The sequence below is a fragment of the Enterobacter cloacae complex sp. P14RS genome (genome assembly GCF_014895895.1).
Lineage (GTDB): Bacteria > Pseudomonadota > Gammaproteobacteria > Enterobacterales > Enterobacteriaceae > Enterobacter > Enterobacter bugandensis.
In genome coordinates this window covers 1-167,464 of the sequence record NZ_JADBQM010000009.1, presented here as the reverse complement: position 1 = coordinate 167,464, position 167,464 = coordinate 1, and the positions used below count along the sequence as shown (strand labels likewise).

Sequence of the window (167,464 nt, the reverse complement as noted above, 5' to 3'; positions counted from 1 at the left end):
ATCCTGCACGACCCACCAATGTAAAAAAGCGCCCTAAAGGCGCTTTTTTGCTATCTGCGATCTGGATGATTCGAACCTGCAGCAGGTTCGAGCCGAACGTAGTGAGGCACCGGAGACGTTTACGGCGACGGCCCGAAGGGCGAGCGAAGCGAGTCATCCTGCACGACCCACCAGTGTAGAAAGGCGCCCTAAAGGCGCCTTTTTGCTATCTGCCGTACAACAAATGCTCCGCCCATCTATTCCCGGTGACTTTTCACTCCAGATTCGCTATCTTGTTTAGTATATAAAACACGATTGCCCTGCGTTTTGCTTTGTCAGGCAAAAGAAAGGCAATATTGTTAAGCCAGTAAAACGAGAAGCCATAATGAGCGTGATGTTCGATCCTGAAGCCGCAATCTATCCGTTTCCGCCAAAGCCTGTGCCATTAAGCCAGGATGAAAAACAATTCTACCGCGAGAAGATCAAACGGCTTCTCAAAGAGCGCGATGCGGTGATGGTGGCCCATTACTACACCGATCCGGAAATCCAGCAGCTGGCGGAAGAGACCGGGGGCTGTATTTCTGATTCACTGGAGATGGCCCGCTTCGGTGCAAAACATCCCGCTTCCACGCTGCTGGTTGCAGGCGTGCGTTTTATGGGCGAAACGGCAAAGATCCTCAGCCCGGAAAAAACCATTCTGATGCCGACGCTCAACGCGGAGTGTTCGCTCGATCTCGGCTGCCCGATTGACGAATTCTCCGCCTTCTGCGACGCCCATCCTGACCGGACCGTGGTTGTTTACGCCAACACCTCTGCGGCGGTAAAAGCGCGCGCAGACTGGGTGGTCACGTCGAGCATCGCCGTTGAGCTGATTGAGCATCTGGACAGCCTGGGTGAGAAAATTATCTGGGCCCCTGACCGCCATCTTGGCAATTACGTTCAGAAGCAGACCGGCGCTGACGTTCTCTGCTGGCAGGGCGCCTGCATTGTGCACGACGAATTCAAGACCCAGGCGCTGTCCCGTATGAAGGCGCTTTATCCTGACGCGGCCATTCTTGTTCACCCTGAATCACCGCAGTCGATTGTTGATATGGCCGATGCGGTTGGCTCAACCAGCCAGCTTATCAACGCGGCCAGGACGCTGCCGCACAAGCAGCTCATCGTCGCGACCGATCGCGGTATCTTCTATAAGATGCAGCAGGCCGTACCGGAGAAAGAGCTGCTGGAAGCACCAACGGCAGGTGAGGGCGCGACGTGCCGCAGCTGCGCGCATTGCCCGTGGATGGCGATGAACGGCCTGAAGGCCATTGCCGAAGGGCTCGAGACAGGCGGTGCAGCGCATGAAATTCATGTGGACGCCGCTCTGCGTGAAGGTGCGTTAATTCCGCTTAACCGCATGCTGGATTTTGCGGCTACACTACGTACTTAATTCAAAAACGCCCTGGGGAAAAGATGGATTTTTTTAGCACGCAAAACATTCTGGTTCATATACCGATTGGTGCAGGTGGCTATGACCTGTCATGGATTGAAGCCGTAGGCACGCTGGCGGGGTTGCTGTGTATCTGGCTGGCAAGCCTGGAGAAGATCAGCAACTACGCGTTCGGGCTGATTAACGTCACGCTGTTTGCGATTATCTTCTTCCAGATCCAGCTTTACGCCAGCCTGCTTTTACAGCTGTTTTTCTTCGCCGCCAATATTTACGGCTGGTACGCCTGGTCCCGGCAGAACAGCCAGCAGGAGGCGGAGCTGCAGATCCGCTGGCTGCCCTTACCGAAAGCCATCGCCTGGTTTGTCGCCTGCGTCGTCGCCATTGGTTTGATGACCGTCTACATCAACCCGGTGTTTGCGTTCCTGACCCGCGTTGCCGTTTCGGTCATGTCCGCGATTGGCCTCAACGTGACGATGCCGGAGCTTCAGCCGGATGCCTTCCCGTTCTGGGATTCCTGCATGATGGTGCTGTCGATCGCGGCGATGGTCCTGATGACCCGTAAATACGTTGAGAACTGGCTGCTGTGGGTCATCATCAACGTCATCAGCGTGGTGATTTTTGCCCTTCAGGGCGTCTATGCCATGTCGCTGGAGTATCTGCTGCTGACCTTCATTGCCCTGAACGGCAGCCGGATGTGGATCAAGAGCGCGCGTGAGCGTGGCTCACACGCGCTTTCAAGCTAGTGGTGATGATGTGAATGGTCGGGCTGCGCCTCGTTAAGGTGGCAGTCCGGCCCGCTACAGGGCTGATACTCCATCTGGATGGTGGCGTGACCTATCTCATAGTGATGTTCAAGAAAGTGCTGGATTCGTTCAAGCAGCGCGTCGTGGTCGTGGGGCGGTATGACCTGGACGTGCAGCGTCATGACCGGCTTCTCGCCTACCAGCCAGACGTGCACGTGATGAACGTTACGCACTTCCGGGACAGTACGGCGCAGGTTTCGTTTCAGCTCGTCAATGTCCATTGATGCCGGCGCCCCTTCCAGCAGTTCATTGACGCTCTCCTTCAGTAGCCGCCAGGCGCTGCGCAAGACCAGACACGATACCAGCACGGAGAGAATGGGGTCGACAGGCGTCCAGCCGGTATAGAGGATCACCAGCGCGGCGACAATCGCCCCGACTGAGCCGAGCAAATCCCCCAGCACATGCAGAGCCGCAGCGCGAACGTTGAGGTTCTTTTCCCCGCTGCCGCGATGCAAAATCCAGAACGCCAGAATATTTGCCAGCAACCCCGCCACGGCAATCACCATCATTGTCGTCCCGGCGATGGGCTGCGGGTGCCTGAAACGCTGTACGGCCTCCCAGACGATAAGAACAGTAATAACCACCAGCGCGATGGCGTTAACAAACGCGGCAAGGGTGGTCAGCCTCAGCCAGCCGAAGGTATGACGCGCGTTGGGCGGGCGGCGAGCAAACTGCACCGCCAGCAGGGCGAAAAGCAGCGCTGCGGCATCGGTCAGCATATGTCCGGCATCAGCCAGCAGCGCCAGCGAGCCGGAAACCAGGCCGCCAATGACCTCGATAACCATAAACGTGGCCGTAACGCCAAAGGCCAGCATAAGTCGTTTTGCATTGTCGTTGCCGGGAGAAGATGGGTGTGAGTGGGTGTGCGCCATGTCTGCTTTCCTGATTCGTTATTATTTTAGTGTAGCGTTTTTAACAGGTTACTCCAAAAAGAAAGGAGAGCCTGGGCTCTCCTTTCACATTTGAAGCATCAAGAATTACTGGGTTGTGCCATCAGTTTTGGTATTGGCGTCGTTACCCACTTTGTCGTTCGGATCGGGACATTTGCCGTCCTTGCACATCGAGTTCTTATGAACCTCATTCGAGCTCATGTTGTCATGATTCATGGTATCGGAAGCACTACCGTTCGGATGCAGCATGGTACCACCGGTGTTGGTATTGCCGGTATTGATCTGGCTATTATCGACATTATTCGGGGCAATATTCTGTTTCGCATCAGGCGCAACCTGGCCTGCCGCTGCTGCCGCATTGGCATCACCGTTGCTGTCTGAAGCCCCCGTTTCTGCGGCCAGGACGCTGCCGCTGGCAAGGGTGAGTGTGGCAGTCAGGAAGAGGGTAGTCAGTTTTGTCATTTTCATGATGGTGCTCCTGTTCTTGTCGTTACGCTGGATAACATTCTCCAACAGTGCATCTTTTTAGAGGCGAAAGATTCCGCCTTACGGACTTACGTCAGTAGGGAATCGCGTTTAAGCGTTTAAAAATGGTTGTTACAGTTAAAAAGCTTAGGTTAGATCTCATTTTTCGCTATTTTGTGGCGATTTTTAGGCAAATTCCAGGAATTATCTGCGTGAAGTGTAAAACCGTGTTTACACTTCCTGGTCGACAAGATAGATTGAAAGGATTGCTTTCATTACTAAAGATATGGCAGAGCTGGAAAGAAGATGAATTATCAGAACGACGATTTACGCATTAAAGAGATCAATGAGTTATTACCTCCTGTAGCACTCCTTGAGAAATTCCCCGCCACTGAAAATGCCGCAAATACGGTTTCTCATGCTCGTAAAGCGATCCACAAGATCCTGAAAGGTAATGACGATCGTCTTCTGGTGGTGATTGGCCCGTGCTCCATTCACGATCCTGCCGCTGCGAAAGAGTATGCTGCGCGTCTGCTCACCCTGCGTGAAGAGTTAAAGGATGAGCTGGAAATCGTCATGCGCGTCTATTTTGAAAAACCGCGCACGACCGTGGGCTGGAAAGGGCTGATTAACGATCCGCACATGGATAACAGCTTCCAGATCAACGACGGCCTGCGCATTGCGCGCAAGCTGCTGCTGGAGATCAACGACAGCGGCCTGCCTGCTGCCGGCGAGTTCCTGGATATGATTACGCCACAATACCTGGCAGACCTGATGAGCTGGGGTGCCATTGGTGCCCGTACCACTGAATCTCAGGTTCACCGCGAGCTGGCTTCCGGTCTCTCATGTCCGGTGGGCTTCAAAAACGGTACTGATGGCACCATCAAAGTGGCTATCGATGCCATCAACGCCGCGGGTGCGCCGCACTGCTTCCTGTCCGTGACCAAATGGGGTCACTCCGCCATCGTCAACACCAGCGGTAACGGTGATTGCCATATCATTCTGCGCGGCGGTAAAGAGCCAAACTACAGTGCAAAACACGTGGCAGAGGTGAAGGCCGGGCTGGAAAAAGCCGGGCTGCCACCGCAGGTGATGATCGACTTCAGCCACGCCAACTCCAGCAAGCAGTTCAAAAAGCAGATGGAAGTGGGGGCAGACGTCTGTCAGCAGATCGCTAACGGTGAGAAGGCGGTAATTGGGGTGATGATCGAAAGCCATCTGGTTGAAGGTAACCAGAACCTGGAAGGCAGCGAGCCGCTGGTGTATGGCAAAAGCGTCACCGATGCCTGCATTGGCTGGGACGATACCGATGCCATCCTGCGTCAGCTGGCGAATGCGGTAAAAGCGCGCCGCGGCTGAGTCCTCACGCACAAATAAAAAAGCGCGGAAGGCTCCGCGCTTTTTTTTATGTCCGGCGAAAATTACTTCGCTTTACCCTGGTTCGCGACAGCCGCTGCTTTCGCTGCGATCTCGTCCGCGTTACCCAGGTAGTAATGTTTGATTGGCTTAAAGTTTTCGTCGAACTCATATACCAGCGGTACGCCAGTTGGGATGTTCAGTTCGAGGATCTCGTCTTCGCCCATGTTGTCCAGGTATTTCACCAGCGCGCGCAGGGAGTTACCGTGAGCAGCGATGATCACGCGCTCACCGCTTTTCAGGCGTGGCAGAATGGTTTCGTTCCAGTAAGGCACAACGCGGTCGATGGTCAGCGCCAGGCTCTCGGTAGTTGGCAGCTCAGCATCGGTCAGTTTCGCGTAGCGCGGGTCGTGGCCCGGATAGCGCTCGTCATCTTTGGTCAGCTCTGGTGGAGTAACCGCGAAGCCGCGACGCCACTGTTTAACCTGCTCGTCACCGTATTTCTCAGCGGTTTCCGCTTTGTTCAGACCCTGCAGCGCACCGTAGTGACGCTCGTTCAGTTTCCAGGATTTCTCAACCGGCAGCCAGGCCTGATCCAGTTCGTCCAGCACGTTCCACAGGGTGTGGATGGCACGTTTCAGCACAGAGGTGTAAGCAAAATCAAAGCTGAAGCCTTCTTCCTTCAGCAGTTTACCTGCTGCTTTTGCTTCGCTTACGCCTTTCTCGGACAGATCAACGTCGTACCAACCGGTAAAGCGGTTTTCGTTGTTCCACTGGCTTTCGCCGTGACGCACCAGGACCAGCTTAGTAATAGCCATCTCTTACTCCTCAAGCATTTTTAGAATGATAACAATTCTCATTATATTGCTGTGGCCGTGCCAGCAGCAACGCTTAACCCTAACCATAGCGAAAATAGTCTCTGAGTGTAAGATGCTTGTGAATCCAGGGTTAGGATTTTGTCAGCGATCGGCGCTATTTTCAGCAAGACGCGCAGAAAAAAGCCCTCCGATGGGAGGGCTGGAAATCATTTCGGAATAAAATGGTATTCCGTCACGCTAATGTACTCTTCACCGGGGCGCAGCACGCAGTCCGGCTGCGGCCATTCAGGATGATTGGGGCTGTCCGGCAGGAACTCGCTCTCAAGCGCAAGTCCTTGCCAGTCGCTGTACTCATTGTGTTCGCGCGCCGTCGTGCCGCCGAGGTAGTTGCCCGAGTAGAATTGCAGGGCAGGGGCGGTGGTATACACCGTCATCTGCAGTTTCTCATCGCTGGACCAGACCTGGGCGGCAGGCTGCTTCACATCACCTTTGGCGTGCAGCAGGAACGCGTGATCGTAGCCTTTCACCTTGCGCTGATCGTCATCGCTCAGGAAATCCTGGGCGATAACTTTCGCGCTGCGGAAATCAAAGCTGGTCCCGCTCACCTCTTTCAGGCCCTGATACGGAATGCCCATCTCGTCAACCGGCAGATACGCGTCCGCCAGGATCTGCAGCTTGTGGTTACGCACGTCGCACTGGTTGCCGTCGAGATTGAAGTAGGCATGGTTAGTCAGGTTAACCGGACACGGCTTGTCGACCGTCGCACGGTATTCAATAGCGATACGGTTGTCGTCCGTCAGCGTAAAGCGCGCGGACGCGGTAAGGTTCCCCGGGAAGCCCTGATCGCCATCAAGGGAATCCAGCGAGAACAGCACTTCGCCGTCGTTTTGACGAACAATTTTCCAGCGGCGTTTATCAAACCCGTCCGGACCGCCGTGAAGCTGGTTCTCGCCCTGGCTTGGCAGCAGGGAGTACTGCACGCCGTCGAGCTCAAAACTGCTTTTCGCGATGCGGTTGGCATAGCGCCCGACGGACGCGCCCAGATAGGCAGACTGATTAACGTACTGCTCGGGTGAGGCGCAGCCCAGCAGGGTTTCGCGCACGCTGCCGTCCGGCATCGGTACGCGGGCAGAAAGCAGGGTCGCACCCCAGTCCATCAGCGTAACCACCATCCCCGCGCTGTTGCGCAGGGTTAACAGGCGATACGGCAGACCATCCGGTGCGAGGGTAGGTGTTTCGTTTAGCACTGTCCGGCTCCTTGTGATGCTTTACATACATAGAACGTTTCTTTGATGCCCGTTTGCGCTTCGTACTGCTTCGCCACGGCGTCCTGGACGGCAGGGACCAGCTCTTCCGGCACCAGCGCGACGATGCAGCCGCCAAAGCCGCCGCCCGTCATGCGCACGCCGCCTTTATCGCCAATAACCGCTTTGACGATGTCCACCAGGGTGTCGATCTGCGGCACGGTGATTTCAAAATCATCGCGCATGGAGGCGTGAGATTCTGCCATCAACTCACCCATGCGCTTCAGGTCGCCTTTCGCCAGCGCGGAGGCGGCTTCAACGGTACGGGCATTTTCGGTCAGCACGTGACGCACGCGTCTGGCGACGACAGGATCCAGCTCGTGCGCCACTTTGTTAAATTCATCGAGCGTCACGTCGCGCAGGGCAGGCTGCTGGAAAAAGCGCGCGCCGGTTTCGCACTGTTCGCGGCGGGTGTTGTACTCGCTGCCCACCAGCGTGCGTTTAAAGTTACTGTTGATAATCACGACGGCCGCGCCTTTTGGCAGGGGAACGGCTTTGGTGCCAAGCGAGCGGCAGTCGATCAGTAAAGCATGCTCTTTTTTGCCCAGCGCGGAGATCAGCTGGTCCATGATACCGCAGTTGCAGCCCACGAACTGGTTTTCCGCTTCCTGACCGTTCAGGGCAATTTGCGCCCCGTCCAGCGGCAGATGATACAGCTGCTGGAAGACGGTTCCCACGGCCACTTCGAGCGAGGCCGACGAGCTTAAGCCCGCACCCTGCGGCACGTTGCCGCTGATGACTAAATCGGCGCCGCCGAAGTTCTTGTTGCGCTTCTGCAGATGCTTCACCACGCCGCGCACGTAGTTAGACCACTGCTGGCTGTCGTGCGTCACAATCGGGGCATCAAGGGAAAACTCGTCCGTCTCATTACCGTAATCCGCCGCAATGACGCGGACTTTACGGTCGTCGCGCTTCGCACAGCTGATAACCGTCTGGTAATCAATGGCGCACGGCAGCACGAAGCCGTCGTTGTAGTCGGTGTGCTCGCCGATCAGGTTGACGCGACCAGGCGCCTGAATTACGTGGGTGGCAGGGTAGCCAAATTTCTCAGCAAACAGGGATTGTGTTTTATCTTTCAGACTCATTTTTAGACTCCTGATTCGCGATAGTGGACGTCGCTGACGGCACGCAGACGCTCTGCCGCCTGTTCCGCCGTCAGGTCACGCTGGGTTTCCGCCAGCATTTCATAGCCCACCATAAATTTACGCACCGTTGCAGAGCGCAGCAGCGGCGGATAGAAATGGGCGTGCAGCTGCCAGTGCTGATTATCTTCGCCGTTAAACGGCGCGCCGTGCCAGCCCATGGAGTACGGGAAGGAGCACTGGAACAGGTTGTCGTAACGGCTGGTCAGCTTTTTCAGCGCCAGCGCCAGGTCGTCGCGCTGCGCGTCGCTGAGATCGGTAATGCGCTGAACGTGCGCTTTCGGCAGCAGCAGCGTCTCAAACGGCCAGGCGGCCCAGTAAGGCACGACCGCCAGCCAGTGTTCGGTTTCCACTACGGTACGGCTGCCGTCGACCAGCTCGCGCTGGGTGTAGTCCACCAGCATGGGGGAGCCGTTTTCTGCGAAATAGTCCTTCTGCAGACGGTCTTCACGCTCGGCTTCGTTGGGCAGGAAGCTGTTCGCCCAGATCTGGCCGTGCGGATGCGGGTTAGAGCAGCCCATCGCCGCGCCTTTGTTTTCGAACACCTGCACCCACGGATAGCTCTGCCCCAGCTCAGCGGTTTGCGCCTGCCAGGTGCTGACCACCTCTTTCAGCGCGTCCACGCTCAGCTCCGGCAGCGTTTTGCTGTGATCGGGCGAGAAGCAGATCACGCGGCTGGTACCGCGCGCGCTTTCGCAGCGCATCAGCGGGTCGTGGCTCGCGGGGGCATCCGGGGTGTCGGTCATCAGGGCGGCAAAATCGTTGGTAAACACGAAGGTGCCTTTGTAGTCCGGGTTTTTATCCCCGGTCACGCGCGTGTTGCCCGGACAGAGGAAGCAATCCGGGTCGTGCTGCGGCAGGGTCTGTTTTGCAGGCGTCTCCTGCGCCCCCTGCCAGGGACGCTTGGCGCGATGCGGAGAGACCAAAATCCATTGCCCGCTTAGCGGGTTAAAACGACGATGCGGATGATCGACGGGATTAAACGAAGTCATGACGGATCCTTAGTCCGGATAACCCTGCGGGTGGCGTGACTGCCAGTGCCAGGTATCCTGTGCCATTTCATCAAGCGTGCGGGTGACACGCCAGTTAAGTTCTTTATCGGCTTTGGTGGCATCGGCCCAGTAAGCAGGCAGGTCGCCATCACGACGCGGAGCGAAGTGGTAGTTCACCGGCTTACCGCAGGCTTTGCTGAAGGCGTTAACCACGTCCAGCACGCTGCTGCCGACCCCGGCACCGAGGTTATAAATATGCACGCCCGGTTTGTCAGCCAGCTGCTGCATGGCTGCAACGTGGCCGTCTGCTAAATCCATCACGTGGATATAGTCACGCACGCCGGTGCCGTCTTCGGTGGGGTAGTCATTGCCAAAAATGGCCAGCGACTCGCGACGGCCTACCGCCACCTGGGCGATGTACGGCATCAGGTTGTTCGGAATGCCCTGCGGATCTTCACCCATATCGCCAGACGGATGGGCGCCGACCGGGTTGAAGTAGCGCAGCAATGCGATGCTCCACTCCGGCTGGGCTTTTTGCAGGTCGGTCAGGATCTGCTCTACCATCAGCTTGCTTTTGCCGTACGGGCTTTGCGGCGTACCGGTCGGGAAGCTTTCAACGTAAGGAATTTTTGGCTGATCGCCATAGACGGTGGCGGAGGAGCTAAAGATAAAGTTTTTGACGTTTGCCGCGCGCATGGCGGAGATCAGACGCAGGGTACCGTTGACGTTGTTGTCGTAATACTCAAGCGGTTTCGCAACGGATTCACCGACCGCTTTCAGCCCCGCGAAGTGGATCACCGCTTCGATGGCGTGGTCGTGAAGGATCTCGGTCATCAGCGCTTCGTTGCGGATGTCGCCTTCCACGAAAGTCGGCTGTTTACCGCCAAGACGTTCAATCACCGGCAGCACGCTGCGCTTACTATTGCACAGGTTGTCGAGGATGATCACGTCGTGACCATTTTGCAGCAGCTGCACACAGGTATGACTTCCGATGTAACCGCTACCACCTGTTACCAGAACTCGCATAATTCGCTCCATTGGGCCTATGGTATGTAATAACCATAGCATAACAGAGACGCGAAAAGTGTGACATGGGATAAAATAGTGGAATCGTTTACACTCGTTTTCACACTCGCTTTTTCGATGACGTAGAGCATTCTAGATCAAAGAGATAGCGATGTATTGATGCAAGTTATCTGAAAAGAGGAGGGCGGTGCCCTCCGCGGTTAATCTACGTTGCTGAGAAGGTAGCGATAACCCTCGCCGTCCGCGACAAACTCGAGGCGGTGGGTGATGCAGGAGAGGGCATCTTCGGCATGGTGTGAAACGAACAGCAGCTGCGTTTCACCTTCGCTAATCAGCACGTCCACAAAGCGGCGGACCAGCTGTCGGTTAAGCGGATCCAGCCCCTGCAGCGGCTCGTCGAGGATCAGGAGCGTAGGGTGTTTTACCAGCGCGCGAACGATCAGTGCCAGACGCTGCTGCCCCCACGACAGGCTATGAAACGGCGCGTCAGCCACCCGGTTATCCATCCCCAGAATATCCAGCCACTGCTGGGCCAGCTTGTGCTGTTTATCTGACACCGCCTGATAAATGCCGATGGAATCAAAATAGCCGGAAAGGATCACGTTGCGTACCGTGGTACTGACCCGGTAATCCAGATGCAGACTACTGCTAACGTAGCCAATGTGCTTTTTGATATCCCAGATGGTTTCGCCGCTGCCGCGACGGCGGCCAAACAGCGTTAGATCGTTGCTGTAGCCCTGCGGGTGATCGCCGGTTATCAGGCTCAGCAGCGTGGATTTCCCCGCGCCGTTGGGACCGACAATCTGCCAGTGTTCGCCAGGATTAACCGTCCAGCTGAGGTGATTCAGGATCGGTCGTTCGTCATAGGAGACTACGCCATCGCGCAGGACGATAAGCGGCTGCCGGGGATCGAGACCGTGGCGTGCTGCCGGCGCGTCGGGATCCGGCAGCGCAATGCCCGCCAGCTTTTCGCTGTGCGCAAGCTGGGCAATCAGCGCCTGTCTGAGCAGCGCGGACTTTTCTCCGGTTTCGATCAGGCTACAGTCTGCCAGCACGCCCGCGTTTTGCACGAAGTCAGGAATTTCATCAAAGCGGTTCAGCACCAGTACGATCGTATAGCCTTCCTGATTCAGAGAGTCCAGCAGGGCAGCCAGCTGGGCGCGGGAGTGGACATCCAGCCCGTCAAAGGGCTCATCCAGAATCAGCAATTCCGGCTGGCTCATGAGCGCCTGGCACAGCAGCGTTTTCCGCGTCTCGCCGGTAGAGAGGTACTTAAAGCGCCGGTTCAGCAGCGCGGAAATGCCAAACTGTTCCGCCAGATGCTGACAGCGGGCGGGATCTTTCACCTCATCCTGAATAATTTCCGCCGCCGTGCGGCCGGTATCTTCTTCGCCAGGACTGAGTAAATCGGTATTGTTGCGCTGCCACTCGTCGCTGACCAGCTTCTGCAGCTGTTCAAAGGACAGGCGCGTCAGGCGCGTGAAATCGCTCCGGCATTCGCCTTTGAGAAGGGTAAGCTCTCCGGCCAGCGCGCGGGCCAGCGCGGATTTACCGCTGCCGTTAGTGCCGACAAACGCCCAGCTTTCACCCGCGCGTATTGTCAGATCGGTAATGGTCAGCGTTCGGGTATCGCTAAGACGAAACGTACCTTGCGAAATATGCAATGATGACATGATGTATCCCATTTTTTGCAGCAATAGATATCAGGGATACGCACTGTCGTCACGATTGTCAATGCGCTCAGCACAATGTGGCGATAATCACCCGGTCCGCGTTGAAATATGCGGTGACGACAGCACCTTCTTCTAAATCGTTCGCCTCGCTGAGCGGGACCGTGGCGCAAAGCGCCTGTCCGTCTGCCAGGGGCATCAGCACTTCGCACTGCTCCTTGCCGCGTTCGATATGGCTGATGGTGCCCCGCAGCTGGTTATCAGCCGCCTTTGCTTTGTCCGGGTCGCGTGTGATATTGACCCAGGGTGCTTTCAGCAACACCAGCACCTCTTTACCTTCATCCAGGTCAAGGCGCTCTGCGCTCTGGGCCGTTATAGCCGCTTTCAGACGGGTGACACCATCGGCAAGCAGGATCTCAACATGCTGCTGTACCTGGAGATTATCGCGCGCCGTCACCGTACCAAACCACTGGTTGCGGGCGCTGGTCTGCAACGAGAAGCGGGAAATGGCGGCCAGCAAGCTGTCCAGCGGAACGTTGTCGTCGTCACTCAATACATCGAACGCTTTTTGCTGAATCTGGCCCAGGAGATCGTAGAGCTGAATCAGGCGCAGGCCGTAGCGTGTGACAACAGCACCTCCACCGCCTTTGCCCCCTGTGGCTCTGTCCACCAGCGGATGCTCGCTCAGGGTGTTCATGTCATTGATGGCATCCCAGGCGCTTTTATAGCTAATCCCGGCGTTCTTAGCGCCCTGGCTAATTGAGCCGGTTTGTTCTATCTGTTTAAGCAGGGCAATACGTCGGGGATCGGCGAAAAGCTTTTGCTGAAGTCGGAGAGTAAGAAGAATTTCGGCCTGCATAACAGTGTCCTGGCAAAAAGAATATTGTGACCCAAATGGTGCAGGGCGCAAAGGGCACCGCACAAAAGGGGATGTTTTTCTTACTTTTCAGGGTAGAATAGCCCATTCACAAAATCTGGAGAAAACCATGTTAGAGTTGTTGAAAAGTCTGGTATTCGCCGTGATCATGGTACCAGTAGTGATGGCCATCATCCTCGGTGCCATCTACGGCCTGGGTGAAGTGTTCAACATCTTTTCGAATATCGGCCACCGAGACCGTGCGAAAAAGCAGCATTAATTTCCCACAAAACGCCCGGCTTGCCCGGGCGTTTTGCTCTCAAGCTTTTCTTACTTTCGCCGATATTATTTAACGTAACACACCGTGTTACCCCTTGAGCGGTACGAATTACCGCTGGGATCTCCCTGACGATACCGTTATATTAATATATATATAACGATACTCACAGGAGTTACAGATGGCACGTTCATGGGTACGCCTTTTCGCAGGGGCAACGCTGACGCTTTCACTTACCGGACACGCGCTGGCGGACGAAGGTAAAATCACGGTCTTTGCGGCGGCGTCGTTGACCAACGCGCTGCAGGATATTGCGGCGGCGTATAAAAAAGAGAAAAACGTCGAGGTAGTCTCGTCTTTTGCCTCTTCCTCTACGCTGGCACGGCAGATAGAAGCGGGCGCTCCGGCAGATCTGTTTATCTCTGCTGACCAGAAGTGGATGGACTACGCGGTGGAGAAGAAATCGATTGATGCGGCGACCCGCGAAACGCTGCTGGGCAATAGCCTTGTTGTGGTTGCACCGAAGGCCAGCACGCAGGGTGAAATCACCATCAATAAAGAGACAAACTGGACCCGCCTGCTGAACGGTGCCCGTCTGGCGGTGGGTGACCCGGAACACGTTCCGGCCGGGATTTACGCCAAAGAAGCGCTGCAAAAGCTGGGCGCGTGGGAGACCCTGTCACCAAAACTGGCCCCGGCGGAAGATGTGCGCGGCGCGCTGGCGCTGGTGGAGCGTAACGAAGCTCCGCTGGGCATTGTGTATGGTTCCGATGCAGTTGCCAGCAAGGGCGTAAAAGTGGTTGGAACCTTCCCGGAAGACTCCCACAAGAAAGTGGAATATCCTGTGGCGATTGTTGATGGACATAAAAATGCGACCGTAACGGCCTTCCGCGATTATCTGAAGGGGCCGGAGGCGTCCGCAATCTTTAAACGTTATGGATTTACGACTCACTGATGATACTGACCGATCCTGAATGGCAGGCTGTTCTGCTGAGCCTTAAAGTCTCTTCCCTGGCGGTTGCGCTGAGTTTGCCCTTTGGGATCTTTTTTGCCTGGCTACTGGTTCGCTGTCGGTTCCCCGGCAAAGCGCTGCTCGACAGCGTCCTTCATCTTCCCCTGGTTTTACCGCCAGTGGTGGTCGGTTATCTGCTGCTGATTTCGATGGGGCGACGCGGTTTTATCGGCGAAAAGCTCTACGACTGGTTCGGAATCACCTTTGCCTTTAGCTGGCGCGGTGCGGTACTGGCGGCGGCGGTGATGTCATTCCCGCTGATGGTCAGAGCGATCCGCCTCGCGCTGGAAGGCGTGGATATGAAGCTCGAACAGGCAGCCCGCACGCTCGGTGCCGGGCGCTGGCGCGTCTTTTTTACCATCACGCTTCCGCTTACGCTGCCGGGCATCATTGTCGGGACGGTGCTGGCGTTCGCCCGCTCGCTGGGCGAGTTTGGTGCGACCATCACGTTTGTGTCGAACATTCCCGGCGAGACGCGGACCATCCCATCGGCCATGTATACCCTGATTCAGACGCCAGGGGGAGAGAGTGCCGCAGCGCGGCTGTGCATCATCTCTATCGTATTAGCCCTAGTTTCGCTGCTGGTTTCTGAATGGCTGGCACGGCTAAGCCGCGCACGGATGGGGAAATAACGATGCTGGAACTGAATTTCACCCAGACGCTGGGAAACCATACTCTGACGCTTAACGAGACGCTGCCTGCAAGCGGCATCACCGCCGTCTTCGGCGTGTCGGGCGCGGGTAAAACGTCTCTGATTAACGCCATCAGCGGCCTGACGCGCCCGCAGTCAGGGCGCATTGTCCTGAACAACCGCGTCCTGAATGACGTGGAGAACAAGATTTACCTTTCGCCGGATAAGCGCCGCATCGGCTATGTTTTTCAGGACGCGCGCTTGTTCCCGCACTACAGCGTGCGCGGCAACCTGCGCTACGGCATGGCGAAAAGCATGGCCGGGCAGTTTGATAAGCTGGTGACGCTTTTAGGCATTGAACCCCTGCTCGACAGGCTGCCGTCCTCGCTCTCCGGCGGGGAGAAACAGCGTGTGGCTATAGGCCGCGCGTTGCTGACCGCCCCCGAACTGCTGCTGCTCGACGAGCCGCTGGCCTCGCTGGATATACCGCGCAAGCGCGAGCTTTTGCCTTACCTGCAGCGTCTGACCCGCGAAATTAATATTCCGATGCTCTACGTCAGCCATTCGCTGGATGAGATCCTCCATCTGGCCGACAAAGTGCTGGTGCTGGAAGAGGGCAGCGTGAAGGCCTTCGGCAACCTGGAAGAGGTGTGGGGCAGTAGCGTGATGCACCCCTGGTTACCCAGGGAGCAGCAGAGCAGCATCCTGAAGGTGAGCGTTCTGGAGCATCATCCGCACTACGCGATGACCGCCCTGGCGCTGGGCGACCAGCATCTTTGGGTCAATAAGATCGACAAACCGTTGCAGTCCGCGCTGCGGATCCGCATCCAGGCGTCGGACGTCTCGCTGGTGCTGCAGCCGCCACTGCAAACCAGTATTCGAAATATTCTGCGCGCCAAAGTGGCGGAGTGTTTTGATGATAACGGGCAGGTAGAGGTGAAGCTCGACGTGGGCAGCAGGACGCTCTGGGCGCGCATCAGCCCGTGGGCCAGGGATGAGTTGGCAATGAAGCCCGGCCTGTGGCTTTACGCGCAAATCAAGAGCGTTTCGATCACCGCCTGATTACAGCAGGTGGGTATAGATGTACTGCGCGATGCTGTCGGTGGTGTTGTCGCCAATCACCACGTTAGCGCGCGCTTTTACCGCGTCGTCGGCATTGCCCATCGCCACGCCCGTACCGACGGCTTCCAGCATGCTGATGTCGTTGTAGTTGTCGCCGAAGGCGATCGCGTCCTGCATTGACCAGCCCTGCGATTCCACGTACTGCGTCAGACGCTTGCCTTTGCTGTTGCCTTTGCGGGCAATATCCACCTGATCGTGCCAGGACCATTCGCACTCCAGCCCCAGCGTATCCTCGACGTGTTTCGCGAAGGTATTCAGTTTGGTGGTGTCTTCATCCGTCAGGGCAAACTTCCAGATAGCCTCAACGTCCTGGGCCGCCTGACGCAGAGAGGGAACCTGGGTAAAGACCGGACGCTGCGCTTCTGGCAGGGACAACGCCCAGTTGCTGGTGCGTACCACATGGCCGGTTGGGCGCTCGTACACCATCGCGTTATCCACATACATCAGGCCGTGAACGTTATGCTCATCCAGCAGATCAATCAGCTGCAGCGCCTGGGGAACCGGCAGCGGGTCGGAGGCTAAAACCTTTTTTGCCTGATAATCATACAAATAAGTGCCATTACAACAAATTGCAGGTGTATCCAGCGCCAGTGCCTGATAAAAAGGGTGAATGGCAACGTGATGTCGACCCGTTACGATAAGGAGTTGATATCCCACTTCCTGCGCGCGTTTAAGCGCTTCAAGGGAGGAGGGGAGCAGGGTTTTCTGAGGGGTAAGTAATGTTCCGTCTAAATCCAGTGCAATCACACGCGAGGTCATTTGTTCTTCCGGGTTAATGTTGAATTTTAGGTCTCAGGGGATGTTACACCGAGAGTAAATCGCTGCAAAATTCCTGGCTAAAATTCAGCATTCACCGTTAAAAATAATCACTTTCACGTGCAGTGAGGAAAGGAGTATTCATGAAACAAACCGTTTATACCGCCAGTCCTGAAAGTCAGCAGATCCACGTCTGGCGCTTGAATGCAGAAGGTTCGCTCACGCTGGTTCAGGTTGTTGATGTGCCGGGCCAGGTGCAACCGATGGTCGTCAGCCCGGATAAACGTTTCTTATACGTGGGTGTGCGCCCGGAGTTTCGCGTGCTGGCCTACCGCATCTCTCCTGACGACGGCGCGCTGACCTACACCGCTGAAGCGCCACTGCCGGGCAGCCCAACCCACATCTCGACCGATCGTAAAGGCCGTTTCATTTTTAGCGGTTCTTACAATGCCGGTTGCGTCAGCGTGACCCGTCTTGACGATGGTATTCCGGTAGAAACTGTCGACGTGGTGGAAGGGCTGGAAGGCTGCCATTCGGCGAATATCTCCCCGGACAACCGCACGCTGTGGGTGCCTGCGCTGAAGCAGGATCGAATCTGCCTGTTCACCCTGAGCGACGATGGTCACCTGGTGGCGCAGAATCCGGCTGAAGTCACCACCGTTGAGGGCGCAGGTCCTCGCCATATGGTATTCCACCCGAACCAGCAATATGCCTACGTCGTTAACGAACTGAACAGCTCGGTGGACGTATGGGAGCTGAAAGATCCAAACGGCCAGATTGAGTGCGTGCAGACGCTGGATATGATGCCGTCTGACTTCTCTGACACTCGCTGGGCGGCAGATATTCACATCACGCCGGATGGTCGCCATCTGTACGCCTGCGACCGCACCTCCAGCCTGATTACCGTGTTTAGCGTCTCCGAAGATGGCAGCGTGCTGGCTATTGAGGGCTTCCAGCCAACGGAAACCCAGCCGCGCGGCTTTAATATCGATCACAGCGGTAAATACCTGATTGCGGCGGGGCAGAAATCCCACCACATCGCCCTGTATGAAATCAAAGGCGAGCAGGGCCTGCTGGAAGAGAAAGGACGCTATGCGGTAGGTCAGGGGCCAATGTGGGTTGTGGTTAACGCTCACTAAGCGGCTTAAAACAAAAAACCTCGCGAATGCGAGGTTTTTTTATGCCCGGTAGAATGGCGTTTACCAGGACTGCGGGTTGTGTAGGCCGGGTAAGGCGAAGCCGCCACCCGGCAAAACAGCTTACTGCTTCGGCTCAGCAACCACGTTGCTGCCCAGACCGCGGTTGTTGTATTCCCACATGCGGTTGAAGTTCGCGTCGTTCAGGTTGCGCTGCACGTTTCCTTTATCGTCCACCGCACCGGTGTTGCCGGAGAACGGACGTTTGGAGACAGCCGCATCAGCCCACGGCTTCGCCACGTTAAAGCCTTCGTTGATCACGCTGTCGCGGATAACGACCTGGCCGTTGGTGGCAGAGTCCACGTCCAGGGAGCGGCCCAGCTGCGCCACGCCGTCACCGGCCGCGTTAAAGCGGCTGTTCACGGCCAGGAAGCCGTAAAACAGGTTAGACTGGGTTGCCGGCGCAAACACATAGCCTTCCTGCTGGGTACGGGAATTCACCACGCGGAAATCGGTGTTATCAAACACCACCGCGCCGCGACCGGACACCAGATCAACGTCACCTTCAACGTAGCTGTTGGTCACCAGCGTACGGGTCAGACGGTTGTTCTGCAGCGTGTTCTGTACGCCGCTGTTGGTCACGAAGAAGGTGTTCTGACGGCCCAGAATATTGACGTTGTTAATCTGCACCTTATCGCCGTCGCTACGCAGCGCAACGGCCTGGTGGTTACCGGCATCCACGCTGTCACCCAGGGTATTCTGAATGGTCAGGTTCTGCAGCTGCAGGCCATTATTCTGCGACCAGAACACCGCCGAGCACATCACGCCAACGGTGGCGGCACGCTTGCTCTGGCAGTTATCAAACATATACCACGCCGGTTTGCCCGGCATATATTTGCCTGCCGGGTTCACCAGGTGACGCCAGGCGGTGCTGTCGATTTCGGAATCAATCGCCAGGCCAATTTTTACGTCGATGGCTTTTTCACCCAGACCGTAAATCGTAATGCTGCCAGGAGCCGCCGGAACGTACACGGTGCCTTCGTATTCACCCGGCAGGATCGCGATGTACTGGCGAGACGCGCTGTGTTTAGTGATTGCCGCGTCAACCGCTGCCTGGATAGAGGTATGCGTTACGCCCTGCGCGCCAGCCGGGCCAACAACGAAGTCAGGCTGTTTAGGCAGGTTAATAGAAGACGGTGTCCACGGCGCGGCGTTAGGATCCATGGCCGAGAAGTAATGGGCGCGGTCGAAATTCTTCGCTTCATCCGCGGACAAAATCGGGCGGGAGGCGGTACCGGGCGCTACCTGCTCAGAAGGACGCTGATCCGGTGGTGTAGAACTGCATGCGGATAATGTCACGCCAAAGGCGAGCGCTAACGCCAGACGGGAAATCCTGGAAATGTTCAAGGTGAAGCTCCTGGGTATGCAAGTCTTTACGGGATAGACGAAATAGCCTGCTTTTTTATACTAAGTTGAGCGAAACGGGAAGATAAAAAGGGTAAAAGTTGCATTTTTTGCCCGGAGGTGACGGGAAAGTCATCACAAATAAATAACATTTTCCCTTAAGGCGGTTGACAGCAGACGATGGATGCAAATAAATGTCTATACAACCCATGACAAGTGGAATGCCCATGCAGCTTCAACCTGACGATGTTATATGGCGAAATGCGCGCCTGGCAACAATGGTTCCCGATACATCCGCGCCTTATGGCCTGAAAGAGCAGCACGCGCTGGTCGTGAGCGGCCAAACTATCCTTGGCGTGCTTCCTGAATCTGACCTTCCTTCCGGACACCGTCACGTCATCGATCTTGAGGGACGTCTGGTCACGCCTGGCCTGATTGACTGCCATACCCATCTGGTATTTGGCGGCGACCGCGCGGCGGAGTGGGAACAGCGTCTGAACGGCGTCTCTTACCAGACCATCAGCGCTCAGGGGGGCGGGATTAACGCCACCGTGACGGCAACGCGCAGCAGTTCCCTGGAAACCCTGCTGAAACTTGCGCAGCAGCGGCTCCAGCGTCTGATGAATGAAGGTGTAACGACCGTTGAAATCAAATCGGGATACGGACTCAACGCCGAGGCCGAAGAGAAGATGCTGCAGGTTGCCCGCCAGCTGAGCCTCGATAATCCGATCGATATCAGCCCAACGCTGCTGGCGGCCCATGCGGTTCCGCCGGAATACCGACAGGATCCGGATGCGTACCTCGCGCTGGTTTGCGAGCAGATCCTGCCCACGCTGTGGCAAAAAGAGTTATATGAAGCAGTAGACGTGTTTTGTGAAAACGTCGGCTTTACCCCGTCGCAAACCGAGCGCCTCTTCCAGGCCGCCGCCGCGCTCGGTATCCCGGTGAAAGGGCATGTTGAACAGCTGTCGAATCAGGGCGGAGCGGCGCTGGTCAGCCAATATAACGGACTGTCGGCCGATCATATCGAATATCTCGACGACGCGGGCGTTCAGGCGATGGCGCAAAGCGGTACGGTTGCGGTACTGCTCCCCGGCGCGTTCTATTTTCTGCAGGAGCGCCAGCGTCCGCCGGTTGATCAGCTCCGAAAACGTGGTGTGCCGATGGCCGTCGCCACCGACTATAACCCCGGCACCAGCCCGTTTGCCAGCCTGCACCTGGCGATGAATATGGCCTGCGTCCAGTTTGGCCTGACGCCCGAAGAGGCCTGGGCTGGCGTCACGCGCCATGCGGCGCAGGCGCTGGGCCGCGGCGCAACGCACGGGCAGTTGCAGTCGGGGTTTGTCGCTGATTTTATCGTCTGGGATGCTCACCACCCGGTGGAGATGGTCTACGAGCCGGGACGCAATCCGCTGTATCAACGTATTTTCCGTGGGGAGGCAGTATGAAGTTATGGCGGCCCGTCGCCGAAACGGTCTGGCAGGGGCGAGACGACAGCGCTGAGGCCAGCAACGCAACGCGCATTTTCCAGACGATACAACAGCAGGCGCAGTTCACGCCGCTTTCATCCGGCATCGCGCTGATAGGATTTGAATGCGATGCAGGGGTTAAACGCAATCAGGGCAGGCCCGGCGCCGCGCAGGCCCCTGATATTCTGCGCAAAGCGCTGGCGAATATGGCAAGCCATCAGGGACACGAACGGCTGGCGGATATGGGCTCGGTGTACGTTGAAGGCGATGAGCTTGAACCCGCGCAGCGGGCGTTAAGCGATGCCGTGACGGCCTGCCAGCAGTCCGGGATGCGCACCCTGGTGTTTGGCGGCGGGCATGAAACCGCCTGGGCGCATGGACGGGGTGTTCTGGATGCATTCCCCGGCGAGCGCGTGGCGGTGATAAACCTGGATGCGCATCTCGACCTGCGCAAGGCCGACCGGGCGACGTCCGGTACGCCGTTTCGTCAGCTGGCTCAATACTGCGATGAATGCGGGCGCGAGTTTCGCTACGCCTGCTTTGGCGTCAGCCGCGCGGCGAACACCCAGGCACTGTGGAATGAGGCTGAACGCCTGAACGTCACGCTGGTGGAGGATCTTCATTTCAGACGCGAGGCATTATCGGCGCTGGAAAAGGTGCTGGCGCAGGCCGATCGTATCTATCTGACAATCGATCTGGATGTCCTGCCCGCGGGCGAAATGCCTGCCGTTTCCGCCCCTGCGGCGTTAGGCGTCCCGGCAATGGATCTAATGCCCGTTATTGAACAAATCTGCCGCAGCGGTAAGCTGCAGGCCGCCGATCTGGTAGAGTTTAACCCGCAGTACGATCGGGACGGACAGGGCGCAAAGCTCGCCGCCCGTCTGGCCTGGCAAATTGCTCACTGGTGGGCATAACACTATTAAAGGAGTCACGATGTTTTCACGCTCACCCCTGCAGCAACCGAGCCCGCCCGCGCCTTTCTATGAAAAGGTGAAGCAGGCGATCAGCGAAAAGATTGCTACCGGCGTCTGGCGCCCGCACGATCGCATTCCATCGGAGGCCGAGCTGGTGGCGCAGTTCGGTTTTAGCCGGATGACCGTCAACCGGGCGCTGCGCGAGCTCACCGACGAAGGACTTCTGGTGCGCCTGCAGGGCGTGGGGACGTTTGTGGCGGAACCGAAAGGGCAATCTGCCCTGTTTGAAATCCGCAGCATTGCCGATGAGATAACCTCGCGTAATCATCAGCACCGCTGCGAAGTGCTGGTGCTGGAAGAGACCCAGGCCAGCGCCGAGCAGGCCGTTGAGCTAAATGTCAAAGAGGGTAGCCGCATCTTCCACTCTGTGATGGTGCATTTTGAAAACGACATTCCGGTGCAGATTGAAGATCGCTGCGTCAACGCAGAGCGGATACCGGAATACCTGAACCAGGATTACACCCACACCACGCCGCACGCGTATCTCTCGCTCGTTGCACCGCTCACGGAAGGGGAGCACATTGTGGAAGCCGTACGCGCGACGCCGCAGGAGTGCGAGCTGTTGCGCATTAAAGAACACGATCCGTGCCTGCTGATCCGCCGTCGTACCTGGTCATCATCGCATATCGTGTCGCATGCCCGACTGCTTTTCCCGGGGAACCGTTACCGGCTGCAGGGCCACTTTATGTCATAAGTTTTATAAGCGTGATCGCTAACGCAATATAACAAAATTGTATCTTTTTTGTTAAATCCGACCTTGTGTGTGCTTGTCTATACAAGTATATCTAAATGCATCATCTGTCCCTTATGAGGAGCACACAATGTCGTCAGGTAAATACCGCCAGCAGGACGTCCGCGCCGCGCGCGGCACCACGCTTACTGCCAAAAGCTGGCTCACCGAAGCCCCGCTGCGCATGTTGATGAACAACCTTGATCCTGAGGTGGCGGAAAACCCCCACGAACTGGTGGTCTACGGCGGCATAGGCCGCGCCGCACGCAACTGGGAATGCTATGACGCAATTGTAAAATCCCTGACCGAACTCGAACACGACGAAACCCTGCTGGTGCAGTCCGGCAAGCCGGTTGGCGTATTTAAAACCCATAAGAACGCGCCGCGTGTACTGATCGCCAACTCTAACCTCGTGCCCCACTGGGCCACCTGGGAACACTTCAACGAGCTGGACGCGAAAGGGCTGGCGATGTATGGCCAGATGACCGCCGGGAGCTGGATCTACATCGGCAGCCAGGGGATTGTGCAGGGCACCTACGAAACCTTCGTGGAAGCGGGGCGTCAGCACTATAACGGCTCGCTGAAAGGCCGCTGGGTGCTTACCGCCGGTCTGGGCGGGATGGGCGGCGCGCAGCCGCTGGCCGCCACGCTGGCCGGTGCGTGCTCGCTGAACATTGAGTGCCAGCAGAGCCGCATTGATTTCCGTCTGCGTACCCGTTACGTTGACGAACAGGCCGAGAATCTTGATGACGCGCTGGCGCGCATCAAAAAATACACGTCCGAAGGCAAAGCGGTGTCGATTGCCCTGTGCGGCAACGCGGCGGATATTCTGCCGGAGCTGGTTGCCCGCGGCGTGCGTCCGGATCTCGTTACCGACCAGACCAGCGCCCATGACCCGCTGCACGGTTACCTGCCAAAAGGCTGGACGTGGGAAGACTACCAGCAAAAAGCGGAAACCGACCCTGAAGGCACGGTACTGGCGGCTAAGCGTTCGATGGCGGAACACGTCTCCGCGATGCTGGCCTTCAGCCAGTTGGGCATTCCAACCTTTGACTACGGCAACAACATCCGCCAGATGGCGAAAGAGATGGGCGTGAATAACGCCTTCGATTTCCCCGGCTTCGTGCCTGCCTATATCCGTCCGCTATTCTGCCGCGGCATTGGCCCGTTCCGCTGGGTGGCCTTGTCCGGCGATCCGCAGGATATCTACAAAACCGACGACAAAGTGAAGGAGATCGTCGCAGACGACGAACACCTGCACCACTGGCTGGATATGGCTCGCGAACGCATCAGCTTCCAGGGCTTGCCGGCGCGCATCTGCTGGGTAGGGCTGGAGTGGCGGCAAAAGCTGGGTCTGGCCTTCAACGAAATGGTGCGCAGCGGTGAAGTCTCCGCGCCTATCGTCATTGGCCGCGACCATCTCGACTCCGGCTCCGTCGCCAGCCCGAACCGTGAAACCGAAGCCATGCGCGACGGATCTGACGCGGTCTCCGACTGGCCATTGCTTAATGCCCTGCTGAATACCGCCAGCGGCGCCACCTGGGTCTCGCTGCACCACGGCGGCGGCGTCGGGATGGGCTTCTCCCAGCACTCAGGGATGGTCATCGTCTGTGACGGAACCGATGAAGCGGCCGCGCGCATCGCCCGCGTGCTGCACAACGACCCGGCAACCGGCGTGATGCGTCACGCGGATGCGGGTTACGAGATTGCCATTGACTGTGCCAAAGAGCAGGGACTGAACCTGCCGATGATCTCTGCCACACAAGGAAAGCATGCATGAACGCGTTAACTCTCACTCCCGGCTCGCTGACGCTCAAACAGCTGCGTAACGTCTGGCGCCAGCCGGTCACCCTTTCACTTGATGAAAGCGCCCACGCCGCGATAAACGACAGCGTCGCCTGCGTAGAAGCGATTGTTGCCGAAGGGCGCACCGCCTACGGGATTAACACCGGCTTTGGCCTGCTGGCGCAAACCCGCATCGCCACGCACGATCTGGAAAACTTACAGCGTTCGCTGGTGCTGTCGCACGCGGCAGGCGTCGGCCAGCCGCTGGATGATGAGATTGTCCGTCTGATGATGGTGCTCAAAATCAACAGCCTGGCGCGCGGTTTCTCGGGCATTCGCCTGAGCGTGATCCAGGCGCTGATGGCCCTGGTGAATGCAGAAGTCTATCCGTGGATCCCGGCAAAAGGTTCCGTCGGCGCCTCCGGCGATCTCGCCCCGCTGGCGCACATGTCGCTGCTGCTGCTGGGTGAGGGCAAAGCGCGCTGGCAGGGCGAGTGGCTCCCTGCGAAAGAAGCGCTGGCAAAAGCCGGCTTAACGCCAATCACCCTCGCGGCAAAAGAGGGGCTGGCGCTGCTCAACGGCACGCAGGCGTCGACGGCCTTTGCGCTGCGCGGCCTGTTTGAAGCGGAAGATCTGTTCGCCTCCGCGGTGGTGTGCGGTGCGCTGACCACCGAGGCGGTGCTCGGCTCGCGTCGTCCGTTTGACGCGCGTATTCACGCGGTGCGCGGCCAGCGCGGGCAGATTGATGCCGCCGCCATGTACCGCCACGTGCTTACCGACACGAGTGAGATTGCGGATTCACACCATAACTGCGAGAAGGTGCAGGATCCGTATTCCCTGCGCTGTCAGCCGCAGGTGATGGGGGCGTGCCTGACGCAGCTGCGCCAGGCAGCAGAGGTGCTGCTGGTGGAGGCCAACGCGGTCTCCGACAACCCGCTGGTGTTCGCCGAGGAAAACGAGGTGGTCTCCGGGGGCAACTTCCACGCCGAGCCGGTGGCGATGGCGGCGGATAATATCGCGCTGGCGATTGCCGAAGTCGGGGCGTTATCCGAGCGCCGCATCGCGCTGATGATGGATAAACACATGTCCCAGCTGCCACCGTTCCTGGTGCGTAACGGCGGGGTTAACTCAGGCTTTATGATCGCTCAGGTGACGGCCGCAGCGCTGGCAAGTGAGAACAAGGCGCTGTCGCACCCGCACAGCGTGGACAGCCTGCCAACCTCGGCGAATCAGGAAGATCACGTTTCGATGGCCCCGGCTGCCGGGCGTCGTCTGTGGGAGATGGCCTCCAACACCCGCGGCGTGCTGGCGGTGGAGTGGCTGGCGGCGTGTCAGGGTATCGATCTGCGCGAAGGGCTTAAATCCAGCCCGCTGCTGGAGCAGGCGCGCCATGTGCTGCGCGAGCACGTCACGCATTACGATGACGACCGCTTCTTTGCGCCGGATATTGATAAGGCGATGCAGCTTCTGGAAAAGGGACGCCTTGTAGGACTGCTACCTTCGGTGCTGTGATTTTTGTCCGGTGGCGCTGCGCTTACCGGGCCTACGAATGCGAAATCCAGGCCGGGTAAGGCGTAGCCGCCACCCGGCTTTTTTCAGGAATACATCGCCGTAATCGACGCGCTCCCCAGGGAATGGAAATGCACGTTAAACCCGACCATCGCGCCGCTCGCGCCTTCATCGACCTCAATCTTCTCCACATCCAGCGCGTGCACCGTGAAGATATAGCGGTGGGTTTCCCCTTTTGGTGGCGCCGCGCCGCCGTAGCCCGCTTTACCAAAGTCAGTGCGCGTCTGAATGGCACCTTCAGGCAGGGCAACCAGGTCTGAACCGGAACCCTGCGGCAGCACGCGCGTGTCGGCGGGCAGGTTCGCCACAACCCAGTGCCACCAGCCCGAGCCGGTCGGCGCGTCCGGGTCGTAGCAGGTCACGACAAAGCTTTTGGTTCCTGCAGGAACGTCGTCCCACGCCAGGTGCGGGGAGATATTATCCCCCTGATAGCCCATGCCGTTGAAAACGTGGCGTTCCGGGAGTTTTTCACCGTCGCGCAGATCTTTACTGATGATTTTCATACGGTTTATCCTCGTTATTCACTCGTTCAGGAAGTGTAACGCATGGGATTAAATCGCGAAATGCGCGGGAATGTTAACGGCTGTTACGACCGCGTCGGTTAATTTACGCAACTGCTCCGGCGTGATGCTGTACGGCGGCATCAGGTAGATAAGCTTGCCGAAAGGCCGCACCCAGACGCCCTGCTCAACGAAGAAGCGCTGCAGCGCCGCCATGTTCACCGGGCGGGTGGTTTCAATCACCCCGATGGCACCGAGCACGCGCACGTCCGCCACAAAATTCGCTCCCGAGGCGGCGCTCAGCTCTCCTTTCAGCTGTGCCTCAATCGCCGCGACCTGCGTCCGCCACTCGCCGCTCTCCAGAATGGCGAGGCTTTCGCTTGCCACGGCGCAGGCCAGCGGGTTGCCCATAAACGTTGGGCCGTGCATAAAGCAGCCCGCCTCGCCGTCGCTGATGGTGTCGGCAACCTGACGAGTGGTGAGGGTGGCGGAGAGCGTCATGGTGCCGCCGGTCAGCGCTTTGCCGAGGCACAGAATATCCGGGGCGATACCCGCGTGTTCGCAGGCAAACAGCTTGCCGGTGCGGCCAAAGCCGGTGGCAATTTCGTCGGCAATCAGCAGAATGCCCTCGCGGTCGCACATCTTGCGGATGCGCCTCAGCCATTCCGGATGGTACATCCGCATTCCGCCCGCGCCCTGCACGATCGGTTCGAGAATAACGGCGGCGATTTCATGGCGATGTGCCGCCATCAGCCGCGCGAAGCCCACCATGTCCATCTCGTTCCATTCGCCGTCGAAGCGGCTTTGCGGCGCAGGGGCAAACAGGTTTTCTGGCAGATACCCCTTCCACAGGCTGTGCATGGAGTTGTCCGGATCGCAGACCGACATCGCCCCGAAGGTATCCCCGTGATAGCCGTTGCGGAAGGTGAGGAACCGCTGGCGCGTTTCGCCCTTCGCATGCCAGTACTGCAGCGCCATCTTCATCGCCACTTCCACCGCCACCGAGCCGGAATCGGCCAGGAAAACGCACTCCAGTGAGTCAGGCGTCATCGCCACCAGGCGACGGCATAAATCCACCGCGGGCTGATGGGTGATTCCGCCAAACATCACGTGCGACATCTGGTCAATCTGAGCCTTCATCGCCGCGTTCAGGCGCGGGTGGTTATACCCGTGAATCGCCGCCCACCAGGAGGACATTCCGTCAACCAGCCGCTCGCCGCTGGCGAGATGCAGCTCGCAGCCGTGGGCAGAGGCCACCGGATAGACGGGAAGGGGGCGGGTAGTAGAGGTGTAAGGGTGCCAGATATGCTGCTTGTCGAAGGCGAGATCGTCCTGGGTCATAATCGACTTGTAAACCATTTTGAAAAGTTTTAGGTTTACGAGTATAAACCGAACCGAAAATTAACAAAACCCTTTGGAGAAGCCCAATGGCTCACCACGCACGCTGGACGATGTCGCAAGTTACTGAATTATTCAACAAACCTTTCCTTGAGCTGATGTTTGAAGCGCAACAGGTGCATCGTCAGCACTTCGATCCTCGCCATGTTCAGGTCAGCACGCTGCTGTCGATCAAGACCGGCGCCTGTCCTGAAGACTGCAAATATTGCCCGCAGAGCGCGCGCTACAAAACCGGTCTCGAATCCGAGCGTCTGATGGAAGTGGAGCAGGTGCTCGACTCCGCGCGCAAGGCGAAAAACGCCGGCTCAACCCGCTTCTGCATGGGCGCGGCGTGGAAGAACCCGCACGATCGCGATATGCCGTATCTGGAGCAGATGGTGAAAGGCGTGAAGGAGATGGGGCTTGAGGCCTGCATGACCCTCGGAACGCTGAACGAGGAGCAGGCGCAGCGTCTCTCTGCCGCGGGGCTGGACTACTACAACCACAACCTCGACACCTCGCCGGAATTTTACGGCAACATCATCACCACGCGCACCTACCAGGAGCGTCTGGATACGCTGGATAAAGTGCGTGACGCGGGGATCAAGGTCTGCTCCGGCGGCATCGTGGGCTTAGGTGAAACGGTGAAAGACCGTGCGGGCCTGCTGCTGCAGCTGGCGAACCTGCCGACCCCGCCGGAAAGCGTGCCGATCAACATGCTGGTGAAGGTCAAGGGCACGCCGCTGGCGGATAACGAGGACGTGGATGCGTTTGATTTTATTCGCACCATCGCGGTGGCGCGCATCATGATGCCAACGTCTTACGTTCGCCTCTCTGCGGGCCGCGAGCAGATGAGCGAGCAGACCCAGGCGATGTGCTTTATGGCCGGCGCCAACTCCATCTTCTACGGCTGCAAGCTGCTGACCACGCCGAACCCGGAAGAGGACAAAGACGTCCAGCTGTTCCGCAAGCTGGGGCTGAACCCGCACCAGACCGGGGTGCTGACGGGCGATAACGAGCAACAGCAGCAGCTGGAGCAGCAGATTCTCAACGCCGATACCGACCAGTTCTACAACGCGGCAGCCGTATGACCTGGCAGGTACGGATTAATGCCGCGCTGGAAGAACGCCGGGCGGCAGAGGCGTTTCGCGTTCGCAGGGTGGTGGAAAACGGCGCGGGCCGTTTTCTGACCCGCGAGGGACGGCAGTTTTGTAATTTCTCCAGCAATGACTATCTCGGACTGAGCCAGCATCCGGCCATCGTCCGCGCCTGGCAGCAGGGCGCGGAGCGGTTTGGCGTGGGCAGCGGTGGCTCGGGGCACGTCAGCGGATACACCACGGCGCATCAGGCGCTGGAGGAAGAGCTGGCCGACTGGCTGGGCTATCCGCGCGCGCTGCTGTTTATCTCCGGCTTTGCCGCCAACCAGGCGGTCATCACGGCCATGATGGGGAAAGAGGACCGCATTGTCGCCGACCGTTTAAGCCACGCCTCGCTGCTGGAAGCGGCAAACTTAAGTCCGGCGCAGCTGCGGCGTTTTGCCCATAACGATGCGTCACAGCTCGCCTCGCTGCTGGACAAACCCTGCGACGGGCAACAGCTGGCGGTCACGGAAGGGGTGTTCAGCATGGACGGCGACAGTGCGCCGCTTGCCGCGCTTCACGAGGCCGCAAAGCGGCAAAATGCCTGGCTGCTGGTCGATGATGCTCACGGCACCGGCGTGATGGGCGATGAAGGACGCGGCAGCGCCCATCAACAAAACGTGAAGCCGGAACTGCTGGTGGTCACCTTTGGCAAAGGCTTTGGCGTCAGCGGCGCCGCCGTGCTGTGCAGCGAATCCGTCGCTGACTATCTGCTGCAGTTTGCCCGTCACCTCATCTACAGCACCAGCATGCCCCCGGCGCAGGCCGTGGCGCTGTCGGCGTCGCTGGCGGTGATCCGCAGCGCAGAAGGGGATGAACGCCGTCAGCAGCTGGCAGAGCACATCTCCTGCTTCCGTCAGGGACTGGCGGCGCTTCCCTTCCAGAGTCCCGATTCGCAGAGCGCCATCCAGCCCGTGATTGTCGGCGAAAACGGCCGCGCGCTGGCGCTGGCCCAGGCGCTGCGCGAGCGGGGGATGTGGGTTACGGCCATTCGTCCGCCAACAGTTCCGCCGGGCACCGCGCGTCTGCGCTTAACCCTGACGGCGGCGCATGAGGCGCAGGATATCCAGACGCTGCTGGAGGCGCTTCATGATGCCGGTGAATAAGCAGGCCGTTGCGGCGGCGTTTGGCCGGGCCGCGCGGAGCTATTCGCAGCACGATGAACTCCAGCGCCAGAGCGCGCAGGGGCTTCTGGCCGCGCTTGGCGAGAACCGCTTCCCGCAGGTGCTGGACGCCGGCTGTGGTCCCGGCAGCAACAGCCGCTACTGGCGCGAGGCGGGGAGCGAGGTGACGGCCATCGACCTGTCGCCCGCCATGCTGGACGAGGCGCGCCAGCAGCAGGCTGCGCACCACTATGTAGTGGCGGATATCGAGGCGATCCCGCTGGCGGACGCGCAGTTCGATCTGGTCTGGAGCCATCTGGCGGTGCAGTGGTGCAGCAGCCTGCCGCAGGCGTTACGCGAGCTTTATCGCGTCGCACGACCGGGCGGAAAGGTAGCCTTTACCACCTTGCTGGAAAGTTCGCTGCCGGAGCTGAATCAGGCGTGGAAAGCGGTGGATGAGCAGCCGCACGCGAACCGCTTTTTATCGTATGAGCAGGTGACGCAGGCGCTGGCAGGCTGGCGCTGTCGCAGCACGGTGCAAACCATCACGCTTAATTTTAGCGACGCGTTCAGCGCCATGCGCTCTCTGAAGGGCATCGGCGCCACGCACCTGCACGCCGGGCGGGAGAAAAAACCGCTGACCCGGGGGCAGCTGCAACGCCTGGAGCTGGCCTGGCCGCAGCAGCGGGGCCTTTTCCCGCTCTCTTATCAACTTTTTCATGGGATTATCGAACGTGACTGAACGTTATTTTGTTACCGGCACGGATACGGAAGTGGGCAAAACGGTTGCCAGCGCTGCGCTGCTGCAGGCGGCACGACTGCTCGGAAAAAACACCGCCGGATATAAGCCCGTGGCTTCCGGCAGCGAGATGACGGCGGAAGGGGTACGCAACACCGACGCGCTGGCGCTCCAGCGTAACAGTAGCCTTGAGCTTGCCTATTCGGCGGTGAATCCCTATACCTTTGCCGAGCCGACGTCGCCGCACATTATCAGCGCTGATGAAGGCCGTCCGATTGATTTCGCCGTGCTGTCTGCCGGGTTACGGACGCTGGAAAGCCAAGCCGACTGGGTGCTGGTGGAAGGCGCGGGAGGCTGGTTTACGCCGCTTTCGGACACGCAGACCTTTGCTGACTGGGTGCAGGCCGAGCGGCTTCCGGTCATTCTGGTCGTCGGCGTGAAGCTGGGCTGCATCAATCACGCCATGCTGACGGCGCAGGCCGTTCAGCAGGCAGGGCTGACGCTGGCAGGCTGGATAGCCAACGACGTGGTTGCGCCGGGCAGGCGGCATCAGGAGTATCTGGCGACCCTCAAGCGCATGCTCCCGGCACCGTTCCTCGGGGAAATCCCCTGGATTGCTGGCGATGCTGAGCAGGCCGAAACCGGGCGTTATCTCGACCTCAGCGTCTTGCTTCCCGCGACATCCAGTGGGCGATAAGCTCATCGTTCAGCTCGCTAACGTGGCCCTGAGCCACGTTACGCCCGCGATAAAGCATGCAAAACCGATCCGCCACCCGGCGGATAAACGACAGCTGCTGCTCCGCCAGCAGCACCGTCATGCCTAACTCCCGGTTTAAGCGCACCAGCAGCTGCGCCAGCTTCTGGGCAAATCCGTGTCCTGCCCCATGCGTAGGCTCATCCAGAATCAGCATCCGTGGGCGGTTGACCAGTGCATTCGCCAGGGCAAGCTGATACTGATCCTCTGGCGAAAGGGCATTGCCCCGCGTCTGACGTCGCGCGTAGAGTTCCGGGAACAGATCGTATACGTCGCTTTTCGCCGCCGGGTCGGGTTTCCCCATCGCCCGCATGGCAATATGCAGATTCTCCTCAATCGTCAGTTGAGAAAAAATACGCCTGTCCTGCGGCACATAGCCTATTCCCGGCTCTGAACGTTGTTCCGGTGCCGGGCTGAGCAAATCACGCGGCGGTGCGCCCGCTTCATGCCAGATAATCGTGCCGCTTTCGACGGGGATGTTTCCGGTAATGCAGTTCATCAGGGTGGTTTTGCCCATCCCCGGCAGGCCTATGACGCCTGTACACATCCCTTGCGGAAAATCCAAATCCACGTTCCATAGCGTATGTTGGCTTCCGTAAAACTGATTCACTGCACGCAGACTCAACATCTTTTTCTCCTTAAAAATGCGTAGGGATAGGCCTGACGTGAAGCTGCAAAACGCTTGCCAGAAACCTGAAATCGATTAAAAAAACGACTTTTTTAGGAATAAGCCACAGGAGAGCAGGGTAAAAACGCGTGGCTTGCACATCGACGGTGCCGGGAATGGTGAGTTGTGGTGCAGGACAAAAAATGGCTGAAATGTGAGCAGGATCGCATCTGTTGGTTATGAATGACTCAACTGTTTATCGTCAAAAAAGAACTATAAAAATTTTTTGTTGCCGCCTCGTGGGAAAATCCGGGAATTTGCTGAGCGGCGGTCTACACGGGCTGGAAGCAGTTATCCACTATTCCTGTGGATAACCATGTGCATTAGAGTTAGAAAACACGCGATAAGCGAGAGAAGACGCGGCTTTCGCCCAAATTGACGCGAAACGCGGCTTTAGAAAATATCGTTTAAAATTTAATTGCTTAGATAAAAGCAATTACCGTAATGAAAGTGTCACTCGTTGCCATAAAACTATCATTACCTGGCTTGACAAATGTTAAAAAAGAAAAAGTTCTGGGGATAACCCAACCTGGCTGGTTTTTTATCTCGTCAGAGCCTAAATTTTGTCCGCTAACGCGCTAATGACTCCGCCGCTACGCTAAATATCCTGACACGCTACTGGTTTTTCATCCAGTGTTTTTTACTGGCATTCCTGGCAACAACGAGTAAAATTACTCACCTGCCGCTTATAACGTCATCAGGTCGTCGCCCATGAGTAAACCGTTCAAACTGAATTCTGCTTTCCGCCCCTCTGGCGATCAGCCTGAGGCGATCCGTCGTCTTAAAGAGGGGCTGGAAGACGGGCTGGCGCACCAGACGCTGCTGGGGGTAACCGGCTCGGGCAAAACGTTTACTGTCGCCAACGTGATCGCTGACCTGCAGCGCCCCACGATGGTGCTTGCACCCAATAAAACCCTCGCGGCACAGCTATACGGCGAGATGAAAGAGTTCTTCCCGGAAAACGCGGTGGAGTATTTTGTCTCCTACTACGATTACTACCAGCCGGAAGCCTATGTGCCGAGCTCTGATACCTTCATCGAGAAAGATGCTTCGGTGAACGAACACATCGAACAGATGCGACTGTCGGCGACCAAGGCGCTGCTTGAGCGACGCGATGTGGTTGTGGTCGCGTCTGTTTCGGCGATTTACGGCCTGGGCGATCCGGATCTCTATCTGAAGATGATGCTGCACCTGACGCAGGGGATGATCATCGATCAGCGCGCAATTTTGCGCCGTCTGGCCGAGCTGCAGTACACCCGTAATGACCAGGCCTTCCAGCGCGGGACGTTCCGCGTGCGCGGTGAGGTGATCGACATCTTCCCGGCGGAATCGGACGATATGGCGCTGCGCGTCGAGCTGTTTGACGAAGAGGTTGAGCGTTTGTCACTGTTCGACCCGCTGACCGGCCACGTTGAGTCGGTGATACAGCGTTTTACCATCTACCCTAAAACGCACTACGTGACGCCACGCGAGCGTATCGTGCAGGCGATGGAAGAGATCAAAGAGGAGCTTGCAGAGCGCCGTAAGGTGCTTCTGGCTAACAATAAGCTGCTGGAAGAGCAGCGCCTGAGCCAGCGCACCCAGTTCGATCTGGAGATGATGAACGAGCTGGGCTACTGCTCGGGTATCGAAAACTACTCGCGCTTCCTCTCCGGGCGCGGGCCGGGCGAGCCACCGCCGACGCTGTTTGACTACCTTCCGGCCGACGGTCTGCTGGTGATCGACGAATCCCACGTCACGATCCCGCAGATCGGCGGGATGTACCGCGGCGACCGCGCGCGTAAAGAGACGCTGGTGGAGTACGGCTTCCGCCTGCCGTCAGCGCTGGATAACCGTCCGATGAAGTTTGAAGAGTTTGAGGCGCTGGCGCCGCAGACCATCTACGTGTCGGCCACGCCGGGCAACTACGAGCTGGAAAAATCCGGCGATGAGGTGATCGATCAGGTGGTCCGTCCGACAGGGCTGCTGGACCCGATTATCGAAGTGCGCCCGGTGGCGACCCAGGTGGACGATCTGCTCTCTGAGATCCGCGCCCGTTCCGCCATCAACGAGCGCGTGCTGGTGACGACACTCACCAAGCGCATGGCGGAAGACCTGACCGAGTATCTTGAAGAACACGGTGAGAAGGTGCGCTATCTGCACTCGGATATCGACACCGTGGAGCGCATGGAGATTATCCGCGATCTGCGTCTGGGCGAGTTTGACGTGCTGGTGGGGATCAACCTGTTGCGAGAAGGTCTGGATATGCCGGAAGTTTCGCTGGTGGCGATTCTGGACGCCGATAAAGAGGGCTTCCTGCGCTCTGAACGCTCCCTGATCCAGACCATTGGCCGCGCCGCGCGTAACGTCAACGGGAAAGCGATTCTGTACGGCGACAAAATCACCCCGTCGATGGCGAAAGCGATTGGCGAAACGGAACGCCGACGCGAGAAGCAGCAGCGCTACAACGAAGAGCACGGCATTACGCCGCAGGGGTTGAACAAGAAGGTGGTGGATATTCTGGCACTGGGTCAGAACATTGCGAAGACCAAAGCGAAAGGCCGCGGCAAGGCGCGTTCAGTGGTGGAAGAAGATACCGTCGTACTGACGCCGAAGGCACTGCAGCAGAAAATCCACGAGCTGGAAGGGCAGATGATGCAGCACGCCCAGAACCTGGAGTTCGAAGAGGCGGCGCAGATCCGCGACCAGCTGCATCAGCTGCGGGATCTGTTTATTGCGGCATCATAGGTAAAGCGGCGTGTATTCCCCCTCTCCCCGTGGGAGAGGGCTGGGGTGAGGGCATCAGGCCGCACAAAGCGAACCTAACCCAACGCCTGAATCGCTTTCTCCAGCGCCTCGCGCAGCAGGTGGCGGTCGTGACGATATTTAATATCGCTGGCTTCCAGCGGCTCCTGCACCACCACGCGATCGCCAATCCCTGTCACATCCACTTTTGGCCCAACCACGACACCGTCGATAATTTTCTTACCGACATACTGCTCCATCAGGTCCAGCTTGTCCGCCAGCGACAGGCTCGCCGCTGCCGGACTCAGCTCACGGCCCAGGTTACCGATATAGACCATCGGGGCAGGGGTGCGACGCAGCGCCTGCGCCAGCTCTTTTACCAGCAGAATGGGCATCAGGCTGGTATAAAAACTGCCTGGACCGATCAGGATAAGATCCGCTTCACCAATGGCCTCTACTGCTTCCCGCGTGGCGGGTACGCTCGGATAGGTCATCAACTCCGTTGGCGGCAGGAGGAGCTGGTCAATATTCACCTCGCCGTAAACTTCATGCCCTTCGGCATCGATTGCCATTAAGTCAACCGGTTGTTCAGACATGGGGATCAGGAATGCGTCCACCTTGAGCAGATTACGGATTAAGTTGATGGCTTCCAGAGGCCGTACGCTCAGGTGATCCAGCGCCTTTAACATCAGATTTCCGAGGTTATGCCCGGAAAGTTCGCCATTGCCGCCAAAACGGTACTCAAACATCGCCGACGCGACGCTCGGCTCGGTAATTAACTGGTTCAGGCAGTTGCGCATATCTCCCCAGGCAATGCCGCCTTCAGCCCGCCTGATCCGCCCGGTTGAGCCGCCGTTGTCGGTGGTTGTCACTATCCCTGTCAGCCGTGAGCCCAGTGACGACAAAGAGGACATGACGCGGCCCAGGCCGTGGCCTCCGCCAAGAGCGACCACTCGGTCAAGATCCGCAAAAGTGCGATTGCGCATACGTATTCCTTATCACGTTCGATCGCGTAACAGTAACCTAACTACCCCCAAAAGACGATGCCTCACCCAATGCAAAATGACGTATATCAATGCGAAAATGCGGTTTTTAGGTATTCTGTAGCGAAAATGCAGGACTGAATCGCTATATACATAATTATATAGCGAAAAGCGACAATGGCGGAGTGTCGATTTCCACGCTACTATCGCCATAACCACGTTTTCAAAACTGAAAACATACACTCTAGCCCTGGCGCCTGTGTCGAATGATATGGCGCCCTGGCCGTGGCGGATTTGCCACCAGGGTACAGAAAGAAATGACTGTGCCTCCCGATCTGGAAAGGTGTACATGGCTTCACAACTTACTGATGCTTTCGCGCGTAAGTTTTACTACTTGCGTCTGTCGATTACCGATGTGTGCAACTTCCGTTGCACCTACTGCCTGCCCGATGGCTACAAGCCGGGCAGCGTCACCAATAATGGCTTTCTCTCCGTGGATGAAGTGCGCCGCGTCACGCGTGCGTTCTCTGAGCTCGGTACCGAAAAAGTCCGTCTGACCGGTGGCGAACCCTCCCTGCGCCGCGATTTCCCCGACATCATTGCCGCCGTACGCGAAAACGAACGCATCCGCCAGATCGCGGTGACCACCAACGGTTACCGCATGGCGCGTGACGTGGCCACCTGGCGTGACGCTGGCCTAACCGCGATCAACGTCAGCGTGGACAGCCTTGATGCCCGGCAGTTTCACGCCATTACCGGTCAGGACAAGTTCCGCCAGGTGATGGACGGCATCGATGCGGCGTTTACCGCCGGGTTCGAAAAGGTCAAAGTCAACACGGTGCTGATGCGCGACGTAAACCACCATCAGCTGGACACCTTCCTGGCGTGGATTAAATCCCGTCCCATTCAACTGCGTTTTATCGAGCTGATGGAAACGGGCGAGGGCAGCGAACTGTTCCGACGTCACCATATTTCCGGCATGGTGTTGCGCGACGAGCTGCTGAAACGCGGCTGGATCCACCAGATCCGCCAGCGCAGCGACGGCCCGGCACAGGTCTTTTGTCACCCGGATTACGAAGGCGAGATTGGGCTGATCATGCCCTATGAGAAAGACTTCTGTGCCAGCTGCAACCGCCTGCGCGTCTCTTCCGTCGGCAAACTCCATCTCTGCCTGTTTGGCGACGGTGGCGTGGATCTTCGCGATCTGCTGGAAGATGATGCGCAGCAGGCCGCGCTTGAAGCGCGCATTTCCGAGGCGCTGACGCACAAAAAGCAGACCCACTTCCTGCATCAGGGCAATACCGGCATTACTCAGAACCTGTCCTACATCGGCGGGTAATCAGTCTTTAGAAGGAACCAGAAGATGAGTCAGGTCAGCGCAGAATTTATCCCGACACGCATTGCTATTCTTACCGTTTCCGACCGCCGTGGAGAAGAGGATGATACCTCCGGCCACTGGCTGCGTGAGGCGGCCCATGACGCGGGGCATACCATCGTCGATAAAGCGATTGTGAAAGAGAACCGCTACGCCATTCGCGCGCAGGTCTCTCAGTGGATCGCCAGTGCTGAGGTGCAGGTGGTGCTGATCACCGGCGGCACCGGCTTTACCGCGGGCGATCAGACCCCCGAGGCGCTGATCCCGCTGTTTGACCGCGAGGTGGAAGGCTTCGGCGAAGTGTTCCGTATGCTCTCCTTTGAAGAGATTGGTACCTCCACGCTGCAGTCGCGCGCGGTGGCCGGCGTGGCAAACAACACGCTGATTTTCGCCATGCCGGGCTCGACCAAAGCCTGCCGCACCGCGTGGGAAAATATTATTGCCCCGCAGCTGGATGCCCGTACCCGTCCGTGTAATTTTCATCCCCATTTGAAGAAGTAAACTATGTCACAACTGACCCACATTAACGCCGCTGGCGAAGCGCATATGGTGGATGTCTCCGCCAAGGCCGAAACGGTGCGCGAGGCGCGTGCTGAGGCATTCGTCACCATGCTGCCTGAGACGCTGGCGATGATTATCGACGGCAGCCACCATAAGGGCGACGTCTTTGCGACCGCCCGCATCGCCGGTATTCAGGCTGCAAAACGGACCTGGGACCTCATCCCGCTCTGCCATCCGCTGATGCTGAGCAAGGTGGAAGTGAACCTGCAGGCGCAGCCGGAGCACAACCGCGTGCGTATTGAGTCCCTCTGTCGCTTAACCGGCAAAACCGGCGTGGAGATGGAAGCCCTGACGGCGGCCTCCGTCGCCGCGCTGACCATCTACGACATGTGCAAAGCGGTGCAGAAAGATATGGTGATTGGCCCGGTTCGTCTGCTGGCGAAAAGCGGCGGCAAATCCGGTGATTTTAAGGTGGACAGCCATGATTAAGGTGCTCTTTTTCGCCCAGGTGCGTGAGCTGGTCAATACCGACAGCCTGACGCTGGACGCCTCTTTTGAAAACGTCGCCGCCCTGCGCGCGCACCTGGCGGCACAAAGCGACCGCTGGGCGCTGGCGCTCGACGAAGGCAAGCTGCTGGCGGCCGTTAACCAGACGCTGGTGGAGTTCACCCACCCGCTGACTGAAGGGGATGAAGTGGCCTTCTTCCCGCCAGTCACAGGGGGCTAAGATGGCTGAAACCCGAATTCTGGTCGGTCCCGAGCGCTTTAACGTCGGTACAGAATATGACTGGCTGGCGGAGCGCGATGAAGACGGCGCGGTCGTTACGTTCACCGGTAAAGTGCGTAACCACAATCTCGGCGACAGCGTAAAAGCGCTGACGCTGGAGCACTATCCGGGCATGACGGAGAAATCGCTGGCGGCAATTGTGGATGAAGCGCGAGGCCGCTGGCCGCTCGGGCGGGTCACGGTGATCCACCGCATCGGCGAGATGTGGCCTGGCGAAGAGATTGTCTTTGTCGGCGTGACCAGCGCGCACCGCGGTAGCGCCTTTGCGGCAGGGGAGTTCATTATGGATTACCTCAAAACCAAAGCCCCGTTCTGGAAGCGCGAAGCCACGCCGGAAGGCGACCGCTGGGTGGAATCTCGCGACAGCGATAAACAGGCCGCCAGTCGTTGGTAGTCGGTTTACGTGGATGTGTTACTCTTAACGTGTGTGTCTCTTCTTAACCTTAATCAGGAGTGAATCATGGACCGATTTCCGCGTTCCGATTCAATAGTACAGCAGACCCGTAGCGGGCTGCAGACGTATATGGCGCAGGTGTACGGCTGGATGACGGTCGGCCTGCTGCTTACCGCGTTCATCGCGTGGTATGCGGCGAACACGCCTGAGCTGATGATGTTTATCTTCTCCAGCAAAATCACCTTCTTTGGGCTGATTATCGCACAGCTGGCGCTGGTGTTTGTGCTTTCCGGCCTGGTGCAGAAACTCAGTGCCGGAATGGCGACCACGCTGTTTATGCTCTATTCGGCGCTGACCGGTTTGACGCTCTCCAGCATTTTCATCGTTTACACCTACTCCTCCATCGCCAGCACCTTCGTGGTGACCGGCGGGATGTTCGGCGTGATGAGCCTTTACGGTTACACCACCAAACGTGACCTGAGCGGCTTAGGTAATATGCTTTTTATGGGGCTGATCGGGATTGTGCTGGCATCGCTGGTGAACCTGTGGCTCAAGAGCGACGCGCTGATGTGGGCCGTGACCTATATCGGGGTGGTAGTCTTTGTCGGGCTGACGGCCTATGACACTCAGAAGCTGAAAAACATCGGCGAGCAGATCGACGTGCGCGACAGTTCCAACCTGCGCAAATACTCGATTCTGGGCGCGCTGACGCTCTATCTGGACTTCATCAACCTGTTCCTGATGCTGCTGCGGATTTTCGGTAACCGTCGCTAGGGTTGTTTTGCCGGGTGGCGGTGCGGTCTGGTGCCCTCACCCTGACCCTCTCCCACGGGAGAGGGAACAAACACTAAAAACGGCAACAAAGTTGCCGTTTTGCTTTTATTTCGCCATTGCCTTCTCATTTTTCGCCCGTAACTTTTTCGCCCGGCTCTCCAGCACCAGATAACAGACCGTTGCCAGCGCCAGCGGCAGGAAGTAATAGAGCATGCGGTAGGCGAGCAGGGCGGCAATAATCGTCCCCTGTGAAACATGTTCTCCGGCCAGCAGCGCGATAAACACCGCCTCCAGCACACCAATTCCCGCCGGAATATGCACGATAACCCCGGCGATACTGCTCACCAGCAGCACGCCCAGCACGAAGAAGTAGTTCACGTCCTCGCCAATCAGCAGCCAGATGATCGCCCCCATCGCCATCCAGTTGGCGCTGGATACCGCCATCTGCAGCACCGCGAACTTCCACGACGGCAATACCAGTTTCTGCCCTTTAATGGTCATATGGCGGCGTTTGGCAAAGGCGCAGGCCCACAGATACACGGCGATGATCAGCAGCAGCACGATGCCAAGAATGCGCAGCGTCGCTTCATCGATGTACCAGTGCGCGGGCAGCTGTACCACGCCGATGGTGAAAATCACCCCACCCAGCAGAATGTACCCCAGCCAGTTGGTTGTGATACTCAGCGAGAAAATGCGCGTGATGGTGCCGCCCGGTAATCCGAGACGCGAGTACAGGCGATAGCGCATGCCGATGCCGCCCACCCAGGTGCTCAGCGTCAGGTTGAAGGCGTAGCAGATAAACGACACCAGCATCACCTGACGTTTAGCCAGCTTGTGGCCGCAGTAGGCGCGACCGAGCAGGTCGTAGCAGCCGTACATCAGGTAGCTGACGATAACCAGCCCTACGGCACCCAGCAGCACCAGCCGGTTATAGTTTCGGATAACCTTCCACACCTCTTCCCAGTCCACTTTCTGCGCGTAGACCACCAGCAGTACAGCGACCGCGATAAAGAATACCCAGGTGAGGATTTTTTTCGCCAGCCGCCAGCGAGGATGAGATTTTGACATCAGGGTTTGCCTCCATCTTCCGCTTCAACGCGGTCCTGGGTTTCCATTTCAGGTTGTACCGGCGGATCAACCTGCGCCAGCTTTGGCGTATGCGCTGGCAGCCAGCCGACCATCGCCGGGAAGTGGCGCAGGAAGTGGAACACCACCACGCCGATGCCAACGTTCCACCAGCTCCGTTTCGGCACCATGGACTCATCCACCCGTACGCAGTCCTTATGGATAAGTCCCTGAAGGTTATCCCGCAGGGTCTGGTTAAACTGACGGTCGTGGATGATCAGGTTCGCTTCCAGGTTAAGCGACAGGCTCAGCGGATCGAGGTTACTGGAGCCGACGGTTGCCCAGTGGTCATCCATGACGGCCACTTTGCCGTGCAGCGGGCGGCGGCGGTATTCATATATCTGCACGCCGCTTTTCACCAAGTAGCGGTAGAGCAGGCGCGCGCCCACCTTCACAATCGGCATATCCGGCTCGCCCTGCACAATCAGTTTAACGCTCACGCCGCGTCGGGCCGCGTTGCGCATGGCGTGCAGAATACGGTAGCCGGGGAAGAAATAGGCGTTGGCGATAATCACTTCGCGCTTCGCATTGGCCAGCATCTTCAGGTAATGACGTTCAATATCGTCCCGATGCTCCTCGTTGTCCCGCCAGACAAACAGCGCCTGCGCTTCGCCGGGCTTGCGGTTCTCTTCCGGGCGATGACGGCGTCGCCACCAGCGGCGAGCGGCCTCTTTACCGGGCAAGTTTTCCAGCACGAACAGCTGGATGTCCTGAACTACCGGTCCCTCAATGCGGATCGCGTAGTCCTGCTTGGCCTCCGGGCCGTAATCCGACATATGCTCGGCGGAGTAGTTAATGCCGCCCACGAACGCCACCGTTTCGTCCACTACGACTATTTTGCGGTGCATGCGCCGGAACAGGTTGGTGCGCATGCCGAACAGACGCGGACCGGGATCGTAATAGCGGAACACCACGCCGGCGGCGGTGAGCTCGTTAACAAATTCATCGCTAAGATCCGGCGAGCCATATCCATCGAGCAGCGCCTCGATTTTTATCCCGCGCCGGGCGGCATGCAGCAGTACGCTGTGCAGCTGCCTGCCAACGTCGTCTTCAAACCAGATAAACGTTTCAAGGTAGACTTTCTGCTGTGCGTGGCTAATCGCCTCAAAGACCGCCGGATAAAAGTTATCGCCGTTTTCCAGCAGCGTAATACGGTTACCTTCCTGCCAGGTGCATTTCATAAGTGGATCTCCGCGCTCAGCGGGGCATGGTCGGAAAGATGTCGCCAGCTCAGTAACGCCAGCGCCGTCGGGCTGCTGGCATGCGCATTTTTCACGTAGATGCGGTCCAGGCGCAGCAGGGGGAAGCGCACCGGAAACGTCCGTGCGGGACGACCATTGGCCCGGGTGAAAATTTCCTCCAGTCCCGCTTTGACCTTCAGCGGATGGTTGGCGCGCTGCCGCCAGTCGTTAAAATCCCCGGCGACCACCACGGGTTCGCCTTCCGGCAGCGCATTGGTCCAGTCCGCCAGCATCTGCAGCTGCGCCTGGCGGTGGGCTTCACGCAGTCCGAGGTGAACGCAGCCCACGTGAACCGGAACGTCAAGTTCCGGCGGCGTGATGCGGCAGTAAAGCAGCCCGCGCTTTTCGCTCTCCCCGACGGAAACGTCCCGGTTCTCATAATGTTCTATAGGAAAACGCGACAGCACCGCATTACCGTGATGGCCTTCCGGATAGACCGCGTTGCGGCCGTAGGCGTAATCGCTCCACATGGTGTCGGCCAAGAATTCATAGTGCGGCGTATCGGGCCAGTTTTCGAAATGCATGGGGTGTACCTCGTGCGCGCCCATCACCTCCTGCAGGCAGACAATGTCCGCGCTGACGGTGCGTACCGCGTCGCGCAGCTCCGGTAAAATGAAGCGGCGGTTAAATGCTGTGAAGCCCTTATGAATGTTTATCGTCAGCACCTTAAGCGAGAAATGCTGCGTTTTTTTGCTCATAAACACCTTCCTGGGTGACTATCCCGATGAAAATAAAGTGTAGTCGGCGTCACAAAAAGATGCGGCGTTACGGAATTTTCCGTAAAGTGCGGTAGTCTGATTAAGCAGAGAAAAATCCTTCAGGAGAGAAGCCATGAGGTGGCAACAACGTGTTCGTGTCGCAACGGGTTTGAGTTGCTGGCAGATAATGTTGCATTTACTGGTCGTGGCCGTACTGGTGATGGGCTTGATGAGCGGCACGCTGGTGCGTGTTGGCTTAGGGCTGTGCGTCCTCTATGGCGTCACCGTGCTGTCGATGCTGTTCTTACAGCGCCACCATGACGCGCGCTGGCGCGAGGTGGGTGATGTGCTCGAAGAGCTCACCACCACCTGGTACTTTGGTGCCGCGATGATCGTGCTGTGGCTGCTGTCACGCGTGCTGCAAAACAACCTGCTGCTGGCCCTCGCGGGTCTGGCAATCCTTGCAGGGCCAGCGGTAGTGTCGCTGCTGACTAAAGAGAAAAAGCTACGCAATGTTGCGTCTAAACATCGCATAGGCCACTGATCCCGTCGTGGCCGCTATGACCAGTAGCGGCCACAAACTTCCCCAGACAATGTCCAGACTCGCATCCTTCAGATAGATCTGCTTGGTGATATCCGTAAAGTGTCGAATCGGGTTTATCCACGTTAAATCCTGCAGCCACACCGGCATGTTCTCGACGGGCGAAACGTACCCGGAAAGCAGAATCGCCGGCATCATAAAGACGAATACCCCGATAAACGCCTGCTGCTGCGTGGAGCAGAGCGCTGAAATCAGCAGCCCAAACCCCACCAGAGACAGCCCGTAAATCACCATCGTGAAGTAAAACAGCGCCAGCGATCCGGCGAACGGGATCTCGTAGGCCCAAATTCCCACTCCCAGCACGATGGTGGCCTGGAAGGTGGCGACGATCAGCGCCGGCACCGCTTTGCCGACGAAAATCTGCCAGGTGGCGAGCGGGGAAACCAGCAGCTGATCCAGCGTGCCCTGTTCGCGCTCGCGGGCCACGGACAGGGAGGTCACGATCATCACCCCGATGGTGGTGATCATGGCGATCAGCGACGGCACCACAAACCACTTGTAGTCCAGATTCGGGTTGTACCAGTTGCGCACCACCAGTTCGCTGTTATTGGGCTTCGGTTTGCCCTCCATCAGCTCCTGCTGATACTCCTTCACTATCTGCTGCAGGTAGTTGGCCGCTATCTGGGCGCTGTTGGAGTTGCGCCCGTCGAGGATCAGCTGCATCGGCGCGGTCTGGAAGGTGTCCAGATTGCGGGAGAAATCCGCCGGGAAACGCACCAGCAGCAGCGCTTTTTGCGTGTCGATAGTGGGCTGGATCTCCTGCGGGCTTTTAAGCAGCAGGATGTGGGTAAAGGCCTTCGCCCGGGCAAAACGCTGCGTCAGCTCGACGGCGTGTTTGCCGTTGTCTTCATTATAAATGGCAATGGTGGCGTTAGTTACCTCAAGGGTGGCGGCAAACGGGAACAATAAAACCTGAAGCAGCACCGGCAGCACCAGAATGGCGCGGGTTTGCGGCTCGCGCAGCAGGGATTGTAGCTCTTTGCGGATCAATGTCCATAAGCGGTGAAACATGTGCGCTCCTTAATCCAGTCGCCGTTTGGTTTTCAGCCACGTCAACCCGATAAACATCACCGCCGACGCCAGCAAAAACAGGGTATTGATAATCAGCACCACCGGGATATTCCCCGCCAGAAACAGGCTCTGCAGCGTGCTCACGAAGTAGCGCGCCGGAATGATGTAGGTCACAGCGCGGATCACCGCAGGCATGCTGTCTATCTGGAAGATAAACCCGGAGAGCATAATCGATGGCAGGAAAGCGGCGTTGAGCGCCACCTGCGCGGCGTTAAACTGGTTGCGGGTGATGGTGGAGATGAGCAGCCCCATCCCCAGCGTGCTGAGCAAAAACAGGCTGGTGATAAAGAACAGCACCACCAGCGAGCCGCGATACGGCACGCCAAGAATAAATACCGCGACCAGCATGCAGAGCAGCATCGCCAGCATGCCGAGGAAGTAGTAGGGGATGAGCTTGCACAGCAGCAGCTCAACCCGCGTCACCTCGGTGGAGAGCAGCGCCTCCATGGTGCCGCGCTCCCACTCGCGGGCGATGACCAGCGAGGTGAGGATCGCGCCAATCACCGTCATAATGATGGTCACCGCCCCCGGAATAATAAAGTGCTGGCTGATGGCGGCGGGGTTAAACCAGTAGCGCGTCTGCACATCGATGAGCGGTTCAAACGTCTCGCCCCGGTCTTCGGCGCGCTGCATCTGCCAGAGCTGCCAGATCCCCTCCGCATAGCCCTGCACGAAGTTGGCGGTGTTCGGCTCGCTGCCGTCGGTAATCACCTGAATCGGCGCATCGGCACCCGGGCGCGCCATGTTGGCGGCGAAATTCACCGGGATGACGATCAGGCCGCGAATTTTCCCGGCCTGCATTTTCTGGATCAGTTCCTGCCGGTTGTCGCTGACGGTGGCGTCAATGTAGGGTGAGCCGGTCATGGCGTGGGTGAAGTCCAGCGCCTCTTCGCTCTGCTGCTCCAGCAAAATACCGACCCGCAGCTTGCTGGAGTCGAGGTTAATGCCGTAGCCAAAAATAAACAGCAGCAGCAGGGGGATCACCACCGCAATCAGCCAGCTGCTGGGATCGCGCACGATCTGCCGCGTCTCTTTGATGCACAGGGCGCGCACCCGGCGCCAGGAAAGGACGTTACTGCGCATGAGCATTCTCCTTATCCCAGTCGTGGATGAGGGTGATAAACGCCTGCTCCATGGTCGGGTCTGGCTGTGCGTCGTCGGCGGCCTGCGCTTTCAGGTCGTCCGGCGTGCCGTGGGCAATCAGCTTGCCGCGGTAGACCAGCCCGATGCGGTCGCAATACTCTGCCTCGTCCATAAAGTGGGTGGTGACCATCACGGTCACGCCTTTTTCCACCATGCTGTTGATGTGCAGCCAGAACTCGCGGCGGGTGAGGGGATCGACGCCTGACGTAGGTTCATCAAGAAACAGGATATCCGGCTCGTGCATCAACGAGCAGGCCAGCGCCAGCCGCTGCTTAAAGCCGAGCGGCAGCTCGTCGGTGGCGTGGGACGCAATATTCGTTAACCCGAAGGCGTCGCTCATGCGGCGGATTTTTTCATTCTGCGCCCGCCCGCGCAGGCCGTACACCCCAGAGAAAAAGCGCAGATTCTGCTCGACCGTCAGGTTGCCGTACAGCGAGAACTTCTGCGCCATATAGCCGAGATGCTGGCGCGCTTTGCCAGAACTGACCTTGAGATCCATGTCAAGCACCAGCGCCTTGCCGGACGTCGGCAACAGCAGGCCGCACATCATTTTAAAGGTGGTTGATTTTCCGGCGCCGTTCGGTCCGAGCAGGCCAAATATCTCGCCGCGCTTCACCGCAAAGTTGACGTTGTCGGTGGCGGCGAAGTCCCCGAATTTTTTGGTGAGCGATTTTGCTTCGATCACCGTTTCGCCCGGCGTGCCTTCCACCGTGTGCAGGATCGCGCCAAGGGGCGATTCCGACGTGCCTGCACCGCCCAGCAGGTCGATAAACGCATCTTCAAAGCGCGGGGCGGTCTCGTCCATTTCAATCTCAGGCATGCCCGGCGCACGGCGAATATCGTCGACGGTGGCCTCTTTTTTGAGGATCACGCGTACCGAGCGGCCCTGAATCATCCCGTCGCTCACCTGCGGCAGCTTCAGCACCCGCTGCAGCAGCCTGCGGTTGGACTCCTGCGGGCTGTGCAGCAGAAAACTGCGCCCGGCCATGGTGTGCGTCAGCTCGGTCGGTTCGCCCTGATAGAGCAGTTCGCCTTCGTTCATCAGCAGCACGTCCCGGCACTGCTCGGCCTCGTCGAGGTAGGAGGTGCTCCAGAGGATCAGCATCCCGTCGCCCGCCAGCTCGTGCACCATCTGCCACAGCTCGCGGCGGGAGATCGGGTCCACGCCGACGCCGGGTTCATCGAGCAACAGCACTTTTGGTTCGCCCACCAGCGTACAGGCCAGCCCCAGTTTCTGCTTCATCCCGCCGGAAAGCTTGCCCGCCAGTCGGTCGGTGAACGGGCCGAGGGAGGTAAATTCGAGCAGTCGGGCGAAGGTTTTCTGCCGGGTTTCACCGGTGACGCTGCGCAGGTCGGCGTACAGATTGAGGTTCTCCATCACCGTCAGATCTTCGTACAGGCCAAACTTCTGCGGCATATAGCCGAGCATGGCGTGGAGCGCGCCGTCGTCTTTTATCGGGTCAAGGCCAAGCACGCTGGCCGAACCTTCATCCGGCTTCAGCAGCCCCGCCAGCATCCGCATCAGCGTGGTTTTGCCCGCGCCGTCCGGGCCCACCAGTCCGGTCACGTAGCCTTTCTGAATGGTGCAGTTCAGCGGCGCGACCGCCGGTTTATCCATTCCGGGGAAGCGTTTGACCAGTTTATTGAGCTGGATAACCGCATCATTCATGTCGTTCCCCGTCGTTTAAGGTCACGGTAACAGGCATGCCCTGACGCAGCGCGTCGTCCGCGTCGGTGACGATGATGCGCAGGCGGTACACGAGGTCGGTACGCAGATCCGGCGTTTCTACCGTTTTCGGGGTGAATTCGGCGGTAGGGGAGACAAAGCCCACTTTGCCGTGATACGGCTTGTCCGGGCGACCGTCGGTATAGAGCAGCAGCTCGCGGCCCGGCTGCATCTGGCCGAGATTCGGCTCATCAATGTAGGCCCGCACCCATACCGGACGGGTTAAGGACAGCGTCAAGACGGTGCTGCCCGCGCTGAGCATGCTGCCCGGCTCTACCGCGCGGGTCATCAGCGTGCCGTCAGACGGGGCGGTTAAGATAGTGTCGTGCAGATCCAGCTCCGCCTGAGCCAGCTGCGCCTGCGCCTGTTCGAGGCTGGCCTTCGCCTGGGCGATGTCCTGCTCGCGGTTACCGGAGCGGTACTGGCTTAATTTATCCTGCGCGGATTTCAGCGTCGCCTGCGCCTGGTCGCGGGATGACCGCGCGTTTTCCAGATCGTTGGCGGAAATGGTGCGGCTTTTCCACAGTCCCTGCTGGCGGTTATAGAAGTTCTGCGCGTAGTCGTAGGCGGCTTTGGCCTGCTTAACGGCGGCAGCGGCCTGGGCAATCTCCTCATCGCGATAGCCCGCCAGCATCAGGTCATACTGCGCCTGGGCGACGGAGACGCCGGCTTTTGCCTGCATCAGCGCATTCTCAAAGGGGGCTTTATCCAGCACGCCCAGCGTCTGCCCGGCTTTGATGGCATCGCCTTCGTCAACGCTCAGCGAGGCGAGACGTCCGCCGACGCGGAAGCTCATATTCACCGTGCGAATATCCACGTTACCGTACAGCGTCAGGCCCCGATCCTGCTGGCTCTGATACCACAGCCAGCCACCGATTCCCGCGGCAAGCAAAACAACAACCACCAGAACGATGGTGACAGGTTTTTTCATCACTTCAGGCTCCTTTGCGTTAAGCCTTGCAGGATCAGATCGAGATGACAGGTGATGACCTGGCTAATCTGCGCGGCTTTATCCTCATCGAATTGTGCCCAGCCCGTGCGTAACAGGATGGTTTCACGCCCCAGACGGAAGGCGAGAATTTCGCCCAGCAGGGCGTGGGTATGCAAAATGGTGTCGGTATCGCTGGCGTCCCGCCCGGTGTAGGCGGCAATCAGCCGGGTCAGATGGGTGTGCATCGGGGCAATCACCTGATCGTGTACCAGTTGATAAGCGGCAGTGGGGGAGAGCTGCTCGCGGGAGATAAATTTGCTCAGGTTGAGCGTATCGTCGTGCGTCAGCAGGCGGATCATATTGTGGCAGGCATTGAGGATAAGTTGCCTGATAGCGGTACGATCCGGCGTCGGCTGGCTCAGCAGCGCGGTGGCCTCCTCAACGTGCGGGCGAAAATTGTTGCCAATAAAATCGGCAATCCACTGGGCGCAGGCGAGGTATAAATCCTCTTTTGAGCCAAAATAGTAGGTAATGGCCGCGATGTTTTGTCCGGCCTGGGCGGCGATATCCCGCGTGGTGGCATGCAGGCCATACTCGCCAAACTGCGCCAGCGCGGCGGCGATAAGCTGGCTTTTGGCCTGTTCACCTTTGGTTGTCGTCGGTGTCGTATTCATGTCGGCATTAAAAATTAATCAATCGATTGATTAAAATTATACCTGAATCGCTTAATCGTCGAGGGATACGACAGGGATATTTTATGCGCCACGTCACAAAAGCTGCTACACTCCGCACCTTCGCGACATTGTGGTTTTTGTCCTTCTATTCGTGATATCTCCCTGAAAACTACACCTGTGATGGTCGGGGCGGTTCGGAGTTTTTATGTCTTTTGATTCCCTTGGCCTGAACCCGGAAATTCTGCGCGCGATCGCAGAGCAGGGCTACGTTGAGCCAACCCCTATCCAGCAGCAGGCTATTCCGGCCGTGCTTCAGGGCCGTGACCTGATGGCCAGCGCCCAGACCGGCACCGGTAAAACCGCGGGCTTTACCCTGCCGCTGTTAGAGCTGCTGGTAAAAAACCAGCCGCACGCCAAAGGCCGTCGTCCGGTGCGCGCGCTGATCCTCACCCCAACCCGCGAGCTGGCAGCCCAGATTGGCGAGAACGTGCGTGAGTACAGCCGCTATCTCAACATTCGCTCGCTGGTGGTGTTCGGTGGCGTGAGCATTAACCCGCAGATGATGAAGCTGCGCGGCGGCGTGGACGTGCTGGTGGCAACGCCGGGCCGTCTGCTGGATCTGGAACACCAGAACGCGGTGAAGCTCGACAGCATTGAAATTCTGGTGCTGGACGAAGCCGACCGCATGCTCGATATGGGCTTCATTCATGATATTCGTCGCGTGCTGGCGAAGCTGCCGCCGCGTCGCCAGAACCTGCTCTTCTCCGCGACCTTCTCCGATGAGATCAAGGCGCTGGCGGAAAAGCTGCTGCATAACCCGCTGGAAGTGGAAGTGGCGCGCCGCAACACCGCTTCCGAGCAGGTGACGCAGCACGTTCACTTTGTGGATAAAAAGCGCAAGCGGGAGCTGCTCTCCCAGATGATCGGTCAGGGCAACTGGCAGCAGGTGCTGGTCTTTACCCGTACCAAGCACGGCGCCAACCACCTGGCGGAACAGCTGAATAAAGACGGCATCCGCAGCGCGGCGATCCACGGTAACAAGAGCCAGGGCGCGCGTACCCGCGCGCTGGCGGACTTCAAGTCCGGCGACATCCGCGTGCTGGTGGCGACCGACATCGCTGCCCGTGGCCTCGATATTGAAGAGCTGCCGCACGTGGTGAACTACGAGCTGCCAAACGTCCCGGAAGATTACGTTCACCGTATCGGTCGTACCGGCCGTGCGGCAGCAACAGGTGAGGCGCTCTCTCTGGTCTGCGTGGACGAGCACAAGCTGCTGCGCGATATCGAACGCCTGCTGAAGAAAGAGATCCCGCGCATCGAAACCCCGGGCTATGAAGTGGACCCGTCCATCAAAGCGGAGCCGATTCAGAACGGTCGTCAGGGTGGTGGTCGCGGTCAGGGCGGCGGTGGTCGCGGCCAGCAGCCGCGTCGTGCTGAAGGTGGCGCGCCGAAGTCATCCGGCAAACCGCCGCGTCGTAATAACGACGGCAAGCCGGCCGGTGAAAGCCCGTGGCGCAGCGGCGAAGGGAAACCGGCAGGCGAGGGGCAGCGCCGACGCCGCCCGCGCAAGCCTGCTAACCCGCAGTAATCTGGAAGCCCGGTCGTAAAGCCGGGCTTTTCTTTTTGCGACGGCGAAGAGAAAGTGCCACAATAGTGGCTGTTTATACAGTATTTCAGGTTTTCCAATGGCTTTAACCGCGGCGCTGAAAGCGCAAATAGGCGCCTGGTATAAGGCGCTTCAGCAGCAGATCCCCGATTTTATCCCCCGAGCGCCGCAGCGGCAGATGATTGCCGACGTGGCAAAAACGCTCGCCGGGGACGACGGGCGACATCTGGCGATTGAAGCCCCGACCGGCGTCGGGAAAACCCTGTCGTATCTCATTCCCGGCATCGCTATTGCGCGGGAAGAGGACAAAACGCTGGTGGTCAGCACTGCGAACGTGGCCTTGCAGGATCAGATCTTCAGCAAAGATTTGCCGCTGCTGCGCAAAATCATCCCCGATCTCCGCTTCACCGCCGCCTTTGGGCGCGGGCGCTACGTCTGTCCGCGTAACCTGGCGGCGCTGGCCAGCAGCGAGCCCTCGCAGCAGGATCTGCTCGCCTTTCTGGATGACGAGCTGACGCCAAACAACAAAGCCGAGCAGGAGCAGTGCGCAAAGCTGAAAGCCGAGCTCGACGGCTATAAGTGGGACGGCCTGCGGGATCACACCAGCCTGGCGATTAGCGACGACCTGTGGCGCAGGCTCAGTACCGATAAAGCAAGCTGCCTGAACCGCAACTGTCACTACTACCGGGAATGCCCGTTCTTCGTCGCCCGGCGCGAGATCCAGGAGGCGGAGGTGGTTGTCGCCAACCACGCGCTGGTGATGGCGGCGCTGGAGAGCGAAGCGGTGCTGCCGGAGCCGAAAAACCTGTTGCTGGTGCTCGACGAAGGCCACCACCTGCCTGACGTGGCGCGGGACGCGCTGGAGATGAGCGCGGAAATCACCGCTCCGTGGTTCCGACTTCAGCTGGATCTGTTCTGCAAACTGGTGGCGACCTGCATGGAGCAGTTTCGCCCGAAAACCACGCCGCCGCTGGCGGTCCCTGAGCGGCTGAGCGACCACTGCGAAGAGGTTTACAGCCTTATCTCGTCTCTGAATAACATCCTCAATCTTTATCTTCCGGCAGCCCAGGAGGCAGAACACCGCTTCGCGATGGGCGAGTTGCCCGAAGAGGTGATGGAGATCTGCCAGCAGCTGGCTAAGCATCTCGAAAAGCTGCGCGGGCTGGCGGAGATGTTCCTGAACGACCTCAGCGAGAAAACGGGCTCGCACGACGTGGTGCGACTGCACCGCATCCTGCTGCAAATGAACCGCGCGCTGGGGATGTTTGAGGCGCAGAGCAAGCTCTGGCGGCTGGCCTCGATGGCGCAGGCGTCGGGCGCGCCGGTCACCAAATGGGCCACCCGCGAGGTGCGCGACGGGCAGGTTCATCTGTTCTTCCACTGCGTGGGTATCCGCGTGGCCGATCAGCTGGAAAAGCTGATCTGGCGCAGCGTGCCGCACGTGGTGGTGACCTCTGCGACGCTGCGCTCTCTGAACAGCTTTTCACGGTTGCAGGAGATGAGCGGCCTGAAGGAGAAAGCGGGCGATCGTTTTGTGGCGCTGGACTCGCCGTTCAACCACTGCGAGCAGGGCAAGCTGGTCATTCCACGCATGAAATACGAGCCGCTTATCGACAACGAAGAGCAGCACATTGCGGAGATGGCGGCCTACTTCCGCGAGCAGGTCGAAAGTAAAAAATATCCCGGCATGCTGGTGCTGTTTGCCAGCGGGCGGGCGATGCAGCGCTTCCTGGAGCACGTCACCGACCTGCGTTTACTCCTGCTGGTGCAGGGCGACCAGCCCCGCTACCGGCTGGTGGAAACGCACCGCAAACGTATTGATAACGGCGAGCGCAGCGTGCTGGTGGGGCTACAGTCCTTTGCCGAAGGGCTGGATTTGAAGGGAGATTACCTGACGCAGGTGCATATCCATAAAATCGCTTTCCCGCCCATCGACAGCCCGGTGGTGATCACCGAGGGCGAGTGGCTGAAAAGCCTCAACCGCTATCCGTTTGAGGTGCAGAGTTTACCCGCAGCGTCGTTTAACCTGATTCAGCAGGTCGGGCGTCTGATTCGTAGCCACGGCTGCTGGGGAGAGGTGGTGATCTATGATAAACGTCTGCTCACCAAAAATTACGGCCAGCGGCTGCTGAACGCGCTGCCGATCTTCCCGATCGAACAGCCGGAGGTGCCGGAGGTAAAAAAACGCCCGGCAAAACTGGCCGCCGGGCGCAGGAAAAGCATCCGTGCTAAGGGGCGCGGTCCTACTGGTAAGTAAAGGTCACCTGCACCACGCTGCTGAACGTGCCTGCGGAGACGGGCATAGACGTGGCGTAATAGCGGGCGGAGAGCGGAAACGTGGCCGTGTGGTCAGCCGGGTTAATCGGCACGTTAAATGCCGCCTGCGGGGCGATCAGGATCTTGTCCTGACGGTCGGCCAGCTCCAGCGCCAGCCCCTTCGCGCTGCCGGTGTTGGCGAATTTCGTCGGGTGCACGCTGTCTGCCTGGCCGTAGAAATAGGCCGTGGCAAGCGCCAGCGTAGCGGGACAGTGCGATACCGAGAGCGAAAAATCTTTCCACTCGCCGGTATCCCCTACATCTTTAAAATTACCTGATACCGCCTGGCCTAAATCCACCGTCAGGTTGCGGCTGGCGCTGTCAATGACGCAGGTGTTGGCGTAAATATTCCCTGTCATCTGGATCTCAATATCATCGGCGTGGGCCTGGGCTATCAGGCCCAACGCCAGCATCAGAGCTGTCTTTTTCATGAGCGTCACTTATAAGCGAGGGTAACGGTGGCGACGGTATTGGCGGGGCCTGGCGTCACGACATCACTGGTTTGTTCGTAGCGAACCTCAAACGGGATCGCCAGCGTCTGGTTGGCGATGGCCTGGCTTTGGGTGTTCACGTAGGTATCAAAGGTGGCAGGATGGTTGTCAAACAGCATTCTGACCCCGACGCCGGTAGCCATGCCCGGCTGCCGGGTGAGTTTGATCACCCCATCTGACCCCGGTTCATAACCATTTGAACTGGTGATCTTCACTTCAGGCTGCACGTTGCTGTTGCAGTTCACCGTCACGTCAAAGTTTTGCGCCGGGCTGGATAGCATCCCCACGCTGACAAAATCGCTGACCGGGAAGTTGCCCAGATTAATGGTCAGGTTTTTTGGGGAGACGGAGCAGGTGACGTTCTGGAAGTTAACGTTTCCTGCGTAGGCGATAACATTGGGTGAACCAATGCCGTCGTAGCCATATACGCCAATACCGAACTCTGTTTGCGCCTGAAGCAGCGTGCCGGACTGTACCACATCACTGGTTTTAACCAGCTCAAGCGTGACGTTAAAATCAAACGACAGGTATCCATCGGTCGAGACATAGCCGATGGGCGTACTGCGGGAATCGCAGGCGACCTTGCCCCCACCTGAAATGCGCTGGCCCTGGTCGTTCTTTAAGGCAATGCCGACTCCAGGCACGCCTGTGTCATAAACGCCGGTCAACCCGGGGATCTCCGAACCACTTCCGTAATAGCAGGAGATGATTTCCAGCCCGCTCTCGTAAGGAGAGTTGCAGTTACCCGCGACGTGTACAGTCTGCTCCGTCCCGGGAATGGTCGCGCCAACGGCCAGCGTCGTCGGGACCGAAATGGTGGCAACGTTGATCATTTTCGGCATATCGGGCGTAGTGCAGCCAGCCTTCGCATGCGGCATAAATAACGCCGCGGTGCCCAGAATCAGTAAGAAAAAGCACTGTTTTATCATTTGCATAGTCGTTAGCCTGAAGGGTGAATCAATGACACTGCGCGGCAGCGTTAATGATGCTGGTTTTCTCTTTCTCATCCGTTAGCGCATAGTCAGCGATGCAGCGCTCGCTCGCGTCCTGTCCCCAGGAAACGGCGAGATGCCCCTGCTGCGGCAGACCCGAAAGATAGGTCTGGCCGTCATTACCCACAATAAACTCGCTGTCCTTATCCTCGGTGGTGACCGTCGCGCCGAACGGCAGCGGTTTGCCGTTGTGCGTCAGCGTCATCAGCACGCGGTTGCCCACGCGGGTGTTAAAGCTGGCGCGCACCACTGCCCCGCGGGTAGGGGTGACGATCTGCGCCGCGTGGGTGACGTCGGCATTGTCCGGCAGCGTTTCGGTATCCAGCGCAATGGTGTTGTGGCGATACGCGGTCACAAACGGGACGACGGTGTAGCCGCGGAAGTCGGTTTCAACGCCGGTCTGGTTAGTGATGTGCGTTCCGTGCGTGCCCGGCGCTTTCACCAGCGCGATGGTCTCACCGAGCGGCTGGCTCAGGGTGATGCCGTTCGCATGGGCAACCACGCCGCCCTGCAGGCCGACGTTCACGGTCTGCTGATATTTGTCCTGGCTGACGCCGCCGCTCAGTTCGCCGTACGTTGCTTTGTAATCGGCGTTGAGGCTGGTGGAGTTGCCGCTGCCGGTACTGCTCACCCCCTCCTGAATATTCCAGTTGAGGTTATCTTCTTTCAGCGCCGTACCGTTCAGACCGATATTCTGCGTGGTGCCATCTTTGGTGTTGTTCAGGTTGTAGGTGGCCCAGGTGTTATGAATCCAGTGGTCCAGCGGCACCGAGACGCTCAGCGCGAACTGGTTGTCGTTCGTCACCTCATTGCCGTCTTCATCGCTGTCGCGGGTGTTTTTGTTCATGCTGTAGCTGAGGCTGTAGCTCACGCCGTGCCAGCTGTTGTTGTAGCTGACGCTCACCGAGGTCATGTCCTGGCTCTGGGTCCAGTAGGTCTCTTTCACCAGGCTCAGGGTTACGGAACCCCAGCCTTCCGGCAGCGTCTGGTCGACGGTGGCTTCGGTACGGGCGCGGCGCTGCTGCGGTTCAGACCAGTCGTCAGAGCGGGTATACGACTCCATGGTGTCTTCCAGGGTGTAAAAACCTTTGCTGTTATAGCGGTAGCCGGCCAGCGAGAAGTTGGTGCCTGACTGGGCGATATCTTTGCTGTAGCGCACGCGCCACGACTGGCCTTTGCTGGCCTGCTGTTTTTTCAGCAGGGCTTTGGCGCGAGTGACGTCAATGGAGAAGGCGCCTAAATCGCCCATGTTTTTCCCGACACCCACTGCCTGAGACTGATAATGGCTGCTCTGCTGAACGCCGCCGTAGGCGGTGATACCGTAGGGTAAACCGTAGATGGCGCTGCCCTGGGCAAACGGGGTCTTTTCGACATCGTTGTCATAGGAACGATAACGCCCGGCGGTCACGCTGTAGCGCAGGTTTTTTTCACGCTGCAAGACCGGCACGGAGGCAAACGGCACGACAAAATGGCTTTCGCTGCCGTCGGTCTCTTTCACGGTAACCTGCAGGTCGCCGCTGCTGCCGGTGGGGTAGAGATCGTTAATTTCGAACGCGCCCGGCGCGACCGTGTTCTGATAAATGACGTAGCCGTTCTGGCGAACCACCACTAGCGCGTTGCTGTGGGCCGTGCCGCGGATAATCGGCGCGTAGCCTTTCTCGCTGTCCGGCAGCATGTCGCTGTCGGATTTCAGCTCCACCCCGGTGTAGGGGACGCTGTCAAACACGTCGGCAGGGGACGAGCTCTGGCCGACGGTGATGTCGCTTTTCATTGCCACGATATCGCGTTGCGCATAGGTATAAACGGAGGTGAATTTCTGCTCCTCTTCATGGCCCGTGGTGCTGCGATTCCAGGTGGAATAGTTGCGAATGCGCCATGCGCCAACGTTCAGGCCCGGACGCAGGTTCACGTACTGGCTGCTGTTATCCTGCTCACCGTGCTGTCGCGCGCGGCTGTGGCTGGCATTGGCGCTGTAATTAAGCAGGCCCGCAGCGATCCCTTCGTCAAACTCTTTCGGATCAATGTAACCGCGAGGTACCTGGCCCAGCGCCGTTTGAGGGATGCTCATCAGCAGCTGCTGGTTGCGAACGCGAAAGGTGGCGGATGCCGCAGGGATGGCATGTAAATCAGCACACTGGCCTTTAGCCATCAGCTGCGGAAACTTTTTGGTCTTGATGCCGAGGCTTTTTAATTCCTCAAGGCTAAAGCAAGGCTGCAGCGTGCTGTTGCCCTGTGAATCTTTCTGAAGCGTAAAGGTCACGTTGCGGGTATCAATTTTATTATTATTGATAAATACCGCGACCTCATATTTCCCCGGCGCCTGTCCTGGCCCTTTTTCATAGATGGACAAATCGGTTTTACCCTGCTGGGGATTATCAATATCCAGCAGGGCAGGGTTAAAATAATCATCAGCCATAACCTGCTGCGCAAAGATCGCCATTGCCAGGCCACAGAGAATGACCAGCAATGAAGACAATCGGCAGGTGAACGGCTTTTTATGGCTGTACATAATTATTTTATTACCGGGAAAAAATTAATGAACGGATTTCGACCAGGTATGGCTGATGCTGCCGTAGTCGGTAATAATGGAATACGTCACGTCCGCGCCCCCGACATTACCCGGTAAGGCAAAATGCGTTTCCGTTTTCGGAACAGCCCAGGTGGCTTTCGCGACTTTATGACCATTCAGCGTAACGGTCTGGAAATTCATATAGAACGGAGTGGGGTTATTCACCACCAGATCGTTCCCTTCGCGGCGCCATTCAAGTTTATCCGCCACATCTTCTGGACGGCCTTTTACTGCAGACGGGCGATAGAGCAATTTAATGCGGGTATTGATAGCAATTTGCAGCGTATTCACCCCCTCAACGTGCTTTGAGGAAGGGATCGCTTTAATGTTCAGCCAGTACAGGGATTCCCTGTCTTCCGGTAAATTTCCGCCCGTACGCACCACGCGCAGAACGTTATCTTCGTGCGCATCCAGACGGAAAAGCGGCGGGGTGATCAGAAACGGGGCTTTGGCCAGGTTTTTACCGCCGGAATCAACCCAGGACTGCACCAGATAATCCGTCGCATCTGGATTTGAAAGACCAAGAGAAGATTCCTTTTTATCTCCCTGATAGACCAGTCGGGTGCCGTTAATAATGACCCCAGCATGTGAAGCAGTTGCTACCAGTAAAAGCGTGCTCAGTAAATAACCGTGGCGCATAAAGATTTCTCAATGAATAGAGAAGATATTAATGCTCGCGAAAGCATTAATATCTCCGGATTGATAAGATCAGTTATAAATAACGGTGAAGGTTGAAACGGAGTTAGCAGGGCCTGCGGTAATTGCCGGGCCGGTTTGGATATAGCGTGCGCCGAACTCCAGATCGTTAACCGCCGTGCCGGAGGTTAACTGATACTGCTGAGACGGCGTATACAGGCTGACAGGCTGCTGCGAGGCATCCACCAGCTGAATCGCCACCCCTGTCGCCGCATCGGTATCTGGCGTTAAGGCAAGCGTTGAATTGTTATTCGCATCCGGTGTTCCGCCGAAGTTAATGGCGGCGGAGGTGACCGTGTCAGGACAATTCGTTAACTGAATATCAAACTTCGTTAAGGTGCTGGTAGAGCCTGCACCGGTAAATACCGTTTTAGACACTTTACCCAGCTGTACATTTAATGGATTACTTAATCCATTTACGACCTGACAAGCAGAATCGATAATTTCGCCGGTGAAGTTTATTTGCCCTTCACCGTTCGTTGCCGCAAACGTGGATGCAGAACATCCCACCGCTGCGGCGATGATTAAACCTAAAGCAACCTTATTCATAGCAAATCCTGATATGTTTCGGGTGAGAGCGTTGCCTGGACGTTTTCACCGTTGACCCTTAATGACTTTCCGCTGGTTATTTAATCAAAAAATGTATGAATACGAATCTGCTATAGAAATCACAAATAATTGAAAAAAAGCTTGTGTTTATTTTTTGCCATCAAAACAGAAGGTTGTCTCAAGGGATAAAAAACTAACGGCCAGCCATTCATCAGGGCTATAGTGTTAACAAGATAGGCTGTCAGGAGGAATGTCGTGGATTATCGCAAAATTATCAAAGAGGTAGGACGTGGGAAAAACCACGCCCGCGACCTGGACCATGAAACCGCTCGCGCGCTTTACACCCGTATGCTCAACGGCGAGGTACCGGACCTGGAAATGGGCGGCATCCTGATTGCGCTACGTATCAAAGGCGAAGGCGAAGCGGAGATGCGTGGTTTCTACGAGGCGATGCAGGCGCAAACGCTGCGCTTAACACCGCCGGTGGCAAAACCGATGCCGATTGTGATCCCGAGCTATAACGGGGCGCGCAAGCAGGCAAACCTGACGCCGCTGCTGGCGATATTGTTACATAAGCTGGGGTTCCCGGTGGTGGTTCATGGGGTCAGCGAAGATCCCACGCGCGTACTGACAGAAACCATCTTTGAACTGCTGGGCATTGAACCGACTCTCCATGCCGGCCAGGCGCAGGCAAAGCTGGAGGGGAACCAGCCGGTCTATATTCCCGTTCGTGCGCTCTGCCCGCCTTTGGAAAAGCAGCTGGACATGCGCTGGCGCATGGGCGTGCGTAACAGTGCGCACACCCTGGCGAAGCTGGCAACGCCGTTTGCTGAGGATGACGCACTGCGCCTTTCCAGTGTTTCTCATCCGGAGTACGTGACGCGCGTCGGTCAGTTCTTTGCCGAAATCGGTGGACGCGCACTGCTGATGCACGGAACAGAAGGGGAGGTGTACGCCAATCCGCAGCGTTGCCCACAGCTGATGCTGATCGATTCTGCCGGTACGCGCGTTGTGCTTGAACGCGGGGAAGAAAACAGCGATGTGATTCTGCCGGAGTCAAAAGATCCGCAGGTTACCGCGCACTGGATTACGCAGTGCCTGGCCGGAAATGTGCCGGTCCCACAGTCGATCAAATTGCAAATGGCCTGCTGCTTGCTGGCGACAGGGGAGGTAGAGACGGTGGAAGCGGGGTTACAGCGGGTGGCACAGTCGTTTTAAGCAAAAAAAAGCCCGTCCAGTGGCGGACGGGCAAGCAAGGGTAACAAACAACAGGGTCAATGAGGGTTGGAGCAGCTCACCAGAGGGTTTGGCGAGGGTACAGCATTCATTTCAGGCGATTATTTGTAGATAACCGCAGTACCGCTCAGCTTGTTATTGGTGTTAGCGGAGGTGATGGTGTATCCGCTTGCACCGGCAGCAGCGGCTTTCTCAGCCAGCTTGGCTTCCAGGCCGTCCAGCGTGGTCGCGCCTTCTGCACTTACCACACCGATTTTATTCATGCTCTGGGCCTGAGTGGATGAAACAGGCTCTACGGCGAATGCGCCGAAAGACAGAGCGGACAGGGCAACAGCAGCTACAGCATATTTGATGGTTTTCATAATTAATCTCTCGCAGGTGTTTTCTGTTAAGGGGACGATGTTCCGTCGATGTGATAAGTATCACGTTTTTTCCTGAGGGATAAAATCGAAGAGAATTGACGTGGTCAGTCAAAAAAATTGAATTACAAATAACTTATTGAATATTAATAAATTCAAACCAGCGCTTTACACTTCTTGTGGATGCGCTTTACAGAAGAAAGATGAAGGGCACATTTTGCTACGCGGTTCGCTAAAAACCGTGAGCGTAAAGGTAAGTGCAGGCAGGGTTAACTTAGGTAAAGGAGAGTCAGCGTAACTGGCTATCTTTCGATCCTCTGCGATTATAACCTGAATGTGAGGCATTTTTTGAATCTTTATCCTGTTGGCAGGCAATGCATAACCTTATGCCTGGAATGGCTTTACGCCGCGCCTCCGGGATCGGCTCTCCGCATTCTTCGCACTCCTTCAAACTTTCGCCGCGCGGAATCTCGCCGCGAGCGCGCGCAACCGCATCTTCAATGGTACTGTTGATCTGTTCGTTAACGGCGTCGTCATTCGCCCAACCGGAAGCCATGGCATCCTCCTTAAATCGGTTTAGACCCTGCTACTAATATGGGGTTAAAAAATGAACAATCAAGATAAAGCGGAAATGAACTGCATCTGGCAGGCAGATGCAGTCTGGTTGTGGAGGAAAAAAATTATTTATAGATGGTTGCTGTGCCGTACATATGGTTATCTCCGCCAGCGGAGTTCACGACAAAGCCTTTCGCACCTTCCTGGCGGGCTTTTTCGGCCAGTTTATTCTGCAGATCGTCCAGGTTACTTGCGCGACTTACCGAGACGGTGCCCGCCGGACGCAGCTGGCTAGTATCGGTATTTTCATTCAGTGACTGAACGGCCATCGTAGAAAATGAAGCCGTTGCCAGGGCGCCGGCGATAACAGCAAGGGTCAGGTACTTTTTCATAATCACATCCTCATGAGGAAACAACAGGTGATTCCCTTTAAGTTTAGAAGCCTGACGAGTGTGACTTAGCGCAAATATTTGATGATGATCTGCTTATTTTTTGAACGATAAAAACTGACAATTCGCTGACAGATCATAGACGTAGAGGTGTTTGATTTACGGTGTTTTTTTAAGCGCCGCAGAGAAAGATTTACCGCTGGGCCAGCACAGGGTATCTTACGCCGCTGTTTAAAGGAGAACGCCATGACTTCCCAAAAGCCGGGATTGCACCCACGAAATCGCCACCGCAGCCGCTACGACATGAACGCCCTGTGCCAGAGCTGCCCTGCGCTGCAGGACTATATTGTCCAGACCCCAGCGGGTGAGCCGACCGTCAACTTTGCCGATCCGCAGGCGGTGAAAACGCTGAACAAAGCCCTGCTGGCGCATTTTTACGGTGTGGCTCACTGGGATATTCCGGAAGGCTTTCTCTGCCCCCCTGTGCCGGGCCGCGCTGATTACGTTCATCACCTTGCCGATCTGCTTGCCGAAGATCGTGACGGCGCTGTACCGCAGCAGGCTTCCATCCTGGATATAGGCACCGGGGCAAACCTGATTTACCCGCTGATTGGCGTACATGAATATCACTGGCGCTTTACCGGGAGCGAAATCGGCGCCGAGGCCTTTGCCAGCGCGCAGGCGATTATCAGCGCGAACCCTGGCCTGAGCCGTTCCATTCGTCTGCGTCGTCAGAAAGAGGCGGCTTCCATCTTCAACGGCATTATTCATAAAAACGAAAGCTATGACGCTACGATGTGCAACCCGCCGTTTCATGATTCGGCGGCAACTGCTCGCGCGGGCAGCGAGCGTAAACGCCGCAACCTCGGTCAGGCGGAAGACGCCGCGCTGAACTTCGGCGGGCAGCAGCAGGAGCTGTGGTGCGAGGGCGGTGAAGTTGCCTTCATCCTGCGCATGATTGCGGAAAGCAAACAGTTTGGCCGTCAGGTGAAGTGGTTCACGACGCTGGTTTCCCGCGGGGATAACCTGCCGCCGCTCTACCGCGCGTTGAGCGAAGCGGGCGCCGTAAAAGTGGTGAAAAAAGAGATGGCGCAGGGCCAGAAGCAGAGCCGCTTTATCGCCTGGTCGTTTATGGACGATAACAAACGTCGCAAATAGTATCCCGCCGTAGGCCGGGTAGGGCAAAGCCGCCACCCGGCTCGGTTACAGCGTCGGCTCCTGCGGAGGGAGCGGCGAGGCGGGCGGCGACAATACCTGATACGTTTGCACCGGCGTTCGCACGTTCGCCAGATCGAAGTGCTTTTTCACCATGCTGTCGAGGGCAAAGCGCACCGTCCACTGCTTCAGCGGCTGGGTGGTGAACGACACGCGCAGGGTGAACGCCGTGTTGGTCAGCCCAACGATGCCGGCAAACGACGGCTCGCCAATCACCAGCCCGCGAATATCCTCCATTTCCATTAGTTCACTGACCGCATCCCGCAGCGCCTGCTTCGCTTTGTCGGCATCTTCATGACGATCCACATCGTAGTTGGCCACAACGGAGCCAATGCCGCGCACAAAGTTGGCGAAGGTAGTGATCGATGACCAGGGAATGATGTGATATGCCCCGGTATCCTGACGCACGCCTACCGAGCGAATCGACATCCTCTCCACGGTACCGGTCAGCGGCCCGATGGTCACCAGATCCCCTGTGTTCATCCCGTTCTCAAACTGGATAAAGATGCCGGTAATAATATCCTTCACCAGCGTTTGCGAGCCGAAAGAGATCGCCAGCCCCAGCGCGCCTGCACCCGCCAGCAGCGGGGCGATATTCACGCCGATTTCCGATAGCACAATCATGATGGTGATGGTGCTGATGATCACCGCCAGCGCATTGCGGAACAGGGTCAACAGCGTGCGCGCGCGGGCGCTGGGGAGCGGTCTGCCGTGAATATCCGATACCAGACGGTTCTCGATAAGGCTCGCCAGCAGCGTCCAGCCGACGGCGGAGAAGAACAGAATCAGCGCGATACGAATTAAAATATCGACGGTCTTCTCGCCTGCGCCGTTATGCAGCCAGTTCCAGAAATCAAACAGGCTCCACGCATTCAGCAGCAGCATAATTGCCACGCAGACGGTGAGGATGCGCGCCACCTTCAGCGATACCGACATCCAGCCGTTCACCCGCTTTTGCAGTTCCGGGTAATTACGCTGCACCTGCGGCGACAGGGTGATGGTTTTCGAGATCCAGCGGGACAACAGCCCGGACACAAACGCCGCGATGCCGATAATCGCCAGGCTTTTAAACGTCGCCCCCATCATAAATTTCAGGCTGTTTCCCGGGTCGAACAGCGAGAAGAAGCACAGCACAATAAAATACGCGCTTGCCAGCCAGTGCCACACCAGCGCGAAGGCGCGGATAAACAGGCTAAAGAAAGAGAGGGAACGGTCGGCCAGATGCAGCAGACTCTCGGTGATCGCCCTTTTATTGTGAAAGATAAGGTACAGAGACCAGACGGTTATACAGAGCATAATCAGCACGTTCGCCAGCGCGCCAAACTGCACGTTGACCTGGTTGGAGATAATCGGCACGGCAACCAGCAGGCCGTAGCCTATCAGCCCGCTGAGCACGCTTAGCCGCACGGCCCAGTATTTCGCGCTGTCGTCGTTGATGTTGAAAGGGCGAAGTTCAGGCACGCGCGGGCAAAAGATGACGCGCAGCACCGCTTTAAAAAATTCGATGAGCGCAAACGCATTCAGGAAGAGCGCCTGCTGGAAGGCAATGGTTTTGTTGCCCGTATTGAGGCGGTCCGCCAGCACCTGACCGACAAACAGCGTCAGGGCCAGCAGCAGTAAATCGATGATAAACGCCCCGGTAATCATGGCCGGGAGGTGCAGCCAGCTGCTTTTATGCTGATTTTTTTTCCGTCCCCAGTGGCCCATCTTCCGGTAGAGCGGCCAGGCGCACAGGCGCAGCAGCCAGTAAAAAATGAATACGGCACCCGCCAGAATCGCAAACTGCGTGGCGGCTGCGGTGAAGGTGTGGGGATTAAAAGGTTTATGCGAGGTGCCAACAAGATTTCGATAGAGCTGGGCAAAACGCGACGACAGGGCTTCCCCGTAGCGGCGGCTGATGTCGGTGACGTTTTCCAGTACCGTCTTTTCCTCTTCGACCTGCGGTGGCGTAATGGTCGGAACCGGATCCTGAGGCGGCGTGGCGGCCACCTTCCTCAACTGATCGATCAGCTCCTGCCGGGAGGTGTCATTCTCAAGGACGTCGGCAAGTGCGCTATAGGCCGCTTTTTTTTGTTCTGCATCCGGCTCCGGAGGTGGCGTATTTTGCTGAGTAGCAGTTGCTCCGGTGGTGACGCCGGGGATTGCCACGGCGAGCGATGGCGCACTAAACAGGCTTATCAACAGCAGCAGGATCCACGGCACGGCGTCCTCCGACAAAAATATCGTGCAAAATGATAAGTATAGAGGGCGAGAGGCGGAGGGGAGTTTTTGGGAACAATCTGGCGTAAAAAAGCCGGGCAAGCCCGGCTCGGTATGTAGCGAATCAGGAGACGTGCTGCAGGAACTCCTGCAGACGCTGGCTAGGCGGATTCGCGATCAATTCCTGCGGGTTACCGTCTTCGGCGATGCGGCCTTTATCAATAAAGATCAGGCGGGAAGCCACTTTCTCAGCAAAGCCGATTTCGTGGGTCACGATCACCATCGTCATCCCTTCTTCCGCCAGATCCTGCATGACTTTCAGCACCTCGTGGCGCAGCTCCGGGTCGAGTGCGGACGTCGGCTCATCAAACAGCATCATCTTCGGTTTCACCGCCAGCGCGCGCGCAATTGCCACACGCTGCTGCTGCCCACCGGAGAGCTCGGAAGGGTAGTGGTGCGCACGCTCCGCCAGGCCAACCTTCGCCAGCAGATCTTTTGCCAGCGCTTCCGCCGCCGCTTTGTTGGCACCGCGCACGCGCAGTGGGCCAAACATCACGTTTTCCAGCGCCGTCAGGTGCGGGAACAAGTAGAATTGCTGGAACACCATGCCCGCTTCCTGACGAATCAGACGCTCGTCCACTTTCGGGTCGTTTACCTTCAGACCGTCAACGATCAGATCGCCGCTGGTGATCTCTTCCAGCTTGTTGATGCAGCGCAGCAGGGTCGATTTACCGGAACCGGAAGGCCCGATAATCACCACCACTTCACCCTGCTTGATATTCAGATCGATATTGTGCAGCACCTGGGTTGGGCCAAAGTGCTTGGAGACGTTTTTAAATTCAATCACAGGATTTTCATCCTTCTTTCAAGACGGCGCAGAACGAAGCTCAGTACCAGCGTAATGATCAGATAAACAACGGCGACCGCACTCCAGATTTCCAGCGCGCGGAAGTTGCCCGCAATGATTTCCTGGCCCTGACGGGTCAGTTCGGCCACGCCGATAACGATGAACAGCGATGTATCTTTAATGCTGATGATCCACTGGTTACCCAGCGGCGGCAGCATGCGGCGCAGCGCCAGCGGGAGAATAACGTGACGGATCGTTTCGCGACGAGAAAGACCTAATGCCAGACCGGCTTCGCTGAAACCTTTATGAATCGACAGCACCGCCCCGCGGGTGATTTCCGCGATGTAGGCGCCCGAGTTGATCATAATGGTCACGACGGCCGCGCTGAACGGATCGATGCGCAGGTCGGTAAAGGCCATTGGCAGGGCGAAGTAGATAAACATGACCTGCACGACAATCGGCGTGCCGCGGATCACTTCGATGAAAACCAGTGCGATGTGGTTTGCAATCCAGCCACCGTAGGTGCGGGCGAAACCGGCGACAAGACCGATAATCAACCCACCTACCAGACCCAGGACCGAAATCCACAGGGTCATTTTAGCGCCTTCAAGCAAGAGTGGAATGGCAGGCCAGATGGCGCTCCAGTCAAACTGCATGATGTATTCCTGTATACCGTGGTGAAAAACGAAAAATGTAGGCCCGGCCAGCGTGAGCGCCGCCGGGCGCTATAAACCTGAATTCAGGTAAAATTATTTAGGCTCAGTACCGAACCATTTTTTATAGATTTCGTTGTAGGTGCCGTTCTCTTTCAGCGTTTTCAGCGCGCCGTTAACTTTGGTGCGCAGATCGTCGCTGCCTTTCGGGAACGCGATACCGTACTGCTGAGCTTCCAGAGAGTCGCCCACGGCTTTGAACTTGCCGTTACCAGCCGTTTTAATGAAGTACAGGATGTTCGGCGTATCGTGCAGAACAGCGTCAGCACGGTTGGTGCCGAGTTCCATATACGCGTTGTCAATGTTCGGGAACTGGCGCAGGTCTTTGGTGTTGATGTTCGCTTTCGCGTAATCCACGGAACCGGTGCCGCTCTTCACTGCTACCACTTTACCGTCGAGGTCTTTCACGCTTTTTACGTCGTTATTATCCGCTTTGACCATCACCAGAAGGCCGCTTTTGTAGTAGCCGTCAGAGAAGTCGATCGCTTTTTTACGTTCTTCGGTAATGGTGATGCCCGCCAGCGCCAGATCGACGTTTTTGGTTTGCAGCGCCGGGATGATGCCGCTGAAGTCCATCGGCTTCAGGGTGTAGTCCAGTTTGAGTTCTTTGGCGATAGCGGCCCACAGATCAACATCAAAACCAACGTATTTGTCACCCTGTTTGAATTCAAACGGAACGAACGCCGTGTCGGTCGCCACAACCAGTTTGTCGGCAGCCTGAGAGGACACCGCAAAAGCCAGGGTAAGTGCAGCCAGTGAAACTTTTAATACAGACTTCATAGCATTTCCTTTTATATCCACGGGGCGATCCCCTGCGAGAACGACTGGCACAATGAAAAAATCGTGCCAACTTTACAAGCTGTTGTTTTACAAAGGGGATGAAATCATACATTGCACAAAAAGCGTGGCAATGATGTCGTGTTGCACCAGCATGGAGCACCATTTTGGTGCGCTTCGTTTGGGTCAACTGACGGGGAGATATTAAGCGTAAATTCTGACGAAAAAACAATCTTCCATTAACGGTTGTGTGAGGTGATTATTACAATTTATTCACTTTTGCACCGTCTAAGGCAAAAACTGTGCACCATAAATGTGCAAAACCCTCACCAGAGGCGAGGGTTTGACAGGAAAGTCTTATGGATTACTCGATGTTAGATTCGATAAACCACAGGAACTGATCCAGGTCGCGGGATGCGGCGGTGAAGATGTCTGCGGTATCTTCATCCTTGGCTTCGCTAATCGCTTTGCGCACGTCATTGGCCACAATCGCGTAGCGGTCCGCCAGCTCTTTCAGGTGATCCTGAACGGTGTGGATATCCAGCGGGTAGCTTTTCAGCGGCGTTTTGCTGTTGATCACCTGCGTGGTCCCAAGCGCGACACCACCCAGTTGAACGGCACGTTCAGCCATCGTATCGAGGTGTGTCACCAGTGCTGTGCGGAAGCCATCCAGCATTTCATGGACGGCAATGAAGTTTGCACCGCGCATATTCCAGTGGGCCTGTTTGGTGATCAGCGAAAGATCGATGAACTGGATCACCTGGCGATTCAGCAACTCAATGGTCGCTTTTTTGTCGCTATCCGATACATCGTTACGGGTATAAAGCAGATTAGACGCTTTCGTTTTCACCAGTTTAGCGGTACTCATAATCTCATATCCTCTTGATGTTTATGTCCCAAGTAATTACGGAACTAAGTATAGCACCGGATTTTTTCTCTGCGGTCTGGCTGTGCCTATCGGTTTAATAGCAAGAAGGAGATTGATAATTTAATTTATTGAAATTAATGAATAATTTTAAAATTGATACAGATCAATCTTAATTCGCGTAGAGGGGAATGGGTGGGGAAGGATATTTCGGTTATATGACAAACTATGTAAGAAATTATAACGGATGGCGTTCTGGCCTTTATTCTGCATGGCCGTGAAGCCATGCAGAATATATGGCATTAGCCGATGTCGATTTTCTCAACTTTGGGTTCAGGGCGCATGGTGAGCGTTGACCCCATTGACGCCGCGATAATTGAGCAGAGCGCCAGCGTCTGGGTAAACGTCAGCGTTTCGCCCAGGAACACCATCCCGGAGATCGCCGCAAGGGCGGGCTCCATGCTCATCAGGGTGCCAAATATGCGCGTCGGCAGACGCGTCAGGGCAATCATCTCCAGAGAATAGGGGAGAGCCGTTGAAAGAATAGCGACCGCCAGCCCGATGGGCATGACTGACCATTGCCAGATAGACTCCGTGGCCTGCGCCATACCGATCGGCACAAAAACGATAGCCGCAATCACGGAACCCAGGGCGACCGTTGCCGGGCCATGCTCTTCACCCGCTCGCTGCCCGGTGAGTATATAGACGGCCCAGCAGGCTCCTGCTCCCAGCGCCAGCGCTGCGCCCGTCAGATCAATCTCAGAGACATTCTGGCCGAGCGGCAGCAGGAACCATAAGCCCAGAACGGCCAGCACGACCCAGATAAAATCCACCGGACGACGTGACGAGAAAAGCGCGACCGCCAGCGGGCCGGTAAACTCCAGCGCGACGGCAATCCCCAGCGGGATGGTCTGGATGGAGAGGTAGAACATATAGTTCATTGCCCCGAGGGACAGACCATAAAAAAGCAGGGGGAGACGTTGCTCTTTTTTGAAGCGCAGACGCCAGGGTTTGAAGATGACGACCAGTATCGCCGTTCCCAGCACGATACGCAGGGCTGTTACCCCGGGCGCACCCACCAGTGGAAAAAGCGATTTTGCCAGCGAAGCACCGCTTTGGATGGACAACATGGCAATAAGTATGACGGCTACCGGCAACCAGACCGACGACGTGCGGGATAACCCAGGCATCCTTTCTCCTGTCAGCTAATGTCAAGTGGAGTAAAGGTTGCAGTGTAAAGGAAATATACAGCTACGGTTGAGACTAGGTTGAAAAAAAAGACCCGTGAAATCCGTAAAATGGTTAAGCGCTGGTGGATTTATCACCTGAAAGATTAGGAATAATCTGGATGAATGTAACGGCGCAGACGCGCAATATGGGCGTTTAGTAGGAAAAATCGCATGTGATTTGAAAGAGTTAGCTGAGGTTGGAAACGTTCTGTTACAGGAAAGGCCTCATTAGACATCACGAATCACAAAGAGTTTCGCAAATTTTTTTGATATATTTAAAACTTACGGACTTACTTGAAGCACATTTGAGGTGGTTATGAAAAAAATTGCATGTCTTTCAGCACTGGCCGCTGTACTGGCTGTTTCCGCAGGTACCGCTGTAGCTGCTACTTCTACTGTAACTGGTGGTTACGCTCAGAGCGATATGCAGGGCGTGATGAACAAAACCAACGGTTTCAACCTGAAGTATCGTTACGAGCAGGATAACAACCCGCTGGGCGTGATCGGTTCTTTCACCTACACCGAGAAAGATCGTACTGAAAACGGCGCATACAACAAAGGCCAGTACTACGGTATCACTGCTGGTCCAGCTTACCGTCTGAACGACTGGGCGAGCATCTACGGTGTTGTAGGTGTTGGCTACGGTAAATTCCAGCAGACCGAAAACCAGGGTCTGAACCGCACTGCAAGCAACAGCGACTACGGCTTCTCCTATGGCGCAGGCCTGCAGTTCAACCCAATCCAGGACGTGGCTCTGGACTTCTCCTATGAGCAGAGCCGTATCCGCAACGTTGACGTTGGCACCTGGATCGCGGGCGTAGGTTACCGCTTCTAATCACTTCGGTGAGCTAATAAAAAATCCGCCCAATGTGGCGGATTTTTTTTTAGCTTTTCCCTCTCCTTGTGGGAGAGGGTCAGGGTGAGGGCATCAGACCGCACGAGATCGCACAGCTTACTTACTCTTAATATCAAAAATATCGGTACCCAGATGGTTATAGTCAACTTTCTGTAACTTGAAGTTGGTAACGTACACTGGGGGCGCTTTCTTGTTGGAGATAAACGGGTAATCATTTTTTATCTCTTTGGCCTTAATCCCCGTCCACTGCGAGAAGAACTGCAGGAAATCATTCGCCGAGCGCCGCGCTTTGATAACGCGATGCGTTTTATCATCGCTCGACAGCACCATAAACGGCACCTGGAAATTCTGCTGGAACTGGTCGTCGTGCGCCAGATACTGCACTTCTTTGCCACGCTCTTTAAACGCCAGCCCGTGATCAGAGAAATAGACCACAGAGAAGCTTTCGCCCGTATTGCGCAGCTGATCGTAAAGCTTGCTGAGCAGCTCATCGGTTTGCGTCATGGTATAGAGATAGCAAGAGGTCTCTTTCGACTGCACAAACTCCGCGTATTTACCGCCAGTGCGATCGCAGGCCTGCGGGTGCGATCCCATCAGGTGCAGAACAATCAGCTGCGGCTGGGTGCGCGGGGTAGCAAAGACCTGCGCCGTCATCTTCAGCAGCGCCTCGTCTTTGGTGTTTTTGTCGGCTTCAAAATCACCGCTCTTCAGGAACTGCACTTCGTCAGCACGCTTAGCAATACTGGCGATGGCGGTGTCGTATTCGCCAATTTGCCCCTGATTGGAGAACCACCAGGTCTGAAAACCGGCGCGGTTGGCCAGCGTGACGAAATTATCCTGAAACTGAGGTTTGCCATCCACCACGCGGTTCAGCGTCAGGCCGAGCGATTTCTGCGTCGAGCCGCTGGCCGCCACATAATCGGTAAACAGGGTGCCGTTGACAGAGCTGGCAAACGGTGTGTTATTCCAGTGCCCGCCGAATGCGCCCAGCGCGTCGCGACGTGCGCTCTCGCCAATCACCACCACATAGGTATGGTATTTCGGCTTAACCGCCAGCACGTTCCAGGTGTCTTTCATATTGGAAAGTTCAGCCATGCGCGCCTGCTCGTCGAGAACCTCTTTATTGTTCACGACGACGTCTTTAACGAAACGGAACACCGGATAGCCCGTATCTTTTAGCTTGAACACGCCGCCCCAGGCCAGGTTTTGCACCGGCGCAACGAAAAACGTCCCCACGCTAAACGCCAGGCACAGAGACTCCATTTTTCCCCATGATCTCTTCGAGTCTGCTTTGCGACGAACCGCGATGACGCCAAGCGCAAAGATAAAAAGGCCGACGACGTAGCTGTACCACGGGAAGATCGTCAGGATCTCCGTCGACTCTTCCATATTGGTGGAGTGCAGCGCCAGCAGGGTGTTGAAGTTTGGCGCGCCGTAGGCCTGGCCAAACGGGAAATACATCGCAGCAATCAGCGAACAGACCCCTACCAACGCTTTTTGCGCGCGCGGGGCCGCTCGCCACAGCACATGCAGGATGCAGGTGAAAGCCACTGCATAAAGCAGGCTGAAGGGATAGCCGAGCGCAAAGTTAATCAGCAGCGACTGCAAAAAGTAAAATCCCGTCCACGGGCTTAAGGCCCGGCTGCGGGTAACGATGGTATCTATCAGGGTTACATTCATAGGTCACTATCACAAAAACGCCATGTGCTCACCCTGGCGCCAAGGGTCAAAGCCTGCCGGACAGTGCGTGGAAAGGGAATGAGAGGTCCGCTTCAGCGAGCCGCAAATTGTGCAGGGCTGCAAGAAGATAGTGCGAGCGTGAATTAAGGTCAACAGTTGCTAAACAGATGTTTTGCGAAGGGGGCTGCAAATCCGCAAAAATTATCGGGAATTGGTCAGTTTACAGCGGAAGTGTGACAGAAAAATGAAGCGGCGTACCGCAACGCCGCTTAGTGGGAAGGTTTGTCGTCCTGATGCGGTTTGTTGTTAAACATATCGCACAGCATGTTCAACAGCATTAAGCGCACTTTAAAAGGAGAGTGGGTAAACACGGTCATGCACCTCTTGAATTCGTTCATGAGACCTCCTGATGTTTGATCCCTTCGATCCGTGAAGGGTGACTGCATTACATACAGATATAGCACAGGCTATATTGTATAGCTATGGCTATTTCGTTAATTTTTTGTGCTTGTGGAGGGATGGTTTACAATGTGCGCTCTCGATACCGGGCGCTGGAAGCGTCACCCCAATGAGGAAGTACAATGAACCGTCGCGCAGGTAAGCCAGCCATTAAAAAAACGACGCAACTGGTGAATGTTGAAGAACATGTCGAAGGTTTTCGCCAGGTCCGTGAAGCGCACCGGCGTGAACTGATTGATGATTATGTTGAACTGATTTCCGATCTGATCCGCGAGGTTGGGGAAGCGCGTCAGGTCGATATGGCCGCCAGGCTCGGGGTTTCGCAGCCGACGGTCGCTAAAATGTTAAAACGTCTGGCCTCGGTAGGCCTGATCGAAATGATCCCCTGGCGCGGCGTGTTTCTGACGCCGGAAGGGGAGAAGCTTGCGCAGGAGAGCCGCGAGCGCCATCAGCTTGTCGAGAACTTTTTGCTGGTGCTGGGCGTCAGCCCGGAAATTGCCCGTCGGGATGCGGAAGGAATGGAGCACCACGTTAGCGAAGAGACGCTGGTAAAGTTTCGCGAATTTACCCTTAAATATGGTCCCTCCGCTGAATGAAAATCCCTGGACTGCAGGCCCTCTCACGCGATCGTTTCTTCCATCTCTTATTAATCATTGGCGCCGGGTTAAGCCTGTTTGTGCCGTTTGCGCCACAGGCCTGGTCTGCGGCGATTGACTGGCGCACCATCATCACCCTGAGCGGGTTAATGATGCTGACCAAAGGGGTCGAGCTGAGCGGCTATTTTGACGTCCTGGGGCGTAAAATGGTGCGCCGTTTTGCCACCGAGCGCAGGCTGGCCCTGTTTATGGTCTTCTCCGCCGCGGTGCTGTCGACGTTTCTGACCAATGATGTGGCGCTGTTTATCATCGTGCCCCTCACGCTCACCCTGCGTAAGCTTTGCGAGATCCCGGTCAGCAGACTGATCATCTTTGAAGCGCTCGCCGTTAACGCCGGTTCTCTGTTGACGCCCATCGGCAACCCGCAAAATATTCTTCTCTGGGGACGTTCCGGTCTGTCATTCGCCGCCTTTACCTGGCAGATGGCGCCTCTGGCGCTGGTGATGATGCTGTCGCTGCTGGCGGTTTGCTGGTTCGCGTTTCCGGATAAAAAGCTGCAATACCATAGCGGGACCACGGGCCCGCAGTGGCAGCCGCGGCTGGTGTGGAGCTGCCTCGGATTATATATCGTCTTTCTGTTCGCCCTGGAGCTGAAGTATGAGCTGGCGGGCGTCCTGCTCGTCGCCGCGGGCTTTGTCGTGCTGGCGCGGCGCGTGCTGGTCAGCGTGGACTGGACGCTGCTGCTGGTCTTTATGGCGATGTTCATCGACGTGCATCTGCTTATTCAGCTTCCGGTGCTGCAAAACGTTCTGCACAGCGTCAGCACGCTGTCGCAGCCGGGGCTGTGGCTGACGGCGATTGGCCTGTCGCAGTTTATCAGCAACGTGCCTGCCACCATTCTGCTGCTTAACTACGTTCCGCCGGACACACTGCTGGCCTGGGCGGTGAACATCGGTGGGTTTGGGCTGCTGCCCGGCTCCCTGGCAAACCTGATCGCCCTGCGCATGGCCAACGACCGTCGCATCTGGTGGCGCTTCCACCTTTGGTCGATCCCGATGCTGCTCTGGGCTGCGGCGATCGGTTTCGGACTATTCCTTCTCATATAGTGCGCAATTTGTCAGTTTTTCCTGGCAAATGTATAGCAACGTCCTAGCTTTAGTGAACGGCATAGTGTGATGCCGCTCACTGACAGGACCGTTGCTGAATTATGGCAGAAGAACAAAATCCACCTGCTGACGAGCAGGATAAAAACAATAACGAGCGTAAACGCCCGGGCAAAAAACCGTTAATTATCCTTGGCATCGTGGTCATCGTGATGGTGATCGTGGCGCTGGTCTGGTGGTTTTTAACCCGCAACGAAGAGACGACCGACGACGCCTTTACCGACGGCGACGTGGTGACGATTGCCCCTAAAACGGCGGGCTACGTTACCGAGCTTCGCGTACGGGATAACCAGCGCGTGAAGAAAGGGGACGTGCTGGTGGTGATCGATCCGCGTGATACCACCGCCCAGCGCGATCAGGCTCAGGCTCAGCTTGGGCTGGCTATCGCGCAGCTGCATCAGGCCCAGGCGCAGCTGGCGCTCTCAAAAGTGCAGTATCCCGCCCAGCATGACGAAGCCAAAGCGCAGGTGCTGAAAGCGCAGGCCGATCTGGCGAACGCGCAGGCGGAGTACCGGCGCCAGCGCGGCGTCGACCCGCGCGCGACCACCCAGCAAAGTATTGATTCTGCGAACGCTCAGCTGCGCAGTGCCCAGGCTGGCCTTGCCAGCGCACAGGCGCAGCTGGAAGTGGCGGAGCAGGTACAGCTGCAAATCCGCCAGCAGGAGACCAACGTCGAAGCCCGCGAGCGTCAGGTCGAACAGGCCAAAGCGCAGCTGGAAACCGCGAATCTGAACCTCTCTTACACCGAAGTCCGCGCCCCGTTCGACGGCTTTGTCACCAAACGCAACGTGCAGCCCGGCACGCTGGTTCAGGCGGGCACCGCGCTGTTCTCGCTGGTCTCCCCGAACGTGTGGGTGGTGGCGAACTTTAAAGAGTCCCAGCTTGAGCGCATGAAGCCCGGCGATAAGGTTAGCGTCTCCGTGGATGCCTGGCCGGATATGGAGCTTGAAGGCCATATCGACAGCATCCAGCAGGGCAGCGGCTCGCGCTTCTCCGCCTTCCCGTCGGAAAACGCCACCGGTAACTTCGTGAAGATTGTTCAGCGCGTACCGGTAAAAATCGTCATTGATAAAGGTCTGGATCCGAACAAGCCGCTGCCGCTGGGGCTGTCGGTTGAACCGAAGGTCACCGTGGAATGACGGATCATAGCCACGATAACTGGAAGCCCGCCAGTAACCCGTGGGCGGTGGCGATTGTCGTCACCCTGGCGGTGTTCATGGAAATTCTGGACACCACCATCGTCAACGTCGCGCTGCCGCACGTGGCGGGGTCGCTCTCGGCCAGCTACGACGAATCCACCTGGGTACTGACAAGCTACCTGGTGGCGAACGGCATCGTGCTGCCCATCTCGGCGTTCCTGAGCCGGCTGTTTGGCCGCAAGCAGTTCTTCCTCATTTGCATCGTGATGTTCACCATCTGCTCGTTTCTGTGCGGCATCGCCACCGAGCTGTGGCAAATCATCCTGTTCCGCGTGATGCAGGGCTTCTTTGGCGGCGGGTTGCAGCCCACCCAGCAGTCGGTGCTGCTTGACTACTTCAAGCCGGAGGACAGGGGCAAAGCGTTTGGGCTTTCCTCCATTGCGATTATCGTCGCGCCGGTGCTCGGCCCGACGCTGGGGGGCTGGATCACCGACAACTACTCCTGGCGCTGGGTGTTCTTTATCAACATCCCGGTGGGGATTGTGACGGTGCTGGCGATCTACCAGCTGCTGGAAGATCCGCCGTGGGAGAGCAAATCAAAAGAGAAGCTGACCATCGACTGGACGGGGATCGGCCTGATCGCCCTCGGCCTTGGCTGTTTGCAGGTGATGCTCGACCGGGGCGAGGATGACGACTGGTTCTACTCGAACTTTATCCGCACCTTCGCGGTGCTGACGCTGGTCGGCATTATCGGCGCAATCTACTGGCTGATGTATGCCAAAAAGCCGGTGGTGGATCTGCACTGCATGAAGGACCGCAACTTCGCGATCTCCAGCCTGCTGATGGCTGGGATGGCGATGATCCTCTACGGCAGCTCGGTGGTGATCCCGCAGCTGGCGCAGCAGGATCTGGGCTATACCGCCACCTGGTCCGGGCTGGTGCTCTCGCCCGGCGCGGTGCTGATCGTGCTGACCATCCCGCTGGTGCTGAAGCTGATGCCGGTGGTGCAGACGCGCTGGATCATCGCCTTTGGCTTTACCTGCCTGGCGGTGTCGTTCTTCTGGTCGCGCACGCTGACGCCGGATATTGATTTCGAAACCCTGGTGCTGTTCCGCAGCGCCCAGTCGATTGGTCTGGGGTTCCTGTTTGTGCCGCTCACCACCATCGCCTTCATCTCGATACCGAGACGGCTCAACGCCGATGCGGCGGCGCTGTTTACCATGTTCCGCAACGTGGCGGGGTCCATCGGGATTTCACTCTCGACGGCGGCCATCACCGAGCGCGCGCAGGCGCACAGCGCACACCTTGCCTACCACGCCTCGCCGTTTAACGAGCAGTTCCAGCTGGCGATTCGCGAAAGCGCCCAGGCGATCCAGAACTTCACCACCCAGGTGGGCGATCCGACCGGGATTGCCACCGGGCGGATGTACCAGACGATGATCGAGCAGTCCCGCTTTTTGGCCTACATCGACGTCTTCACCATTCTGAGCGCCGTGGCCTTGCTATTGATTCCGTTTTGTTTGTTGCTCTCGCCGGTTAAGAGCGAGGGGAGTGCAGGAGCACACTGATGATACACAGACGTTTACACCCCCTGATGATAATGATGCTGCTGGTGGGCTGCGCCGTCGGGCCGGACTACCAGCAGCCTGCGCCACCCGCCGTTACGCACTGGAACGATAAGGGCGACAGCGCGGTAAAATCGCAAACCACCTCCGCCGCGACCAATCCGCGCTGGTGGAAAACCTTCGGCTCGCCGCAGCTCGACAGTCTGGTTGAACGCGCCATCGCCGGTAACCTGACGCTGCAGCAAACGGTGCTGCGCATTGCCGGGGCGCGTGAACAGATTAACCAGGCGGGCGGGGCATTTTTCCCGTCGGTGAACGGCAATCTGCAGGCGACGCGCCAGCAGCTCGGGCTGGAAGGGGAGCTAAAATCTCACGGCGTGTACGACCAGCTGGATAATGTCGACCCTGAACTCAGAGGCGCGCTGGGGCCGCTGACGCAGCCGATTAACCTTTATCAGGGCAGCTTCGACGCCCAGTGGGAAATCGACCTCTGGGGTAAGGTGCGCCGTCAGGTGGAAGCCGCCGAAGCGCAGCAGAAGGCCGCCATCGAACAGCGTAACGATGCGCTGGTGTCGCTGGAAGCGGAAGTGGCGCGGGCGTGGCTCCAGCTGCGCGGGGCGCAGAGCATTATCGCTACCCTGAACACCCAGATTAAAAGCGCGCAGCAGACGCTGGATCTGACCGAAAGCCGCCAGCGCGGCGGGCTGTCGCCGCAGATGGACGTGGAAAACGCCCGGGCGCAGCTGGGTAATCTTGAAGCCCAGCTGCCGCAGTATCAGGCCCAGGAACGCCAGGCGATGAACGGACTGGCTATTCTGCTCGGCAAGCCGCCGGGGGCGCTGGATAGCGAGCTGCAATCCGCGCAGCCAATGCCCGCGCTACCGGATATCGTGCAGACTGGTATACCGTCCACGCTGGCGCGCCGCCGTCCGGACGTGCGCGAAGCGGAGGCCAACCTTCATGCCGCCACGGCGCAGATTGGCGTCTCGGTGGCCGAGCTGTTCCCGAGCTTTACCCTCTCCGGACAGTTTGGCCTGCGCAACAGCGAATCCGGCTGGCTGACCGACTGGAGCAGCCACTTCTACAGCTTCGGCCCGCAGGTTTCCATTCCGATTTTCCAGGGTGGTCGGCTGGTCTCCAGCGTCAAGGTGGCGCGCGCGCAGCAGGGCGCTGCGGTACTGGACTATCGCCAGACGGTGCTCACCGCGCTTGGCGATGTCGAAAACGCGCTGGTGAGCTATCGCACCGACCAGCAGCGTGAGGCGGGCCTCGCGAAAACCATTGATGCCCTGCAAAACGCCTTTGACCTGGCGAGCGACAGCTATCGCCAGGGGATCGCCAGCTTTATCGACGTGCTGGACGCCCAGCGGCAGCTGGCTCAGGCCGAACAGCAGCGGGCGCAGGCGCAGGTACAAAGCGCTCTCGATCTGGTGGCGCTCTACAAGGCGCTCGGCGGCGGCTGGGAGCCGTATCAGCAGGTGCAGCTGCCGGACTACAGCGTCTTTGGCGACGCCCCGCGCGGATAAATTCAGAGGATTGGGCAATAAACGGACAGGAACGCCACATTCGCGATGGCTGAGGGGCGGGTATAACTATCGGGTACCCAATCGACATGCGAGGATTATCTTATGCGTTATCAAAAACTGGGCAACACCGGACTGTTCGTTTCTGAACTGTGCCTCGGCACCATGACCTTCGGCGGAGAAGGCGGCATGTGGGGCAAGATTGGTCAGCTTCAGCAAAGCGACGCCGAGCAGCTGGTGGGCCGCGCGCTGGACGCCGGGATCAATTTTATCGACACGGCAGATGTCTACTCGGAAGGGCGTTCAGAGGAGATCACCGGGCAGGCGCTGAAGAACCTGAAAATTCCGCGCGAAAACGTGGTCGTTGCCACCAAGGTGTTCGGTGAAACCGGCACAGCGGGGGTGAACTCGCGCGGTAGCTCGCGCTATCACATCATCAGCGGCGTGAAGGAGAGCCTGCGCCGCCTGCAGCTCGATCATATCGATCTCTATCAGCTGCACGGTTTCGACCCCGCGACCCCCATCGAGGAGACGCTTTACGCGCTGGATAATCTTGTGCAGCACGGTCACGTGCGCTATATCGGCGTCTCGAACTGGGCGGCATGGCAGATTGCCAAAGCGCTCGGCATCTCTGAGCGTCTGGGGCTGGCGCGTTTTGCCTCATTGCAGGCGTACTACACCATCGCCGGGCGTGACCTTGAGCGCGAACTGGTGCCGATGATGCAGAGCGAAGGCGTCGGGTTGATGGTATGGAGCCCGCTGGCGGGTGGTCTGCTGAGCGGAAAATACGATCGCGACGGGCAGAGCGCGGCCGGTAGTCGTCGCCTGGCGTTCGACTTCCCGCCAGTGGATAAAGATCGCGCCTTCGACTGCGTGGACGTGATGCGTACCATCGCCGAAAGTAAAGGCGTTTCCATGGCGCAAATCGCGCTGGCGTGGCTGCTGCACCAGAAAGCGGTGACCAGCGTCATCATCGGGGCGAAACGGGTCGATCAGTTGGATGACAACATTGCCGCAACCGGCATTCAGCTGAGCGATGATGAGCTGAAACAGCTGGATGCGGTCAGCGCGCTGCCGCGCGAGTATCCTGGCTGGATGCTGGAGCGCCAGGGCGAGTACCGTCGCAATCAGTTAGCGCAACAATAACCTTTCTTTCCCCGGTGGCGCTTGCGCTTACCGGGGCTGCGTTCCCTTGTAATGACATATTAACGTTATGTCACTACACGAAATACCAATGGGCTGTTCTCTTCTTCCGCTGTTTCAGTATGCCAGCTTTACGAACGCACAGGGCGGTACCCGGGAAGAATCACTCCGGGCCAATGCGTGCGTTTCATTAATGCGCGCATCCGTGTATTAAGGATTGCCTTAATCCTCTCCAAATGATATTAATTATCATTCTTATTATAAAAATAATGGCAGTTTAAAATATCTGGCAAGGATGTGAGCTTAACGATCGATCACTTTTACGTTAGGCATGTATTAGGGAATGGGTATGAGAATTATCAAGATCTTCTGGCCGCTCACTGCGCTCCTGGCAGGGTTGAACAGTCAGGTATCACTGGCAAAATCCTCCGATGATAACGACGAGACCCTGGTGGTGGAAGCCACCGCTGAGCAGGTACTCAAACAGCAGCCGGGCGTGTCGATTATTACCAGCGAAGATATTAAAAAGAACCCTCCGGTCAACGATCTCTCCGATATTATTCGCAAAATGCCCGGTGTCAATCTGACCGGCAACAGCGCCTCGGGTACACGTGGTAATAACCGCCAGATCGACATTCGCGGCATGGGGCCGGAGAACACCTTAATTTTAATTGATGGTATACCGGTGACGTCGCGCAACGCCGTGCGTTATAGCTGGCGTGGAGAGCGTGATACCCGCGGCGACACCAACTGGGTGCCACCGGAACAGGTTGAGCGTATTGAAGTGATCCGCGGCCCTGCGGCGGCACGCTACGGTTCGGGCGCAGCGGGCGGGGTGGTGAACATCATTACCAAACGCCCTACCAACGACTGGCACGGTTCGCTGTCGTTATACACCAACCAGCCGGAAAGCAGCGACGAAGGCGCTACGCGTCGCGCCAACTTCAGCCTTAGCGGGCCGCTGGCTGGCGATGCGCTGACCATGCGCCTGTTCGGAAACCTGAATAAAACCGATGCCGACAGCTGGGATATTAACTCCTCGGCCGGTACGAAAAACGCGGCCGGACATGAAGGGGTGCGCAACAAAGATATTAACGGCGTTGTCTCGTGGAAATTAAATCCGCAGCAAATTATCGATTTCGAAGCCGGATATAGCCGCCAGGGGAATATCTATGCAGGCGATACGCAAAACAGTTCTTCCAGTGCCGTCACTGAAAGCCTGGCGAAATCCGGCGAAGAGACGAACCGCCTGTACCGGCAGAATTATGGCATTACACATAATGGTATCTGGGACTGGGGTCAAAGCCGTTTTGGTGTCTATTACGAGAAAACCAATAACACCCGCATGAATGAAGGATTATCCGGCGGCGGTGAAGGGCGTATTTCGGCGGATGAAAAGTTCACGACCAATCGCCTGAGCTCCTGGCGAACCAGCGGCGAGCTTAATATTCCGCTGAATGCGCTGGTCGATCAAACGCTGACCGTGGGTGCGGAGTGGAGCCGAGATGAGCTCGACGATCCTTCCTCTACCAGCCTGACCGTGGATGACAGTGATATCGGCGGCATTTCTGGCTCGGCTGCGGATCGCAGCAGTAAAAACCATTCCCAAATCAGTGCGCTGTATATTGAAGATAATATTGAGCCGGTTCCCGGCACGAATATCATTCCCGGCCTGCGCTTTGATTATCTCAACGAGTCCGGCGGTAACTTCAGCCCCAGCCTGAACCTCTCGCAGGAATTGGGCGATTACTTCAAAGTCAAAGCGGGGATTGCCAGAACCTTTAAAGCACCAAACCTGTACCAATCCAGCGAAGGTTATCTGCTCTACTCGAAAGGCAACGGTTGTCCAAAAGATATTACATCGGGCGGCTGCTACCTGATCGGTAATAAAGATCTCGATCCGGAAATCAGCATCAATAAAGAAATTGGGCTGGAGTTCGCCTGGGAAGATTACCATGCCAGCGTGACCTACTTCCGCAATGACTACCAGAATAAGATCGTGGCCGGCGATAATGTTATCGGGCAAACCGCTTCCGGCGCATATATTCTCCAGTGGCAGAACGGCGGGAAAGCACTGGTGGACGGTATCGAAGCCAGCATGGCGTTCCCGCTGGTGAAAGATCGTCTGAACTGGAATACCAATGCCACCTGGATGATCACCTCGGAGCAAAAAGACACCGGTAACCCGCTGTCGATCATCCCGAAATACACCATTAATAACTCGCTTGACTGGACCATCACCCAGGCGTTCTCTGCCAGCGTCAACTGGACGTTATACGGCAGACAAAAACCGCGTACTCATTCGGAAACTCGTAGTGAAGATACTGGCGGTCTGTCAGGTAAAGAGCTGGGCGCTTATTCGCTGGTGGGGACGAACTTCAATTACGATATTAATAAAAATCTGCGTCTTAACGTTGGTGTCAGCAATATCTTAGATAAACAGATCTACCGATCTTCCGAAGGGGCGAATACCTATAACGAGCCTGGCCGGGCTTATTATGCCGGTGTTACCGCGTCATTTTGATCGTAGTGTTACAGGTATACTGCCCGCATCAAGGCGGGCAGTGTTTAGCGGCTTAATGAATGACAGCCTGCTGTGTTACCTGCGTTTTCACCACTGATATCTAACAGCGCTCCGCGGAAGGAGGCGTTGAACATCGGCCCGTGTCCCTGGTTTGGGAAATCCCAAAAGGCGGCATTGACGCCTTTATCTTCCAGCGTGGCGAGGGTGGCATGAATTTTCGTCAGCACTCCGGCAGCATGCGTTTCCCGGTTATCGCCCGGTGTCGCCGAACCTTCCATTATCATCAGGCGCCTGGCGCAGTGTTGCGACGGCTCAACCGCCGTGATGCGGCTCAGTAGCGCATCATGGCCTCTGCCCAACGACGGGCTGGCGCTGTAATACGTCCGGAAATAAGGGGAAGACAGCCATGCATCCAGCACGAACAGGCCGCCGTAGGAGTGCCCCCACAGGCCGCGACGCTGCCGATCGATATTCAATCCCTGTTCCACCTTTGGCGCTATACGCGTTTCCAGTAACTGGCGGAAGTCGTTGCTACCCCCACTCTTACGGTTAAAACGCCCGTTGCGGGTATCCGTTTTGCCGCTTTCTTCTGCTGGCGTATAGTCGTAGGCCCTGCCGTTGAGATCGAAGGGGAGGTTGGTCTGATACCCGACAGCCACAATCACCGGCGGTGATTTTTCTGCCAGCTGTTTGAGCAGGTCGTCGTTCAGGCGGTCCATAACTGCGTTGCCGTCGAGCATATATAAAATCGGGTAGCCCGACGCCGGTGCGGCTTTATTTGGCACGGCCGTCCATACCCGATAATGGCGGCTGCCATCGGCGGAGTCGAACGAGTTGACGCTGAAATGGTAAAACGCAGAGCCTTTATCGGCGATATTCGGCCCCAGTGGCTGCATATCCGGCTTTGCGAAAGCGTGCGCATTCCAGATAAGGGTGAGACCAGAAAGAAGAGTGACAAGCGCCTTGCGTGAGCGTGTTGGGCGATACTTGCGGGCATACATCTGATGTTTATTCCTTTTCCGCAGGTGACATTTTCTTTATTCAGGAAGCCTGTACAGTTGCCTGAAAGTGTTCGCGGGTCAAGTCAACCCTGGAGTAAACCAAGCCCGTCAATCAGTGCGCCGCGCCACCATGCGTAATCGTGACCCCCGGTATACATTGCGCAATGGCTGTCGACGCCAGCGGTAAGCAACTGCTGATGCAGCCGCTGAACGTGGGGTACCGTCGAACCTTCCAGCGATCCCACGCACAGGCGGATGCGCACGCCCTGCGGCGGGGCAGAAAGCAGATGTTCGCTCACCCATGACGAATCGGTTTCGCTGAACACGTTTGGCCGGCTGGCACCCTCTGGCGTCCACCACATCGAAGGGGAGTGGCTGAGCGCCAGCCCGAACGTTTCCGGTGCGTAACGAGCGGCCATGAGCGCGCTGACCCCGCCGAGGCTCTGTCCGGCCAGCACGGTGCGCGAACGGTCTGCCCACCGCCGCTGTGGGTGTTCGGCGCGGATCGTCGGCAACAACTGGCCGGCGATATCCTTTATCAGCTCGCTGCGCCCGCCGAGTATCGCAGTTCGCTCGTGTTCATCGATATTGTCGATGCCAAGTACAGCCACAGGCACGATGCGTCCGTTGTTTATGGCGGCGTCAATTGCCGCGCATACGCCAAGGTGATCGAACCAGGTTTCACCATCGGGCAGTACCACCAGGCCGAGGGGCTGCGAAACATCAACGTCCGGCAGATAGAGCCGAACCCGGCGCGATTCCCCGGCGAGAGTGCGCGCCGAGGTAAGCAATTGCCCGCTGGGTGACCCGCCGCGCCATTCGGACTGGGCGGGGGCTTTATCAAGCGCCAGCACCGACTCCTGTGTGCTTCCCCGAACGTTGATCCCCGGCGTTTTGTTTAGCGGATCGGCGTGCCCGACGAGGGTAGCAAAGCGGCCTCCGGACTGTGCAATCGTCTCGGCCGGGGTGCCGGGGGGGATTTCCACCAGCGAATAGGAGCCGCAGTAGCTTGCGGGTAAACGCAGTGTCAGAGTCCAGATATCCGTCGCGGGAAGGGCGGTCATCATCCCTTTCGCCACGTGCTCTTTATCCGTCACCCGATTCAGACGCAGATAAACGCCCTGTAGAGGGTGCCTGGCGCGCCATAGAAATGTCACATCACGCTCGTCTTTCGCTCCGTCGACTGGCGTCACCAGCGGTACATTTAGCGACTCAGCGTCTCGCCAGAAGTCAGAAAGGTTAGCAATGTGGCCTGCTGCCAGCTGGCTGCGCAGCCTGGCGATAGCAGAGGGATGTTGTTGCATGTTCAGCATTCACTCTCTTTGAATATGAAGGGTGTCAGTATAAATAGCTAAAGCGGCTATTCCGGGAACAGCCGCTTTAGCGCGTGTTTTGTAATGTCTTACGTGCGCAATTACTCTTCCACGATTTCCCCCGTGATGTCGTGCTGGCGATGGGGAACAGAGCTGCCGACGCTGTCATGCCACAAGCGGGTATAGAGGCCGCCGGCCGCTAACAGCTGTTCGTGGGTGCCGTATTCCGCAAGCTGCCCCTTATCGATAACGGCAATCAGATCGCAGCGCTGCGCGGTGGTCAGACGGTGCGCCACAATCAGCGCCAGGTGCTTCCCGGTGTGCGCGACGTCTGTTAACGATGACATCAATCGCTCTTCGGATGTGCGATCCAGGCGTGACGTGGCTTCATCGAGCAGCAGGATGTGAGCATTCGCCAGTTGTGCGCGGGCCAGCGCAATCAGCTGGCGCTGACCTGCGGACAGATCGGCACCGCCGTTATTCACCAGTGTCCGGAATCCCTGCGGCAGATTGCGCACCGTCTCATACAGCCCTGCCTGTTGAGAGGCAATCTCAACGTCGTCATTGGTACTGGATGGCCGTGAATAACGAATGTTTTCCGCGATATCACCACTAAACAACGCCACATCCTGATCGACCAGCCCAATCTGGCGACGGTAATCGGAAAGCGAGGCATCATCAATTATCCGATCGCCAATGCTGATCCTGCCGTGGGTGGGGGAATACAATCCGGCGATCAGCTTAATCAGCGTTGACTTACCCGCACCGCTGCGACCAACGACCGCGACGACCCTTCCCTCAGGGATTGTCAGGGTAAGTTTGTTCAGCGCGGGTTCAGGGCTGTCGGGATAACTGAACGTGACCTCATCAAGATGCAGCGCGCCGGTGGCGGGCGGTGCGGAAGAGGGCTCGATGTTCTCTGTGCCTTCGGTCGCCAGCAGTTCATTGATATGTTTGCCGCTGGCCGTCGCCTGCTGCCAGGCGTCGACAATTCCTGATAACTGCTGCACTGGCCCATAGAATTGCCCCAGCAGCAGGAAGAAAGCCGCCAGCACCCCGGCGGTCATTTCGCCTTCGGCGACCCGCGATGCACCCACCAGAAGAACGGCGGCATAGGAGGCCTCGGTGCAGAAGGTCAGGAACGGGAAATAGACGGCAAGGTATTTTTGCGCACGTACGCGGGTCGCACGGAACCGATCCGATAACGCGCGCAGCCGGGCGGCTTCCTGTTCCTGCTGGCCATGCGATTGCACAACGCGCAAGCCGGAGACTTTCTCCTGCAGGGTGCTGTTGACTTTGCCTATTTCCAGCCGCGCCTGCGCATAAGCAGGGGAGCTGAGGCGGCGATAAATCCAGGTTGCCAGTGCGACCACTGGCACCGCGCTTAATGCCGTCAGCGCCAGGAGCGGGTCGAGCCAGAACATGGCGGCGGCGATGGCGAACATTGTCACCAGGCTGGTGGCTGCACCGGCAAGGCCGTTTTGCAGAAAGCGGGCGAGAGAGTCCACATCTACGGTCATGCGGGTCAGACGCGAATCGACATGCTTTTCATGCCAGGGGAGACCAAGACGCAGCATATGGCCGAAGCTGCGCAAGCGCACCGTATGCTGGACTGACTCTGCCGCTCTGGCGGCGAAGACTGTCTGTAGTGAATAACAGCACCAGCTCACGGCCACCAGGCACAGGGCGAATAGGGCACAGAGGCCGATAGTCGACATATCGCCTGTGGCAACGCCGGAGTCAATGCCGCGCTGCAGCAGTATAAGTACCCCGACGCCTGCCGCCGAATCGAGGGCGATCAGCAGGGCGGCGATGACGAACATCCACGCCACGGGCTTCAGCAGCGACGTGACTTTGCGGCCTTTACCGGCCAGCGCCTGCTGTACTGCATTTTCCGGCACGCGCGTCATACGGGCGACAAAGCCTTTATCCCCCGTCTGCGCCGCATCGTCTTGTGCCGCTGGTACGGTCGGCCACAATCCGTTAGGCCCACTGTGGGAAGGCGTGAGGAAATCGCCGTCGCCGGTCATCAGCACGCGGAACGCCGGACAGCGCGCTTCAAGTTCTGCCTGGGTTCCGGTGTCCACCACCCGGCCCTTATCCAGCACCACAATCCGGCTGGCTAACTGAAGCGTCGAACGGCGTCGGGCAATCACCAGCAGCATATGCTTTTCGTCAGCATAGCGACTCAGCGCGGTGTTGATCTCCGCTTCAGTACCGGCATCGACCGCCGAGGTGGTGTCATCGAGGATCAACACTTCCGGCGCGGTAATGAGCGCCCGTGCCAGCGCGATTCGCTGCCTCTGTCCGCCGGAAAGATTCGTACCGCGTTCGGTTAATTGGGTATCGAAACCTTTCGGCAGGGCGTTGATAAAATCGCTGGCTCCTGCTGCCCTCGCCGCGAGGCGAATGTCGTCCGCCGTTGCCTGAGGGTGCCCGTAGGCGATATTTTCCGCCACCGAACCGGCAAACAGAAAAGCATCCTCAAACACAACGCCTACCCGACGACGAAGCGCCTCCAGCCTGAGATCGCGGAGGTTCTGTCGGCCTGCGCTGGTGTTGAGCCATATCTCTCCGGCGCTGGGATCGTAAAAACGCGCCAGCAGCATCAGCAGCGTGGATTTCCCGGAACCCGATGCGCCCACTACCGCCACCGTTTCACCGGCGTGCAGGGAAAAGGAGACATCGCTGAGGATGCGTCTGCCGCCACGGTACTCGAAGCTCATATTCTCCAGTTGCAGCCCGATAACCTGACCGTTAACCGCCTCCGTCCCGTCTTCCATCTGCGAACGGGTGTCGATCAGAGCAAACACGCGCTCCACGGACGCCTGGGTGCGCTGGGCGATAACCAGAAACGATGCCAGTACACGGGTTGGCCCGGTCAGCATCGCGAGGAAGCTGGCAAACGCCACGAAGGTGCCGAGATCGATGCGACCGTGCATAACCGACCAGCCGCCGTAGCACAGCAGGACGATTTGCCCGAGCACCGGTAGCGCCAGCATGGTGGCACCTGGCATCGCCTGCGAGATGGCCGCGCCGATGCGTACCCGCACCATCTGCCGCGACTGGCGATCCAGCCAGCGCGTTTCACGCAGCTCCGCCACGCAGGATTTTACCACTGAGATCTGCGCCAGCACCTCGCGCATATGTTCGGTGAGATTTGCCAGTCGGTCCGAGGCCAGCCCGGTTTGCGCGAAGACCCGGCGACGCGCGCGCAGCGCAGTGATAGCCAGGCATGCCAGTACGCACACGACGATGAGCGTCATGGCGGGTGACATCCACAGCATCACGGCAATGCCGGCAATGTAATAAGTGAACACCGCCAGCGGCACCGGGCACATCTGTAGCAGGGTATGCACCTGCTGCAGATCGCTGTTGGTCCGTGAAATCACCTGCCCGGTGCGCAGTGCGTCCTGGCCTGCGCCGTCAAGTTTTTGAATACTGTCGAATGCCCGTCCTCGCAGGGTGTGCTGCACCCAGAGCGAGAGCTCCCCGGCATAACCGCGGCGCACGTAGTTACCGATGAAATCAAAAAAGGCAATCAGCAATAGCCCGCAGGCCAGCCACGGCAGACGAGTCGGATTGCCCGCCAGCGCGTCGTTCACCGCTTGCCTTGTCAGCAACGGCGTCAGCGCGGCCAGCAGAATGGTCGAGACCGACGCTACCACTACGATGATGCTAAGTTTCTTACGTTCCCAGCACACGCGTGCCAGGCGAACTATCCAGGACCGCGCAGGAGTGGGAGAGTGAGTCGCAGGCATTAAGCCTCCTCCGTCTGTAAAAAATAGGATCCAAGTCGGATCGCTGTGCAAAAAAAAGCGCCAGCCCGATCCGGTCCCGCATTGTTACGGGCGTATCTCCTGGATGTGTGCTGGCGTATGATCGTCATGACGGCGTAGTGGCTACCCTTTCTGTACCCTCGCGATCAGGCTTTTCGCCACCTCGCTCGGACAGGGTTGCGCTGCCATTTCCGCCGCTACCTCTTCAGAGGCGTCGCGAAGCGCGCGATTGTCGAGGAAAGCATTGATCATGCTGCTCGACAGGCCGTCGTCGCCGGGGATGATCCCGCAGCCGCGTTCGACAACAGCGCGGGCATTTACCGGGCGATCGGCACCCTGGCCGAAGACGATCTGTGGAATACCGGCGTGCAGCGCCGTCAGGGTATTGCCCGCGCCACCATGATGAATGAAGCCATCTGCGCCGTTCAGGAAGGCTCCCATGGGTATCCAGTCGACCAGGCGAACATTTGAGGGCAGTGAGCGCAGATCCGACCGCGCATTGGCCGAAAGATGCAGGATGATCTCGGCATCGACTTCACTGGCGGAATCCATCACCCAGGCGATCAGGTCAAGGCCGTCGACCATCGGTTTGACGGTACCGAGACTCACCAGCAGACGTTTACGGTCGGGCGTCCTCTCCCACCACGGTTCCCACACCGCGCCGCCGTTGTACGGGACGTACTGCATGGGAATAATGGGTTCTCCGTCGTTTTCAAGAATGCTCATGCTCGGTGGTGTTACGTCGATCCAGGCCATATCGCGCGGTGCGGCCCCAACGCCGTGGCGATGATAGGCGTCCGCGAGCGAACGCGTTACGCCTTTGATATGCCAGGGCGTATGGCCGAAGCCGACGGTTTGCATTACGACCGGTATATCGTATTTGGCGGCAATCAGAGGCCCGATGACCCCGAGCGGCGGGTAGATGATGAGATCGGGCCGCCAGTGTCCGGCAAACTCCACCAGGTGGTCGGCCATCTCTTCGCTGAAGAATGAGAAGTTGCCCATTTTTGTGCCGATGTTGCTTTCTTTTCGCTGTGCCTCGCGGCGGCGATAGTCAGCTTCAGAATCAAAACCGGGTGCGGCGTCAAATACCACCAGCCCTGCTTCTGCCGCTTTTTGGGCGAATTTTCCTCCGCTGGCGATCAGCACTTCATGGCCGTTAACGCGAAACGCCTGTGCCAGAGACAGCACAGGATACAGCAGCCCATAGAGAGGCGGGCCTACAAACAAAATACGCATGAGAAAATCCCTCTCCGCTTGACGAACTAAATCAGGAAGTCGACGCAGTCATATGCCAGCAGCAGGACGTTAATTTTCGTTAAGCCTGCTTTGACAGACGCTGCGTCCTTTTTGAGTTTCATCAGCCTTACGAACGGTCCTGTCGCTGACTATTCCGTGACGTAGGCTGGTGAATCGGGAATTCCTTGTCCCGGCTTCCATTAACGCTTACGCGCCGTTGTCCTTTTGAACAGCCCAGGCGGCGTCGTGCTGCCACGCCGCGGTGTTCAGATGCATTTGTTGAGTGTGAGACCGTTCAACAAACCTGGAGAGGCTTGTTTCCTGAGACCTCTGTATACCTTGCCAGACAAACCATCAGTGCAAATGCTAATGATAATAATTACTATTATCATATGTGAGTTGCAACTATAATTAAGCACTTAATGCACAATGAATCGATTATGGGAAAAATCGCAGGTGGGGCTCAGCAAAAGGGGACTCTGTGGATTTAGGCACAAAATCCCACGCTTGCGGCGGTTTACAGGCGGACCTGGTGATTCTGTGTAATTGATGGCGGGGGTCTACGATGACGCTACTTCACCAAATAGCGCGGGTTTAACTCCCGTAAATACTGGCGATGTTACTATGATGCCTGATTCACTGCTGTTTATCGTTATGGAAAACCTGCGTAATGTTAACAAAATTCCCTCCCCGACGCGTAATGACCTGTGCTGCGGCTCTGCTAATTATTTTTAGCATCGCCTTGTTCTTCTTCCTGAGAAGCCCCGAGGTTCCTGAGTATGTTACCGCTCCAGTACGCATCGGCGATATTGAAAACGCCGTACTTGCTACCGGTCGAATTGATGCGATTGAGCGGGTCAACGTTGGGGCACAGGTTTCTGGCCAGGTTAAGTCGCTGAAGGTGAAGTTAGGCGATCGTGTCACTAAAGGGCAGCTCATCGCTGAAATTGATGACGTGCCGCAGCGGAATGATTTACGCAACGCAGAAGCTGCTCTCAACGTGGTAAAAGCGGACCTTCAGGCTAAGCAGGCGCAGTTGAAGCAAGCCTCATTGCGTTTTAAGCGCCAGCGCCAGATGTTAAATGAGGATGCCAGCTCGAGAGAAGATTTCGAAACGGCTGAAACCACGCTGGCCAGTACCCGCGCTGAGCTATCGGCACTGAACGCCAAACTCGTCCAGGCGCAAATTGATGTCGACAAGAAAAAGGTCGATTTGGGTTATACAAAAGTTGTTGCTCCCATGGACGGCATTGTTATTGCCGTTGTCACCCAACAGGGCCAAACGGTTAACTCCAGCCAAAGTGCGCCGACCATTATCAAACTCGCACGTCTGGACGTGATGACAATTAAAGCCCAGATCTCTGAGGCGGATATCACGCGAATTTCACCGGGACAGAAAGCCAGATTCACCATTTTCTCTGAGCCGGATAAGCATTATGACGCCACGTTACGTACCGTTGAACTGGCACCTGAGTCGGTTATGAAAGATGATAGCCTTGCCAGCAGTAGCTCAGCCTCAGGGTCAGGCACGTCAAATGCTTCGGTGTACTACAACGCGCTGCTGGATGTCCCCAATCCAGAAAATCGGCTGCGAATTGCCATGACAGCACAGGTGACCTTGCTGGCTGGAGAAGCTAAAAATACGTTACTGGTGCCGATTCAGGCTGTGCACAAGGTGAGTGGCAACAAACAGCAGGTGCAGATATTGACCAGTGATAACCGGCTGGAAACCCGTGAGGTCAAAACCGGCATTACTAACAGTGTGGATATCCAGATCCTGGACGGTGTAAAAGTCGGGGAACATGTTGTGTTATCGCAGCCGGGTGAAAAAGCGCCCGGGGAAGGGTTTGTATCTTGAGTAATATCATAGAACTCAAGGGCATCAGCCGCACTTACAGGAACGGTGGACAGGATCTCACCGTGCTTAAAGGGATTGATTTGACTATCGCTGCTGGGGAGATGGTCGCGATCATCGGCGCCTCCGGTTCCGGTAAGTCAACCCTGATGAATATTATGGGCTGTCTCGATGTCCCTGATTGTGGCGATTACTTTATCAGCGGTCAAAATGCCGCCCAGCTTTCACCTGACGATCTGGCAAGGATCCGCCGTGAGCACATCGGTTTTATCTTCCAGCGTTATCATTTAATGCCCGACCTGAGCGCGTTAAGTAACGTTGAAATTCCGGCGATTTATGCCAACAGTGAGCGCGAAAAGCGCCGTCTGCGCGCGGCGACATTGCTTGGAAGACTCGGGCTGGAAGGTCGTGAACATCATAAGCCGGGAGAGCTTTCAGGCGGCCAGCAGCAGCGTGTGAGTATTGCCCGCTCGCTGATTAACGGCGGTGAAATCATTCTGGCGGATGAACCCACCGGCGCGCTGGATACGCAGTCCGGTCAGGAGGTACTGTCAATACTCAGTGAACTGAATCAGCGTGGCCATACCGTGGTTATGGTGACACATGATATGAAGGTAGCGCAGCATGCTAACCGTATTATTGAGCTGCGTGACGGTGAAATTATTTCTGATACCGGCAGTCGTGTTACCTCCGGGGTTGCCCTTAAACGACCTGACAGCGTTCAGCAAAGCTGGTGGCAAAGTATTGTTGACCGTACCCGTGAATCCCTGCACATGGCGTTAAAAGCGATGAATGCGCATCGCCTGCGCACGACGTTAACCATGACGGGCATTATTTTTGGTATCGCCGCGGTTGTTACGGTGGTGGCACTGGGAGAAGGCGCGAAACAGCGAACCCTTGATAATATCAAGGAGCTTGGAACCAACGTGGTGAGCATCTACCCGGGAAGGGATTTCTTTGACGACAGCACTGAAGCCATTCGTACACTGGTCCCGGCAGACGCCGAAGCATTAGCAAAGCAGGGGTTTGTTGACAGCGTCAGCCCCGAAGTTAACGCTTCCGACAACATTCGCTTTCTGGGTAAATCCGCTACCGCCACGATCAATGGCGTTGGGCGCGATCATTTTCGCGTAAACGGTATTGAACTGTTGCAGGGATCAACTTTCCAGGACGATCGAAATGCCTCGCAGGAAGTCATCATTGATGAAAACGCCCGCAAGGCGTTATTTGACGATGCGGGACTCAAGGCACTTGGGCAAATCGTTTTTCTGGGTTCCGTGCCTGCACGGGTTGTCGGCATCGCCAAAGGGAACAGCCGAAGCTATGCGCCTAATCGCATTAACGTCTGGATGCCTTACAGCACGGTGATGTATCGAATGACAGGAAAACCGGTGTTGACCAGCATCAGCGTAAGGCTTAAGGATGATGTTGCCAACGAGGCAGCGGTCAGCGCTATTTCTCAGCTTCTCACTCAACGCCACGGCGTGAAAGACTTCCAGCTTTATAATTTCGAGCAGATTCGACAATCAATCGAACGGACCTCAATGACCTTTAGCATCCTGATTCTGATGGTGGCCTGCATCTCGCTGATGATCGGCAGCATTGGGGTGATGAATATCATGCTGGTGTCGGTCACGGAACGGACCCATGAGATTGGCGTACGAATGGCGGTCGGTGCGCGTCAGGGCGATATCATGCAGCAGTTTATGATTGAGGCTGTGCTGGTATGTCTAATAGGCGGAGTGTTAGGTATTGCACTGTCGTATGCCGCCGGAGGGCTGTTCACCGCGCTGGCAGGGGGCATTTTCACCGCCATTTATTCGTGGCAGGCCGCTGCTGCCGCATTCTTCTGCTCAACTTTAATCGGCATGATCTTTGGTTATCTCCCTGCCCGCAAGGCAGCAAGGATGGATCCGGTCGTTTCACTGGCCAGCGAGTAACCCATGAAAATATTATCCCCTTTAACGGTATGCCTTGCTGTCCTGCTTAGTGCTGGCTGCGCCGACTCTCTGAAAAGCGACTATCAGCCTCCTGAGGTGAAATACCCTGCCAACTGGTATCAGGCGGATGCTGCGGAGGAGAGGATGCCGTTCGACTGGCAGGCCTTTAACGATCCAGACCTCGACGGCTGGCTGCGGCAGGTGATGGTGCGCAATAACGATGTCGCTGGAGCAGTATTGCGTGTTTATCGCGCCCGCCTGGAAGAAGAGCGGATTGGCATCACAAACGATCCGGGACTAAAAGGTTCGCTCGCGCTTGACGGTAAAAAACAGCTGAACAGCTCAGCCAACTGGAGCAGGGGCAGCGTTGCCAGTATTAATACCAGCTATGAGCTGGATCTGTGGGGCAAAATAGCGCGGCAGCGCGATGCGAAGGCGTGGGCACGTTTTGCCTCGGAAGAGGATCTGCGTTCTGCACGCCTGACGCTGCTTTCAAATGCCAGTAATAATTACTGGCGCTTAGGCTTTATTAACCAGCAGCTGTCTGTCCTGCAACAAAGCATCAACTATGCAAAAGAGACGCTGCGCCTGGCTAACGCGCGTTATGCCGCGGGCGGTGCCTCCTCTCTGGATGTTGTGGATGCTCAGCAGGGCGTGCTTTCGCAGGAAAACAGGCTGGCGGCGTTGAAGAATGAACGTTTACAGGCGCTCAATCAGCAAGCCGTTTTGCTTGGAACCGCGCCGGGCAGCGCGATAGTCGAACCGAAAGCGTTACCAATGGGACCACTGCCGCAGGTCAGTGGAAAGATCCCGGTCAACGTGCTGCGGCATCGACCCGATATCAGCGCTAAAGAGTGGCGGGTACGGGAAGCATTGGCCACCGTTGATGTACAGCGTACTGCATTTTATCCAGCGTTTAGTCTGACCGGCTCGCTTGGCACCAGCAGCAGCAGCCTTATGGCCTTCCTGGAAAATCCTGTAGGCTCTGTTGGAGCAAACCTGACCCTGCCGTTCCTGGAATGGAGAGAAAGGGGCATGGACGTGAAGATTGCCCGCAACGACTACGAGCAACGGGTTCTGGAGTTTAAACAGGAACTTTACAAGGCGATGAGTAGCATAGAAGATGCGCTTGCTTTGCGTCATCAACTCCTGGAACAGGAGACGCTTCTACGTGAAGGCCTGGAACTGGCGAAAAAATCAGAGAGGCTAAACGAAGTTCGCTATCGCCAGGGCGCGGTGCGAATTTCTTTCTGGCTTGATGCTCAGGAGAAACGCCGTCAGGCTGAACTGGCACTGTATGAAAATCGCTTTAACCAGTTAAATAATCTGGCAAAAATCTATATGGAGTTCGGCGGTTCGGTATCTTTTCCCTGAATTGCGCAGACTCATTTACGTCTGGCAGCAATAGGACTTGCTGCCAGGGCGCAGTTCGCAAGACATCCCTCGTCATTATTCAAACCCATCTCACAAAAATCGTTCCTCCCCTTTGATCGAAATTTCATCTCCGACTATATGACTAGTCATATCATTTAAATGACTAGTCATATAGGAGGCAACCATGAATCAATCACTGCCAGCCAACTTCTTATGGGGCAACTCGGTGTCGAGCATGCAGACGGAAGGGGCCTGGAATGAGGGCGGAAAGGGGATGTCGGTGTACGACATTCGCGAAGCTGGAGAAAACATCTCCGACTGGAAAGTGGCCACCGACTCCTACCACCGCCACCGGGAAGATTTCGACCTGATGCAGGATCTGGGCATGAACTGCTACCGCTTCCAGATCTCCTGGAGCCGCGTCTGCCCGCAGGGCGACGGCGCGTTCAACGACGAGGGCATCGCCTTTTACGACCGCTTTATTGACGATCTCATCGCCCGCGGCATCGAGCCGATGGTCTGCCTCTACCACTTCGACATGCCGCTGGCGCTGGCGCAGGAGTACAACGGCTTCAACGATCGCCGCGTGGTGGAGGCTTTTATCCGCTACGGCAAAAAGATGATCGACTGCTTCGGCGACCGGGTAAAGTACTGGCTGACCTTTAACGAGCAGAACATCTTCCATATGCCGGAAGCGTTCCGCATTTCCGGCTATATGAAAGGCGAGAAAACCCTGCGCGAGCTGTATGAGCTTCAGCACCATGCGATGATGGCGCACATGTCGCTGACCGAATACCTGCACCAGACTAAGCCAGGCCAGCTAATGGGCGGCATGCTGGCGCACCAGCTGATCTATCCGGCCACCTGCAAGCCGCGCGATATCTTCTGCGCCCAGCAGTATGACGAATTCCTCAACCAGAACCTGCTGCGCGTCTTTGCAGGCCAGGGCTACAGCCCGGCGGTGATGGCGGTGGTAGAGCAGGAGGGCTTCGGTGATATCTATCGCGCCGACGATCTCGCTCTGTTTGCCCGCACGAAAAACGACTTTATGGCCTTCAGCTACTATGCCAGCAAAACGCTGGACAGCGATGCGATCCCGGAAGGCACGCCGGTCAACTATTACCTGCTGCACGGTGAGAAAAATAACCCCTACCTGAAAGCCACCGAGTGGAACTGGCAGATTGACCCGCTCGGTTTTCGCACCATCATCACGCGTTATGCCAACGACTGGCGCATGCCGGTCTTCCCGATTGAAAACGGTATTGGGGTGATTGAGTCCTGGGACGGGGTTAACCCGATTGAGGACACCTACCGCATCGACTACCACCGGGCGCATATCGAGGCCATGAAGGAAGCCATGTTCGAGGATGGCGCAGAGGTCATTGGCTATCTCGGCTGGGGGTTAATTGACATTCTCAGCTCTCAGGGTGACATGCGTAAGCGCTACGGCGTGGTCTACGTCAACCGCGAGAATCATGACCTGAAAGACCTTAAGCGCGTGCCGAAGAAGAGCTACGCGTGGTTAAAACAGGTTATCCATACCAACGGACGCGAGATGTAAGCCGTACGCTGCCGGGCCGTTTTTGTGACTGATTGATGGGAACACTCCGCTATGTCTGAAACAAAAATCACACCGCACATGCAGTCCTTTGTCGATAAATTTGTTGAGTTCTCGGCGCGCCTGGCAAACCAGGTGCACCTGCGATCCCTGCGCGACGCCTTCGCCACGGTGATGCCGATTTTCATCCTCGCCGGTCTGGCGGTGCTGGTGAACAACGTGGTGTTCCCGTGGATTTTTGAGGGCGACACGCTCACACAGTTTAAGGTGTGGGGCGAGGCGATTATTAACGGCACGCTGAACATCGCCGCGCTGCTGCTGGCGCCGATGATTGCCTGGTCGCTGGCGCGCAACAAAGATTTCGACAATCCGGTCTCGGCAGTGGTTATCGCCGTCAGCAGCTTTATCATCATGATGCCGATGCGCTTACAGGTTACGCCCGTTGGCAGCGACGCTGCGGTCAGCGTGACGCAGGTGCTGACGTTCGCCAATATCGGCTCCACCGGGATTTTCGCCGGGGTGCTGATTGGCCTGCTCTCCACCGAGCTGTTCATCGCCATTTCGCGGCTGAAGGCGCTGCACATTTCGCTGGGGGAAAACGTACCCCCGGCGGTGAGCAAATCCTTTACCGCGCTGATCCCAACCATTCTTACCTTGTCGGTGTTCGCCGTGCTGGCGGCGCTGCTGGCAAACGTGCTGCATACGGATCTGATCCATCTCATCACGACCTTTATCCAGCAGCCGCTGCGGCTGATCAACACCAGCCTGCCGGGGACGATTTTCATCTACAGCTTCGGCAACTTCCTGTTCACGCTCGGCATTCATCAGTCGGTGGTCAACAGCGTGGTGCTGGAGCCGTTTCTACTGATTAACACCAACGAGAACATGCTGGCCTTCGCCAACGGACAGCCCATCCCGCACATCATCAACAACATCTTTGTGCCGACGTTTGGCATGGTGGGCGGTACGGGCAGCACGATCTCGCTGCTGATCGCCATCTTTATCTTCTCGCGGCAACAATCGGCGAAGCAGGTGGCGCGTCTGTCGCTGGCACCGGGCCTGTTTAATATCAACGAGCCGGTGATTTTCGGCCTGCCGATCGTCTTTAACCTGCCGCTGATGATCCCGTTTGTGCTGCTGCCCGCCATCGGCATTTACTTCGCCTGGCTCTGCACCACGCTGGGGTTAATGTCCCGCTGCGTGGTGATGATCCCCTGGACCACGCCGCCGATCCTCAGCGCCTGGCTGGCGACGGCGGGGGACTGGCGCGCCGTGGTGGTCCAGTTGGCAATCATCGTATTTGGTGTATTCTTCTACCTGCCTTTCCTCAAAATTGCCGAGCGAGTGGCCTTGAAAAACAGCGGGATAGAAAACTAACAGAAAGGAAGGACGATGGCGGCGAAGTACATCACCATAGCGCGGGAAATTAAGAAACGCATTATCAGCCAGCAGTACGCCGCCAACGAACCCCTGCCGGATCAGTTTGCACTGGCGGCGGAGTTCAGTACCAGCCGGATGACTATTCAGCAGGCGATGCGCCAGCTGATCGTCGAAGGGCTGGTCTACACCCGCCAGGGGCAGGGGACGTTCATCCGCAAAAACTTCCTCCAGCTCTCGCAGTGGGATCTCTCCGGCAGCGACTACTTTGGCGCGACCAAAACCTGGGCGCATCTGGGTACGGTCACGAGCCAGGTGGTGCATTTCGAACTGCGCTTCCCGAACGAAAAAGAGCAGGCGTCGCTGATGATTAACGCCGATGCGCCGATCTACGACTTCATTCGCCTGCGTTTACTGAACGGCGAACCGATGTCGCTGGATTCCACGGTGATGCCGATGAATCTGGTGCCGGGCCTGACGAAAAACCACCTTGAAGGGTCAGTGTTTCAGTACGTTCAGGAAACCCTGGGGCTGAAAATTATGGGGTCATACCGGGTCGTGCGGGCGCTAAAGCCCAGCGCGCTGGACAGAGAGCATCTGGTCTGTGAGGAAACCGATCCGGTGCTGGAGGTGGAGCAGGTCATTTATCTGGAAGATGGCACGCCGCTGGAGTATGCCCACTGCCACTATCGCTACGACCACGGCGGGATTGTGATAGTGAATAACGGATAAAAAAAAGCGGGCCTCGAGGCCCGCTTTTTTGATGCGCGTAATTAGTTCAGACGCACCGGCATACCGGAACGGTTCTGAATCGCCTGGTCGACGATGGTGGTTTCCACGTCTGGCTGAGAGGTCACTGACTGCACCGCGCTGTTCAGCGTAATCGGCACGATCTCGTTGTTGTTGATCTGGTCTTCGCTGGTGGAGAGCGGGTTGTGCACTTCGATGTAGCGGCTGCCGTCTGGCTCAGACGTCGCTTTCACCGGTTCGTTGATGAACTGCACGCGCGTACCGACCGGCACGTTTTCGAACAGGAACTTGATGTCGTCGTTACGCAGGCGCACGCAGCCGTGGCTCACGCGCAGGCCGATACCGAAGTTGGCGTTGGTGCCGTGGATGGCGTACAGACGACCAATGTACAGCGCGTACAGGCCCATCGGGTTATCCGGGCCGGCTGGCACAACGGCGGGCAGCGGCTCGCCCGCAGCGATGTATTCCGCGTGCATTTTTGCCGTCGGCGTCCAGGTTGGGCCTGCTTTCTTACGCTCTACTTTGGTGGTCCAGTTCAGCGGGGTGTCTTTACCCAACTGGCCGATACCGATTGGCAGCACGATAACGGTATTAGTGCCTTTCGGGTAGTAATACAGACGCATTTCGGCGCTGTTAATCACGATGCCTTCATGAACGGTATCCGGCAGGATCAGCTGCTGAGGAATATTCAGCACGGTACCTGCTTTTGGCAGATACGGGTCAACGCCCGGGTTCGCTTCCAGCATGTTGGACAGGCCCAGCTGGTACTGCGCGGCGAAATACTCCAGCGGCTGAGAGTTACCCTCAGGCACCGTCACCACCTGGTTTTGACCCACCAGACGGCTTCCGTCTGTCGGCAGGGGATACGTCACCGCAGACGCGGTCTTACAAAAACCTACTACGGCTAACGCCGCCGCAAAAAGCGTTGTTAATTTCATGTTCATGTTGTGCGAGGTATCTAAGCCATTCAGGCGATGAGTTGATAAGTCTGAATCTGTGATGGGAGCGCATTATATGTGCATTCCCGCTAACAGGGAATTCAGATGTGTACGAAATCACATTTTTTTCGATTTTGTTAAAGTTTAGTGGATTGCCGCAACACGGGATCTCAATTCGGAATTGTGGCATAATGCCGTGTTTATCACACTTTTCGCAGGAATCTCTCCGTGTTAGTTACCAGCAACGTCACTATGCAGTTTGGCAGTAAGCCGCTGTTCGAAAACATTTCCGTCAAATTTGGCGGCGGCAACCGTTACGGCCTGATTGGTGCCAACGGTAGCGGAAAATCCACCTTTATGAAGATCCTCGGCGGCGATTTAGAGCCGACGCTGGGCAACGTGTCGCTCGATCCGAACGAGCGTATCGGTAAGCTGCGTCAGGATCAGTTCGCCTTCGAAGAGTTCACCGTGCTCGACACCGTGATCATGGGGCACGCGGAGCTGTGGGAAGTGAAGCAGGAGCGCGATCGTATCTACGGTCTCGCCGAAATGAGCGAAGAAGACGGCTATAAAGTGGCCGATCTGGAAACCCAGTACGGCGAAATGGACGGCTACTCTGCGGAAGCCCGCGCGGGCGAACTGCTGCTGGGCGTCGGTATTCCGGTTGAACAGCATTACGGCCCGATGAGCGAAGTCGCGCCAGGCTGGAAGCTGCGCGTGCTGCTGGCACAGGCGCTGTTCTCTAACCCGGACATCCTGCTGCTCGACGAACCAACGAACAACCTGGACATCGATACCATCCGCTGGCTGGAGCAGACGCTGAACGACCGCGACAGCACGATGATCATCATCTCGCACGACCGTCACTTCCTGAACATGGTCTGTACGCACATGGCGGATCTGGACTACGGCGAGCTGCGCGTTTATCCGGGCAACTACGACGAGTACATGACGGCAGCCACCCAGGCGCGTGAACGTCTGCTTGCCGACAACGCCAAGAAGAAAGCGCAGATTGCGGACCTGCAATCCTTCGTGAGCCGCTTCAGCGCCAACGCCTCTAAATCCCGTCAGGCAACATCGCGTGCCCGTCAGATCGACAAAATCAAGCTGGAAGAGGTTAAAGCCTCCAGCCGTCAGAACCCGTTCATTCGCTTTGAGCAGGACAAGAAGCTGTTCCGTAACGCGCTGGAAGTGGAAGCCCTTACCAAAGGCTTTGATGAAGGCCCGCTGTTTAAAAACTTCAACCTGCTGCTGGAAGTGGGTGAGAAGATTGCCATTCTGGGCGCCAACGGCGTGGGTAAATCTACCCTGCTGAAAACCCTGGTGGGTGAACTGCAGCCGGACAACGGCACCGTGAAGTGGTCCGAGAACGCGCAGATTGGCTACTACGCGCAGGACCATGAGTACGAGTTCGAAAACGATTTGACCGTCTTCGACTGGATGAGCCAGTGGAAGCAGGAAGGTGACGACGAGCAGGCGGTGCGCAGCATTCTGGGGCGTCTGCTGTTCAGCCAGGACGACATCAAAAAGCCGGCCAAAGTGCTCTCCGGTGGTGAAAAAGGCCGCATGCTCTTCGGCAAGCTGATGATGGAAAAACCGAACATTCTGGTGATGGACGAACCGACCAACCACCTGGATATGGAATCTATCGAATCGCTGAACATGGCGCTGGAGATGTATCAGGGCACCCTGATCTTCGTCTCTCACGACCGTGAGTTCGTCAGCTCCCTGGCGACCCGCGTGATCGAAATTACGCCAGAGCGCGTGGTGGACTTCACCGGTAACTACGAAGATTACCTGCGCAGCAAAGGTATCGACGGCTAATTTCCCGTCGTCTTTCACGCTGCAGATGCGTTGGCTGCACCTGTTCACCCCGGTCACTTACTTATGTAAGCTCCCGGGGATTCACAGGTTTGCCGCCTTCCTGCAGCGCGAAATACTTAGGGAAAGGCGTCGTGCCTTTATCCCCTCTCCCCGTGGGAGAGGGTTAGGGTGAGAGCATCAGGCCGTACTACACCACCCACTCGCTCCCTTCAACCCCATTCACCCGCAGCGTACGTTTTTCCCCCGCCGGTAACGACACCTTCAGCGCCTTCCACGCCGGACGATAATCCCCGCGCGCGTTCACCTTCAGGTTGATGGTTGCGCCATCACACTCCATTTCCCATTCCACCCACAGCGCATTGCCCTTCTTATAGCCCCAGCTTTCACCGTCGTCTTCAAACAGCAGCCCCGTGGTTGTGCCGACGCCTTTAACTGGGAACAGCTTCAGCTCGCGGGTCGAATCTTTTTCAGCACTCACATGCGTGATGCGCTCGCTAAGCGGCAGACCGGCCCCGGCGCGCACCAGCAGCGGCAGTTTTTCCAGCGGCGCATCAAGGACGATGGATTGCCCGCCCGCATACCACGCGTGGGTGTAAAAATCGTACCAGCCCGTTTCGTTATCTGGCAGCCAGACGCGGCGCTCGCGCTGCCCGGCTTCGACGACGCTGGCGACCAGCAGGTCGCGGCCCAGCAGGAAGTCATCGCACTCTTCGAAGGTCTGCGCGTCGTGCTCGTGGTCGAGGAAGGTCGGGCGCAGCATCGGCTCGTCGTCGGCGTGCGCCTGCCAGAGCAGGGTGTAGAGATACGGCAGCAGGCGGTAGCGCAGCTCAATCGCGCCGCGAATGGCAGGCGTGACGCCCGGATACATCCACGGCTCGTTCACGGTGCGATCGTCATTCCAGGAATGGATGGTAAAGCGCGGGTGCATTACGCCGTTCTGCACCCAGCGCACGAACAGCTCGGCGTCCGGCTTGTCGCCGGAGAAACCGCCCACGTCGTGACCGACGTTGAATAATCCGGACAGGCTCATGCCCAGCCCCATGCGGATGTTATAGCGCAGCGTGTCCCAGTTAGTGCGGTTGTCGCCGCTCCAGGTCTGAACGTAGCGCTGCATCCCGGCGCAGCCGGAGCGGGAGATGAGATACGGACGCTTCTCCGGCGCAAAGCGCTGCTGCGCTTCCAGCGAGGCGCGCATCATCAGCAGTGGCATCACCGGGCGAATGTGCTTGATGGCGATCTCCTTGCCGAAGCCAAAGCAGCGGGCTTCCCCGTCCCACACTTCATACTCGTTGTTGTCGTTCCAGGTGGAGTCGATACCCATCTCCAGCAGCTGTGTGGTCACGCCGTTCTGCCACCACTGCACCGTCTGCGGGTTGGTAAAGTCGAGGTGCGAGCCTTCGTCATCCCAGAAGCTGGAGCGTTCAGGCGCGTCGGTTTCTGAATCACGGATGAACAGGCCGCTCTCCGCCACTTCACCGTAGCGCGGATGATCCTGCAGCAGGCACGGCTTGATGTTGGCCGCAAGCTTCAGTCCCGCGTCGTGGAAGGCCTGGCTCATCGCCTTCGGCTGCGGCACTTTGTCGTAGTTCCAGTTGAAGACGTAGCGCTTGCCGTTGATGGAGGTATAGCCGGACGAGAGCTGGAACGAATCGCACGGAATGGCGTGCTCTTCGCACAGGCGGATGAAGTTCATCAGCTGATTCTGCGCGTCCGGTGCGTCGGTGTAGTGCATGGTCGAGCCGCTGTAGCCCAGGCTCCACTTCGGCCCAAACAGCGTTTTCCCGGTCAGGCGCACGAAGGCTTTGGTGACGTCCAGTGCGCGCTTGCCGGTAAAGATGTAATAATCAATATCGCCCGCTTCCGCCTGCCAGCGGCGATAGGCGGTGTGATAGTTGTCGATCTCGTTGCCCAGATCCAGCCAGCAGCTGCTCAGGTTGTCGTAGAACAGGCCGTAGCTCACGTCATCGCGGCGGGTGAGGGTAAACGGAATGTGCTTATAAAGCGGATCGGTGCTGGCGGCGTTATAGCCCATGGCGTCCAGGTTGCGCATCTCGTAACGTTTGCCGTTGCGCTGCAGATCGCCCGCTTTCTCGCCCAGGCCGTAGAAACGCTCGTCCTTGCGGCGGCTGAGATAGTGCGCCACGCCGTCGCCGTGGGCGTTCAGCAGGTAGGCGCTGGTCGGGCGATCCTGGACCAGCGGCTGCCATTCGCCCGCATCATTACGGTAGTGCCACTCCAGCCACAGGGGCTGGTGGACGGTCACGCGCAGCTGCTCGGTTGCCACCGTCACTGCGTCATCCTGCTGCGTCAGGGTCCAGGCCGGGCAGGAGAAACCGCTCAAGTCGTCACGACGGCGGCCTTCCCACGGCACGTCTTGTTCCGGCGCGATGCTCCAGGTGCGGTCCAGCGCCAGCTCGCCTTTGCGTTTGATCAGCACGCGGAACAGGTTCTGTTCCAGCACGTACAGGCACAGGCGGTGCTGATTATCCACCAGCAGCTCCAGATGATTCGCAGACTGCTTATCAACGGTCCAGTTTTTCAGGGTTTTCATATGCAATACATCCACTATCAGGCGCGCTTGGCGCGACGTTCAGCAATAAATGCCACCAGGAAGAGAGCGCCAATCAGGTCAAAAAAGCCCATGGCAATAAAAAGCGGGTTGAAGCCGATTTTGTCGGCGGTCACCCCGATTAACAGGGAAAACAGGAAGCTGGCGATCCACGCCGCCGAGCCGCGCATGCCGTTGACGGTCGCCATCTGGCCCTTATCGAAGGACTCCACCACCAGCGCGCTCAGCATGCAGGAGATAATCTGGTGCCCGAAGCCGCCGATGGAGATCAGCACGATGGTGATATACGGGTCGCGGGTCACGGCGACGATGGCCAGAGAAATCATCAGAAACGCGCCGGTGACGGAGCTTGCCACCACCGAGTTCACGCGGGAGCAGCCGAACCAGCGGGTGTACAGGCGCGTCAGGTAGCCGCTTGCCACGCTGCCGAGGTCGGCGGCGAGGAAGGGCAGCCAGGCAAACATCGCGATCTGCTTCAGGTCCATGCCGTGCTCTTTGGCGAGGTACAGGGGCACCCAGAAGCTCAGCACCGCCCAGGCGGGTTCTGCCATAAAGGCCGGGATGGCGATACCGTAGAAGCGTTTGTTTTTCGAGACGGTTTTCAGCGCGGTCAGGAAGGGCAGCTTGACCGGTGCGGGTTCGTTATCCTGCTTGATAAACGCCAGCTCGTCGCGGCTCAGGTTCGGGTGCTGTTCCGGGTTGTGGTAGAACGCCCACCAGAGGATCACCCACAGCAGCGCCAGCACGCCGGTAAACATAAACGCGCCCTGCCAGCCGAACGACGCGTGAGCAAAGTAGATGATAGGCGGGGCCAGCATCGCGCCGATGGAGAAGCCCACGCCCGCCCAGCCGGCGGCAACGGGACGCTCTGATTTCGGGAACCATTCGCCGATGGTTTTGGCGTTCGCTGGCGTGGCGGCAGCTTCGGAAGCGCCCATAAAGAAGCGCAGAATGGCCAGGTGCAGCCAGCTTCCGGCGCCCGCGTGGAAGATACACATCAGCGCCCAGATCCCGGCGCAGACCATAAAGCCAATCTTCAGGCCGATGACGTCAATCAGCCAGCCGCACAGGGGCTGGAAAATGGTGTAGGCGATCTGAAACGCGCCGACTATCCAGGAGTACTGCTCGGTGGTGATCCCGAGGCTCTCTTTCAGTTCCGGGGCGAGGATCCCCAGCGAGTTACGGGTGATGTAGTTAACGGTGACGCCAAGTAAAAACAGCACCAGCACGTACCAGCGCAAATTCTTAATGACGCGACGGGTTTTGCTTGTCGCAACGGTGTTATTGATGTCCTGACTCATTTTACTCTCCACAAGACGGACGGTAAGGGGACGGAGGTTCAGGTGTCACACAGATTGTTATGCCTTTGATTTCTATCCGCTTAGAATGCTTAAGTTGCTATACAACTAGTATGGAAGCTGTGTGACAAGTTCACCTTAGGGAAGAAAATGAGAGGGCAAAAGTGGATTTTGTGCAAAATTTCTCATAACTGACGTAAACCCTCTGGCATGATGGTCTTTATGTCAGTTATTGCCTGATGAACACGCTATGAAAATTTTTTCATTTCGCAAATGGAGCCAGATCACAAAATGGACAAAAGGCTAAAAATCACCGAAATCGCCGCCCGTACCCAGCTCTCCATCAGTACGGTTTCCCGTGTGCTGGCAGGCAAAGCGAATACCAGCGAAAAGGCGCGGGCTAAGGTGCTGGCGTGCGCGCGGGAGCTGGGGGTGATGGACGGCATGGCGGCGGGGCGTCTGCTGCTTAACAGCCTGGTGGTTTTTGCCCCTCAGCGTGCCTTCGACGAGCGGTCCGACATCTTTTACTACCGCGTGATCCAGAGCGTGAGCAAAGGGCTTGCCTCGCACGAGGTTCGGCTGCGCTACTGCGCGCTGGAGGAGAACGACAGCGACGCCCAGATTTTTCTGGCACGCATGAACGAGCCGGATACCCAGGCGGCCATTCTGCTCGGTATCGACGATCCGCATATCCACGATCTGGCGGTGGATGTGGGGAAACCCTGCATGCTGATTAACTGCCGGGACCGCCGCATGCGCCTGCCTGCCGTTGCCCCGGATCATCGCGCCATCGGCGAGCGGGCGGCGGAGTACCTGTTCGAGATGGGGCACCGCGAGGTGATGAACGTGCTGTGCCTGCGTCGCTACACCATGGAGCTGCGCCTGGCGGGGATCCGCGACGCGTGGCACGCTCATAATCTCAGGTTTAACGACAGGCGCGATCTGCTGGTGGTGCCAAGCTTCAGCGCCAGAGAGACGGAGCAACTGGTGAGCGAGTGGCTTAACCAACAGAAGGGAAAAGACCTGCCGACGGCGTTCCTGGTAGGCGGGGACTTTATGGCGGCAGGCACCATCAGCGCGCTGCAAAATCACGGTCTGCGCGTGCCGCAGGACGTCTCGGTGATGAGCATTGACGGCTTTAATCTGGCGGCGATTCAGGATGTGCCCTTAACGGCGGTGCATGTTCCCCGCGACGAGCTGGGAACGGAAGCGGTGCATATGCTCCAGCAGCGGCTGATGCGCCCGGACGCGCCGGTAGGAACATTGCTGCTGAACGGCACGCTGGCCGTGCGGGAATCGGTACGGCGGATACGTCAGGGGAAACGACGCACCGCCGTGGAGCGGGAAGGGCTGTACGACAGTTAAGCCATGCCCAGCGCACGCTTGCCGTGGATATTGAGATCGTTCACGGTAAAACGGTCCTGCCAGCTTTTTTCATAATCCTCGCGCGGGAAGTCTCCCGGCGACGCGCCGGTTTCCAGCGCTTCCTTGACCTTTTTCGCATAGGCGAGGTTCTTCTCGCACATTGGCGCGGCGGGGATGTACATCACGTTGCCCCAGCCCTGCTGATTTTCCACCGGCGCGACAGAGTGGATCACGTCGCAGTGCCACCACACGGAATCGCCGGCTTCCAGCGCCGGAATGCTGGTCAATGCTTCGACAAGCAGCGGGTGCCACTTCTCGGAAATCGGCAGCACGCGCCCCGGCGCCACGCCGCAGAGTTCGTCTTCCGGCACGTCGTCCAGCAGAGGACGCAGCAGAATGTAGGCCATTGCTTCCGGGATCGGCACCACGTGCAGCAGCCCCTGGCCGGGGATCATGTCCGACAGCGCCGTCCAGCCCTGGAAGGTGCGGAACACCGAGCACTTGGTGGTGTTATCCACGGTGTACTCTTCCACTTCGGTACGGTGTGCGGCGTTCCACGGATCGTATTTCTCAACGTTGCCGTCAAACACGCGGGCAAACACCTGCTGGTAGGCAGGCAGCAGCCAGCGCTCCAGCGCGCCGGAATCGGTGTGCGCGCCCAGCCCTTTTGAAGTGGTTCCCGGCGGACGGCGGCGAATGCGGTCCGGGTAAATCACGCTGACGTCAGGGTCGAACCACTGCTTGCCGTTGCTCTCGAATGTCCATAAACGGTTCAGGAACGACTGCACCTGCGCCATCGCTTCACTCTGGCGCGCCTGCATTTGCGCCTGGGACCAGTAGATCGGGTAAATCTCCGGACGGGAGGCGGTTAAGGTGCCGAAGAAGTTGTCGCCCGGCCCTTTGTACACCTCGTCAAACTTGTTCAGATCGAGGTAGTCGAGCATCGACCGATCCCACGCCAGCGCCTGCTCGCGGGGGAAGTGACCTTTAATCACCGCGCAGCCGCGGCGCTTAACGGCCTCGCGCTGAGCGTCGGTAATCGTGCCGTTTTTCACATCTGCAAACGGAATCACCGGCCAGACGGATTCGCCTTTATTTTTCAGGGCGTTGATCTCCGCCACGCGGGTGGCGATTTTATCGCTGAGCTTGTCGAACACCGCCTGCACGTCGCCGATCTGCACGCGTAACTCACGTTTTAACTGACGGATTGCCGCTTTGTGGTCCGCTGGCAAGGTTTCACTGGTAAAGGTCATAACTGCCTCGCATCTTTCATTCGAAAGTAAAAATATCTACAAGTGATACTTTAAGTTAAAAATAAGTTAATGCAAGTTTAAAAACTTGACGCAAGCCACAGGTCGGAAAAAGAGTGAGAGGCCGGAGCGGGGCTCCGGCGAGGAAAGGATCAGACGTCGAAAGGAGAGTGGTTGTCGAGCACTGCCTGAATGACGTTCAGCGCGCCCTGATGGTTGTTGTCGTCGGTGCTGTAGCGGCTAATGTCTTTAATGCTCTGCGCCGCGTTGCCCATCGCAAAAGCGTATTTCACCAGCTTCAGCATCTCGGCATCGTTGCCGCTGTCGCCAATGCCGACGCACTCCTGCGGGGAGATTTTCCAGCGTTTCAGCAGGCGGCTAATGCCGTTGGCCTTGTGCAGGCCGGGGATAATCAAATCGACAAAACCGAAACCGCTGGTGACCGGCTTCATGATGCCGTCCAGGGAGACGTGCAGTTTATCGACCAGGTTCGGGATATCGCTGTCCGGCAGGTTCAGGGAGAACTTAAACAGCACGTCGTCGATTTCGCGGTAATCGCTGATGCGTTTTAAGCGGTGATAGTGCTTTGACATCAGCGCCACGAAGGCGTCCGGGGCTTTGTCGCTGACGTAGGCGCTCTCCAGACCGCAGGCTACAAAGTTCAGCCCTTTGTCTTTCAGCAGTTCGCCAATAACGATCTGCGACTCATGGCGGGTCAGCTCGCCGTGGAAAACCTGCTCGCCGTGATCGAACACCAGCGCGCCGTTCTCCGCCACGAAGGAGATCTGCTCTTTCAGCTCGGGGAAGAAGGAGATGAGCTGGTAATACTGGTTGCCGCTGGCGACAACGAATTCAATATCGCGGGCTTTAAGCTGTTCAAACTGTGCCTGGAAGCGGTCACGATCGTACTGCTTGGCATCATCAAGGAAAGTTCCGTCCATATCGGTGACGATAACTTTAACGGTCATACTGTGCTCCTGGGTCACTGCGTTTTGAAACATTCTAATAACAAGGTGACGGGGAGCACAAATTTAATTTCGAATGAAAGTCAGAAAGCCGGGTGGCGGCTTCGCCTTACCCGGCCTACGGGGAGACTCTGTAGGCCCGGTAAGCGCAGCGCCACTGGGCGTTTTCTTACAGCGTATGCTCAGTACGGGCGATAATATCGTCCTGCGCATCCGGCGACAGGGCGGTGAAGAACGCCGAGTAACCCGCCACGCGCACTACCAGGTCGCGGTACTGGTCCGGGTGCTTCTTCGCTTCCAGCAGCGTTTCGCGGGAGACAATGTTGTACTGAATATGCCAGCCCTTGTGCACCTCGAAGAAGGTACGCAGCAGTACCATCAGCTTCTGGCGATCGCTGTCGTTTTCCAGCGTCGACGGGTTCAGCTTCTGGTTAAGCAGCACGCCGCCCAGGATCGCCTCGGTAGGCAGTTTACCCACGGAACCGATGACCGCCGTTGGACCAAGGTGGTCGGTACCGGAAGCCGGGCTAGCCCCTTCTGCCAGCGGGGTGTGGGCCTTACGTCCGTCCGGCGTGGCCATCGTTGCCGCGCCGAACGGCACGTTAGCGGAGATAGACGACGTGCCCGCGTAGTAGTTACCGCCAATCGGGCCGCGGCCGTAGCGCGGGTTGTGGTACTGCTTCAGCTCCTCAATGTAGGTCTGATAGGCTCGGGTCAGCAACATGTCCACGCTGTCGTCATCGTTGCCGTACTTCGGCGCGCCGTTGATCAGGCGCTGGCGCAGCTGCTCGTGGGTCAGCCCGTCGAAATCATCCGCCAGCGCCGCCGCCAGCTGCTGCTGACCGATAGCGCCCTGCTCAAAGACCAGCTTTTTCACCGCTGCCAGGCTGTTGCCGAGGTTGGCGATACCCACCTGCAGGCCGGAGACCCAGTCATACTTCGCGCCGCCCTGCTTGATGCTTTTCGCGCGCTCGATGCAGTCGTCCACCAGCGCCGAGCAGAGAATGTCGTGGACGTTCTCTTCCAGCATGGTATCCACCACGTACTCGATCTCGATGGATTTGCGGGTGTAGTAGCGGATCTGGCTGTCCCACGCTGCCATCACCTCGTCGAAGTTATCGAAGTTGCCGGCAGAGAGCGCTTTTTCCTGCGGCAGGAACACCTTGCCGCTGGTGGCGTCGCGGCCGCCTTCCAGCGCGGCGAGCATCACGCGGGCGAAGTTGATAAAGCTCATGCCGGTGCAGCGGTAGCCCCACTTGCCGCCCACCGCCGTTTCGATGCAGCCGATGGCCGCGTAGTCGTAGGCATCGTCGCGCTCCACGCCAAGCTTGATAAATTCCGGGATCACGATTTCATCGTTGTTAAATGCCGGCATCCCGAAGCCACAGCGGATCACCTGCACGCAGGCGTCGAGGAAGTCGTTGCTCATGCCCGCGTGATAGCGCACGCTCAGGTTCGGCTGGGTAGAGCGCAGGCGACCGCAGGATTCCAGAATCGCGTAGGAGAGCGGGTTCACCGCGTCCATCGGCTCGCCGTTAACCAGCTTCTGACCGCCGATGGTAACGTTCTGGTACAGCGGGCTGCCGGCAGAGGCTTTGGAGTGCGAGCCGGAGCGGATCTTGTTCACTTCCAGCAGCTTCAGCCAGCAGCTGTTCAGCAGCTCGATGGCGTGCTCGCGATCCAGGCTCTGGTCCAGCTCCACGTCGCGGCGGTAGTGCGGGTATAGATACTGGTCCATACGCGCGAAGGAGACGGAGTGGCCGTTGGACTCAATCTGCAGGATCAGCTGAATGAAGTAGCACAGCTGCAGCGCCTGCCAGAAGGTTTTTGGCGGCTCGTGGGCAATCACGTCGCAGTTTTCCGCCATCGCCAGCAGCTCGTCGCGGCGGCTTTCGCGGGTTTCCGTAGACGCCATCTCACGCGCCAGGTCGGCGAAGCGTTTGATGTGCAGGCTGACGGCTTCCAGCACGATATCAATTGCCTTCAGGAACTGATCGCCGTGCAGGTCTTCCAGCACCGTCAGGTTGATGCGCGAGCGGCGCTCGTCCACTTTGGCGCGCAGGCCGTCGAGACCTTTCTCCAGCACCAGCGGGAAGTTTACCGCCAGGTGCGCGTCGCCGGAGGTCATGTTGCCTTCGGCTTTGATGATGCCGGTTTCCAGCAGGCCTTTCTGCTCGTCGGTGAACATGCCATAGCAGCGATCCTGCACCGTCTGGCCGCGCCACCACGGGCAGATTTCATGCAGCACACGCTTGTTTTCTTCACTCACCGCGAAGCCCGCACCCGGACGGTCCGCCAGATCGTCAATCTCTTTCTCAATCCAGGAGACGGTATATTCCGGGAAGATCGGCGCGGCGCGCACTTCGCTTGCCTGGTTGCCGATAATCAGCTCGTCGTGCTTGATCCAGATGGTGCGTTCCGCCAGGTGATGTGCCAGCGCCAGGGCGCGACGCACCGGGATCGGCTTGTCCATGTGCTGCTGGTACATTTCGGTGTAATGCTGCGCGCGCTCGGTACAGACCGGCGGCTTGACGATATGCACCAGCGCCATTTTATGCGCTTTAATACGTTCGCTGAGGGTGTTGAGATTCAGGGTGGTCATAGGTTTATCCTCGTAAGGTCGCGGTTAACCCTTTCTGGCAGGCGTACTGCTGCGCGAAATCCAGCAGGGCAGGGTTATCCAGCGGTTTGTCAGGGGCAGAGTAGGGTTGGCCGAGCAGGGTGTATTTGTTCATGCCCAGCGTGTGATACGGCAAAAAATGAATATCATCGACGCCGAGTTCGTCGGCGGCGAAGTTGGTAATGGCTGTGATGGAGGCTTCATCGGCGTTAAAGCCCTGGATCAGCGGCACGCGGATGGTGATCTTTTTCCCGGCAGCGGCGAGGCGCTTCAGGTTGTCCAGGATCCGTTTGGCCGAACCGTCGGTCCACTGTTTGAACACCGCTCCATCGACGTGCTTAAGGTCGGCAAGGAACAGATCGACGTACGGTAATGACGGCTCGATATAGTGCCACGGCACGTGAAGGCAGGTTTCGAGGGCGGTGTGGATACCCTGTTCGTGGCTGGCCTTGAACAGGGCGTGCGCCAGCTCCGGGTTCATAAACGGCTCGCCGCCGGAGAGGGTGATCCCGCCGCCGCTGCGGTCATAAAAGGGTTTGTCGCGCAGCACGGTGGTCATGATCTCGTCCACCTGCTTCTCTTCACCGCAGACGGTAAGCGCCTGCGTTGGACAGCAGTCAGTGAGGGCGTTAAGCGTCTCTTCACTCAGCTTTTCGCGGTGGATGACCAGGCCATTGAGCGCACGTTCGATACAGCCCGGTGCCGCCAGCTGACACAGGTCGCAGCCTTCCAGACACAGGCGCGCGTCAAACAGCACGTCCCGGCTGCGCGAGCGGCTTTCCGGGTTCTGGCACCAGCGACAGCCCAGCGAGCAGCCTTTCAGGAACACCACGGTTCGAATACCGGGGCCGTCGTGGGTGGAATAACGCTGAATATTGAAGATCATATTTTTGCCCTCAAGTTGCATATGAAGATTAAATGACTTTTGAATGAAAGTTATCTTGATGCAGGTCAACTCTTGAGCAGGTTTTATCGTGAAAGGGTAAGTGCAGGCTAATTTTGAGGGTGACATCATGGAACTTTATCTCGACACATCTGACGTTGCGGCAGTCAAAAAGCTGGCGCGTATCTTCCCGCTGGCGGGCGTGACCACCAACCCAAGCATTGTGGCGGCAGGAAAAACGCCGCTAGATGAGCTGCTGCCCGCACTGCACGACGCGCTGGGCGGCAAGGGGCGTCTCTTCGCGCAGGTGATGGCAACCACCGCCGAAGGGATGGTGGAAGACGCGCGCAAGCTGCGCGCTATCATTAACGACCTGGTGGTGAAGGTGCCGGTGAGCGCAGAAGGGCTGGCGGCGATTAAGATGCTGAAAGCGGAAGGGATCCCGACGCTGGGCACGGCGGTGTACGGCGCCGCGCAGGGGATGCTGTCCGCCCTGGCCGGAGCAGAGTATGTGGCCCCTTACGTTAACCGCGTGGACGCGCAGGGCGGGGACGGGATCCAGACCGTGATTGAACTGCAGCAGCTGTTGGCGCTGCACGCGCCGCAGTCAAAGGTGCTGGCCGCGAGCTTTAAAACCCCGCGTCAGGCGCTGGACTGCCTGCTGGCAGGGTGCGAGTCCATCACGCTGCCGCTGGACGTCGCGCAGCAGTTTATTACTTCCCCTGCGGTGGATGCGGCGATCGTGAAGTTTGAGCAGGACTGGCAGGGGGCGTTTGGACGGACGTCTATCTGACGGGTGCGGCCTGATGCCCTCACCCCGACCCTCTCCCTGTGGGAGAGGGAGCAAACACTAAAACGGCAACCTGAAGGTTGCCGTTTGCTTTAACCTCCGCAAACCTCACACCCCGGATTGCGCATCAGCTTCATCTCGCGGAACTGGCAGGTCATCGCGTCATACATCACGATTTTCCCCGCGGCAGGCGTGCCGTAGTGCGCCAGCACTTTGATCGCTTCCATCGCCTGCAGGGAGCCAATCACGCCGACCAACGGCGCCATCACGCCCGCCTCGACGCAGGTCAGCGCATTCTCGCCAAACAGACGGCTCAGGCAGCGGTAGCAGGGTTCACCCTCCGCGTACGTGAAGACGCTGATTTGCCCCTCCATGCGGATTGCCGCGCCGGAGACCAGCGGGGTTTTGTGGGCAAAACAGCCCGCGTTCAGCTGGTTACGGACCGCGACGTTATCGGTGCAGTCGAGCACCAGATCGTGCTGCGCAATCTGCGCGAACAGCGTATCGTCATCCAGCATCGCGTCAATCAGGGTGAACTGAACGTTGGGGTTGATGCGCGCCAGCGCCGTGCGGGCAGAGTCCACTTTCGGCTGGCCAACCGTCGCGTCGCTGTGCAGCGTCTGGCGCTGCAGGTTGGACACCGACACGGTATCGAAATCCAGGAGCGTCATCCTGCCCACGCCCGCCGCAGCCAGGTATTGCGCCGCCGCGCAGCCAAGCCCACCAAGGCCCACAACCAGCACATTGGCCGCCTTAAGCGCTTCCTGGCCCTCAAAGTCAAACCCGCGCAGCACAATCTGGCGGTTGTAGCGCATCATCTCCTGGTCGCTCAGCTCCACCGTCATGTCAGCCTCCGAACAGGTGGTTAAAGCGCTCAACTTCAACCCATTCGCCGGCTTCCACGTTGCCGCGCTCGCGCTCCAGCACGATAAAGCAGTTGCCCTGGCTGAAGGAGCTGAAAATGTGCGAGCCCTGGTGCCCGGTAGTGCTCACTTCCATTTCGCCGTCGGCGTTGCGCGCCAGAATGCCGCGCTGGAAATCGAGACGACCCGGTGATTTTTTCAGGCGCGTAGCGGCACGCACGCGCAGGCGTTCCGGTAGCGGGCTGGCCTTGTTGCCGGAAAGCTTCGCCAGCAGCGGGATCGCCAGCTGGTAGAAGGTGAGTGCCGCAGAGACCGGGTTACCCGGCAGGCCGCAGAACCAGCTGTGCGGAAGCTTGCCAAACGCGAACGGTTTGCCCGGCTTGATCGCCAGCTTCCAGAAGGCGATTTCGCCCAGCTCTTCAAGAAGGGTTTTGGTGTAATCCGCTTCGCCCACGGAGACGCCGCCGGAGCTGATGACCACGTCGGCGGATTCGTCCGCCTCGATAAACGCCGCGCGCAGTTTTTCCGGGTCGTCTGGAATAATGCCGAGGTTAATCACCTCGCAGCCCAGCTGCTCCAGCATCAGGTGTACCGCCAGGCGGTTGGTGTCATAAATCTGGCCGTCCTGCAGCGGCTGGCCCGGAAGCTGCAGCTCGTCGCCGGTGGAGAAAACCGCTACGCGCACCTTGCGGATAACGTCAACTTCCGCGATACCGAGCGAGGCCAGCACCGGCAGTTCACCTACCGTCAATTTCTGCCCGGCGGCAAAAACGGTCGCGCCGAGGGTGATGTCTTCGCCCGTGCGGCGGATGTTCTGGCCCGCTTTAACGTTCGCGGTAAAACGCACGCCGTCGTCGGTCTGCTCGGTCTCTTCCTGCATCACCACGGCATCGCAGCCCTGCGGAACCGGCGCGCCGGTCATGATGCGCACGCAGGTGCCCGCAGGCCATTCGCCGCTAAACGGCTGACCCGCAAAGGCTTTACCCGCCACCGGCAGGGCGTTACCCGTCTGGAGATCCGCCAGGCGCACCGCGTAACCGTCCATCGCGGAGTTATCGAACCCCGGCACGTTCATCGGCGAGACGATATCGCGCGCGGCAATACGACCAAAACAGCGCACAAGCGGCAGCGTCTCAACGTCATGCAGCGGAGAAATACGGTCAAGCATCTGCGAGAGTGCCGTCTCAAGCGGCATCAGTCCGGCGGTAAAATCCATGGTGGGCTCCTGCGGAGTAACAACGAAAGCGCCCATTATGGCAGAAAAGTGCGGCTAACTGTATGACCCGATGGGTGTACGCTTTACATCACTGTTGCGTCTTTCTATATTCAAAAATCATCTGAAGTTTCATCGACGATAATGATATTTATAGAAAAAGCCGCGAATCAGGCTAACGGGTGATGCGAATGGTTAATGCGGTAATCGCAATTCATGGCGGCGCAGGGGCAATCACCCGTGCACAGCTCAGTCCCGAGCAGGAAAAGCGCTACATTGACGCGCTGTACGCCATTGTGGAAACGGGCCAGAAAATGCTGGAAGCGGGCGAGAGCGCGCTGGATGTGGTCACCGAGGCGGTGCGCCTGCTGGAAGAGTGTCCGCTCTTTAATGCCGGAATAGGTTCGGTCTTTACCCGGGATGAAACCCACGAGCTGGACGCCTGCGTGATGGACGGCGTCACCCTGAAGGCGGGCGCCGTGGCGGGCGTGAGCCATCTGCGAAATCCGGTGCTGGCGGCGCGTCTGGTGATGGAGGAGAGCCCGCACGTTCTGCTGGCGGGCGCCGGGGCGGAAAAATTTGCCTTTGAGCACGGAATGGAACCGGTATCGCCGGATCTGTTTTCCACGGAAGAACGCTATCAGCAGCTGCTGAAAGCCCGTACGGCGGGCATAACGCAGCTTGACCATACTGCGCCGCTGGATGAAACCACCAAAATGGGCACGGTCGGCGCGGTGGCGCTCGATAAAGCCGGTAACCTCGCGGCGGCGACGTCAACGGGCGGCATGACCAACAAGCTGCCGGGACGCGTCGGCGACAGCCCGCTTCCCGGCGCGGGCTGCTATGCCAATAACGCCACGGCGGCGGTGTCGTGTACCGGCACCGGGGAAGTGTTTATTCGCGCCCTCGCGGCCTACGACATCACCGCGCTGATGGATTACGGCGGTTTAAGCCTGAGCGAGGCCTGCGAGCGCGTGGTGATGGAAAAATTACCTGCCCTGGGCGGCGTCGGCGGGCTGATTGCGGTCGATCGTGAGGGCAACGTGGCCCTGCCTTTCAACAGCGAAGGCATGTACCGCGCCTGGGGTTATGCCGGTGATGAGCCGAGCACGGGCATCTATCGTGAATAAGGGGGCAGCGCGTGCCGCACACTGAAGAACTGGACAACCGCGAGGTGCTGGCTGTCCATCAGCTGAATATTGCGTTTCAGGAAGAGCGGCAGTTCATCCCCGCAGTACAGAATTTATCGTTCTCGCTCAGGCGCGGCGAGACGCTGGCGATTGTTGGCGAATCCGGCTCCGGGAAATCGGTCACCGCGCTGGCGCTGATGCGCCTGCTGGAACAGACGGGCGGGCAAATCAGCAGCGAGAAAATGCTCCTGCGCCGCCGTAACCGTCAGGTCATCGATTTAAACGAGCTAAGCGGCGCGCAGATGCAGGGCGTGCGCGGGGCGGATATCGCGATGATCTTCCAGGAGCCGATGACCTCCCTGAACCCGGTGTTCCCGGTCGGGGAACAAATTGCCGAGTCCATCCGGCTGCATCAGGGGCTGAGCGGCGATGAGGCGCTCAAAGAGGCCCGACGGATGCTGGAGCTGGTGCGCATTCCGGAGGCGCAGGCCATTCTGGGGCGCTACCCGCATCAGCTTTCCGGCGGCATGCGCCAGCGGGTGATGATTGCCATGGCGCTCTCCTGCCGTCCGGCGGTGCTGATTGCCGATGAGCCGACGACGGCGCTGGACGTGACGATTCAGGCGCAGATCCTGCAGCTCATCAAAGTGCTGCAGCAGGAGATGGAGATGGGGGTGATTTTCATCACCCACGATATGGGCGTGGTGGCTGACATCGCCGATCGGGTGCTGGTGATGCACAAGGGCAATGCTGTGGAAACCGGTGCGGTCGAGCAGATTTTCCATGCCCCCGAGCATCCTTACACCAAAGCGCTGCTGGCGGCGGTGCCGCGGCTTGGGGCGATGAACGGCAGCGATTTGCCGCGCCGTTTTCCGCTGATTTCCCTGGAGGCGACAGAGCCGCAGGAGGATGAAGGCGAGCAGGACACCGTGGTGTCGGGCAAACCGATACTCGAAGTGCGCAATCTGGTGACCCGCTTTCCGCTGCGCAGCGGAATTTTCAACCGCCTGAAGCGCGAAGTGCATGCGGTGGAAAACGTCAGTTTCGATCTCTGGCCGGGTGAAACGCTGGCGCTGGTAGGAGAGTCCGGCTGTGGGAAATCCACCACCGGGCGGGCGCTGCTCAGGCTCGTGGAGACCCAGGAGGGGACGATAACCTTTAACGGTGAACGTATCGACACCCTGCCAGATAATAAATTACAGGCGATACGGCGAGATATTCAGTTTATCTTCCAGGATCCGTATGCCTCTCTCGACCCGCGCCATACGGTAGGGTACTCAATTATGGAGCCGCTGCGGGTGCATAACCTGCTCGACGGCGAGGCGGCGCAGCGTCGCGTGGCCTGGCTGCTGGAGCGCGTTGGCCTGAAGCCGGAACACGCCTGGCGTTATCCGCACGAGTTTTCCGGCGGGCAGCGGCAGCGTATCTGCATCGCCCGCGCGCTGGCGCTGAACCCGAAGGTGGTGATTGCGGATGAATCCGTCTCGGCGCTGGATGTCTCGATCCGGGCGCAAATTATCAACTTACTGCTGGATTTACAGCGGGATATGGGGATTGCCTTCCTGTTTATCTCGCACGATATGGCGGTGGTAGAGCGTATCAGCCACCGCGTGGCGGTGATGTTTATGGGGCAGATCGTGGAGATTGGCCCGCGAAGGGCGGTGTTTGAGAACCCGCAGCACCCCTACACCCGCAAGCTTATTGCGGCGGTGCCGGTTGCCGATCCCGCGCACCGCCACGGCCAGCGCGTGCTGCTGCAGGATGAGATGCCGAGCAACATTCGTAAACGGGGCGAAGCCGTGGAGCGCGTCACGCTGCGTGAGGTTGGTCCGGGCCACTTCGTGGCTCCGCCGCGCCAGGACAATGCCTTCTCACGTTTATAACTTACAACAGGCAGGAGAACACAATGGTTACATTTGTAGCGCGTAGATGGTTGTTAGCCGCGAGCGTGACGGCAGCCCTGGCCGCTGCCCCCGCGTTCGCCGCCAAAGACGTGGTGGTTGCCGTAGGCTCCAACTTCACCACGCTCGATCCGTACGACGCCAACGACACGCTCTCCCAGGCGGTGGCGAAATCGTTCTATCAGGGGCTTTTTGGTCTCGACAGAGAGATGAAGCTGAAAAATGTGCTGGCGGAGGGGTACACCGTATCCGACGACGGGCTGGTCTATACCATCAAGCTCCGTTCCGGCGTGAAGTTCCAGGACGGGACTGATTTCAATGCGGAGGCGGTAAAGGTCAACCTCGACCGTGCCAGCAATCCTCAAAACAGCCTCAAGCGCTATAACCTGTATAAAAATATCGCCAGCACCGAGGTAGTCGACCCGGCAACGGTAAAAATCACCCTGAAAGAGCCATTCTCCGCGTTTATCAATATTCTGGCGCATCCGGCGACGGCGATGATCTCGCCCGCCGCGCTGAAAAAGTACGGTAAAGAGATCGGCTTCCACCCGGTGGGAACCGGTCCGTACGAGCTGCTCACCTGGAACCAGACCGATTTCGTGAAGGTGAAAAAATTCGCGGGATACTGGCAGCAGGGTCTGCCGAAGCTGGATACCATCACCTGGCGTCCGGTGGTGGATAACAACACCCGCGCGGCAATGCTGCAAACCGGCGAGGCGCAGTTTGCCTTCCCCATCCCGTATGAGCAGGCCGCCATTCTGCAGAAAAACAGCAAGCTGGAGCTGGTTGCCAGCCCGTCTATCATGCAGCGCTACATCAGCATGAACGTCACGCAGAAGCCGTTCGATAACCCGAAGGTGCGTGAAGCCATCAACTATGCCATTAACCGTCAGGCGCTGGTGAAGGTCGCTTTTGCGGGTTATGCCACCCCGGCCACCGGCGTGCTGCCGCCGTCTATCGCGTATGCGCAAAGCTATCAGCCATGGCCGTACGATCCGGCTAAAGCGCGCGAGCTGCTGAAAGAGGCGGGTTTCCCGAACGGCTTCAGCACCACGCTGTGGTCGTCGCATAACCACAGTACCGCGCAGAAGGTGCTGCAGTTTACCCAGCAGCAGTTGGCGCAGGTGGGGATTAAGGCGCAGGTGACCGCGATGGATGCCGGGCAGCGTGCGGCAGAAGTGGAGGGGAAAGGGCAGAAAGAGAGCGGCGTGCGGATGTTCTACACAGGCTGGACCGCCTCGACCGGTGAAGCCGACTGGGCGCTGTCGCCGCTGTTTGCCTCGCAGAACTGGCCGCCAACCCTGTTCAACACCGCGTTTTACAGCAATCCGCAGGTGGACAAAGACCTGGCCGATGCCCTGAAAACCACCAAACCGGAAGAGAAAGCCCGCCTCTACAAGGACGCGCAGGACATTATCTGGAAAGAGTCGCCGTGGGTACCGCTGGTGGTGGAGAAACTGGTCTCAGCCCATAACAAAGCGCTGACCGGGTTCTACATCATGCCGGACACCGGCTTTAGCTTTGACGATGCGGATTTAAAATAAACCTCATGCTGAATTATGTTTGTAAACGTCTGCTGGGGCTTATCCCGACGCTGCTGATAGTGGCGGTGCTGGTGTTTTTGTTTGTCCACATGCTGCCGGGCGATCCGGCGCGTCTGGTAGCCGGGCCCGAAGCGGATGCCACCGTCATTGAGCTGGTGCGTAAACAGCTGGGCCTCGACCAGCCGCTGTATATGCAGTTTCTGCACTATATGTGCAACGTTCTGCAGGGCGACTTTGGTATTTCAATGGTGTCGCGGCGTCCGGTGTCGGAGGAGATTGCCAGCCGCTTTATGCCCACGTTCTGGCTAACGATTGCCAGCATGGGCTGGGCGGTGGCGTTTGGGCTGGGCGCGGGGATTATTGCGGCCGTCTGGCGCAACCGCTGGCCGGACAAGCTCGGCATGGCCCTGGCGGTGACCGGCATCTCCTTCCCGGCATTCGCGCTGGGGATGCTGCTGATGCAAATCTTTTCCGTTGAACTGGGCTGGCTGCCGACCGTCGGGGCCGATACCTGGAAGCATTACATTCTGCCCTCCATGACGCTGGGCGCTGCCGTGTCGGCGGTGATGGCCCGCTTTACCCGCGCCTCGTTCGTGGACGTGCTGAGCGAAGATTATATCCGCACCGCGCGGGCGAAAGGAGTCAGCGAGAAGTGGGTCATTCTCAAGCACGGGTTCCGCAATGCGATGATCCCGGTGGTGACGATGATGGGGCTGCAGTTTGGTTTCCTGCTGGGTGGCTCTATCGTCGTCGAAAAGGTCTTCAATTGGCCGGGGCTGGGGCGCCTTCTGGTCGATTCCGTCGAGATGCGCGACTACCCGGTGATTCAGGCAGAAGTCCTGCTTTTCTCGCTGGAGTTTATTCTTATCAACTTAGTGGTGGACGTGCTCTACGCCGCCATTAACCCGGCCATCAGGTATAAGTAAGATGCGATTGTTGAACTGGCGGCGTCAGGCCGTTTTGAACGCGATGCCGGGGCTGAAACCGGAGCATGTCCGCACTCCGTGGTCCGAATTCTGGCGACGTTTTCGCCGTCAGCCGGTCGCAATGGCGGCGGGGCTGTTCGTGCTGGTGCTAATTGCGGTGGCGATCGTTGCGCCGTGGGTAGCGCCGTTTGATGCGGAAAACTACTTTGACTACGACCGCCTGAACGACGGCCCCTCAATGCTGCACTGGTTCGGCGTGGACTCGCTTGGCCGCGATATCTTCAGCCGCGTGCTGGTGGGGGCGCAAATTTCTCTCGCCGCCGGGGTTGTCGCGGTGCTGATCGGCGCAGCTATCGGTACCGTGCTGGGGCTCGTCGCCGGGTATTATGAAGGCTGGTGGGACCGCATCATCATGCGCATCTGCGACGTGCTGTTTGCCTTTCCCGGCATTCTGCTGGCGATTGCCGTTGTCGCCATTATGGGCAGCGGGATGGCCAACGTCATCATTGCGGTCGCGGTGTTTTCGATTCCGGCCTTTGCCCGCCTGGTGCGCGGCAACACGCTGGTGCTGAAGCAGCAGACGTTTATTGAATCCGCCCGCAGCATGGGGGCCAGCGATACCACCATTCTGTTCAGCCATATTCTGCCCGGAACGGTGTCGTCCATCGTGGTCTATTTCACCATGCGTATCGGCGTGTCGATTATTTCGGCGGCCAGCCTGTCGTTTCTGGGGTTAGGGGCACAGCCGCCGACGCCGGAGTGGGGTGCGATGCTGAACGAGGCGAGGGCCGATATGGTGATTGCGCCGCACGTGGCGATCTTCCCGAGCCTGGCGATTTTCCTGACCGTGCTGGCGTTTAACCTGTTAGGTGACGGGCTGCGCGATGCGCTGGATCCGAGGATAAAGGGGTAGTGCAGTGAAATGTGCCGGGTGGCGGCTACGCCTTACCCGGCCTGTAAAAGATGTGCAGTGAGATTAAACCCGGCTACCCCACAGGTCATACTCATCCGCGTTTTCAACCTTCACGCGAATAATATCACCTGGCTTAACGTTGGTTTCGCCGTTCAGGTACACCGCGCCGTCGATTTCAGGGGCGTCCGCCATGCTGCGACCAATCGCGCCTTCTTCGTCCACTTCGTCGATGATAACCATGATCTCACGGCCCACTTTCTCCTGCAGACGTTCAGCAGAGATCTGCTGCTGCAGCTGCATGAAGCGGTTCCAGCGCTCTTCCTTAACCTCTTCCGGCACCTGATCCGCCAGCTCGTTGGCGGTTGCGCCTTCCACCGGGCTGTATTTGAAGCAGCCGACACGGTCCAGGCGCGCTTCTTTCAGGAAGTCGAGCAGCATCTGGAAGTCTTCTTCGGTTTCACCCGGGAAGCCGACGATAAAGGTGGAACGCAGGGTCAGATCCGGACAGATTTCACGCCACTGCTTGATGCGCGCCAGCTGGCGGTCAACGGAGCCAGGGCGTTTCATCAGCTTGAGGATGCGCGGGCTGGCGTGCTGCAGCGGGATATCCAGGTACGGCAGAATCTTGCCTTCCGCCATCAGCGGGATCACATCGTCAACGTGCGGGTACGGGTAAACGTAGTGCAGACGCGTCCAGATACCGAGCTTAGCCAGCTGCTCGCACAGGCCCACCATGCTGGTTTTCACCGGCTCGCCGTTGTGGAAACCGGAGCGGTGTTTGACGTCCACGCCATAAGCTGAGGTGTCCTGGGAGATGACCAGCAGCTCCTTCACGCCCGCGTCGGCCAGACGTTTCGCTTCCGCCAGCACTTCGCCAATCGGACGGCTCACCAGATCGCCACGCATGGACGGGATGATGCAGAAGGTGCAGCGATGGTTGCAGCCTTCAGAAATTTTCAGGTAGGCGTAGTGACGCGGCGTCAGCTTTACGCCCTGTTCCGGCACCAGGCTCAGGAACGGGTTGTGCTTTGGTTTTGGCACGTAGTGATGAACATGTTCCAGCACCTGCTCGTAGCTGTGCGGGCCGGTGATCTCCAGCACCTTCGGGTGCACTTCGCGGATTTGGTCCACTTTCGCGCCCAGGCAGCCGGTAACAATCACTTTGCCGTTTTCGGTCAGCGCTTCACCGATGGCTTCCAGTGACTCCTGCACCGCGCTGTCGATAAAGCCGCAGGTGTTAACGATCACCATATCGGCGTTGTCGTAGCTTGGCACCACGTCATAGCCCTCGGTGCGCAGTTCGGTCAGGATGCGTTCTGAATCCACCAGGTTTTTCGGGCAGCCCAGGGAGACGAAGCCGATTTTCGGCTGGTGCGTAACATTGCTCATAGGTTAAAAATTCATCAATTATGGAGTTATCAGGGCGGGATTTTACAGCGTATCGCGGGGGATTTATACACTCTTTGCAAGGCGGATGCGCCAGGCCGAGGTTGTAACATTGTAAATAATGTTAATCAGTTAAGAATAATTGATCTCAGGCATTAAACTGTACAAAAAATGACCTTATTCTGAATGTGCAACATGGCTGACAGAGGAGGAAATAGCATGTCCGTTGACAGACTGAAACGCGATCTGCTTAACAAGCTGATCAACGCCCGAATCGACCTGGCCGCCTATCTGCAGCTCAGGAAGGCAAAGGGCTATATGTCAGTCAGCGAAAGCGAACATCTGCGTGATAATCTGTTTGAACTGTGTAATTTCATGCGTGAAAAAGCACCGACCCTGAAGGCGGAATACGATGAATGCGAGCTGATGGCGCTGCGTCGCGCCGCTGAGGTGCTCTCCATTGCAGGGGTATGTTTGATGAACGGACGCCACGACTGCCCGAATTTTATCGCTGTTAACGCGGAGAAGCTTGAAAACTGCCTGACAACGCTCTCTCTTTGCATCATGTGTCTTAACAAGCACGAGACGCTTGCACAGCACTGAGTTCGGGGGGAGGCAACTCCCCCCTCTGATTAAGCTTTTGTAAAAGTGGTAACGCGCCCGGAGGTAATGGCTAATCTTTATGCCATATGCCGAAAAAGGAGAGCTTTATGCCTCGATCCTCGTTGATTTTCCTGCCTGCATTGTTCATTCCGTTTTCGCTTCTTGCTGCGCCAGAGGCGGTAAAGGTTGAGGTGCTGCAAAACCGACTCGATCACCCCTGGTCGATGGCGTTCCTGCCGGGTAATGACGGTTTACTGGTCACTCTTAAGGGCGGGCAGCTCAAGCGCTGGCAGGCCGGGAAAGGACTTTCCGATCCCATTGTCGGCGTGCCGAAGGTGTGGGCGAACGGCCAGGGAGGACTGCTGGACGTGGTGCTGGCGCCTGATTTTGAAAAGTCGCGCCGCGTCTGGCTGAGCTACGCCGAAGCCGGGCGTGACGGCAAGGCCGGAACGGCGGTGGGCTATGGTCGCCTGAGCGACGATCTTTCCCGCATCGAGGGATTCCAGGTGGTGTTCCGCCAGATGCCGAAACTCTCTACCGGTAACCATTTTGGTGGGCGACTGGTGTTCGACGGCAAAGGGTATCTCTTCATTGGACTCGGCGAGAACAACCAGCGCCCGACGGCGCAGGATCTGGACAAGCTGCAGGGTAAGGTGGTGCGCCTCACCGAAGACGGTAAAGTGCCGCCGGATAACCCCTTTGTGAACACCTCCGGCGCGCGGCCGGAAATTTGGTCCTACGGCATTCGTAACCCGCAGGGGATGGCGATGAACCCGTGGAGCGACACGCTGTGGCTGAACGAGCACGGCCCGCGCGGCGGGGATGAAATCAACATCCCGGAGAAGGGCAAAAATTACGGCTGGCCGCTGGCGACGCACGGCATTAACTACAGCGGGCTGAAAATCCCGGAAGCCAAAGGCGAGCACGTTGAGGGAGCCGAAAAGCCGCTGTTTGTCTGGAAAGTGTCGCCCGCGGTCAGCGGCATGGCGTTCTATAATAGCGACGTGTTCCCGCAGTGGAAAAACAAGCTGTTTATTGGGGCGCTGAAGGAAAAGGACGTTATCGTGCTGAGCGTGGACGGCAATAAGGTGACGGAGGACGGGCGGATCCTGGGCGACCGGGAGCAGCGTATTCGCGACGTGCGGGTGGGGCCGGATGGCTATCTGTATGTCCTGACTGACGAAACGGACGGGCAGCTGTTAAAAGTCAGCCCGTCCGGTGCGTAATCAGGTGACCGGGATCATCACCACGTTACGGTACGCCGGGCGCTCGCTAAGCTGCTTAAGCCAGCGGTCAAGGTTCGGGCGCGGCGTCCATTTCAGACCGAGGTTGGTCAGGTTCCAGATGAACGGCGCTACGGCAATGTCCCCCACGCCGAACGTATCGCCGGAGAACCAGGCGTGCTTCGCCAGCTCATCGTCCATCATCGCAAACAGGTTTTCGCAGGCATCCTGCGCGGCATGAATGGCGGGGTAGTCGCGCTCGGCTTCAGGGGTTCTCACCAGCCCCATCAGGATCACGCGGTGAACGGGAGAGAGCGTCTGATTTGCCCAGTCCATCCACTTCTCACCCTGCGCGCGCTGCGCCGGGTTTTCAACCCACAGGCGGCCAAGACCGTACTGGGCGGCGAGGTAACGCACAATAGTGTTGGACTCCCAAAGCGTTGCGTCTGTTTCGTCATCGCGCAGCAGCGGCACCAGGCCGTTCGGGTTCATCGCCAGATAGTCGGCCTCTTTGTTCACGCCGAACGACATGCCAGACATGATTTGGTTAAACGGTAAATCCAGTTCCTCCAGCGTCCAGAGCACTTTCTTAACGTTGGTCGAATTATTCCTGCCCCACAGCGTAATCATATTTACTCCTGATGAGTGTGAATCCGGGTCGGCTTTTTGCCATGGTGAGATAAACCTAACAATTACGCAACAGAAGACAAAAAAATCGCCTGAATCAAAGCGTAAATGAATGTTATTGCATAAACTTTAATAACTTTACCCTCGTTGGGTTTCTTTAACCGTTTTAGTGCGCTATTACTCATCGCTTCTTGCGACACGGTGATGTGACGTAATTTTTGAATGGACACTCGGGTGGCATTTATGACGCGAAAAATGACTTCTCTGCGCAGCCTGGCGGCAGGCTCTGCGCTCCTTTTCCTGTTTGCACCAACACTCTACGCGGCTGAACAGGCTGCGCCCGAAGCGCCGCCTGTGGACGCGCGCGCCTGGATCCTGATGGACTATTCCAGCGGTAAGGTGCTGGCGGAAGGCAATGCGGATGAGAAACTCGATCCGGCCAGCCTGACCAAAATCATGACCAGCTATGTGGTCGGGCAGGCGTTAAAAGCGGGCAAGATCAAGCTGGACGATATGGTCACCATCGGGAAGGATGCCTGGGCGACAGGCAACCCGGCGCTGCGGGGCTCGTCGGTGATGTTCCTGAAGCCTGGCGATCAGGTCTCCGTCTCCGATCTGAACAAAGGGGTAATCATTCAGTCGGGAAATGATGCGTGTATCGCGCTGGCCGACTACGTTGCCGGCAGTCAGGATTCTTTCATTGGTTTGATGAATGGCTATGCGCAAAAGCTCGGCTTAACCAACACCACCTTCAAAACGGTCCACGGCCTGGATGCGCCGGGACAGTTCAGTACCGCGCGCGACATGGCGCTGCTGGGAAAAGCGCTGATCCACGACGTGCCGGATGAATACGCCATCCACAAAGAGAAAGAGTTCACCTTCAACAAAATTCGCCAGCCGAACCGCAACCGCCTGCTGTGGAGCAGCAACGTTAACGTGGACGGAATGAAGACCGGCACCACGGCCGGCGCGGGCTACAACCTGGTGGCCTCCGCGACGCAGGGCGACATGCGCCTGATCTCGGTGGTGCTGGGCACCAAAACCGACCGCATCCGCTTTAACGAGTCAGAAAAACTGCTGACCTGGGGCTTCCGCTTCTATGAAACCGTGACGCCGATTAAACCGGATGCCACGTTCGTCAGCCAGCGCGTCTGGTTTGGTGACAAGAGCGAGGTGAATCTGGGGGCGGGTGAGGCCGGTTCCGTGACCATTCCACGCGGTCAGCTGAAAAACCTGAAAGCAAGCTATACCCTGACCGACCCGCAGCTCACCGCGCCGCTGAAAAAAGGCCAGGTGGTCGGGACGATTGATTTCCAGCTAAACGGCAAGTCGATTGAACAGCGTCCGCTGATTGTGATGGAAGCGGTGGAAGAGGGCGGCTTCTTCAGCCGGATGTGGGATTTCGTGTTGATGAAATTCCATAGCTGGTTTGGCAGCTGGTTTAGTTAAGTTTTATGCCGGGTGGCGCTGCGCTTACCCGGCCTACGTTTTTTCTCCCTCTCCCTGTGGGAGAGGGCCGGGGTGAGGGCATCAGACCGCACCCCGTTTAATACATCAACTTCACCTGCTGTGCCTTTGCATGGGCCACAATCTCGTCATCGGGGCGGCAATCGCTGACGATGGCGTCAAACTGCGCCAGCTCGCCCATTCTTGCCGAACGCACCTTGCCAAACTTACTGTGATCGACCACCAGCACATGATACTGCGCGGCATTTAACGCCCAGTGCTTGACCGGCAGCTCCTCCAGATTAAAGCAGGTTGCACCCTGGCGCACGTTCACGCCTGCGGCAGAATAAAACGCGATGTCCGGGCATAAATTGCTAAGCGTGTCCTGCAGGTTAAGCGGTTTAAAGATGGCGTTGCTGGCGTGAAACTCGCCGCCGCAGAGGATCACCCGGCACTCGGGTTTCTCCTGAAGCGCCAGAAAGGTGTTCAGGGAGTAGCACACGGCGGTAAAGGGAATGCTGCTGTCGATGGCTTCGATAATCCACGGCGTGGTGGTGCCGCAGTCAAAAAACAGCGTCTGGTGCGGCTGAACCAGCGTGGCCGCAAGGCGCGCGGCTTTGCGCTTCTCTTCAACCAGACGCGTCTTCTGGTCGCTGATCAGATAATGGCTGGCGCTGCGCGGCTCAAGGACGATGTACCCGCCCAGCAGTACCACGGGGGCGCTGTCGCTGTTCAGATCGCGACGAATGGTCATCTCTGAGACGCCGAGGAGGTTGGCGGCTTCCTTCAGATGCAGCTTATCGCTGCGCTTCAGCGCCTGCAGCAGCTGAGCAATGCGGTCATCGCGTCGTGTTTCCATAGTTCCTCGGGATAAAAAAGTGAGCCCCCGCAGGGCGGGGGCTCAGTGTAACCTGTCCGGTTGGGGTTAGTCACGTATCCAGCCCTTACGGATCGGGATGGCAAAAATGGCGCGATAGAGCGAAGAGAGCCCGCGGTAGAGCGCCTCACCGAAGAGATTCCACAGGATAGCCGCGCTCACGCAGCCAATTAGCCCCACCAGGAAACCGCCCACCATATCCAGCGGCCAGTGGACGCCAAGATAGACGCGCGACCAGGCGATAGCCACAGCGACCACCATCAGCACCGCACCCGACCACAGGCGATGCCAGAACAGGAAAGCCAGCGCGAAGGTGAAGATCACCGTACCGTGATCGCTCGGGAAAGAGTCATCCGGCGCGTGGTGCAGGAAGGTGTAGCCAATGCGATCGACAAAAGGACGATCGTGCGGGAACGCGTGGCCGAGAAGATAGCTGACCAGCACGCTTACCCCGAGCGCCATCGCGACTTTGATCACCAGCTGGCGCTGAGCCTTAACCTGGCTGCGCGGCCCCCACAGCCAGAGAATGGCAGCCAGCGCAGGCACGATGCTGATAAGGTCTTTCGCCAGAAAGGTGGCAAAATCAATCATCCACTCTGGCGAGGCCGGGGTGGCGTTGATCAGATAAAACAGCTGATAATTCAGATTCTCTAGCATAGCGTAATCACTCTTTTGCAAACCGGGTGGAAACCAGCCCGTAGACCGCCACCTGGGAAAACCAGACCCACCACCCGGCCCACAGGTTGTGAGAGAAAAAATGTGCCCCGCGCATCACCTGGCCGAAGCCCATCGCCAGACCCAGAACCGCGCCAAGGACCACAAAGCTCCAGGCGAGACGCGGACGCTCGCGCCAGAAGGCAAAAAACAGCCCCATCACCATAAAGCCGCTGGAAGAATGGCCACCCGGGAAGCAGCGGCCCGGGCCGCTGTCTGCCGGAACGGCGCTGAACAGGGGGTAAGACACGGCCTTACCGCCATATTCCACCAGATCCCACGGGCAGCTGTGGTGGCTGATGCTTTTCAGCACGCCAACCACCAGCGCGCCAAGCCCCATCAGCAGCGCGGCTGTGACAAGCCTTGCGTTACGTTTGTAAGCGCCGTAAAGCAGCGCCACGGCGCCTAAGGCAATCGCAATGTACTTCGCCAGACGATGGTTCAGCAGATCCAGCAGGTGGTCTTTCTGCAGCGGGAAAGTCTGTGTCGCCGCGTCATACCAAAAACCGGTGATCCATCTGTCGAGCGCTTCATCGCGCGATAGCCACGTAAACACCACGGCAAGCGCTACTAGCACCAAAAGCTGATAACCATAAAAGCGGGACGGTAAGCGGTAAAGCTGTTTTGTCTTATTAGTCTGTAAGTTAGACAATTCTGAACGGCTGGAAGTGAGTGCCATAATTAGGGATCATTGACGAGTAATCGCGCTATCATAAAACTGTCAACTTAAGGAAACCTTAAACGAAGACGATATGTGCTTTATTTCTGTTTCTCCTCGATAAATCACTATCTCGGATTACGGCATTTCATTAAACTCGTCGCGATTTTGTCATTATAAAGAGATTGCATGTTAAACCGTTCTTCTTCTGGTTCACGTCTGGGTCGTCAGGCGTTGCTTTTCCCTCTGTGTCTGGTGCTCTACGAATTCTCTACCTATATCGGCAACGATATGATCCAGCCCGGTATGCTGGCCGTTGTGGAGCAGTACAACGCGGGAATCGAGTGGGTGCCGACCTCCATGACCGCCTATCTGGCTGGCGGCATGTTTTTGCAGTGGCTGTTAGGCCCGCTGTCGGATCGTATTGGCCGCCGTCCGGTGATGCTGACGGGCGTGGTGTGGTTTATCGTTACCTGCCTCGCCACGCTGCTGGCGCAAAACATTGAACAATTTACCCTGCTGCGTTTCCTGCAGGGGGTGAGCCTGTGCTTTATCGGCGCCGTGGGGTATGCCGCCATCCAGGAGTCGTTTGAGGAGGCGGTGTGTATCAAAATTACCGCGCTGATGGCGAACGTGGCGCTGATCGCCCCCTTACTCGGGCCGCTGGTGGGGGCCGCGTGGGTGCACGTTGCGCCGTGGGAAGGGATGTTTGTGCTCTTTGCTATTCTCGCCGCCATCGCGTTCTTCGGCCTGCACCGCGCGATGCCGGAAACGGCTACCCGTCTGGGCGAAAAACTCTCGCTGAAAGAGCTGGGCCGGGATTACAAAGCAGTGTTGCAAAATGGCCGCTTCGTGGCGGGGGCGCTGGCGACCGGATTCGTTAGCCTGCCTCTGCTGGCGTGGATCGCGCAGTCACCGGTTATTATCATCAGCGGTGAAAAGCTCAGCAGCTACGAGTACGGCCTGCTGCAGGTGCCGATCTTTGGCGCGTTGATTATCGGTAACCTGGTGCTGGCCCGTCTGACGTCTCGCCGCACCGTGCGTTCACTGATTATCATGGGCGGCTGGCCGATTGCGGCAGGGCTGATTCTGGCTGCGGTAGCGACCGTCGCGTCATCCCACGCCTACCTGTGGATGACGGCGGGGCTGAGCATTTATGCCTTCGGAATTGGCGTGGCGAACGCTGGCCTGGTGCGTCTGACCCTGTTTGCGAGCGAGATGAGTAAAGGTACGGTCTCTGCGGCGATGGGCATGCTGCAGATGCTGATTTTTACCGTCGGTATCGAGGTGAGCAAGCACGCCTACGCGCTGGGCGGCAACGGGTTGTTCAGCCTGTTTAACCTCGCCAACGGCGTGCTGTGGGTTGGCCTGATGGTGGTGTTCCTGAAGGACAAACGCGTCGGAAACGCCCTGCAACCATAATTTTTTTTCCCTCTCCCCTTTTGGGGAGAGGGCCAGGTGAAGGGCGAGGCCGCCAGACCGCACGCGGTCAATTAAACGGTGCCTCCCCGTTCAACACCATCTCAATCACGTTTAAAACGCCTTCCTCGTTATTATGCGGTGCTTCAAAGCGCGCCTCCGCTTTAATATGCGGTTTGGCATTTGCCATCGCAAAGCTGAACCCGGACTGACGCAGCATCTCCACGTCGTTGCCGCTGTCACCAAAGGCCACCACTTCGCTGTCCTCGATGCCCCAGCGCGTTTGCAGGATCCGCAGGCCGTTGGCTTTATGCACGCCGGGGATAATCAGGTCAATGCTGCCGTGACCGGTGGTGACGGGCACCATAATGTCACTTAACTTTTCATGCAGCAGCGCCTGAATGCGCGGAATTTCGTCATCGGAAACGTTGAGCCCGAACTTGAAGAAGATGTCGTTCAGGCTGTTGAAATCCTGCACCCTTTCGAGACGGTGATAATATTTTGACGCGATATCAATGAAGGCATCGTCATAGGCCTTAAGCGTGTAGGCGCTGCCTTTCCCGCAGGCGATAATCTCAATGCCGGGGACGTCGTTTAAGACGGTGGCCACGGTGCTGAAATGCGCTTTTGTCAGCTCGCCGTTGAACACATCTTCCCCGGCATCGACCACCCAGCCGCCGTTTTCGGCAACAAAGGCAATTTCATGCGCGATCTCCGGGAAGAAGGAGATCAGCTGGTAATACTGGTTGCCGCTGGCAACCACAAAGCGAATGCCTTGCTCCTTCATGCGCGCATACTGCGCCAGAAAGCGCGGGCGGTTATAGGTCTTGGCATCACTCAGGAATGTGCCATCCATGTCGACGGCGATCAGTTTAACGCTCATATCCCTTCTCCATTGACGTTTGTTCCGTTTCCGGCTTTGCCACCGCGCGCGCCACCAGCGCCGCGATAATCACCAACCCTAACACCACCAGCATGGCGCTGCGCAACCCGTAGTGCTCACCGAGGAAACCGAGCAGCGGCGGCCCGACCAGGAAGGCGAGGTAGCCCGTGGTCGCCACCACGCTGACGCGGGTCGGGGCATCCGGGCCGGTGTCGCTGGCGGCCGAAATAGTCAGCGGGAAGCCGAGCGACGCGCCCAGACCCCAGAGGATCACCGAGACCCCGGCAATCCAGTCCACGTCCACAAAGACGATCATCGCGATACCCAGGCCGCCGAGCAGGGCGCTGGCGCGCACTACCGCGACGCGGCTGTAGCGGTCGATAAACCAGCCGCCGGTGAAGCGCCCGACGGTCATCCCCAGCGTAAACCCGGCGTAAATCAGCGAGCCGGAGGTCGGACTAAAGCCGTGGCCGTCCACCATCAGCAGCGGCAGCCAGTCGTTGGCGGAGCCTTCCGCGAACGCCATCGCCAGCACCACCACGCCGATGAGCATCAGCTGGAAATCGCGGTAGAAGGGCAGCCCTTTTTCCGTCGAATGCTGTTCTTCAGCGGAATTCTTGCCGGTACCGTTCGGGATCGCCCGAATGCCGGTCAGGATCGGAATGATGCATACCAGCGCCGCCAGCAGGATATGCAGATTCGCGCTCATGCCAAAGGCCGTCAGCGCCATCCCCACGCCCGCGCCGGCGAGCGTGCCGAGGCTGTAAAAGCCGTGCATCATGGGCAGCACGGTTTTGTTCATCTCGCGCTCGACCGCCGCCCCTTCAACATTAATCGCAACCTCTGCCGAGCCGAAGCTGCCGCCAAATACCGTCAGCCCCAGGGCAAACAGCACCGGCGAAGCAAACCACAGCGCCACGCTTAGCACGATCATCCCAATTACCGCGAAGCACATGGTGGTGCGGATCACCGCCCGCGTGCCAAAGCGCTTCACCAGCCACGCGGAGCAGAGAATGCCGCTCATGGAGCCTATCGACAGGCCGAACAGCACGATGCCCATCTCCGCGGTGGAGACGGACAAGATATCGCGAATGGCGGGCGTACGTGTGGCCCAGGAGGCCATCAGCAGACCGGGAATGAAGAAGAACATAAACAGCGCCCACATGCGGAGCTGCAGGGCTTTGCGGGGAGAGGTCAGCGTCATTGGGGTAGCACCAGAAGTACAACAATAGCGACAACACTAGCAAGTTTGTGTACATTTGTACACAAACCAGGTGAGGGATTTATGAGCAGACCACCGAACGATCCGCATCGACGTGAAAAAATTCTCCAGGCGACGCTGGACACCATTGCCGAACACGGTATTCACGCCGTCACGCACCGCAAAATCGCCACCTGCGCGGGCGTGCCGCTGGGGTCAATGACCTACTATTTCGACGGCATGGAGCCGCTGCTGGAGGAGGCCTTCACGTGGTTTACCCGGCAGATGTCGCAGCAGTACCGGGATTTCTTCGCGGGCGTCACCGGGCCGGAGATGGCGTGTGAATCCATCACCACCCTGATCCACAGCTCGCAGGTGACCACGCCGCACAACATGGCGCTGATGTATCAGCTTTACGCCTTTATGCACCGCAGCGCGGCGCTCAAAACGGTGATGCAGGACTGGATGAAAATGAGCCAGACCACGCTCGAGCAGTGGTTCGACCCGGTCACCACCCGCGCGCTGGACGCGTTTATCGAAGGGATGACGCTGCACTATGTGACTGACCGAGAGCCATTAAGCCGGGAGGAAATTCGGGCGATGGTGGGGAGAATTGCGGGCGAGGGGAACCCTTAGGCATCACTCGCCCTGCCTGTTTTACCTGCGTTCGATTTTTTTCCCGCTGGCGTCCACGACGGCTTCGCCATCCTCTTTACTAAACGCGCCTTTCTGCGCGTTCGGCAGAATGTCGAGGACAACTTCAGACGGGCGGCACAGGCGGGTGCCCAGCGGCGTGACCACAATCGGACGGTTAATCAGAATCGGGTATTGCAGCATAAAGTCGATAAGCTGGTCGTCGCTGAAGATATCTTCGGCCAGGCCGAGCTGTTCATAGGGCTCCACGTTTTTGCGCAGCAGATCCCGCACCGAAATCCCCATATTAGCAATCAGGGTGGCCAGCTTATCGCGCGACGGCGGGGTTTCCAGATAGAGGATAATCTCCGGCTCCGTGCCGCTGTTGCGGATCATCTCCAGCGTGTTGCGCGAGGTGCCGCAGGCTGGGTTGTGGTAGATGGTGATGTGGCTCATATCAGTGGCTCATTACAGTGTGAAGGAGAGACGTAGCGCCAGCGCGGCGAGCGTCACAAACAGGACCGGCAGCGTCATGATGATGCCCGTCCGGAAATAGTAGCCCCAGGTAATCGTCATGTTTTTCTGCGCCAGCACGTGGAGCCAGAGCAGGGTGGCGAGGCTGCCGATAGGCGTGATTTTCGGCCCCAGATCGCAGCCAATCACGTTGGCGTAAATCATCGCGTCCTTGAGCAATCCCGTCGCCATGCTGCCCTCAATGGAGAGCGCGCCAATCAGCACCGTGGGCATATTGTTCATTATGGATGACAGGAACGCGGTGATGAACCCGGTTCCCAGCGTGGTGGCCCACAGCCCGTGTCCGGACAGACTATTCAGCACGCCAGTGAGATAATCCGTCAGCCCGGCATTGCGCAGGCCATACACCACCAGATACATCCCGAGCGAGAAAATAACAATTTGCCAGGGTGCGCCGCGCAGCACTTTTCCGGTGTTTATTGTATGTCCCCGTTTTGCGACAGCGAATAAAATCAGCGCGCCGACGGTGGCGATGGCGCTGACCGGAATGCCGAGAGGTTCAAGCACAAAGAAGCCGACGAGCAGAAGCAGCAGCACGATCCAGCCCGTTCTGAACGTCGGGAGATCGTGAATGGCCCGCGCGGGCTCCTGAAGTTTCGCCAGGTCATATTCCGGGGGAATTTCCTTGCGGAAGAAAAGATGCAGCATCACCAGCGTTGCGACAATCGCGGCGATATCAACGGGGATCATCACCGAGGCGTATTCGCTGAACCCCAGCTTAAAGAAGTCTGCCGACACGATGTTGACCAGGTTGGAGACAATTAGCGGCAGGCTGGCGGTATCGGCGATAAAACCTGCCGCCATCACAAACGCCAGCGTGGCCTGCTTGCTGAACCCCAGCGCCAGCAGCATGGCGATGACGATAGGCGTCAGGATCAGCGCCGCGCCGTCATTGGCAAACAGCGCCGCCACGGCCGCACCCAGCAGCACGATATAAGTAAACAGCAATCGACCGCGACCGTTTCCCCAGCGGGCAACGTGCAGCGCCGCCCACTCGAAAAAGCCGGACTCATCCAGCAGCAGGCTGATGATAATGACGGCGATAAACGTTGCCGTGGCGTTCCAGACGATATTCCAGACCACAGGTATATCGTTAATGTGAATTACCCCGCTGGCCAGCGCCAGCACGGCGCCAATGGTCGCGCTCCAGCCGATACTGAGCCCTTTGGGCTGCCAGATGACCAGTACCAGCGTAACCAGAAAAATTGCCCCTGCCAGAAACATCGCTTACTCCTTTATATCTGATTTTATGAATATGTTTTGATTAGCATGAGCCCGGGAGTCGGTTTTTCAGCTTCATGCGCGTCTCTTCCCGCAGGCAGTTCCAGCTGGTGTCGATAACGGCTGCCGCCCACGCGGGCATGTTGGGAGAGAGACGGTAATGGATCCATTTGCCCTCGCGACGATCGATAACCAGCCCGGACTCGCGCAGCAAGGCCATATGGCGGGAGACTTTCGGCTGCGGTTCGCTGGTGGCGGAGCAGAGATCGCAGACACACAATTCTCCCGTTTCGCGAAGCAGCATGACGATGGCGAGTCGCGTTTCGTCGGAGAGGATTTTGAAGAGCTGGAGCGGGTGGATCATGGGTGTTCCTGAGGGTAGATTAAATCATATTCGTTTAATCATATATGTTTTGGTGGGAAGAGAGAAGGTCAAATTACAGAAAGGGGAATTTCAGGCAACAAAAAACCCATCAACCTTGAACCAAAACGGCGGGGTTGATGGGCTCCACAAATTGGGGACATCAAAGAAAAGCAGTGGCACTAGTTATGACTGCCCCCTGCTAAAAAAGTTCTGCGCGTTACAAAAATTTTTTCATTACGCGCAAACTTAGGAGTTATCCGAGTCCCGGCCAGATGATGATAATCAGCGTACCCGCCAGCGTCAGCAGTACGTTCGCGATAGCATAGGTGCCTGCATACCCCAGCGCCGGGATGTTGCTGCGCGCGGTATCGCTGATGATTTCCATCGCCGGGGCACAGGTACGCGCCCCCATCATTGCCCCGAACAGCAGGGCGCGGTTCATACGCAGCACGTAGGCGCCGAACAGGAAGCAGATCACCACCGGCACCAGGCTGACGATAAGGCCGGAAACCAACATCTGCCAGCCGACGGCACCGAGGCTGTGACCAATTCCGCTTCCCGCGCTTAAGCCCACGCCCGCCATAAACACCATCAGACCGAACTCTTTCACCATGTTCAGCGCGCCCTGCGGAATGTAGCCGAAGGTCGGGTGGTTCGCTCGCAGGAAGCCCAGCATGATCCCGGCGAACAGCAGACCGGCGGCGTTACCGATGCCGAAGCTAAAGTTGCTGAACTGGAAGGTGATCATCCCGATCATCAGGCCAACGATAAAGAAGGCGCAGAAGGCCAGCAGGTCGGTGACCTGGCTGTGAATAGAGATAAAGCCGATGCGGTCGGCAACGGTTTTTACGCGTCGCGCGTCGCCGCTGACCTGCAGCACGTCGCCTTTGTTGAGCACGACGTTGTCGTCGATAGGCATCTCAATCTGGCTGCGGATCACGCGGTTGAGGAAGCAGCCGTGGTCGGTCAGCTTCAGCTGCGCCAGGCGGCGGCCCACGGCGTTATGGTTTTTCACCACGATCTCTTCGGTGACGATACGCATGTCGAGCAGGTCGCGGTCGAACACCTCTTTGCCGTTACGGAAGCTCGGGTCGAGACGGGCGTGCGCGTCCGGGTAACCCACCAGTGCGATGTCGTCGCCCATCTGCAGCACCGCGTCGCCGTCCGGATTCGCCAGAATGCCGTTGCGGCGGATACGTTCGATGTAGCAGCCCGTCTGGCGGTAAATCCCCAGTTCGCGAAGATTTTTGCCGTCTGCCCATGCCACCAGCTCCGGTCCGACGCGGTAGGCGCGGATAACCGGGAGATAGACTTTACGTTTGGAATCGGTATCCAGGCCGCGCTCGCGGGCGATTTGCTGGGCGCTGGTCTGCAGATCCTGGTGCTGCAGTTTTGGCAGGTAGCGCGCGCCAACGATCAGGCTCACCAGACCAATCAGATAGGTCAGGGCATAGCCCAGGCTCAGATGGTCGAGGGCGGTAGAGAGCTGCGCGCCCGCCATGCCGGAATGGCGCAGGGTATCACCGGCGCCCACGAGCACGGGGGTTGACGTCATAGAGCCGGCCAGCATACCGGCTGTAAGCCCGATATCCCAGCCAAACAGTTTGCCCAGTCCTAACGCGATCAGCAGCGCGCTGCCGACCATCACCAGCGCCAGCATCAGATAATTTTTGCCGTCGCGGAAGAAAATTGAAAAAAAGTTAGGTCCCGCTTCTACGCCAACGCAAAAAATAAACAGCATAAAACCTAAGTTCAGCGCGTCCGTGTTAATGCTGAAGTGCTGCTGGCCTAATAATAAGGAGACGACTAAAACGCCAATGGAATTACCGAGTTGAACCGAACCCAGGCGCAATTTACCCAGGCAAAGACCCAGCGCCAGTACCACAAATAATAACAGGATGTAATTCCCATTTAACAAGTCTGCGACGTTTATATTCACGGAGGCTAACTTCTTGTTTACCAGTAAGTTGTTGAATGAAAGGACTTTTTGGGCTACTGTTTTCTGGATCAGGGAAAAGCGCTAACGCTCCCTGTTTCCTGCTTTATTCCCTAAAACATTAGCTGGCGTGTAGTTTAATCGCATTAGCTACTGACAGCTACTGATTATCGCATCACCCTGTGCGTACTTTGGCATGGATTGCCGCACTGCTTTATCTGACTGGGCGTCTACCCGACGAATGTGTATTTGATAGAGATAAGTCAGGAGGATAGTTTGAATATGAAACGAAACTGGGCGGGGGTGATCAGCTGTTTTTTGCTGTTCACGGTCGTGTGCATGTCGCTCGCATTTAATGTAAAGGGCGCGTTCAGGGCGTCCGGGCATCCTGAGCTGGGGTTGCTCTTCTTCACGTTGCCGGGGGCTGCCGCCAGTTTTCTCTCCCGTCAAGGGGAGGTGGTGAAGCCGCTGCTGGGCGCCATGCTCGCTGCACCGCTGTGTCTGCTGATGATGCGCCTGATGTATATTTCAACGCGGAGTTTCTGGCAGGAGCTGGCGTGGTTGCTGAGCGGCGTATTCTGGTGCGCGCTTGGCGCGCTGTGCTACCTGTTTGTGCGCAGCCTGGTTCAGCACCGACGGCACCGCAAATAAAAACGCCCTCATGGTGAGGGCGTCTCTTCATTACTGCTCGGCAAACAGGCCCAGATGCTCTTTGGCGTAGGCCTCAAAGTCGGTGCAACCGCCGATGTGTTTCTGATCGAGGAAGATCTGCGGCACGGTTTCAACCGGCTTACCGACGGTTTTTTCCAGGTCGGCTTTGGTGATGCCTTCCGCGTGGATGTCCACATAGCGGAAGTTGAAGTCATCGCGCTCTTCGGTCAGTTTCTCAGCCAGCTCTTTCGCGCGCACACAGTAAGGGCACCCTGGACGACCAAAAATTACTGCAAACATTTCTCTCTCCTCAAAAAACAAGCCTGACGGCGAATGACACGTATAGTGCCCCATAACCCGCCGTCATTAAAGAAGGTTTCGCCTGTCGTTATAATACCTATGAGCTATGTTTCGCCAATTACACCGCGCACATCATTGCCTATACTGGCTGCCATACGTATTAAGCAAGACTAAAGAGAGACAAGATGACGCCAACCATAGACCTGCTCCAGTCCCACCGCTCCATTCGCCACTTTACCGATGAGCCGATTACCGAGGCGCAGCGTAATGCGATTATCGACAGCGCAAGAGCCACCTCCAGCTCCAGCTTTTTGCAGTGCAGCTCGATTATCCGCATTACCGATAAAGCCATGCGTGAACAGCTGGTGACGCTTACCGGCGGGCAGAAGCATGTGGCTCAGGCAGCCGAGTTCTGGGTGTTCTGCGCCGACTTTAACCGCCACCTGCAGATCTGCCCTGAGGCGGAGCTTGGGCTGGCTGAACAGCTGCTGCTGGGCGTGGTGGATACCGCACTGATGGCGCAAAACGCCTTTACGGCCGCGGAATCGCTGGGGTTAGGCGGTGTCTATATCGGCGGGCTGCGTAACAACATTCAAAGCGTGACCGACCTGCTGAAGCTGCCAAAACACGTGCTGCCGCTGTTTGGCCTCTGCCTCGGCTGGCCGGCAGACAACCCGGATCTCAAGCCGCGCATTCCTGCCGCGATGCTGGTGCATGAAAACCATTACCAGCCGGTCGATCAGGATGTCCTGAATCAATACGACGAAGAGCTGGCGAACTACTACATGACGCGCGGCAGCAATAACCGTCGCGACACCTGGACGGACCATATTCGCCGCACCATCATCAAAGAAAACCGCCCGTTTATTCTTGAGTATCTGCACAAGCAGGGCTGGGCAACGCGATAGTCCATTCCTCCTGCGCCTGCCTGCGTATATGATATGCAGGCTTTTTCCATGTCTTCAGAGAGGTGCAGGGTGAAAATTGCCATATTGTCCCGGGACGGAACGCTCTATTCATGTAAGCGCCTGCGAGAAGCGGCGGCGAAACGCGGGCATCAGGTTGAGATCCTCGACCCGATGTCCTGCTATATGAACATCGACCCCGCCGCCTCGTCGATTCACTACAAAGGCCGCAAGCTGCCGCACTTCGATGCGGTGATCCCCCGCATCGGCTCCCAGATTACCTACTACGGCACCGCCGCGCTGCGCCAGTTCGAAATGCTGGGCAGCTATCCGCTCAACGAATCCGTCGCCATTTCCCGCGCCCGCGACAAGCTGCGCTCCCTGCAGCTTCTCGCCCGACAGGGGATCGATCTTCCGGTCACGGGTATTGCTCATTCACCGGACGACACCAGCGATCTCATCGACATGGTGGGCGGCGCGCCGCTGGTGATCAAGCTGGTGGAAGGCACGCAGGGTATTGGCGTGGTGTTAGCGGAAACGCGTCAGGCGGCGGAGAGCGTGATCGACGCCTTTCGCGGGCTGAATGCGCACATTCTGGTGCAGGAGTACATTGAAGAGGCGAAAGGGCGCGACATTCGCTGTTTCGTGGTGGGGAACGAAGTCGTGGCGGCCATCGAGCGCCAGGCCAAAGAGGGCGACTTCCGCTCTAACCTACACCGCGGCGGCGTCGCGCGGGTAGCCGATATTAGCGAACGCGAACGGGAAATAGCCGTGAAAGCGGCGCAAACCCTGGGGCTGGACGTAGCGGGCGTGGACCTTCTTCGGGCGACGCGCGGGCCGCTGGTGATGGAGGTGAACGCCTCCCCGGGGCTGGAAGGTGTGGAAAAAACCACAGGGGTCGATATTGCAGGTAAAATGATCTCATGGATCGAGCGTCATGCCACGCCGGGTTACTGTCTGAAAACGGGCGGTTAAATGGATTACCGGGCGCTTTTTGAGTACCCTATGCGAAGTTTTTACTAAAGAGGCTGCACAGCGATGGATTTACAGGTCGTACCTACACTGGATACGTTACGTCAATGGCTTGATGATGCCGGGATCACCTTCTTCGAATGTGATTCCTGCCAGGCGCTGCATCTGCCTCATATGCAGAATTTCGACGGCATTTTCGATGCCAAAATCGATCTGATTAACGACGTGATCCTTTTTTCCGCGCTGGCCGAAGTGAAGCCTTCTGCGCTGCTGGCGCTGGCCTCCGATCTCTCGGCTATCAACGCCAGTTCTTTGACGGTGAAAGCATTTCTGGATATACAGGACGATAATCTGCCAAAACTGGTCGTTTGCCAGTCTTTATTCTCCGGGGCGGGGCTGTCGTTCAAGCAGTTCGCCTGGTTTATGCGCCTGAGCGAAGAGCAAATTTCCATGGTTATGATGGAAGCCAATGCACATCATCTGCTGTATAGCGCGGAAGACGATGCTGAGAATAATGATGCATCTCCCAATTTTCTTCACTAAGCCCGTTTGACTTTTGCGCAGTCGCTGCCATAGCGGCTGCAGAAGGCCATTTTTTCTGCTGCCTTTAACCTTTCTTTAAAGAATTTTTCACCTCCCTCAAGGCCATTTCGGCTTATCACGTAGACTTAACCTGCATAAAAAATTGATAAAAGGCGTTTTTTCGTCTGGGCTATAGCCGGAGACACGGGCTACAGTTATTCTTGCGATGCTTAAAAAAGCGAGCGGATCCTGCCGGGTAAAGAGGTTTCTTTTTATTTTGAGCAGAGCGACAAACTATGCATGATTTTTGCATATATCCAGATTGCACAGTTTAGTTCGTTTGTTAACGAGCTTTCAGAAGGAATAACACTATGATCGCCTTGAATAAAAAATGGTTATCGGGTCTGGTGGCGGGTGCTCTGATGGCCGTCTCTGCCGGCACGCTCGCTGCGGAACAAAAAACGCTGCATGTATACAACTGGTCTGACTATATTGCGCCGGACACGGTTGCTAATTTTGAAAAAGAGACCGGCATTAAAGTGGTCTATGACGTTTTCGATTCCAACGAAGTGCTGGAAGGAAAGCTGATGGCAGGCAGCACCGGTTTTGACCTGGTCGTACCTTCCGCAAGCTTCCTGGAGCGTCAGTTGACGGCGGGCGTCTTCCAGCCGCTGGACAAGAGCAAGTTATCGAACTGGAAAAACCTCGATCCGGAAGTGCTGAAGCTGGTGGCGAAGCACGACCCTGACAACAAATACGCCATGCCTTACCTGTGGGCGACCACCGGTATCGGCTACAACGTGGATAAAGTCAAAGCCGCGCTGGGCCCGGACGTTAAGCTGGACAGCTGGGACGTGGTGCTGAAGCCGGAAAACCTTGAGAAGCTGAAAAGCTGCGGCGTCTCCTTCCTCGATGCGCCGGAAGAGATTTTCGCCACCGTGCTGAACTACCTGGGCAAAGACCCGAACAGCAATAAAGCCGATGATTACACCGGCCCGGCGACCGATCTGCTGCTGAAGCTGCGTCCAAACATTCGCTACTTCCACTCGTCACAGTACATCAACGACCTGGCGAACGGCGACATCTGCGTGGCGATCGGCTGGGCAGGGGACGTGTGGCAGGCGGCGAACCGCGCGAAAGAGGCGAAAAACGGCGTGAATGTGTCCTACTTCATTCCGAAAGAGGGGGCGCTGGCCTTCTTTGACGTCTTCGCCATGCCGGCTGACGCGAAAAACAAAGAGGAAGCCTACCAGTTCCTGAATTACCTGATGCGTCCTGAGGTGATCGCCCACATCAGCGACCACGTTTACTACGCCAACGGTAACAAGGCCTCCGTGCCGCTGGTGAGCGAAGCGATCCGCAGTAACCCGGCAATCTATCCGCCAGCGGACGTGTTCGCCAAGCTGTTCACCCTGAAGGTTCAGGATCCAAAAATTGACCGCGTGCGTACCCGCGCGTGGACCAAGGTGAAAAGCGGAAAATAACGGCGTTTGGTAACGTTGCCCGGTGGCGCTATCGCTTACCGGGCCTACACAACCCGTAGGCCGGGCAAGCGTTCGCGCCGCCCGGCGATGCGCACCCAGACGGTGCGTTTGCACCAGTATTGATCTATGCCGGAGAGCACCCCGTGAATGACGCGATCCCCCGCCCGCAGGCGAAAGTCCGTAAAGCGCTGACCCCGCTTCTTGAAATTCGTAACCTCACCAAATCTTTCGATGGCCAGCATGCCGTGGACGACGTCAGCCTGACTATCTATAAAGGCGAAATATTCGCGCTACTGGGCGCATCGGGCTGCGGTAAATCGACCCTGCTGCGTATGCTGGCCGGTTTTGAACAGCCTACCGCCGGGCAAATTATGCTCGATGGTGTGGATCTCTCCAGCGTGCCGCCGTATCAGCGCCCGATTAACATGATGTTCCAGTCCTACGCGCTGTTTCCGCACATGACGGTGGAGCAAAACATCGCCTTTGGCCTGAAGCAGGACAAGCTGCCGAAAGCCGAAATCACCGCGCGCGTGGCCGAAATGCTGAGCCTGGTGCATATGCAGGAGTTCGCGAAGCGGAAGCCGCACCAGCTCTCCGGCGGCCAGCGTCAGCGCGTGGCGCTGGCGAGAAGCCTTGCAAAGCGTCCGAAACTGCTGCTGCTCGACGAGCCGATGGGCGCGCTGGATAAAAAGCTGCGCGACCGTATGCAGCTCGAAGTGGTAGATATCCTCGAGCGCGTGGGGGTGACCTGCGTGATGGTCACCCATGACCAGGAAGAGGCCATGACCATGGCCGGGCGTATCGCGATCATGAACCGCGGGAAGTTCGTGCAGATTGGCGAGCCGGAAGAGATTTACGAGCATCCGACCACCCGCTACAGCGCGGAGTTCATCGGCTCGGTTAACGTCTTCGAAGGGCTGCTGAAGGATCGTCAGGAGGATGGTCTGGTCATCGAATCGCCGGGGCTGCAGCATCCGCTTAAGGTCGATCCTGACAGCTCGGTGGTGGATAACGTGCCGGTCTACGTGGCGCTGCGCCCGGAGAAGATCATGCTCTGTGACGATCCGCCTGCCGATGGCTATAACTTTGCCGTCGGGGAAGTGGTGCACATTGCCTATCTGGGCGATCTCTCCATTTACCACGTGCGTCTGAAAAGCGGACAGATGCTCAGCGCGCAGCTACAGAACGAACATCGCTACCGCAAGGGGCAGCCGACCTGGGGCGACGAAGTGCGCCTGTGCTGGGACGCGGACAGCTGCGTCGTGCTGACGGTATAAGGAGCGATCATGAGCACACTTGAACCTCCAGCCCGCGTCAAAAAACCGGGCGGCGTTGCCCACTGGCTGACGCGCCTTAAGATGAACCACGGCCGCAAGCTGGTAATCGCCATGCCTTACGTGTGGCTGATCCTGCTGTTCCTGCTGCCGTTCCTGATCGTCTTTAAGATCAGCCTGGCGGAGATGGCGCGGGCGATCCCGCCGTATACCGATCTGTGGGAGTGGGCCGACGGGCAGCTGACGCTGACGCTGAATCTGGGCAACTTCCTCCAGCTCACCGAGGATCCGCTCTATTTCGAAGCCTATCTGCAGTCTCTGCAGGTGGCGGCGATCTCGACGCTCTGCTGTCTGGTGATGGGCTACCCGCTGGCGTGGGCCGTGGCGCACAGCAAGCCGTCAACGCGTAACATCCTGCTGCTGCTGGTGATCCTGCCGTCGTGGACCTCGTTTCTGATACGCGTTTACGCGTGGATGGGGATCCTGAAAAACAACGGGGTGCTGAATAATTTTCTGATGTGGCTTGGGGTTATCGATCAGCCGCTGACCATCCTGCACACCAACCTTGCGGTCTATATCGGCATTGTCTATGCCTATCTGCCGTTTATGGTGCTGCCGATTTACACCGCCCTGACGCGGATTGACTACTCGCTGGTGGAAGCCTCGCTCGATCTTGGCGCGCGTCCGCTGAAGACCTTCTTCAGCGTGATTGTCCCGCTGACCAAAGGCGGAATCATTGCCGGGTCGATGCTGGTGTTTATTCCGGCGGTCGGGGAGTTTGTGATCCCGGAACTGCTCGGCGGGCCGGACAGCATCATGATTGGCCGCGTGCTGTGGCAGGAGTTCTTCAATAACCGCGACTGGCCGGTGGCGTCGGCGGTGGCGATTATCATGCTCCTGCTGCTGATCGTCCCGATCATGTGGTTCCATAAGCATCAGCAGAAACAGATGGGAGATCGCGGATGAACAACTTACCGGTAGTACGCTCCCCGTGGCGCATTCTGATCCTCGTTATCGGCTTCACCTTCCTGTATGCGCCGATGCTGATGCTGGTGATCTACTCGTTCAACAGCTCTAAGCTGGTGACGGTCTGGGCGGGCTGGTCGACGCGCTGGTACAGCGAGCTGTTCCACGACGACGCAATGATGAGCGCGGTGGGGCTGAGCCTGACCATTGCCGCGCTGGCGGCCACGATGGCCTGCGTTCTGGGCACCATCGCCGCGCTGGTGATGGTGCGCTTCGGGCGTTTTCGCGGCTCAAACGGTTTCGCCTTTATGATCACTGCCCCGCTGGTGATGCCGGACGTCATTACCGGCCTGTCGCTGCTGCTGCTGTTCGTGGCCCTGGCGCACGCCATTGGCTGGCCGGCGGATCGCGGCATGTTCACCATCTGGCTGGCGCACGTCACCTTCTGTACCGCGTATGTGGCGGTGGTGATCTCCTCGCGCCTGCGCGAGCTGGACCGCTCCATTGAAGAGGCGGCGATGGATCTCGGCGCCACGCCGCTAAAGGTCTTTTTCATCATTACCCTGCCGATGATTATGCCGGCGGTGATCTCCGGCTGGCTGCTGGCGTTCACGCTCTCCCTCGACGATCTGGTTATCGCCAGCTTTGTTTCGGGGCCGGGCGCGACGACGCTGCCGATGCTGGTCTTCTCCAGCGTGCGCATGGGGGTGAACCCGGAGATCAACGCCCTGGCCTCTATCATCCTCGGCGTGGTCGGAATTGTCGGATTTATCGCCTGGTATTTGATGGCGCGCGCGGAAAAACAGCGCGTGCGCGATATCCAGCGTGCAAGACGCGGCTGAAGGATTTAAAATTTCCGGTGATGTGCCGCGCATGACGCGGCACTGTTTTTCAGGGAAGTAAAACATTGGGATTAGTAAAAAAATCACGTATTACGCACGCCCGTCCTAACGTTCCTGCGCTGGTTCAGGTGGCGGCGCTCGCCATTATTATGATCCGCTGCCTGGACGTGCTGATGATTTTGAATACGCTGGGCGTGCGCGGCATCGGGGAATTCATTCACCGCAGCGTGCAGACGTGGAATCTGACGCTGGTCTTTTTAAGCAGCCTGGTGCTGGTGTTTATCGAGATCTACTGCGCGTTTTCGCTGGTCAAAGGGCGAAACTGGGCGCGCTGGGTCTATCTGCTCACGCAGGTGACCGCCGCCAGCTATCTGTGGGCCGCCTCGCTGGGCTATGGCTATCCTGAGCTGTTCAGCATTCCGGGCGAGTCGCGACGTGAGATTTTCCATGCGCTGGTCATGCAAAAACTGCCGGATATGCTGGTGCTCTGTCTGCTTTTCGTTCCGGCGTCCAGTCGGCGGTTCTTCCGCCTGCAATAATGTGTATAATCGCAGCCCTCGTTTTCCTTAAGGTTTTCATATGCAGTGCGCACTCTATGACGCCGGACGCTGCCGCTCCTGTCAGTGGATAGAACAGCCGGTCTCTCAACAACTCACCGCCAAAATGGCCGACCTGCAACAGCTGCTGGCAGCGCACGCGGTGGGCGAGTGGTGCGCACCCGTCAGCGGCCTTGAGCAGGGCTTTCGCAACAAAGCCAAAATGGTGGCCAGCGGCAGCGTTGAAAAACCGCTGCTGGGGATGCTGCATCGCGACGGCACGCCGGAAGACTTAACCGACTGCCCGCTCTATCCCGCCTCGTTTAAGCCGGTCTTTGCCGCACTGAAACCGTTTATCGCTCGCGCGGGGTTAACGCCTTACAACGTTGCCCGCAGGCGCGGCGAGCTGAAGTACCTTCTCCTGACGGAAAGCCAGATCGACGGCGGCATGATGCTGCGCTTCGTGCTGCGCTCGGAAGCCAAGCTGGCGCAGCTGCGCGCGGCGCTGCCGTGGCTGCAGGAACAGCTTCCTCAGTTAAAGGTGATTACCGCAAACATTCAGCCGGTGCATATGGCGATCATGGAAGGGGAGAAAGAGGTTTTCTTCACCGACCAGCACGCGCTGGCGGAGAGCTTCAACGGCGTGCCGCTGTGGATCCGCCCGCAAAGCTTCTTCCAGACCAACCCGACCGTGGCAAGCAGCCTGTACGCCACCGCCCGCGACTGGGTGCGCGCGTTAAACATCCATCATATGTGGGACCTGTTCTGCGGCGTGGGCGGTTTTGGCCTGCACTGCGCCACGCCTGAGATGCAGCTCACCGGTATTGAGATCTCCGCCGAAGCGATTGCCTGCGCAAAGCAGTCCGCCGCCGAGTTGGGGTTAACCAATCTGCACTTTCAGGCGCTGGACTCCACGCAGTTCGCGACCGGTCAGGGCAACGTGCCGGAGCTGGTGCTGGTTAATCCGCCGCGTCGTGGGATTGGCAAATCCCTGTGCGACTACCTGAGCCAGATGGCGCCGGAATACATCGTCTATTCAAGCTGTAACGCACAGACCATGGCGAAAGACATCGCTCAACTGCCGGGCTACCGCATTGCACGCGTGCAGCTTTTCGATATGTTCCCACATACCGCGCATTATGAAGTCCTGACGTTGCTCGTGAAATCTTAAACAAAATGTGAACTCTGCCCACCCATAAAATCAGGTAAGCTTACGTCATAAGAGATGAATAAAGGCTTACCCATGAAGCAGATCCTGCTGGTGGAAGACGACCACGATATCGCGGCGCTTCTGCGGCTCAACCTAGAAGACGAAGGCTACGCCATTACCCACGAGCCCGACGGGGGCAACGCCCTGCAGCGCCTTGAAAAACAGCCGTGGGATGCGGTGATCCTCGACCTGATGCTGCCCAACGTTGACGGCCTGGAGATCTGCCGCCGCATCCGCCAGATGACCCGCTACCTGCCGGTGATCATCATCAGCGCCCGCAGCAGCGAAACCGACCGCATCACCGGGCTGGAAACCGGCGCCGATGATTATCTGGCAAAACCCTTTTCAGTGCAGGAACTGATTGCCCGCATCAAAGCGCTGTTCCGCCGCCAGCAGGCAATGGGGCAGGCGCAGGCTGACGGGCAAATCCAGGCCCACGGCCTGACGATCGATCCCCTGGCGCGCAGCGTGCTGCTTCACGGCCAGGTGGTGGATCTCACCCCGCGCGAATTCGAACTGCTGTACTTCTTCGCCCGCCATCCAGGCGAGGTGTTTTCCCGTCTGGCGCTGCTGGAGCAGGTGTGGGGCTATCAGCACGAAGGCTACGAGCACACCGTCAACACCCATATCAACCGCCTGCGCATCAAGATTGAGAAGGACGCCGCCGAGCCGGAGATAATTCGCACCGTCTGGGGCAAGGGCTATAAATTTGCGGAGCCAAACCATGATGCGCCGCTTTAGCCTGAGCCAGCGCCTGACGCTGCTGTTTGTCCTGCTGATGATGCTCTGCGCTACCGTCGCCTGCGCGGTACAGCTCTACAGCAGTAAGCAGTACGGCAACGCGATGGTGCAGCGGTTGTCGGGCGGCCTGGCGCAGCAGATCGTCCAGCGGGAACCGATTCTGGACGCGCAGGGCAGGGTTGACCGCAACGCGCTGAAGCCGCTGTTCGACCGGCTGATGACCTTCAACCCGAGCGTTGAACTGTACGTTATCTCGCCGGACGGCGAAATCCTGGCCGATGCCGCACCGCCGGGCCATATTCAGCGGCAAAAAATCGACCTGGCACCGGTTCAGACCTTCCTGAGCGGTACCGCCATACCGGTACTGGGCGACGATCCGCGCAGTCAAAATAAAAAAGTGTTCAGCGCCACGCCGCTGCGGCAGGACGGCGAGCTCAAGGGCTACCTGTACATCATTTTGCAGGGCGAGGAGTCGAACGCGCTGGCGGAAATGGCCTGGCATAAGGCGCTCTGGAGCACGGTGCTCTGGTCATTGCTGTGGGTCGCTCTGTTTGGCCTGCTGGCGGGTCTGCTGGTCTGGTACTGGGTGACGCGTCCGGTTAAGCGCCTGACGGAAGAGGTCACCGGCCTGGAGCAGGACAGCATTAGCGCAATCAGGCTGCTCGCAGCACAGCCGCCGGATGCCGCGGCCAATGACGAAGTGGCGCTCCTGCGCAACAGTTTCATCGAGCTGGCGCGGAAAATTACCCGCCAGTGGGACCAGCTGGCCGACAGCGATCGCCAGCGCCGGGAGTTTATCGCCAACATTTCGCACGATCTTCGCACGCCGCTGACCTCGCTGCTGGGCTATCTTGAAACCCTGTCGCTCAAATCCGCCACCCTGACGCCGCAGGAGCACCAGCAGTATCTCGCCACCGCGCTGCGTCAGGGACAAAAGGTACGACATCTTTCCCAGCAGCTTTTCGAGCTGGCGCGCCTTGAGCATGGCGGCATTAAGCCGCAGCGCGAGCGTTTCGCGATGGGAGAGCTGATTTCCGACGTGGCGCAGAAGTTTGAGCTTACCGCCCGCACGCGCGAGGTGAATCTGCATATTGACGTGCCGGGCCCCTTGCCGCTGGTCAATGCCGATGTGTCGATGATCGAGCGCGTGGTGACCAACCTGCTCGATAACGCGATGCGTCATACGCCCACTGGCGGGGAAATTCGTCTGGCGGTGTGGCAGGAGAATGAACGGCTTCAGGTTGAAGTGGCAGACTCCGGAACGGGCGTGGATGCCTCGCTGCGCGACGATCTGTTCCAGCGGCCTTCGGCGCTGAATACCCAAGCATCGCGGGAGAACCGCGGCGGGTTAGGGCTGTTAATCGTTAAGCGAATGCTGGAGCTGCACGGCGGCGGGATCAGGCTGATGGAGTCCGTGAGCGGGGCGCGGTTCAGGTTCTTTGTGCCGCTGTGAGAAATTGCCGGGTGGCGCTGCGCTTACCCGGCCTACAGACCACCCCCGTAGGCCAGACCACCCGGCAAAAAGAGATTACTGCGGGAACCACTGCTCGCTGATTTTCTGGTACGTGCCGTCTGCTTTAATCGCCTTCAGCGCGCCGTTCAGTTTTTCCAGCAGGGCTTTGTTATCCGGGCGTACCGCGATGCCGAGGCCCGTGCCGAAGTACTGCGGATCGGTCACTTTTTCCGTTGCCGTACCCAGCTGCGGGTTGGTTTTCAGCCATTCGTTTACCACGGCGGTGTCGCCGAAGACGCCGTCGATACGGCCATTTTTCAGGTCGATAATCGCGTTCTGGTAGCTGTCATAGGCCACGGTTTTCACTTCAGGATGTTTGTCCTGCAGGTATTTCTGGTGTGTGGTGCCATTTTCCATCCCGATGCGTTTGCCTTTCAGCTCGTCAAAGGATTTATAAGCCCCTTTCTTCGCAATTACCACCGCCGAGTTGGCGTAGTACGGGTCGGTGAACGCCACCTGCTTGCTGCGCTCCGGCGTGATGTCCATCCCGGAGATCACCGCATCGTATTTCTTGAATTTCAGCGACGGGATCAGGCTGTCGAAGGCATGGTTGGTAAAGGTGCAGTCGGCCTGCATCTGCTTGCACAGGGCTTTCGCCAGGTCGATATCGAAACCGACGATCTGATTGCTGGCGTCCAGCGATTCAAACGGCGGATAGGTGGCCGAAACGCCAAAATTGATTTTATCAGCAGCGGATGCGCCAGCGGCGAAGGTGGCGAGTAGTGCGGCCAGAACTAACTTTTTCATTGTAATGCTCCCGTCTGTCTATCTTGTCATTATGCGCCGTGTCTGCGGCATGGATGTACAATGCCAGTTAATGAATTTATATGCAATAAATATGATTAAATATTGTGTTTGGTATAAAAAAAAGCGGATAAGCCATCGGGTTATCCGCTCTGGTAATTACATTTTATGCACTCGCGTGATTAATTTCTGCGCTCAAACGCTAACGCTTTACGCTCAATCAGTCGCATCATCAGCGTCAGCAGACCGTTCACCACCAGATACACCACGCCGGCCGCGCCGAACACCATCACGTCATAGGTGCGCCCGTACAGCAGCTGCCCGTGACCCATCACTTCCATCAGGGTGATGGTGTAGGCCAGAGAAGTACTCTTAAACACCAGCACCACTTCGTTGGAGTAAGAGGAGAGCGCGCGCTTGAAGGCGTACGGCAGCAGGATCGCCAGCGTGTCTTTTTTGCTCATGCCCAGCGCCCCGCAGGACTGCCATTGTCCTTCCGGGATGGCACGGATCGCCCCGTAAAACAGCTGGGTGGTATAGGCCGCGCTGTTCAGCGAAAGGGCAATCAGAGCGCAGAGCCACGGCTCAGAGAGCAGGTGCCAGATAACCGGATACGCCTGCAGTGACGGGAACTGGCCCGGTCCGTAGTAAATCAGGAAGATTTGCACCAGCAGCGGCGTACCGGTAAACAGGGTGATGTAGCCGCGCACGATCCACACCAGCACCGGCGTTTTCAGCGTCAGGATGATGGTGAAGATGAGCGCCAGGATCAGCGCCACAATGATGGACGCCACGGTCAGCGTCAGGCTGGTGTGCAGCCCTTTCATCAGCTCCGGGAAATATTCAAGCATCAGCCTGGTCTCCGTTCAAAGCGCGTCGCACGCAGGTCAATACGCTTGAGGATGTACTGACTGAGCAGCGTGATTACCAGGTAGATAGCCGCCGCCACGATGTACCAGGTAAATGGCTCCTGAGTACGGGTGGCGATGCTTTTGGTTTGCAGCATCAAATCGTTCACGCTGATCAGGCTCACCAGCGCGGTATCTTTCAGCAATACCAGCCACTGATTGCCCAGGCCCGGCAGGGCGTGGCGCCACATCTGCGGCATCACCAGACGGAAGAAGATCGCTGCTTTCGACATGCCCAGCGCCTGACCGGATTCCCACTGCCCCTGCGGTACCGCTTTCAGCGCACCGCGCAGGGTTTGCGACGCGTACGCGGAGTAGAGCAGGGAGAGGGCAATCACGCCGCAGAGGAACGGGCTGACGTCAAAGTTGTCAATCTGCATCTGCACCGGTATCTGCGCAAAGCCGAGATTGATCGTGAAGCCGTCCGACAGCGTGAGCAGCAGCTGTGAGGAGCCGAAATAGATGAACAGGACCACCAGAATTTCCGGTAGCCCACGCAGTACGGTGACCAGCGCGGAGCCCGCCCAGGCGACGGGGAACCATTTTGCTGATTCCCACACCGCAAAGAACATCGCCAGCACCAGGCCGATAATCAGTGCGCAAACGGCAAGGCCGACGGTCATCCCGGCGGCGCTTGCTAAAGGAAAAATTTCATTCATCAGGAATTACTTCTGGAACCATTTTTTGTAGATGGTTTCGTAGGTGCCGTCTTTCTTCACTTTTTCCAGCGCAGCGTTGAATTTCTGCTGCAGCTCGGTGTTGCCCTGACGAACGGCAATCCCCAGACCGGTACCGAAGTAATCTTTATCGGTCACTTTGTCGCCCACTGGCGCCAGTTTGTCGTTGGCTTTCAGCCACTCGGTCACGACAGCAGTATCACCAAATACGCCGTCGATACGGCCATTCTGCAGATCCAGCTTCGCGTTCTGGTAGCTGTCGTACGGAACGGTGGTGATTTCCGGATGTTTATCCATGATGAACTTCTGGTGCGTGGTGCCGTTCTGCACGCCGACTTTCTTGCCTTTCAGCTGATCGACAGAGGTGAATTTACCTTTCTGACCAATAAACAGGGCGGAGTTGTCGTAGTAAGGGGTGGTGAACAGCACCTGCTTTTCGCGCTCAGGAGTGATGTCCATACCGGCCATGACGGCGTCAATACGGCGGAACTTCAGGCTTGGGATCAGGCTGTCGAACGCCTGATTGCTGAAGGTACAGGTTGCGTCGATCTCTTTACACAGGGCGTTTGCCAGGTCTACGTCGAAGCCAACAATTTTGTTGTTCGCATCAATGGACTCAAACGGAGGGTAGGAGGCTTCCGTGGCGAAACGAATGGTCTGGGCTGCGGTAGCGGAAAGGGTAACGCCAGCAAGCAGCACGGCAAGTAATACTTTTTTCATTATATTTCCCCTGACACAATCAATGAGATAAATAGTTTTTGAAGGCATCGGTTTGCGGGTTCGCGAAGCAGCTCGCGTCACCTTGCTCAACGATATACCCGTTTTCCATGTAGACCACACGGCTGGCGGTTTTACGCGCCACTTCCACTTCGTGGGTAACAATGACCTGCGTAATATTGGTTTCCGCCAGTTCGCGAATGATGCTGACGATCTGGGCGGTGATTTCCGGGTCCAGCGCCGCGGTCGGCTCATCAAACAGCAGTACCGCGGGCTCCATCATCAGCGCGCGGGCAATCGCCACGCGCTGCTGCTGACCCCCTGAGAGGTGCAGCGGATAGCGGTCGCTGTAGGGCTTAAGGCGCAGACGCTCCAGCAGCTTTTCAGCACGCGCGATGGCCTGATCTTTGCTTAACCCCAGCACGCGGCACGGGGCTTCAATCAGGTTTTGCAGCACCGTCAGGTGCGGCCAGAGATTGTATTGCTGGAAGACCATGCCGACGTTTTGACGCAGTTCGCGTATAGCTTTATCTGACGGGGTTTTCGCGAAATCAAAATGGTTACCGGCGATAGCCAGCGTACCGGAACGGGGCATTTCAAGCAGATTAAGGACGCGCAGAAGGGAGCTTTTGCCTGCACCGCTTGGGCCAAGTAAAACCAGCGTTTCGCCTTCCGGGCAGTTCAGCGTGATGTCAAACAGCGCCTGGTGTGCGCCGTAGAAGCAGTTAATGCCGTTTAGTTTAATACTCATCGGGGCAGTCTTTACTCATCCAGGCAATCTATAGCAATTGAGGCCGCAGATAGTACCGTTGACAGAATAGTTATGCAATATTTCTGCGTTAAAAGTTAAATATAACCCGCATTTCCTCTTAAACATAGCACAAAATAGCGAACGGCAAGGTCGGCGAGTATAAATGTCGGCATTCCGCGTGAAATGCCGGACATTTTACGGGGGTAACATTTTTATCACTAATGATCTAGCGGTTCTCAATCGACTGGCGCAGCGTGCCGGCCGGGGCATGAACGCTGCCGCCGATATAGCGCACATCGTCCACCGCCCAGCACTGGCCTTCACGGATCATCAGCACTTCGTCTTGCCAGGTTTGGGTTCCCTGGGTCAGCTTCACGCGCAGCGGAATGTTCCGCGCATCGGTGTTCGGGATGGTTGACGCGCTGGCCACCTCGGCGCTGTCCGGCAGCGTGGTGCGGCTGGAGAACGGATCGGATTTCAGCAGGGCGTTATGCTGCGGATCGCGAGTGGCATCGTTGAGCAGTTTTGCAAGATTATCGCTCAGGTACGGGCGCAGGGCGGTGAGATCATTTCCGCGATGCTGAATGCGGTAATCATAGAACTGTTGCGCCACGGTATCCGGGCCGCCGTCTATGCAGGGGCCGCTGCGGGTACCGATATCCTTAAAGGCTGGCGTGACCGTGGTAGTACAGGCGCTGAGCACCAGCGCGCAGGGCACTAAAAGTGTTAAAGCAGAGTAGCGCATGTTGATTTCCTTATTTATTAACTATCCTTTCAATCATAGCGTAACGAACCGATAATGCTGTTGCTAACGCATTGAACGCTAAAGAAGGAGAGAAAGTATGCAGTTTTCAACAACGCCAACCCTGGAAGGACAGACCATTACCGAGTATTGCGGCGTGGTCACCGGCGAAGCGATTCTGGGCGCGAACATTTTCCGGGATTTCTTTGCCGGGATTCGTGACATCGTCGGTGGACGCTCCGGCGCGTACGAAAAAGAGCTGCGTAAAGCGCGCGAAATTGCGTTTAAGGAGTTGGGCGAGCAGGCCAAAGCGCTGGGCGCAGATGCCGTTGTAGGAATCGATATTGATTATGAAACCGTCGGCAAAGATTCGAGCATGCTGATGGTGAGCGTAAGCGGCACGGCGGTGAAAACCCGTCGATGAAGCGCTCGCTTTCAACGCTCCTGCTGGCGATGTTGCTGGCAGGATGCGCCCAGGAAAAAGGCATTGTTGATAAAGGTGCCTACGAGCTGGATACCCGCCATCAGGCGCAGGCGGCCTACCCGCGGATAAAGGTGCTGGTGATCCACTACACCGCCGACGACTTCGACACCTCGCTTGCGACCTTAACCGACAAAAACGTCAGCTCGCATTATCTCATCCCTGCGAAGCCGCCGACGCCGGACGGGAAGCCGCGCATCTGGCAGCTGGTGCCGGAGAGCGAGCTGGCCTGGCATGCGGGCATCAGCTTCTGGCGAGGCACCAACCGGATCAATGACACGTCTGTCGGCATTGAGCTGGAGAACCGCGGCTGGCAGAAGCGCGACGGTGTGAAAGTTTTCGCCCCGTTTGAGCCCGCGCAAATCGCGGCGCTTATCCCGCTGGCGAAAGACATTATCGCCCGGTACGACATTAAACCGCAGAACGTGGTGGCGCATGCTGATATCGCGCCCCAGCGTAAGGACGATCCCGGCCCGCTGTTTCCCTGGCAGGCGCTGGCGAAGCAGGGGATTGGGGCCTGGCCCGATGCCGGGCGCGTGAACTTCTATATCAATGGTCGTCCGCGCTTTCAGGAGGTAGATCGTGCAGCCCTGCTCGACCTGCTGATGCGCTATGGCTATGAGGTGCCGGACAACGCCACGGATCAGCAGCAGCAACGCGTTATCACCGCCTTCCAGATGCACTATCGCCCGCAGGTATGGAACGGCGTCGCGGATGTGGAAACGATGGCCATTGCAGAAGCCCTTTTAGAGAAATACGGGCAGGGGTAAACCTTCGGTTTGCGCCCGAATGCGCGTTTTCCCCTTATTTGTGCTTGAGATTAATCTTAAGTACAAACTCAATTCATTTTTAGTAAATTGACTTAAAATTATCCGGATTTAAGATAGACACATAGCTTGCTAAGTAAATCAAAAAAATATTGCTGGCGGCAAGCGTTCTTATTTTCTCCTTGAGCCTTTCATCAGGAAAAGATTGTTGGTTTTCGGTTTTAATGCCGCGGCCATGCTATGTCTAATAAATCTAATCTTAAATGGGTATAACAATGTTAAGCATTTACGGTAAAAAATTACGTCCACAACCTGAAATGGAAGCCATTATTTCTGCCACAGAAGGTTTTGAAGAGAAAACCTTAAAGAAATGGCAGAAAATTTCCACGGCTGACTCTCAGTATATTCATATTATCGTCAGCGGCGAAGTCGAATTCCGTCGTGAATCAGACGAACTCTGCATGTTTACCGTCACCGGACAGTGCGTGTTTGGCCTGTCCGCTATTTTCTATCAGTCAGCCCATATGTACGGCCTGGTCCGCGCAAACACCGTAGTACGCAGCATCAAAAAAGAGGCCTTCGCGCAGCTTATGACCGAGAAAAATCTGTGGCCTGAATTGACCAAAGTGCTCTCCTGGTACATCTGCCTGCTGAGCAAACGCGATGATGTTCTGGTCGCCCGTAGCGCCTATTCTGTGGTCCGCGAATTCCTCTACGAAATTAATGAGCTGATTGTTCACCAACAGCGCGATATTAATATCTATGACTATATTCAGGAATATACCAACCTGGCCCGCAGTACCATTATTAAAATCCTCTCCGACCTGAAGAAAGGTCAATATATTGTGGTGGAGAAAGGTCGTCTGCTTAACCTCACCACGCTACCTGAAAAATATTAACTACTCCAGCCGGTCTCCTTTTTTACTCAAAGGAGACTGGACGTTATCGTTATGCAACAAACTGCTTTGCGATTGATCCTGCGTTTCGTCAACCGGCGGCGCGGGAATTTTGCCTTGAGAATAATCCTGCTCTTGTTCTTTTAACGCCTGCTTAAACAATTCGGCTAACGAAGCATCTTCACTTCCCGACGACGCGGTGGCGTTTTCGTGCGCCTCGGTTCCCGGCAGGGTATCACGCGAGGTATCGTGCCCGGCATCCTGCGGCACGGTGCTGTCAGGGGCCTGTTGCCAGTCAGCATCATCGGTGCTTATCGGCAGATCCTGCATGGGCGGCATCTCTTCCTTTACCGGCGCCGGTTTAGGATGCGGATGCGGGAACGGTTTACTCACGTACACATAATGCATATCGGAAAGCTGCGTTTCCGGTTTAGCGACGCTCGCTTTTACCGGTTCAGGGGCCGGGTGGCGCAAATTCCAGTAAATATGCGCGTACAGCCCTGCCATGACCAGGGCGCACAAACCCAATACCCATAAAAAGGTATGACCGCAAATTTTTCTCAGGCTGGGGAGGCGGTACGAAAACCAGACCGCCTCTCCGTTGCTGTAGCTGCGCTGAGCCGCAAGACAGATGGTAGACATTAGGAATGCTTCTCCTGCGTGTTGGCGTCCGGTGTGGCATGCGTGGCCTGAATCAACACGCTCGGCGTGGTATGGGTTTCACGCATTAACTGCATCAGCGTATCTTCCCCTGGAATACCATCCACATGCAGATGCACTTTTTGCTGGAACTCGCGGGTGCGTTTCATCATCTCAGCCGTCCAGGTCTGAGCATGGGTTTCAGGCTGGCCAAGAGCCAGACTCAGCGCCTGATCCAGCCAGCCCATGTCTTTCGCATCGCTGGCGGCGCTGATGGCATCTTTGCCTTCCGGCGTCAGGCGATGCAGCTGGGTAAAGTTACCGGTGGCATGCTGGTTAAACCAGCTGCGGCTCACCTGCCAGGTGCGGTTATTCATCAGCAGATCCATCGAGTCATCGCCTACGCGGGCGACAACAGCGTAGTTAAGATGGTTACCGGTTTTGAGTTCACTGACCCACGGATAACCCTCCTGTGCCAGCGTATCCGGTGACGCGATGCCCTGTTTACACATCAGATTGACCTTCCCGGCGTTCTGACACAGCGCATCATCCGCGGAGGCGTCATACCCCCACATCAGGTACAGCTGGTGCATCGCATCCGGCTGATTAACCACTTCATTGTCGATAACCGGCACGACAGGCGCGTCGGCTTTTGGCTTCTGCTGTTTCCAGCTCGCCGGTACGGGAAGCTGAATCGGCAGTTTTGCATTGATTGAGGCGGTTAAATACCATCCGCAGGCGGCGAACAGAACCGAGGCGAACAATCCCACGGTCGCCAGGCGCTTACCGTGTTTTTTCGCCGGGAGGATCTCGCCTGCCGCCAGGCGTAAATGACGCGGGCTGACCTGCGCTGCACGTTCGGTCCAGGCCGCGAGCATTGACAGGTGCGCCAGTTCATTCAGTTTGCTGATGTTGCCTTTGGTCAGCGCGTGCATCTTGCGCACGCGCGCCGGGGTTAGCGGCGAATTTTCGCACCCGTGTTCTTCACACTGCGCCTGCACATAGCTGAGAAATTCCCGGCAGGTCAGGGGACGCAATGTATGACGGGTATGGGCATATTCGCGAAGTTCAGATGGGTGTAAGAGGGCGGCTTCCTGCTCCGCGCTGCCCATCAGCACGATGGACAGACGGAACTCCAGCTCCTGAGCACGCGTAAGCAACATCCCCAGCACCTCACGGCAGGTCTCCTTCATCGCTTCCGCGTGACGGATGACCAGGGTTTTGCTGCGGTTTTTTCCGCCCTGCCACTGATGCAGCACGGCATCCACCGCCTGAATGCGGCTCTTGCTCTCTTTCGTTCCCGGGTTGAGCTTGTACAGCAGGCTACTGGCACTCAGCTTAGGAAACGCGTTGATGGCAATGGCGCCAGGAAGGCTGGCCTTCAGCGCATCGCTGAAGTGGCCCAGCAGCGGTGCGTCGTTGCAAAAGAGCCCGATAATTCCCGCCACCTGGCTTTTCTCTTTCAGCAGGTTGAATACGTCCTGATGATAAGGCACCAGAAAATCGCCGGAGAAACCCGTGATTGTTCTGAATGGCGGTTGTTTAAATTTAAAGTGGCTCTGATACATAACGACTTACCGTCTCTGATTAGGAATAGCAACAGGACGAGAAAGTAAAGCAACGCCACAGGGTGGTCAATTTGCGCACAGGGTAAAAATATCCAGTTGCAATGACCTAACATCCCGATTTTATTTGGTCAATAGTTTTTTTTATTAAAGTTAATGGCGAAGTCGATGGTCGTATTTACGGCAGTTAATTACTATTTTTCACACATATTGGCGCAGCCCGACGCTGCTTATTTCCGCTTTGCTAAAGGCCAGATGAAAAATGAGGTTCTCATTTCTGTCACGGTGGATAACGCCTTGTATTATGTTTGTGCTGTTAATTTTTTGCGGCCAGCAAGGCTATCTGACGTTTAAAGATTATAAAAAAGTTACGAATAAGTTGGCTAAATCTGATGAACAGCCGCTGAAAAATCGTCGTGAAGAAAAGACATTTACTCTGTTCACGACTGCGGTGCGTCAGGATAACTTACCGGCTGCCGCGAAAGCCCCGCTGGCAGCGGAAATTGAAGGAATTGTCAGCAGTGACGATGCCTGGCTCTCCTTTGCGGTGATTAAAACCCCGGCAGGCCAGCGCAGCTATCGCGAAGGCGAGCCGCTGACCGGTTTTAACGATGCCTTTATTCAGGAAATTAACAAAGACAATGTGGTGGTTAATTATGAAGGTGCTACGCAGGTACTGGCGTTAAATAAGCCTGACTATTTTAAGGGCGGCGTTGATAGCGGCCCGGTAACCAAATCGACGAAAGATGCAGGCGCGGAAAGCGTGCATCTGGATGATTATCTGGTGTTAAAACCGGTAATCGAAAAAGGCCAACTGGAAGGCTACAACATCAATCCAAGGAATGCCTCAGCGTTCTTCAGCCATTCCGGGCTGGAAAAGGGCGACGTGGCTGTGAAAGTCAACTCTGTCGATATGACCGATGAAGCAAAGGCAAAAAGTATTATTGCCAACTGGTCGAAAATGAAAGAAGCGGAGGTCGTCGTCAGACGTCACGCTCACCTTGAAAATATTCGGGTTAATGTTCTAAACAATTAACAAGTGTACAGACATGAAGAAATTTCCTTGGGCGTGCGTGGCGCTGACCGCATTGTCGTTATATTCCAGTTCGCTGCTTGCAGCTAACTTTAGCGCGAGCTTTAAAAATACCGATATCCGCGAGTTTATCGATACGGTAGGCCGCAATCTTAACAAAACCATTCTCGTCGACCCGTCCGTTCAGGGCACGGTGTCGGTCAGAACCTATAACGTGCTGACGGAAGATGAGTATTACCAGTTCTTCCTGAGCGTGCTGGACCTGTACGGTCTGTCGGTGATCCCGATGGACAACGGCATGGTCAAAGTGGTGCGCTCAAGCGTAGCCCGCACCGCCGGGGCCCCGCTGGCCGACAGCAAAAATCCGGGCAAAGGCGATGAGATCATCACCCGCGTCGTGCGCATGGAAAACGTGCCGGTGCGCGAGCTGGCGCCGCTGCTGCGCCAGCTGAACGATGCCACCGGTATCGGTAACGTGGTGCATTTTGAGCCGTCGAACGTCCTGCTGTTAACCGGGAAAGCCTCGGTGGTGAACCGCCTGGTGGATCTGGTGCAGCGCGTCGACAGAGACGGCATTCAGCGTCGCGAAATCGTGCCGCTGCGCTTTGCGTCCGCCAAAGAGCTCTCCGACATGTTGAACAACCTCAACAACGAAGAGCAGAAGGGGCAGAACGCGCCGCAGCTCGCCACCAAGGTGGTAGCGGATGACGAGACCAACAGCCTGGTGATCAGCGGTTCGGAAGATGCGCGCATGCGCACCCGTTCCCTGATCCATCAGCTGGATCGCGAGCAGAACAACGAGGGGAATACCCGCGTCTTCTACCTCAAATACGCCAGCGCCACCAAAGTGGTTCCGGTGCTGACCGGTATTGGCGAGCAGCTGAAAGACAAGGCGGGTGCGCCGAAGTCGAAAACCGCCACGGCGGCCAGCGATCTGAATATTAGCGCCGATGAGTCAACGAACTCGCTGGTGATCACCGCGCAGCCTAACGTGATGAACTCCCTGGAGAAGGTGATCGACAAGCTCGACATTCGCCGTCCGCAGGTGCTGGTGGAAGCGATCATTGCTGAAGTGCAGGACGGTAACGGCCTGGATCTCGGCGTGCAGTGGACCAGCAAGCACGGCGGCGTGCAGTTCGGCTCAACCGGCCTGCCTATCAGCCAGATTAAAAACGGCACCATGAAGGGGGCAAGCTTCACCGGCCTGGCGACCGGTTTCTTCAACGGCGACTTCGGCGCCCTGATGACCGCGCTCTCCACCGACGGTAAAAACGACATTCTCTCCACGCCGAGCGTGGTCACGCTGGATAACAAAGAAGCGTCGTTTAACGTGGGCCAGGACGTGCCGGTCCTTGCCGGTTCGCAGACCACCAGCGGCGACAACGTCTTTAACTCCGTTGAGCGTAAGACCGTCGGTACCAAGCTGAAAATTGTGCCGCAGATTAACGACGGCGACATGATCCACCTGAAGATTGAGCAGGAAGTCTCCAGCGTTGACAACAGCGCGACGGAAGACGCCAGCCTCGGCCCAACCTTCAACACACGCACCATTAATAACGAAGTGATGGTCCACAGTGGCCAGACGGTGGTGCTCGGCGGCCTGATGGAAAACGTCACCAAGCAGTCGGTTTCCAAAGTGCCGCTGCTCGGCGATATCCCGCTGGTGGGCCAGCTGTTCCGCTACACCTCGCAGGACACGTCGAAACGCAACCTGATGGTGTTTATCCATACCACCGTCCTGCGTGACGACGACAACTACAGCGCCGCGTCGAAAGAGAAATATGACCAGATCCGCGTTCGCCAGATGCAGCGCGTGGAGGAGAAAAAGCTCGGCATTATTGAGCCAGCGGATAACGCCATTCTGCCCGCGTTTCCGTCTGCCGACACTAAGACTGCCACCCATGCCGCACCGGTGAAAACCAGCGCGACACGCAATCCGTTTAAAGAGTAAGGCGGAGGGGCAACGTGGACGAACTGAGTAAAACATTGTGTAGCAGCAGCTACGCAAAAGATAACGGCGTTTTATTTTATAACAATGACGTCTATATCCGTGATGACACCCCGGCATTTGCACTGCTGGAAGTGCGCCGGGTGCTGGGACGCGCGTTCGTCCCGGTCACCCTCACGCCGGAAGCGTTTGACGAGATGCTGGCCAAAATCTGGCAGCAGAGCAGCGGCGTCTCGCAGCAGCTGGTGGACGATATGGACGCCGATATCGACCTGATGGCGTTAACCGAGGAGATCCCGGATAACGAAGATCTGCTCGATAACGACGAAAACTCGCCGGTAATCCGCCTGATCAACGCCATTCTCGGCGAGGCGGTGAAGGACGGCGCGTCGGATATTCATATCGAAACCTTCGAGCGCACACTGAGCATTCGCTTCCGCGTTGACGGCGTGCTGCGCCCGGTGCTGCAGCCTGCGCGCAAGCTCGCGCCGCTGCTGGTATCGCGCATCAAGGTCATGTCAAAACTCGACATCGCCGAGAAGCGCCTGCCGCAGGATGGCCGTATCTCCCTGCGCATTGGCCGCAAGGCGATCGACGTGCGCGTCTCGACCATTCCGTCCCAGTACGGCGAGCGCGTGGTGATGCGTCTGCTCGATAAAAGCAATCTTAAGCCTGACATCAACAAGCTGGGCCTGATTGATGAAGAGCTGGAGAAGCTGAAAGGGCTGATTGACCGCCCGCACGGCATTATCCTGGTCACCGGGCCGACAGGCTCCGGTAAAAGTACCACCCTGTACGCCATTCTTTCGGCGCTGAACGGTCACGAACGCAACATTCTGACCGTTGAAGACCCGATTGAATACGAGCTGGAAGGGGTGGGGCAGACGCAGGTTAACCCGCGCGTGGACATGACCTTTGCCCGCGGGCTGCGCGCCATTCTGCGTCAGGACCCGGACGTGGTGATGATCGGGGAAATTCGTGACGGTGAGACCGCGCAAATTGCGGTACAGGCGTCGCTTACCGGTCACCTGGTCATGTCTACGCTGCACACCAACAGCGCCGCAGGGGCGATAACTCGCCTGCGGGATATGGGGCTGGAATCCTTTTTAATCGGTTCATCGTTGCTCGGTGTCATTGCCCAGCGTCTGGTGCGTCGGCTGTGTACGCACTGCCGGACCACCAGTCCGCTGGATGCCAATGAAAAAGCGCTGTTCAGCTTTATGGACGCGCCGCCAAAAGCAATCTACCGCGCGGTGGGCTGTGAACACTGCCGCCAGAGCGGCTATCAGGGCCGGGCCGGTATTCATGAGTTCCTGGTGGTGGACAGCACCATGCGCCGCGCCATTCATGAAGATAAGGACGAAATGTCCATCGAGACGCAGCTCTTTAAGCAGGCTTACAGCCTGCGTGAAAACGGGCTGCTGAAGGTGATTAGCGGCGTGACCTCGCTGGAAGAGGTGATGCGCGTCACCGCCGAGCGTGGGGGGGATGCGTAATGGCCTTCTACGCCTGGACCGCAACGGACGGCGCGGGGAAAACCCAGCGCGGCACGCTGCAGGCCGAGGGGCAAAAGCAGGTTCGCCAGTGGCTTCGCGAGCAAAAGCTGATGCCCGTCAGCATCAACGAAACCCGCGAGGCGGCGGCGTCCGGTAAAGCGAAAACCGGCGCAAAGCTCTCCACGCCGGTGCTGTCGATGTTTACCCGCCAGCTTTCGACGCTGGTCAACGCCGCGCTGCCGCTGGAAAGCGCCCTGAAGGCTATCTCGAAGCAGACTGAGGACAAAAAGCTGGCGGCGATGGTGGTGGAGATCCGAGAGAAAGTAGTGGAAGGCCACACGCTGTTCGACGCGTTTAGCCAGTTCCCGCGCACCTTCGACAAGCTCTACTGCACCCTGGTGATGGCCGGCGAAAAAACCGGCCACCTGGGCGACGTGCTGGAGAAGCTGGCGGAGTACAACGAGCAGCGCCAGAAGATGAAAAGCAAGCTGACGCAGGCGATGGTCTACCCGATTACCCTGACCGTGGTCGCCATCGCGGTCATCAGCATTCTGCTGGTGGCGGTGGTGCCGCAGGTGATCGAGCAGTTCACCCACATGAAGCAGCAGCTGCCGATCACCACCCGCACGCTGATTGCGGTGAGTGATTTTCTGCAGGCGTATGGGATCTACATCGTGGGGATCCTCGGCGGCGGGTTTGTCGGCTTTAAGACCTGGCTGAGAAACGCCAAAAACCGTTTTCGCTGGCACAGCTGGCTGGTGAACGGCTCGCCGATCAAAAAGCTGGTATGCGCCATCAACAGCGCCCGCTATATCCGCACCCTGAGCATTTTGCAGGCCAGCAGCGTGCCGCTGCTGGAGGGGATGTACATCGCGATGGACGGTATCGAAAACCTCTACGCCCGGCAGGTGCTGGAGCAGGCGGCGGATACCGTGCGTCAGGGGGCATCGCTCTATGCCGCGCTGGAACAGGCGAAATTATTCCCGCCAACCATGCTGTATATGATTGCCTCCGGCGAAGAGAGCGGGGAATTAGGCAATTTAATGGACCGCGCGGCGGAAAACCAGGAATCGGCATTGCAGCATCGAATTACATTAACGCTGTCGGTATTTGAACCGGCGCTGGTGGTATCCATGGCGACGATTGTTTTATTCATCGTGCTGTCAATATTACAACCGCTTCTGCAACTTAATAATATGGTAGGTTAAATCATGGCTTTAAAACGTAAAAACCTGGCGCGTCAGGCGGGTTTCACCTTGCTCGAATTAATGGTGGTCATTGTTATTCTCGGCGTACTGGCGAGCATGGTGGTGCCAAACTTAATGGGCAATAAAGAAAAAGCAGATACGCAAAAAGCAACCAGCGATATTGTCGCGCTCGAAGGTTCGCTGGATATGTATAAGCTGGATAACCACCGCTACCCGACAACCGAGCAGGGTTTACAGGCGCTGGTAACCAAGCCTGAAATCGCGCCAATCCCGAACGGCTACCGTGCTGATGGCTATATCCGTCGCCTGCCGCAGGACCCGTGGGGCGGAGATTATATTCTGGTTAGCCCGGGCGAACACGGCGCGGTCGATGTCTTCTCCGCCGGTCCGGACGGTGAAGCCAATACCGCCGATGATATTACGAACTGGTCTCTGGATAAGAAAGAGAAATAATGAATAAACAACGCGGCTTTACGTTGCTGGAAATTATTCTGGCGCTGGTGATATTTGCCAGCTGCGCCATGATGGTGGTGTCAACCATACCCTCACGCAGCGGTGCGGATATATTTGGCCAGCAATTAAAAGCCCTCGTTGATTATGGTTCAGACCGTGCGGTGATGGACGGAAATATCGTCGGGCTGGTCATCACGACGGATAATTATCAGCTGGTGACGCTCGAGGATAAAAACGGCGAACGTCACTGGGTGCCGTTATCCGCCGGGCGTATTACCACCAAAGGCGATTTCCCGGAAGAGATGCACGTTTCGCTCTCGCCCCAGCGCCTTGCCGCCACGGTAAGTGCCGATCCGCAGGTGCTCTTTTTACCGGACGGCGAAATCAGCCGCTTCACGCTGACGCTGCAAAGCTATGACAAACAGCACCATTTCCGCGTGGTGTCGCAAGGCGCTGCGCCTGTATCGGTAGAGAACGATGGCTAACGGCAAAAAGCAAAAGGGGATGACGCTGCTGGAGGTGATGGTCGCGCTGGTGATCTTCTCCACCGCCGCGCTGGCGCTGATGAACTCCGTCTCCCTGAACGTGCGTTTCACTCACGGCCTGGCCGACACGCTGCAGGCCAGCTGGGTGGCGGAAAATCAGCTGGCGGAAGCGCAGCTCACGAAAACCGACTTCCCGGACGCCGAGGCGCAGGGGACGGAAATCATGGGCGGGCGCAGCTGGAACTGGCGCAAGCAGCGGGTGAAAACCGCCGACAACGGCTGGGCGAACGCCATTCGCGTCTACGCGGAAGGGGACGACAGCCAGCCGGTTATCGCTTTGCAGATCGTTCCGCCGGGAGAGAGCAAGTGAAAAAAACGCGACGCCAGCGCGGGTTTACCCTGCTGGAGATCATGATTGCCCTGACCATTTTCGCGGTGATCAGCACCCTGGCCTGGCAAATTCTGGACGGCGCAATGCGCACCAGTTCGGCAACCGACGCCAGCGCCGCGAAGCTCAATCAGCTGCAGCGGGCCTGGAATCTGATGGAGCGCGATTTCTACCAGCTGCAGGCGCGCGCCCCGCGTAACGAGCCGGATCTGTTTCGTCAGGTGGATGATGCGCTTGAGCTGACCACGCTGAATGGCGTGAGCGGAACGATCCAGCTGGAGCGTGTGCGCTGGCGCCTGGAAGAGGGGCGTCTGTATCGCGACGTCTGGCCGGTGATTGATGGCCCGGTGGACGCGAAGCCCGATGAAGTGCCGATTGTCAGTGAGGTGAAATCGCTGCAGTGGCGTTTTTACCGTCAGGGCTGGCAGAAAAGCTGGAGCGACCCGGCGCATCTGCCGGACGGCGTGGAGCTGACGCTGACCATGGAAAACGGCGATACCTGGCGCTGGGTCTTTACGACCCCGGGCGATATGCCTGAAGCGGCGGCGCCAGCGCCCGCCGCTGCGCCAGAGACCGCGTCTGCGCCGCTGCCGGCACCGGAAGCAAAATCATGAGTGCATTACGTAAACAGAAAGGGGTAGCGCTGCTGGTGGTGCTGATCCTGCTGGTCATGATGTCGGCGCTGGCCGCCAAAATTAGCCAGCAGTTCTGTCGCAATCTGCAGAAAACCCATTATCAGGTCAGCCAGCAGCAGTTGCGCTGGGCGATGCAGGCGCAGGAGAAGGTGGTGAAGGACCGCCTGCAGACCGACGCCACCGGTGAAAACAAGGCTCTGAACCTGGACGGCGACTGGCACCAGCCGCTGGAGACGCGGGGCGAAGATTACACGGTGGTCAGCCAGGTGGAAGACGCGCAGGACTGCTTTAACGTCAATAACCTGCTGGCCGCAGAGAAAATACCACAGGGGCAAAACGCGCCCGCCGTGCCGGAAAAACCGCGCAACGAGCAGATTGTTGAGCAGATCCTGACGGAAAGCGGCATCAGCCACACTACGGCAGAAGAGGTGTATCAACAGCTGGTGGACTATCTCGATGGCGACGCGACGACGGCCAAAGACGGTGCAGAGAGCGATGCCTGGGCGGGCGTTGTGCCCGCCCGACAGCCCGCGAACCAGATGATGCGCACCATTGCTGAGATCAAACAGCTGCCCGCGTTCCCGGTAGCGGCATATCCGAAGGTGAGCAAGCTGCTCTGCGCGCTGCCGGACTCTGCCAGCAAGGTGGATGTGAACACCCTGAAACCGGAACAGGCCGCCTTACTGGCCGCCCTGTTCCCCGGAAAATTAACGGAAGATGATGCCGTTCGCCTGATTGATTCGCGTCCTGAAACGGGCTGGGAAAATATGGAAACCTTCAGCAAAGCGCTGGAGCAGACCTTCCCGCAGTTGAAAGACGATCTCCCGCAGGTGGCTGAGTTTCTCTCCATCAGCAGCCGGTATTTCCGCGTGAACTATACCGGCAATACCGATGAATTAACGCTTCGCGTGGTTAGCCAGCTTCAGATCAATAACGAGGCCGGTGAGATCGTGACGTGGCAACGTCGTTACCGAATGATTGAATAAGAAAAGTAGATCGCTATGAAACAGGTACTTTTTGTTCGTCCCGATAACCGCGAGGGCGGGAAAATAATGGGGTGTGTCTCCGGCAGCCAGCAGGTTGAGACGCTGGAGAGCCTGGACGCGCTGGCGGACCACCCACTGGCGGCCCGTGTTTGTCTGCTGCTGCCCGCCAGCAGCATGATCTTCCGCCATTTTACGCTGCCGAAGAAAGTCGCCTCTCAGGCGACGGCATTCTCCTGGATGGCGGAAGAGACGCTGATTGGCGAGGTGGATAATCTCCACTGGACGGTGCTGAACAAAAAAGGCGCTGAGGTTGATGCGGTGGCGATAGATGCCGATCTGCTGCGCGGGTGGTTAAGCCGCTGTCAGGAGGCGGGGTTAAAAGTGATCCAGGTGCTGCCGGATGCCTGGCTGCTGCCCGTGACGGCTGGCGGAAGTACTCTTGTCGCTCAGGACGACGGCTACTGGCTACGTTTATCACCGCATGTTGCCAGCGAAATGGAAGCGAGCCTGCTGCCGCTTCTGATGCAGAAGGCCGGAGAGGGGGAGGTGTGCTGTTACGGCGAAGCGCCTGCTGGTGTGGACGTCGACATCGCCCAGCCCTGGCAGCATCCGTTGGTGCTGATCCAGCCGCAGTGGCAGGCCTGTCGCGTGAATCTGCTTCACGGTGAATTCAGCCTTAAGGCCGGTAACGGGCGCGTCGCGAAAAGCATGAAAGCCGCAGTGGCGATTGCGGGCCTGCTGTCCGTTGGCCTGCTGCTGGGGCCGCGCATTGCGATGGCCTGGATGCTGGTGCAGCAGGAAAACCAGATACAGGAGGAGATCCTCCAGGTGTATAAGCACCATTTCCCCAGCATGCGTCACCAGACCAATATCAAATATCACTTTGGTCAGAACGTCAAAAAACAGAGTAAGGGGATCTTCCTTCAGCTGGACGAGCTGGCGACCGCCCGGCAGTCAGTGCCTACGATGGAAATCGATCTGCTGGAATATGATGCGCAGCAAAACACGCTGACGCTGAGCGTCAGCGCGCAAAACCAGCCCGCGTTGCAGGCGTTTGTTAATCAGACCCGTGAGAATTTCGATTTTACCTTACAGCCTGTTTCAACCACCGAACCCTATACCGCCATGATCGCAGGGAAACATAAATGAAAGAGCGAATCGCGCAGCTGAAATCACGCTACCAGAACTACAGCGCCCGGGAGAAAGTTATTTTAAAACTCTGCATCGTTGCCCTGCTTGGGGCTGCGGTGTATTACGCAGGAGTCATCCCTTTGGATAATATGATTCAAAATAGTAAATCGACGCTTAAAAGACAAAAAGAGACGCTTAACTGGATGCGCAATGAAATTGATAAAAATCATCTTCAGGTTCAGTTAGTCAAAACGGATAATCCTCGCACGGTGGTCGAGAAAAGCGCCAATGAAATTAACCTGTCGCTGACGGACGTGCGCCAGGAGGGACAAACTTTATCGTTCGTGGTTAATCGGGTAAATGTTTATGAATTAAAAAACTGGCTGCGCGAAATTAATCAAACCTCCGGCGTCAGATTGCAAAAAATAAACCTCACGCCGGTTGACCATCTCAGCGATGTAAAAGCGCAGGTGCAGCTCACCTGGGCAAAAAACGCATGAATACCTTCTCGCTGATCCGGGAGGCCTGCCCGGTTAGTTTTCCGATAATGAGTGCGATCCTGGGCGGGATTATGGGCAGTTTTCTTGGCGTTGTTGCCGAGCGCCTGCCGGGGATCGTGATGGATGGAGAGGGAAGCGGCAATCTGCTCTTTCCTGCCTCGCACTGTCCGGTGTGCCAGCACACGCTTGCTGCATGGGAAAATATCCCCCTGGTCAGCTGGCTGTTATTACGGGGACGCTGCCACCAGTGCGGCACGACCATCCCGCTGCGGTTATTTTTGATCGAATTTTTCTCGGCGCTGTTTTTTGGCGTTACGGCCTGGTGCATGCCGGACGTTCAGGGGTTGTTTTCGCTGTGGTTACTCGCGCTGTTTTTACTGCCACTGGCGATGATCGACTGGCAGCATCAGCTTCTCCCGGACTGCCTGACCCAGCCGCTGTTGTGGGCAGGTCTCTTACTCCATGCATTTGACCACAGATTGCCGTTGCAGGACTCGCTGTTCGGTGCGGTAGCGGGCTATCTGTCGCTCTGGCTGCTTTACTGGGCCTTTCGCCTGCTGACCGGGCGGGAAGGGCTGGGCTACGGCGATTTTAAGCTGCTGGCGGCCTTAGGCGCCTGGTG

Annotated in this window: 155 protein-coding genes, 1 other RNA gene and 1 riboswitch; of the genes, 84 read left to right on the top strand and 72 right to left on the bottom strand. The window is 57.5% G+C overall.

From position 1 onward, the window contains the following. Nucleotides 1–44: 44 nt before the first annotated feature. The 3 genes from IM295_RS08900 (at nucleotide 45) to pnuC (ending at nucleotide 2,151) form a co-directional block, all read left to right on the top strand. Nucleotides 45–173: non-coding RNA, RtT sRNA (locus IM295_RS08900), on the top strand. A gap of 191 nt (nucleotides 174–364) precedes the next feature. Beyond that, nucleotides 365–1,408, top strand: a complete 1,044-nt coding sequence (nadA, locus tag IM295_RS08895; protein WP_048961304.1) for a quinolinate synthase NadA — start codon at nucleotides 365–367, stop codon at nucleotides 1,406–1,408. Nucleotides 1,409–1,431: 23 nt separating this feature from the next. Next, entirely contained in the window at nucleotides 1,432–2,151 is a 720-nt protein-coding gene (gene pnuC / locus IM295_RS08890; protein WP_028012391.1) for a nicotinamide riboside transporter PnuC, read from the top strand. On the opposite strand, the gene zitB is transcribed toward pnuC, so the two are convergent. Both zitB and IM295_RS08880 read right to left on the bottom strand, forming a co-directional pair. Next, complete coding sequence (gene zitB / locus IM295_RS08885; protein ID WP_028012392.1) at nucleotides 2,148–3,083, bottom strand: CDF family zinc transporter ZitB; 936 nt, start codon at nucleotides 3,081–3,083, stop codon at nucleotides 2,148–2,150. The genes pnuC and zitB overlap by 4 nt on opposite strands. Nucleotides 3,084–3,188: 105 nt before the next feature. After that, nucleotides 3,189–3,569, bottom strand: a complete 381-nt coding sequence (locus tag IM295_RS08880; RefSeq protein WP_041910758.1) for a protein YbgS — start codon at nucleotides 3,567–3,569, stop codon at nucleotides 3,189–3,191. A gap of 303 nt (nucleotides 3,570–3,872) precedes the next feature. Here IM295_RS08880 and aroG point away from each other — a divergent pair, with 303 nt between their 5' ends. After that, nucleotides 3,873–4,925 (top strand): 3-deoxy-7-phosphoheptulonate synthase AroG, encoded by a 1,053-nt coding sequence (aroG, locus tag IM295_RS08875; RefSeq protein WP_028012394.1) that lies wholly within the window; start codon nucleotides 3,873–3,875, stop codon nucleotides 4,923–4,925. A 62-nt stretch (nucleotides 4,926–4,987) separates the two neighbouring features. Here aroG and gpmA read toward each other — a convergent pair whose 3' ends face one another. The 7 genes from gpmA to modE all read right to left on the bottom strand — a co-directional run bounded on the left by gpmA (nucleotide 4,988) and on the right by modE (nucleotide 12,733). Then, nucleotides 4,988–5,740 carry a 2,3-diphosphoglycerate-dependent phosphoglycerate mutase gene (gene gpmA, locus IM295_RS08870; RefSeq protein ID WP_008501111.1) on the bottom strand — a complete coding sequence of 251 codons (753 nt, stop codon included), beginning with the start codon at nucleotides 5,738–5,740 and terminating at the stop codon, nucleotides 4,988–4,990. Nucleotides 5,741–5,946: 206 nt separating this feature from the next. Continuing rightward, complete coding sequence (gene galM, locus IM295_RS08865) at nucleotides 5,947–6,987, bottom strand: galactose-1-epimerase (protein WP_193066569.1); 1,041 nt, start codon at nucleotides 6,985–6,987, stop codon at nucleotides 5,947–5,949. Next, complete coding sequence (galK, locus tag IM295_RS08860) at nucleotides 6,981–8,129, bottom strand: galactokinase (RefSeq protein ID WP_028012396.1); 1,149 nt, start codon at nucleotides 8,127–8,129, stop codon at nucleotides 6,981–6,983. Before galK ends, galM begins: the two co-directional genes overlap by 7 nt. Before the next feature lie 2 nt (nucleotides 8,130–8,131). Continuing rightward, complete coding sequence (galT, locus tag IM295_RS08855) at nucleotides 8,132–9,178, bottom strand: galactose-1-phosphate uridylyltransferase (RefSeq protein ID WP_193066568.1); 1,047 nt, start codon at nucleotides 9,176–9,178, stop codon at nucleotides 8,132–8,134. Between the two features lie 9 nt (nucleotides 9,179–9,187). Next, nucleotides 9,188–10,204, bottom strand: coding sequence for a UDP-glucose 4-epimerase GalE (gene galE / locus IM295_RS08850; protein ID WP_041910754.1), 1,017 nt, complete (start codon nucleotides 10,202–10,204; stop codon nucleotides 9,188–9,190). 200 nt (nucleotides 10,205–10,404) lie between these two features. Then, nucleotides 10,405–11,877 (bottom strand): molybdate ABC transporter ATP-binding protein ModF, encoded by a 1,473-nt coding sequence (modF, locus tag IM295_RS08845; protein ID WP_193066567.1) that lies wholly within the window; start codon nucleotides 11,875–11,877, stop codon nucleotides 10,405–10,407. Between the two features lie 67 nt (nucleotides 11,878–11,944). Beyond that, entirely contained in the window at nucleotides 11,945–12,733 is a 789-nt protein-coding gene (modE, locus tag IM295_RS08840) for a molybdenum-dependent transcriptional regulator (protein WP_047367754.1), read from the bottom strand. A gap of 127 nt (nucleotides 12,734–12,860) precedes the next feature. Between modE and IM295_RS08835 the strand changes: the two genes are divergently transcribed. The 4 genes from IM295_RS08835 to modC all read left to right on the top strand — a co-directional run bounded on the left by IM295_RS08835 (nucleotide 12,861) and on the right by modC (nucleotide 15,712). Then, on the top strand, nucleotides 12,861–13,010 hold the full coding sequence (locus IM295_RS08835) for an AcrZ family multidrug efflux pump-associated protein (RefSeq protein ID WP_041910751.1): 150 nt from the start codon (nucleotides 12,861–12,863) through the stop codon (nucleotides 13,008–13,010). A 178-nt stretch (nucleotides 13,011–13,188) separates the two neighbouring features. Then, complete coding sequence (gene modA, locus IM295_RS08830; RefSeq protein WP_045259938.1) at nucleotides 13,189–13,962, top strand: molybdate ABC transporter substrate-binding protein; 774 nt, start codon at nucleotides 13,189–13,191, stop codon at nucleotides 13,960–13,962. Further along, nucleotides 13,962–14,651 carry a molybdate ABC transporter permease subunit gene (gene modB / locus IM295_RS08825; RefSeq protein WP_193066566.1) on the top strand — a complete coding sequence of 230 codons (690 nt, stop codon included), beginning with the start codon at nucleotides 13,962–13,964 and terminating at the stop codon, nucleotides 14,649–14,651. Before modA ends, modB begins: the two co-directional genes overlap by 1 nt. A gap of 2 nt (nucleotides 14,652–14,653) precedes the next feature. After that, complete coding sequence (gene modC, locus IM295_RS08820) at nucleotides 14,654–15,712, top strand: molybdenum ABC transporter ATP-binding protein ModC (protein WP_193066565.1); 1,059 nt, start codon at nucleotides 14,654–14,656, stop codon at nucleotides 15,710–15,712. On the opposite strand, the gene IM295_RS08815 is transcribed toward modC, so the two are convergent. Continuing rightward, nucleotides 15,713–16,531 carry a pyridoxal phosphatase gene (locus IM295_RS08815; protein WP_193066564.1) on the bottom strand — a complete coding sequence of 273 codons (819 nt, stop codon included), beginning with the start codon at nucleotides 16,529–16,531 and terminating at the stop codon, nucleotides 15,713–15,715. A 140-nt stretch (nucleotides 16,532–16,671) separates the two neighbouring features. On the opposite strand from IM295_RS08815, the gene pgl reads away from it, so the two are divergent. Further along, nucleotides 16,672–17,667, top strand: a complete 996-nt coding sequence (pgl, locus tag IM295_RS08810) for a 6-phosphogluconolactonase (RefSeq protein WP_041910746.1) — start codon at nucleotides 16,672–16,674, stop codon at nucleotides 17,665–17,667. A 120-nt stretch (nucleotides 17,668–17,787) separates the two neighbouring features. Here pgl and IM295_RS08805 read toward each other — a convergent pair whose 3' ends face one another. Then, nucleotides 17,788–19,071: a putative acyl-CoA thioester hydrolase gene (locus IM295_RS08805; protein ID WP_193066563.1), complete on the bottom strand. Its 1,284-nt coding sequence runs from the start codon at nucleotides 19,069–19,071 to the stop codon at nucleotides 17,788–17,790. 224 nt (nucleotides 19,072–19,295) lie between these two features. Here IM295_RS08805 and hutI point away from each other — a divergent pair, with 224 nt between their 5' ends. The 5 genes from hutI to hutH all read left to right on the top strand — a co-directional run bounded on the left by hutI (nucleotide 19,296) and on the right by hutH (nucleotide 25,538). Beyond that, nucleotides 19,296–20,516 (top strand): imidazolonepropionase, encoded by a 1,221-nt coding sequence (hutI, locus tag IM295_RS08800; RefSeq protein WP_226859455.1) that lies wholly within the window; start codon nucleotides 19,296–19,298, stop codon nucleotides 20,514–20,516. Continuing rightward, on the top strand, nucleotides 20,513–21,451 hold the full coding sequence (gene hutG / locus IM295_RS08795; protein WP_150143097.1) for a formimidoylglutamase: 939 nt from the start codon (nucleotides 20,513–20,515) through the stop codon (nucleotides 21,449–21,451). Before hutI ends, hutG begins: the two co-directional genes overlap by 4 nt. Nucleotides 21,452–21,470: 19 nt before the next feature. After that, nucleotides 21,471–22,205: a histidine utilization repressor gene (locus IM295_RS08790; protein ID WP_193066561.1), complete on the top strand. Its 735-nt coding sequence runs from the start codon at nucleotides 21,471–21,473 to the stop codon at nucleotides 22,203–22,205. Nucleotides 22,206–22,332: 127 nt separating this feature from the next. Beyond that, on the top strand, nucleotides 22,333–24,021 hold the full coding sequence (gene hutU, locus IM295_RS08785; RefSeq protein ID WP_193066560.1) for a urocanate hydratase: 1,689 nt from the start codon (nucleotides 22,333–22,335) through the stop codon (nucleotides 24,019–24,021). After that, nucleotides 24,018–25,538 (top strand): histidine ammonia-lyase, encoded by a 1,521-nt coding sequence (gene hutH / locus IM295_RS08780; protein ID WP_182034092.1) that lies wholly within the window; start codon nucleotides 24,018–24,020, stop codon nucleotides 25,536–25,538. Before hutU ends, hutH begins: the two co-directional genes overlap by 4 nt. 83 nt (nucleotides 25,539–25,621) lie before the next feature. Here the strand turns inward: hutH and IM295_RS08775 are convergent, their stop codons facing one another. Together IM295_RS08775 and bioA are read right to left on the bottom strand one after the other, a co-directional pair. After that, nucleotides 25,622–26,098, bottom strand: a complete 477-nt coding sequence (locus IM295_RS08775) for a kinase inhibitor (protein ID WP_028012412.1) — start codon at nucleotides 26,096–26,098, stop codon at nucleotides 25,622–25,624. Nucleotides 26,099–26,146: 48 nt separating this feature from the next. Further along, nucleotides 26,147–27,454 (bottom strand): adenosylmethionine--8-amino-7-oxononanoate transaminase, encoded by a 1,308-nt coding sequence (gene bioA / locus IM295_RS08770; protein WP_193066559.1) that lies wholly within the window; start codon nucleotides 27,452–27,454, stop codon nucleotides 26,147–26,149. Between the two features lie 68 nt (nucleotides 27,455–27,522). Between bioA and bioB the strand changes: the two genes are divergently transcribed. The 4 genes from bioB to bioD are packed head-to-tail and all read left to right on the top strand — an operon-like array spanning nucleotide 27,523 to nucleotide 31,150. Beyond that, the gene (gene bioB, locus IM295_RS08765) at nucleotides 27,523–28,563 is read left to right on the top strand and encodes a biotin synthase BioB (protein WP_193066558.1); all 1,041 of its coding nucleotides are present in this window, start codon (nucleotides 27,523–27,525) and stop codon (nucleotides 28,561–28,563) included. Continuing rightward, nucleotides 28,560–29,717 (top strand): 8-amino-7-oxononanoate synthase, encoded by a 1,158-nt coding sequence (gene bioF, locus IM295_RS08760; protein WP_048998779.1) that lies wholly within the window; start codon nucleotides 28,560–28,562, stop codon nucleotides 29,715–29,717. The genes bioB and bioF overlap by 4 nt, the downstream gene beginning before the upstream one ends. Next, nucleotides 29,701–30,456 carry a malonyl-ACP O-methyltransferase BioC gene (bioC, locus tag IM295_RS08755; RefSeq protein ID WP_045259949.1) on the top strand — a complete coding sequence of 252 codons (756 nt, stop codon included), beginning with the start codon at nucleotides 29,701–29,703 and terminating at the stop codon, nucleotides 30,454–30,456. Before bioF ends, bioC begins: the two co-directional genes overlap by 17 nt. Beyond that, nucleotides 30,449–31,150: a dethiobiotin synthase gene (gene bioD, locus IM295_RS08750; protein ID WP_193066557.1), complete on the top strand. Its 702-nt coding sequence runs from the start codon at nucleotides 30,449–30,451 to the stop codon at nucleotides 31,148–31,150. The genes bioC and bioD overlap by 8 nt, the downstream gene beginning before the upstream one ends. On the opposite strand, the gene IM295_RS08745 is transcribed toward bioD, so the two are convergent. Continuing rightward, nucleotides 31,113–31,835 (bottom strand): ABC transporter ATP-binding protein, encoded by a 723-nt coding sequence (locus IM295_RS08745; RefSeq protein WP_047363785.1) that lies wholly within the window; start codon nucleotides 31,833–31,835, stop codon nucleotides 31,113–31,115. The two genes, bioD and IM295_RS08745, sit on opposite strands and share 38 nt — an antisense overlap. A 750-nt stretch (nucleotides 31,836–32,585) precedes the next feature. Here IM295_RS08745 and uvrB point away from each other — a divergent pair. Next, nucleotides 32,586–34,601, top strand: a complete 2,016-nt coding sequence (gene uvrB, locus IM295_RS08740) for an excinuclease ABC subunit UvrB (protein ID WP_028012419.1) — start codon at nucleotides 32,586–32,588, stop codon at nucleotides 34,599–34,601. Between the two features lie 74 nt (nucleotides 34,602–34,675). On the opposite strand, the gene yvcK is transcribed toward uvrB, so the two are convergent. Next, nucleotides 34,676–35,584 (bottom strand): uridine diphosphate-N-acetylglucosamine-binding protein YvcK, encoded by a 909-nt coding sequence (gene yvcK, locus IM295_RS08735; RefSeq protein WP_028012420.1) that lies wholly within the window; start codon nucleotides 35,582–35,584, stop codon nucleotides 34,676–34,678. A 225-nt stretch (nucleotides 35,585–35,809) separates the two neighbouring features. Further along, nucleotides 35,810–35,943: riboswitch (molybdenum cofactor riboswitch) on the top strand. Between yvcK and moaA the strand changes: the two genes are divergently transcribed. From moaA to IM295_RS08705, 6 genes are all read left to right on the top strand, one after another. Then, a complete protein-coding gene (gene moaA, locus IM295_RS08730) occupies nucleotides 35,931–36,920 on the top strand; it encodes a GTP 3',8-cyclase MoaA (RefSeq protein ID WP_088204427.1) in 990 nt (329 codons plus the stop codon). It overlaps the preceding riboswitch by 13 nt. A 24-nt stretch (nucleotides 36,921–36,944) precedes the next feature. Further along, on the top strand, nucleotides 36,945–37,457 hold the full coding sequence (gene moaB / locus IM295_RS08725; protein ID WP_193066556.1) for a molybdenum cofactor biosynthesis protein B: 513 nt from the start codon (nucleotides 36,945–36,947) through the stop codon (nucleotides 37,455–37,457). Between the two features lie 3 nt (nucleotides 37,458–37,460). Continuing rightward, a complete protein-coding gene (gene moaC, locus IM295_RS08720; protein WP_008501142.1) occupies nucleotides 37,461–37,946 on the top strand; it encodes a cyclic pyranopterin monophosphate synthase MoaC in 486 nt (161 codons plus the stop codon). Then, nucleotides 37,939–38,184, top strand: a complete 246-nt coding sequence (gene moaD, locus IM295_RS08715) for a molybdopterin synthase sulfur carrier subunit (protein ID WP_045259953.1) — start codon at nucleotides 37,939–37,941, stop codon at nucleotides 38,182–38,184. Before moaC ends, moaD begins: the two co-directional genes overlap by 8 nt. A 1-nt stretch (nucleotide 38,185) precedes the next feature. Next, on the top strand, nucleotides 38,186–38,638 hold the full coding sequence (moaE, locus tag IM295_RS08710) for a molybdopterin synthase catalytic subunit MoaE (RefSeq protein ID WP_028012424.1): 453 nt from the start codon (nucleotides 38,186–38,188) through the stop codon (nucleotides 38,636–38,638). A 66-nt stretch (nucleotides 38,639–38,704) separates the two neighbouring features. Beyond that, complete coding sequence (locus IM295_RS08705; protein WP_010428846.1) at nucleotides 38,705–39,412, top strand: Bax inhibitor-1/YccA family protein; 708 nt, start codon at nucleotides 38,705–38,707, stop codon at nucleotides 39,410–39,412. A 105-nt stretch (nucleotides 39,413–39,517) separates the two neighbouring features. On the opposite strand, the gene IM295_RS08700 is transcribed toward IM295_RS08705, so the two are convergent. From IM295_RS08700 to IM295_RS08690, 3 genes are read right to left on the bottom strand one after another with little or no spacing between them, the layout of a single operon-like run. Beyond that, nucleotides 39,518–40,480, bottom strand: coding sequence for a YbhN family protein (locus IM295_RS08700; protein ID WP_028012425.1), 963 nt, complete (start codon nucleotides 40,478–40,480; stop codon nucleotides 39,518–39,520). Continuing rightward, nucleotides 40,480–41,718 carry a cardiolipin synthase ClsB gene (gene clsB / locus IM295_RS08695; protein WP_045259955.1) on the bottom strand — a complete coding sequence of 413 codons (1,239 nt, stop codon included), beginning with the start codon at nucleotides 41,716–41,718 and terminating at the stop codon, nucleotides 40,480–40,482. Before clsB ends, IM295_RS08700 begins: the two co-directional genes overlap by 1 nt. Beyond that, entirely contained in the window at nucleotides 41,715–42,476 is a 762-nt protein-coding gene (locus tag IM295_RS08690; protein ID WP_193066555.1) for an endonuclease/exonuclease/phosphatase family protein, read from the bottom strand. Before IM295_RS08690 ends, clsB begins: the two co-directional genes overlap by 4 nt. 133 nt (nucleotides 42,477–42,609) lie before the next feature. Between IM295_RS08690 and IM295_RS08685 the strand changes: the two genes are divergently transcribed. Then, on the top strand, nucleotides 42,610–43,020 hold the full coding sequence (locus tag IM295_RS08685) for a YbhQ family protein (RefSeq protein WP_193066554.1): 411 nt from the start codon (nucleotides 42,610–42,612) through the stop codon (nucleotides 43,018–43,020). Here IM295_RS08685 and IM295_RS08680 read toward each other — a convergent pair. Genes IM295_RS08680 through cecR form a run of 5 tightly spaced genes read right to left on the bottom strand, consistent with a single transcriptional unit; the run spans nucleotide 42,982 to nucleotide 48,622 of the window. Continuing rightward, nucleotides 42,982–44,088, bottom strand: coding sequence for an ABC transporter permease (locus tag IM295_RS08680; protein WP_041910726.1), 1,107 nt, complete (start codon nucleotides 44,086–44,088; stop codon nucleotides 42,982–42,984). The genes IM295_RS08685 and IM295_RS08680 overlap by 39 nt on opposite strands. 9 nt (nucleotides 44,089–44,097) lie before the next feature. Beyond that, nucleotides 44,098–45,231, bottom strand: a complete 1,134-nt coding sequence (locus IM295_RS08675; RefSeq protein ID WP_193066553.1) for an ABC transporter permease — start codon at nucleotides 45,229–45,231, stop codon at nucleotides 44,098–44,100. Beyond that, nucleotides 45,221–46,960 carry an ATP-binding cassette domain-containing protein gene (locus IM295_RS08670; RefSeq protein ID WP_193066552.1) on the bottom strand — a complete coding sequence of 580 codons (1,740 nt, stop codon included), beginning with the start codon at nucleotides 46,958–46,960 and terminating at the stop codon, nucleotides 45,221–45,223. The genes IM295_RS08675 and IM295_RS08670 overlap by 11 nt, the downstream gene beginning before the upstream one ends. Then, nucleotides 46,953–47,948: a secretion protein HlyD gene (hlyD, locus tag IM295_RS08665; protein WP_047368141.1), complete on the bottom strand. Its 996-nt coding sequence runs from the start codon at nucleotides 47,946–47,948 to the stop codon at nucleotides 46,953–46,955. The genes IM295_RS08670 and hlyD overlap by 8 nt, the downstream gene beginning before the upstream one ends. Then, nucleotides 47,948–48,622, bottom strand: coding sequence for a transcriptional regulator CecR (gene cecR / locus IM295_RS08660; RefSeq protein ID WP_028012433.1), 675 nt, complete (start codon nucleotides 48,620–48,622; stop codon nucleotides 47,948–47,950). Before cecR ends, hlyD begins: the two co-directional genes overlap by 1 nt. Nucleotides 48,623–48,827: 205 nt before the next feature. On the opposite strand from cecR, the gene rhlE reads away from it, so the two are divergent. After that, entirely contained in the window at nucleotides 48,828–50,210 is a 1,383-nt protein-coding gene (rhlE, locus tag IM295_RS08655) for an ATP-dependent RNA helicase RhlE (RefSeq protein WP_028012434.1), read from the top strand. Between the two features lie 97 nt (nucleotides 50,211–50,307). Continuing rightward, complete coding sequence (gene dinG / locus IM295_RS08650; RefSeq protein ID WP_063449288.1) at nucleotides 50,308–52,485, top strand: ATP-dependent DNA helicase DinG; 2,178 nt, start codon at nucleotides 50,308–50,310, stop codon at nucleotides 52,483–52,485. Here dinG and IM295_RS08645 read toward each other — a convergent pair. The 5 genes from IM295_RS08645 to IM295_RS08625 all read right to left on the bottom strand — a co-directional run bounded on the left by IM295_RS08645 (nucleotide 52,472) and on the right by IM295_RS08625 (nucleotide 57,841). Then, on the bottom strand, nucleotides 52,472–52,975 hold the full coding sequence (locus IM295_RS08645; protein ID WP_045259961.1) for a fimbrial protein: 504 nt from the start codon (nucleotides 52,973–52,975) through the stop codon (nucleotides 52,472–52,474). The genes dinG and IM295_RS08645 overlap by 14 nt on opposite strands. Nucleotides 52,976–52,980: 5 nt before the next feature. Further along, nucleotides 52,981–53,970 (bottom strand): fimbrial protein, encoded by a 990-nt coding sequence (locus IM295_RS08640; protein WP_126326677.1) that lies wholly within the window; start codon nucleotides 53,968–53,970, stop codon nucleotides 52,981–52,983. Nucleotides 53,971–53,992: 22 nt separating this feature from the next. Next, the gene (locus IM295_RS08635; RefSeq protein WP_193066551.1) at nucleotides 53,993–56,536 is read right to left on the bottom strand and encodes a fimbria/pilus outer membrane usher protein; all 2,544 of its coding nucleotides are present in this window, start codon (nucleotides 56,534–56,536) and stop codon (nucleotides 53,993–53,995) included. A 24-nt stretch (nucleotides 56,537–56,560) separates the two neighbouring features. Next, complete coding sequence (locus IM295_RS08630; protein WP_126300420.1) at nucleotides 56,561–57,235, bottom strand: molecular chaperone; 675 nt, start codon at nucleotides 57,233–57,235, stop codon at nucleotides 56,561–56,563. 69 nt (nucleotides 57,236–57,304) lie between these two features. After that, nucleotides 57,305–57,841: a fimbrial protein gene (locus IM295_RS08625; protein ID WP_028012440.1), complete on the bottom strand. Its 537-nt coding sequence runs from the start codon at nucleotides 57,839–57,841 to the stop codon at nucleotides 57,305–57,307. A 255-nt stretch (nucleotides 57,842–58,096) separates the two neighbouring features. Here IM295_RS08625 and ybiB point away from each other — a divergent pair, with 255 nt between their 5' ends. After that, nucleotides 58,097–59,059: a DNA-binding protein YbiB gene (gene ybiB / locus IM295_RS08620; RefSeq protein WP_193066550.1), complete on the top strand. Its 963-nt coding sequence runs from the start codon at nucleotides 58,097–58,099 to the stop codon at nucleotides 59,057–59,059. Between the two features lie 119 nt (nucleotides 59,060–59,178). Here the strand turns inward: ybiB and ybiJ are convergent, their stop codons facing one another. The 3 genes from ybiJ to mcbA form a co-directional block, all read right to left on the bottom strand. Further along, on the bottom strand, nucleotides 59,179–59,439 hold the full coding sequence (ybiJ, locus tag IM295_RS08615) for a DUF1471 family protein YbiJ (RefSeq protein ID WP_014883102.1): 261 nt from the start codon (nucleotides 59,437–59,439) through the stop codon (nucleotides 59,179–59,181). A 286-nt stretch (nucleotides 59,440–59,725) separates the two neighbouring features. Then, nucleotides 59,726–59,992 (bottom strand): DksA/TraR family C4-type zinc finger protein, encoded by a 267-nt coding sequence (locus IM295_RS08610; RefSeq protein WP_193066549.1) that lies wholly within the window; start codon nucleotides 59,990–59,992, stop codon nucleotides 59,726–59,728. Nucleotides 59,993–60,116: 124 nt separating this feature from the next. Then, nucleotides 60,117–60,383, bottom strand: coding sequence for a DUF1471 family periplasmic protein McbA (mcbA, locus tag IM295_RS08605; protein WP_193066548.1), 267 nt, complete (start codon nucleotides 60,381–60,383; stop codon nucleotides 60,117–60,119). Nucleotides 60,384–60,626: 243 nt separating this feature from the next. Here mcbA and rlmF point away from each other — a divergent pair, with 243 nt between their 5' ends. Then, nucleotides 60,627–61,538, top strand: a complete 912-nt coding sequence (gene rlmF / locus IM295_RS08600) for a 23S rRNA (adenine(1618)-N(6))-methyltransferase RlmF (RefSeq protein ID WP_193066547.1) — start codon at nucleotides 60,627–60,629, stop codon at nucleotides 61,536–61,538. 45 nt (nucleotides 61,539–61,583) lie between these two features. Here rlmF and ybiO read toward each other — a convergent pair whose 3' ends face one another. From ybiO to rhtA, 6 genes are all read right to left on the bottom strand, one after another. Further along, a complete protein-coding gene (ybiO, locus tag IM295_RS08595; RefSeq protein ID WP_193066570.1) occupies nucleotides 61,584–63,797 on the bottom strand; it encodes a mechanosensitive channel protein in 2,214 nt (737 codons plus the stop codon). 121 nt (nucleotides 63,798–63,918) lie between these two features. Further along, the gene (gene glnQ, locus IM295_RS08590) at nucleotides 63,919–64,641 is read right to left on the bottom strand and encodes a glutamine ABC transporter ATP-binding protein GlnQ (RefSeq protein WP_028012446.1); all 723 of its coding nucleotides are present in this window, start codon (nucleotides 64,639–64,641) and stop codon (nucleotides 63,919–63,921) included. After that, the gene (gene glnP, locus IM295_RS08585) at nucleotides 64,638–65,297 is read right to left on the bottom strand and encodes a glutamine ABC transporter permease GlnP (protein ID WP_003858462.1); all 660 of its coding nucleotides are present in this window, start codon (nucleotides 65,295–65,297) and stop codon (nucleotides 64,638–64,640) included. Before glnP ends, glnQ begins: the two co-directional genes overlap by 4 nt. Before the next feature lie 93 nt (nucleotides 65,298–65,390). Then, nucleotides 65,391–66,134 carry a glutamine ABC transporter substrate-binding protein GlnH gene (gene glnH / locus IM295_RS08580; protein ID WP_193066546.1) on the bottom strand — a complete coding sequence of 248 codons (744 nt, stop codon included), beginning with the start codon at nucleotides 66,132–66,134 and terminating at the stop codon, nucleotides 65,391–65,393. Nucleotides 66,135–66,495: 361 nt separating this feature from the next. Further along, a complete protein-coding gene (gene dps / locus IM295_RS08575; RefSeq protein WP_008501171.1) occupies nucleotides 66,496–66,999 on the bottom strand; it encodes a DNA starvation/stationary phase protection protein Dps in 504 nt (167 codons plus the stop codon). A 299-nt stretch (nucleotides 67,000–67,298) separates the two neighbouring features. Next, complete coding sequence (gene rhtA, locus IM295_RS08570) at nucleotides 67,299–68,186, bottom strand: threonine/homoserine exporter RhtA (RefSeq protein WP_041910716.1); 888 nt, start codon at nucleotides 68,184–68,186, stop codon at nucleotides 67,299–67,301. A gap of 355 nt (nucleotides 68,187–68,541) precedes the next feature. Here rhtA and ompX point away from each other — a divergent pair, with 355 nt between their 5' ends. Next, on the top strand, nucleotides 68,542–69,060 hold the full coding sequence (gene ompX, locus IM295_RS08565) for an outer membrane protein OmpX (RefSeq protein ID WP_028012448.1): 519 nt from the start codon (nucleotides 68,542–68,544) through the stop codon (nucleotides 69,058–69,060). 117 nt (nucleotides 69,061–69,177) lie between these two features. Here the strand turns inward: ompX and IM295_RS08560 are convergent, their stop codons facing one another. Then, nucleotides 69,178–70,761 (bottom strand): phosphoethanolamine transferase, encoded by a 1,584-nt coding sequence (locus IM295_RS08560; RefSeq protein ID WP_193066545.1) that lies wholly within the window; start codon nucleotides 70,759–70,761, stop codon nucleotides 69,178–69,180. A 269-nt stretch (nucleotides 70,762–71,030) separates the two neighbouring features. After that, a complete protein-coding gene (gene mntS, locus IM295_RS08555) occupies nucleotides 71,031–71,159 on the bottom strand; it encodes a manganase accumulation protein MntS (RefSeq protein WP_014831181.1) in 129 nt (42 codons plus the stop codon). A 183-nt stretch (nucleotides 71,160–71,342) separates the two neighbouring features. Here mntS and mntR point away from each other — a divergent pair, with 183 nt between their 5' ends. The 7 genes from mntR (at nucleotide 71,343) to iroN (ending at nucleotide 80,873) form a co-directional block, all read left to right on the top strand. Beyond that, nucleotides 71,343–71,816 carry a manganese-binding transcriptional regulator MntR gene (gene mntR, locus IM295_RS08550; protein WP_028012450.1) on the top strand — a complete coding sequence of 158 codons (474 nt, stop codon included), beginning with the start codon at nucleotides 71,343–71,345 and terminating at the stop codon, nucleotides 71,814–71,816. Next, nucleotides 71,813–72,922, top strand: coding sequence for an anion transporter (locus tag IM295_RS08545; RefSeq protein WP_049136963.1), 1,110 nt, complete (start codon nucleotides 71,813–71,815; stop codon nucleotides 72,920–72,922). Before mntR ends, IM295_RS08545 begins: the two co-directional genes overlap by 4 nt. A gap of 101 nt (nucleotides 72,923–73,023) precedes the next feature. After that, nucleotides 73,024–74,118 (top strand): HlyD family secretion protein, encoded by a 1,095-nt coding sequence (locus tag IM295_RS08540; RefSeq protein ID WP_193066544.1) that lies wholly within the window; start codon nucleotides 73,024–73,026, stop codon nucleotides 74,116–74,118. Beyond that, nucleotides 74,115–75,686, top strand: a complete 1,572-nt coding sequence (locus IM295_RS08535; protein ID WP_028012453.1) for a DHA2 family efflux MFS transporter permease subunit — start codon at nucleotides 74,115–74,117, stop codon at nucleotides 75,684–75,686. The genes IM295_RS08540 and IM295_RS08535 overlap by 4 nt, the downstream gene beginning before the upstream one ends. Beyond that, the gene (locus IM295_RS08530; protein WP_028012454.1) at nucleotides 75,686–77,209 is read left to right on the top strand and encodes an efflux transporter outer membrane subunit; all 1,524 of its coding nucleotides are present in this window, start codon (nucleotides 75,686–75,688) and stop codon (nucleotides 77,207–77,209) included. Before IM295_RS08535 ends, IM295_RS08530 begins: the two co-directional genes overlap by 1 nt. A gap of 102 nt (nucleotides 77,210–77,311) precedes the next feature. Continuing rightward, complete coding sequence (locus IM295_RS08525) at nucleotides 77,312–78,352, top strand: aldo/keto reductase (RefSeq protein WP_193066543.1); 1,041 nt, start codon at nucleotides 77,312–77,314, stop codon at nucleotides 78,350–78,352. Nucleotides 78,353–78,698: 346 nt separating this feature from the next. After that, a complete protein-coding gene (iroN, locus tag IM295_RS08520) occupies nucleotides 78,699–80,873 on the top strand; it encodes a siderophore salmochelin receptor IroN (protein ID WP_193066542.1) in 2,175 nt (724 codons plus the stop codon). Between the two features lie 44 nt (nucleotides 80,874–80,917). Here the strand turns inward: iroN and IM295_RS08515 are convergent, their stop codons facing one another. From IM295_RS08515 to iroB, 4 genes are all read right to left on the bottom strand, one after another. Further along, on the bottom strand, nucleotides 80,918–81,874 hold the full coding sequence (locus tag IM295_RS08515) for an alpha/beta hydrolase (RefSeq protein ID WP_028012457.1): 957 nt from the start codon (nucleotides 81,872–81,874) through the stop codon (nucleotides 80,918–80,920). Nucleotides 81,875–81,957: 83 nt separating this feature from the next. Further along, on the bottom strand, nucleotides 81,958–83,187 hold the full coding sequence (locus tag IM295_RS08510; RefSeq protein WP_032102662.1) for an esterase family protein: 1,230 nt from the start codon (nucleotides 83,185–83,187) through the stop codon (nucleotides 81,958–81,960). 101 nt (nucleotides 83,188–83,288) lie between these two features. Then, nucleotides 83,289–86,948 carry a salmochelin/enterobactin export ABC transporter IroC gene (iroC, locus tag IM295_RS08505; RefSeq protein WP_193066541.1) on the bottom strand — a complete coding sequence of 1,220 codons (3,660 nt, stop codon included), beginning with the start codon at nucleotides 86,946–86,948 and terminating at the stop codon, nucleotides 83,289–83,291. Between the two features lie 141 nt (nucleotides 86,949–87,089). Further along, complete coding sequence (iroB, locus tag IM295_RS08500) at nucleotides 87,090–88,205, bottom strand: salmochelin biosynthesis C-glycosyltransferase IroB (RefSeq protein WP_017384908.1); 1,116 nt, start codon at nucleotides 88,203–88,205, stop codon at nucleotides 87,090–87,092. Between the two features lie 670 nt (nucleotides 88,206–88,875). Here iroB and IM295_RS08495 point away from each other — a divergent pair. The 6 genes from IM295_RS08495 (at nucleotide 88,876) to IM295_RS08470 (ending at nucleotide 97,041) form a co-directional block, all read left to right on the top strand. Next, nucleotides 88,876–90,063 (top strand): efflux RND transporter periplasmic adaptor subunit, encoded by a 1,188-nt coding sequence (locus IM295_RS08495; RefSeq protein ID WP_023303343.1) that lies wholly within the window; start codon nucleotides 88,876–88,878, stop codon nucleotides 90,061–90,063. After that, nucleotides 90,060–92,000, top strand: coding sequence for a MacB family efflux pump subunit (locus IM295_RS08490; RefSeq protein ID WP_192972089.1), 1,941 nt, complete (start codon nucleotides 90,060–90,062; stop codon nucleotides 91,998–92,000). The genes IM295_RS08495 and IM295_RS08490 overlap by 4 nt, the downstream gene beginning before the upstream one ends. A 3-nt stretch (nucleotides 92,001–92,003) precedes the next feature. Beyond that, on the top strand, nucleotides 92,004–93,374 hold the full coding sequence (locus tag IM295_RS08485; protein WP_192972088.1) for an efflux transporter outer membrane subunit: 1,371 nt from the start codon (nucleotides 92,004–92,006) through the stop codon (nucleotides 93,372–93,374). A 184-nt stretch (nucleotides 93,375–93,558) separates the two neighbouring features. Beyond that, nucleotides 93,559–94,935: a glycoside hydrolase family 1 protein gene (locus tag IM295_RS08480; RefSeq protein WP_193066540.1), complete on the top strand. Its 1,377-nt coding sequence runs from the start codon at nucleotides 93,559–93,561 to the stop codon at nucleotides 94,933–94,935. Nucleotides 94,936–94,986: 51 nt separating this feature from the next. Continuing rightward, a complete protein-coding gene (locus tag IM295_RS08475; RefSeq protein WP_048999183.1) occupies nucleotides 94,987–96,309 on the top strand; it encodes a PTS sugar transporter subunit IIC in 1,323 nt (440 codons plus the stop codon). Nucleotides 96,310–96,324: 15 nt separating this feature from the next. Next, nucleotides 96,325–97,041, top strand: a complete 717-nt coding sequence (locus IM295_RS08470; RefSeq protein WP_025912880.1) for a GntR family transcriptional regulator — start codon at nucleotides 96,325–96,327, stop codon at nucleotides 97,039–97,041. A 41-nt stretch (nucleotides 97,042–97,082) separates the two neighbouring features. Here the strand turns inward: IM295_RS08470 and ldtB are convergent, their stop codons facing one another. Then, nucleotides 97,083–98,003 carry a L,D-transpeptidase gene (ldtB, locus tag IM295_RS08465; protein ID WP_008501186.1) on the bottom strand — a complete coding sequence of 307 codons (921 nt, stop codon included), beginning with the start codon at nucleotides 98,001–98,003 and terminating at the stop codon, nucleotides 97,083–97,085. A 222-nt stretch (nucleotides 98,004–98,225) separates the two neighbouring features. On the opposite strand from ldtB, the gene IM295_RS08460 reads away from it, so the two are divergent. Next, on the top strand, nucleotides 98,226–99,821 hold the full coding sequence (locus IM295_RS08460; RefSeq protein ID WP_041910703.1) for an ABC-F family ATPase: 1,596 nt from the start codon (nucleotides 98,226–98,228) through the stop codon (nucleotides 99,819–99,821). A 187-nt stretch (nucleotides 99,822–100,008) separates the two neighbouring features. On the opposite strand, the gene IM295_RS08455 is transcribed toward IM295_RS08460, so the two are convergent. Together IM295_RS08455 and IM295_RS08450 are read right to left on the bottom strand one after the other, a co-directional pair. After that, a complete protein-coding gene (locus tag IM295_RS08455) occupies nucleotides 100,009–102,372 on the bottom strand; it encodes a TIM-barrel domain-containing protein (protein ID WP_192972086.1) in 2,364 nt (787 codons plus the stop codon). A 17-nt stretch (nucleotides 102,373–102,389) separates the two neighbouring features. Continuing rightward, on the bottom strand, nucleotides 102,390–103,691 hold the full coding sequence (locus tag IM295_RS08450; RefSeq protein WP_028012467.1) for an MFS transporter: 1,302 nt from the start codon (nucleotides 103,689–103,691) through the stop codon (nucleotides 102,390–102,392). Between the two features lie 288 nt (nucleotides 103,692–103,979). Between IM295_RS08450 and IM295_RS08445 the strand changes: the two genes are divergently transcribed. Continuing rightward, a complete protein-coding gene (locus IM295_RS08445; RefSeq protein WP_047368158.1) occupies nucleotides 103,980–105,053 on the top strand; it encodes a LacI family DNA-binding transcriptional regulator in 1,074 nt (357 codons plus the stop codon). Here IM295_RS08445 and IM295_RS08440 read toward each other — a convergent pair. From IM295_RS08440 to IM295_RS08425, 4 genes are all read right to left on the bottom strand, one after another. Continuing rightward, the gene (locus tag IM295_RS08440) at nucleotides 105,050–106,306 is read right to left on the bottom strand and encodes a DUF1479 domain-containing protein (RefSeq protein WP_193066539.1); all 1,257 of its coding nucleotides are present in this window, start codon (nucleotides 106,304–106,306) and stop codon (nucleotides 105,050–105,052) included. The two genes, IM295_RS08445 and IM295_RS08440, sit on opposite strands and share 4 nt — an antisense overlap. A gap of 149 nt (nucleotides 106,307–106,455) precedes the next feature. Further along, nucleotides 106,456–107,271 (bottom strand): Cof-type HAD-IIB family hydrolase, encoded by an 816-nt coding sequence (locus IM295_RS08435; protein ID WP_193066538.1) that lies wholly within the window; start codon nucleotides 107,269–107,271, stop codon nucleotides 106,456–106,458. A 166-nt stretch (nucleotides 107,272–107,437) separates the two neighbouring features. After that, nucleotides 107,438–109,870: a formate C-acetyltransferase/glycerol dehydratase family glycyl radical enzyme gene (locus IM295_RS08430; RefSeq protein WP_193066537.1), complete on the bottom strand. Its 2,433-nt coding sequence runs from the start codon at nucleotides 109,868–109,870 to the stop codon at nucleotides 107,438–107,440. A 4-nt stretch (nucleotides 109,871–109,874) separates the two neighbouring features. Continuing rightward, nucleotides 109,875–110,774 carry a glycyl-radical enzyme activating protein gene (locus IM295_RS08425; protein WP_193066536.1) on the bottom strand — a complete coding sequence of 300 codons (900 nt, stop codon included), beginning with the start codon at nucleotides 110,772–110,774 and terminating at the stop codon, nucleotides 109,875–109,877. Between the two features lie 127 nt (nucleotides 110,775–110,901). On the opposite strand from IM295_RS08425, the gene fsa reads away from it, so the two are divergent. Beyond that, nucleotides 110,902–111,564: a fructose-6-phosphate aldolase gene (fsa, locus tag IM295_RS08420; RefSeq protein WP_049138382.1), complete on the top strand. Its 663-nt coding sequence runs from the start codon at nucleotides 110,902–110,904 to the stop codon at nucleotides 111,562–111,564. Nucleotides 111,565–111,653: 89 nt separating this feature from the next. Here the strand turns inward: fsa and moeB are convergent, their stop codons facing one another. After that, nucleotides 111,654–112,406: a molybdopterin-synthase adenylyltransferase MoeB gene (gene moeB / locus IM295_RS08415; protein WP_193066535.1), complete on the bottom strand. Its 753-nt coding sequence runs from the start codon at nucleotides 112,404–112,406 to the stop codon at nucleotides 111,654–111,656. 1 nt (nucleotide 112,407) lies between these two features. Then, nucleotides 112,408–113,640 (bottom strand): molybdopterin molybdotransferase MoeA, encoded by a 1,233-nt coding sequence (moeA, locus tag IM295_RS08410; RefSeq protein ID WP_193066534.1) that lies wholly within the window; start codon nucleotides 113,638–113,640, stop codon nucleotides 112,408–112,410. Between the two features lie 188 nt (nucleotides 113,641–113,828). Here moeA and iaaA point away from each other — a divergent pair, with 188 nt between their 5' ends. Genes iaaA through gsiD form a run of 5 tightly spaced genes read left to right on the top strand, consistent with a single transcriptional unit; the run spans nucleotide 113,829 to nucleotide 120,051 of the window. Beyond that, nucleotides 113,829–114,767, top strand: a complete 939-nt coding sequence (gene iaaA / locus IM295_RS08405) for a beta-aspartyl-peptidase (RefSeq protein ID WP_126326641.1) — start codon at nucleotides 113,829–113,831, stop codon at nucleotides 114,765–114,767. Between the two features lie 11 nt (nucleotides 114,768–114,778). Beyond that, the gene (gsiA, locus tag IM295_RS08400) at nucleotides 114,779–116,650 is read left to right on the top strand and encodes a glutathione ABC transporter ATP-binding protein GsiA (RefSeq protein WP_045630941.1); all 1,872 of its coding nucleotides are present in this window, start codon (nucleotides 114,779–114,781) and stop codon (nucleotides 116,648–116,650) included. Nucleotides 116,651–116,673: 23 nt separating this feature from the next. Next, on the top strand, nucleotides 116,674–118,212 hold the full coding sequence (gene gsiB, locus IM295_RS08395; RefSeq protein WP_041910691.1) for a glutathione ABC transporter substrate-binding protein GsiB: 1,539 nt from the start codon (nucleotides 116,674–116,676) through the stop codon (nucleotides 118,210–118,212). Between the two features lie 5 nt (nucleotides 118,213–118,217). Further along, nucleotides 118,218–119,138, top strand: coding sequence for a glutathione ABC transporter permease GsiC (gene gsiC, locus IM295_RS08390; protein ID WP_045630942.1), 921 nt, complete (start codon nucleotides 118,218–118,220; stop codon nucleotides 119,136–119,138). Between the two features lies 1 nt (nucleotide 119,139). Continuing rightward, nucleotides 119,140–120,051, top strand: coding sequence for a glutathione ABC transporter permease GsiD (gene gsiD / locus IM295_RS08385; RefSeq protein ID WP_028012480.1), 912 nt, complete (start codon nucleotides 119,140–119,142; stop codon nucleotides 120,049–120,051). 63 nt (nucleotides 120,052–120,114) lie between these two features. Here the strand turns inward: gsiD and rimO are convergent, their stop codons facing one another. Further along, nucleotides 120,115–121,440 carry a 30S ribosomal protein S12 methylthiotransferase RimO gene (gene rimO / locus IM295_RS08380; protein ID WP_041910688.1) on the bottom strand — a complete coding sequence of 442 codons (1,326 nt, stop codon included), beginning with the start codon at nucleotides 121,438–121,440 and terminating at the stop codon, nucleotides 120,115–120,117. A 216-nt stretch (nucleotides 121,441–121,656) separates the two neighbouring features. Between rimO and bssR the strand changes: the two genes are divergently transcribed. Together bssR and IM295_RS08370 are read left to right on the top strand one after the other, a co-directional pair. Next, nucleotides 121,657–122,040, top strand: a complete 384-nt coding sequence (bssR, locus tag IM295_RS08375; protein WP_028012482.1) for a biofilm formation regulator BssR — start codon at nucleotides 121,657–121,659, stop codon at nucleotides 122,038–122,040. A gap of 107 nt (nucleotides 122,041–122,147) precedes the next feature. After that, nucleotides 122,148–123,266, top strand: a complete 1,119-nt coding sequence (locus tag IM295_RS08370) for a PQQ-dependent sugar dehydrogenase (protein ID WP_048957049.1) — start codon at nucleotides 122,148–122,150, stop codon at nucleotides 123,264–123,266. Here IM295_RS08370 and IM295_RS08365 read toward each other — a convergent pair whose 3' ends face one another. Continuing rightward, nucleotides 123,267–123,893 (bottom strand): glutathione S-transferase family protein, encoded by a 627-nt coding sequence (locus tag IM295_RS08365; protein WP_193066533.1) that lies wholly within the window; start codon nucleotides 123,891–123,893, stop codon nucleotides 123,267–123,269. 240 nt (nucleotides 123,894–124,133) lie between these two features. On the opposite strand from IM295_RS08365, the gene dacC reads away from it, so the two are divergent. Beyond that, entirely contained in the window at nucleotides 124,134–125,339 is a 1,206-nt protein-coding gene (dacC, locus tag IM295_RS08360; RefSeq protein WP_045260004.1) for a serine-type D-Ala-D-Ala carboxypeptidase, read from the top strand. 97 nt (nucleotides 125,340–125,436) lie between these two features. On the opposite strand, the gene deoR is transcribed toward dacC, so the two are convergent. From deoR to IM295_RS08345, 3 genes are all read right to left on the bottom strand, one after another. Beyond that, nucleotides 125,437–126,195 (bottom strand): DNA-binding transcriptional repressor DeoR, encoded by a 759-nt coding sequence (gene deoR, locus IM295_RS08355; protein ID WP_047368171.1) that lies wholly within the window; start codon nucleotides 126,193–126,195, stop codon nucleotides 125,437–125,439. A gap of 66 nt (nucleotides 126,196–126,261) precedes the next feature. Next, nucleotides 126,262–126,870: an undecaprenyl-diphosphate phosphatase gene (gene ybjG / locus IM295_RS08350; RefSeq protein ID WP_028012487.1), complete on the bottom strand. Its 609-nt coding sequence runs from the start codon at nucleotides 126,868–126,870 to the stop codon at nucleotides 126,262–126,264. A gap of 7 nt (nucleotides 126,871–126,877) precedes the next feature. After that, entirely contained in the window at nucleotides 126,878–127,606 is a 729-nt protein-coding gene (locus IM295_RS08345; RefSeq protein ID WP_047368172.1) for a phosphatase PAP2 family protein, read from the bottom strand. Nucleotides 127,607–127,774: 168 nt separating this feature from the next. On the opposite strand from IM295_RS08345, the gene IM295_RS08340 reads away from it, so the two are divergent. Then, nucleotides 127,775–129,007: an MFS transporter gene (locus IM295_RS08340; RefSeq protein WP_193066532.1), complete on the top strand. Its 1,233-nt coding sequence runs from the start codon at nucleotides 127,775–127,777 to the stop codon at nucleotides 129,005–129,007. 67 nt (nucleotides 129,008–129,074) lie between these two features. Here IM295_RS08340 and IM295_RS08335 read toward each other — a convergent pair whose 3' ends face one another. After that, nucleotides 129,075–129,887: a Cof-type HAD-IIB family hydrolase gene (locus tag IM295_RS08335; RefSeq protein WP_126326632.1), complete on the bottom strand. Its 813-nt coding sequence runs from the start codon at nucleotides 129,885–129,887 to the stop codon at nucleotides 129,075–129,077. After that, nucleotides 129,877–131,091, bottom strand: a complete 1,215-nt coding sequence (locus tag IM295_RS08330; RefSeq protein ID WP_193052263.1) for an MFS transporter — start codon at nucleotides 131,089–131,091, stop codon at nucleotides 129,877–129,879. The genes IM295_RS08335 and IM295_RS08330 overlap by 11 nt, the downstream gene beginning before the upstream one ends. Nucleotides 131,092–131,172: 81 nt before the next feature. Between IM295_RS08330 and IM295_RS08325 the strand changes: the two genes are divergently transcribed. Then, nucleotides 131,173–131,724 (top strand): TetR/AcrR family transcriptional regulator, encoded by a 552-nt coding sequence (locus tag IM295_RS08325; protein WP_028012492.1) that lies wholly within the window; start codon nucleotides 131,173–131,175, stop codon nucleotides 131,722–131,724. A gap of 21 nt (nucleotides 131,725–131,745) precedes the next feature. Here the strand turns inward: IM295_RS08325 and arsC are convergent, their stop codons facing one another. The 4 genes from arsC to IM295_RS08305 all read right to left on the bottom strand — a co-directional run bounded on the left by arsC (nucleotide 131,746) and on the right by IM295_RS08305 (nucleotide 135,779). Beyond that, nucleotides 131,746–132,177, bottom strand: coding sequence for a glutaredoxin-dependent arsenate reductase (gene arsC, locus IM295_RS08320; protein ID WP_193066531.1), 432 nt, complete (start codon nucleotides 132,175–132,177; stop codon nucleotides 131,746–131,748). Nucleotides 132,178–132,189: 12 nt separating this feature from the next. Continuing rightward, the gene (locus IM295_RS08315; protein WP_193066530.1) at nucleotides 132,190–133,479 is read right to left on the bottom strand and encodes an arsenic transporter; all 1,290 of its coding nucleotides are present in this window, start codon (nucleotides 133,477–133,479) and stop codon (nucleotides 132,190–132,192) included. 40 nt (nucleotides 133,480–133,519) lie between these two features. After that, nucleotides 133,520–133,840, bottom strand: a complete 321-nt coding sequence (locus tag IM295_RS08310; RefSeq protein WP_193066529.1) for a metalloregulator ArsR/SmtB family transcription factor — start codon at nucleotides 133,838–133,840, stop codon at nucleotides 133,520–133,522. 253 nt (nucleotides 133,841–134,093) lie between these two features. Then, the gene (locus tag IM295_RS08305; protein WP_014169303.1) at nucleotides 134,094–135,779 is read right to left on the bottom strand and encodes an aspartate:alanine antiporter; all 1,686 of its coding nucleotides are present in this window, start codon (nucleotides 135,777–135,779) and stop codon (nucleotides 134,094–134,096) included. Between the two features lie 279 nt (nucleotides 135,780–136,058). On the opposite strand from IM295_RS08305, the gene IM295_RS08300 reads away from it, so the two are divergent. Further along, entirely contained in the window at nucleotides 136,059–136,427 is a 369-nt protein-coding gene (locus IM295_RS08300; RefSeq protein ID WP_080339193.1) for an inner membrane protein YbjM, read from the top strand. 30 nt (nucleotides 136,428–136,457) lie between these two features. Here IM295_RS08300 and IM295_RS08295 read toward each other — a convergent pair whose 3' ends face one another. After that, the gene (locus tag IM295_RS08295) at nucleotides 136,458–136,727 is read right to left on the bottom strand and encodes a GrxA family glutaredoxin (protein WP_028012502.1); all 270 of its coding nucleotides are present in this window, start codon (nucleotides 136,725–136,727) and stop codon (nucleotides 136,458–136,460) included. Nucleotides 136,728–136,912: 185 nt separating this feature from the next. Here IM295_RS08295 and nfsA point away from each other — a divergent pair, with 185 nt between their 5' ends. The 11 genes from nfsA to IM295_RS08240 all read left to right on the top strand — a co-directional run bounded on the left by nfsA (nucleotide 136,913) and on the right by IM295_RS08240 (nucleotide 147,632). After that, entirely contained in the window at nucleotides 136,913–137,635 is a 723-nt protein-coding gene (gene nfsA / locus IM295_RS08290) for a nitroreductase NfsA (RefSeq protein ID WP_028012503.1), read from the top strand. A gap of 69 nt (nucleotides 137,636–137,704) precedes the next feature. Beyond that, nucleotides 137,705–138,607 carry a 30S ribosomal protein S6--L-glutamate ligase gene (gene rimK / locus IM295_RS08285; RefSeq protein WP_028012504.1) on the top strand — a complete coding sequence of 301 codons (903 nt, stop codon included), beginning with the start codon at nucleotides 137,705–137,707 and terminating at the stop codon, nucleotides 138,605–138,607. Between the two features lie 63 nt (nucleotides 138,608–138,670). Further along, nucleotides 138,671–139,147, top strand: a complete 477-nt coding sequence (locus IM295_RS08280) for a YbjN domain-containing protein (RefSeq protein WP_003858385.1) — start codon at nucleotides 138,671–138,673, stop codon at nucleotides 139,145–139,147. A gap of 350 nt (nucleotides 139,148–139,497) precedes the next feature. After that, the gene (potF, locus tag IM295_RS08275; protein WP_028012505.1) at nucleotides 139,498–140,610 is read left to right on the top strand and encodes a spermidine/putrescine ABC transporter substrate-binding protein PotF; all 1,113 of its coding nucleotides are present in this window, start codon (nucleotides 139,498–139,500) and stop codon (nucleotides 140,608–140,610) included. Nucleotides 140,611–140,753: 143 nt separating this feature from the next. Continuing rightward, nucleotides 140,754–141,887, top strand: a complete 1,134-nt coding sequence (gene potG, locus IM295_RS08270; protein WP_045630953.1) for a putrescine ABC transporter ATP-binding subunit PotG — start codon at nucleotides 140,754–140,756, stop codon at nucleotides 141,885–141,887. 9 nt (nucleotides 141,888–141,896) lie between these two features. Beyond that, on the top strand, nucleotides 141,897–142,850 hold the full coding sequence (potH, locus tag IM295_RS08265) for a putrescine ABC transporter permease PotH (RefSeq protein WP_048960881.1): 954 nt from the start codon (nucleotides 141,897–141,899) through the stop codon (nucleotides 142,848–142,850). Continuing rightward, complete coding sequence (potI, locus tag IM295_RS08260; RefSeq protein WP_193066528.1) at nucleotides 142,847–143,692, top strand: putrescine ABC transporter permease PotI; 846 nt, start codon at nucleotides 142,847–142,849, stop codon at nucleotides 143,690–143,692. The genes potH and potI overlap by 4 nt, the downstream gene beginning before the upstream one ends. Before the next feature lie 65 nt (nucleotides 143,693–143,757). After that, nucleotides 143,758–144,231 (top strand): YbjO family protein, encoded by a 474-nt coding sequence (locus IM295_RS08255; RefSeq protein ID WP_028012509.1) that lies wholly within the window; start codon nucleotides 143,758–143,760, stop codon nucleotides 144,229–144,231. 40 nt (nucleotides 144,232–144,271) lie between these two features. Beyond that, nucleotides 144,272–145,399, top strand: a complete 1,128-nt coding sequence (rlmC, locus tag IM295_RS08250) for a 23S rRNA (uracil(747)-C(5))-methyltransferase RlmC (protein ID WP_193066527.1) — start codon at nucleotides 144,272–144,274, stop codon at nucleotides 145,397–145,399. Nucleotides 145,400–145,471: 72 nt separating this feature from the next. Further along, nucleotides 145,472–146,179: a response regulator transcription factor gene (locus tag IM295_RS08245; protein WP_041912037.1), complete on the top strand. Its 708-nt coding sequence runs from the start codon at nucleotides 145,472–145,474 to the stop codon at nucleotides 146,177–146,179. Continuing rightward, complete coding sequence (locus tag IM295_RS08240; protein WP_193066526.1) at nucleotides 146,163–147,632, top strand: ATP-binding protein; 1,470 nt, start codon at nucleotides 146,163–146,165, stop codon at nucleotides 147,630–147,632. Before IM295_RS08245 ends, IM295_RS08240 begins: the two co-directional genes overlap by 17 nt. A gap of 75 nt (nucleotides 147,633–147,707) precedes the next feature. On the opposite strand, the gene artJ is transcribed toward IM295_RS08240, so the two are convergent. The 6 genes from artJ to IM295_RS08210 form a co-directional block, all read right to left on the bottom strand. Further along, nucleotides 147,708–148,439: an arginine ABC transporter substrate-binding protein ArtJ gene (gene artJ / locus IM295_RS08235; protein ID WP_015571008.1), complete on the bottom strand. Its 732-nt coding sequence runs from the start codon at nucleotides 148,437–148,439 to the stop codon at nucleotides 147,708–147,710. Between the two features lie 179 nt (nucleotides 148,440–148,618). After that, complete coding sequence (artM, locus tag IM295_RS08230) at nucleotides 148,619–149,287, bottom strand: arginine ABC transporter permease ArtM (RefSeq protein WP_028012513.1); 669 nt, start codon at nucleotides 149,285–149,287, stop codon at nucleotides 148,619–148,621. Continuing rightward, complete coding sequence (artQ, locus tag IM295_RS08225) at nucleotides 149,287–150,003, bottom strand: arginine ABC transporter permease ArtQ (RefSeq protein WP_028012514.1); 717 nt, start codon at nucleotides 150,001–150,003, stop codon at nucleotides 149,287–149,289. The genes artM and artQ overlap by 1 nt, the downstream gene beginning before the upstream one ends. Before the next feature lie 6 nt (nucleotides 150,004–150,009). Beyond that, on the bottom strand, nucleotides 150,010–150,741 hold the full coding sequence (gene artI / locus IM295_RS08220; RefSeq protein WP_008500032.1) for an arginine ABC transporter substrate-binding protein ArtI: 732 nt from the start codon (nucleotides 150,739–150,741) through the stop codon (nucleotides 150,010–150,012). 19 nt (nucleotides 150,742–150,760) lie between these two features. Next, entirely contained in the window at nucleotides 150,761–151,489 is a 729-nt protein-coding gene (gene artP, locus IM295_RS08215) for an arginine ABC transporter ATP-binding protein ArtP (RefSeq protein WP_008500030.1), read from the bottom strand. Between the two features lie 226 nt (nucleotides 151,490–151,715). Beyond that, nucleotides 151,716–152,234: a lipoprotein gene (locus tag IM295_RS08210; RefSeq protein WP_028012515.1), complete on the bottom strand. Its 519-nt coding sequence runs from the start codon at nucleotides 152,232–152,234 to the stop codon at nucleotides 151,716–151,718. 97 nt (nucleotides 152,235–152,331) lie between these two features. Between IM295_RS08210 and IM295_RS08205 the strand changes: the two genes are divergently transcribed. The 3 genes from IM295_RS08205 (at nucleotide 152,332) to IM295_RS08195 (ending at nucleotide 154,378) form a co-directional block, all read left to right on the top strand. Next, nucleotides 152,332–152,655: a heavy metal-binding domain-containing protein gene (locus IM295_RS08205; RefSeq protein ID WP_028012516.1), complete on the top strand. Its 324-nt coding sequence runs from the start codon at nucleotides 152,332–152,334 to the stop codon at nucleotides 152,653–152,655. Next, nucleotides 152,652–153,482: an N-acetylmuramoyl-L-alanine amidase gene (locus IM295_RS08200; protein ID WP_049136636.1), complete on the top strand. Its 831-nt coding sequence runs from the start codon at nucleotides 152,652–152,654 to the stop codon at nucleotides 153,480–153,482. Before IM295_RS08205 ends, IM295_RS08200 begins: the two co-directional genes overlap by 4 nt. 272 nt (nucleotides 153,483–153,754) lie before the next feature. Then, nucleotides 153,755–154,378, top strand: a complete 624-nt coding sequence (locus IM295_RS08195) for a helix-turn-helix domain-containing protein (protein ID WP_028012518.1) — start codon at nucleotides 153,755–153,757, stop codon at nucleotides 154,376–154,378. On the opposite strand, the gene IM295_RS08190 is transcribed toward IM295_RS08195, so the two are convergent. Next, nucleotides 154,379–155,017: a hypothetical protein gene (locus IM295_RS08190; RefSeq protein WP_193066525.1), complete on the bottom strand. Its 639-nt coding sequence runs from the start codon at nucleotides 155,015–155,017 to the stop codon at nucleotides 154,379–154,381. Continuing rightward, on the bottom strand, nucleotides 155,017–156,582 hold the full coding sequence (locus IM295_RS08185) for a peptidoglycan-binding protein (protein ID WP_193066524.1): 1,566 nt from the start codon (nucleotides 156,580–156,582) through the stop codon (nucleotides 155,017–155,019). The genes IM295_RS08190 and IM295_RS08185 overlap by 1 nt, the downstream gene beginning before the upstream one ends. A 301-nt stretch (nucleotides 156,583–156,883) precedes the next feature. Here IM295_RS08185 and gspC point away from each other — a divergent pair, with 301 nt between their 5' ends. The 12 genes from gspC to IM295_RS08125 form a co-directional block, all read left to right on the top strand. Beyond that, complete coding sequence (gene gspC / locus IM295_RS08180) at nucleotides 156,884–157,615, top strand: type II secretion system protein GspC (RefSeq protein ID WP_193066523.1); 732 nt, start codon at nucleotides 156,884–156,886, stop codon at nucleotides 157,613–157,615. Nucleotides 157,616–157,628: 13 nt separating this feature from the next. Then, entirely contained in the window at nucleotides 157,629–159,563 is a 1,935-nt protein-coding gene (gspD, locus tag IM295_RS08175) for a type II secretion system secretin GspD (RefSeq protein ID WP_048959671.1), read from the top strand. Between the two features lie 14 nt (nucleotides 159,564–159,577). Next, a complete protein-coding gene (gene gspE / locus IM295_RS08170; RefSeq protein WP_006809432.1) occupies nucleotides 159,578–161,056 on the top strand; it encodes a type II secretion system ATPase GspE in 1,479 nt (492 codons plus the stop codon). Beyond that, a complete protein-coding gene (gene gspF / locus IM295_RS08165) occupies nucleotides 161,056–162,264 on the top strand; it encodes a type II secretion system inner membrane protein GspF (RefSeq protein ID WP_045261802.1) in 1,209 nt (402 codons plus the stop codon). Before gspE ends, gspF begins: the two co-directional genes overlap by 1 nt. A 3-nt stretch (nucleotides 162,265–162,267) precedes the next feature. Beyond that, entirely contained in the window at nucleotides 162,268–162,717 is a 450-nt protein-coding gene (gene gspG / locus IM295_RS08160; protein WP_028012525.1) for a type II secretion system major pseudopilin GspG, read from the top strand. After that, on the top strand, nucleotides 162,717–163,202 hold the full coding sequence (gene gspH, locus IM295_RS08155) for a type II secretion system minor pseudopilin GspH (protein ID WP_028012526.1): 486 nt from the start codon (nucleotides 162,717–162,719) through the stop codon (nucleotides 163,200–163,202). Before gspG ends, gspH begins: the two co-directional genes overlap by 1 nt. Continuing rightward, nucleotides 163,195–163,572, top strand: a complete 378-nt coding sequence (gene gspI / locus IM295_RS08150) for a type II secretion system minor pseudopilin GspI (protein WP_028012527.1) — start codon at nucleotides 163,195–163,197, stop codon at nucleotides 163,570–163,572. Before gspH ends, gspI begins: the two co-directional genes overlap by 8 nt. Beyond that, nucleotides 163,569–164,204: a type II secretion system minor pseudopilin GspJ gene (gspJ, locus tag IM295_RS08145; protein ID WP_193066522.1), complete on the top strand. Its 636-nt coding sequence runs from the start codon at nucleotides 163,569–163,571 to the stop codon at nucleotides 164,202–164,204. Before gspI ends, gspJ begins: the two co-directional genes overlap by 4 nt. Further along, nucleotides 164,201–165,211 (top strand): type II secretion system minor pseudopilin GspK, encoded by a 1,011-nt coding sequence (gene gspK, locus IM295_RS08140; RefSeq protein ID WP_193066521.1) that lies wholly within the window; start codon nucleotides 164,201–164,203, stop codon nucleotides 165,209–165,211. The genes gspJ and gspK overlap by 4 nt, the downstream gene beginning before the upstream one ends. Nucleotides 165,212–165,226: 15 nt before the next feature. After that, nucleotides 165,227–166,360 (top strand): type II secretion system protein GspL, encoded by a 1,134-nt coding sequence (gene gspL, locus IM295_RS08135; RefSeq protein ID WP_193066520.1) that lies wholly within the window; start codon nucleotides 165,227–165,229, stop codon nucleotides 166,358–166,360. Beyond that, on the top strand, nucleotides 166,357–166,842 hold the full coding sequence (gene gspM, locus IM295_RS08130; RefSeq protein ID WP_045261799.1) for a type II secretion system protein GspM: 486 nt from the start codon (nucleotides 166,357–166,359) through the stop codon (nucleotides 166,840–166,842). The genes gspL and gspM overlap by 4 nt, the downstream gene beginning before the upstream one ends. Further along, nucleotides 166,839–167,464: A24 family peptidase (locus IM295_RS08125; protein WP_193066519.1), on the top strand; the 626-nt coding region annotated here is incomplete at its 3' end. The genes gspM and IM295_RS08125, both read left to right, overlap by 4 nt.

Bases quoted from the DNA above. Each gene is read 5' to 3' on its own strand.
- hutG (WP_150143097.1), top strand. From the start codon at position 20,513: ATGAAGTTATGGCGGCCCGTCGCCGAAACGGTCTGGCAGGGGCGAGAC.
- gsiB (WP_041910691.1), top strand. From the start codon at position 116,674: ATGGTTACATTTGTAGCGCGTAGATGGTTGTTAGCCGCGAGCGTGACG.
- moaD (WP_045259953.1), top strand. From the start codon at position 37,939: ATGATTAAGGTGCTCTTTTTCGCCCAGGTGCGTGAGCTGGTCAATACC.
- rhtA (WP_041910716.1), bottom strand. From the start codon at position 68,186: ATGCCTGGGTTATCCCGCACGTCGTCGGTCTGGTTGCCGGTAGCCGTC.
- artJ (WP_015571008.1), bottom strand. From the start codon at position 148,439: ATGAAAAAGTTAGTTCTGGCCGCACTACTCGCCACCTTCGCCGCTGGC.
- iroN (WP_193066542.1), top strand. From the start codon at position 78,699: ATGAGAATTATCAAGATCTTCTGGCCGCTCACTGCGCTCCTGGCAGGG.
- IM295_RS08515 (WP_028012457.1), bottom strand. From the start codon at position 81,874: ATGTATGCCCGCAAGTATCGCCCAACACGCTCACGCAAGGCGCTTGTC.
- glnH (WP_193066546.1), bottom strand. From the start codon at position 66,134: ATGAAGTCTGTATTAAAAGTTTCACTGGCTGCACTTACCCTGGCTTTT.
- IM295_RS08745 (WP_047363785.1), bottom strand. From the start codon at position 31,835: ATGTTGAGTCTGCGTGCAGTGAATCAGTTTTACGGAAGCCAACATACG.
- IM295_RS08530 (WP_028012454.1), top strand. From the start codon at position 75,686: ATGATACACAGACGTTTACACCCCCTGATGATAATGATGCTGCTGGTG.
- uvrB (WP_028012419.1), top strand. From the start codon at position 32,586: ATGAGTAAACCGTTCAAACTGAATTCTGCTTTCCGCCCCTCTGGCGAT.
- modB (WP_193066566.1), top strand. From the start codon at position 13,962: ATGATACTGACCGATCCTGAATGGCAGGCTGTTCTGCTGAGCCTTAAA.
- IM295_RS08815 (WP_193066564.1), bottom strand. From the start codon at position 16,531: ATGACCTCGCGTGTGATTGCACTGGATTTAGACGGAACATTACTTACC.
- mntS (WP_014831181.1), bottom strand. From the start codon at position 71,159: ATGAACGAATTCAAGAGGTGCATGACCGTGTTTACCCACTCTCCTTTT.
- pgl (WP_041910746.1), top strand. From the start codon at position 16,672: ATGAAACAAACCGTTTATACCGCCAGTCCTGAAAGTCAGCAGATCCAC.
- pnuC (WP_028012391.1), top strand. From the start codon at position 1,432: ATGGATTTTTTTAGCACGCAAAACATTCTGGTTCATATACCGATTGGT.
- moaE (WP_028012424.1), top strand. From the start codon at position 38,186: ATGGCTGAAACCCGAATTCTGGTCGGTCCCGAGCGCTTTAACGTCGGT.
- mntR (WP_028012450.1), top strand. From the start codon at position 71,343: ATGAACCGTCGCGCAGGTAAGCCAGCCATTAAAAAAACGACGCAACTG.
- IM295_RS08635 (WP_193066551.1), bottom strand. From the start codon at position 56,536: ATGTACAGCCATAAAAAGCCGTTCACCTGCCGATTGTCTTCATTGCTG.
- IM295_RS08450 (WP_028012467.1), bottom strand. From the start codon at position 103,691: ATGAGTCAGGACATCAATAACACCGTTGCGACAAGCAAAACCCGTCGC.
- IM295_RS08610 (WP_193066549.1), bottom strand. From the start codon at position 59,992: ATGGCTTCCGGTTGGGCGAATGACGACGCCGTTAACGAACAGATCAAC.
- IM295_RS08690 (WP_193066555.1), bottom strand. From the start codon at position 42,476: ATGAGCAAAAAAACGCAGCATTTCTCGCTTAAGGTGCTGACGATAAAC.
- IM295_RS08630 (WP_126300420.1), bottom strand. From the start codon at position 57,235: ATGCGCCACGGTTATTTACTGAGCACGCTTTTACTGGTAGCAACTGCT.
- IM295_RS08345 (WP_047368172.1), bottom strand. From the start codon at position 127,606: ATGGCACTCACTTCCAGCCGTTCAGAATTGTCTAACTTACAGACTAAT.
- gpmA (WP_008501111.1), bottom strand. From the start codon at position 5,740: ATGGCTATTACTAAGCTGGTCCTGGTGCGTCACGGCGAAAGCCAGTGG.
- IM295_RS08430 (WP_193066537.1), bottom strand. From the start codon at position 109,870: ATGACCACCCTGAATCTCAACACCCTCAGCGAACGTATTAAAGCGCAT.
- artI (WP_008500032.1), bottom strand. From the start codon at position 150,741: ATGAAAAAAGTATTACTTGCCGTGCTGCTTGCTGGCGTTACCCTTTCC.
- gspF (WP_045261802.1), top strand. From the start codon at position 161,056: ATGGCCTTCTACGCCTGGACCGCAACGGACGGCGCGGGGAAAACCCAG.
- IM295_RS08310 (WP_193066529.1), bottom strand. From the start codon at position 133,840: ATGATCCACCCGCTCCAGCTCTTCAAAATCCTCTCCGACGAAACGCGA.
- hutH (WP_182034092.1), top strand. From the start codon at position 24,018: ATGAACGCGTTAACTCTCACTCCCGGCTCGCTGACGCTCAAACAGCTG.
- IM295_RS08680 (WP_041910726.1), bottom strand. From the start codon at position 44,088: ATGTTTCACCGCTTATGGACATTGATCCGCAAAGAGCTACAATCCCTG.
- zitB (WP_028012392.1), bottom strand. From the start codon at position 3,083: ATGGCGCACACCCACTCACACCCATCTTCTCCCGGCAACGACAATGCA.
- bioF (WP_048998779.1), top strand. From the start codon at position 28,560: ATGACCTGGCAGGTACGGATTAATGCCGCGCTGGAAGAACGCCGGGCG.
- IM295_RS08245 (WP_041912037.1), top strand. From the start codon at position 145,472: ATGAAGCAGATCCTGCTGGTGGAAGACGACCACGATATCGCGGCGCTT.
- ybiJ (WP_014883102.1), bottom strand. From the start codon at position 59,439: ATGAAAACCATCAAATATGCTGTAGCTGCTGTTGCCCTGTCCGCTCTG.
- bssR (WP_028012482.1), top strand. From the start codon at position 121,657: ATGTCCGTTGACAGACTGAAACGCGATCTGCTTAACAAGCTGATCAAC.
- bioB (WP_193066558.1), top strand. From the start codon at position 27,523: ATGGCTCACCACGCACGCTGGACGATGTCGCAAGTTACTGAATTATTC.
- dps (WP_008501171.1), bottom strand. From the start codon at position 66,999: ATGAGTACCGCTAAACTGGTGAAAACGAAAGCGTCTAATCTGCTTTAT.
- gspH (WP_028012526.1), top strand. From the start codon at position 162,717: ATGAATAAACAACGCGGCTTTACGTTGCTGGAAATTATTCTGGCGCTG.
- IM295_RS08525 (WP_193066543.1), top strand. From the start codon at position 77,312: ATGCGTTATCAAAAACTGGGCAACACCGGACTGTTCGTTTCTGAACTG.
- gspM (WP_045261799.1), top strand. From the start codon at position 166,357: ATGAAAGAGCGAATCGCGCAGCTGAAATCACGCTACCAGAACTACAGC.
- IM295_RS08675 (WP_193066553.1), bottom strand. From the start codon at position 45,231: ATGCGCAGTAACGTCCTTTCCTGGCGCCGGGTGCGCGCCCTGTGCATC.
- mcbA (WP_193066548.1), bottom strand. From the start codon at position 60,383: ATGAAAAAGTACCTGACCCTTGCTGTTATCGCCGGCGCCCTGGCAACG.
- IM295_RS08205 (WP_028012516.1), top strand. From the start codon at position 152,332: ATGCAGTTTTCAACAACGCCAACCCTGGAAGGACAGACCATTACCGAG.
- ldtB (WP_008501186.1), bottom strand. From the start codon at position 98,003: ATGAACATGAAATTAACAACGCTTTTTGCGGCGGCGTTAGCCGTAGTA.
- gspD (WP_048959671.1), top strand. From the start codon at position 157,629: ATGAAGAAATTTCCTTGGGCGTGCGTGGCGCTGACCGCATTGTCGTTA.
- hutI (WP_226859455.1), top strand. From the start codon at position 19,296: ATGCAGCTTCAACCTGACGATGTTATATGGCGAAATGCGCGCCTGGCA.
- IM295_RS08470 (WP_025912880.1), top strand. From the start codon at position 96,325: ATGGCGGCGAAGTACATCACCATAGCGCGGGAAATTAAGAAACGCATT.
- IM295_RS08835 (WP_041910751.1), top strand. From the start codon at position 12,861: ATGTTAGAGTTGTTGAAAAGTCTGGTATTCGCCGTGATCATGGTACCA.
- galT (WP_193066568.1), bottom strand. From the start codon at position 9,178: ATGACTTCGTTTAATCCCGTCGATCATCCGCATCGTCGTTTTAACCCG.
- IM295_RS08670 (WP_193066552.1), bottom strand. From the start codon at position 46,960: ATGAATGATGCGGTTATCCAGCTCAATAAACTGGTCAAACGCTTCCCC.
- IM295_RS08545 (WP_049136963.1), top strand. From the start codon at position 71,813: ATGAAAATCCCTGGACTGCAGGCCCTCTCACGCGATCGTTTCTTCCAT.
- bioA (WP_193066559.1), bottom strand. From the start codon at position 27,454: ATGGTTTACAAGTCGATTATGACCCAGGACGATCTCGCCTTCGACAAG.
- nfsA (WP_028012503.1), top strand. From the start codon at position 136,913: ATGACGCCAACCATAGACCTGCTCCAGTCCCACCGCTCCATTCGCCAC.
- IM295_RS08880 (WP_041910758.1), bottom strand. From the start codon at position 3,569: ATGAAAATGACAAAACTGACTACCCTCTTCCTGACTGCCACACTCACC.
- IM295_RS08475 (WP_048999183.1), top strand. From the start codon at position 94,987: ATGTCTGAAACAAAAATCACACCGCACATGCAGTCCTTTGTCGATAAA.
- artM (WP_028012513.1), bottom strand. From the start codon at position 149,287: ATGCTTGAATATTTCCCGGAGCTGATGAAAGGGCTGCACACCAGCCTG.
- IM295_RS08535 (WP_028012453.1), top strand. From the start codon at position 74,115: ATGACGGATCATAGCCACGATAACTGGAAGCCCGCCAGTAACCCGTGG.
- moaB (WP_193066556.1), top strand. From the start codon at position 36,945: ATGAGTCAGGTCAGCGCAGAATTTATCCCGACACGCATTGCTATTCTT.
- IM295_RS08485 (WP_192972088.1), top strand. From the start codon at position 92,004: ATGAAAATATTATCCCCTTTAACGGTATGCCTTGCTGTCCTGCTTAGT.
- IM295_RS08640 (WP_126326677.1), bottom strand. From the start codon at position 53,970: ATGCAAATGATAAAACAGTGCTTTTTCTTACTGATTCTGGGCACCGCG.
- IM295_RS08340 (WP_193066532.1), top strand. From the start codon at position 127,775: ATGTTAAACCGTTCTTCTTCTGGTTCACGTCTGGGTCGTCAGGCGTTG.
- hlyD (WP_047368141.1), bottom strand. From the start codon at position 47,948: ATGAAAAAACCTGTCACCATCGTTCTGGTGGTTGTTGTTTTGCTTGCC.
- deoR (WP_047368171.1), bottom strand. From the start codon at position 126,195: ATGGAAACACGACGCGATGACCGCATTGCTCAGCTGCTGCAGGCGCTG.
- gspG (WP_028012525.1), top strand. From the start codon at position 162,268: ATGGCTTTAAAACGTAAAAACCTGGCGCGTCAGGCGGGTTTCACCTTG.
- IM295_RS08540 (WP_193066544.1), top strand. From the start codon at position 73,024: ATGGCAGAAGAACAAAATCCACCTGCTGACGAGCAGGATAAAAACAAT.
- IM295_RS08480 (WP_193066540.1), top strand. From the start codon at position 93,559: ATGAATCAATCACTGCCAGCCAACTTCTTATGGGGCAACTCGGTGTCG.
- glnP (WP_003858462.1), bottom strand. From the start codon at position 65,297: ATGCAGTTTGACTGGAGCGCCATCTGGCCTGCCATTCCACTCTTGCTT.
- IM295_RS08455 (WP_192972086.1), bottom strand. From the start codon at position 102,372: ATGAAAACCCTGAAAAACTGGACCGTTGATAAGCAGTCTGCGAATCAT.
- IM295_RS08425 (WP_193066536.1), bottom strand. From the start codon at position 110,774: ATGATCTTCAATATTCAGCGTTATTCCACCCACGACGGCCCCGGTATT.
- rimO (WP_041910688.1), bottom strand. From the start codon at position 121,440: ATGAGCAATGTTACGCACCAGCCGAAAATCGGCTTCGTCTCCCTGGGC.
- galK (WP_028012396.1), bottom strand. From the start codon at position 8,129: ATGAGTCTGAAAGATAAAACACAATCCCTGTTTGCTGAGAAATTTGGC.
- yvcK (WP_028012420.1), bottom strand. From the start codon at position 35,584: ATGCGCAATCGCACTTTTGCGGATCTTGACCGAGTGGTCGCTCTTGGC.
- IM295_RS08440 (WP_193066539.1), bottom strand. From the start codon at position 106,306: ATGACCTTTACCAGTGAAACCTTGCCAGCGGACCACAAAGCGGCAATC.
- IM295_RS08325 (WP_028012492.1), top strand. From the start codon at position 131,173: ATGAGCAGACCACCGAACGATCCGCATCGACGTGAAAAAATTCTCCAG.
- moeB (WP_193066535.1), bottom strand. From the start codon at position 112,406: ATGACGGTGGAGCTGAGCGACCAGGAGATGATGCGCTACAACCGCCAG.
- rlmC (WP_193066527.1), top strand. From the start codon at position 144,272: ATGCAGTGCGCACTCTATGACGCCGGACGCTGCCGCTCCTGTCAGTGG.
- moeA (WP_193066534.1), bottom strand. From the start codon at position 113,640: ATGGATTTTACCGCCGGACTGATGCCGCTTGAGACGGCACTCTCGCAG.
- modA (WP_045259938.1), top strand. From the start codon at position 13,189: ATGGCACGTTCATGGGTACGCCTTTTCGCAGGGGCAACGCTGACGCTT.
- iroB (WP_017384908.1), bottom strand. From the start codon at position 88,205: ATGCGTATTTTGTTTGTAGGCCCGCCTCTCTATGGGCTGCTGTATCCT.
- IM295_RS08560 (WP_193066545.1), bottom strand. From the start codon at position 70,761: ATGAATGTAACCCTGATAGATACCATCGTTACCCGCAGCCGGGCCTTA.
- IM295_RS08300 (WP_080339193.1), top strand. From the start codon at position 136,059: ATGAAACGAAACTGGGCGGGGGTGATCAGCTGTTTTTTGCTGTTCACG.
- modC (WP_193066565.1), top strand. From the start codon at position 14,654: ATGCTGGAACTGAATTTCACCCAGACGCTGGGAAACCATACTCTGACG.
- ompX (WP_028012448.1), top strand. From the start codon at position 68,542: ATGAAAAAAATTGCATGTCTTTCAGCACTGGCCGCTGTACTGGCTGTT.
- IM295_RS08280 (WP_003858385.1), top strand. From the start codon at position 138,671: ATGGATTTACAGGTCGTACCTACACTGGATACGTTACGTCAATGGCTT.
- IM295_RS08295 (WP_028012502.1), bottom strand. From the start codon at position 136,727: ATGTTTGCAGTAATTTTTGGTCGTCCAGGGTGCCCTTACTGTGTGCGC.
- moaA (WP_088204427.1), top strand. From the start codon at position 35,931: ATGGCTTCACAACTTACTGATGCTTTCGCGCGTAAGTTTTACTACTTG.
- dacC (WP_045260004.1), top strand. From the start codon at position 124,134: ATGACGCGAAAAATGACTTCTCTGCGCAGCCTGGCGGCAGGCTCTGCG.
- IM295_RS08335 (WP_126326632.1), bottom strand. From the start codon at position 129,887: ATGAGCGTTAAACTGATCGCCGTCGACATGGATGGCACATTCCTGAGT.
- ybjG (WP_028012487.1), bottom strand. From the start codon at position 126,870: ATGCTAGAGAATCTGAATTATCAGCTGTTTTATCTGATCAACGCCACC.
- clsB (WP_045259955.1), bottom strand. From the start codon at position 41,718: ATGAAATGCACCTGGCAGGAAGGTAACCGTATTACGCTGCTGGAAAAC.
- dinG (WP_063449288.1), top strand. From the start codon at position 50,308: ATGGCTTTAACCGCGGCGCTGAAAGCGCAAATAGGCGCCTGGTATAAG.
- IM295_RS08200 (WP_049136636.1), top strand. From the start codon at position 152,652: ATGAAGCGCTCGCTTTCAACGCTCCTGCTGGCGATGTTGCTGGCAGGA.
- IM295_RS08435 (WP_193066538.1), bottom strand. From the start codon at position 107,271: ATGACCGTTAAAGTTATCGTCACCGATATGGACGGAACTTTCCTTGAT.
- gsiC (WP_045630942.1), top strand. From the start codon at position 118,218: ATGCTGAATTATGTTTGTAAACGTCTGCTGGGGCTTATCCCGACGCTG.
- gspL (WP_193066520.1), top strand. From the start codon at position 165,227: ATGAAACAGGTACTTTTTGTTCGTCCCGATAACCGCGAGGGCGGGAAA.
- rhlE (WP_028012434.1), top strand. From the start codon at position 48,828: ATGTCTTTTGATTCCCTTGGCCTGAACCCGGAAATTCTGCGCGCGATC.
- nadA (WP_048961304.1), top strand. From the start codon at position 365: ATGAGCGTGATGTTCGATCCTGAAGCCGCAATCTATCCGTTTCCGCCA.
- IM295_RS08775 (WP_028012412.1), bottom strand. From the start codon at position 26,098: ATGAAAATCATCAGTAAAGATCTGCGCGACGGTGAAAAACTCCCGGAA.
- potH (WP_048960881.1), top strand. From the start codon at position 141,897: ATGAGCACACTTGAACCTCCAGCCCGCGTCAAAAAACCGGGCGGCGTT.
- IM295_RS08705 (WP_010428846.1), top strand. From the start codon at position 38,705: ATGGACCGATTTCCGCGTTCCGATTCAATAGTACAGCAGACCCGTAGC.
- iroC (WP_193066541.1), bottom strand. From the start codon at position 86,948: ATGCCTGCGACTCACTCTCCCACTCCTGCGCGGTCCTGGATAGTTCGC.
- galE (WP_041910754.1), bottom strand. From the start codon at position 10,204: ATGCGAGTTCTGGTAACAGGTGGTAGCGGTTACATCGGAAGTCATACC.
- IM295_RS08625 (WP_028012440.1), bottom strand. From the start codon at position 57,841: ATGAATAAGGTTGCTTTAGGTTTAATCATCGCCGCAGCGGTGGGATGT.
- IM295_RS08190 (WP_193066525.1), bottom strand. From the start codon at position 155,017: ATGTCTACCATCTGTCTTGCGGCTCAGCGCAGCTACAGCAACGGAGAG.
- artQ (WP_028012514.1), bottom strand. From the start codon at position 150,003: ATGAATGAAATTTTTCCTTTAGCAAGCGCCGCCGGGATGACCGTCGGC.
- rlmF (WP_193066547.1), top strand. From the start codon at position 60,627: ATGACTTCCCAAAAGCCGGGATTGCACCCACGAAATCGCCACCGCAGC.
- IM295_RS08685 (WP_193066554.1), top strand. From the start codon at position 42,610: ATGAGGTGGCAACAACGTGTTCGTGTCGCAACGGGTTTGAGTTGCTGG.
- cecR (WP_028012433.1), bottom strand. From the start codon at position 48,622: ATGAATACGACACCGACGACAACCAAAGGTGAACAGGCCAAAAGCCAG.
- IM295_RS08445 (WP_047368158.1), top strand. From the start codon at position 103,980: ATGGACAAAAGGCTAAAAATCACCGAAATCGCCGCCCGTACCCAGCTC.
- IM295_RS08510 (WP_032102662.1), bottom strand. From the start codon at position 83,187: ATGCTGAACATGCAACAACATCCCTCTGCTATCGCCAGGCTGCGCAGC.
- potF (WP_028012505.1), top strand. From the start codon at position 139,498: ATGATCGCCTTGAATAAAAAATGGTTATCGGGTCTGGTGGCGGGTGCT.
- IM295_RS08495 (WP_023303343.1), top strand. From the start codon at position 88,876: ATGTTAACAAAATTCCCTCCCCGACGCGTAATGACCTGTGCTGCGGCT.
- gspK (WP_193066521.1), top strand. From the start codon at position 164,201: ATGAGTGCATTACGTAAACAGAAAGGGGTAGCGCTGCTGGTGGTGCTG.
- IM295_RS08195 (WP_028012518.1), top strand. From the start codon at position 153,755: ATGTTAAGCATTTACGGTAAAAAATTACGTCCACAACCTGAAATGGAA.
- moaC (WP_008501142.1), top strand. From the start codon at position 37,461: ATGTCACAACTGACCCACATTAACGCCGCTGGCGAAGCGCATATGGTG.
- IM295_RS08790 (WP_193066561.1), top strand. From the start codon at position 21,471: ATGTTTTCACGCTCACCCCTGCAGCAACCGAGCCCGCCCGCGCCTTTC.
- bioC (WP_045259949.1), top strand. From the start codon at position 29,701: ATGATGCCGGTGAATAAGCAGGCCGTTGCGGCGGCGTTTGGCCGGGCC.
- gspC (WP_193066523.1), top strand. From the start codon at position 156,884: ATGTTTGTGCTGTTAATTTTTTGCGGCCAGCAAGGCTATCTGACGTTT.
- modF (WP_193066567.1), bottom strand. From the start codon at position 11,877: ATGTCATCATTGCATATTTCGCAAGGTACGTTTCGTCTTAGCGATACC.
- iaaA (WP_126326641.1), top strand. From the start codon at position 113,829: ATGGTTAATGCGGTAATCGCAATTCATGGCGGCGCAGGGGCAATCACC.
- potI (WP_193066528.1), top strand. From the start codon at position 142,847: ATGAACAACTTACCGGTAGTACGCTCCCCGTGGCGCATTCTGATCCTC.
- modE (WP_047367754.1), bottom strand. From the start codon at position 12,733: ATGCAGGCCGAAATTCTTCTTACTCTCCGACTTCAGCAAAAGCTTTTC.
- IM295_RS08185 (WP_193066524.1), bottom strand. From the start codon at position 156,582: ATGTATCAGAGCCACTTTAAATTTAAACAACCGCCATTCAGAACAATC.
- aroG (WP_028012394.1), top strand. From the start codon at position 3,873: ATGAATTATCAGAACGACGATTTACGCATTAAAGAGATCAATGAGTTA.
- IM295_RS08210 (WP_028012515.1), bottom strand. From the start codon at position 152,234: ATGCGCTACTCTGCTTTAACACTTTTAGTGCCCTGCGCGCTGGTGCTC.
- IM295_RS08370 (WP_048957049.1), top strand. From the start codon at position 122,148: ATGCCTCGATCCTCGTTGATTTTCCTGCCTGCATTGTTCATTCCGTTT.
- IM295_RS08330 (WP_193052263.1), bottom strand. From the start codon at position 131,091: ATGACGCTGACCTCTCCCCGCAAAGCCCTGCAGCTCCGCATGTGGGCG.
- IM295_RS08645 (WP_045259961.1), bottom strand. From the start codon at position 52,975: ATGAAAAAGACAGCTCTGATGCTGGCGTTGGGCCTGATAGCCCAGGCC.
- IM295_RS08315 (WP_193066530.1), bottom strand. From the start codon at position 133,479: ATGTTTCTGGCAGGGGCAATTTTTCTGGTTACGCTGGTACTGGTCATC.
- hutU (WP_193066560.1), top strand. From the start codon at position 22,333: ATGTCGTCAGGTAAATACCGCCAGCAGGACGTCCGCGCCGCGCGCGGC.
- arsC (WP_193066531.1), bottom strand. From the start codon at position 132,177: ATGAGCCACATCACCATCTACCACAACCCAGCCTGCGGCACCTCGCGC.
- IM295_RS08365 (WP_193066533.1), bottom strand. From the start codon at position 123,893: ATGATTACGCTGTGGGGCAGGAATAATTCGACCAACGTTAAGAAAGTG.
- artP (WP_008500030.1), bottom strand. From the start codon at position 151,489: ATGAGTATTAAACTAAACGGCATTAACTGCTTCTACGGCGCACACCAG.
- gsiD (WP_028012480.1), top strand. From the start codon at position 119,140: ATGCGATTGTTGAACTGGCGGCGTCAGGCCGTTTTGAACGCGATGCCG.
- IM295_RS08700 (WP_028012425.1), bottom strand. From the start codon at position 40,480: ATGTCAAAATCTCATCCTCGCTGGCGGCTGGCGAAAAAAATCCTCACC.
- fsa (WP_049138382.1), top strand. From the start codon at position 110,902: ATGGAACTTTATCTCGACACATCTGACGTTGCGGCAGTCAAAAAGCTG.
- gspI (WP_028012527.1), top strand. From the start codon at position 163,195: ATGGCTAACGGCAAAAAGCAAAAGGGGATGACGCTGCTGGAGGTGATG.
- IM295_RS08240 (WP_193066526.1), top strand. From the start codon at position 146,163: ATGATGCGCCGCTTTAGCCTGAGCCAGCGCCTGACGCTGCTGTTTGTC.